The organism is Roseateles hydrophilus (assembly GCF_026712245.1).
In the GTDB taxonomy this organism is placed as follows: Bacteria; Pseudomonadota; Gammaproteobacteria; order Burkholderiales; family Burkholderiaceae_C; genus Pelomonas; species Pelomonas hydrophilus.
Window position 1 is genome coordinate 559,555 of the sequence record NZ_JAPPUY010000002.1, and the last position, 224,504, is coordinate 784,058.

Below are 224,504 nucleotides of genomic sequence, written 5' to 3' on the forward strand. Positions count from 1 at the left end.
AGGGCCTGCATCGGGCGCTCGGCCGCCAGCTCGTCGCGGCACAGCGCGCAGTGCGCCAGGTGCCGCTGCACCTTGGCCGTGTCGGCCTCGTCCAGCTGGCCGCGCGCAAACCAGGGCAGCAGGGCCTGCGCGGCCGCGTGCTCGTCGTGTTCCATCGGGATGACCACGCTCATGACAGCTCTCCTCCATGCCCGGCCAGGTCGTCGAGCAAGGTGCGCAGCCGGCGCCGCGCATAAAACATCCGTGTCTTCACGGTCTCGGCCGGGCAGCCCACCACGTCGGCGATCTCGCCGTAGGCCATGTCGTGGAAGTAGCACAGCTCCACGACGGCCCGGTGCTCGGGCGACAGCTCGCCCATGGCCTCGCGCAGCCGCTCGCGCAGCTGCGCCTGGCCCAGCTGCTGCTCGGGCCCGGGCGCGGTGTCGGCGGCCTCGGGCACGTCCTCATCATCCACCGGCAGGTCTTGCCGGCTCAGCGCCTTCAGGCCCTTGCGGTAGGCGATGCCGAAGATCCAGGTCGACAGCTTGCTGCGCCCGTCGAAGCTGTCGGCGCGCTGCCACACCACCAGCAGGGTGTCGTTCAACGCCTCCTCGATGGCGTCAGGCTGGCGCAGCAGCTGCGTCAGGAAGCGCCACAGGCGGGGGTGGTAGAGGCGGTAGAGCGCGTCGAAATCAGCTCGGCGGCCGCGTTTCACGCCGGCCAGCAGCGCCAGCTCAGCGGCATCGGCGGCCGCGCCCCGCGCGGCGGGCGGCGGCGCCTGGCGTGGAGTTCGGAGGCTGGACCAGATGGACATGCGGCGTGTGTACCCTGCCGGCGCTGGCAGGTTCAAGCCGCAGGGCCGCCATCATGCGCTCAGTCGCGGTGGCCCCGGTCGCCGCGGTCACCCCGGTGATGCGGGTGATCGTGGTGGCGGTGGTGATGGCCGTCGCCACGGCGGTCGTCGTGGCGCGGTGAATCCCAGTGGTGGCGGTGACCGCCGTGGTCGTGGTCGCGGTGCACGACCACATGGCGGCGATACCAGCCGTCGTCCACGAAGTACACCGGCGCGCCGCAGGCGCCATAGTGGCCGCAGTGGCGGCGCCAGTCGCGGCGGTGGCCGGGCGGCACCCACAGGTAGACCGGCTCGCGGTGAACGTGACGGCCCACGTACACCGGCTGCGGTGCCACCAGCACCGGTGGCGGGTAGCGGCCGATGTCCACGCGGCCGTACACCCCGGGCTGGCTGAAGCCGATCGACAGGCTGACATCGCCGGCCTGGGCGGGCAGGGAGCTCAGGCTGCCCAGGCCCAGCAGGGCGGGGGCGAGCCAGCGGGTGAGGGAGGTGCGGATGCTCATGACGGTCTCCTGGGCGGCCGGGCCGCGGTGCGTATTGAACGTCAGCAGGAGGGCCGTCGTTGGCCTCGGCGTGGTAACAAAGGGCAGCCGAGGCCTTGTCCTACACGAGCGGTGCGGGCGGTTCGGCCGCCTCGGCGGGCGCTTGGCGCCTGGGCAGCTGCGCTAGCACCAACGTGCCCCGGCCCGGCGCCGACAGCAGCTGCAGCGTGCCGCCCAGGCTCTCGATGCGGTAGCGCATGCCCAGCAGGCCGTGGTGGCCGGTGCCCACGGCCTCGGGGTTGAAGCCCTGGCCGTCGTCGCGGATCTGCAGCTGCAGCCAGCCGTCCGCGTCGCCCAGCGACACGCGCACCTGCGTGGCCTTGGCGTGGCGCAGGATGTTGGTCAGCGCCTCCTGCACCAGCCGGTACAGCGCCAAGCGGTCGGCGTCGTCGGTGGGCACGTCGGCCAGCTCCAGCTTGAGCTGCAGGCCCGAGCGCTGTGCGAACTCGGTGGCCAGGATCTCCAGCGCCGGGATCAGGCCCAGGTTGGACAGCGCCGAGGGCCGCAGGTCCTCGATGATGCGGCGCTTCAGCGCGATGCCCTGGTCCAGCAGCGCGCTCATGTGGCGCAGGCGCTCGTCGATGTCGGGCACGGCCTTGGCCTGGCGGCGGATGCGGGCCACGTCCAGCTTGGCCGCGGTCAGCAGTGCGCCCAGCTCGTCGTGCAGTTCGCGGGCCAGGTGGGCGCGCTCGTCCTCGCGCACGGTCTGCAGGTGGCGGGCCAGCTCGGTCAGCTCGGCGGTGCGGCGTGCCACCTCGCCGTCCAGCCGGTCGCGCTCCTGGGCCAGTTCCTCGGCATGCTCGCGGCGGGCGCGGTGCAGCGCCTCGTTGCGCCACAGGAAGACGGCCAGCCCGGCCAGGCTCAGCACCGTCAGCACATGCACACCCAGCCGGCCGTAGGTCAGCGAGCGGTTGACGGCCTCGCGCTCCTGCGCGATCTGGCGCAGCTCGTGCCGCTCCAGCTGGCCGACGGCGTCGCGCACCGCCTGCATCTTCTCGCGGCCGATGTCGGACTCCACCAGCGCCTGCCAGCCCGGCGTGTTGCCCTCGCGGTAGAGCTTGATGACCAGCTGCAGCTCCGACAGCTTTTCGTTGGCGCGGCGGCTGGCGTCGGCAGCCAGCGCCGCCCAGTCGGAGCTTTCGTACTGGCCGTGCAGCCGCTGCAGCAGGCCGGGGAGCTCGCGCTCCGCCAACTGCACGGGGGCGAGGTAGTCCTCCCGGCCGGTCAGCAGAAAGCCGCGCTGTGCGGTCTCGGCGGCGGTCAGCAGCGAGCGCAGGCGCAGCCCGTCATCGCGGGCCAGGTGGCGGGCGCGGGACTGCGCCAGCGCCTTCTCGGCGCCCCAGAAGGCGGCCTCGCTGACGCCCATCACGGCCGCCGCCGCCAGCGCCGCGCCGAGCACGGCAAGGCCACGGTGGCGCGATGCCCGCGTCAGCAGCGGGTCCAGGCGGCGCAGCACCATCGGCCGCTCAGCTCGCCGCGGCTGGCGGGTCGGCCAGTTCGACGCAGTAGGAGATCAGGTCGTCCAGCTCGCGGCTCTTGTCGAACACGCGCTCGGCGCCCAGGCTGGCGCAGCGCTTGCGCATCTCGTCCGTGGCGTAGTTGGTCAGCACGACGCGGCGGGCGCGCACGCCCAGCTTCTGCGCGGCCTGCAGTACGCCCAGGCCGGTGCCGGAGCGCAGGAACACGTCGACGATGACGAGGTCGGCCCCGGGCTCGGCACTGCGGCTCATCCAGCGCACCGCCTCGGCCTCGTCGGCCACGGCGCCCACCACCTCCACCTGCGCCAGCTCTTCCAGCGTGGCCACCAGGTTCTCCAGGATCACCGGGCTGTCCTCGACGATGAAGGCTTTGAGTGCTGGCATGGCCCGGCGCGGGGTTGTTCTTGGTGTGATGGGTGCAAGTATCGGCCGCGCGGGCGCCGGTCCGGGCGGCGTGCGTGGCGCGTTGCGTTGTAGGAATTGTCCTAGGCGCCCGCGCCACGCGCGCACGGGCGCCGCGCTCACGGCTTCATGGCTTCACGGCGATGTCGTTGCGCACGGCCACGACGCCCGAGGTCTCGCGCGCCAGCCGGCCGGCAACAGCCTTCTCCGCGTCGCTCTTGGCAAAGCCTGACAGCTGCACCGTGCCCTTCAGCGTCTCGACGCTGATGGCCAAGGCGCTGACGGTGGGGTCGGCCGCGAACTTGGCCTTGACGCGGGTGGTCAGCGTCGCGTCGTCGATGTAGCTGCCGGCGGTCTGCTGGTCGCGGGCCACGGCGCAGCCGGTGGTGGCGCCGACGGTGGCGAGCAGGGCGGCGGACAGGGCCAGGGTCAGGACGGGGCGGTTCAGCATGAGTTGCTCCTTGAAGGTTGTGCGGCCCGTGACGGGGCCGTCACTGCACTATCGGAGCGGCGCGGCGGCGGCGGGATAGTCCGGCGGCGGGCGGCCTTGTCGGAGATGTCCGGCGCGCGTGTAGGACACCGGCCGCTGCCCGCCGCGCGGTGCGGCTGCTACGCTGACCTGATCGCATCCACCCCACAGGCTTTCCATGATCCGCATCGGCATCGTTGACGACCACGCCATCGTGCGCACCGGCCTGCGCCAGTTCCTGTCCGACCATGTGGACCTGCGCGTCACCGGCGAGGGCGCCACGGGCCGGGAGGCGCTGGAGATGGCGCGCCGTGGCGACGTGGACGTGCTGCTGCTGGACATCTCCATGCCCGACCAGAGCGGCGTGGACGCGCTGGCCGCCATCAAGGCGCGCTTCCCCGCGCTGCCGGTGCTCATCCTCAGCGGCTTTCCCGAGGCGCATTACGCGACCACGCTGCTGCGCCAGGGCGCTGCCGGCTATCTGAACAAGGAGTGCGACCCCGAGGAGATTGCCGACGCGATCCGCCTCGTGTCGCGCGGCCGGCGCTACATCAGCCCGGCCGTTGCCGAGCAGCTGGCCGACAGCGTGGTGGGTGGCAGCGGCGCCGCAGGCGCGCCGGACAAGCCGCCGCACGAGGCGCTGTCCGAGCGCGAGTTCCAGGTCTTCCTGCGCCTGGCGCAGGGTGAGACCGTGGGCCACATCGCCGAGGCGCTGTTCCTCAGCGTCAAGACCGTCAGCACCTACCGCACCCGCGTGCTGGAGAAACTCAAGCTCTCGACCAACAGCGACCTGACCTACTACGCGCTGAAGAACGGCCTGATCCAGTGAGCGCGGCCCCCGCGCGGGGCGGTCGTGCAGGCGCCCTGCCGGGCTCAGCGTTGCCGCGGGTCGGCGGCCTCGGCTGGCGTGTCGTCCAGCATCCAGGGCAGGGCGGACTCGTAGCCCAGCTGCGTATCGGGCGCGGCGGCCTGCCTGCCGGTCCACCAGCGCGCCAGCGCGGCGAACGGCGGGCGGCCGGGTCTGTGGTCGGGCTGCTGCCGGTCGGTGGGGGTGGGGTGCTGTGCCATCGTCGCCTCCAGGGAGTGTCGGGTTCAGCATCGCCGTGGCCTCAGGCGCCCCGGGTCAGCCAGCCGCGGCTCGGCGTGTCGGAGAATGCTGACAGCGCGGCGGCGTGGCCGCCCTGGTAAGCCATGAGCCGCGCTGCCTCCGGGCTTGACCACAATCGCGGCGCTATCAGGGAGAACAAGATGCGCATCAAAACAGCGGCTGCCGTCGGCATGGCCGCGTGGCTGTGTTGCCTGGCGCCCGTGCAGGCCGCCGACAAGCCGGCCGCCGGGGCCAGGGCGGTGCTGAAGCCCGCGGCCAAGCCCGCCGCGCGGCCTGCCACCAAACCCGTTGCGAACGAGGTCGCCGCTGCGGCCGCGCCAGCTTCCGCCGTGCCGCCGCCGCCCACGCTGCCGGACTGGGCGCCGGCCGAGATGAACCGGGTGCTCAAGAACAACGTGGCGCCGCGCTTCACCGTGCTGGCCAGCGACGACCTTGACGCCCGCACACGCGCCGCCGCCGAGGCCATGCAGGCCGAACACCTGCCGCGCGTGCGCGCGCTGATGGAACGCTGGTTCCTGGAGGAGCTGGCCCAGCCCCTCCCTAAGCACGCCTTCGCCCGCATGCTGGCGCGGCTGGCCAACGAGTTCGCTCTGTGGGGGCGTGACAGCCTCGGCCCCGAGCAGGACGCCGTGCTCGAACAGATGTTGCAGCAGCCCGGTATGTGCCGGCCGGTGGGCCCGAATGCCAGCGAGCTGGTGATGCGCCTGGCCCGGCTGCGCGGCCTGCCGGCCGAGATGCGCGAGGCGGCCGTGCAGGCCGAGGCCTTGCTGCTCGCGCGCTGGGGCCAGCCGCGCCAGGTCAGCGATGCCGAACCGCTGGCCGCCGAAGAGGCCCTGCTGCAACTGCGCGCCACCGGCCAGGCCCCCGCGACGCCGCTGCCGCCGGTGCTGGCTTTCTTCTACCTGGGCGACCAAGACAACTTCCGCCGCGACCCCTTCATCGCCGACCCGCCTTCCCGCTGCGCCATGCACCAGTGGGCCGGCGCCAGCCCGGCGCAGTTCCGCGCGGCCATGGCCTTGCAGGCGGCCGACTTCGTCTGGCAGGAGCGCCGCAAGGCGGCCGCCAACGCGAGCGATGACAACGCCTATCCCAGCCTGTCGACCTTCTTCGGCGCGAGCGGTGTGATCACGGTGCTGGCCGATGTGAATGCCGAGGGGCGCGTGGTGCGCGCCAAGGTCATCAAGCGCGATGTGGAGGTGCCCGGCATCCGCGGTGTGCGGCCGTTCGCGCACGAGGGCACGCTGGAGCTGGCGACGCTGGCCAAGGCGCGCGCGGTGGACTGGTCGGCCGCCGCGGCCAAGCACGGGGGCCTGAAGGCCGTGGAACGCGAATTCCAGTGGAGCATGTCATGGCGTTGATTCGATGGACGCGGGCGGCGCTGGCCGGCCTGCTGGCCGCATCGGCCTGGGGCGCCCAGGCGCAGTCGGTGGCCGTGCCCGCCGCCGCCGCGCCGCGCGTGTTGGCCGACACCGTGTACGACGGCGCGTCCGAGGCGCTGTTCTGGGGCGACTGGGACGAGCTGGAGCGCCTGTACGCGGCCGCCCGGCAGGACCTGCAGCGCGCCGAGGAAGGCGGGCTGGCGAGCTGCCGCTTCGGCCACGGCATCTGGCGCAGCTACGCGGGGGAGTCGGTCGCCTACCACGAGGCGGTGGCGGCCAACACGCTGGCCTGGGCGCGCAGCCGGCCCCAGTCGCCGCTGGCCCACGCCGTGCACCTGCAGGCCCTGGTGGACCTGGCCTGGTACCACCGGGGTGGCGGCTTCGCCAACACGGTGTCTGACCAGCGCTTCGCCGACTTCAAGGCCAAGCTCAACGACGCGCTGGCCTATGTCAAGGCCCATGGCGACGTGATGGGGCGCGACAACTTCTACATCCGCCCGCTGCTGACGCTGTTGCGCGGCATGGGCGTTGGCCTGCGGCAGCAGCTGGAGATTGCGCGCAAGGGCCTGCGCCAGCACGCGACCGACGATTGCGTCTACCTGGCCGCCTTGCCCAGCCTGCTGCCCAAGTGGGGCGGCGACCCCGATGTGCTGGAGCGCTGGGTGCGCGAGTCCATGAAGGGCCTGCCCGAGAAGGACGCGCTGCGGCGCTATGTGCGCCTCTACAACGCGGCCACGGACGGCGACTACGAGCAGTCGCTGTTCGAGGCCACGGCGGCGCGCTGGCCGCTGATGCGCGATGGCCTGCGCGCCATCCTGGAAGAGTCACCCAGGAGCCGCTACTGGCAGAACCGGCTCGCCTACTTCGCCTGCATGGTGAAGGACCGCGAGACGGCGGTGCCGGCGCTGGAGGCCGTGGGCACTGCCGTGGACGCCGAGGCCTGGGGGCCGACCGGCCAGCGCAACCACCAGTCCTGCAAGCGCTGGGCGCTGCAGGGGTGAGCGGCGCTCAATCCGCCACGCCCGGCTCGGCCGTCAGCAGGCCGCCGCCGGCGCGGCGGGTTTCGTAGAGCGCCGTCTCGGCGCGGCGCAGCAGGTCGGGCAGGCCGCGGTCGCCGGGGCGCAGCCGGGCCCAGCCGGCGCTGTACGACAGCGCCAGGCCCAGCTCGGCCGGGGCGCGCTCGGCCAACGCGGCGCGCAGCCGCGCGTCCAGCGCCTGCGGGCCTTCGGGCAGGCAGCGCGCCATCAGCACGCCGCACTGCTCGCCGGCCAGTCGGCCGGCCAGGTCACCCAGCCGCATCTGCGTCTGCACGCAGCTGGCGAACAAGGCCAGTGCCCGGTCGCCAACCTCCGGCCCGTGCTCGGCCTGCAGCGCCGCGAAGTCGTCCAGCTCCAGCAGCACCAGCGCCAGCGGCTCGTCGAACCGCCGCGCCATCGCGATGAAGTCCACCGAGCGGGCCTGGAAGGCGTGGCGGTCAGCCAGGCCGGTGAGGCCGTCCGTCTGGGCCAGCCGCGCCAGCTCGGCCTCGGTCTGGCCGCGCCAGGCCAGCAGCAGCAGGGGCAGGGCCAGCAGCAGCGCCAGTTGGCCGGTCACGGCCAGCAGCAGATCGGGCCCGGGCCCGGCGTGGCCCAGCAGCGTGGCGCCGGCCCGCGCCAGCAGGGCCACCAGCAGCGGCAGCACGGCGCTCAGGCCCAGCAGCCGCCAGCGCCCGTGGTGCAGCCCGTGCAGCACCTGCTCGCGGCCGGGCCGTGTCAGTGCCACGCCCAGCGCGGTGAGTTGGGCGGCGAGCACGAGGTCGGCCAGCGTGCGGGCCAGCTCGGCCTGTGGCCACAGCACGGCATGGCCGGCGCCCAGCAGCAGCGGCGCGGCGCCCATCAGCCAGCGGCCGCGGTGCGGCATCAGCCACAGGCCGGCGGCCCACCACAGCGCGCTCACGCCCCCGCTCACCAGCGCCAGGCCCAGGCTGTGCAGCGCGCGCGGTGCCAGCGGCACATGTTGCGCCCACGCGGGGCCGGCCAGCGTCAGGCCCAGGCCCAGCGCCAGCAGGCCCAGCTGCGACCAGCGCCCGCCCGCGTTGGCATGGCGCCAGCCGATGAAGGCCATCAGCACCAGGGCCGCCGCCAGCGCCTGCAGCGGCAGCAGCGCGAAGAGGGCGTCGGTCCAGCTCATGGCCGCAGCGGGATGGGCGTCTCGCGCGCGACCGGCACGGCCGTGACGCTGTTCTTGGGCGAGCCGTCGATGAGGCGGTCCGAGTAGGTCAGGTAGACCAGCGTGTTGCGCTGCGCATCGACCATGCGCACGATGCGCAGCTTTTTGAACACCAGCGAGATGCGCTCGTTGAACACCTCTTCCTGCCGGGGCAGCGGCTGCCTGATGGCGATGGGGCCGACCTGGCGACAGGCGATGGAGGCCTCGGCCTTGTCCTCGGCCAGGCCGATGGCGCCGCTGATGCCGCCGGTCTTGGCCCGGGACACGTAGCAGGTGACGCCGGGCACCTTGGGGTCGTCGTAGGCGTCGACGACGATCTTGTGGTCGGGGCCGATGAGCTTGAAGGCGGTGTCCACCGAACCCAGGGGCTCGGCCTGGGCCGTGGTGGCGAGCAGCAGGAGGAGCAGGGCGGCGGGTTTCATCAGGCCAGTCTAGGCCCAGTTCGTGTCACCGTGGTCGCGCCTCAGGCCATGGCGCAGGCGCCGGCCGGGCTGGGCACGCCCGTTTGCCGGCCAGTGAAGCGCGGCGCCTCCGGGTGGCCCAGGCTGAAGTGGCTGAGCTGGTCGCTGCGCTGGTTGCACACGTACAGGTGCTGGCCGGCGATGCAGGCGCTGCGCGGGAAGCTGCCGCGCACCCAGTGGTGGTCCAGCAGGCGCGGGCTGCGCGGGCGGGCCAGTGACAGCACGGCGATGCTGTCGTGCAGCCGGTTCAGCGCGTAGAGGTGGCGGCCGCCGGGCGCGACGAGCAGGTCGGACGCGAAGCTGGTGCCGGCAAAGCCGTCGGGCAGCACGGAGACCTCGTCCAGCACCCGCGCCCCGTCGGCGCCGAGCGCAACGGTGGACAGCGTGGACGATTCCTCCTGCAGCACGTAGACGAGGCCGGCGTCCTGCGGGTGGAACACGAAGTGGCGCGGGCCCGAGCCGGGGCTGAGGGCCAGCTCCTGCACGGGCGCGCCCGGCGTGGCGTCGGTCAGCGGCCAGACGAGCAGGCGGTCGCGGCCCAGGTCGGTGCCCAGCAGCCAGCGGCCGTCGGGGCTGGCCTGGATCATGTGCGCATGCGGTGCGTCATGGCCGCTATGGGCCAGGCTGCCAGGCGGCGCCTTGGCGGCGCGCGTGGGGCCGGGGCGGCAGTCGCTGCTGCAGCTGGGCCAGCTGGCGACCGTGCCCAGGCGACCGTCGGCCTGCAGCGGCAGCGCGGCGAAGCGCGCGTCGCCGTAATGCGCCACCCACATGCGGCCGGCGGCGAGGGACAACTGGCAGGGCCCCTGGCCGCCGCTGGGCTCGCGCTGCAGCAGCGTCAGCCGGCCGGCGTTGTCCTGCGTGTAGACGGCCACATGGTGGGCGCCTTCCTCGGCGGCGTAGAGGCGCCGGCCGTCGGTGGCCAGCCAGCTGGGGCTGCCAGAGTTGGCGGTGACGCCCAGCGGCCGCAGCGCGCCGTCGGCCGCAATGGCGAAGCTGTACAGGCCTTGGCCGGCGGGCGCGTAGGTGCCCACGTGCAGGAAGCGGGCGGGCGGTGCGGCGAGGGCGGTCATGGGCAGCAAGGCGGGCAGGGTGAGCAGGTGGCGTCGCAGCATGGGGGAGTGCGTCAGAGTTTGAGCCGCAGGCCCGCGCGCAGCAGCAGGCGCAGCAGCACGAGCACGCCGGCCAGCAGGGCCACGCCGCGCGCGAGGCCGGCCGCGCCGCTGGACAGCATTGCCGGCCAGGTCCAGCCGGCCAGCGCCAGCAGCGCGCCGATGACGAAGGGCAGCAGGTAGGCCAGCAGCGGGTGGCGGGCGGCGTCGCCCAGCAGCGCCAGCGCGGCGCGGCCGGGGGCGGCCTCGGCCAGCGGGCGCATGACGAGATACAGCAGCAGCGTGGCGCCCGCGCACACCAGGCCCCAGCTGGGCGTGGCGTGGATCTTGGACAGCGCGAAGTGCGGCCGCAGGCTGAAGCCCACGGCCAGCAGCAGGAAGGCCAGCAGCAGCGCGGCGCGGGTGGCGCGGTCGGGCGCGAGCATGTGCTGCGGGTCGTGCAGCAGCACGGCGGTGGCCAGGCCGGCCAGCACCAGCGCCGTGTGCGTGGCGTGTGCGCCGCCGCCGAGCTGCGGCGCCGCCCAGGCGTACCAGGCCACGCAGCCGGCCAGGCCCGCCAGCGCCAGCGGCAGCCGCGCGTCGCGCCCGGCCAGCACGAACAGCAGCGCCGCCAGCCCGTAGGCCCAGCCGATCAGGCCCAGGATGCCCCACCAGTGCACGGCCATGCCGCCGGGGTAGTAGCCATTGCACGCGCCCAGCAGCGCGAGGCCCGCCAGCCGCCACGGCCCGGGCAGCGGCGGCCCGCCGCGCACGCTGCCCCACATCAGAAAGATGGCGGCGAAGGCGGCCAGCAGCCAGCCGGCGGCATTGAAGCCGGCTGGCGCCATCTCGGCATTCACCATGAACAGCCCGGCCACCAGCAGCGCCAGCGTGCGCTCGGCCACGTGCTGCAGCGTGGCGCGGCGGCCGGCGGCGTCCAGCCGCGCCTGCAGCGCCATGGGCAGCGACAGGCCGACGATGAACAGGAAGGCCGGGAACACCATGTCCACGACGCTCATCGCATCGGCGTCGGCCGGCATGTGCTTGAGCCACGCGGGCAGGCCGGCCACGCCGGCCCATTCGTTGACGAGGATCATCACGGCCACGGTGAGGCCGCGCAGCAGGTCGATGCCCGCGAGGCGGGGCGACGAAGGGGCGCTTGCAGTCATGGGGCGCGATTACAAGGCAAAAAAGGGCGGCCCTGGTGGGCCGCCCGAAGTGAGGCAGGAGACTGCCATCACGAGGAGAGGGGCCGGCCCATCCACGCGGGGGACCGGCTGGGCGAGCCGCGTTCAGCGGGCTCGACCGGGCGAGGGGTCAATAGCTGTACCGCAGCACGGCCTGGTAACGCTTGCCGGTGCGGTAGATGCCGCGGGTCAGCAGCTCGGTCTTGGCCACGCCGCCCACGTCCGCGTAGTTGCGGTACTCGCTGTCCAGCAGGTTCATCGCGTCCAGGCCCAGACTGAGCTGGTTGGTGAGCTTCACGTTGGCGCTGGCGGCGAGGTCCTTGCTGCCGTCGGTGACCAGGAAGTTGCCGCGGTCAGCCTGCGTGTAGTACTTGGAGCGGTAGGTGTAGGTCACGCGGGCGCTGAAGCGGTCGCTCTCATAGAACGGGCTCAGGCTGTACTGGTGCTTGGAGTTGAACGGCAGGTGCGAGTTGGCCTGGCTGGAGGTGGCGTCCGAGAAGGTGTAGGTCGTCAGCGCGCCGAAGCCCCAGCCGATGTTGGCCTGGAAGGCCAGGCTGGCGCCCTTGATGGTGGCGCTGCCGGCGTTGTTCGGGCGCGAGACGGCGTAGGTGGTGTTCTGGCGCTCGAACTGGTTGTAGTGCACCTCGGGCTTGGTCGTGACGAGCACGTAGTCGGTGACCTTCTTGTTGAAGATCGTGCCGGCCAGGATGGCGTTCTTGGCGAAGTACCACTCGGCCGAGAAGTCCAGGTTGGTGGACTTGTAGGGCTTGAGGTCGGGGTTGCCGCCGCCGCCGGTCTTGGTCTGGTCGCCGATCCACAGGTAGCTGGACATGTCGCCGTAGTTCGGGCGCGACATGACCTTGGCGGCCGAGGCGCGCAGCACGAGGGTGCTGCTCAGCTCGTAGGCGACGTTCAGGTTGGGCAGGAAGTTGCGGTAGTTCTTCTGCACGTTCGTCGGCACGTACTTGTCGGCCGGGCAGGCCTGGCCCGTGGACACCGAGCAGGCCCAGCCGCCGCTGTTGGACGTGGTGTCCACCACGCGCACGCCGACGTTGCCGCGCAGCGCGTCGAGGGCGTAGTCGGCCTGCACGTAGGCGGCGTCCACCACTTCCTTGACCGACCAGGTGTTGGCCACGAAGGACGGGTCGTTGAACGTGGCGGGCTGCGGCATGGTCTGCCACGGCGCCAGCCACTTGCCGCTGGTGATGTAGCCGGCCAGCGCCTCGCCGTCGATGGTGTAGCGGTTGCTCAGGTCGCCGACGTTGCCGAAGCCGCTGAGGTAGTTGCCCGGCAGCGGCTTGGGCGAGAACTTGCTGGCCGTGGCGTCGCCATAGCCCTTCACCGAGGCCAGCGACACGCCGCCCATGGACTGCGTGGTGTTGTGCTCGCGGTGCTTGATGCCGAAGCGCAGCTGGTAGATGGGGCCGTCGAACTTCAGGCCGCCGTCCAGCTGGATGAACTCTTCCTTGTCCACCGTCGGCTTGAAGACGATGTTGCCGCCCCAGCCGGGGTTCCAGGTTTCCTTCTTGGTGGGGTCGGAGCCCCAGCCGCCGTCGATCTGGAAGGCCGTGGTGTCCTTCAGCGGGTTGGCGCCGGTGATGCTCAGCTTCGGCGTGCCGCTGCTGATGTCGTAGTTGTAGTCCGTCCAGCTCAGGAACTCGCCGAAGACCTGCAGCTTGGTGCCGCCGGTGGCCTTGGAGCGGCCCGCGTGGAAGGACGCGAACCAGCGCTCGTCCTTGTAGTTGCCCTTGAGGTCGTAGGACGAGGTGTCCACCGTTGCCTTGCGGTCGATCAGGTCATACACCATCAGCGCGTTCTTGAACGTGCCCTTGGTGATGACGCCGCCGTCCACGGCCAGGTCGGTCATCTTCATGAGGCCGTTCCAGGCATTGCCCTGGAAGGCGAACATCGAGTGGCTGCGGTTGTCGTAGCCGGCCTTCACGTCCAGCGCGTTGAACTCGAAGTCCAGCTTGTCGTTGGCGCGGGCCTGCAGCGACAGCGACAGCGTGTCGCGCTTGCGGGTCTGCTCGAAGTAGTGCGCGCTGATGGAGTTGGGGCCCACGGCGGTCGGGTTGGCCAGCAGCGTGGTGGCGCAGCTGCCGACGCAGGAGGCCGGCTTCTTGGGCTGGCTGCCGTCCGGGTTGGGCGCGACGGACCAGTCGGTCGGCAGGTTGTTGATGGAGCCGCCGCCGCCGGTGCCGTTGATGTAGTCGCTGCCCTTGACGGTGCCGTACGACTCCACGCCGTCACGGCGGATGCCTTCTTCCGAGCGCTGGGCCGAGAAGATGAGGCCCAAGGTCTTGGCCTCGTTGCGCCAGCCGACCAGGCCGGCCACCGTGGGCTTGCCCTTGCCGATGCGGTCGTTGTAGAGATAGCCCACCGAGCCGGCCAGCGTCAGCGCCTTCTGCTCCAGCGGCTTGCGGGTGGAGATGTTCACCGTGCCGCCGATGGAGCCTTCGTCCAGCCAGGCCTCGGGCGACTTGTAGACCTCGACCTTGTTGATCAGCTGCGGGGCCAGCAGCGAGTAGTTGAAGGTGCGGCCGGGCTGGTCGGCGATGAACCAGTCGGCCGACGCGATGGTCTGGCCATTGATCAGCGTGCGGTTGAGCGCCGGGTCGGTGCCCAGGATGGACACCTTCTCGCCCTGGCCGAAGGCCTTGTCGATGGTGACGCCGGGGATGGTGGTCAGCGCCTCGGCGACGTTGGTGGCGGGCAGCTTGCCCACGTCCTCGGCGGTGATGACGTCGACGATGGCGTCGGCATTGCGCTTGGTCTGCAGGGACTTCTCCATGCTGGCGCGGATGCCGGTGACGACGACGGCCTCCAGGGATTCCGTCTTCTTCTTGGGGGCCTCCTGCGCCAGCGCGGGGAGTGCGGTCAGCAGCATGGCGGCGGCTGCGATGGCCGTCGGGCGGGGGCTTGAATGCTTCCTCATGATTCTCTTTCTCCGGGGTTACAGGGCGAGCAGGGGCAGGGTCAGCACCCGAGCGGGTGCAGCAGGGGCACGCCGAACAGGTCGCTGGCGTGCTTGTAGAAATCGGCGCGGCGCGCGTTCTTGCGCCGGGCATCGGGGCTGTCGGGCTTGTCGCACTCCAGCGGGCCGTTGATGGCGCGGGTCGTCGCGCCGAAGCCGGCGCCACTGCGGATGGCCGCGTGCGAGGCCTGGGTCGACTCGCCGGGCTGCGTCATCCAGTACCACAGCGCCGTGCGCCAGGCGACCGTGGAGTCGCGGGCCACGCGGTCGGGGTCGCGCCACAGGTCGATGCCCATGAAGTCGCCGGCCGCCTTGTACTGGTAGTTCCAGCTCAGCTGGATGGGGCCGCGGCCGTAGTACTGCTGGCCCGGCGCGCAGCCCAGGCGCGCATCGTCGCGGCAGTACTTGTCCCAGTTCTCGCGCTTGTACTCGCGCTGGGCGCGCAGCTGGTCACTTTCGTGCGCGATCTGGCCGAGGAAGGCGGCCATCTCCTGGCGGCGCTGCACCTCGCTGCCCCAGTCGGCAAAGCCGGGCGTCTGGCGCACCGCCTCGACGAAACCCTCGTAGCTGTAGAACGCGATGCGCTCCGGGAACAGCGCATCGAACTGCGCCCGGCTGGGCACGAAGGGCGACGCGGCCGTGGCCGTCAGTGGCGGCAGCAGCAGGAGCAGCAGGCGGGCGAGTACACGAGTCATGTGACAGTTCGTTGCAGGACTGGCAGCGACTGTCCGCCCGGCCGCCTAAGCGCTGCTTCAACGCCTTGTTAAGGCCGTCTTAACGCACCCGGCGCCAGAATCGCGGCCATGCGCATCTGCTTGCTTGAGGACGATCTGGAGCTGGGCCGCTCGCTGCAGGCCCTGCTGCAGAACGCCGACCACGACGTGATGTGGCTGCGCCGCATCGCCGACGCGCGGCTGTGGATTGCCGAGGGCGGCTTCGACGCCGTCGTCATGGACCTGGGCCTGCCCGACGGCGACGGCATGGAGCTGCTGCGCTTGCTGCGCCGCAGCCACCGCAAGCTGCCGCTCATCGTCATCACGGCGCGCGATGCCATCGAGGACCGGCTGGACGGCCTGGACGGCGGCGCCGATGACTACCTCGTCAAGCCCTTCGCCGGTTCCGAGCTGCTGGCGCGGCTGCGCGCCGTGGTGCGCCGCACCCAGGGCGATGGCGCCGAGGCCCAGCCCGCCGAATGGCAGCTGCGCGACCTGGTGCTGGACGAGCCGCGCATGGAGGTGCGCCGCGGCGCGGAGCGCGTGCCGCTGTCGCGCACCGAATTCACCATCCTGCTGACGCTGATCAAGCTGCCCGACCGCGTCGTCACCCGCCGCCAGCTCGAGAACCGCGCGCCCTGCCAGATGGACGGCCGCAGCCTGGACGTGCACATCTCCAACCTGCGCCGCAAGATCGGCGAGGGCTACATCCGCACCGTGCGCGGCGTGGGCTATCTGGTGGAAAGGGAAGGATGAGCGCGGCCGCCAGCGCGCCGCGCTCGCTGTTCCGCCGCAGCCTGGGTGCCGTGTTCGCGGTGCTGTTCCTGTGCTGGCTGTTCCTTGTCGCGCGTGAGCTCATCGACATCCGCGTGCTGCAGGTCAAGAACGGCCAGGCCGAGAACATGCTGTGGGCCGAGCTGGCGCTGGAGCGCGCGCGCGACACCCATGCCGACCCCACCGCGCTGGCCCAGGCGCTGCAGGCGCTGGAGGGCATGCGCGAGCGCGAGTGGCGGCTCAAGGGCCACCGCACGCCGTTCCGGCTGCTGCAGGTCATCCGGCGCGACGTGGTGCTGTCCGAACTCAAGCCCGACCTCACCGGCCGCGACCGCGTGCTGCCGCAGGAGAGCGTGCCGGGCCAGGACGAGCGCTGGCTCTACACCGAGGTCAGCGACGCCGCGCGCGAGCTGGTCGTGCGCCGCTGGCAGGAGCGCCCCGGCGACTGGCATTTCAGCCTCGCCGGCCTGAGCTACTACGCCCGCCCGCTGCTGTACGGCCTGCCGCTGCTGGCGCTGCCGCTGTGGCTGCTGTTCCGCCTGGGCTTTGCGCCGCTGCAGCGCATCGGCGCGCAGATCTCGGCGCGCTCGGCGCAAGACCTGACGCCGCTGCCCGCCACGCGCTACGTGGAGCTGGCGCCGCTGGTCAATGCCGTCAACTCGCTGATGGCGCGGCTGCAGCAGCGGCTGGACCGCGAACACGAGTTCCTGGCCGACGCGGCCCACGAGCTCAAGACGCCGCTGGCCGTCATCCAGCTTGGCGCCGAAGGGCTGGACCAGCCCGACCCGCGTGCCCGCGACGAGTCGCGCGAGCGCCTGCGCCTGGGCGTGCAGCGCGCTACGCACACCGTGCACCAGCTGCTGGCGCTGGCCCGCTCCGGCGCCGACACGCTGGACCTCAGCAAGACCCGGCACGACCTCGTGGACCTCGTGCGCGAGCGCGTGGCGCTGGCCGTCGGGCTGGCGCTGCAGCGGCAGATCGAGCTCGCGCTGGAGGCGCCCGAGCAGATCACGATGTGGCTGAACCGCGAGTCCCTGTGCAGCCTGATCGACAACCTCGTCGACAACGCCATCAAGTACTCCCCGGCCGGCGGCCACGTGACCGTGACGCTGGCGGACCTGGGCGAGCAGGTCGTGCTGACCTGCAGCGACCAGGGCCCCGGCATCCCGGCCGAACTGCGCGAGCGCGTCTTCGAGCGCTTCGTGCGCCTGGCCGGCGGCCAGCCCTGCCACGGCAGCGGCCTGGGGCTCACCATCGTCGAGCGGGCCGCCGCGCAGCACGGCGCCACGGTGGCCTTGCTGGACGGGCCGCAAGGGCGGGGGCTGACGGTGCAGGTCAGCTTCCCGCGGACCGACGGCTGAGGGGCCGAGCCTTCAGGGGCTGAGCGGCGGCAAGCGATGCACGCCCTCGGCCGGCAGCTTGACCATGCAGGCCACGAACAGCGGGTGCGCCAGCCAGCCGTTCAGCCAGCCCCGCACGGACGGCAGGTCCAGCGTTGCGAACCAGGCCGGGTCCACCGCGGCGAACTGGCGCACGAAGGGCATCACGGCCAGGTCGGTGGCGCAGGGCGTGTCGCCGCCCAGGTAGGGCGCGCGGTGCAGCCGGGCCTCCAGCGGGCGCAGCAGGGCGTCCACCGCGCGGTCGCGGTGGGCGTCGGGTGCCAGCACCTCGCCCGGGTAGCGCTGCGGGTATTTCCAGCGGTCCAGGTGGCGCTTGAAGTCGCCGTCATTGCGCTGCACCAGCGCCAGGTTCTCGGGCGACTGCGCCCGTGCCCACGCGCCCTGCGTGTCATGCGCATCGCGCGGCGCCAGGGCCCAGCGCATGATGTCCCAGCTCTCCTCGATCACGCGGCCATCGGGCAACAGCAGCACGGGCACCGTGCCCTTGGGCGACACCGCCACCAGGCTGGCCGGCTTGGCGCGCAGGCTCACCTCCACCGCCTCCACGTGCTGCCCCGCCTGCAGCAGCGCCATGCGGGCGCGCATCGCGTAGGGGCAGCGGCGAAAGGTGTAGAGCCGCGGCAGCGGCGGGCCGCCGGGCGAGCGTGGTGCGGGTCCGGGTGCGTTCATGGCGCCGGCCTGATTGTCAACGCGCCCACAGCACCTCGAACTGCTGCCGCGCCCCGCCCACCTGCAGCGACACCTCGTCGCCCTCGCACTTGCCCAGCATGGCCGCGCCCAACGGGGCTTCGCTGCTGATCACCTGAACGACCTGATCGCCACTGGCCACGCTCATGCTGCCGCCCGGCGGGCCGAGGAACAGCTGCTGCTGCCGGTCGTCGGCATCGACGAGGCAGGCCAGCGTGCCCAGCTGTATGCCCTTGCTGGCGTCATAGGCGCCGGGGCGGAACTGGCGCCAGTGGGCCATCACCGCGCGAATGGCCTGCGCGCGGCGCGCCTGGCCGGTGGCCAGGTAGGCCGCTTCCAGGCCGAGCGTGTCGTACTTGTTCTCGGCGATGTTTTCTTCGTGCGTCGCCGTCTCATGCGCGACCTGCGCGGCGCGTTCGGCTTGCAACAGGTCTTCGGCAAGCCGGTCCAGCACCTGCTGCTGCAACAAGCGTTTGTCCATGGGGAAAGGTGGGGAGGGATCGAACACGCGGGGCGGCGTGATTGTGATGGCGCTTCGGCGGCGGTCGCGCGGGCCAGCCATGGGATGCGGGGGGCTGTCGCGTCCGTGTCAGGCGTGATCCGTCGAGGGCCGCCTGTGCCTCAGGGCGCTGACGGCTTCAGTCTGATCTCGGTCACTCGCGGCGGGCTACTAGAGTGACTGCAACGGCCAACACCGGTCGTTGGCTAACGATGCCATTGGGCGGAAACTCGCAAGCGTCTACTGAACCCGGGGCGATTCAGTGGAACTGGCGACGCTGGAATGGGTAGCTTGGTTCAACCACCACCGATTGATGGAGCCGCTGGGCTATACCCCACCGGCCGAATTCGAGGCCAACTACCATCGACAACGCGCTGGTCAGGCCGCGACCGTCTGACCTAAACCCAATGGCCTCCGTGGAAGCCAGGGCGGTTCACAGGACCCAGATCAAGAAGACTTCAGGGAGCGTTCAGATGTTGACTCGCATTCACCGGCTGCGGAACTTCCGCATCTTTCGAGAGTTCTCGTGGCCTGCGGGCCTGCACGACTTCGGCCGGTACAACGTCATCTACGGCTGGAACGGATCAGGCAAGACCACGCTGTCTACTCTTCTGAAGAACCTGCAGCAGCGGCAAGCGCTCGCGGAAGGCACAGCTGAGTACTTCTTTGGCGACCACCGGGTGATGGGCGACGCCGCAAACGATCCTACTGTCCCCAAGGTTCGGGTCTTCAACCGGGAGTACGTGGGCCGCGCAGTTTTTGAAACCGGTGCAGGGCAGTTCCCACCGGTCTACTACTTCGGTGAAGACAGCGCCGAGAAGCAACGGCTGATCACGGAGTTGGCAACCCAGCGGGACCAGCATCGCGCGGAGCAAGCCCGGCAAGGTCAACTGCTGAAGGTCGCCACTGAGGCGCGTGAGACGTTTGCCACAGAGACGGCCAAGGACATTCGCACGCAGTTGATGGCTGCTGGCGGGGCTTACAACAACTTCAACGCTGGGCCGTTCAAGGCAGAGATGCAACGGTTGGTCGACTCGGAGCAAGCCGAAACCCGGCTGAGCGACGATGAGCGGACAGCGCTTGTTCGGATGAAGGACAGCCGGCCGCTGCCCTCGCTTGAGCAAGTGACCGTCCGCTTCCCTGATCTCATGGTGTTGCGGGCCAAGACTGAAGCGCTGTTGAAGAAGACTGTCGTGTCGGCTGTGGTTCAGTCTTTGGCAGACGATCAATCTGTCGCTTCTTGGGTGGGGCAGGGGCTTGGGTTGCACAGAGGAGATCACGCAACGGCCAACTGCAGGTTTTGTGATCAACCGCTCCCGTCACACCGCCTGGCGCAGTTGGAGGCGCACTTCAACGACGAGTTCGACCAGCAACAGCGTGCGATCGATGCGCTGCTACTGGAGATCGACGGTGCGTCAAAGTTCAACAGCGCCTTCACTTCGCCCCCGCATGAAGCGCTGTACGAAGCGCTCCAGCCCGCTTATCAGACCGCACTGAAAGCCCTTCGGACTCAGGCAAGTTCGCTCGTCGGGGCACTGAGTGCCCTTAAGTCGGCACTGGAGCGCAAGCGTGAGCAGCCCTTCAAGAGCATGGAGCTGGACAGCTTGTTGAAGCAAGTCGTGGACGGCGGGGGGAGCAGCCTGGGCAGGATCATTCTTGGTTTCCTCGCCGTGGCAGTGGAAGGCATGACTGTCACGGCCTCTTTTGAGGGCGCGAAGTCTCTTGCCGCGTTGAACGAGCAGATAGAGCAGCACAACCGCATGACTGCGTCGCATGACGCCGAGGTGAAGTCAGCCCGTGACCGCTTGGCCCTCGACGGCATGGTCGGTGCTTTGAATCAGTGGCGAGAAAAGTGCGCGGCGGTGAGCCAGGCGACAGAAGCCCAGGACGCCGCGCGCGTTGCTGCGAACCGCTTGGATGAGCAGATCATGGACATTGAACGGCAGGTTCGGCAGCACATTGTTCCGGCAGAGGAGCTAACCAGAGATGTGGCAGCGTACCTTGGCCGTGAGGAGCTTCAGTTCGTGCCTGAGCAGAACGGGTACACCGTCATGCGTGGCGGACATCCGGCGAAGAACCTAAGCGACGGCGAGCGTACCGCTGTCGCTTTCCTCTACTTCTTGAAGTCGCTTCAGGGGACCGACTTCGACTTGGCAGATGGCATCGTGGTGATCGACGATCCTGTGTCCAGTCTGGACGCGAACTCCCTCTTCAGCGCATTCGGGTTCCTGAAGGCCCGCACCGTGAATGCCAAGCAGCTCTTCATCTTGACGCACAACTTCAGCTTCTTCCGCCAGGTGCGCGACTGGTTTGATGCATTGAACGAGGCGGCAAAAAGGGTTCGGCCGAAGCCTGAGCCCCCCGCTCGGTTCTTCATGCTGCACGCCACGATTCACGAAGGACAGCGTGCCGCACGGTTGGGGCCGATGGACTCCTTCCTGACGAAGTTCGAGTCGGAGTACCACTACCTCTTCAAGAGGATCTTCGAGGCTTCACGGCTGGAGCAGGGTCAAGGGTTGGAGCAGCACTACGGCTTGCCCAACATCGCTCGCCGCATGCTGGAAAGCTACTTAGCGTACCGAGTCCCAGGCAGGTCAGGGGACTTGCGCGGAAAGCTCAGCGAGGTTGGCGGTGATGACGCCGCGAAGGCGCGCGTTCTTCGTTTCCTGCACACCTACTCACATGGCGACGTTGTGGCGCAGCCCGATCACGATCCCACCATCTTGCTGGAAACTCCGGCCGTTCTGCGCGACCTGCTCGAACTTCTGCGAGCTGATGACCAACGCCACTACGACCAGATGATGGAACTGGCTTTGAGGGACTGAAGGACTAAGCGGCCCGATCGAGGCTACGGCCGCTTCTCTTCGAAAAGGAAACAGCCGTGCGCCCAGGATCGTCCCGGCCAGTGACCGCGTTCTGCCGGTCAGCGTTAGTTCGGCATGCGACCGCGAAAGGCTGAAATCGCTGCGAAGCAGCCACCCCGCTGAGTCCACCCCGTCCAAAGCCAGCGCAGCGAACCTCACTACCCGCCCCGCCCAAGCACCCGCCCGGCGCGCGCTTGCGGCGTGCCGGCCTCCAGCGCCAGCGCTCCGTTGACCCACACTGCCGCGATGCCCGTTGCGGCCTCGCAGGGTTGGCCGTAGTCGGCCCGGTCGGCCAGTTGGTCGGCGTTGAACAACACCAGGTCGGCCGCGGCGCCCGCGCGCAGCAGGCCGCGGTCGCGCAAGCCGAAGCAGGCCGCCGTCAGCCCGGTCATCTTGTGTACGGCGGCCTCCAGCGTCAGCAGGCCGCGCTCGCGGCCGTAGTGGGCCCACACGCGCGGGAAGGCGCCCCACAGCCGGGGGTGCGGGAAGCGGTCGTGCGGCAGGCCGTCGGAGCCGATCATGGCCAGCGGGTGCGTGAGGATGCGGTCCACGTCGGCGTCGCACATCTGGAAGTAGCAGGCGCCGCCCGGCTGCAGGCGCGCCACCGCGTCGGGCTCGCTACACGCCCAGTCGCGCGCAATGTCGGCCAGCCAGCGGCCGGCCAGTTCGGGGTGGGCCTCGCTCCAGGTCAGGCGGATGGGCGTCGCGCCGTCGGCCAGGTCCTCGCGCAGCACGGTGGAGCCGGCGAGATACGGGTAGACGTCCAGCCCCAGCGCCTGGCGCTGACTGAGCCGTTCGATGAGCGCCAGTGTCTGCAGGCTGCGGCCCCACTGCGCGCGGCCGGCGCATTTGTGGTGCGAGATCACCAGCGGCAGGCCGGCCGCGTGCGCGCAGTCGGCGGCCTCGGTGATGGCGCCGAGCACGCCGGCCATCTCGTCGCGCAGGTGAACGGCGTAGACGCCGCCGTGCCGCGCGGCGACGCGGGCCAGCGCCAGCAGTTCTTCGTTGTCCGCTGCGGCGGCGGGTGCGTAGAAGGTGCCCGAGGACAGACCGGCCGCGCCTTCGCGCATCGCGTCGTCCAGCAGCGCGCACATCGCGCCGCGCTCGGCGGGCGTGGCGGGGCGCGACAGGTCGGCCATGCAGCGCAGCCGCAGCGCCGTGTGGCCCACCAGGCCCACGGCGTTGACGGCGGGCCGGGCGGCGTCCACGGCGGCGCGCCAGGCGGCGAAGGACGCGTGGCGGAAGTGCTCGCGCGCCAGCAGGTTCAGCGGCGGCGGCGGGTCGGGCGTCACCAGCGGCGCGAGCGAGAGGCCGCAGTTGCCGGTGACGACGGTCGTCACGCCCTGCGTGAGCTTGGGCGCCATCGCGGGCGTGGCCAGCAGCGCGGCGTCGTCGTGGCTGTGGGCGTCGATGAAGCCGGGCGCCAGCACCAGGCCGCGGCAGTCGCGGCGCGGCACGTTGGCGTTGACGTCCAGCTGCGGCGCCAGTGCCGCGATGCGGTCTCCGGCGATCAGCAGGTCGCCCGTCCAGCCCGGTGCGCCGCTGCCGTCGACGATGAGTGCGCCTTGCAGCAGCATCACGCGAAGTGCGTGGTGATCGCGTCGACGATACGGTCGGCCTCGTCCACGACGGCCAGCCAGGCCCATTTGTCGAAGGTGGTGCAGGGGTGCGACGGGCCCAGCGCCACGCGCTCGCCCACGGCCGGGCCGTCGCATTCGAGCGGGTCCCAGCGCAGGTAGGCGTGCTGATCGTTCAGCCCGGTGACCTGCCAGCCGGCGGGCGCCGCCGTGCGCTGGCCGTTCTCCATGCGCCACACGGGCAGCGGCCAGCCCTGGTCGAACGACACATCGCGCCGGCCGGCGTTCAGCAGCGCCAGGCCGGGCTCGGGGGTGGACAGTACGTGCGTCCACACCTCCAGCGCGGGCTGCAGGCTGGCGCTGCCCAGGCGGTGGTCGATGACGCTGACGTAGCGGCCGTAGTGCGCATGGTCGTGGCACACGTAGCAGCCCGAGCGCAGCAGGCCCAGTCTCGGTGTGGGGCCGGGCCGCCCCTGCAGCACCGGGGCGACGAGGTCGAACAGCGCCGAGCCGCCGCCGCTGAGCCACAGCGGCTGCACGGCGATGAGGCCCTCGGCCTCGACGTCGGCCAGCAGCGCCTCGACGCGCGCCTGCCACTGCTGCATCAGCGCGGTGTCGGGGCCGGTCTCGCCCAGCACCTGCAGGCCCTCGTAGAAGCCGATGCCGCGCAGCCGCAGCGCCGGGTGGTGCTGCAGTGCGCGGGCCAGCGCCAGCGCCGGCGCGTGATCACGAATGCCGCAGCGCGTGGTGCCGAGCTCGATGAGCACGTCAAGCTTCTCTTCGTCGCCGCCTGGCCAGTGCGCCGCGATCAGGTCCAGCTGGGCCTGGGAGTCGACGAAGAACGCCAGCTCCAGCCCGGCATGCGTGCGGCGCAGCGCCAGCAGTTCGGCCAAGTCGGCGCGGCTGACGAGCTGGTTGGCGATCAGCGCGCGGCGCGCGCCGGCGGCCAGGCCCAGGCGCAGCTGGTGCACGTTGGCAAACGTCAGGCCCCAGGCGCCGGCCTCCAGCTGGCGGCGGAACAGCTGCGGGCTCATCGTCGTCTTGCCGTGCGGCGCGAGCTGCACGCCGCGGGCGTCGGCAAAGTCCTGCATCCAGCGGATGTTGTGCGCCAGCGCGGCCTGGCGCACGACGGCCAGCGGCGTGGGCAGCTCGGCCAGTTGCCAGCCGCGCTGTGCCACGTCGGCCAGCGGCAGCGGCGGCTCGGTGGCGGGAAAGCCCTTGAGCCACGGGCCCAGTGTGTCGGGTGGGTTCATGGCGCCATCATCGCGGCGCTGTCTGAAGGTCGTCTAAAGGCGCCGCTTGCATGGGGCGCGAGTGCACACCAGACTGCCGCGCCATGACTGCACTGACCTTCCTCGGCGCCGAGCCCACCGCCAGCGACCGCCAGCCCCGCCCGCTTTCGCCTGCCGTGCGCGCGGGGGACTTTGTGTACGTGTCCGGCCAGGTGCCGGTGGATGCGCAGGGCCACATCGTCGATGGCGGCATCGAGGCGCAGACGCGCCAGGTGTTCGCCAACCTGGAGGCCGCGCTCGCGCTGGCCGGCGCCACGCTGGCGGACGTCTGCAAGGCCAATGTGTGGCTGGAAGACGCGCGTGACTTCGGCGCCTTCAACCGCGTCTACATGGGCTACTTCCCCGGCGGCAAGCCGGCGCGCTCCACCGTGGAGTCGCGGCTGATGATCCCGGCAAAGGTGGAGATCGACGTGGTGGCCTACAAGCCGGTTCAGGCCGGCTGAAGCTTGGTCACCGGCACGAAGGCCGGCTGCCCCTTGAGCTGCACCACCGTCTCACCCTGGCGGTGGATGATGTGCTGGGCCACGTGCACCTGGCCCTGGTAGCGCACCTTGTCGCCCGGCTTGATGACGGGCTCGGGCGGCAGCACGGGCAGCATCTGCCGCACGGGCGGCCGCGCGGGGCGCATGGCGTCGCGCAGCTGGCTGTGCAGGCCGGGCGAGGTCTTGGCCAGCGCTTCCAGCGCGCGGGTCACCTCGGTCTTGAGCTGATCGGCCGTGAAGGGTTTCTTCAGCACGAAGTGCGCGCCGTGGGCCTCGGCCTCGAACTCGTGCTCGGGCGTCACCTCGAAGCTCAGCAGTGACAGCTGCAGCGTGGGCTGCACGTCGCGCAGGCGTTGGAACAGCTGCAGGCCGGTCAGCGGCGCGCGGGCGTACCAGTCGGTGATCATGAACTGCGGCTTGAACGCCAGGCCCTGTGCCAGGGCCGTGTCGGTGTCGGCGCAGCACAGGATGTGCTCGGGCGCGAAGCCGTGGCTTTGCAGCAGTTGTCGGGCGAAGGTCTGGACGCCCGCCAGCGGGTCAACGACGAGGAATTTCACGGGATCGTTCTTGGCACGGTGCGCTGCGGTTCATGGCCGGCGCTTGGGGCGGCATTCTGCGGGCCGCCGCGCTTGCATCTGGTGACAAACCGCCGACCGCTGCGCATTTTTTTGCATGGCGGCCTCAGCCCGCTGCCGGCCGGCGCTGAAGCTCATCCGCGCAGGCGCGCAGCTGCCGCCAGAAGGCCGGGTCCAGCGAGGTGGCCATGTTCACGCGCATCAGCGAGCCCGGTCGGCGCGTGGCGCTGAACAGCGCGCCGGGCGCCGTCAGCCAGCCGGCGTCCAGCAGCGGCTGGGCCAGCCGCTCGGTGTCCACACCGGTGTCCAGCCAGCCGAACAGGCCGTCGGGCGGCGCCGCCCACTGAAACCCCTGCCGCGCCGCCAGCGCCGCCACGCGCTGCCGGGCGGCGTCCAGCCGCTCGCGCAGCCGCAGTGCGTGGCGGCGCAGCCGGCCCTGCGCCAGGCACAGCGCGACGGCGCGCTCCATCACGGGCGAGCTGGTCAGGCCGTCCAGCAGCTTGGTGTCGGTCAGCGCCGTCAGCCGCTCGGGCGCGGCGGCCAGGTAGCCCACGCGCCAGGCCGGCGTCAGCACCTTGGAGAAGCCGCCCACGTAGACCACGCGGCGCAGCCCGTCCAGCGCGGCTAGCCGGGGCAGGTGCTCGGGGGCCAGGAAGCCGTAGCTGTCGTCCTCGATGACGAGAAAGTCGTGTGCGTCGGCCAGGCGCAGCAGCTGGTGGGCGGTGGCGAGGTCCAGGCTGTGGCCGGTGGGGTTGTGCAGCACCGACACCGTCAGGTAGGCGCGGGGCGCGTGCTGGGCGGCCAGCGCGGCCAGCACGGCCAGGTCCGGCCCGGCCGGGCCGCGCGGCACGGGCAGCAGCCGGATGCCGGCCTGCGTCAGGCGCGCAAAGATGACGGACCAGCCGGGGTCGTCCACCAGCACCGCGTCGCCGGGCTGCAGCTGGGTGCGGATGAGCAGGTCCAGCGCATGCGTGGCGCCATTCGTGGCGAGGATCTGGGCCGGGCCGGCGTGGATGCCCAGATCAGCCAGCCGCTGCGACAGCGCTACGCGCAGCTGCTCGTCCCCGCTGGGGTCGCCGTAGCTCATCTGCACCGCCGTGTCGCTGCTGAGCCGGCGCAGCGCCGACTGCAGCAGTGTTGGGTCCAGCCAGTCGGCGGGCAGTGTGCCCAGGCCGGGCGAGCGGGCAGCGTCGGCCTCGAACATGCCGCGGATCAGCGCCGTCGCGTCCACCGGGGCCTGGCGGGGCAGGGCGGTGGCGGGCTGCGCGGCGCGGGCAGCGGTGGCTGGCGGCCGAGTCTCGCGCACGAAGAAGCCGCGTTGCCGCCGCGCCTCCAGCAGGCCCGCGGCCTGCAGCTGGTCGTAGGCCGCGACGACGGTGTGCGGGCTGACGCCGTGCTGGCGCGCGCAGTCGCGCACCGAGGGCAGGCGGGCGCCGGGCAGCAGCAGGCGCTCGCGGATGCGCTGGGCGTAGCGCTCGGCCAACTGGCCGGCCAGGGGCTGGCTGGCGTCGCGCTGCAGGGGCGGGGGTGTACCGGTCGGCATGGCAGTACAGATTCGGGCTGTGGCTGGCTGACTGTACTGGTTCTGTACTGGTTGCGGTGCCTAGACTGAGCGCATGCCCGGCTTGCCCCGCTCCACCACGACGTCGCCCGACACCGCGCGTGGCCTGCTGCTGGGTTTGGCGGGCGTGTTCATGTTCGCGCTCAGCATCCCGATGACGCGGCTGGCCGGTGGCAGCGCCGAGGCGCCGCAGCTGGACCCGGTGTTCGTCGCCTTCGGCCGCGCGGCGGTGGCGGGTGTGCTGTCGGTGCTCTACCTGGCTGCCACCGGCGCGCGGCGGCCGCGCGGGCGCGAGTGGGCGCTGCTGGCGTTCACGGCGGCTGGCGTCGTGTTCGGCTGGCCGGTGTTGTTGGGGCTGGCGGTGCGGCAGGTGGATGCCGTGCATGCGTCGGTCGTCTCCGGCGTGCTGCCGCTGGCCACGGCCGTCATCGCGGCGGTGGTGCTGCGCCAGCGGCCCAGTGCGGGCTTCTGGGCCTGCGCGCTGGCGGGGTTGGCGCTGGTGATCGGCTTTGCCGCCTGGCGCGGCGCAGGTGGCCTGGAAGTCGCCGACGCGTTGCTGCTGGGTGCCGTGGTCTGCGCGTCGGCGGGTTATGTGAGCGGCGCGCGCTTGTCGGCCGCCCTGTCGTCGGAGCAGGTGATCTGCTGGGTGCTGGTGCTGAGCCTGCCGCTCACGGTGCCGGTGGCGGCGCTCACGCGGCCCGTGGCGCCGGTGGCGGCATCGGCGTGGCTGGGCTTCGCCTATGTGTCGCTGGTGTCGATGTGGATCGGCTTCTTCGCCTGGTATCGCGCGCTGGCGCTGGGCGGCACGCTGCGCGTGAGTCAGGTGCAGGTGCTGCAACCGTTTCTGTCCATGCTGCTGGCCGTGCCCCTGCTCGGCGAGCGGCTGGACGCGATGACGCTGCTGTTCGCGGCCGCCGTGCTGGCGGTGGTGTGGGTGGGCAAGCGTCAGCCTGTGGAGGTTCGGGAGGGCCCATGACGGATCGATGTTTCACGACGCAACTCGGCGCCGGCCAGGCGCTGACGCTGGCCGCCACGCGCAGCGCGCGCCGGCTGGTGGTCACCCAGGGGCGGCTGTGGGTGACGCTGACCGGCGGCGCCGCGGATCACTGGCTGAGCGCCGGTGACGGGCTGACGCTGCCGGCCGGCACCCAGGCCGTGGCCGAGGCCTGGCCGGAGGCGGCCTTCCAGTTGCTGCAGCCGGCGGTGCCGCGGCCGGCCCGGCGCGCAGCCAGTGCTAGGCTGCCCGTTTTCAAATTTGGCGTCATCACCTCATGAGCACCATCTGGACCCAGGCGCGCCGTGCCGCGCGCATGAACCCGTCCATCATCCGGGAGATCCTCAAGGTCACCGAGAAGCCGGGCATCCTGTCCATGGCAGGCGGCCTGCCCAGCGCGGACACCTTTCCCGTCGACGCGATCAAGGCCGCCTGCGACCGCGTGCTGACGCATACGCCGCGCGAGTCGCTGCAGTACGCCGCCAGCGAGGGCTATGCGCCACTGCGCGAATGGGTGGCGGCGCGGGCAGCGTCGCTGGGCATGACGGTCTCGCCCGACCAAGTGTTGATCACCAGCGGCTCGCAGCAGGGCCTGGACCTGGTGGGCAAGATCCTCTGCGACGCCGGTGCGCCGGTGGCCGTGGAGACGCCCACCTACCTCGGCGCGCTGCAGGCGTTCACGCCGTTCGAGCCGCTGTTCGCCAGCCTGGCGAGCGACCACGAAGGCCCGCGCCCTGAAGCCATTGCCGCATTGCCGCATGACGCACCGGGCACCCGATTCGCCTACCTGCTGCCCAACTACCAGAACCCGACAGGCCGCGTGATGGGCGCACAGCGCCGCGTGGACGTGGTGGAAGCGCTGCGCCGCGCCAACGTGCCGCTGGTCGAGGACAACCCCTATGGCGACCTGTGGTTCGACGAGCCGCCGCCGGCCTCGCTGTCCAGCCTGTGGCCCGAGGGATCGCTGTACCTGGGCTCGTTCTCCAAGGTGCTGACGCCGGGCTTCCGGCTGGGCTACCTGATCGCGCCGCGCGAGCTCTACCCCAAGCTGCTGCAGGCCAAGCAGGCGGCTGACCTGCACACGCCGGGCTTCAACCAGCGCGTGGTGCATGAGGTGGTGAAGGATGGTTTCCTGGAGCAGCACGTGCCGTCCATCCGTGCGCTCTACAAGGCCAACCGCGACGCGATGGCCGAGGCGCTGCGCGCGCACCTGCCGGCAGGCTGCGAGTGGCAGTCGCCAGCCGGCGGCATGTTCTTCTGGATCCGCCTGCCCGCTGGCCTGGACGCCATGGCCCTGCTGCCGCGCGCCGTGGACGCGGGCGTGGCCTTCGTGCCCGGCGCGGCCTTCTATGCCCAGCAGCCCGACCCGCGCACGCTGCGCCTGTCCTTCGTGACGCTGACGCCCGACCTCATCCGCGAGGGCGTGGAGAAGCTCGGCCGACTGCTGCACGAGGCGCTGGAGCCCGTGGCCGAGCACGCGCCGTGACGGACGCGCGCGACGGCTACCGGCTGAGCTTCGCGCCCGAGGACATCGACGCGCAGGCGGCGCACGCCTTCCTGCGCGGCGCTTACTGGTGCGAAGGCATTCCGCTGGCGACCGTCGAGCGTGCCATCGCGCATTCACTGTGCATCGCGTTGCATGCGGGCGGCGCGGGTCAGGTGGGCTTTGCCCGTGTCGTGACGGACCGGGCGACGTTTGCCTACCTGTGCGACGTCTATGTGCTGCCGCCACACCGGCGCCGTGGCTTGGCCGCGTGGATGATCGACGCCTTGCTGGCGCACACCGACCTGCAGGGCCTGCGCCGTTTCATGCTGTTCACCCGCGACGCCCAGGCGCTGTATGCCGGCCACGGCTTTGCGCCGCTGGCCACGCCGCAGCGTGGCATGGAGATCGTGCGGCCCGGCCTCTACCTTCAACCCTCGCCATCGCCATGACTGAATTGCGCCGCTTTGCTCAAGTCGACGTCTTCACCGCCGAGCCGCTGAAGGGCAACCCGCTTGCGGTCGTCATCGACGCCGCGGGTCTGTCCGATGCGGACATGGCCGCGTTCGCGCGCTGGACCAACCTGTCCGAGACCACCTTCCTGCTGCCGCCCACCGACCCGGCGGCCGACTACCGCGTGCGCATCTTCACGCCCGGTGGCGAGCTGCCCTTCGCGGGCCACCCGACGCTGGGCAGCGCGCATGCCTTCCTGGCCAGTGGTGGCGATGTGAAGAAGCCCGGCGAAGTGGTGCAGCAATGCGCCATCGGCCTGGTGCGCGTGAAGCGCGACGGCGCGCGGCTGGCCTTCGCGGCGCCGCCGCTGCGCCACAGCGGGCCGGTTGATGCGGCGGGCCGGGCCCAGGTGCTGGCGGCGCTGCGCATCGCGCCGGCGCAGTTGCTCGATCTGGTCTGGTGCGACAACGGCCCGGGCTGGATGGCCGCGCGCCTGCCGGACGCCGCCTCGGTGCTGGCGCTGCAGCCGGATTTCGTTGCCATGCAGGGCCTGAAGCTGGGCGTCGTCGGCGCCCATCCCGAGGGGGCGGACTGCCAGTTCGAGGTGCGTGCCTTCGTGCCCGACCTCGGCGTGCCGGAAGACCCGGTGACCGGCAGCCTCAACGCCGGTCTGGCGCTGTGGCTGCAGGGTGCGGGTCTGGCGGGCGACCGCTACGTGGCCGCGCAGGGCGCCGCGCTGGGCCGCGCCGGCCGCGTGCACGTGGTGCGCGATGCCGAGGCCACCTGGATCGGTGGCGACGTCACGCCGCTCATCCACGGCCAGGTGCGGCTGTGACGGCGGCGCCCGTGCTCACCGAGGAGCTGTTCCGCGAGGACGCGACGCTGCTGGCCTGCGAGGCCCGCGTCATCGCGCACGGCGAGGGCGGCGTGCTGCTGGACCGCACGGTCTGCTATCCGCTGGGCGGCGGCCAGGCTGGTGACACCGGCTGGCTGAGCGCCGGTCCGCAGCGCTGGCGCATCACCGACACGCGCAAGAGCAAGGAGCAGCCCGGCGCCATCGTCCACTTGATGGACGGCGACGCGCTGCCGGCGGTGGGGACTGCCGTGCATGTCGACGTTGACGCGGCCCGCCGCCAGGCCCATCGGCGCTTCCACACGGCGACGCACCTGCTGTGCGCGCTGCTGCCGTATCCGGTCGACGGCTGTTCCATCACCGAGGCCTACGCGCGGCTGGACTTCCATACTGACCAGCCTTTTGACAAGGAGGCCATCCAGGCCGGGCTGGACCGCCTGGTGGCCGAGGCCCATCCGGTGCGCCACCGCTGGATCAGCGAGGCCGAGCTCGATGCCAACCCGGGCCTGGTGCGCTCCATGAGCGTGCAGCCGCCCCGCGGCCTGGGGCGCGTGCGGGTGCTGGAGGTTGAGGGCGTGGACCTGCAGCCCTGCGGCGGCACGCACGTCGCCAACACGGCGGAGATCGGTGCCGTGGTGGTCACCAAGATCGAGAAGAAATCTGCCAAGACCCGCAGGGTTGTGCTCGGCTTTGCGGGCTGAGGCCGCTGGCTACACTGCGCCGCTATGTCCGGCCCAGACATCCAGCTCATCATTCCCGAGTCGCCCGAGGACTGGCAGGAGACCCGTCACATCCTGCGCGATTACGCCAACAGCCTGCAGGTGGACCTGTGCTTCCAGGGCTTTGAGGAGGAGTTGGCGGCGCTGCCGGGGCCCTATGCCGCGCCCGGCGGGCTGATGCTGCTGGCGCTGGTGGACGGCGCGGTGGCGGGCAGCGGCGCCTTCCGGCCGCTGCCCGATGCCGACTACCCCAACGCCTGCGAAATGAAGCGCCTGTACGTGCGCCCGGCCTTCCGGCGTTTCGGCCTGGGCCGGCTGCTGGCGCAGAACCTGATGGACCGCGCCACCGAAGCGGGCTATTCGTCCATGCTGCTGGACACGCTGGATGACATGGAGGCCGCACGTGGCCTGTACGAAAGCCTGGGCTTCGTCGAGGTGCCGCCGTTCTACTTCAACCCGATTCCCGGTGCGCACTACCTGAAGGTGGATCTGGGCGGCTTCCGCCCGAGTTACTTCGGATAACAGCCTAGAGTGCCGGCCATGGCACTCGACTACGACATCCGGCCCCTGGGCGCCCACCGCTGCCTGCTGGGCGAATCGCCGCTCTGGCATCCCGACGAGCAGCAGTTCTACTGCGTGGACATCCCCGGCCGCCAGGTGCTGCGCTGGCGCGAAGGGGCAGAGGTGCCCGACGTCTTCCCGCAGGCCGCCGAGCCCGGCTGCATCGCTGCTCGCGAGGGCGGTGGCTTGGTCGTCGCGCGGCGCGATGGCCTGTGGGCGCTGGACACCACAACCGGCGCTCAGACGCTGCTCGCCGCGCCGCCCTACGACCCGGCGCGCCAGCGCTACAACGATGGCAAGCCCGACGCCGCCGGGCGCTTCTGGATCGGCGCGCTCAGCGACGCGCGCGAGCCCGAGGCCGCGCTCTGGCGCGTCGACGCTGCTGGTGCCCAAGCGCAGTTGGACGGCATCGTGACCTCCAACGGCCTGGCCTGGAGCCCGGATGGCCGCACCGTCTATCGCAGCGACACCAAGGCGCACACGATCTGGCGCCACCCGTTCGACGCCGAGGCCGGCACGCTGGGCGAGGCGCAGGTCTTCGCCCGCTTCGAGCCGCGCGCGGTTGACCAGCCGCTGGCAAGCTATGGCGGCCGCCCGGACGGGGCGGCCGTGGATGAGGCGGGCGCCTATTGGGTGGCCATGTTTGAAGGCGCGCGACTGCTGCGTTATGCCGCCGACGGCCAACTGCTGGCCGACATCGCGTTGCCGGTGCGCTGCCCCACGATGCCCTGCTTCGGTGGGCCGGATCGGCGCACGCTGTTCATCACGACGGCGTGCGACAAGCGGCCCGCCGATGAGCTGGCCCGGGAGCCCTGGGCCGGTGCCGTGCTGACGCTGCGCGTGGACGTGCCGGGCCTGCCCGCGCAGCGCTGCAAGCTCTGACGCAGCCGGCCCCGTTCGCCCCCCCGTTGACCGGGGGTTGCTGGCTCGCGCGTGGCGTTCCTTTTGGGAAAGTGCGGGTAACCACATATACTCCCGTGGTTTTGCCGGCCGGCATTTGTGTCGGCGCCCTTTGTCCCGTCAACGCCGACATGACTGCCAGCCCTGAGGTTCGCCCTGCCAGCAGCCCCGTCAGCCCGTGGGACGACGACGCGCCTGACTCCGTGCCCGTGCCGCCCTGGACCGCCCAGCAGGTGCAAGCCCTGCTGGCGCGCGAAAAGCCCCTCTCGCCTTGGCGCGTGGTGGCCCTCCAGGCGGGGGTCGGTGGCTTGTTGGTGCTGGCGTGGTGGCTTTTCGGTTCCGCGCCCGCGCAGCAGGTGCGCTCCACGGTCTGGGGCGCGGTTGCGGTGGTGTTGCCCCATGCCGTCATGGCTTGGGGTTTGCGTCGCCCGGCCGCTCAGGCTCAGGCAGCGTTCCTGTCGTTCCTCGTGTGGGAACTGATCAAAGTGGGCCTCGCGGTCGTCATCCTGGTGGCGGCGGCGTGGCTGGTGCGGGATCTGAGCTGGCCAGCTCTGCTGGTGGCGCTGATCGCGTGCCTGAAGGTACATCTGGGGGCCTGGTGGTGGTTGAGCCGGGCCGTTCAACGAACGAATTGAGTCATAGACGATGAGCAGCGAACAGCACGCGCCCAGCGCCGGTGAGTACATCACCCACCATCTGCAGCACCTGCAGAAGAACTTCGCGTTCGAGAGCGTGAAGCAGAAGGACATCGTTGACTTCAGCCTCTACAACCTGGACTCGCTGGTGTTTGCCACGGTGCTGGGTTTCCTGGGCGTGTTCCTGCTGTGGCTGGGCGTGCGCAAGGCGACGTCCGGCGTGCCGGGCCGCTTCCAGGCTGCGGTCGAGATCCTGTTCGAGATGGTCGACAACCAGGCCAAGAGCGTGATCGACAACGCCAAGAGCCGCGCCTTCGTCGGCCCGCTGGCGCTGACGGTGTTCGTCTGGATCTTCCTGATGAACTTCATGGACATGCTGCCGGTCGATGCGCTGCCGCAGCTGTGGCACACCGCCGGCCCAGCCCTGGGCTTCAAGGACTACCTGCGCGTCGTGCCGACGGCCGACCTGTCCACCACGCTGGGCATGTCCACCTTCGTGCTGCTGCTGTGCATCTACTACAGCGTCAAGATCAAGGGTCTGGGCGGCTGGGGTCACGAGCTGATCGCCGCGCCGTTCGGCGACCACTGGGCGTTGTGGCCGTTCAACTTCCTGATGCAGATGATCGAGTTCCTGGCCAAGACCGTGTCCCACGGCATGCGGCTGTTCGGCAACATGTTTGCCGGTGAACTCGTGTTCATGCTGATCGCGCTGATGGGTGGCGCGTTCGCGATGAGCGTGACGGGTTTCAGCATGGCTTTCGGCCATGTCGTGGCCGGCACGATCTGGACGCTGTTCCACATCCTCGTGATCGTGCTGCAAGCGTTCATCTTCATGATGCTCACGCTGATCTACATCGGTCAAGCGCACGACCATCACTGATTTTTCTTCCCTGTTCCCTTTCCTTTTTTCTTCACTGTCTCTAGGAGATTTCAAATGAACGACATCCTCGGTCTGGTTGCTCTGGCTTGCGGCATCATCGTGGGCCTCGGCGCCATCGGCGCTTCGATCGGCATCGCGCTGATGGGCGGCAAGTTCCTGGAGTCCTCGGCCCGTCAGCCTGAGCTGATGAACCAGCTGCAGACCAAGATGTTCATCCTGGCCGGCCTGATCGACGCGGCCTTCCTGATCGGCGTTGCTATCGCCCTGCTGTTCGCCTTCGCCAACCCGTTCGCCGCGACCCTGCTGGCCAACCTGCCGAAGTAATCACCGGCCCCTTTCAGGCTTGAAAGGAGATAAGCCGTGAACATCAACGCAACACTGTGGATCCAGTGGATCCCGTTTGCGATCCTGGCATGGGTGACGGCTCAGTTCATCTGGCCCGTCATCGCCAAGGCGCTCGACGAGCGCGCCGCGAAGATCGCCGACGGCCTGGCCGCCGCTGATCGCGCCAAGACCGAGCTGGCTTCGGCCAACAAGGCGGTTGAGGCTCAGCTGGCGCAGACGCGCACCGAATCGACCAAGCTGTTGGGCGACGCCGAAAAGCGCGCTGCAGCCATCGTCGAGGAGGCCAAGAAGCGTGCCGAGGACGAGGCAGCCAAGATCATTGCCCAGGCCAAGGCCGAAGCCGACCAGCAGGTCGTGCGTGCCCGCGAGGCCCTGCGCGAGCAGGTCGCCGTGCTGGCCGTGAAGGGCGCTGAGGCCATCCTGCACAAGGAAGTCAACGCCGGCGTCCACGCCGATCTGTTGGCGCGTCTGAAGCAGGAGCTCTGACCATGGCAGAACTCGCCACCATCGCCCGCCCCTACGCTGAGGCGCTGTTCCAGGTTGCCCGCAACGCCGACCTGGCCGCCTGGCGCGGTCAGCTCGACGCGTTGGCCGCCGTGGCGGGTGACGCCGCGCTGCGCCAGTTCGCCGACCATCCCAAGACGGCGGCTGAACAGGTCGTCGCCGTGGCTGCCGAAGCCGCAGAGAAGCAGTTGGGCCAGTCCCTGCTGCCCGGCGTGCGCAACTTCCTGCAGACGGTGGTCGAGAACCGCCGGCTGGATGCTGTGCCGGCCGCGGTCGCGCAGTTCCACACGCTGGCGGCCGGCGCCCTGGGCGTTGCCGAGGCGCAGGTTGACAGCGCCTATGCGTTGGACGCTGCCCAGCTCGCCGAGCTGACCGAAGTGCTGGAGAAGCGCTTCGGCCGCAAGCTGAAGCTGGATGTGCGTGTCGACGCGACGCTGATCGGCGGCGTGCGCGCCACCGTCGGCGACGAAGTGCTCGACACCTCCGTGCGTGCCCGTCTGGAGCGCATGAAGACCGCGTTGATTGCCTAAACACCCAACCACCTGGCGCCTGGGCGCCAGGTCGGGAGACCGACATGCAACTGAACCCTGCAGAAATTTCCGAATTGATCAAGAGCCGCATCGAGGGCCTGGCCCCGAGCGCGGACATCCGTAACCAGGGCACCGTCGTGTCGGTCTCGGACGGCATCGTCCGTGTGCACGGCCTGTCGGACGTGATGCAGGGCGAAATGCTCGAATTCCCGGCCGCCGCTGACGGCACGCAGACCTTCGGTCTGGCCCTGAACCTCGAGCGCGACTCCGTCGGCGCCGTGATTCTGGGTGCCTACGAACACGTCTCGGAAGGCGACACCGTGAAGTGCACGGGCCGCATCCTGGAAGTGCCCGTCGGCCCCGAGCTGATCGGCCGCGTCGTGAACGCGCTGGGTCAGCCCATCGACGGCAAGGGCCCGATCAACGCCAAGATGACCGACGTCATCGAGAAGGTTGCTCCGGGCGTGATCGCCCGTAAGTCGGTGGACCAGCCGGTCCAGACCGGCCTGAAGTCGATCGACTCCATGGTGCCCGTCGGCCGTGGTCAGCGCGAGCTGATCATTGGCGACCGCCAGACTGGTAAGACCGCTGTCGCCATCGACGCGATCATCAACCAGAAGGGTCAGAACATGACCTGCGTGTACGTCGCCATCGGCCAGAAGGCGTCGTCCATCAAGAACGTCGTGCGTGCTCTCGAGCAAGCCGGCGCGATGGAGTACACCATCGTCGTGGCCGCTTCGGCCTCTGACTCCGCTGCCATGCAGTACGTGTCGGCCTACTCCGGCTGCACGATGGGCGAGTACTTCCGCGACCGCGGTCAAGACGCCCTGATCGTCTACGACGACCTGTCCAAGCAAGCCGTGGCCTACCGCCAGGTCTCGCTGCTGCTGCGCCGCCCGCCGGGCCGCGAAGCCTTCCCTGGCGACGTGTTCTATCTCCACAGCCGCCTGCTGGAGCGTGCCGCCCGCGTGAACGCCGACTACGTCGAAGCGTTCACCAAGGGTGAAGTCAAGGGCAAGACGGGTTCGCTGACGGCCCTGCCGATCATCGAAACGCAAGCCGGTGACGTGTCTGCGTTCGTGCCGACCAACGTGATCTCGATCACCGACGGCCAGATCTTCCTGGAAACGAACCTGTTCAACGCCGGTATCCGCCCCGCCATCAACGCCGGTATCTCGGTGTCGCGCGTCGGTGGTGCTGCCCAGACCAAGCTGATCAAGTCGCTGTCGGGCGGTATCCGTACCGACCTGGCCCAGTACCGTGAGCTGGCCGCGTTCGCGCAGTTCGCTTCCGACCTGGACGAAGCCACCCGCAAGCAGCTGGACCGCGGTGCCCGCGTGACGGAACTGCTGAAGCAGGCCCAGTACTCGCCGCTGCCCATCTCGCTGATGGCCGCTTCGCTGTACGCCGCCAACAAGGGCTTCATGGACAGCATCGAAGTGAAGAAGGTTCTGGCCTTCGAACACGGTCTGCACCAGTTCCTGAAGACCAGCCACGCCGCACTGCTCCAGACGCTGGAGACCAAGCAGGCGATGGACAAGGACGCCGAGGCCGAACTGAACGCCGCCATCACGGCTTTCAAGAAGTCCTTCGCCTGAAGCCACGGAACAGCGGGGCTGAGCCTCCACACTCAACCCCGCACTGACTAGGAGTTCGAATGGCTTCAAGCAAAGAAATCCGCGGCAAGATCAAGTCGGTCGAGAACACCAAGAAGATCACCAAGGCGATGGAGATGGTCGCCGCATCCAAGATGCGCAAGGCGCAGGAACGGATGCGCTCGGCCCGCCCCTACGCTGAGAAGGTCGGCAACATCGCCGCCCAGCTCGCCCAGGCCAATCCGGAGTACCGCCACCCCTTCCTCGTGAAGAACGACGGTGCGAAGACGGCCGGCATGGTGGTCGTCACGACGGACAAGGGGCTGTGCGGTGGTCTGAACACCAACGTGCTGCGCGCCGCTGCCAACAAGCTCAAGGAGCTTGAAGGCGAAGGTCAGAAGACCGAGGTCGTTGCCATCGGTGGCAAGGGCTTTGGCTTCATGAACCGCATCGGCGCCAAGGTCGTGGCTCACGCCACGCAACTCGGCGATGCGCCTCATATCGAGACGTTGATTGGCCCCGTGAAGGTGCTGCTGGACGCGTACGCGGAAGGCAAGCTGTCGGCGGTCTATCTCAGCTACACGCGCTTCATCAACACGATGAAGCAGGAAGTGGTTGTGCAGCAACTGCTGCCGCTGAAGGCCGATGAGCTGGCGACGGACAAGGCGGCCCACTCGTGGGACTACGTCTACGAACCCGACGCCGCCACCGTCATCGACGAGCTGCTGCTGCGCTACTCGGAAGCGCTGGTCTTCCAGGCCGTGGCTGAGAACATGGCCAGCGAGCAGTCCGCCCGCATGGTGGCCATGAAGGCAGCGACCGACAACGCCGGCAACCTGATCAAGGAACTCAAGCTGGTCTACAACAAGTCGCGTCAAGCGGCGATCACGAAGGAACTCTCCGAGATCGTCAGCGGCGCCGCCGCTGTGGGCTGATCAGGTCAAGCAGGCAAGCAATACGGAATTGAAGGAACGAAAAAATGGCTAACACTCAAGCAGTCGGCAAGATCGTTCAGTGCATCGGCGCCGTTGTGGACGTGGAATTCCCGCGCGACAACATGCCCAAGGTGTACGACGCGCTGAAGATGGAAGGCTCGGCCCTGACGCTGGAAGTCCAGCAGCAGCTGGGCGACGGCGTGGTCCGCACCATTGCGCTGGGCTCGTCCGACGGCCTGCGCCGCGGCACCGAGGTCTACAACACCGGCGACACCATCAAGGTGCCGGTGGGCAAAGCAACCCTGGGTCGCATCATGGACGTGCTGGGCAACCCCATCGACGAGCGTGGCCCGGTGTCGTCCGAGCTGAGCGCCTCCATCCACCGCACGGCCCCGGCCTATGACGAGCTGAGCCCGTCGCAGGACCTGCTGGAAACCGGCATCAAGGTGATTGACCTGATCTGCCCGTTCGCCAAGGGCGGCAAGGTGGGTCTGTTCGGTGGCGCCGGCGTCGGCAAGACCGTGAACATGATGGAGCTCATCAACAACATCGCCAAGGCGCACAGCGGTCTGTCGGTGTTCGCTGGTGTGGGTGAGCGCACCCGTGAGGGCAACGACTTCTATCACGAGATGTCCGACTCCGGCGTCGTCGTGCAAGAGAAGCTCGAAGACTCCAAGGTCGCCATGGTCTACGGCCAGATGAACGAGCCCCCGGGCAACCGTCTGCGCGTGGCCCTGACCGGCCTGACCATCGCCGAGTCGTTCCGTGACGAAGGCCGTGACGTGCTGTTCTTCGTGGACAACATCTACCGCTACACGCTGGCCGGTACCGAAGTGTCCGCACTGCTGGGTCGTATGCCTTCCGCCGTGGGCTACCAGCCGACGCTGGCCGAGGAAATGGGCCGTCTGCAAGAGCGCATCACGTCGACCAAGGTTGGCTCGATCACGTCCATCCAGGCCGTGTACGTGCCGGCGGACGACCTGACCGACCCGTCGCCTGCCACGACCTTCGCCCACCTGGACGCCACTGTCGTGCTGTCGCGTGACATCGCCGCGCTGGGTATCTACCCCGCCGTCGACCCGCTCGACTCCACCTCGCGCCAGATCGACCCGAACGTGGTCGGCGAAGAGCACTACAGCACCACCCGCGCCGTTCAGGCCGTGCTGCAGCGCTACAAGGAACTGCGCGACATCATCGCGATTCTGGGCATGGACGAACTGTCGCCGGAAGACAAGCTGGCCGTGGCTCGCGCCCGCAAGATCCAGCGCTTCCTGTCGCAGCCCTTCCACGTCGCCGAAGTGTTCACGGGCACCCCGGGCAAGTACGTGCCGCTGAAGGAAACCATCCGCGGCTTCAAGATGATCGTCGCCGGTGAGTGCGATCACCTTCCCGAGCAGGCCTTCTACATGGTTGGCACCATCGACGAGGCGTTTGAGAAGGCCAAGAAGATCCAGTGAGGTTGACCGGGGTGCTCAGCACCCCGTCTCCCGGATCTCCTTCTTCAACATTCGCTAAGGAAGATTGAACATGGCAACCCTCCACGTCGACGTGGTCTCCGCCGAAGAGCAGATCTTCTCGGGCGAGGCCAAGTTCGTCGCCCTGCCGGGCGAGAGTGGCGAGCTGGGCATCCTGCCGCAGCACACGCCGCTGATCACCCGCATCAAGCCGGGCGCCGTGCGCATCCAGCGCGCCGACAACGACCAGGAAGAATTCGTGTTCGTTGCCGGTGGCATCCTGGAAGTGCAGCCCCACCGCGTGACCGTGCTGGCCGACACCGCCATCCGCGGCAAGGACCTCGACGAAGCCAAGGCCAATGAGGCCAAGAAGCTCGCCGAAGAAGCGCTGCGCAACGCCAAGGACAAGCTGGACCAGGCGGCGATCCAGAATGAACTGATGGGCCTGGCGGCGCAGATTGCTGCGCTGCGCAAGTTCAACAGCAAGAAGTAAGTCACCCGGTTCTGCCGGGTATGACAACAACGGCAGGCCTCGCGCCTGCCGTTTCCATTTGCAGCATCTGAAGGCCTTGATGCCATGACCGCGACCGATACCGTCCGACTCACTGCCCCCGATGGCGCTACCGCCACTATGTCACTGCACGGCGGCCACCTCCTGTCGTGGCAGCCGGTTGGCGGCGTGGAGCAGCTCTACCTGTCCCCGCGCAGCGAGTACGCGCCAGGCAAGGCCATCCGGGGCGGCGTGCCGGTATGTTTCCCGCAGTTCGCGGACCGTGGGTCGCTGCCCAGGCATGGCTTTGCTCGCACGGCGCAGTGGGAGCTGGTGAGCCAGGAGCAGGGGCAGGACGATGCGCTGGCCGTGTTGCGGCTGCGCGATAGCGAGGCGACGCGCGCGATCTGGCCGCATGCCTTCGAACTGGAGCTCAGCGTGCGGGTGTCTGGGCGCAGCCTCGACATCGAGCTGGCCTGCGATAACCTGGGCCAGCCCGGCGATGCGCCGCTGCAGTTCACCGCTGCGCTGCACACGTATCTGCGCGTGGGCGACCTGGATGCCGTCAGCGTTGAGGGCCTCGCCGGGCTGCGCTACTTTGATGCCGTCAAGCAGACCGAGGCGCTGCAGCGCATGGATCTGCTGCTGACCGGCGAGAAGGGCGTGCTGGACCTGGACCGCATCTACTTCGGCGTCAAGGAGCGGCCGCTGCTGGTGAGCGAGGACCGCCGCCAGCTGACGCTGCAGCAGCAGGGCTTTGACGACACGGTGGTCTGGAACCCTGGCCCCGAGCGCTGCGCCAAGCTGGCGGACATGCCGCCGCAGGACTGGTCGCAGATGCTGTGCGTGGAGGCGGCCTGCGTCGGCCGCCCGATCGAATTGCAGCCGGGCGAGAGCTGGGTGGGGCGGCAGAGCCTGGCCTTGCTCTGAATCAGGCGCTGGCTCGGGGGTGGCGCCGATAATCCGGTGATGTTCGCCCCCCTGCAAAACGACACCTTCCTGCGCGCCTGCCTGCGCCAGCCCACCGACCACACGCCCGTCTGGCTGATGCGCCAGGCCGGCCGTTACCTGCCTGAATACCGCGCGACGCGCGAGAAGGCCGGTAGCTTCATGGGGCTGGCCACCAACAAGGATTACGCCACCGAGGTGACGCTGCAGCCGCTGGAGCGCTTCCCGCTGGACGCCGCCATCCTGTTCAGCGACATCCTGACCGTGCCGGACGCGATGGGCCTGGGCCTGTCTTTCCAGCAGGGCGAGGGGCCGAAGTTCGCGAAGGTGGTGCGTGACGAGGCCGCTGTCGCGGCGCTGGCCGTGCCCGACATGGACAAGCTGCGCTACGTGTTCGATGCGGTCACGTCCATCCGCCGCGCGCTGAATGGCCGCGTGCCGCTGATCGGCTTCTCGGGCAGCCCCTGGACGCTGGCCTGCTACATGGTGGAGGGCGGCGGCTCCGACGATTACCGCCTGGTCAAGAGCCTGATGTACGCGCGCCCGGACCTGATGCACCGCATCCTGGACGTCAACGCGCGCGCCGTGGCGGCCTACCTGAATGCGCAGATCGAGGCCGGTGCCCAGGCCGTGATGCTGTTCGACTCCTGGGGCGGCGTGCTGGCCGACGGGGCCTTCCAGCAGTTCAGCCTGGCCTACTCGCGCCAGGTGCTGGCGGCCGTGAAGACGGAGCACGAGGGCGTGCGCATCCCGCGCGTCCTGTTCACCAAGGGCGGCGGTCTGTGGCTGGACGAGATCGCCGACGCCGGTGCCGACGTGGTCGGCCTGGACTGGACCGTGAACCTCGGCCAGGCCCGCGCCCGGGTGGGCGACCGCGTCGCACTGCAGGGCAACCTCGACCCCAACGTGCTGTTCGCGCCGCCCGAGGCCATCCGCGCCGAGGCGCGCCGCGTGCTGGACAGTTTCGGCACGCCGGCGGCTGGCAGCGGCCACATCTTCAACCTGGGTCATGGCATCAGCCAGTTCACGCCGCCGGACAGCGTCACGGCGCTGGTGGACGAGGTGCACAGCCACTCGCGGCGGCTGCGCCAGGCGCGTTGAGCACACGACTGCACACACTTGCTCGCGGACTTATCCCCAAAAAGTAGGGGGCGAGCGGGCCAGTTGCTTGTTTCGGCGTGGCCCATCCGAGTTTTCCCGAATCCGTGCTAAGTGATTGATTTTGTTGGCTGGCACCAGAACCATGCATGCAGGCGGTGTCGCGCTGAACAAGCGCGGCTCGGCATGGACGATGCGATCCCGCGGCAATTGCCCACAAAGTTATCCACAGAAATTGTGGGCAACCCGAGAAGCCTTGCAAATCATGAACTTGGCGCTGGTTTCTGAGCCATCGCTTCATCAAACAGCCGGAGCTGTGCATGTCTGAAGCCGTGGCATCGACGGTCGTGCGCGTGGCGGTGGATGCGCCGCAGCACAGCGGCCTGAACGCCCCGCTTGACTATGCGAGTGAGCAGGCGCTCGCCTCCGGCACGCTGGTTCGCGTGCCGCTGGGCAAACGCGAGTTGTTGGGCGTCGTCTGGCCCGGCGAGGCGCTGGGCGAGCCGGCGGTGGCGCTGCGGCCCGTGGCGGCGGTGTTTGCCGGCCTGCGGCCGCTGGGGGCGGATTGGTGCCGATTGCTGGATTTTGCGGCCGGCTACTACCAGCGCAGCGTGGGTGAGCTGGCCAGTGCCGTGCTGCCCCCGCAACTGCGCGAGCTGTCGCCCGACCAATTGGCGGCGCGGCTGCGCAAGCTGGAGAAGAAGAAGGCGGGGGCCGCTGCGTCGACACCGGTCAAGCCCGAGCTGGCGCCCGAACAGGCCGAGGCGGTCGCGCGCATCCAGGCGCAACTGGCGGCTGCCGCGCCCAAGCCGCAGCTGCTGTTCGGCGTGACCGGCAGCGGCAAGACCGAGGTCTACCTGCGCGCTGCTGAGGCCGCACTCGCGGCCGGCCGCCAGGTGCTGGTGCTGGTGCCCGAGATCAACCTGACGCCGCAGTTGGAGGCGCGCTTCACGGAACGCTTCGCGGCCCTGTTGCCGCAGCCGCTGGCCATCGTGTCGCTGCACAGCGCGTTGACGCCCGCCCAGCGGCTGCAGAACTGGCTGGCGGCCCACCTGGGCCAGGCGCGCCTCGTGCTGGGCACGCGGCTGGCGGTGTTTGCGTCGCTGCCGGACCTCGGGCTCATCGTCGTCGACGAGGAGCACGACCCGTCCTACAAGCAGCAGGACGGCGCCCGCTACTCGGCGCGCGACCTGGCCGTGTGGCGTGCACACGACCTGAAGGTGCCGGTCGTGCTGGGCTCGGCCACGCCGTCGCTGGAAAGCTGGCAGCACGCCGAGAGCGGGCGTTACGAACGCCTGACGCTGGCCGCCCGCATCGGCGGCGGCGCCTTGCCGCGCGTGAAGCTGTTCGACATGAAGGCGCTGCCCGCCACGGCCGGCGTGACGACGGCGCTGACCGCGCCGCTGCTGGCCGAATTGAAGGCGCGGCTGGAGCGCGGCGAGCAGAGCTTGGTGTTCCTGAACCGGCGTGGCTACGCGCCCGTGCTGCACTGCGGCGAATGCCAGTGGAAGAGCGACTGCCCGCACTGCAGCGCCTGGCGCGTGTTCCACAAGCGCGACCGCACGCTGCGCTGCCACCACTGCGGCTTCACCGAGCGCGTGCCCAGCGCCTGTCCCAACTGCGGCAACCACGACATCGCGCCGATCGGCCGGGGCACCGAGCGGCTGGAGGAGCAGCTTGCCGAGGCGCTGCCCGGCGCCCGGGTGCTGCGCATCGACGCCGACTCCACGCGCCGCAAGGGCGAGCTGGAGGCGCAGCTGCAGGCCGTGCACGACGGCGAGGTCGACATCCTCGTCGGCACGCAGATGATCACCAAGGGCCACGACTTCCGGCGCATCCGCTTTGTCGCGGCGGTGAACCCGGACGGCGCGCTGTTCAGCAGCGACTTCCGCGCGCCCGAGCGGCTGTTCGCGCTGCTGATGCAGGCCGGCGGCCGCGCCGGGCGCGATGCCGCGGGGGAATCGCCCAGCGAGATGTGGGTGCAGACCTGGCACCGCGATCACGCGCTGTACCAGGCCCTGGCGCGGCACGACTACGTGCGCTTCGCCAAGACCCAGCTCGACGAGCGTCGCTCGGCCAGCCTGCCGCCGTTCTCGCATCTGGCCCTGCTGCGCGCCGAGGCGCGCACGGCGGAGGCCGCGAAGGCGTTTCTGGATGCCGCGGCGGGCCTGCTGCAGGACGACGGCGTGCTGATCTACCCACCCGTGCCGCACGCCGTGGCGCGCGTGGCCGATGTGGAGCGCATGCAGATGCTGGTGGAGGCTGGCCAGCGCGGGCGGCTGCAGGCCTTCCTGCGCGCCTGGGTGCCGGCGTTGATCGCGCTGAAACGCGAACGGCCCGAATTCCGGGCCGTGCTGAGGTGGGCGGTCGACGTGGACCCGCTGGCGATCTAGCGTGGGTTCAGCGGCGCGGCAACGTGCTGGACAGGGCGCTGGCGCGACGCTGTTGTTCCTGGCGGCGCAGCCAGCGGCTGACCGGGCGGAACGCCGCAAAGCCTGCCACGCCCAGCACCAGCAGCCATTGGCCGGGCTCGACGGCCGCGCTCAGCGCGTCGAAGTCCGGGTTGACCGCGGTGTGGCCCCCATCCGTCCAGGCGCCCGCCTCGCGCGCGCCCGGCAGGTTGGTCGCGCTCATCCGGCCGGCGTCCGCCATCACGGCGACCGTGTGCTCAGCCCGGGTCTGGGGTTCGCGGGCGGCAGAGGCCTGCGCGGTGGCGGCCAGAGCGACAAGAGCGGCAGCAAGGAACAGTGATTTCATGATGCGGGCTCGCCGTGGGCGTAAGTTCTGCGACGGATTGTTCCCAGCCTAGCGTGGCGGAGTTGTGAAGACTTCACGCGCCTGAGGGGGCCCCCCCGCGAATGGGCGAGCCGGCCTTGACCATGATCTATGGCGCTGTCGCTCAGGGCGTGGGTTTGTCGTCCCGCGCTGCGGCTTTGGCCGCCAACTCGGCCCGCATGCGCTTGAGCTTCTCGCGCGGGTCCTCGCGGCCGCTTTCCTCGTGCAGCTTCATCTCGGCCAGAAAGCGGCTGGGGATGCCCACCACCGTGTCGCGGCCCTTCTTGCGCCGGCGCAGCGTGGAGACGGCCAGCGTCGTGCGCGCCCGCGTGATGCCCACGTACATCAGCCGTCGCTCCTCCTCCAGCGCCTCGGCGGTCAGCTCGACCTCCTCGCGCTTGAAGGGCAGCAGCCCCTCGTTCACGCCGACCAGCACCACATGCGGCCACTCCAGGCCCTTGGACGCGTGCAGCGTCGTCAGCGTCACCTGGTCCTGCTCATCCCCACGCTCGGCCAGCGACAGGATGACGGAGATCGTCTGGGCCACATCCAGCACGCTTTGCTTGGGCTCGGTGAAGCTGACGCCGCCTTCCTCGCTCTGCTGGCCGCCGCAGCGCTTGGACACCCAGTCGACGAAGTCGAGCACATTGCCCCAGCGCGCTTGGGCGACCTTCTCGTTTTCTTCGTTGTCGACGAGGTGCTGCTCGTAGCCGATGTCCTTGAGCCACTCCATCAGCATCGCGTGCGCGGCGGTGTGGCCTTCGGTGTGCCGGGCCTTGTGCTGCAGCTCGTTCACGGCACGGCCGAACTCGTGCAGGCTGTCCAGCCCGCGCTTGGTAACGGCGGTGGCCAGGCTTTCGGAGAACAACGCCTCGAACATGCTGCACTTCCACTGCGCAGAGAAGGTGCTCAGCGCCCCCAGCGTCGTGTGGCCGATGCCGCGTTTGGGCGTGGTCACGGCGCGCAGGAAAGCCGGGTCGTCGTCCTGGTTCACCAGCAGGCGCAGCCAGGCGCACAGGTCCTTGATTTCGGCCTTGTCGAAGAAGCTCTGTCCGCCGGACACCTTGTACGGGATCTGCGCGCGGCGCAGCGCCTGCTCGAACACGCGCGCCTGGTGGTTGGCGCGGTACAGGATGGCGAAGTCCTTGAAGGCCGGCCCCTTGCCGTCGGCGCGCAGCTGCTGGATGCGGGCCACGGCGCGCTCGGCCTCGTGCTCCTCGCCGTCGGCCTCCAGCAGCGTGATGGGCTCGCCGTCGCCGTACTCGCTCCATAGCTTCTTCTGGAACAGCTTGGGGTTCAGCGCGATGACGTTGTTGGCCGCGCGCAGGATGGCGCCGGTGGAGCGGTAGTTCTGCTCCAGCGGGATGACCTTCAGCGCCGGGTAGTCGGTGGGCAGCTTCTTGAGGTTCTCGATCGTTGCGCCGCGCCAGCCGTAGATGGACTGGTCGTCATCGCCCACGGCCGTGAACATGCCGCGCTCGCCCACCAGCGCCTTCAGCAACTCGTACTGCACGGCGTTGGTGTCCTGGTACTCGTCCACCAGCACGTAGCGCAGCTTGTTCTGCCACTTCTCGCGCGCCTCGGCGTCGGTGGTCAGCAGCTTCAGCGGCAGCGTGATGAGGTCGTCGAAGTCGACGGCCTGGTAGGCGGCCAGGCGCTCCTGGTAGCGCATCATGACGGCGGCGGCCGCGCGCTCGTCGTCGTCAGCTGCGATCTGTGCGGCCTGCAACGGGCCGATGCCGTTGTTCTTCCACAGCGAGATCGTCCACTGCCAGCGCTGGGCCTGCTTGGCGTCGGTCGTGCCGCCGGCATCCTTCAGCACGTTGAGCACGTCATCGCTGTCGAGGATGGAGAACTGCTCCTTCAGCCCCAGGCGCGTGCCTTCCTCGCGCAGCAGGCGCACACCCAGGCTGTGGAACGTGGAGATGGCCAGGTCCTTGGCTGCGCGGTTGCCGACCAGGTGCTTGGCCCGTTCGCGCATCTCCTGCGCAGCCTTGTTCGTGAAGGTGATGGCCGCGATCTGGCTGGGTCGGTAGCCCGAGTGCAGCAATTGCCAGATCTTGGTGGTGATGACGCGCGTCTTGCCCGAGCCGGCCCCGGCGATGACGAGACAGGGGCCGTCCAGGTGGTGGACGGCGGCGAGCTGGGCCGGGTTGAGGCCAGAGGACGGGGCGGGCGACGACATGCGGTGCGCATTGTCATCGGGCCGCGTGCGACCCGCGCGGTTTCAGGCCACGCGGGCCACGCCCTCGCCCGGCAGCGCCCGCAGGCCCAGCCCCAGCAGCAGCAGCGTGAAGAAGATGAAGCCGATGCGCGGCGCGTCCAGCAGGCTGTCGAAGGCGCCGACCGTGGCAAAGCCGATCAGCGCGGCCACGATGGCGGGTGCCAGCGGGTGGTCACGCCCGCGGCCGAACGACAGGCGCGCGAGCACCAACGCCACCGCCGATCCCAGCAGCGCCAGCCCCAGCAGCCCTTGCTCGAACAACACGTGCAGCGCGGCGTTCTTCATGTGCCACGGGAGGTGATGGCGGTCGCTGCTGAAGAACCAGTGCGCCATCTCGCGGTTGAAGTCGCCATTGGTCAGCAGGGCGCGGCCCTGGGCGTCGTGCAGCGCGATGCGGCTGATGTCCACGCGACCGCCGCGTGCGTCCAGCGACATCGAGAACGTCACGAAGCGTGACGCCCACCAGTCGCCGCCCATGGCTTGCACGGCGGGGATGTCAAAGGTCTGTGTCTGCCAGTCGCCCGCGCGCTGAGGGTCGGCTCCCTCGGCCCGTAGCGGCTTGAGCAAAGGCGCGGTGCTGTGGCAGTTGTCCGGGTAGATGAGGTTGCGTTCGCAGATCTCGAGCACGAGGACGGCATCGCTCGCCGTGCGGCTCACCAGCGTGACCTTGGCGACACCGGGGGCAGGCGCGGCGATGCGCTGGCTGACACGGAACAGCTCGCCGCGCCCCAGCATGTGCTTGCCCGACGTCAGTGCCAGGTAGGCCTCGCCCTCGTCGGTGCGCAGCCGGTAGTCGCCGATGCGGGCCTCGTCGGCGCCCTCGTAGAAGTTGGCCGCCACAAAGCGGCCGGTGCCGCGCCCCAGCAGCCACTGCTCCGGGCCGTGCAGCAGACGCAGCCCCTCGCGCCAGTGCGTCAGGCGGAACAGGCCGTCTTCCTTCCACGTCGCAACACGGTCGCGCAGATAGGCGCCGCCACCCAGTGCGGCCACCACGGCCATCACCAGCAGCAACCCCGCAGCCAGCAGGGCTTGCTTGCGCCAGGCCGCCGACGCTGTGGCCCCGCTGTGCTGCAGCGGCCACAGGCGCGGCTCCAGCAGCATGGCCGACCACACCCCGCCCAGCGCCAGGCCCGCGGCCATGGACGTCCAGCGGCCCGTGGTGCCGCCCCAGTAGTCCGCCACGATCACCATGGTGGACAGCAGCCAGAACCAGCTTGCCGTCACCAGCAGCACATAGACCGGGCGCGTCTGCCCCGGCACGTCCCGCCAGCGCAGCGCGGCGCAGCACAGCAGCGCGACGACGTTCAGCACATAGGCCGCCTTGGGCACCGCCACCGACAGCGCCCAGCTCGCCCCGCCCAGCAGCAGCGCCAGCACGGCGCCCATCAGCACGGCCGTCAGGCGCTGGCCCAGGCTGGGGCGCCACAAGCTGGCGGGCATGACCAGCAGCATGACCATGACGAAGAACAGTGCGATCAGGCCGCGGTAGCCGCCGCCCGTGAACACCAAGGTGGCGGCCAGCGCGAACGCGGCGGCCATGGCCAGCGCGCCCAGCTTGGCGAGCTGCGGCAGCGGCGCGTCCACCGTGCCCAGCGTGCTGTCCAGATGGCTGCTCTCCGGCCCCGAGCCGGCGGCGCGCCGGCGCTGCGCATCGGCCAGCAGCACCAGGGGCACGATCATCAGCGGCAGCGCGAGGTACACGCCGCGCGAGAACGTCGTCAGCACCGCATAGGCCGCCAGCAGCACGATGGCCAACCCGGCGGCAAACCACCAGGGTGAACGCGTGCGCAGCAGCGCCAGCAGTGCGAACGGCAGCGTCATGACGAGGAAGCCGTCCAGCGCCGCGCCGCCCACATGCATCTCCCAAAACAGCGCGGTGGTGCGGTAGTCGGTCGAGAAGTCCAGCAGCCCCGTGTAGGCCAGCCGCTCCCACAGCGCAGCGGCACTGCCGGCGGCCAACGCCACCACCAAGCCGAGCAGCAGCCCGCGCGAAAAGCCGCGCGGCCGCGCCGCGGCGGCGGCCGTCCACAGCGGCAGCAGCGCCAGCGCCAGGAACAGCGCCTTGCCGTTGCGCACCGAGTTCATGGGCTCGTGATAGCCGTGGAACCAGCCCAAGGCAATGCCGCCGGCATCCGCGAAGCCGCGCCACATGCCCAGCAGTGCCGATGCGGCCAGGGCCATGATCAGCAGCAGCACCGCAGGCGAATACAGCAGCCCGTGGCGCCAGGCCGGCGCGCGGTCGCGGGCATTGAGCTGCACTGCATAAGCCAGATAGCCGCCGCAGCCGCAGGCAGTCACCAGCAGGTCCAGTTCCTCGAAGCTGATCCAGCCGGTCCAGGGCGCCAGGCCGATCAGCGGCAGCGGTGCCAGCAGCAAGGCCGGCGACTTCACCCACAGCACGGCGCCCGCAGCGGCGGCCAGGCCCCAGGCCACGACGGCCAGTGGGCCCGACAGCGGGTGATGGCGGGCCAGCTCAACCCCGACAACGCCCAGCACCACGCCGGCCAGCAGGGCCAGGATTTGCTGCCAGCTTGCCGGGCGGCTCAGGCGCAGCGCGCCCAGGCCGAACAGCCCGGGCTGTGGGTGACCCGCGGCGGCCATCAGTGGGCGCGCGCCACCGGGCGGTGCGCAGATGTCAGCGGTGCGGAAAGCCGCGGGGAGCGGGCCATGGGAGCCTCCGGGTTTGGGGGCCGCATTGTTGCCCAGTGCTGCGTGGCGGGCATCCCGACAAGCCCGGCCCGTGCGCCGGCTTCAGTGGCTCAGGGCGACTGCGGACGCAGCCAGCGCTTCCACCAGGGCAGCTGATCCCGGGCCGCGCGCGTGCGGCCGGCCAGCGCACTGCGCTTGGGCGCCTGGCCCAGCCATTCGCGCAGTTCGTCGGCCAGGCTCTCGGCGCCCCGCGTGCGCAGCTCGGGCGCTTCCGCCATCGTTGCGCGCAGCAGCGCGTCCAGCTGCAGTTGCAGCCGCTCGCTGAGGCGGGGCCACTGGTCGGCCGAGCTGCCGCGCATCGGCGCCAGGCCCCGTGGCGTGTCTTCCCAGCCGCAGATCAGCACGCGGGCAAAGGCGCCCAGGCCGTAGACCTCGCTGGCCAGGCTGGGCGGCGCACCGTCGCGGCGCTCCGGCGCCGTGAAGGCCGGGGCGGCGCCCAGGCTGAGGCCGCGGTCGAAGGGGTCGGTGGGGTCGGGGATGCGGGCCAGCCCCAGGCCCATCAGCCGCACGTTGCCGTCGGCGTCCAGCCAGATCATGGCCGGGTCCAGCTCGGCCAGCAGCCAGCCCTGCTGGTGGGCCGAGCGCAGTGCCTCGCACAGCTGCACCAGCAGTTCGATGCGCTGGCGCAGGCTGAGCTGGTGCAGCTGCGGCAGCAGCGGCTCGCCGTGCGAGCCCTCAATGATGAGGTAGGGGTGGGCGTCGGGCGTGACGCCGCTGTCGCTGGGCACGGCGATGTGCGGGTGCTGCAGCGAGGCAAGGTCGCCGGCCTGGTCGGCATAACGCAGCATGACGCCGGCGCCCTGGTCGCTGCGGTCCAGCACCAGCACGGCCGCCTTCTGCTCGGCGGCGCGCCCGTGGTGCGCGCTGTACCACTGGCCGGCATGTGCCTGCTCGCCGTCGGGCAGGGGCTTCTCCAGCCGCCAGACGCCGAGTGCCTGGCCTTCGTCCAGCGGAGCGGCGGCGGCAGGGGGCGGCAAAGACAGGTTGGGCATGCGCATCACCGCATATTAGGGGTGACCCGGAGTCGCCGGCCATCCCCTGCGTGGACGAAGGCGGGGGCGGCGCGCATTCGCTCACGGGGAGGCGCGGGCTCCCGGATACTGCGGCCCGCACGCCGCTGCCCGTCTGCCCCGCTCGCCTGCGCATGCTTGCCGTCCTTGCCACCACCTTCCCCTTCTTCGCCCTTGTGCTGTGCGGCTGGCTGGCTGCCCAGCGCGGCTGGTTGCCCGACAGCGCCATCCCTGGCCTGAACGGCTTCGTGCTGTTCTTCGCGCTGCCCTGCCTGCTGTTCCGCTTCGGGCGCGACACGCCGGTGCTGCAGTTGCTGAACCCGGCGCTGCTGGGCGTGTACCTGGCTGCGGCGCTGGGCCTTGTGTTCCTGACGCTGCGGCTGACGCGTGCGCCGACCGTGACGATGAAGGACCTGGCGCTGGGCGCGCTGGTGGCCGCGTTTCCCAACACCGGCTTCATGGGCGTGCCGCTGATCGTCGCGCTGCTGGGGCCGCAGGCCGGTGGCGTGGTCATCAGCACCATCCTGGCCGACCTGTTCGTCACCAGCTCGCTGTGCCTGGCGCTGGCCCAGGCCGGGCCGGGGCTGCGCGCCGAGCGGGCCGCCTTCGTGCAGGCGCTCAAGGCCGCGGCGTCAAACCCGCTGCCCTGGGCCATCGCGGCGGGCGCACTGGTCGGCACGCTGGGCGTGAGCCTGCCGGGCCCGCTGAACAAGACCGTGGCCATGCTGGCCGAGGCGGCGTCGCCGGTGGCCTTGTTCACCATTGGCGCCGTGCTCAGCCGCTCCGGCCGCGCCAACCGGGCCGCCGGCCGCGTGACACCGGTATCGCACTACCTGCCGGTGGCCGCCATCAAGCTGGTGCTGCACCCGGCGCTGGTGTTCGCGCTGGGCAGCGCCGCCCAGGCGCTGGGCGCACTGCTGACGCCGGGCCAGCTCATCGCGCTGACACTGGCCGCCGCGTTGCCCAGCGCGAGCAATGTGTCGCTGCTGGCCGAGCGCTACGGCGCGGACACCGGCCGCATCGCACGCATCATCCTGGCCTCCACCGCGCTGGCCTTCCTGAGCTTCAGTGGCCTGGCGGCGTTGCTGATCCCGGCAGGCTGATCGCCACACACAGGCCGCCGCCGTCGCGGTTGGCCAGCGTCACGCGGCCGTCGTGCGCTTCCACGATTTCACGCACCAGCGCCAGGCCCAGGCCTGTGCCACCCGGCGTGCCCGGCTCGGCACGCTTGGTGGAATAGAACGGCAGCAGCGCCTGCGCCAGCACGGCTTCGCTCATGCCGGGGCCGCGGTCCCGCACCTCGATGCGCTGCTCGCCGCCGGCCATGCCCACGCGCAGCGCGATCTCGTCGGCGGCGCTGCCCGACTCGTGCGCGTTCTTGATGAGGTTCAGCAGCGCCTGCTCCACCTGTGCGGCGTCGAACCAGCCGGGCGCCGCCGGCAGCGCGCCGTCGATGTAGAACTCGGCCAGCGTGTCCAGCCGTTGCAGGAACGCCGCCCAATCCACCGCCTCGCGGCGCGGTGCCGGCAGCTTGGCGAAGCTGGCGTAGCCGCTCAGGAAGCCGTGCAGGTGCGATGCCCGTTCACCGATGCTGGCCAGCACCTGCGGCAGCCGTGCGGTGTCGCCGCGCCGCGCCAGCTCGGCGCCGCTGTGCGCCAGCGACGAGATGGGCGCCAGCGAGTTGTTGAGCTCGTGGCTCAGCACGCGGATGACGCGCTTCCACGTCGCCACCTCGGCGCGTGACAGTTCGCGCGTCATGCGCCGCAGCAGCCGCAGCCGGTGGGGCTGGCCCTGCAGCCGGAATGCGTGCGTGCTGTGGTGGAAGGTTTCCTCGGGCTGGTCGGGCAGCGCGACGGAGAACAGCTGGTCGGCCTCGCCCTGCAGCGCGTCGCGCAGCGGCGCCGGCAGCGGCGCGATGACGGCGGCGAAGTCCAGCCCCGTCAGGCTGCGCCCGCCGGCCAGCAGCTGGCGTGCTGCCAGGTTGGCAATCGCCACCTTGCCGCCGGGCCCGGTCAGCACCAGCGCCGTGGGCGTGTTTTGCACCACCGTGTCCAGCAGCAGCTCGCGCTGGGCCAGGTGCTGCCGTTGCTCGCGCAGCGCCTGGCCCAGCTCGGCATGGCCTTGCATCAGGCCGGCCAGCTCGCGCGGGCCGTCGGGCGCGAGGTTGAGGCTGAAGTCGCCGTCGCGGTAGCTCAGCACCGCGCCTTCGAGCGCGCGCGTCAGCCGCTGCAGCGGCGCCAGCCAGCACGCCGCCAGCCAGGCCAGCAGCGGCAGCATCACGGCCATGGCGGCCGCCAGCGCCCAGCCGTCGCCCAGGCCCAGCCGGCGCACGCCCAGGATGACCAGCGGTGGCACGGCGGCGGCCGTCGCCAGCGCCAGCAGCGCGCGGGCGCGCAGGGACAGCGGCCTCATGGGGTGATGCCGTAGCGCTCCAGCCGCCGGTACAGCGCCTGGCGCGACAGCCCCAGCTGCGCCGCTGCGCGGCTGACGTTGCCGGCCGCTGAACCGAGCGCGGCGACGACGGCGTCGCGGCTGGGCTCGTCGAGGTTGCGCCAGGCAGTGCCGCTGCCGGGCAGGTCGTCCAGCCCGAGCAGGGCAGGCGTGATCTCGCCGCCACCGCCCAGCAGCGCGGCGCGCTCCACGGCGTTCTTCAGCTCGCGCACATTGCCCGGCCAGCGGTGCGCCAGCAGCGCGTCGCGTGCCGCCTCGCCCAGCCGCGCGCGGCCGGCCAGGAAATGCTCGGCCAGCGGCAGCACGTCGTCGCGCCGTTCGGCCAGCGGGGGCAGCCTGAGCTCGATGAGGTTGAGACGGTAGAACAGGTCCTCGCGGAAGCTGCCGGCCTTCACCATCGCACGCAGGTCGGCGTTGGTGGCCGACAGCACGCGCACCCGGGTCTGGCGCGTCTTGCTGGATCCCAGCCGCTCGAACTGGCCGGTCTCCAGTACGCGCAGCAGCTTCACCTGGCCGGCCAGCGGCAGGTTGCCGATCTCGTCCAGGAACAGCGTGCCGCCGTCCGCCGCCTCAAAGCGGCCCACGCGCGCCTTGGCCGCGCCGGTGTAGGCGCCGCTGTCGCTGCCGAAGAGTTCCGCCTCGATGAGGTCCGCCGGCAGCGCGCCGCAGTTCAGCGCGACGAAGGGGCCGTCCTTGGCCGCCGAGTTCGCATGCACAAAGGCCGCGATGCGCTCCTTACCCGCGCCGTTGGGGCCGGTGATGAGCACCGGCACCGGCGCGGCGGCGATCTGGCCGGCCAGCTCCAGCAGGCTCAGCGTCGCGTCGGCCTCGAACACCAGGCCCGAGAGGTCGTGTCGGCGTGCCAGCGACGCCTTGCGCTGCCGTCGCGCCTCGCGCAGCTGCGCCACTTCGCGGCTGGCCTCGCCCAGCTCGAGCAGGTTCTCCACCGTGGCCGCCAGCTTGGCGTCGTCCCACGGCTTGGCCAGGTAGTCCGCCGCGCCTGCCTTCACCAGTGCCACGGCGGCGTCCAGCCGCGTCCAGGCGGTGAGCAGGATGATGGGCAGGTCGGGCCGCTTGGCGCGGATGGCGCGGAACAGCGCCTCGCCTTCCTCGCCGGACGTCGTGTCGGTCGTGAAGTTCATGTCCTGGATGACCAGCCCGAAGGGCCGCGTCTCCAGCAGCGCCAGACCCTCGGCCGGGCTGGCCGCCACGCTGGCCTCGATGTCGTGCAGGGACAGCAGCAGCTCCAGCGCCTGGCCCACGCCGGGGTGGTCGTCAATGATCAGGACTCGTCGCATCGTGCAGGGGTCAAGGGGCTGAGGGCGGGGTCTGGGCTTCCAGCCAGACGCGCTCCGAAGTCTCGCGGTGAATGCGGAACACGGCCGCGGCGCGCGGCACGCTGCGGGGCGGCGTGCCAGCCTCCAGCCGGCCGTTGGCCAGCGCGTGCAGCTCCAGGTGGGTCAGCTGGTCGTCCAGCGCGAACGCCAGGGCCACGCAGTCCGGCGGCACGGCCGTGTAGCGCACGATGCGCCCGCAGTGGTTGCGGCCGGCGCCGATGAAGGCGCAAATGTCTTCCCGCGAGGTGCCGGGCTTGAAGACGACGAAGCGGTCCCAGCCGAAGCTGGTGAGTCGGCCGAGGTCCACCGTGGTGGCCGCCGGGTTGCGCACCTGTTCACCGATGCGCTGGCTGATCATGCCCGGCCCGTTGGCCACCTCGCTGCAGGCAGAGAGGGTCAGGCACAGGGCCAGACTCAGGAGGGCGGAATGCAGGGTGCGCGGCATGCGGGGGAGGATAGCCGGGCGGCGCTGGGCGACAGATCCTGCGCGTGACGCGAGTTCATGGCCTGGGATTGCCTTCAGAGCCGCAACTGCCCTAGGCTGGCCGGGCGGGCGTGTTGCCGCGCAGGAGTGCCCGTGCCATGCCGTTGACCCCTGACACCACCTACGTTCATCTGGCCCATGACGGCAGCGCCACCCCGGTAGCGGGTGGCGAGGCCTTCTGGGGCTTGCCGCCCGAGCAGCTGGGCGAGTTCGACCAGGGCTGGCTGATCACCGAGTTCGAGTGCACGCAGGACTGGCCCAACTGGGAGCGGCATCCGCAGGGCGACGAGTTCATCTACCTGCTCAGCGGCGATGTGGCGCTGGTGCTGGCGCTGGCCGAGGGAGAAACAGTGGTGCGCCTGACCGGCCGGGCCGCACAACTGGTGCCGCGCGGGGTGTGGCACACGGCCCGGGTGTTCGCGCCCAGCCGGATGCTGTTTGTCACCCGCGGCGAGGGCACGGAACATCGGCCCGTGGGGTGAGCGGGCTCCACGCCTGGCCGCCGCGTGGCCTGAGTGAGCTGCGATTTCGAGCGCACCAAAAGAAAAGGGCCTGCATGGCAGGCCCTTGCATTCACGCGCGGTGAGATCAGGCGCGGCGGCGGCGGGCCAGGAAGCCGATGGCACCCAGGCCAGCCAGCAGCATGGCGTAGGTTTGCGGCTCCGGCACGGCGACGGCGGACGCGGTGTACGAGAGGCGGCCGCCCAGGGTGCCCGTCGCAGTGCCTTCCGCACGGAAGAAGTAGTTGCCAGCACCGAAGACGTTCGGCGTCTGGATGCTGATGTAGTCGCCCGTGATCGGGAAGGTGCCCAACGACACATCGGCTGCGTCAAAGCTGCCGATGCTGGTGCCCACGTCCTGCCACAGCGACAGCGTCAGGCCGTCGATGTTGTAGCGCTGCGTGCCCAGGAACACGGTCGGCAGGTCGCTCAAGGTAGCGGAGCCGATGTACGGCTGGGACGCCTTGAAAAAGAAGTCGAATGTGAAGTCGCCAACTGCGATGGCGTGGGTGCCGAAGGTATCGAACTCCGGGGTGATGTCACCGAAGTTGACCGAGCCATAGCTGGCGGCCTGCGCGCCGCCGGCGAAACCGAATGCGATGAGGCTGGACAGGGCGATTTTGCGGAACATGCCGATTCCTGAAGACAAACTTTAGTGGGTTGGAGAATACCGGCCATATCCGCCTACGGGCACCCCTAGATGGGGCGCAATTCACCCGGGGCACCCCCGTGTACGGGGGGGCGAGTGCTGCGCGACTAGCGTGGCGCGCTGAGGGCGGGGGAGGGCGCACCGCAGGCCGGCCCGGCCTGCGGTGCTAGGCTGCCTCACCATGAGCGAAGCCAAGAAGATCGAGCTGTACGACGGCCCCGCCGGGGGCTGGGGCGCGCTGAAGAGCGTGGCCAGGCACCTGAACGAGCAGGGCGTGCCGGTGAAGGGCGCCAAGACGCTGCTGCACGCCAACCAGGCCGACGGCTTCGACTGCCCCGGCTGCGCGTGGCCGGACCGCGACCACCGCTCCACCTTCGAGTTCTGCGAGAACGGCGCCAAGGCCGTGGCTGCCGAAGCGACGGCGCGGCGGGCCACGCCCGAGGTCATCGCCGCGAAGACCTTGAGCGAGTGGGCCGAGGTGTCGGACTACGAGCTGGAGGCCACTGGCCGGCTGACCGAGCCGCTGGCCTACAACCCGCAGACGGACCGCTACGAGCGCACCAGCTGGGACGCCGCCTTCGCGCTGATCGCCAGCGAGCTGCAGGCGCTGGCTGACCCGAACGAGGCCATCTTCTACACGTCGGGTCGCACCAGCAACGAGGCCGCCTTTCTGTACCAGCTGTTCGTGCGCGAGTTCGGCACCAACAACTTCCCCGACTGCTCCAACATGTGCCACGAGCCCAGCGGCTCGGGGCTCAGGCCCACCATCGGCGTCGGCAAGGGCACGGTGACGCTGGCGGACTTCGAACAGGCCGACTGCATCCTCGTGTTCGGCCAGAACCCCGGCACCAACCACCCGCGCATGCTGGGCGAGCTGCGCGCGGCCCGCAAGCGCGGCGCGCGCATCATCAGCTTCAACCCGCTGCGCGAGCGGGGCCTGGAGCGCTTTGCCGACCCGCAGAACCCGATGGAGATGGCCACGCTGGGCGACTCGCCGATCAGCAGCCACTACTTCCAGCTCAAGGTGGGTGGCGACTTCGCGTTGCTCAAGGGCATGTGCAAGCGCGTCGTCGAGCGCGGGCTGCTGGACGAGGCCTTCATCGCCGAGCACACGACCGGCTTCGAGTCTTTCGTCACCGAGCTGCGCGAGCAGCCATGGGCACCGCTCGTCGAGGCCTCGGGGCTGACCCGCGAGCAGATCGAGCAGGCGGCCGACCTTTACGCCAACAGCGAGCGCGTCATCGCCTGCTGGGGCATGGGCATCACGCAGCACCGGCATTCGGTGGCGACCATCCAGATGATCGTCAACCTGCTGCTGCTGCGCGGCAACCTGGGCCGGCCTGGCGCCGGCGCCTGCCCGGTGCGTGGCCACAGCAATGTGCAGGGCGACCGCACGATGGGCATTTACGAGAAGCCCGCGCCCGCCTTTCTCGACAAGCTGGGCGAGGTGTTCGGCTTCACGCCGCCGCGCGCGCACGGCGTCGACACGGTCGGCGCCATCCAGGCCATGCTGGACGGCCGGGGCAAGGTCTTCATCGCGATGGGCGGCAACTTCGCGGCGGCCACGCCCGACACGGCGGCCACGTGGCGCGCGCTTCGCCAGTGCGGGCTGACGGTGCACATCACCACCAAGTTCAACCGCAGCCACGTCGTGCACGGCCGTCAGGCGTTGGTGCTGCCGGTGCTGGGCCGCACCGAGATCGACCTGCAGGCCAGCGGCCCGCAGGGCGTCACGGTGGAAGACTCGATGAGCATGGTGCACCTGTCGCACGGTATGAACGCGCCGGCCAGCGAGCACCTGCTGTCCGAGCCGATGCTGGTCGCACGCATGGCCGCGGCCACGCTGCCGAACAGCCGCACGCCGTGGCTGCAGCTCGCCGGCGACTACGCCCGCATCCGCGACAAGATCGAGGCCGTGCTGCCGGACTTCGCCGGCTTCAACGAGAAGCTCAAGGCCCCCGGCGGCTTCCGGCTGCGCAACACGGCCAGCGAGCGCGTCTGGGCCACGGCCAGCGGCCGCGCGGCGTTCAGCACGCATGCGCTGCCGACCGACCTGGCCACAGAGCGCGTGGCCGATCGCCACCGGGACCAACGCGTCTTCACGCTGACCACGCTGCGCTCGCACGACCAGTACAACACCACCATCTACGGCCACGACGACCGCTATCGCGGCGTCTACGGTCACCGCCGCGTCGTCTTCATCCACGCCGACGACCTGAAGGACCTGGGCCTGAAAGCGGGTGACTGGGTGGACATCACCAGCCTCTACATTGGTGAGGCCGGTGGCGACGTGCAGCAGCGCCGTGCCGAGCGCTTCCTGCTGGTGGCCTACGACATCCCGCGCGGCTGCCTGGCCAGCTACTACCCCGAGACCAACCCGCTGGTGCCGCTGGAGAGTTTTTCCATCACCGCGCGCACGCCCACCAGCAAGTCCATCCCGGTCGTGCTGACGCGGCATGCAGGCTGAGCTGCTGCAGACGCTGCGCGAGCTGGCGCCGGCCGGTGAGCCCGTCGCGCTGACGCGGCTGGCCAAGCGGCTGGACGCGCGCGTCAGCGTGCTGCTGCGCGAGCTGACCGCGCTCAGCGATGCACGCATGGGCGGCGTGCCGGGGCCGGGCCTGGTGCAGCTGGCCTGCGACGACGCCGGCCGCTGGACGGTGCGGTTACTCGCCCAGCCGGTCCAGTAGCGCAGCGTCGATGATGGCGATGCTGCGGTAGCCCAGCTTCACGGCGCCGGCCTTGGCCAGCTCGCCCAGCTCCTTGCTCAGCGTCTGACGGGTCAGCCCCAGCATCATGGCCAATGCCTCCTGAGACACCGGCAGCTGCCGGCGCGGCTCGGTGGCCAGCGTCGCATCGCCGCGCGCCAGCAGCGCGAGGCGCCGGGCCAGCCGGGCGCGGGTGGGGCGCAGCGTGGCGTCCTCGACGATGCCGAACAGCGTGCGCAGCCGCCCGGCCATCAGCCGCGCCAGCGCGGCGGCGAACAGCGGGTCCTGCATGAAGCGCGCAAAGGCGTCGGCCGGCACGGCGAACACGGTGGTGGCGCCCACGGCGGTGGCGTCGTGCACGCGCGGGCCGCCGTCCAGCAGCGAGATCTCGCCGAACCAGTTGCCCGGCTCCAGCACGGCGAGGATGGACTCGGTGCCGTCCACCGCCGTGCTGCTGGCTTTGATCGCGCCGCTGCACACGGCATGCCAGTCGCCCGGCGCATCGCCCTGGCGGAACAGCACCTCGCCCGCGGCCAGGCGCTGCACGCGGCCGGCGGCCAGCACCGCGTCGGCCAGCGTGGCGGGCAGCGACGCGAACCACGGGTTGTTATGCAGGGCCTGGTATTCGGGCATGCCCTGAATTGTCCGGTTTCGGACAGATCGACAAGCCCCGCGCATGCCCCAATCGCCGCACAACCACTTGAAGGAGACAGCCATGACCTCGACCGTGCGCGACCAGGTGAGCCCGGAAGAATGGGCGCTGCGCGAAGACCTCGCCGCCTGCTACCGGCTCGTCGCGCTGATGGGCTGGGACGACCTCGTCTTCACCCACATCAGCGCCCGCGTGCCCGGCCCCGAGCATCACTTCCTCATCAACCCCTATGGGCTGATGTTCGACGAGATCACGGCCAGCAGCCTCGTGAAGGTGGACGGCCAGTGCAACAAGGTGATCGACTCGCCGTACCCGGTCAACCCGGCCGGCTTCGTCATCCACAGCGCCGTGCACGCGGCGCGGCCCGACGTGCAGTGCGTGCTGCACACCCACACGACGGCCGGGGTGGCGGTCAGCGCGCAGGCGGGCGGCGTGCTGCCCATTTCGCAGCAGAGCACCTTCGTGCTGGCGTCGCTGGCCACGCATGGCTACGAGGGCGTGGCCTTCCGCCCCGACGAGGGCCCGCGCCTGCAGGCCGACCTGGGCGCCGCCACCTTCCTGCTGCTGAAGAACCACGGCCTGCTGACAGTCGGCAAGTCGGTGGCCGACGCCTTCCTGGCCATGCACACCTTCGAGGCGACCTGCCGCATCCAGCTCGCCGCGCAGAGCGGCGGTGGCGCGCTCACACAGGTGGACCCCGCCATCCTGCGCGGCACCGCCGAGGCGATGCGCGTGCAGACCGGCGGCCTGGGCGGCGCCTTCGTGTGGCCGGCGTTGCTGCGCAAGCTGGACCGCCTGAACAGCAACTTCCGGGACTGAGGCCGTGACCGCTGCCGTGTTGACCAACGCGCTGCTCGGCGTGCTCGCCGTCGTCATGGCCGGCCTGGGCCTGTCGCTGACGCTGGACGACTTCCGCCGCTTGCGCGACCACCCGCTGGCCGCCGTGCTGGCGCTGGGCCTGCAGGTTCTCGTGCTGCCACTCGTGTGCGTGGCCGTCATCGCTGCGTTCCAGCTGCCGCCGCTGTACGCCGTGGGCCTGATGCTGCTGGCCGCGTCGCCGGGCGGCATCACGGCCAACCTGTTCAGCCACCTGTTCGGCGGGCATGTCGCGATGAACCTGTCGCTGACGGCGTTGAACACCGTGCTGTCGCTCGCAACGCTGCCGCTGATCGCCAACTGGGCCATCGCGCACTACGCCGGCGGCGGGCAGGTGGTGCCGCTGCCGTGGCAGAAGCTGGCGGAGGTCATCGGTGTCATCGCCGTGCCCGTGCTGCTGGGCATGGCGGTGCGGCGTTCGCGGCCCGACCTCGCCGCACGGCTGGACAAGCCGGTGAAGGCGCTGTCCGCCGTGCTGCTGGTGGTGCTGACCGTGGCGGCCATCGCCAAGGAGCGCGAGGCCTTGATGAGCGCAGCCGGCGAGCTGGGTGGCGCCGTGCTGGCCTTTAATGTGCTGAGCCTGGCCGCCGGCTACGGCCTGGGCCGCGTCGCGCGGCTGCCGCGGTCGCTGTGCATCGCCATCGGCTTCGAGGTGGGCGTGCACAACTCGACGCTGGCGCTGTACCTCGCGCTGGGCGTGCTGCAGCAGTTCCCGGTCGCGCTGCCGGCGGCTTTGTACTCGGTCAGCATGTACGTCACGGCGCTGCTGTTCGGCCTGTGGCTGAGGCGACACTCGGCGGCATGAAACTGCTCGGCCGCCTCACCTCCATCAACGTGCGCAAGGTCGCCTGGACGGCCACCCTGCTGGGCCTGGACCTGCCCCGCGAGGACTGGGGCGCGGGCTTCCGCTCGCCGCAGGACCCCGAGTACCTGGCGCTCAACCCCAACGGGCTGATCCCGGTGCTCGTCGATGGCGACTTCGTGCTGTGGGAGAGCAACAGCATCTGCCGCTACCTGGCCGCCAAGCACGGCGTCACGGCACTGCTGCCCGCCGAGCCGCAGGCCCGCGCGCGGGTGGAGCAGTGGATGGACTGGCAGGCCGGGGAGCTGAACAACTCGTGGCGCACGGCCTTCATGGCGCTGGTGCGCGGCCAGCCGGCGGCGCCGGAGGCGGTTCAAGCCAGCGTGGCGGGCTGGAACCGGCACATGGCGATGCTGGACGCGCAGCTGGCGCGTACCGGGGCGTTCGTGACGGGGGATGCATTCACGCTGGCCGACGTGGTGCTGGGGCTGTCGGCGCAGCGCTGGCTGAACGCGCCCATCGAGCGGGCGTCACTGCCGGCGGTGAGCGCCTGGCTGCAGCGACTCGGCGCCCAGCCGGGTTTTTCGACCTACGTCGACAACGGCATGCCCTGAGGCAAGGCGGCGCTCAGCCGGGCAGCTTGAGTGTGCCGCGGCCCACCTGGCGGCCGCCCTCGTAGACGCCGAATTCCAGCTGGTCCTCGCGCAGCCGCAGCGTGTCCAGGCAGGTGGCCGTCAGGTCGGCTGTCTCGCCGGGCTCCAGCTTGTCGGCTGGCGGCGGCAGCTTGAGCGCGCAGGTGACGCCGTCCTTCATGCCGGCGAAGCGCAGCTGCGGGCGGTAGCCGTTGTAGAACGGCGTGTCCCGGCCGATCGGGCCTTGTCGAGTCAGCAGCGTCACGCGGGCGGGCAGGGGGCTGTCCTTGACGAACTCCAGCGTCCTGGGTGCAGGCTCGCCGGCCGTGGCCGACGCGATGACACCGAGCAGCGCGGCCGCGGCGCAGGCAGCGCGCAGGTTAGGAAAACAAAGCGGCATGGGGCGGGGGCCGTGTGAAGCGAAAGAGGCGCGGATTGCAGCAGTACGGGCGCCGCATGGCCATCCCTATGGCCATGCGGCGGTGTATCGCAAGCGCGCGCCCTTGCGGCCTCGGGCCTCAGCCCATGCGCACCGGCACGAAGATCTGCTGCCCGTTGCGCGAGACCAGCAGGGCCACCGAGGCGGGCTTGTCCTTCATCGCTGCGCGCACCTCGTCCACGCTCTGCACAGGCTTGCCGTTCAGCGCCAGCAGCACGTCACCGGGCTGCACGCCGGCCAGTTGCGCCGGGCCGGTCACGCGCTCGATCAGCAGGCCGCCGTCCAGGCCCGAGCCGCGCAGCTCCTGCGGCTGCAGCGGGCGCAGCGCCAGGCCCAGCTGGCCGCCCTGCGGCGCCGCGCTGGCTTCCTGGGTCTCCTTGTCGGCGCGGCCCAGCGCGACGGTCTCGGTCAGGCCCTTCTTGTCGCGCCACAGGCTGAGCTTGAGCTTGTCCCCCGGCTGGGCCAGGCCCACGCGGCTGGACACATCGCCGGCGATGCGCACCGGCTCGCCATCGATGGCGGTGATGACATCGCCCGGCTTCAGGCCCGCCTTGGCGGCCGCACTGCCCGGCATGACGCTGGAGACCAGCGCGCCGTCCGGCGCCTCCAGGCCGAAGGAGGTGGCCAGCGGCGCGGACAGGTCCTGCAGCGTGACGCCCAGGCGCGCGTGCTCCACCTTGCCGGTGGCGACGATCTGGTCCTTGATCTTCAGCGCCACGTCGATGGGGATGGAGAAGGCCAGGCCCTGGAAGCCGCCGCTCTGCGAATAGATCTGTGCGTTGACACCCACGACGCGGCCCGAGGCGTCGAACAGCGGGCCGCCGGAGTTGCCGGGGTTCACGGCCGCGTCGGTCTGGATGAAGGGCACGACACTGTCGCCCGGCAGGCTGCGGCCCTTGGCACTGACGATGCCCTGCGTGGCCGTCTGCTCGAAGCCATACGGCGCGCCGATGGCCAGCACGTAGTCGCCCACCTGCACCTGCTTGGCATTGCCCAGCTGCACGGTGGGCAGGTTCTTGGCGTCCAGCTTCAGCACGGCGATGTCGGTGGCCGGGTCGCTGCCCACCACCTGGGCCGCGAACTCGCGGCGGTCGCTGAGCTTGACGGTGACCTGCTTGGCGTCGCGCACGACATGGGCATTCGTCAGCACCAGGCCGTCGGGGCTGATGATGAAGCCCGAGCCCTGGCCGCGAAAGGGCTGGGCGCCCTGCTGCGGCATGCGCAGGCCCGGCACGCCGCGGAAGAAGCGGAAGAAGGGATCGTTCTCCATGCCTTGCGGCAGCTCCGCACGCTCCTCGCTGCCGGCCTTGTGCAGGCCGGCCACGGTGATGCCGACGACGGCCGGGCCCTGGCTCTGCACGATGGCGCGGTAGTTGGGCACGAGCGCGGGCGGCAGTGCGGCGGCGGGGGCCGGCGTGGCGGCGGCGGCCAGCGCGACGGTGGCAGCCGGGGCGGCGCTGCCGGCGGTGTTGTCAGCCGCGGGCGCCGTCACGGGCGCCTGCGGTTTGGTCAGGCCGGGCAGCGCCCAGCCATTGGCCGCGGTGGTCAGCGTCACACCGGCGCCCAGCAGGGCGGCGGCGGCTGCGGTCAGGGTGAGCTTGGTGGTCTGGGTCATGGCGGGCTCCTTGAGCAACAGGCTGCGGCGCAGCCGACGCCATGGACTCTAGAAAGCCGAGGTGAGCGCTCGATGAGGCGAAAGTGAGGCGAACGTTAGGACGCCGTCCGCACTGCGGCGTGCATTCATGTTGAGCGATGTCTGCCTTTGCGGCATTCATTGGGCCGCATTGCTGCGTCTATGGGTTTTCATTGAGTCCGATTCATTCAGCGAATGAAACTTCCGTGATTGAATTCGACGCGCCAGACAACGATTTCAATGGAGCACCGAATGGCCAAGAGTTTGCAAACCCTGTTGAAGCAGATTGCTCAATTGCAGAAACAGGCCGACGCATTGCGCTCGCGCGAGAAGTCGGATGTGATTGACCGCATCAAGGAAGCCATTGCCCATTACGACATCACGGCCGACGAGCTGTTCGGCGGCAAGCCGGCCCGCGTGGCACGCAAGCGTGCCGCTGCCAGCCAGCCGCGCAAGGCGGCTGCGGCCAAGAAGGCGGGCGGCGTGGCCAAGTACACCGATGGCGCCGGCCGCACCTGGTCCGGCGTGGGCAAGCGGCCCAACTGGTTCAAGGACGCGCTGGCCGCCGGCAAGACGGCGGAAGATCTGCTGATCAGCCGCTGACCCGGCCCGCGCCGCGTGCGGCTCAGTCGCTGCGCATGGCGCCCATGATGGCGGCCAGCAGGGCGCCATCCAGTACGCGGCCGGTTGCCCGGTCGAACAGCGCGAAGCCCTCGCGCTTGTCGAACACGCCGTTGTCCCAGTACACCGGCACCAGCCCGCGCCGGTGGGCGGCGCGCGTCACGTACGCATTCCAGTCGGCGCGGTAGCGCGCCGCACCGGGCTGCGACGGGCGTGCCACGGCGCCGTATTCGCCCAGGATGACGGGCACGCCCCGGTCCACGAATCGGACCTTCATCTTGTCGAACTGCCGGTCCACATGGGCCTCATCACCCCAGCCGGCGGTGGCCTTGGCAGTCGTCGCGCCGCGCCCCCATTGCCAGACCTGGCCCTCGTTGTTCAGCGTGAACTCGTAGGGGTCGTAGTAGTGCACTTCCATCATCAGCCGGCCCGGTGTGGGGTCGGCGGGCAGCACGGCGAAGTCCACCGTGTGGTCGATGTTGGTGTTGAAACCCTGCACGATGAGGTGGCGGCGCGGGTTGTGGCCGCCGGTGGCGCGCACCGTGCTCACGAAGGTCTGGTTGAAGCTGTTCTGCACCTTCACGTACTCGGCACTGGGCTTGCCGTAGTCGCCTTCCACCATGACCTCGTTCGTGCCGGCGAACAGCAGGCCTTCGTCGTGGTCCTTGAAGTGCTCGGCGATCTGCGTCCAGTACAGCGCGAGGCGGCGGTTCACCTCGGCCTGGTGCCGGGCCGTGGGCTGCATCCAGCCGCCGTCCCAGTGGATGTTGATCATGACGATGAGGCCAGCCTCGCGCGCCCAGCCCACCACCTCGGTCACGCGGGCCATCCACTCGGGCTTGATGCGGCCTTGCGCATCGGTGTACTGCTGCCAGGCCAGCGGAATGCGGATGGACTTGAAACCGGCGGCCTTGACGGCCTGGATGAGCGGGCGCGTCGTGCGCGCATTGCCCCAGGCCGTCTCGCCGCCAATGGCCTCCATCGAGTTGCCGAGGTTCCAGCCCGGCGACATCTCGCGGGCGAGTTCGGTGCTGCTGACCTCGCGCCAGGCGCTGGCCTGCGCCGCCAACGAGGCGAGCGTGAACAGTAGGGTGACAATGAATTTCATGGGGCTCTTCTCTTGGGGGGCGAGGAAGGCCGGGCGTCTTGGCCCGGCCCCGCACGATCACTTGGCCGCGTTCACGACGGCGCTGACCAGGCCGGGGTGAACCTGTGCGCCGCTGCTGCGGTCGAACAGGCCCATGCTGTGGTTGGCGTTGGGCGAGCCGGCGTCCCACCAGACGGGCACGGCGCCGCGTGTCCAGGCCGCGCGGGCGACGTAGCGCGTCCAGTTCGTGCGGTAGGTTTCGGCGCCTGCGTACTGCGTGCGGCGGATGGCGCCGAACTCACCCAGGATCACCGGCACGCCGGCATCGACGAAGCGGGTCTTCATCTTCTGGAACTGGGCATCCACGAACGCCTCGTTGGCCCAGCTTTCGGTGTTGGCGGCGCTGGTGGCGGCGGCGCCCCATTGCCAGATCGTGCTGTTCTCGTTGAGGGTGAAGTTGTAGGGGTCGTAGAAGTGGACTTCCATCATCAGCCGCTTGGTGGCGGTGTCATTCGGCAGCGTGGCGAAATTGACCGTGTGATCGATGTTGGTGTTGAAGCCCTGCACGATCAGGTGGCGGGCCAGGTTGCCGCCGCCGGTGGCACGCACCGCGTTGACGAAGGCCTGGTTGAAGCCGTTCTGCACCGTGTAGTACTCGACGGTGGGCGTGCCGTAGTCGCCGTCCTTCATGACCTCGTTGGTGCCGGCGAACAGCAGCGTGTCGTCGTAGCCCTTGAAGTTGTTGGCGATCTGCGTCCAGAACTTCGTGATGCGCGCATTGGCCAGCGCCTGGTTGGCATAGGTGGGCTGCATCCAGCCGCCGTCCCAGTGGATGTTGATCATCGTGTAGAGGCCGGCGTTCTTCGCGTAGTTGACGACCTGGGTCACGCGGCTCATCCAGGTGGCGCTGATGTTGTCGTTGCCGTCGGCGTACTGCTTCCAGGACACCGGGATGCGCACGGTCTTGAAGCCGGCGGCCTTGACGGCGTTGAACAGTGCCTGCGTGGCCGGCGGATTGCCCCAGGCGGTCTCGCCACCGATGGCCTCCAGCGAGTTGCCCAGGTTCCAGCCCGCACCCATCAGCTTGGACAGCTGCAGGCTGGTCAGGTCGCGCATGCCGGGTACGGTGATCGTGAAGGCCTGGGTGGACTTGGCGCCGCAGCTGTTGGTGTAGGTGGCCGTCGCCGTGCAGCTGTGCTTGGCGGTGAGGGCCTGCTCGCGCGCCGTACCGCTGGCACCGCAGCCGCTCCAGGCCCAGCTGCCGCCGGCCGTGGGCTGCGGGCCCAGGCTGACCGTGCTGCCGGCCGCCGCGGTGGCCGTGGCGCTGTTGCTCCAGGCGGCCGTGCCGACCTTGAGGTAGGGCTTGATGGCGGTGGCCGTGCAGGTCTGTGCAACGGCCTGCGTTTGCGCGGCCAGCGCGAGTGCCAGCAGGCACAGGGAGGTTCTGAGGGGCGATGTCATGCTTGTCTCCATGGGGATGGTGGTGACGCGGCGCCTCGTGTCGGGCGCCTGCGCCGGGGGCTCGGGGCTGCCTGAGGCAGCACCTCGATGCTCGGGGGCGCGCTCAGCGCCGGCGGCGCCAGGCCAGCGCGGCCAGGCCCAGTGCCAGCAGGACGGCGGAGGCCGGTTCAGGCACCGGCGCGGCGGACAGCACCTGCGCCGATGTCAGCAGCGTGATGCGGGCCACGGCCGTGTCGGTCGATGGGTTGTCCCAGCTGACCGACAGCGTGCTCGGGCCCGTGTAGGCGAACGAGAAGCCCGGGGCGTCGATGGCCTGGGCCTCGGCGTTGACGAAGCCGGCACCATTGCTGTTCTGCCAGAGGCCCAGCGTTGCGAGGGCCATGGCTGTGCCGCCCTGGCCGGCTGCAGAGAGACTGTCCAGCGTCATCGTGACCACCACGCGGGTGCGCCCGCCGACCATGAAGGCGGCGTCCCACAGCCGTGCGGTGGCGGTGGCCACTTCACCGTTGCTGGCGCTGGCGAACGAGCTGGCGGCGCCGGCGCTGCTCAGGTCGCCGCCGGTGAAGCTGACGCTGGCGCTGGCCGAGGAGAGACCGTGGGCAAGGGCGGCCTGGCGGTTGGTGCCCAGCCAGCCTTGCTCACCGTCCAGCAAGTCGGCATCGGTGAGCTGCGCCGTGACGCCGGTGGACTCGCCGGTGGCTGGCCAGCCGGGGCCGGTGTTCTGCACCAGCCAGGGCCAGGCGCCGGTGATCCACGGCTCGGCATCCAGCGCCACGGTGGACACCACGACGTTGGAGATGCTCACCTGGGCGGTGGCGGCTTCGGCGGCATGTGCCGCTGGGCTGGTCATGCCCAGGACGAGGGTCAGGGCGGCGAAGAGGGCTTGTCTCATGGCTGTTTTCGTAGTGGATCAATCCTTGGGCCTCAGCGGGCGCCGTCCATCAGCGCCGTCAGCACGGGGGCGTCCAGCACCTGGTTGCGGCTGCGGTCCAGCAGGCCGCCGGTGTCCCAATAGAAGGGCACCAGGCCTGCTGCCCGCGCGCGTTGCGTGACGGCCTTGCAATAGGCAGCGCGGCTCTTCCGATGCAGGGCCAGCGCGTCGCCGGTGAGCGTGTTGCTGCGGTCCAGCGCGCCGTACTCGCCGACGATGACCGGGATGCCCCGGTCGATGAAGCGGGCCTTCATCAAGCCCATCATGGTGTCCAGCGTGGCTTCCTCGCCCCAGGTGGGGTTGTGGGCGGTGTCGGTGGCGGAGTGGTTGCCCTGGCCCCAGTAATAGAACTGGTTGCCCCAGCTCTCGTCCTTGGTCATGCCGGTGAAGTTCCACGGCGTGTAGTAGTGGATCTCGGCCATCAGCCGACCGGCCACGGTGTCGGTGGGCCAGCCGGTCATCAGCTGGCTCGTCAACTCCACATCGGTGGACGGGCCCTGCACGACCAGCGTGCGCCAGGCATTGCGCCCGCCGGTGGCGCGCACGGCGTCAATGAAGGTCTGGTGGTAGCTCATCAGCACCGCCATCTGCGCGGCGGTCTTGACGTTGGGCTCGTTGGCGCTGGCGAAGAGCAGCCGGCCGTCGAAGTCGCGCAGCGTCGTGGCGATCTGCTGCCAGAAGGCCCGCTGCCGGTGGTTGACCGCCACCTGCTGCTCGGGCGTGACGTTCTCCTCCAGCCAGCCGCCGTCCCAGTGGATGTTGAGCACCACATGCAGGTCGGCGTCCAGACAGTACTGCACCACCTCCCGCACGCGGGCCAGCCAGGCGGCCTCGATGCGGGCGCTGCCGGCGTCGGCGTACTGGTTCCACGAGACGGGCAGGCGCACGGCGTTGAAGCCCGAGGCTTTGGCGAACTGCACGAACTCGCGCGTGATGCGCGGGTTGCCCCAGTAGGTCTCGGTCTTGCCGCCAACGGCCTCCAGCGTGTTGCCGATGTTCAGCCCGATGCGCAGCTTCTGCGCGATCTGCTGGGCGTTGTCGGCCATGCCGGTGGCATCGGCGGCCTTGGGGCTGGTGTTGTAGTCGGGGTAGGGCGAGGCGGCGGTCGGTGGCGGTGCCGGCGCGACGGCGGCCGGGGTGCTGGCCGAGGCCCCGCCACCGCCGCCACCGCCGCCGCAGCCGGCCAGCCCCGCCAGCAGGCTCAGGGCGGCGTCGCGGCGCCTCATGCGCCCAGCCTCTGCAGGCCCAGCAGCACGACGTCGTGGCTGCGCAGCTTCAGCGTGACGGTGGCCGTGCCCCGGGTGCCCACGCGCAGTTCGCGCCGGGCCTCCGGCTGGTCCGTGGTCAGGCCCTGCAGCGTGGCGAGCTGGCGGGCATCCAGGTTCTTGGGCGAGCCCATCTTCAGGTAGGCCGTGTGCGCATCGTTGACCTCGTAGCCCACGCGGTGCTGCGTGAGCCGGTAGCGGCCGGGCGCCAGGCCCCGCAGGTCGACCGTGGCGGTGCCCACGGGGCGCGAGGGCTGGGGCTTGCCGAAGAAGCTGCGGTTGCTGACCGTCTGGCCGGGGTCGCGCCAGTCCCAGACGATGGCCTGCAGCTGCTGCCCGTCGGTGGCGGCCCAGGTGTGCGCGTCACGCGTGGGCACCTCGCGGCCGTTCAGCGCAGCCAGCTGGGCGAGGTATTTGTAGGTGAACCACACCGGCTTGCGGATGCCTTCGCGGGTCATCATGCCGAAGCCGCCGTGGAAGGGCGCGTCCGGCGGGCCGGGTTCCTCGAACAGGTCGCTGTAGACCCAGTAGCTCATGTGCTGGGCCAGGCCTTGCGTCTGCTTGAGCTTGGTCAGCACATAGGGCGCGCTCATGTAGCTGTCGTGCACCAGGTCGCGCGGGTTGTAGCTGGTGCTCCATTCGGTGAAGAACAGCGGCAGCCCCGGCAGGTGCGAGGCCTCGATCTGCTGGCGCACGCGCCGCACGTCGCCCACGATGGCATCGGGGTTCTTGGACAGCACACGGTCTTCCTTGCCGTACTCGTCCAGGAAGCCTTCATCCACGCCGTAGGTGTGCGTGGTGATGAAGTCCACCGGCGTGCCGGTCGCCTTGGCGTGCGCCAGGAACTCCGGCACCCAGGCCGCGCCAGCGGTGGACGGGCCGCCCACGCGCAGCTGGGCATCGATGGCCTTGATGGCCTTGGCGGTGCGGGTGTAGAGGTCGAAGTAGGCCTGTTGATCGGCCTTCTCCCAGAAGCCGTCGAGGTTGGGCTCGTTCCAGACCTCGAAGTACCAGCTGCGCACCTCCTGCTCGCCGTAGCGCTTGAGCAGGTGGCGCGTGAAGGCGTCGATCAGCGCGACCCAGCCCTTGGGCTCGGGGTGGGAGGTGTTGCCGGCCCAGTAGAAGATCTTCAGGTCCGAGGTCTTCAGCGCCAGCGGCGTGAAGCCCAGCTCGATGAAGGGCTTGATGCGCCGCGCGAGCATCGCGTCGTAGAGCTTGTCGATGTTCGTGAAGTCGAACACCAGCTGGCCCGCGGCGTCGCGCGTCACCGTCTTGAAGACGTCGTGGAAGATGGCGTGGAAGCGCAGGTAGCGAAAGCCCAGCTCGTCCACCGCCGTCTTCAGCTGCGCCAGCGAGTCCTCGCGGAACAGCGTGCCGGGGTAGTCGGCACCGACGCAGTGGTCGAAGAAGCGGTCCAGCGGCTGGCTGGCGGTCGCCAGGTCCAGCACGATGTGGCGCCGCGGGGGCGCAGCCTGGGCCGCCAGCGGCAGGGCGGCGGCGGCGGCGATCACTTGGCGGCGGGAAGGCGTCATGCGGCGAGTCCTCGGTAGCTGAAGTTGCGGGCGCGCACCTCGCCAGCCCCGGCGCTGAACAGCGCAGGCCGCAGGCTGACGAAGCCGCCGAACACGTTGTGATGCAGGCCGGAGACCTCCATCTGCCAGGGGTGCTGAGTCCAGGTGCCGCCGCCGTCGTGGCTGACGTGCCAGGTGACGATGTGCTCGCGGTTGACGAGGCGGATGCGCACGCGGCGCGTGCCCGTCGTGGCGGGGAGCGGCTCGCGCATCCATGCGTGTTCCTGGCCGTAGCCATAGGTCAGCATTTGCGTGGCGCTGAAGCCCAGGCCGACATGGCCGCGTTCCTCGTAGAACAGTGCCAGGCCGCCGTGGCCGTCGCCGGTGATCTCCAGGTCCACCGTGACCTCGTAGCTGCGGTCGCCGCAGGCGCAGGTCAGCGGCGAGCTGTCCGGCAGCGCGCGGCCCTTGCCGCGGATGACCAGGGACTTGTTCTCGAAGCGCAGGCGCCGGGCTTCGTCTGGCCCCGGTGCATGGAAGGCCCATTGCAGGCCGAGCCTGCCCGAGGAGAAGTCATCAGACAGTGCAAAACCTGCCGGGCTCGGCTGGCCGCCGCGCGGCTTGGGCAGTGGCCGGTCCAGCGTGCCGCCCTTGGCGCGCAGCCAGCCGTCGGCGGTCCATTCGACCGGCTCCAGCAGCGCCTGGCGGCCCAGCGTGCGAAAGCCGTTTTCGTAGCCGTGATAGACCATCCACCAGTCCCCCGCCGGTCCTTCGACGACGGTGGCGTGGCCGCGCGACCACCAGGGCTCGTCGATGCTCGTCGTGCGCACGATGGGGTTGTTGGGTGCGTCCTCCCACGGCCCATGCACGGAGCGTGAGCGCGCGACCGTGACCATGTGGCTGGTGGGCGGCCCGGCGGTGCCGCCGACGGCGCTGATCAGGTAGAACCACGCGCCGCGCCGGAACAGCTTGGGGCCCTCGGGCGCGAACATCTCGACCACCCAGTCCTTGGGGTACTGCCAGGGCGTCCAGGCGTTGTCCTGCAGCGGGCCGTCGGTGGCGAGGCCGTCGTCGCTCAGCCGCACGCGGCGGCCGCCGTTGACGAAGAGGTAGCGCCGGCCGTCCTCGCCCACCACGTGGCCGGGGTCGATGCAGCCGGGGATCTTCAGGTCGATGGGCGCGCTCCACGGGCCACGGATGTTGTCCGCATGGATGACGTAGATGCCGGTGCCGGCGTCCTGCAGCACCGGGATGTAGAGGTAGTAGCGGCCGGCGTGCTTGATGAGGTCCATCGCCCAGACCGTACCGATGGGCTGGTGCAAGGCGGCGGTGATGGGCGTCCAGTTCACCAGGTCCTGCGAGTGCCAGATGACGGCACCCGGGTAGGACTGGAAGGACGAGAAGGTCATGTAGTAGTCGGCCCCGTCCTTCAGGATGGTGGGGTCGGCATGGTCACCGGCGACGATGGGGTTGAGGTAGGTCCCGTTGCCGAGGTCGGCCGTGCGCTGGCCCTCGATGCCCGCCCCTGAGCGTGGCGCGGCGAGCGCCGGTGCGGCCGCGGGCAGCGCCGCGCCGGCCAGCGCCGCCTGCATGGCCCTGCGTCGGGAGAGTGTCATACCGTGCCCCGCTTGGCTTCGAGCTGCGTGCGGATGTCCTGCATGCGGGCCTCGGTCAACGGGAAGCGCAGGATGGCGGCCAATGCGATGAGCAGCCCGACCACCGGGATGGCCGACAGCAGGAAGCGGATCCAGAAGATGGCCTCGGGCGATTGCGCGCCTTCCTTGGTCGCGTCGAAGCCGGTGAACTGCAGGATCCAGCCCGACGCACCCACGCCGAGCGCGATGCCGACCTTGGAGATCCACGACTGGCAGGCCGAGAAAGAGCCTTCGCGGCGCTGGCCGGTCTGCAACTCGTCGTAGTCCACCACGTCGCCGATGGTGGCGCCGTACAGCGTCCAGAAGCCGGCGCCGGTGAAGGCGACGAAGCCGCAGGCGAAGAGCTGCAGGTAAGGGCGCTCCGGGTCGTACAGCCACCAGTCGCCGATGAAGGCGCCGATGGCCATCAGCAGCACCGTCACCAGCCCCGTGCGCTTGCCCCACTGGCGCGCGATCCATGTGAAGAACGGAATGCCCGCGAAGCCGAAGGCCATGCCGGCCAGACCCATGGCGGTGTTCCATTGCGTGGCCAGCTTCACATCGCCCTTGCAGACGTAGTAGACGGTGGCGTAGTAGCCGAGCGCGCCGACCATGGCCGTGCCCAGGCCATAGGCCAGCGACAGCGCCAGCACGTTGCGGAAGGGCTTGCAGCGCAGCGTGCGCCACAGCGTGTCCTTGAACGGGATGTGGGTCTGCGTGTGCGACACCAGCTTTTCGTAGTAGCGCTCGCGCACCAGCAGGAAGATGGCGATGGACGCCGCCACCATGATGGCGCCGAGGATGGCGCAGTAGGTCTGTGCGCCGCGCAGGATGTCGGGCTTGCCGGTCTCGGCGTCGTTGAAGAAGGCCAGCGTCGTGAACTGCGCGGCGAAGAACATCGCCAGCTCCGGCCCCTTCTGGATGGCGTTGCGGATGGCCATCACGGTGGTGCGCTCGTGATAGTCCGGCGTCATCTCCGAGCCCAGGCTCACCCAGGGCATGTTGAAGCAGGCCATCACCGGCACGTAGATCAGCATGCTGACCAGCATGAAGATGAAGTACTGCGTCTGGGTCCAGTCCTTGCCCACGGCGAACATCAGCGGCAGGCCGATGCCGGCGAGCACGCCGCCGACGAGGATGAAGGGTCGGCGGCGGCCGTAGCGCGTGCGGGTGTTGTCGGACAGCCAGCCGAAGATGGCGTCGCTGGCGGCGTCGATGAACACCTTGATCATCTGCACCGTGGAGATGAGGCCCGGCGCCACGCCGAGGAAGATGTTGAAGACGTGGAAGGCCAGCGCCGGGTAGAGCCAGTGCCCCCACATGTCGAGGATGGACCCGAGGCCGAAGCCGATCTTCTGCTTCATCGGCAGGCGGCCGGCGCTCGGCACGGCCTGGGACATGTGGAGGGTGCTGGCGTTCACAGGATTCTTCGCTCTTTGATGATGTCGGCGTAATAGCGGGCAGACAGCTTGGGCGTGCGCACCTGCGTCTTGAAGTCGCAGTGCACGATGCCGAAGCGGCGCTGGTAGCCGTCTTCCCACTCGTAGTTGTCGATGAAGGACCACAGGAAGTAGCCCTTCAGCGGCACACCGGCGGCAATGGCCCGGTGTGCCTCGCGCAGGTGGCTGCGCACGTAGTCGCGGCGGTGCAGGTCGGTCACCTCGCCGTTCACCACCGGTTCGTCGTCGTAGCCGCAGCCGTTCTCGGTGATGTAGAGGGCCTGGTGGCCGTACACCTCGTGGCAGAAGCGGGTGCTCCAGTAGATGGACTGGGGCACCAGGCGCAGCCAGGTGCTGTCGGCGCGCGGGTAGTTGACCGGGTGGGTGAGGGCCTCGGGGCCGGCCTTGCCGGCGCGCACGAAGGTGCCGCTGTAGATGTTCAGGCCCAGGAAGTCGGTGGGCAGGCTGATGAGGTCGAAGTCACCGGGCTTCACGTCCGGCGCGTCGGCGCCCACGCGCTTCAGGAAGCTCTCGGGGTACTTGCCCGCCTGCATGGCGCCGAGGATCTGCGCGTTGCGGTCGGTGAACCAGGCCTTGGCGGCGGCGATGTCGGCCGGCTTCTCCGTGACGGGCACGGCAACGCTGCAGTTGTCGGTCAGGCCCACGATGGCACCCGGGCCGCCGTGCTGGCGCACCGCGCGCACGCCATGCCCGTGGCACAGCAGTGCGTGGTGGTAGGTCTGGTTGACCGTCTTGGCGCTCTCGACGCGGCCCGGCGCCTTGGAGCCGGTGCCGTAGCCGAGCAGCGTGAAGCAGAGGATTTCGTTCAGCGTGATCCAGTGCTTCACGTCCTGGGCGAAGGCCTTGACCACGGTGTCGGCGTACTGCGCGAAGGCGTCCACCGTGACGCGCGAGGTCCAGCCGCCGCGATCCTCCAGCGCCTGCGGCAGGTCCCAGTGGAACAGCGTCACCCACGGCGTGATGCCGTGCTTCTTCATGCTGGCGAAGAGGCGGCGGTAGAAGTCCAGCCCCTTGGGGTTCAGCGCGCCGTCGCCGTTGGGGTAGATGCGCGGCCAGGCGATGGACAGGCGGTAGGTCTTGATGCCGAGGGACGCCATCAGCGCGAAGTCCTCGTCGAAGCGGTGGTAGTGGTCGCAGGCCACGTCCAGCGTGTCGCCGTTGTGCACCTTGCCGGGGATGCGCGCGAAGCGGTCCCAGACCGACTCGCCCTTGCCGTCCACGAAGGCCGCGCCCTCGATCTGCGCCGACGCCGCCGCAACGCCGAAAACGAAATCGGCGGGGAAGGGGCTGTCATATGTCAGCGTTGTCGTGCCGGGCGCGACAGGGCGCTGCGGGGGGGCGGCCAGCGTGGCCGCGGGGGCCAGGGCTGCGGCGGCAAACAACTGGCGACGGCGCGGGGAGCGGAGCGAAGTCATCGGGGTTTCCTCGTTAGGCCATAGAGCGGGCAACAGGCCCGCGGCGGCGCGAGGAATATAGGTGGCAGGGTTTCGCCCGGTTTCACGGCAGGTCAGACGATGCGGCGGGTCTCGATGACTTGCGCGTAGTAGCGGGCCGACAGCTTGGGCGTGCGCACCAGCGTCCCGTAGTCGCAGTGCACGATGCCGAAGCGGCGCTGGTAGCCGTCCTCCCACTCGTAGTTGTCGATGAAGCTCCACAGGAAGTAGCCCTTCAGCGGCACGCCGTCGGCGATGGCGCGGTGCGCCTCGCGCAGGTGGTTGCGCAGGAAGTCGCGGCGGTGCAGGTCCAGCACCTCGCCGTTCACGACCGGCTCGTCGTTGTAGCCGCAGCCGTTCTCGGTGATGTAGAGCGTCTGGTGGCCGTAGCACTCGGCCGCGAAGCGCGTGGCCCAGTAGATGCACTGCGGCGCAATGTGCAGCCAGGGGCTGTCGGCACGCGGGTAGTTCGCCGGCAGGGGTACGGCTTCCCAGGCGGCGCCGCTGTTGCTGGCGCGCACGTAGGTGCCGGTGTAGATGTTCAGGCCCAGGTGGTCGGTGGGCAGGCTGATGAGCTCGAAGTCGCCGGGCAGCACGGTGGGCGCGTCGGCACCGACGCGGGCCAGGTAGTCCGCCGGGTAGCGGCCGGCATGCATGGCGCCCAGCACGTGGGCGTTCTTCTCCAGGAACCAGGCCTTGGCGGCGGCGATGTCGGCCGGCGTCTCGGTGACGGGGATGCAGACGTCGCAGTTGTCGGTCAGGCCCACGACGGCGCCCGCGCCGCCGAACTCACGTACGGCCCTCACCCCATGGCCGTGGCACAGCAGCGCGTGGTGGAAGGTCTGGTTGACGACTTGGGCGCTCTCTTTGCGGCCCGGTGCCTTGGTGCCGTAGCCGTAGGCCAGCAGCGTGAAGCAGCGGATCTCGTTCATCGTGATCCAGTGCGTCACCTCGCCGGCAAAGGCCTTGACGATGGTGTCGGCGTAGCGGGCGAAGGCGTCCACCGTGACGCGCGAGGTCCAGCCGCCGCGCTCTTCCAGCGCTTGCGGCAGGTCCCAGTGGAACATCGTGACCCAGGGTGTGATGCCGTGCTTCTTCATGCTGGCGAACAGCCGGTGATAGAAGTCCAGGCCGGCGGGGTTCAGTTCGCCGTCGCCGTTCGGGTAGATGCGCGGCCACGCGATGGACAGGCGGTAGTTCTTGACGCCCAGCGAGGCCATCAGCGCGAAGTCCTCGTCGAAGCGGTGGTAGTGGTCGCAGGCGACATCCAGCGTGTCGCCGCCGAGCACCTTGCCGGGCTCACGGCTGAAACGGTCCCAGATGGATTCGCCTTTGCCGTCGGTGAAGGCGGCGCCCTCGATCTGGGCGGACGCGGCGGCGACGCCGAACACGAAGTCGGCGGGGAAGGGGCTGGAGTAGGTCAGTGCGGTCATGGGGTCAGGGAGGAGGCGCCGTCAGGGCGCCAGCAGAGGGGTCAGGGTGGCGTCCAGGCGGCGGGCCCAGATGTCGTAGCCGGCCGGGCTGAGGTGCAGGAAGTCCGGCAGCAGGTCGCGGGACAGCGTGCCGTCCGGCTGGGTCAGCGCGGGGCCGATGTCGAGCAGGCGCACGCGCTGGCCGTCGGCCAGCGATGGCAGCAGCGCATTGATGCGGGCGTTGTGGCGGCGGGTCAGGTCGTCGGGCGTCTCGCCGCGCGGCAGCAGCGCCATCAGCAGCACGGTGGCCTGGGGCTGGCGGCGGCGGATCTCGTCGAGGTTGGCGCGGATGCCGGCAACGGTCAGCGCCGGGTCTTCCAGCCGCTCGCCGGTGTTGTTGGTGCCGATCAGCATCACGACGACCTTGGGCGCCATGCCGTCCAGCGCGCCATGGCGCAGGCGCCACAGCAGGTTCTCCGTGCGGTCACCGCCGAAGCCCAGCGCCACGGCGTTGTGGGGGGCGAAGTAGCGGGCAAATGCCGCCTTGCCTTCCTTCTCCCAGCCTTGCGTGATGGAGTCGCCCAGGAACACCAGGTCCACGCGCCGGCCGGCGACCTGGTGTGCACGCACCTCGGCGAGCTTGGACTCGTGGCGCGGCAGCCACCAGTCCACCGCCCACGACTCTTGCAGTGGCTCGGGTGTGACGGACTGCGTGCGGTAGTCGGGGCAGGCCGTGGTGGGCTTGCCGGCCTTGTGCAGGCGCAGCCGGCTGACGCGCACCTCACCGCTGCCGGTGCCTTCCAGCGTGAACGGCACGTCCACGGCGCTGAAGTCGTCCCCTTCGCGCCAGAAGCATTTCAGTGCGAACGACAAGTGCTTCCGGCCCTGGCCCGCCAGCGCGCGGCCGGCGAACAGGAAGGGGATCTTGCGTTCGCAATCCTTGCCGCAGCCGAGCTTGAACTTGAGGCCGCCTTGGGCGAGGTCGATGACGTCGAGGTCGAACTCGACGGTGCCTTGCGGCAGGTAGGCGTTCAGGTCCAGCGGCGGGCCGCCCTGCCAGCGCAGCTGCGCGATCCAGCTGTGGCTGAACTGCAGCGTGACGGCGCCGTCGTCGCCGCGCCGGGCGGCCACGCGGCTGCTGGGCACGCGCGGCTGGGCGGGCTTGGGCACGGTGACGCGCTCGCCAGCCAGGCGGGCCTGGCCCTCGAAATCGGTGACGGCGATGTGCCAGCCTGGCGCGGGGCGGCCGGTGTCCAGGTCCAGCGACTGCGCTGTCAGCGGCAGCATGGCCAGGCAGAGGGTGTGAAGCACGCGTTTCATGGCAGAGGGAACTCCAGCGTGCGGGTCTGGCCGGGGCGCAGTTGCAGCTCGATGACGCGCTCGCCCACGCGCAGCCGGCCGCCGCCCGCGCCGGCCACGGCACGCACGGTGGTGCGCGTCACGCGGCCCTGGGCCCAGGCGATGTCGACGACGAAGCCGCCGCGCGCGCGCAGGCCGCGCACCGAGCCTTGCCCCCAGGCCGCAGGCAGGGCGGGCAGCAGGGCGATGACGCCCTCATGCGACTGCAGCAGCATCTCGGCGATGGCGGCCGTGGCGCCGAAGTTGCCGTCGATCTGGAAGGGCGGGTGGGTGTCCAGCAGGTTGGGGTAGGTGCCGCCCTGGTGCACCTCGGCGCCTTCGCGGGCCTTGCGCGCGCCGGGCTGGGCCAGCAGGCCGCGCAGCAGTTCGTGGGCGTGGTTGCCGTCGTGCAGCCGGGCCCAGAAGGCGATCTTCCAGGCCATGGACCAGCCGGTGCTCACATCGCCGCGTGCGGTGAGCGTGGTGCGGGCAGCCGCTGCCAGCGCAGGCGTGCGCGTGGGCGAGATCTGCCGGCCGGGGTAGAGCGCGTAGAGGTGGGACACATGGCGGTGCGTGTCGCGCGGCGTGTCCAGCACCGGGTCCTTCAGCTCCTCCATCCACTCCAGCAACTGGCCCCAGCTGCCGACGCGCGGGCCGGCCAGTCGGTCGCGGATGGCGACGGCGCGGTCGCGGGCGGCGTGCTCGCCCAGCAGCTCGGCGGCCTGGGCGAGGTTGTCGAAGTGGTCCCACAGGATCTGCTGGTCATAGGCCACGCCGTCCTGGATGGGGCCGTGCTCGGGTGACCAGCCGTTGGGCGCGACGAGGCGACCGTCGGGCAAGGTCTTGAGCCGGTCTTCCCAGAACTCGCCCACCTCGCGCAGCACGGGCCAGGCCACGGCACGCAGGAAGGTGCGGTCCTGCGTGAAGGCGTAGTGCTCCCAGAAGTGGCGGGCATACCAGGCGTTGCCGGTCATGTTCCACAGGTAGCCTTGGTGGCCGAAGGGGTTGGTCTCGGTGCGCAGCGCCCAGCCGCGCACGGGGGTGCCGGCTGCGGTCAGGAAGGTTTCCTGCGGCGGCTGCACGGAGTTGTCCCAGGGCGGTGTCTCGGGCGGCAGGGCTGCGGGGTCCTTCAGCGCCAGCGCGGCGCGCTCGGACACGGCCTGCCGCCACGCGGGGATCAGGCGCTGCACGAAGCGGTGGAAGGGCCGCGCGGTCTCGGCGAGGTGGGTCACCTCGGCCGGCCAGTAGTTCATCTGCAGGTTGATGTTGGAGTGGTAGTCGCTGTTCCACGGCGGCTGCAGGTGGTCGTTCCACAGCCCCTGCAGGTTGGCCGGCAGCGAGTCCCGCGAGCTGCTGACGAGCAGGTAGCGGCCGAACTGGAAGTACAGCGCCTCCAGCTCGGGGTCGTTGCCGTGCTGCGTGTAGGCGGCCAGGCGGGCGTCGGTGCTCAGGGCGCGGCGCTCGGGCGGGCTGGTGCCCAGGTCCAGTGTCACGCGGCCGAGCAGGGCGCCCACGTCGCGCTCGTGCGCGGCGCGCAGCGGCGCCCAGCGCGGCGCGGCGGCCACCTGGCGCTGCACGCGCGGCAGCGGCGGCTGGCCGTCGGCAAAGCTGGTGCCGGCGCCGAGGATGAGGGTCAGCGCGTTGACGCCGTTGAAGCGCAGCGTGTTGCCGTCGACGCTCACCGAGCCACCTTCATGCACGACGCGCAGCTGGCTCGCATAGGCCATGCCGTTGGGCAGCGCGCCGACAGCGGTCAGCGTGTTGTTGGCCGCGCTGAGTGCCGCGCCATGGCGGTCGGTCAGCGCGATGCGGCCGTGGTAGCGGCCGGGCCGGTCGGCCGTCAGCCGCCAGGCGATGACCTGGGCCGGGTGGCTGGCCAGCGCCTCGCGCGTGAAGCGCACGCCGTGCTGCGTATAGTTCAGCCGGTTCACGGCGCGGGCGATGTCCAGCTCACGGCGGTAGGCGCTGACGGGCGCGTCGGCGCCGTCCAGCGTCAGCACCACGTCGCCGAAGGGCTGGAAGGCGCCCATGGTGTGGCGGTCGCCGGTCCACAGCGTGATGTCGTTGAACTGCAGGCGGTCGCGCGCCACCTGGCCGAACAACATGGCACCCAGGCGCCCGTTGCCGATGGGCAGGGCCTGTTGCTCCCAGCCCTGCGGTGTGTCCGGCGCCGGGCTGGCGTAATGCAGGACCTGCTCGGCTGCGCTCGCGTTGAGCATGACCGCACCGCACAGCAGGACGGCGACGCGAAGCAGCCGCCGGATCGAGCAGCCGCCGTGGCACCGGCTTTGCCGGGCCACCAGCGGCGCCCCCTTGATGGTGCTGGCGCAGCCGGTAGGGGGGGAGCTCATTTCGGGCGTGCCATGGTGATCTTGAGCATCACGGGCTCGGCCGGCAGGTTCAGGCCCCAGTCCACCTGGTCGCCGTTCCACACGCGCTCCATGACCCAGCGGCCCTGGGCATCGAAGCGGCCCTGCTCGGCGCGCAGCATCATGCCGCTGCTGCCCTCGGCGGGCTCCATGCGCACGCGCACGCGCTGGCCGATCAGCAGGAACTCGTCGGGCCCCAGCTGCGCCATCGCGGCGCCGCCGTTGGGCTCCTCGGTGCCCGGTGCGGGCTTGGCGAACTCCGGGCCCCAGCTGGCCTCGCCGAAGCGGCCCAGGCGGTAGGTCAGCTTGGCGGTCCAGCCGGGGAAGTCCAGCTGCTGGGGCTTGCGGTCGTCGGCCTCGCCGATGCCGCGCACCTTGCCGTCGAAGGCCCATTGCGCCCACTGGCGCTGGATGGGCGCGAACATGCGGTAGACGCGCTCGAAGGGCTCGACGATGGTCTTGTCGGTCGCCGTGGCGCCCAGCGGGTGGTTGCTGTAGTCGAAGTAGTCCATGCCGAAGGGCGACACGCCGATGGCGCCCCGGCCCAGCATGGAGTACAGGTAGCGCCCGTAGGCCGACTTGGAGCCGATCTCGGGCACCCACAGCGCGTTGTCGGCACGCTGGAACAGCCGCAGGTTGGCCTCCACCTGGGCGGACTCGGCGTTGTAGAGGTCGGGGCCGACGATGTCCACGGCCGGCGCGGCGGCTTTGTAGATGTCGATGACGTCCCAGCTCGGGCCGCCGCTGGAGAAGTTGTTGGCCCAGGGCTTGGGCGGCTGCTCCAGCGGGTTGCGCAGCGCGTTGTTGACGAACATGGGCAGGTCGTACACCGCGCGGCCGGCGGCGGCGATCTCGCCGATGTAGCGGGCGATGGCCCAGGCGTGGAAGTACTCGTCGGCGTAGTCGCCATAGACCTCGCGCCAGTTGCCGGTGGCCGCGAGTTTGGGCTTCTGGCGCGCCAGCACGGCGGCGGGCACGGGCTGCTCGAACGCGGCCTGCGCGGCCGGCGCGAAGTCGCGCACCAGGCCGTAGGTGCCGACCTCGTTCTGCACCTGCACCATCAGCACGGTGCGCTGCTGGGCGTCGATCTTCTTGAGGTGGGTCATCAGCGCGACGAAGGCGCGCTTGTCGTGCTTCAGCGTCTCGGTGCCGAAGGGGCTGAGGCAGTAGCTCGCCTTGCCGTCCTTGTCGCGCATGGCCGGGAAGCGCTGCGGCGCGAGCTTGACCCAGGCCGGCGTGTACTGCGCGCTGGTGTTCTTCCAGGTGGCGAACCACAGCAGCACGAGGCGCTTGTTCTGCTGGCGCGCCTGCTGGACGAGTGTGTCCACGAAGCTGAAGTCGAAGCGGCCTTCCTCGGGCTCCACCTGCTCCCAGGCCACGGGCATCAGCACGGTGTTGGCCTTGAGGTCGTTGGCAGCGGCCCAGACGGGGCCCAGCCCGGCGGGGTAGTTGCTGGAGTTGTGCGCCTGCGCACCCAGGATGAGGAAGGGCTTGCCGTCCACGAGCAGTGCGTGACGGCCGTCCTTGGCGACGAGGCGCGGGGCTTCGGCGGCCCAGGCGGGTGCGATGGACAGCAGGCCGGCCAGCACCGCGGCGGCGAGGTGGTTTGATTTCATAGCGGATCCTGAAAGTCCGGCGGCGCGGCGGCCGCCGGACGGTCGTGGTCAGCGCATCAGAACGAGTAGCTCGCCTGCACCGAGTAGCGGCGGCCGGTGTAGTTCACTGCGCGCGTCATCATGCCGATGTTCTGCTGCATCAGCTGCCGTGCCAGCGCGTTGTTCAGGTTCGATCCTTCGAGGCTGAAGCTGAACTTGTCGTTGAAGCGGTAGGTGATGCCGGCGTCGATCTGGCCGTAGTCGTCGCTCCACGTGGGCAGCGCGTAGGCCACGCCGGTGCCGTCGGCCAGGCGGCCGTCGCCACCGCGCGTGCCGTTGGCGTTGACAGCCTGCAGGTACTTGGAACGCCAGCTGTAGGCCACGCGCGCCGAGATCGGGCCGTAGTCGTACAGCAGCGCCAGGTTGTAGGCGTTGCGGGACAGGTTGGTCAGCGGCAGGTTGCCGAAGGTGCGGCCGTCGGTGTCGCAACCGTTGATGTTCAGGTTGAGGTTGGCCGCGTCGGTGCTGGTGCCGGCGCAGAAGGCCGACAGCACCGGGTTGTAGGGCTTGGTCTTGCTGTCCACGTAGGTGTAGTTGGCCTGCACGCCCAGGCCCGACATCCAGCCAGGCAGCATGTCGAAGTAGCGCTGGAACGCCAGCTCGAAGCCGCGCGCATGGCCCTTGGCGCCGTTCACCGGCGAGGTGACCGTGAAGTTCAGCGGCGTGCCGTTGGTGGCCGGCAGTTGCACCGTGGCCGACTGGCTGACGATGATGTCCTTCAGGTCCTTGTTGAACAGCGCCAGCGTCACCGAGCCGTTCTTGGAGAAGTACCACTCACCCGACAGGTCCAGCTGCGTGGACTTGATGGGCTTGAGCAGCGGGTTGCCGCTGGCCGTGCCGCTCAGGTTGACGGACTCGACGACGATGGTGTTGCCGTCGGTGCGCTGCTTGGTGGTCAGCTCCATCGTCGTGTAGGCCTGCAGCTGCGAGAAGTCGGGCCGCGAGACGCCCTTGCCCAGCGCGGCGCGGAACTGCAGCTCGTTGCTGAGCTTGTAGCGCAGGTTCAGGCTGGGCAGCACGTCGGTGTAGTTCTGCTCGGCCTGGATGGGGCTGCTGAAGCTGCTGATGACCGGCACGGCCACGCCGCCCAGGCTCTGGCCGGGGTTCAGCGTGGGGGCGCTGTTCTTGAACGCGACGTAGCCATTGGCCTTCATGTCGGTGCGCACGACGCGCACGCCGACGTTGCCGTCCACCGGCGCGCCCACGTCGTTGAAGTCAAAGCGCAGCTGGCCGTAGACGGCCTGCGAGCGCTCATGCTGCTCGTTGGTGCCGGCCGGGTCGGTGCCGAAGCTGGCCGGGGCCCAGGGCGTGCAGCCGGAGCGCCAGGACTGCGGCATGCACAGCACCTCGTCGTGGTACTTGTGCAGCAGCTGGTAGGAGCTCGGGTAGTCCTTGGCCAGCGACACCGCCGGCACATAGATGGCCGGCACGCTCTGGCCGCCGAAGAAGTTGTCGAAGGTGTGCAGCCGCGTGGGCGCGTTGAAGCGCGGGTCGTTCAGGTAGGCCAGGCCGGTGATGTCCCAGCCGCGCTGCCAGGTCTGCGTGATGGCGGACCAGTTGTAGTCGGGCACCGTCTTGGTGGTGGTGGCATCGCGGTCGGTCAGGCGGATGCCGAAGGACAGGTCCTGCAGCACCGCATGGTCGAAGTTGAACTTGGCGTCCGCGCGCCAGGCCTTCTGCTCGGCCTTGCTGCGGTCCAGGTGCTCCATCGTGAAGGCCCAGTAGTAGTTGGCCTTGTTCTGCAGCGCGGCCAGGTCGCTGGCGTCGAACACCACGCGCGGCGTGCTGCCGCTCAGGTCCAGCGTCTCCTTGGGCATCAGCAGGCCGGTGGCGACGGTGGAGTCGAAGGCGTTGGTGTCGGACTTGACCAGCTGCAGGTCGGTGCTGAACGACCACTTGTCGCTGGCCTTCCAGGCGAGGTTCCAGCCCAGGTCCTTGGTCTTGGAGTTGCGCGTCATGTAGCGCGTGTCGGCGCCGAAGTTGACGCCGCCGTCGGCCGGCGAGGTCAGCGTGCCGCTGACGAAGACGTTGTTCTTGTCGTACTTGGCATCGCTGCCGACGACGATGTTCCAGGGCGTGGTCTGCGCGAACAGCGCGTTCTCGTCCCACTGCATGCGGTACTTGGACTGGAAGTAGGTCAGCGAGCTGCTGAGGTCGTCCTTCTTCCACTGCAGCGCGCCGTACAGGCCGTTGCGGTTGCGCTCGAAGTTGGAGTCGCGCCACTGCGCGCCCTTGGGTACCCAGTGCGTGCCGTCGATCTTGTAGTACGGCTCGACCTGCCACAGGTCGGTGCGCGTGGAGCTCTTGCTGTGCGCCAGGCTCATCAGCATGCCGACCTCGCCGATGTCGGTCTTCCAGCGGTTGGACAGCAGGCCCGAGGCCGCCGGGCTGAACTTGCCCTGCAGCTCGTTGTAGTTGCCGCTGGCCGTGACGTGGCCCTTGAAGCCGGCGTAGTCGAAGGGCATGGCGGTGCGCAGGTTCACCAGGCCGCCGATGGAGCCCTCGATCTGCGCGGACGCCGGGTTCTTGTAGACGTCCACCGCGGCCATCAGCTCGGGCGGCACGTCCTCGAAGTTCAGCGCGCGGCCGCCGTTGGCCGAGAAGGTGTCGCGACCGTTGACCTCCGAGCGCACGTAGGACAGGCCGCGGATGTTCACGCTGGAGCCTTCCACCGAGTAGTGCTCGGGGTCGTTCTTGGCCATCGTGCGGTCGATGGTCACGCCGACGATGCGCTGCAGCACCTCGGTGACGGACTTGTCCGGCAGCTTGCCGATGTCGTCAGCGACGATGGAGTCGACGATCTCGTCGGCGTTCTGCTTGATCTTCTGCGCCGACTCCAGCGCCGCGCGGCGGCCGCTGACGACGACGGTCTCGACCTTCTGCACCGGCGCCGACGCGGCGGCGGCCGGCGCGGGCGCGCTCTGCGCCACGGCCAGGCCGCTGCACAGCAGCGCTGCCTGGGCGGCGGCGATGGAAATCAAGGTTCTCTGGGGCTTGTTCACGGATGTCTCCTCTCGATGTGCTGGGTGGCACGGGGGATGGTGTTTGCCGAGGGGTACTGCTGCTGGTTCGGCGGGGTCAGGGCGTGGGCGCGGCGGCGGCAAGGCTGACGGTGATGTCAGCGTTGTCAGCCGACGCTTGAAAACCCGCCGCCGGACGCGCGTCAGGCGCGTCGCGCGGCGGGGCGGCGGACTCTCAGGCGCAGAGGCGGTTGACGAGGTTCTCCAGCACTTCCTGGCGGCCGGAGACGGGCGCGATGTCGACGTTCTTGGCCAGCACCTCGTCGGCCAGCTCGCCCAGCGTGCGGCGGCCGCCCAGGATGTCCTGGCCAGCGGGCGTGTCCCAGCCGGCATAACGCGCATCCTTGGCGGCTTGCAGCCGGCCGTCGTTGATCATCTTTTCGGCGATCAGCAGCGCCTGGGCGCAAACGTCCATGCCGCCGATGTGGCCGTGGAACAGGTCGGCCGCGTCGATGGACTGGCGGCGCACCTTGGCGTCGAAGTTCAGGCCGCCCGAGCCCAGGCCGCCGGCCTTCAGCACCTCGTACAGCGCGATGGCCGTCTCGGGCACGTTGTTGGGGAACTGGTCGGTGTCCCAGCCCAGCTGCGGGTCGCCGCGGTTCATGTCCAGGCTGCCGAGGATGCCCAGGGCGCCGGCGGTGGCGATCTCGTGCTCGAAGCTGTGGCCCGACAGCGTGGCGTGGTTGGCCTCGATGTTGACCTTCACTTCCTTTTCCAGGCCGTAGCGCACGAGGAAGCCGTAGACGGTGGCGGTGTCGAAGTCGTACTGGTGCTTGGACGGCTCGCGCGGCTTGGGCTCGATGAGGATGGCGCCCTTGAAGCCGATCTTGTGCTTGTACTCGACCACCATGTTCAGGAAGCGGCCCAGCTGGTCCAGCTCCTGGCCCAGTCGTGTGTTCAGCAGGGTTTCGTAGCCCTCGCGGCCGCCCCACAGCACGTAGTTCTCGCCGCCCAGCGCGAGCGTGGCGTCCATCGCATCGCGCACCTGCAGCGCGGCCATCTTGAAGATCTCGGGGTCGGGGTTGCTGGCCGCGCCCGACATGAAGCGGCGGTGGCTGAACAGGTTGGCCGTGCCCCACAGCAGCTTCACGCCGGTGGCCTGCTGCTTGGCCGCCAGCACGTCGACGATGCGCTTGAAGTTGTCCTGGCTCTCGCGCGGCGTGGCGCCTTCGGGGGCCACGTCGCGGTCGTGGAAGCAGTAGTAGGGCGCGCCCAGTTTGGCGAAGAACTCGAAGGCCGCGTCGGCCTTCAGCTTGGCCAGTTCCATCGGGCTGCCGCCCTGGAACCAGGGGCGCTCGAAGGTGGCGCCGCCGAACGGGTCCAGCCCGGTCCAGACGAAGTTGTGCCAGTAGCAGACGGCGAAGCGCAGGTGGTCTTCCATGCGCTTGCCCAGGACGATGCGGTCCTTGTCGTAGTGCTTGAAGGCCAGGTCGTTGGGGCTGTCGGCGCCCTCGAAGCGGATGGCGGGGATGTGGTCGAAGTAGCTCATGTCAGGGTCAGGTCATGCGCCGCGCAGGCGGGCGTACAGGTCACGGAAGCGCGCCAGGCGTGGGGCCAGGCGGGCATGGCGTTCGGGGTCGGGCGTGTGGCGGGCCGACAGCGCGGGGCGGGTGCAGACAGCCTCGACGCTGCCACCGGCCGCCAGCCAGCCCAGGCGGGCGGCGCCCAGCGCGCCACCCGCCTCGCTGCCGGCGTGCACGACGATGTCCACGTTCAGCGCATCGGCGATCAGCTGCGCCCAGTAGGGGCTGCGTGAGCCGCCGCCCACCAGCGAGAGCTGGCTCACCTCGGTGCCGGCCGCGCGCAGCGCGTCCAGCCCGTCGGCCAGGCCGAAGGCCACGCCTTCCAGCGCGGCATAGGTGCAGTCGGCGCGCGTGGTGGCGGCTTTCAGGCCGTGGAACACGCCGGGCGCGAAGGGGTCGTTGTGCGGCGTGCGCTCACCGGCCAGGTAGGGCAGGAAGAGGGGCGCGCGGTCGTTGACTGCGTTGTCATCGCGCGCCAGCTCGGCCAGCAGCGTGCTCTCGTGCTGGCCCACGAGCTGGCAGAACCAGCGCAGGCAGCTGGCGGCCGACAGCATGACGCTCATCTGGTGCCAGCGCTGGGGCAGCGCATGGCAGAAGGCATGCACGGCCGAGGCCGGGTTGGGCCGGTAGCGGTCGTTGACGACGAACAGCACGCCCGAGGTGCCCAGCGAGATGAAACCATCGCCCGGCGCCGTGGCGCCGATGCCGATGGCGCTGGCCGCGTTGTCACCGGCGCCGCCGGCCACGATGACGTCCGCGCCCAGGCCCCAGGCTTGTGCCAGCTCGGGGCACAGCACGCCGCTGGGTTCGCTGGCCTCCACGAGACGCGGCATGTGGGCGCGCGTGAGGCCGGTGGCGGCCAGCAGCTCGTCGGACCAGTCGCGCCGGGCGACGTCCAGCCACAGCGTGCCGGCCGCGTCGGACGGGTCGGACACCTTGTCGCCGGTCAGCTGCAGGCGCAGCCAGTCCTTGGGCAGCAGCACGCTGGCCACGCGCGCGAAGACGTCGGGCTCGTGCTTCTTCACCCACAGCAGCTTGGGCGCGGTGAAGCCGGGCATGGCGAGGTTGCCGGCGATGGCGTGCAGGGTCGGTGCGGCGGCTTCCAGCTCGGCGCATTCGGCATGGCAGCGGCCATCGTTCCACAGGATGGCCGGGCGCAGCACGGTGTCGGCCCCATCCAGCAGCACGGCGCCGTGCATCTGGCCCGACAGGCCGATGGCGCGCACCTGCGCGAACGCGTCCGGGTGCGCCGCGCGCAGCGTGGCCACGGCGGCCTGCGTGGCGGCCCACCAGTCGGCGGGCGCCTGCTCGGACCACAGCGGCTGCGGGTTGGCCAGCGTCAGCGTGCTGCCGGCGCTGCCGACAGTGCGGCCGCGGCCGTCCAGCAGCAGCAGCTTGACTTCCGAGGTGCCGAGATCAATGCCGAGATACATCAGAGGGCTTCCTCAGCCAGGGGCAGTCCCGTGTCTGCCAGCGGCAGGGCGGGGCGGGTGAGTCGGTAGCGGGCCAGCGCGGCCGCGCCCACCGCGACGGCGTTGGCGCCGAAGCGCGAGGTGCGCACGGTGGGCGGCGGCAGGCCGGCCGCGGCGGCGTAGTCGTTCAGCGCGTCCAGCGCGGGCCGCAGGAAGGGCTGGCCCAGCTCCACCACCGAGCCGCCCAGCACGATGCAGCCGGGGTCGTAGGCGGTGGCCAGGTTCTGCAGCAGTACGCCCAGGTAGCGGCCGGCGGAGGCCACGGCCTTCAGCGTCTCGGGGTCTTCGTCCACCAGGTGGGCGCGCACCTCGGCCAGCGAGCGCAGCACGGGCTCGCCGTCGCTGCCGCCGAGCATGGCGCGGGTGGCGATCAGCGCCTCGGCGCAGCCGCGCCGGCCGCAGGAGCAGCGCGGCCCGCCCAGCTGCAGCACCATGTGGCCCACCTCGCCGGCAAAGCCCCGGCTGCCGGTCAGCAGCCGGTCGCCGACGATGACGCCCGCGCCCAGGCCCTGATTGATGGAGACGTAGAGCAGCGGGTCGGAGCCGGGCGCGGGGTTGAACTCCATCTCGCCCAGGGCCGCGACGTCGGCCTCGTTCTGGATGAACAGCGGCACGCCGGCGAGCAGGCTGTCCTGCAGTTTGTCGGCCAGCAGCTCGCCGACGGCGACGTCGCGCCAACCCAGGTTGGGGGCGAAGTGCAGCACGCCGCGCGCCTCGTTCACACCGCCGGGCAGGCCTACGCCGATGCCGAGGATCTGCTGGCTGGCGTCCAGCTGCTTGCGCACCTTCAGCAGTGCGGTGGCCAGCGTGGCCATGCAGGCCTTGGCCGTGCGGCTGGCGCCGTAGTTGGCCGCCGCGCAGGCCAGCACCTCGCCGGTCAGCGAGGTGGCGACCACGCGCACGGACTCGATGCCCACCTCGGCGCCCAGCAGCAGCAGCCGGGCCGGGTCGACGAACAGCGGCGTGGGGCGGCGGCCCAGGTCGCCGGTGGCGACGACCTCGCGCTCCGCCAGCCAGCCCTCTGCCACCAGCTCGCGCACCAGCAGGCTGACGGTGGACTTGGTCAGACCCACGGCCCCGGCCAGGTCGGCCCGGGACAGGCCCGGGTTGGCACAGAGGTGCCGCACCAGCGCCATGCGATTGATGACCTTCAGCAGCTGCTGGCTGCCTGCGGTTTCGGGCTGCACGTGTTGTCTCCTGTGGTGCCTCGGGAGGCGAGGTGCTCCGAGGTTTTTGGCCATATTAGTTCGGCCGTCGCACGAAGTAAATTGGGTGAAAGCCCCTAGCGCGTCGGGCGGCGGTCGGCCGAAGATGCCGCCGGTGCCCGACGCGGTCGGGCCGGCCATCGCCCGTTGCGGGCGACGCGGCACACAACAGAGAGGCAGCGCCCCGCTGCCGATCGGAGACAACCAGGAACCCCTCATGAAGTTCACTGACGGACAGTGGATGCTTCAGCCGGGCGTCGCCGCGCACTACGCGGCCGAGGCCTATGCGGTGCAAGCCCACGCAGACCGACTTGTCGTGCTCGCCACGACCCGCCCCATCAAGCACCGTGGCGACACGCTGCAAGGCCCCACGCTGACCGTGACGCTGAGCTCGCCGCTGCCCGGCGTCATCCGCGTCAGCGTGGAGCACTACACCGCCTCCACGCCGCCGCGCCTGCACATTCCCATGGTCGGCGCGCAGGCCGCGCCGGTGCAGATCACCGAGACCGACACGCATGCGCGGCTGAGCTCGGGCGCGATCTCGGTGGAGGTCAAGAAGGGCGAGGGCTGGAACCTCGTCTTCCGCGAGGGCGATCGCATCCTCACCAAGAGCGACTGGCGCAGCCTGGGCTACATCCAGTGGGGCGACAAGGGCAACCACGTGCATGAGCAGCTCACGCTGGGCGTGGGCGAGAACGTCTACGGCCTGGGCGAGCGCTTCACGCCCTTCGTCAAGAACGGCCAGGTGGTGGAGAACACCAACAAGGACGGCGGCACCGCCTGCGAGCAGGTCTACAAGAGCGTGCCCTTCTACCTGACCAACCGTGGCTACGGCGTGTTGGTCAACGAGGCCGGCCCGGTGTCCTTCGAGGTCGGCTCGGAGAAGGTGGCCCGCGTGCAGTTCAGCCGCGAGGGCGAGAGCCTGGACTACTGCGTCATCGCCGGCCCCACGCCCAAGGATGTCGTGTCCCGGTTGACAGCGCTGACGGGCCGCGCCCCGCTGCCGCCGGCCTGGAGCTTCGGCCTGTGGCTGACGACCTCGTTCACGACGCAGTACGACGAGGCCACGGCCACGCACTTCATCGACGAGATGAAGCGCCGCGAGCTGCCGCTGTCGGTCTTCCACTTCGACTGCTTCTGGATGCGCGAGTTCCAGTGGTGCGACTTCGAGTGGGACCGCCGCGGCTTCCCCGAGCCCGAGGCCATGCTGCAGCGCCTGCATGCCAAGGGCCTGAAGATCAGCTTGTGGATCAACCCCTACGTGGCGCAGAAGTCACCGCTGTTCGCCGAAGGCGTGAAGCACGGCTACTTCATCAAGCGCACGAACGGTTTGACCTTCCAGACCGATCAGTGGCAGCCCGGCATGGCCATCGTGGACTTCACGAACCCCGCCGCCAAGGCCTGGTACCAGGGGCATCTGCGCCGCCTGCTGGCCACTGGCGCCGACTGCTTCAAGACCGACTTCGGCGAACGCATCCCGAGCGAGGGCGTGCAGTACTTTGACGGCTCCGACCCCGTCGAGATGCACAACCTCTACGCGCTCCAGTACAACGAGGCGGTGTTCGAGCTGCTGCAGGAAGTGCAGGGCAGCGATGCCATCGTGTTCGCGCGCTCCACCTACGCGTCGGGTCAGCGCTTCCCGGTGCACTGGGGCGGCGACTGCTGGAGCACGTTTGAATCGATGGCCGAGAGCCTGCGCGGCGGCCTGTCGCTCACCAGCTGCGGCTTCGCGTTCTGGAGCCACGACATCGGCGGCTTCGAGGGCAACCCGCCGCCGGCCGTCTACAAGCGCTGGATCCAGTTCGGCCTGATGTCCTCGCACAGCCGCCTGCACGGCAGCAGCTTCTACCGTGTGCCCTGGCTGGTGGACGAGGAGAGCTGCGACGTGCTGCGCGTGTTCACGCGCCTGAAGCACCAGCTCATGCCCTACCTCTACGCCAAGGCATTCGAGGCCACGCAGACCGGCGTGCCGCTGATGCGCGCCATGCTGTTGGAGCATCCGGACGACCCGGCCTGCGCGACGCTGGACCGCCAGTACCAGCTGGGCGAGAGCCTGCTGGTGGCGCCGGTGTTCACCGAGAGCGGCGAGGTGGAGGTCTACCTGCCCGCGGCCCAGGGCTCGGGCGTCTGGACCCACCTGCTCAGCGGTGAGAAGAAGGCCGGCGGCCGCTGGGTACGCGAGACGCATGGCTTCCTGAGCATGCCGCTGTACGCCGCGCCGGGCAGCGTCATCCCCTGGGGCGCCGAGACCGAGAAGCCCGACTACGACTACGCCCGTGGCACCGTGCTGCGCGTGTTCGAGTTGGCCGACGGCGCCAGTGCCGACTTCACGGTGGTGAGCCTGGATGGCCAGGTCGCGGCGCGTGGCCGCGTCAGCCGCGCCGGTGGCGAGTACCTCGCGCAGGTCAGCGAGGGTGCGCTGCACGACTGGGCGCTGGACGTCGACGGCCGCCGCAGCCCGGTGCTGGCCGAAGGCCGGGAGCTGCGCTGGGGCGCCTGACCCCGCGCATCGCGATGCCGGCCGGCCAGCGCAGACTGCGAGGGCCGGCCTTTTTTTCGTGCCGCTGGGCGCGGGGACGCCGAGCCTCGCCGCCAGGTCGCCCCGTCCTCCCGTGCTCAACCCGTCGCCATGGATGGATCACCCGTCAACACGCCGCGCACCTTTCTCGCGCCCTGGGCAATCACCCCAATGTCCAGCCGCTGACAACGTTGTCAAAATTTCGCTCGCCATGAAGAAATCCTCCCTCCGAGCTGCCCCGCTGCGGGCGTCCCTGATCGCCTGCGCGCTGGCCGCTGCCGCGGCCGGCACGGCCTCGCGGGCTGCCGCCGCCCAGCCGGGCGATGCCGCCGTCAACCAGCTGGGCTACCTGCCCGGCGCTGCCAAATGGGCCGTGCTGCCGGCGGCGGCCGGAGGCGAGTTCCGCGTCGTGCGGGCGGGCAGCGACAGCGTCGTGCTGCGCGGCGCCACCGGCCCGGCCCGGCGGTGGGCCATGTCCGGCACCGAGGTGCGCCTGGTTGACCTGTCCGCGCTGACCGCGCCGGGCGACTACGAGCTGCGCGCCGACGGCCAGGCCCCGGTGCGCCTGCGCGTGGCGCCCGACGCCTATGCCGCGCTGACGGCCGGGGTGCTCAAGGCCTTCTACTTCAACCGCGCCAGCATTTCGCTGGACGCTCGCCACGCCGGCCCCTGGGCCCGCCCGGCCGGCCACCCGGACACCGAGGTGCTGGTGCATGCGTCCGCCGCGAGCGCCCAGCGCCCCGAGGGCACGCGGCTGTCCGCGCCCAAGGGCTGGTACGACGCGGGCGACTACAACAAGTACATCGTCAACTCCAGCATCACCGTCTACACGCTGCTGGCGGCCTACGAGCAGTTCCCGGCGCTGTTCAAGGCGCAGCACCTCAACATCCCCGAGAGCGGCAATGCGCTGCCCGACGTGCTGGACGAGGTGCTGTGGAACCTGGACTGGATGCTGGCCATGCAGGACCCGGCGGACGGCGGTGTCTACAACAAGCTCACCAACCTGGGCTTCGACGGCAACGTGATGCCGCACCAGGCGGTGGGCCCGCGCTATGTGGTGGCCAAGGGCACGGCGGCGGCGCTGGACTTCGCCGCCGTGATGGCCCATGCGAGCCGGGTGTTCAAGCCGTTCGACGCACAACGGCCTGGGCTGTCGGCGCGCCTGCGTGATGCGGCCGTCGCCGCCTGGCAATGGGCGCGTGCGAATCCGCGCGTGGTGTTCAAGAACCCGCCCGATGTGCGCACCGGCGAGTACGGCGACGACAAGCTCGACGACGAGTTCGCCTGGGCCGCGGCCGAGCTCTTCCTCACCACCGGCGACGCTGCCTACCGCGACGCGCTGAAGCTGGAGGCGCAGCCCATCCGCGTGCCCAATTGGGGCGATGTGCTGGGCCTGGCCTGGATGAGCCTGGCCCAGCACCGTGACCAGCTCGCCAAGGCCGATGCCGAGCTCGTCACGCGCCGCGTCGGCGACTTCGGCCGCCAGCTCGCGGCCACCTGGCAGGGCTCGGCCTACCGGCTGACGATGGAGTCTGCCAACGACTTCGTCTGGGGCAGCAACTCGCAGGCGCTGAACCAGGCGCTGATGCTGATCCAGGCCTACCGCCTCGGCGGCGAGCGCGCGCAACTGGACGCAGCGCAGTCGGTACTGGACTACGTGCTGGGCCGCAACCCGCTGGGCATGAGCTATGTGACCGGCTTCGGCCAGCGTTCGCCGCTGCACCCGCACCACCGCCCGTCCGAGGCCGACGGCGTGGATGCGCCCGTGCCCGGCTTCCTGGTCGGCGGCCCCAACCCCGGCCAGCAGGATCAGCCGCACTGCCCCGTGCGTTATGCGTCCAAGCTGCCTGCGCTGTCCTACATCGACCACGGCTGCAGCTACGCCGCCAACGAGGTCGCGATCAACTGGAACGCACCGCTGGTGTACGTGTCGGCGGCGATCCAGGCGCTGACGCCGCCCTCACGCTGACCCGCCGGCGCAAAGAAAAAATACGGAGACCTTCATGACCACCCCCCAACGCCACCTGCTCACCTGGGTGCCCTCGCTCTACCTGGCCATGGGCTTGCCCAATGTGATGGTGGGCGTGGTCGCGGCCATCCTCTACAAGAACCTGGGCGTGTCCAACGAGGACATCGCGCTCTACACCTCGCAGCTCTACCTGCCGTGGGTGTTGAAGCCCTTGTGGGCGCCGCTGCTGGAGGTCTACCGCAGCAAGCGCTTCTGGGTCATCAGCATGGAGTTCACGATGGCCGCGGCACTGGGCCTCATCGCGCTGGTGCTGCCGGTGGCAGACTTCTTCAAGCTGTCGCTGGCCTTCTTCTGGATCGTCGGCTTCGCGTCCGCCACGCAGGACACGTGCGCCGATGGCGTGTTCATGACCACGGCCTCCAAGACCGACCAGGCCCGCTACGCCGGCCTGCAGGGCATGTGCTGGAACCTGGGCGCCGTGCTGGCCTCGGGCCTGCTGGTGTCGCTGACCGGCTACCTGCACAACCAGCTGGGCCTGTCCTGGGTGCAGTGCTGGATGGTGGTGGTGTCGCTGGCGGCGGCGCTGATGGCGGGCTTCGGCGTCTACCACTGGCGCGTGCTGCCGGCGGGCGCGCCCTCGCAGCTGCACGGCCAGGGACTGGCCGGCGGGCTGAAGGCCACGGCCGAGGCCTGGGTCACGTTCTTCCAGAAGCCGCAGATCTGGATGATGCTGGCCGTCATCTTCTTCTACCGCTTCGGCGAGGGCTTCATCGAGAAGTTCGGCCCGCTGTTCCTGCTGGACAGCACCGCGGCCGGCGGCCTGGCCCTGGACAACGAGGCGCTGGGCCACATCAACGGCACGGTGGGCACGCTGGCCTTCATCGCCGGGGCCTTCCTGGGCGGCTTCTTCGTCGCCCGCAAGACGCTGCCGCGCAGCTTCTTCACGCTGGCGCTCGTGCTCAACATCCCGCACGTCACCTACTTCTACCTGGCGCAGACGATGCCGACCGACACGGTCACCATCGCCGCCATCGTGGCCATCGAGAAGTTCGGCTTCGGCATGGGCTCGGTGGGCCACATGCTGTACATGATGCAGCAGATCGCGCCGGGCCCCTTCCGCATGGCCCACTACGCGATGGCCACAGGCGTCATGGCGCTCACCAAGTGGGGCACAGGCAGCGTCAGCGGCCTGCTGTGGAACTACGTGGGCCACAACTACCTGAGCTTCTTCGGCTGGGTGCTGGTGTTCTCCATCCCGCCGGTCATCCTGGCCTGGTTGGCACCGTTCCCGCATGACGGCGAGGCCACCGCGGCGGCCGACGGCCACGCGGCGCCAGCCGGAGCGCACTGATGAGCCTGCTGCTGGCCCTGGCGATGGCCGCCGCCGCACCCGCCTGTGCGCCCGACGCGCTGGGCACCGCCCGCACGCTGACGCTGCCTCGCACGGCCAGCGCCTGGGGCACGGCCCAGCATGCGGCGCTGCCCGGGCTGGCGCGCGGCGAGATCGTGCTGACCTTCGACGACGGCCCGCGCCCCGGCTCCACGCCGCGCGTGCTGCAGGCGCTGGCCGATCAGTGCGTGAAGGCCACCTTCTTCGTCAACGGCGAGCCGCTGCGCCAGCATGCCGAGCTTGCCCGCCAGGTGCGCGACGCCGGCCACACGCTGGGCATGCATGGCCACCGGCACGACAACTTTGCGCAGCTGCCCGCCGAGGCGCAGGGCAGCGACCTCAAGGCCATGCTGGCCGCTTACGTCGACGTGCTGGGCGAGCGCCCGGCGGCCTGGCGGTTCCCGTTCCTGGCCGAGTCGCCGCTGATGATGACGGCGCTCGCCCGGCTGGGCATCACGGTGATGTCGGTGGATGCCGGCGCCGAGGACTGGCTGCCCGCGCAGACGCCGCAGATGCTGGCCGCCAAGCTGCTGGGCCAGCTCGCCAAGACCGGCGGCGGCATCGTGCTGCTGCACGACGCGCAGGACCAGACCGCCGACGCGCTGCCCTTCCTGCTGCAGACGCTGAAGGCCGAGGGTTACCGGGTGGTGCATCTGCGCTGGGAGTGAGCCCGGTGGCGGCCACAATCGGTCGCCATGCGTCGATCCCCGGTGCTCCTGCTTGCCCTGCCTGCCGCGGTGCTGATCACCGCGGGCTGGCTGCTGTGGCAAGACCCGGCCCCGGCGCCAGCCGCCGCGCCAGCGGCAGCAGCTCCGCCGCCCAGCACGCCGCGTCTGCCGCTTGGCGCCGGGGCGCCTACGGGGGCGTCGGCGGCCGCGGCCTTGCCCGCGCCCGAGGGCTGCGCACCCAGCACGCTGCCGGCGCATGAGCAGGCCCTGGGCTGGCAGCGCGCGCTGGCCGTGCTGGCCAGCGGGTCGGGTGCGGACGTGGTGCTGGGCCTGCTGCTGCAGCCGCCGCCGGCTGAGGATGCACCGGCGCAGGCGCAGTGGTCGGCCCAGGTGCGCGACGCGGCGCTGCGCTCACAGGATGCGCTCGCCCTGCGCTGGGCCACTGCGGCCTGCCTGGGCGCGGCCTGCCGGCGCGAGCTGCTGCAGGCTCGGCTGCGGCTGGAGCCGGGCAACGCCGTGCACTGGGCCGCCTGGCTGGAGGAGGCCCCCGATGATGCCGACGCCGCCTGGCAGGGCCTGGCGGCGGCCGGCCACTGGCGCGAGCAGCCGCGGGCCTGGCTGACGCGGCTGGGCGCGGCACTGCCGGCGGCCTGGACGCCCGCGCAGCGCGAGGCCGTGCTGCGCAGCCTGCCGGCGCCAGCCTGGGCGGAGTCGCCCGCGCCGTCGGTGATGCTGGCCAATGCCTGCGGCCACTACGGCGCCGGCCATCCGGTGGGCGTGGCCTGCGCCCATGTTGTCACGCTGATGCTCACGCGCAGCGACGCGCCGCAGGCCTGGCAGCAGGGCGCCGCCCTGGCGCGCCAACTGGGCCGCGCCGACATCCCGCCGCCGCCCGCAGCGCCGGCCGCCGCAGCGATGCCGGCCTGCACGGCCTCGCAATCAAGTCGCTGAGTGATTGCGCCGACTCGGTAGCGCGCCCGAGGCGCCCCCGTGGACCGCTTCCTATGCTGCGCGCCGACCGCACCGGCTGCACAGGGGCGGCAACGCGCCGCGGCGATGACGCTGCCGGCGTGACCACAACGACTGGAGACACATCGATGAAGCACTTTTCGCGCGGGCGCCTGGCGGCGCTCGGCCTGGCGGCGGCCACCTGTACCTTCGCCTCCACCTCGGCGCTGGCCGCCTGGGGCATCACCGACGCCAGCGGCGTGCTGACCGTGGACACCGGCGCCGGCCTCGTGTTCAAGGTCAACAAGAGCAGCGGCGACATCACCTCCATCAAGCTCAACGGCGGCGCGGAGCTGCAAGGGCAGACCAAGTTCTCCCACATCAGCTCGGGCCTGGGCGCGCCGGCCACCTATGCGTTCTCGCCATCGGGTACCACGGCCGTCATCACCATCACGGCGTCCACGCTGAAGCACTACATCGTCGTGCGCCGCAACGAGAACACGCTGTACATGGCCACCCACATCACGGCCGAGCCGGCGGTGGGCGAGCTGCGCTGGATCACGCGGCTCAACGGCAGCGTGTTCACGGGCGTGCCGGTCGAGTCCAGCCTGCGCGGTACCACCGGCGCCATCGAGAGCAGCGACGTGTTCGGCAACAGCGACGGCACGACGCGCTCCAAGTACTACGGCAACCAGCGCGCCAAGGACATGACGATCCGCGGCGTGACCGGCTCGGGCGTGGGCGCCTTCATGGTCTACGGCAGCCGGGAGTCGGCCTCGGGCGGCCCGTTCTTCCGCGACATCCAGAACCAGAGCGGCACTGACACCGAGCTCTACAACTACATGAACTCGGGCCACAACCAGACCGAGGCGTTCCGCATGGGCCTGCACGGCCCCTATGCGCTGATGTTCACGACGGGGGCCACGCCGTCGGCGCCGGACATGAGCTGGATGTCCGGCCTGGGCCTGGACGGCTGGGTCGCTGGCCGCGGCAAGGTGGTGCTGAACGGCTTGAGCGGCATGGACACGGCCTATGCGTACACGGTGGGCTTTGCCAACGGCACGGCGCAGTACTGGGGCACCACGTCCGGCAGCGGCGCGGTGACGGTGGCCAACATGAAGCCCGGCACCTACACCATGACCGTCTACAAGGGCGAGCTGGGTGTCTACACCGAGCAGGTGTCGGTCAGCAGCGGCGGCACGACGACGCTGAACACGCGGGCCATCACGGCCGACCCGTCGGCGCAGGCCGTGCTCTGGCGCGTGGGCAACTGGGACGGCACGCCGCTGGAGTTCCTGAACGGCCAGACGCTCAACGTGCGCCATCCGTCCGACACCCGCAACCCGTCCTGGGGCCCGGTGACCTACGCGGTGGGCAGCGCCACCAACAAGTTCCCGGGTGCGATCTGGAAGGGCGTCAACAGCGGCACGCAGATCACCTTCAACCTGACCAGTGCCCAGCTGGCCGCGCGCACGGTGCGCATCGGCATCACGGCGGCCTATGCGAATGCGCGGCCGCAGATCAGCGTGAACGGCTGGACCTCGACGGTGCCCAGTGCGTCCACCCAGCCCGACTCGCGTTCGCTGACCATCGGCACCTACCGTGGCAACAACGCGACCTTCACGTTCAGCGTGCCGGCCAGCGCCTTCGTGGCCGGCAGCAACACGCTGACCATCAACGCCGCCTCGGGCAGCGGCAGCACCGCCTATCTCAGCGCCGGTTTCGCGGTGGACGCGGTGGACCTGCGCTGAAGGCCGGTCGGGCCTGTCAGTCGGGCAGCCAGCACAGCGCCTCGGCGGGCAGGGCCAGCGCCAGCGCGCTGCCCGCCGCCGGCCGGCTGGCGCCGGGCGGCAGGCACAGCGTCAACGGGGCCTGCCCATGTGCCTGCACCAGCACGCTGGTGTACAGCAGGCCGGGGTGCACGGCCAGCACCTGCGTGGCCAGCGTCCAGGCGGTGGCTGGCGTATCTGCCTGCGCGGGCTGCAGCGCTGCGAGCGGCGCAATCCAGCAGCCGCTGTCGCGCCGCCACGGCCCGGGCGCCGTGCGGGCGTCCAGCGTGTGGAAGGCGCCGAGGAACTCGGCCACGCGGCGGCTGCGCGGGCGCTGCCACAGCTGCTCCGGCGGGCTGCATTGCTCGATGCGGCCGTCCATCATCACGGCCACCTGGTCGGCCAGCTCGTAGGCCTCGTCGCGGTCATGCGTGACGAGCACGCAGCTCTGGCCCAGCGCCTGCTGCAGCTGGCGGAAGGAGCGCCGCAAGGGCACGCGGAAGTTCTCGTCCAGCGCCGAGAAGGGCTCGTCCAGCAGCAGCAGCGAGGGCCGCGGCGCGAGGGCCCGCGCCAGGGCCACGCGCTGGCGCTGGCCGCCGGAGAGCTGCGCCGGCCGCTTGGCCGCATGCTCGGCCAGGCCGACGAGCTGCAGCAGCTCGGCCACGCGCGCCTGCTGCTGTGCGGCCGGCTCGCGCCGGGCTTGCAGGCCGAAGCCGATGTTGTCGGCCACGCTGAGGTTGGGGAACAGTGCGTAGCTCTGGAACACGACGCCCACGCCGCGCTCGGGCGTGGGCGTGTGGCTGACATCGCGGCCGGACAGCAGCACCGTGCCGCCGTCCAGCGGCTGCAGCCCGGCGATGGCGCGCAGCAGCGTGGTCTTGCCGCAGCCCGAGCCGCCCAGCAGCGCCAGCACCTGGCCGGGGGGCAGGTCCAGCGTGATGCCTTGCAGGATGGGGCGGCCGCCCAGGGCCAGATGGGCCTGGTGGACTACGAGCGCGCTGGGGTTCGCCATGAGCTGAGCAGTTGGATGAGCAGGGCCAGCACGGTGAGCACCACCAGGCTGACGACGATGAGGGCGGCGGCCACATGGCCGTTGGCGCCGCGCAGGCCGTTGATCAGCGGCTGCAGCAGTTCCAGCGACCCGGCCAGCAGCAGGTTGGCGATGGCGAACTCCATCGCCGCCGTGGTCCAGGCCAGCAGGCCGGCAGCCGCGAAGGCCGGCGCCAGCAGCGGCAGCAGCACGCGCCGCAGCAACAGCGTGTCCGGTGCGCCCAGCGTGCGGCTGGCGTCGATCAGCGGCTGGGCGTCCAGCTGTTGCAGCGCGGCCGACAGCGTCTGGTGCACCAGCGGAAACAGCAGCCCGGCCAGCAGGCCCACGTAGACGAGGCGCAGGTCCAGCACCTCGCCCCAGCGGCCGACGAAGAGATCCAGCGCGCCGATGGCCACGACGACCGGCGGGATCGCGAACGGCAGCAGCGCCAGTGCATCCAGCAGCCGCCGCAGGCGCGGCGACGCGAGGTGGGCGGCCAGGCTGGCGGCGCCGCCCAGCAGCAGGGCCAGCGCGGCGGCGGCGCCGGAGATCCACACCGTGTTCCAGGCCGCGGTGCGCACGCGCGCATCGGCCAGCAGCGCGTTCAGCCATTGCAGCGTGGCGCCCTCGGGCAGCAGGCCGCGGTCCCAGCGCTCGCTGAAGGCATAGGCCAGCACGGCCAGCGGCGGCAGCAGCACCAGCAGCGCGGTGGCCCAGAAGGCCAGCGCGGGCAGGCGCCAGGTGGGGCGGGCGCTCATGCCGCGTGCCGCCAGCGGGCTGCCAGCAGGCGAGCGCCGACGATGACGAGCAGCAGCAGCGCCGCCATCACGAGCGACAGCGCGGTGGCCAGCTCGGGCTGGGCAAAGATGTCGCCGCTGACGGCCGACGCGATGCGCACGGCCAGCACCGGGCTGGCCGTTCCGGCCAGGGCAAAGGGTGTGGCGTAGGCCGCGGCCGCGTTGGCGAACAGCAGCGCAGCGGTCTCCACGAGGCTGGGGGCCAGCAGTGGCAGGCCCACGCGGCGCCAGAAGTGCGCGGGCCGCGCGCCCAGCGTGGCGGCGGCTTCGGCCAGTGCCGGGTCCAGCAGCCGCACCGGCGCCATCAGCAGCACCAGCGCCAGCGGCAGCTGGAACAGCGTGAACGCCAGCAGCAGGCCGGCATCGCTGTTCAGGTCCCAGCCTTGCAGCAGCCCGGCTTGGCGGCCCAGCAGCGTCAACACGCCCTGGCTGCCCAGCAGCAGCGTCAGTGCCAGCGCCAGCGGCACGCCGGCAAAGTTGGCGCCCAGGCCGGCCAGCACGGCCACCGGCCGCTCCCAGCGCGGGTGGGCGGCCAGGTGCAGTGCCGCGCCCAGGCCCAGCGCCAGGCCCAGCAAGGTGGACGCGGCCGACAGCGCCACGGTGCGCAGCAACGCGTCCAGGTAGAAGCGGTCGGCCCACAGCTCGCGCAGCACGCAGTCACTGCCGCTGACGCAGGCCTGCAGCAGCGCAACACTGCGCCAGCCCAGCGGCAGCAGCAGGGCCGCGAGCAGCAGGGCCAGCAGCGGCGTGGCCGTGGCCCAGGCGCGGGCGGGCGTCAGCTGCATCCGAGGCGTTGGGTGACGAAGCGGCGCAGGCCGGTCTGCGTGTCCGGCCAGCCCTCAGGGGCCGTGCCGCCGCCCTGGTGTGGCAGCCATACCAGCGGCACCTCGCGCTCCACGGCCAGCGGGCCGCCGTGCCAGTGGTCGGCGTGCATGCCGTGGTCGCTGGTCAGCAGCAGGTCGTAGCCGGCGGCGTGCCAGCGCGGCAGGGTCTGGGCCAGGATCATGTCCAGCTTGCGCGCGGCCATGCTGTAGCCGGTGGACTCGCCGCCGTGGCGGTGGCCGGCGAGGTCCAGCCCCATGGGGTGCACCAGCAGAAAGTCCGGCGCGTGCGCCTGGCGCAGGGCCTCGGCGTCGGCCAACAGGTGGGAGTCGGGGTAGTCGTCTTCCCAGTACCAGCGGGCGGCGACGATGTTCAGCGCCGGCAGCGCGGCCTCGCGATGGGCCAGCGGGTCGAACACGGTGCCTGCCAGCAGCTCGTAGAACCAGTGGTAGGCCACCACGGCGGAGCGGCGGCCGGCGGCGGCGAGCTCGTCGAACAGCGTGTCGCCACAGCGCTGGCCGGCCTGGCCGTTGCCGAGGATGCCGTGCTGCAGCGGCGTGCGGCCGTTGATGACGGTGGCGTACAGCGGGCGCGACAGGCTGGGCAGCTCGCAGCGCAGCGTGCTCCAGTGCGCGCGGCCGGCCTCGTTCAGCGCCTGCACGTAGCCCATGTAGTCTCGCGCGGTGTCGGCCCGCAGGCCGTCGACGAGCAGAAGAACGAGCTTGGTCATGCGCCCAGGACTTCCTTTTGCCAGGCGCGCGGCAGCTTCTTCACTTCCTCGGTCCACAGCTGCGGCTTCAGCGCGCGGGCGGCGGCGTACTGGGCCGCGGGCAGCAGCTTCTTCTTCACGTCGTCCGGCAGCGCGAGATGGTCCACGCGGATGGGGCGCGCGTTGCCGCGGGCGAGGTTGAGCTGGCCGGCGTCGCTGAAGATGTACTCGCGCGCCAGGTTGCCGGCGTTGGGCCGCTTGGAATGCACGTTCAGCAGCGTCGTGTAGCCGCTGGTGATGCTGCCGTCGCTGGGGATGAACACCTCGTAGTCGGCCGCGTTGGGCAGCTTGTCGCGGTAGCTCAGCGCGTTGAAGTCCCACAGCAGGAAGACCTCGGCCTCACCGCGCTCCATCAGCGCGGGCGAGGGGTCGGTGGCCAGCAGCTTGCGCGCCTTGGCGAGGGCGCCAAAGGCTTGCAGCGCGGGTTGCAGTTGGGTCTCGCTGCCGCCCAGTGCATGGGCGGCGGCCAGCACGGCGGCGTTGGCCTGTGCAGCGCGGCCCACGGCGCCGATCATCACGCGCGGCGCAGCGGCGAACAGCGCCTTCCAGCTGCGCGGTACCTCTTTGAGCAGTCGCTTGTTCACGGCGAAGGCGATGGTGCCGGTGTAGGCCAGCGCCCAGTGGCCGTCGGCGTCCTTGGCCCAATCGGGCACCTGCGCCCAGGTGCTGGGCTTGTAGGCGCGCGTGAGGCCGCGGGCCTTGGCGATGGGGCCGAACTCGAAGCCCACGTCGCCGAGGTCGATGCTGGCGTTGGCGCGCTCGGCGGCCATCTTGGCGATCTGCTCGGCGCTGCTCATGTCGGTGTCGGTGTGGGCCAGGCCGTGCAGGCGCTGCAGGTCGGCCCAGGTGGCGCGCCAGTTGGCCCAGTCGTCGGGCATGCCGACGCTGGTGATGCGGCCCTCGGCGCGGGCCGCGGCCGCCAGCGAGGCGGGCTGCGCGATGGCCCAAGGGGTGAGGGTGGCGCTGGCCAGGCCGGCCAGCAGGTGTCGGCGGTGCAGGGCGGTCATGCGTGGGGCGGCAGGCGCAGTTGGTCCAGGCTCAGGCGGCGCTGCAGGCGGGTGTCGCCTTGCAGGTCGCGCACGCTGAAGTGCAGCGTGGGCACGGGGGTGGAGAAGTCGATGTCCAGCAGGCCGAAGTTGAGGCCGGCGAACACCTCGCCCACGCGGCGGCTGTTGGGCGTGGGGATGTCCCACACCTCGGTCAGGCCGCTGGCGGTCAGATCCCACAGCGGGTAGCAGCCCGGAGCTTCCCAGCGCGACAGGTCGGCGTAGTGCATGTCACCGCTGACGACCACCAGCCCCTCCGCGCGCTTGGCGCGGATCAGCGCGGCCAGGCGCTGGCGCTCGTGCGGGAAGTTGGCCCAGCACTCCCAGCCCGTGCCTTCGGCTGCGAGCTGCACGCTGGAGACCAGCACGCGCACATCGGCCGGCTCGGCCAGGCGCTCGCCCAACCAGGCCCACTGCGTCTCGCCCAGCAGCGTGGCGGCGGGGTCGGGGTTGGGCACGTACCAGCCCTTCATCGCGCCCAGGCCCATTTTGGCCTTGGCATACATGGCGGTGTAGCCCTGCTTGAGCGTGGGGTCGATGACCGGCGCGGAGCGGTTGAAGCGCAGGTCCAGCACCAGCACCTGCACGCTGCGGCCCGCGCGTTCGATGCGGTAGGCCTCGTAGATGCCGGGGCGGCTGCGGCGCGGGGAGTCCGCGGGCTCGTTCCAGGCGTCGCAGAACAGTTGCTGCGAGAGCTGCTTGTGCGGGTACTCGGCGCCGACGTCGTCGTCGCCGTAGTCGTGGTCGTCCCAGGTGGCCAGGTGCGGCACGTCGCGGCGGAAGGCCTGCAGCGCCTCCACGCGTGCGAACTCGGCGTAGCGCTGGCGCAGCGTGGCGGCGTCGCGGGCGTCGGCGTAGAGGTTGTCGCCCAGGAACAGGAACAGGTCTGGCCGCGCAGCCCGCACCGTGGCCCAGATGGGTTGGGGCTTGGACTGCTTGGCGCAGGAGCCGAAGGCTATGCGCAGATGTTGCAGGGCTTGCTGGTCGGCGGGCGTGGCCAGCGCCAACGGGCGTGAACCTGGGTTCACGCCCGCCTGCGCGCCCACGCCCGCCGCCGCCAGCCCGGCGCCCAGCAGCAGCTGGCGCCGGTCGAGCAGGGCGGCGTCGGACATCAGAGCTTGCCGGTGAAGGTGATGTAGACCTGGCGCGGTGCGCCCGGCAGCAGGGTCTGGCTGTCGCCGCTGTTGACGAAGCCGTTGCTGCCGATGGTGGAGATGTACTGCTTGTCGGTCAGGTTGGTGACGCCCAGTTGCACGCTGGCTTCAGACAGCAGGCCGAGCGACTTGGCACGCACGCCGGCGCTCAGGTTGAGCAGGGTGCGACCGTCGACGGCAGCGTCGTTGAGGTAGCTGTAGTAGCGCTTGGACATGTAGTCCGCGCCCAGGCTGCCGAACCAAGTGCCGTTGTCGTAGCTGAGGATGCTCTTGACCATGCGGTCCGGGGCATCCACCACGTGCTTGCCGGCCGTGGCGACGGTGGTGGTCTGGTTGCTGGCGTTCTTGCTGACGACGTCGTCCTGGTAGGTGGACTTGCTCAGGCTCAGGCTGTTGTACCAGCTCAGGCCGGGCATCAGGCGCAGCGACAGGGCGCCCTCCAGGCCCTTGGTGCGCACGCCGCCGACGTTGCTCAGCACGGTGGGGTTGCCCTGGATGCCGGAGCCTTGCGTCACGCCCAGCAGGCGGTCCTTGAAGTCGACGACGTAGGCCGTGACGGCGGCCTCGTACAGCTTGGAGGTGGTGCGCCAGCCGCCTTCGAGGTTGGTGGACGTCTCGGGGCGCAGCGAGCCCTTGATGGCGTCGAAGCCGGCCTGCGTGGTGGCGAACGGCGTCGTGCCGGTGGCCGCACCCTGGTAGGCACGCATGTTCTTGGACACGCTGGCAAACAGCTCATCCGTGCGGCTGAGCTGGTAGTTCAAGCCCAGCTGCGGCAGGAAGGACTTCTTGGCGGTGATGCTGCCCGCCGGGCCGCTGCCGACCTGGCGCTCCGCATCGATGCTGGCGCGCAGCGACTTGAAGCCGGCGCCCAGCGTCAGGCCCTGGGCGATCTCGATGGTGTCAGACAGCGAGAACTGGTCAGTCTTGGTGTTGAAGGCGTACTGCCACTGCGTGAAGAACGGGTTGCTCGGGAACACGTAGGGGCTGGGCACGGCGTTCTGCGTCGTGGCGTAGAAGCGGCGGGCCTGGTCGAAGTCGTTGTTCTCGTGCCAGAACGAGGCGCGCAGCTGGTGGCCGGCGATGTCGTACTCCAGCGTGGCGCTCAGGCCGGCGCGCTGGATGGCGTACTCGGTGGTGCGCAGCGCCACGGGTGTGCCGTCGGGCGAGGTGGTGTAGGGCGTGAACCACAGGCCGCGGCCGTCGTTCTTGTGGTGGTAGACGGTGGTCTTGAGGGCCAGGTTGTCGGCCAGCTTGGCGTCCAGCGTGGCGCCGGCCAGCGTGTCCTTGCGCAGGCCCGAGCCGGCGTAGTAAGCGTCATCGCACTGGGCGACGTAGGTGCTGCCGTTGTTGCCGCACAGCGTGTTGGAGGCCTTCACGGCAGCCGCGAAGTTGGGGAAGAAGTTGTCCCACTGGTAGCCCAGGCGCTGGAGCATTTCCTTGGACATGTCCTGGTAGTCCACCTCGCGGCGGTTGGACGTGTTGATGAAGGCGGCCAGACGGTGGGCGCCGAAGTTCTTCACGTACTTCAGGTTGAACTGGTCCTGGCGCTGTTCGCCTTCGCCACGCCACTTGTCCGCTTCCTGGCGGGTCAGGCTGGCGTAGATGGCGCCGAACTCCGACTGCCCGCTGTCCAGGCGCACGAAGGTGCGGCTGTTCTTCTCGCTGCCCAGGGTCTGCGAGACCTGCAGGCCTTGCTTCTTGGCCGGGTCGGCCGAGAAGAACTGCAGCGTGCCGCCGAGGTTGCTGGAGGAGGGCGTGTCCAGCGAGCCGGTGCCCTGCGACAGGTCGGCGCGGGCCACGTTCTCGCTGCTGATGGCGCGGCTGATGTGCAGGCCGTTGAGGTTGCCGTAGCTCATGTCGCCCAGCGGCACGCCGTCCAGCGTGAAGCCGAGCTGGTTCTGCGAGAAGGCGCGCACCGTGAAGCGGGCGGACCACTCGTAGTTGCCCAGCGGGTCGGCCGACTGGAAGTTCACGCCGGGCAGGCGCGACACGGTGGCCAGCGGGCTCTGGCCAGCGGCAGCGGCGGCCTCGAAGTCGGCCTTGGTCAGGCCTTGCACCGAGCGAATCTGGCCGCGGCCCAGCGTCACGGTGACGCGTTCGAGCTCGGTGGTTTCCGTGGTCTGGGCCTGGGCGGGCAGCACGAAGGCCAGGCTGAGCAGGGCGGCCAGGGGAGTGAGAGCGTGGACAGCAGATCGCATGGAGGGGTGAGCGCGGGGCGCGTGTGGAGTCGGGAGAAATCGGCCGCGGCGCGTGCCGGGGCCGGTGTTGTGACGGGCCGCAATGTCACAAAAATCCACGACAGTTCTGCGACAAATCCACGTCTGCGGCTTGCCGTCCACAGAACTCCAAAAAGAACCTCGCATTCACACAGGCGCCACACAGGGGCGTTCCACTCAGGCGCATTCCCGCTATTTCCTAACGCCCTGCATGTGGGTTGCCGAACGCCACCGCCGCATCCTTGATCTGCTGCAGACGCACCAGGGCCTCACCACGGATCGGCTGGCGCAGGCGCTGGGCGTGTCCAAGGAAACCGTGCGGCGCGACCTGATCGAGCTGGCGCGCCTGGGGCAGTTGGCGCGCGTGCATGGCGGCGCCGTGCCGTCCGGGGTGCCCCCGGAGCCCGCCTATCGCGACCGCACCGGCCTGCAGCAGGTGCAAAAGCGCGAGATCGCCCGGCTGGCGGCGGCCTTGGTGGAACCGGGGCAGGCCTGCTTCCTGGATGCGGGCTCCACGACCTTGGCGCTGGCGGAGGCGCTCGCTGCGCGCGACGGCGTCATCGTGATCACCAACTCGCTGGACGCGGCGCGCGTGCTGTCGCGCAACGCGGGCCTGGAGGTGAGGCTGCTCGGCGGGCGGCTGGAGACCGACGTGCCCGCGACCTGCGGCGAGCAGACGGTGGCCGAGATCGGCCGCCTGGCGGTGGACTGGGCCATGGTATCGCCCGTCGGTGTCGATGCCGCCAGTGGCGCGATGGACTATCTGTGGAGCGAGGCCACGGTGGCGCGGGCCATGCTGAGCCGGGCGCGTCAGCGCGTGGTGCTCGCGGATTCCAGCAAGCTGGGCCAGGCCAGCCGCATCCAGATCTGTGCGGTGGCCGACGTGGATGTGCTGGTGACCGACGGCCAGGCAGATGCTGGCTTGCTGGCGGTGTTGAAGGCGGCAGGCGTCAAGCGGGTGCTGACGCCGTCATCGGCCGCCGGGGTGCTCGCGTGATCGCAAGGCTCGGCCGGCGCTGAAGGCCGGCCCGGTGCGCCCCGCCGCAGGCGGGGGCGGCTGGCGTCAGACGCCGATGGCGTTGGCGGCCGCGCGGCGGCTCATGAAATCGCCGAATTGGGCCACCAGGGCCACGGCGGAGAAGGCCAGCGTGATGAAGAGCAGTTCCATTTCTTTTCCCTTTGCATGTCGTTGATGTGCGATCAGTGTAAGGGTTTTCACCATGATTGCAAGGGTTAACCCCAGTGTTTGTGCTTGCAATACGGGTGTCACACGCCGTCCGACCGCTTGCCGACATGCCAACTGCATATAGGTCCAGCGAATAAAACGATATTTGCCAACTAGCTGCCCCTCCTAAGCTCACGGCCGTTCTGAAAACATGCCTTGAGCCCATGCGAATCACGAAGCTGACGACCTATCGCGTCCCGCCGCGGTGGATGTTCCTGAAGATCGAGACCGACGAAGGCGTCGTCGGCTGGGGCGAGCCGGTCCTGGAGGGGCGCGCGCGCACCGTCGAGGCCGCCGTGCACGAACTGTCGGAGTACCTGGTGGGCCAGGACCCGTCCCGCATCAACGACCTGTGGCAGGTCATGTACCGCGCCGGCTTCTACCGCGGCGGCCCCATCCTGATGAGCGCCATCGCCGGCATCGACCAGGCGCTGTGGGACATCAAGGGCAAGGTGCTGGGCGCGCCGGTCTATGAGCTGCTGGGCGGCCTCGTGCGCGACAAGATGAAGGTGTACTCCTGGGTTGGCGGAGACCGCCCGGCGGACATCATTCGTGACATCAAGCGCCTGCGCGAAGGTGGCTTCGACACGTTCAAGATGAACGGCACCGAGGAGCTCGGCATCGTCGACAGCGCCCGCAAGGTGGACGAGGCCGTGGCCCGCATTGCCGAGATCCGCGAGGCTTTCGGCCATGACATCGAGTTCGGCATCGACTTCCACGGCCGCGTGGCCGCGCCGATGGCCAAGCCACTGCTGAAGGCGCTGGAGCCCTACCGCCCGCTGTTCGTCGAGGAGCCCGTGCTGGCCGAGCAGGCCGAGTACTACCCGCGTCTGGCCGAGCAGACCGCCATTCCGCTGGCGGCCGGCGAACGCATGTTCTCGCGCTTCGATTTCAAGCGCGTGTTCCAGGCCGGCGGCATCGCCATCGTGCAGCCCGACCTGTCGCACGCCGGCGGCATTACCGAGTGCTTCAAGATCGCCGGCATGGCCGAGGCGCACGACGTGGCCTTCGCGCCGCATTGCCCGCTGGGCCCGGTGGCGCTGGCGTCCTGCCTGGCGGTGGACTTCGTGTCTCACAACGCCGTGCTGCAGGAGCAGAGCATGGGCATCCACTACAACCAGGGCGCCGAGCTGCTGGACTTCGTCAAGAACAAGGACGACTTCCGCATCGAGGACGGCTTCATCAACCCGCTGCGCAAGCCGGGTCTGGGCGTCGAGATCGACGAGGAGCGCGTCATCGAGGCGAGCAAGAACCCGCCCGACTGGCGCAACCCCGTGTGGCGCCACGCCGACGGCTCCGTGGCCGAGTGGTGATGAGCGCAGCTCGTCTGATCGCACTCGACTGGGGCAGCACGCGGCTGCGTGCCTTCCTGCTGGCCGATGGCGGCGAGGTGCTGGCGACGCGCCAGTCCAACGACGGTGCGGCCACGCTGAGCGGTGATGACGCCTACGCCGCGGCGCTGGCCGCGCTGGTGGGCGACTGGCGCGCCGATCATCCCGGCATCCCGCTGCTGGCCTGCGGCATGGTGGGCAGCCAGTACGGCTGGTGCGAGGCGCCCTATGTGCGTTGCCCGGCCGACGCGGCGGGGCTGGCGGCGCAACTGCTGAAGCTGGACAGCCAGCTCAGCATCGTGCCCGGCCTCGTCGACGACGCGGCCCAGCCCGACGTCATGCGCGGCGAGGAGACGCAGATCGTCGGCGCGCTGGCGCTGCATCCGGAGCTGGCGGAAGACGCCTGGCTGGTGCTGCCCGGCACGCATTCCAAGTGGGCGCGCGTGAAGGCCGGCTGCGTGACGGGCTTTGCCACGCACATGACCGGCGAGCTGTTCGCGCTGCTGCGCCAACACTCGGTGCTGAACCGCCTGATGCCTGCCGATGGCAGTTCGCCAGCCTCGCCTGAGGCCTTCCTGAAGGGCGTGGACGCCGCCCAGCAGCCGGGCGGTCTTGGCCACCAGCTGTTCGCCGTGCGCACGCTGGGCCTGTTCAAGCAGCTGTCTGCCGAACAGCTGCCCGACTACCTCTCCGGCCTGCTGATCGGCCACGAACTGGCCAGTGAGCTGAACGGCGCGCAGACGCGCGTGGCGCTCATCGGCGACCCCGCGCTGTGCGCCCGCTACGCGCAGGCGCTCACGCACCTGGGCCAGCCCGCGCCTCTGCTGCTGGACAACACCGCGCCGGCCGGCCTGTGGGCGCTGGCGCAAACGATGAATTTCTGAACCGACATGCTCGAAGCCGCCCTGCAACACCTGCCCCTCGTCGCCATCCTGCGCGGCGTCAAGCCCGAGGAGGTGGAGGCCATCGCTGACGCCGTCTATGCCGAGGGCTTTCGCGTCATCGAGGTGCCGCTGAACTCGCCCGACGCGCTGGACTCCATCGCGCGCCTGGCGCGCCGCATGCCGGCGGATGCCGTCGTCGGCGCCGGCACCGTGCTGAGCGTGCAGGCTGTGGCCGACGTGCAGGCCGCGGGCGGCCGCGTCATCGTCATGCCGCATGCGGACGTGGAGGTCATCCGCGCCGCCAAGGCGCGTAGCCTGTTCTGCGTGCCCGGCGCGGCGACGCCGACGGAGGCCTTCGCCGCCGTCAACGCCGGGGCCGATGCCGTCAAGCTGTTCCCGGCCGAGCTCATCACGCCCACCATCGTGAAGGCCATGCGCGCCGTGCTGCCCAAGGCCTTGAAGCTGCTGCCCGTGGGCGGCATCACGCCGGACAACATGAGCCCTTACGTCAAGGCTGGCGCGGCCGGCTTCGGGCTGGGCTCGGCGCTGTACAGCCCGGGCCTCACGGCGGCCGAAGTCGGCCAGCGCGCACGTGCCTTCGTGGCCGGCTGGCGCGCGCTCTAAGAACAGAACACCCCCCGGAGACATCATGAACTGCATCCGCCCGCTGACCGCGGCGCTGCTGGTGGGGGCGCTCGCCCCTGCGGCCGGCGCCGACACCCTGCTCAAGCTCGACGCCCGCGCCGCCGTGCCGGCACCGACCACCGGCTACCTGAAGCTGGGCACGGCCGTCTCGCCCACCGGCGGGACGCTGGCCGCCAACAGCCAGTACCTGTTGAAGGACGGCAAGCCCTGGCTGCCGGTCATGGGCGAGTACCACTTCACACGCGCGCCGGCCTCGCAGTGGGCCGACCAGCTGCGCCTGATGAAGGCCGCGGGCCTGGACATCGTCGCCACCTATGTGTTCTGGAATCACCACCAGGAGCAGCCGGGTGCTTTCAACTGGCGCGGCAATCACGACCTGCGCCGCTTCGTGCAGCTGGCGCAGGCCGCCGGTCTGAAGGTCGTTGTGCGCCTGGGGCCGTGGTGCCACGGCGAGGCGCGCTATGGCGGCATCCCCGACTGGGTGGTGGACGCCATGCCCACGCGCGGCAATGACCCCGAGTACCTTGGCCATGTCGACAAGCTCTATGCCGAGATCGGCGCGCAGATCAAGGGTCTGCTGTGGAAGGACGGTGGCCCGGTCGTCGGCGTGCAGCTGGAGAACGAATACAACCTGCGCGGCCCCGGCGAGGGCGAGGCCCACATCAGCGAGTTGAAGCGCCTGGCGCTGAAGGCCGGCATGGATGTGCCCTTCTACACCGTGACCGGCTGGGACGGCGCCGTCTACCCGTCCGGCGAGGTGACGCCGGTGTTTGGCGGCTACCCGGACGAACCGTGGTCGCGGCAGGTCAAGGAACTGCCCCCCAAGGAGACGCATGCCTTCCGCTTCAACACCCGCGTGAGTGGCGATCTGGGCGCGCAGACCAAGGCCCACGGCGTCGGCACCGCCGAGTCGGACAAGGACAAGGTGCCCTTCTTCGGCGCCGAGTACGGCCCCGGCCTGCCGGCCATGTACCGCCGCCGCACGCTGGTGTCGCCCGACGACATCGCGTCCATGCTGCCGGTGCAGATCGGTTCGGGTGTGAACCTGCTGGGCTATTACATGTTCCACGGCGGCCGCAACCGCGTCGGCGCGGGCGGCACCGGCCTGGAGGAAAGCACGCACAGCGGCGGCTACAACGACACGCCGCGCATCAACTACGACTTCCAGGCGCCGCTGGGCCCGGACGGCCAGCAGCGCGAGGTGCTGACGCGGCTGCGCCCCTATCACTACTTCCTGCGCGACCATGGCGCCCAGCTCGCGACGATGACGGTGCGCCAGCCCGAGCGCTCGCCGGCCGACCCGGCCGACCTGCAGACGCCGCGCTGGTCGGTGCGCAGCCACGGCGACAGCGGCTTCCTGTTCTTCAACAACCACGTGCGCCAGTACGCCATGCCCAAGCAGGTGGGCGTGCGCTTCGAGATCGCGCTGCCGGGTGGCACCGTGACGCTGCCGAGCAAGCCGGTGGACCTGCCGAATGGCGCCTACTTCGTGTGGCCCTTCAACCTCGACCTGGACGGCGTGACGCTGCGCCATGCCACGGCCCAGCCGGTGGCGCGCCTGGATGCCGGCGCGCAAGGGCTGGTGCACGTGTTCGCGGCCACGGCCGGCGTGGACGCCGAGTTCGCGTTGCCCGATGGGCTGAAGACCTTGCAGCCCGATGCCGGCCGGCTTCACCGCATCGGCACGCGCGCAGGCCGCCCGGTCAGCGTGCTGCTGCTGCCGCCCGCGCAGCTGGCCCAGCTGCAGATCCTGGACATCGCTGGCCAGCGCCGCCTCGTGCTCAGCGAGCAGCAGGCCTGGGTGGCCGACGGCAAGCTGCAACTGCGCGGCTTGGCCACGCAGCCGATGCGCGCGGCCGTGTTCCCGGCGTTGCCCAAGCCTGCTGCCGCCGGCCTGCAGGTGCGCCAGGACGGCCTGCTGCAGCGGCTGGAACTGGCCGCCACGCTGGCCGAGCCGGCGCTGCAGGTGCGCCAGACGCGCCAGGCCCGTTCGGCGCCGCCCATCCGCATCGGCGGCCATGCCAATGCGGCTGTCCAGCCCATCCCCGAGGCCTTCGCGGCGGCGGCCAGCTGGTCGCTGACGCTGCCCGACAAGCTGCCCGCCCAGACGGAAGACGTGCTGCTGGCGCTGGACTTCGTCGGTGACATCGGCCGCGTGTTCGCGGGCACCACGATGCTGGACGACTGGTACTACAACGGCCAGCGCTGGGAGATGGGCCTGCGGCAGTTCGCGCTCAAGCCGGGCGCGGCGCTCAAGCTCACCGTGCTGCCGCTGCGGGCCGACGCGCCCATCTACATCGACGCCGCCCACCGCCCGGCCTTCGCGGCCGGCCAGACCCAGGTGGCCGAGCTGCGCAGCGCGCGTCTGCTGCCCGTGCGCCGGGTCAGCATCGCGCCCTGAATCTATACGGATTCTTGATAGTTAAGGGCTGTAATTCGATTAGTGCGGAATGAGGCGGGCCCGTAACTTACGGCCCGCCGGCCGTTGAGGGACCGGCAGGGCCGCAGCGCCCACACAACGATAAAGACCCGGAGATCCCATGTTCCTTCGCCCGCCCGCCCCGTCCCGCCATCGCCTGGCGCTCGCGGCCAGCCTGCTGTTCACCGCGCCCGCCTGGGCGCAGCCAGCCCCCGCCACCGAGTCGCTGGAGACCGTCGTCGTCACCGGCATCAAGGCCAGTCTCTCCAAGGCGCAGGACCTCAAGCGCAACGCCGACCAGATCGTCGACTCCATCGTCGCCGACGACATCGGCAAGCTGCCGGACGCCAACGTCGCCGAGGCGCTGCAGCGCATCGCCGGCGTGCAGATCTCGCGCAACCGCGGCGAAGGTGACCGCGTGCAGGTGCGTGGCCTGTCGCAGACGCAGACGCTGCTGAACGGCCGCGCCATCTTCACCGCCGGCAAGGAGCGCGGCCTGTCCTTCCAGGATGTGCCCGCAGAGCTGCTGGCAGGCGCCGATGTCTACAAGACGCCCACGGCCGACCAGGTCGAGGGCGGCATCGCCGGCCTCATCGACTTGCGCACCCGCAAGCCCTTCGACTTCACCGGCGCCAAGCTGGCTGCCACCGTCAAGAGCACCCAGGCCGACCTGGCCGACAAGCGCAAGTTCGAAGGCTCCGTGCTGGCCAGCAACCGCTGGGACCTGGGCGGCGGCCAGCAGGTCGGCGCGCTGGTCAGCGTGGCCAAGCAGCAGCGCGCCTACCGCGCCGACACGCAGGAGCTGGGTGCACCGGCCCAGATCGCCGACGGCTCCGGCCCGTTCGCGCCCACCGGCGTGTGGAACGCCTATGAGCTGGGCACGCGCGACCGCACCGGCGTGACCGCCGCGCTGCAGGTCCGCCCCGACCGCGACACCGAGTACGCGCTGGACCTGCACCACACGCGTCTGAAGACGCAGACCGACACCTACGGCTTCTTCGGCTCGCCCTTCTGGGCCAACTGGACCGCCGCCACCAACCTCGGTGCGCTGTGGCCCAACGGCGCCGTCACCAAGGACGCCAGCGGCAACCTGGCCAGCGGCAAGTTCTGGGGCGCCAGCATGAGCACGTCGGCCTTCGTCGCCGACAACGACACCAAGACCACGCAGGCTGCCGTCAGTGGCAAGTGGAAGGTGCAGGACTGGACCGTCAAGTCCGAGCTGGGTCACACGAAGAGCGACTTCAGCCGCCTCTACCAGGAAGCCCGCCTGGGCGTGTGGACCAACAACCCCGCCTTCGGCTTCGACCTGACGACCGAACTGCCCTCGGCTTACCCGGTGCTGGCCGGCGCGGCTGACCTGACGACGCCGTCGCAGTACTGGGCCGACAAGGCGCTGTACTTCAAGCAGCAGAACACCGGCAAGGAAACCACGGCCCGCCTGGACGGCGAGCGCCGCTTCGACGGCGTGCTGTCGCGCGTGCGCACCGGCGTGCGCCTGTCGGAACGCCAGGCCACGAGTGCCGAGATCAACACCATCGACAACCTGTGGAGCGCTGCCGCCACGGGCCCGGTCGCCGGGGCCGCGCCGGCACTGGCCGCCAAGATCGGCGTCATCGGCGAGGGCGACCTGCTGAAGTACGCCGGCGCCGGCAACACGCCGCGCCAGTGGCTGTCCGTCACCGACCTGGCCTGGCTGCGCGAGCCCGCCACGGCCCGCGCCGCGATGGGCCTGACGGTGCCGGCCTTTGACGCCGCCCAGACCTTCGACTACCGCGAGAAGACCCAGGCGCTGTACGGCGTGGCCGACTTCGACAGCGAACTGGCCGGCCTGCCGCTGTCCGGCAACGTGGGCCTGCGCCATGTGCGCACCGAGGGCGAGCGCCGTTACACCACCGCGGCCGGCGCGCCCACGACGCTGAAGACCCGCGACAACGAGTGGCTGCCCAGCCTGAACGCGCGGCTGGACCTGACGGACAAGCTGGTGGCCCGCTTCGGCGCGTCCAAGGTCGTCACGCAGCCCCACTTCGACCAGCTGACGCCGTCGCTGAGCCTGAACGCCAACGACCGCACCGGCTACCTCGGCAACCCGACGCTGGGCGCACTGCATGCCCGCCAGCTGGACCTGTCGCTCGAGTACTACCTGAACAAGAGCGACCACGTCTACGGCGCCGCCTTCCACAAGCGCGTGGACGGCTTCCTGCAGACCCGCACGCAGAGCCTGGCCTACCAGGGCACGACCTACACCGTCTCCACGCCCAGCAATGGCGAGGACGGCAGCATCAAGGGCGTGGAAATCGGCTACCAGGCCTTCTTCACCAGCCTGCCGGGCGCGCTGCGTGGCCTGGGCCTGCAGGCCAATGCCACCTACGTGGACAGCTCCGCGCCGGGCGCGATCGCGGGCCAGAAGACGCAGCTGGAAGGTCTGTCGCGCAGCAGCTTCAATGTGGTGGGCATGTACGACTACGAGCAGGTCGCGCTGCGCCTGGCCTACAACTACCGCAGCAAGTACCTGGCTGGTGTCAGCAACTACTACCCGAGCAATGGCACCGTCATTGCGCAGACGCCCGTGTTCCTGAAGGGCTACGGCATGCTGGACGCTTACGCCAGCTGGGCCATCACGCCGCAGCTCAAGCTCGCTGTCGAAGCCAACAACCTGACGCGCACGGTGCGCCAGAGCACCTACGGCGTGGGCAACCTGGCCCGCGGCACCTATGCGGACGACCGCCGCTACGCCGTGTCGCTGCATCTGGATCTGTGATGCAGCTGAGTGGCGAACTCGAGCTGGCGCTGCCCTTCGGCGCCACCCTTGGCGAAGGCCTGCTGTGGCAGGGCGGGCGCTGGTGGTGGACCGACATCGAGGGCGCCACGCTGCATGCGTGGCGGCCCGGTGCGGCGGCAGCCGAGTCCTGCCGCCTGCCGGACCGGCTGGGCAGCTTTGCCCACACCGCGTCCGGCCGCGTGCTGCTGGGCCTGGCCAAGCGGCTGTGCATCGCCACGCTGGGCGACGATCTGTCGCTGACGCAGCTGCAGACGCTGGCGCCCGTGGACGCGGCCGAGTCGCGCACCCGCATCAACGACGGCCGCACCGACCGGCGCGGCTACTTCGTGTTCGGCACGCTGAACGAGGCCAAGGAAAAGCGGCCCATCGCCAGCTTCTACCAGTTCTCGCTGCAGCACGGCCTGCGCCGGCTGGCGCTGCCGGCGGTGGCCATCGCCAACAGCATCTGCTTCAGCCTGGACGGCCGCACGATGTACTTCTGCGACTCGCTGAGCCAGCGCATCCAGCAGTGCGACTACGACGCCGAGACCGCCCAGGTCGACCACGTGCGCCTGTTCACGCAGATGGACCGCCCCGATGCCTGGCCCGACGGCTCGGTCATCGACGCCGAGGGCTGCCTGTGGAACGCGCAGTGGGGCGCGGGCCGTGTGGCACGCTACGACCCCGCGGGCCGGCTGATGGGCGCCTTTGACGCCCCGGCCGCCCACACCAGCTGCCCCGCCCTTGGCGGCGAGGCGCTGGACCATTTGATGATCACCACTGCCCGCGCCGAGCTGGGCCGAGAGGCCCTGGCCGCGCAGCCGCTGTCCGGCAGCCTGTTCGGACGGCGCCTGCCCCGGGCGCTGGGCGTACCCGATACCTTGTTCCAAGACTGAGGAGACCTGACCATGAAGATGCAACGACGCGCATTCACCCTGGCCGCACTGGCCACGCCCTTCGCGCTGCAAGCCGCCGAGCCGGTCAAGGTCGGCTTCCTCGTCAAGCAGGCCGAGGAACCCTGGTTCCAGGACGAATGGAAGTTTGCTGAACAGGCTGCCAAGGACAAGGGCTTCACGCTCGTGAAGATCGGCATCCCCAACGGCGAGAAGACGCTGGCCGCCATCGACAACCTGGCCGCGCAGAAGGCCGTCGGCCTCGTCATCTGCGCGCCCGACGTGAAGCTGGGCGTGGCCATCAACCGCGCGGCCAAGCGCCACAAGCTCAAGGTCATGTCCGTGGACGACCAGCTCGTCGACGGCGCCGGCAAGCCGATCGCCGACATTCCGCACATGGGCATCTCGGGCTATGAGATCGGCAAGCAGGTCGGCGCCGGGCTGCTGGCCGAGATCAAGGCCCGCGGCTGGAAGCTTGAAGAAGTTGGCGTGCTGCGCGTTGCCTACGACCAGCTGCCCACCGGCCGCGAGCGCACCATGGGCGCCGCCGACGCGCTGAAGGCCGCCGGCATGCCCGCCGCCAACATCATCGACGCGCCGCAGGCCAAGACCGACACCGAGAGCGCCTTCAATGCGGCCAACATCGCGTTCACGAAGAACGCCAAGTTCAAGAAGTGGGTCGCCTTCGGCCTGAACGACGAAGCCGCGCTGGGCGCCGTGCGTGCCGGCGAGGGCCGCGGCATCAAGGCCGACGCGATGCTGGCCATCGGCATCGGCGGCAGCCAGACGGCGCTGAACGAGTTCACCAAGCCCACGCCCACCGGCTTCTTCGGCACCGTGCTGATCAGCCCCAAGCGCCACGGCTACGAGACCGCGACCATGGTGTTCGAGTGGGCCACGCAGGGCAAGCAGCCGCCGGCCGTCACGCTGACCAGCGGCGTGCTGATGACCCGTCAGAACCAAGCGGACATCCGCAAGCAAATGGGTTTGTGATGGCGGCTCTGCAGTTCGACAACATCAGCAAGGTCTTCCCCGGCGTCAAGGCGCTGAACGGGGTGAGCTTTGAGGCCCGGCCGGGCCAGGTCATGGGCCTGCTCGGCGAGAACGGCGCGGGCAAGAGCACGCTGCTGAAGATCCTGGGCGGCCAGTACAAGCCCGACGGCGGGCGCCTGGTCGTGGACGGCCAGGAGCGCCACTTCGGTTCAGCTGGCGACGCCATTGCCGCCGGCGTGGCCATCATTCACCAGGAGCTGCAGTACGTGGCCGAGCTGACCGTGGCCGAGAACGTGCTGCTGGGCCGCCTGCCTACGCGCTTCGGCCTCGTCGACCACAAGGCCGCGCGCCAGATGGTGGCCGCGCAGCTGGCCAATATCGGCGTGGACCTGGACCCGGCCGCGCGCCTGTCGGACCTGTCCATCGCGCAGCGCCAGATGGTGGAGATCTGCAAGGCCGTCATGCAGGACGCCAAGGTCATCGCCTTCGACGAGCCCACCAGCAGCCTGTCGCATCGCGAGACCGAGATCCTGTTCCGCCTCGTCAAGCGGCTGCGTTCTGAGGGCCGCACGCTGATCTACATCTCGCACCGCCTGGAAGAGCTGTACGAGCTGTGCGATGCCTGCACCATCTTCCGCGACGGCCGCAAGATCGTCACGCATGACGTGATGGCCGACGTGCCGCGCGACCGCCTCATCAGCGACATGGTGGGCCGCGAGGTGAAGGACATCTACGACTACCGCAGCCGCCAGCAGGGGCCGGTGCGCCTGGAGGCGCGCGGCCTGCGCAGCGACCGCCTGCCCGAGCCGCTGAGCTTCGCGATGCGCGGCGGCGAGGTGCTGGGCTTCTTCGGCCTGGTGGGCGCGGGACGCAGCGAGCTGATGCGCCTGCTGTACGGCGCCGACCCGCGCCGCGGCGGCGAGGTGCTGCTGGACGGCCAGCCCGTGCGCGCCAGCGCGCCGGCCGACGCGATTGCCGCCGGCATCGTCCTGTGCCCCGAGGACCGGAAGGAGCAGGGCATCCTGGCCCACTCGTCGGTGGCCGAGAACATCAACATCAGCTGCCGCCGCCACGGCCTGGCCGGCGGCGTGTTCCTGCGGCATGCGCAGGAGGCGCAGCGCGCCGACGACTTCATCAAGAAGCTGCGCATCAAGACGCCCAACCGCGAGCAGGAGATCCGCCTGCTGTCGGGCGGCAACCAGCAGAAGGTCATCCTGGCGCGCTGGCTGGCCGAGCCGGGCCTGAAGGTGCTCATCCTCGACGAGCCGACCCGCGGCATCGACGTGGGCGCCAAGAACGAGATCTACAAGATCATTCACGACGTGGCCGCTTCGGGCTGCTGCGTCATCGTCATCTCCAGCGAGCTGCCCGAGGTGCTGGGCATCTCCGACCGCCTCATCGTGATGCGCGACGGCCGCATCAGCGGCGAACTGGACCGCGCCTCGGCCAGCGAAACCGCTGCGCTGGCGCTCGCACTGCCTGACGGCGCCACCGCGGCGCACTGACCATGAACACGACCACCTCCACGACCGCCGCGTCGCCCAGCCCCGCCATGACCCACACCTCCCGCGCCCTGCTCAAGGAGCACAGCATGACGCTGGGCTACCTGGTGCTCTTCGTCGTGCTGTCCTTCAGCGTCGAGAACTTCTTCTCGTCGGCCAACATCGTCGGCCTGCTGCTGTCGGTGGCGCAGATCGGCATGGTGGCTTGCACCATGATGCTGTGCCTGGCCTCGCGGGATTTCGACCTCAGCGTCGGCTCCACGATTGCCTTCGCCGGCGTGCTGGGCGCCATGGTGCTGGAGAGCACCGGCAGCGTGCCCATCGCCATCGGCGCCGGTCTGCTGGCCGGTGCGCTGATCGGCGCGGGCAATGGCGTGCTGATCGCCTACCTGCGCGTCAATGCGCTGATCGCCACGCTGGCGACCATGCTGATGGTGCGCGGCCTCGCGTTCATCGCGTCCCAGGGCCAGGCCGTGGGCATTGCCGATGAGAGCTTCTTCGCCTTCGGCGACACCGTGGTGCTGGGTCTGCCGCTGCCGATCTGGATGACGGTGGTGTGCTTCATCATCTTCGGCGTGCTGCTCAACCACACGGTGTTCGGCCGCAACACGCTGGCCATCGGCGGCAACCCCGAGGCCGCGCGCCTGGCCGGCGTGCGCGTGGAGCGGCTGCGCGTGTGGATCTTCCTGCTGCAGGGCGTCGTCGCGGCGCTGGCAGGCCTGATCCTGTCGGCCCGCATCACCAGCGGCCAGCCCAATGCGGCCACCGGCTTCGAGCTGGACGTCATCTCCGCCTGCGTGCTGGGCGGCGTGTCGCTGGCCGGCGGCAAGGCGCGCATCTTCGGCGTCGTCATCGGCGTGCTCATCATGGGCACGGTCGAGAACGTCATGAACCTGCTGAACGTCGATGCGTTCTACCAGTACCTGGTGCGCGGCCTGATCCTGCTGGCTGCCGTGCTTCTGGACCAACTGAAGACTCGCGGTGAACGTCGTTCATAACGTGAAGCCCCTCGCCCAAGGCAAGCCTCGGTCGGTCCCCCGAGGGGACGGCGATGCTCGCGGGGCGTGCCCCGCTCGCACATCGCCAGACGGGCCGGCTTGGGAGCGGCCCGGCGCTCGGCCCGCGAGAAAGCACTGAGATGTCTATGCAACGTCGTACCCTGCTCGCCGCCGCGCTGGCCAACGCGCTGCCCGCACAAGCTGCCAAGGCGCCGCTGCTCGCGGGTGGCGACATCTCCGCGCTGACGTGGATGGAGCGCGCTGGCGCGGTCTACCGTGACCGCGACGGCCAGCCTGGCGACTGCCTGGCCCTGCTGAAGCGCTACGGCCACAACATTGTGCGCATCCGCCTGTACGACAAGACGGGCCCGGGCACGGGCAACGATGGCTGGTACTGGCCCGAGGGCTCGATGGACCTGCCTGACGTGCTGGCCCTGGCGCGCCGCGCCAAGGCGCAGGGCATGCAGATCCAGTTCACGTTTCACTACAGCGACTTCTGGACCAACTCCAAGACGCAGGACCCGCCCACCGCCTGGCGGCGTGAGCTGGCGGCCTTGCCCGACAACATGGCCCGCTTCAAGCGTTTGCTGGTGCTGGTGGAGCAGCGCACGCGCGAGGTGATGCAGGCCCTGGTGGACCAGGGCACGGCGCCTGAGTTCGTGTCGCTGGGCAACGAGATCGAGCACGGGATGATGTATCCCTACGGCAGCACCAAGGTCTGGCCGCTGCTGGGCGCGCTGTTGAAGGCGGGCTACGCCGCGGTGAAGGCCGTCAGCCCGACGTCGCGCGTCGTGCTGCATCTGGACGATGGCGGCAACGATGCGAAGTACATCGACTGGTTCGACAACGCGCGTGCGCAGGGTGTGCGCTGGGACGTCATCGGCCCGTCCTACTACCCGTTCTGGACCCAGAAGAGCGTCAGCCAGCTGGCCAGCTTCTGCGAGCGCATCAGCCGGCGCTACGACAGCGACATCCTCATCATGGAAGCCGGCTTCAACTTCGCGCCCAAGCGCCACGACGGCTGGCCCGGCCAGCTGGAGAACAACGGGCCTTACGCCGCCAGCATGAGCAGCCCGGAGGGCCAGCGCGACTTCATGGCCGAGCTGCTGGCCGCCTGCCAGGCCACGCCGCGCGTGCTCGGCGTGCTGTACTGGGACCCGATCATGATCGCCAACCCCAAGGTCGGCTGGGCGCTGAGGGAGGGCACCGGCCAGCCCGGGCCCAACGTGGTGTCCAACACCACGCTGTTCGACTTCCAGGGCCGGGCACTGCCGGTGCTGGACATCTGGAAGCAATACACGCAATGAGTGCCCGTTTGCAAGGCAAGGTGGCGCTGGTGACCGGCGCCACGCAGGGCATCGGCAAGGCGATCGCGCGGCTGTTTGTCGCCGAGGGCGCCCAGGTGATCCTGAACGGCTTGGCCGCCGACGAGCGCCTGGGGGCGGAACTCGTGCGCGAGCTCGGCGAGGACCGCGCGCTGTTCATCGCCGCCGACATTGCCGACGAGGCCGCCGTGCGCACCATGGCGGCACGCGGCGCCGAGCGCTTCGGGCCCATCAATGTGCTCATCAACAATGCCGGCATGAACGTGTTCGCCGAGCCGCTGGCGATGACGACGGCGCAATGGCAGCGCTGCTTCGCGGTGGACCTGGAAGGCGCACTGCACTGCAGCCGCGCCGTGCTGCCCGGCATGCTGGCCTCTGGTGGCGGCAGCATCGTCAACGTCGCGTCTGTGCACGGCCACCGCATCATCCCGGACGCCTTCCCGTACCCGGTCGCCAAGCATGCGCTGATCGGCATGACCAAGGCGTTGGGCATCCAGTACGCGGCGCAGAACGTGCGCGTGAACTCCATCTCCCCGGGGCTGATCCTGTCGGAGCGCGTCGTTGAGTGGCTGGACAGCGTCACGCCAGAGGAGCGCCAGCGTCAGATCGACTTGCTGCCGCCGAAGCGCATCGGCGAGCCCATCGAGGTGGCCTACACGGCGCTGTTCCTGGCCAGCGACGAGGCGCGTTTCATCAACGCCACCGACATCCTCATCGATGGCGGCCGCTCGCAGCTGTATCACGAGTAGGCGGGGCATCATTCAGGCATGCCCGATCCGCGCTCCGACCGCTTCGTCCGCTCTCACCTCAAGACCCGCCAGCTCGTGCTGCTGGTGGAGCTGGGGCGGCACGGCTCCATCCTGCACGCGGCGCAGGCCGCCAACCTGACGCAGCCGGCGGCCTCCAAGCTGCTGGCCGATCTGGAGCACGCGCTGGGCGTGAAGCTGTTCGAGCGCCTGCCGCGCGGCGTGGCGCCGACCTGGTACGGCGAGGTCATGATCCGCCGCGCCGGCGCGGCGCTGGCCGAGCTGGACGCCGGGCATCAGGAGGTCATGGAGCTGCTGTCGGGCCTGTCCGGCCGCGTGGCCGTGGGCTCGGTGCTGACGCCGTCCACCACGCTGTTGCCGGCGGCGGTGGTCGCGCTGAAGGCGCGCCAGCCCCGCGTGCATGTGGCCATCACGGTGGACACCAGCAAGCTCATGACCCAGCAGCTGCAGAACGGCGAGCTGGACATGGTGGTGGGCCGCGTGCTGGACAGCGAGTCCGCCGCGCAGCTGAGCTTCGAGCCGCTGATCGACGAGCCGCATTCACTGATCGTGCGCGCCGGCCACCCGCTGGCCGGCCGCGACGATCTCAGCCTGCAGCAGCTGGCCCGCCAGAGCTGGATCCTGCCGCCGTCGGGCAGCATCCTGCGCGATCGCCTCACGTCGCTGTTCCTGACCGCTGGCCTGGACCAGCCGCAGCAGGCCGTGGAGACGCTGTCGCTGCCCGTCATCACCAGCCTGCTGGCGCAGTCCGACATGGTGGTCGCGCTGCCCGAGGAACTGGTGAAGCCCTACCTCGACGTGGGCCTGCTGACCGTGCTGCGCATGGATCTGGGCCTGCGCATGGATGCCTACGGCATCATCACGCGCCGCGGCCATCAGCTGTCGCCGGGGGCGGAGCTGATGCTGACCTGCCTGCGCGACGAGGCGCAAAAGCGGCTGGCTTGAGTTTGCCGCGAAGCCAGCCTTCGTGGCCCGCGGCGCTGGCGGCCGGCGATGTCGGGTAATACCCCGACCGCTCGGTCGAATATCCGCCGATACCATGGCCGCTCACTCGCAGTTGAGCCGCCATGGATCTCACGATTGCCGCCATCTTGGGCCTGGACGGCCTGACCAACGGGGCCATCTACGCACTGGTCGCGCTGGCGCTGGTGCTGGTGTTCTCGGTCACCCGCATCGTCTTCATCCCGCAAGGGGAGTTCGTCGCCTTCGGCGCGCTGACGCTGGCCGCGCTGCAGACGGGCAAGGTGCCCGGCACCGTGTGGCTGCTGGTGATGCTGGCAGTGGCAGTGGCGGTGCTGGACGGTGTGCAGGCCTGGCGTGAGCGCTGGCCGGCCGGGCGGCTGGTGCGGCGGCTGCTGGGGGCGGTGCTCGTGCCGCTGCTGATCGCCGCCGGCACGCATGCAGTGGCCGCCGCGCAGGCGCCGCTGCTGGTGCAGGTGCTGGCGACGCTGGCGCTGGTCACGGCCATGGGGCCGCTGCTGTACCGCGTGGCCTATCGCGCGCTGTCGGCGGCCAGCGTGCTGACGCTGCTCATCGTCTCGGTCGGCGTGCACTTCGCACTCACCGGCCTGGGCCTGGTGTTCTTCGGTGCCGAGGGCTGGCGCACGCCGGCCTTCTGGGAGGCCCGCTTCGATGTCGGCCCGCTGAGCCTGACGGGCCAGACGCTGATCATCTTCGGCGCGTCCGTCGCGCTGATCGGCGCGCTGTTCCTGTTCTTCGAGCGCACGCTGACGGGCAAGGCCCTGCGTGCCACGTCCGTCAACCGCACCGGCGCGCAGCTGATGGGCATCTCGGGTGACGCGGCCGGGGCGCTGAGCTTCACGATGGCCGCCTTCATCGGCGCGCTGTCGGGGCTGCTGATCTCGCCGTCCACCACCATCTATTACGACACCGGTTTCCTGATCGGCCTGAAAGGCTTCGTGGCGGCGGTGTTCGGCGGCCTGGCCAGCTTCCCGATGGCGCTGGCCGGCGCCATCGGCGTGGGCCTGGTGGAGAGCTTCGGCTCCTTCTGGGCCAGCGCGTTCAAGGAGGTCATCGTGTTCACGGTGATCCTGCCCATCCTGCTGTGGCGGTCCTTCGTCGACCCGCATCACGAAGAACATTGATGACGACGATGACGCGCCTTCCCTTCCCGCTTCCGGCGGCTGCGGCCACCGTCCTGCTGCTGGGCCTGCCGCTGCTGCCGGTGCCGGACTTCTGGATCACGCAGCTCAACTACATCGGCCTGTTCTCGCTGGTCGTGCTGGGCCTGGTGCTGCTGACCGGCGTGGGCGGGCTCACGTCCTTCGGCCAGGCGGCCTTTGCCGGCGTGGGCGCCTACGCCACGGGCTACCTGACGACGGTGCTGGGCCTGTCGCCGTGGCTGGGCCTGGCGGCCGGGCTCGCCGTCACGGCGGCGCTGGCGCTGGCCATCGGCGCGCTGACGCTGCGCATGTCCGGCCACTACCTGCCGCTGGCCACCATCTGCTGGTGCCTGGCGCTGTACTACCTGATCGGCAACCTGGAGGTGCTGGGCAAGTACGACGGCCTGCTGGGCCTGCCGGCCGTGACGCTGGGCGACGTCAGCTTCCAGAGCGAGCGCCGCATCTACTGGCTGATCTGGGGCGCCGCGCTGCTGGCGGCGCTGGGTGTCACGCGGCTGCTGGACTCGCGGCCGGGCCGCATCATGCGCGCGCTGAACGCCAACCGGGGCGGCGGCAGCACCATGCCCGAGGCGATGGGCGCCAGCACCTTCCGCTACAAGCTGGTGATGTTCGTCATCGCGGCGCTGCTGGCCTGCGTGTCGGGCTGGCTGTATGCCCACATGCAGCGCAGCGTGAACCCGTCGCCCTTCGGCATCAAGTTCGGCATCGAGTACCTGTTCATGGCCGTCGTCGGCGGTATCGGCACCGTGGGCGGCGCCTTTGCCGGCGCGGCGCTCGTGAAGCTCGCCGAAGACCAGCTCAAGGTCTGGCTGCCGCTGGTTTTCGGCGGCTCGGGCAATTACGAGATCATCGTGTTCGGCATCGTGCTGGTGCTGGTGCTGCGCTTTGCGCCGGACGGCCTGTGGCCGCTGGTGTCGCGCCTGCTGGCCCGCGTGCTGCCGGCGCGCGTCGCGAAGGCGGTGGACGAGAGCGCGCCGCCGCTGGCCTCGCGCAGCCACCCGCCGCGCGGCGCGGCACTGCTGGACGTGCGGGCCATCCGCAAGCAGTTCGGCGGCCTGGTGGCCGTCAACGACATCAGCTTCCAGATCCGCGCGGGCGACATCGTGGGCCTCATCGGCCCCAACGGCGCCGGCAAGAGCACTACCTTCAACCTCGTCTCCGGCGTGCTGCCGCTGACCCGCGGCGAGGTCGAACTGTTGGGGCAGCGCGTGGACGGCCGCGGCAGCCGCGACATCGCCCGCGCCGGCCTGTCCCGCACCTTCCAGCACGTGAAGCTGGTGCCGGACATGACGGTGCTGGAGAACGTCGCGCTGGGCTGCTACCTGCGCACCAAGAGCGGCGCCGTTGCTGCCATGCTGGGCCTGGACCGCGCGGAGGAGCGCCAAGCCCGCGCCGAGGCGATGCGCCAGCTGCGCCGCATCGGCCTGGCCGATCAGGCCTTCGAGCTGGCCGGCAACCTGGCACTCGGCCCGCAGCGGCTGGTGGAGATCGCCCGCGCGCTGGCCAGCGACCCGTCGCTGCTGCTGCTGGACGAACCCGCCGCCGGCCTGCGTCACAAGGAAAAGCAAGCGCTCGCCGAAGTGCTGAAGCAACTGAAGGCCGAGGGCCTGTCGCTGCTGCTCGTGGAACACGACATGGACTTCGTCATGAAGCTCACCGACCGCATCGTCGTCATGGAGTTCGGCCGCTGGTTGATGGAAGGCACGCCTGCCGAGGTGCAGGCCAGCCCGGCCGTGCGCGCGGCCTACCTGGGCGCGGATGACTTGACGGACGAGGGGCGGACATGAGCGCGTTGCTTGAGGTGAATGACCTGCGCGCCGGCTATGGCCGCGCCGAGGTGCTGCAGGGCCTGAGCTTCTCGGCCGCCGAGAACAGCGTCGTCACCGTCATCGGCCCCAACGGCGCGGGCAAGTCCACGCTGCTGGGTGCGCTGATGGGCCTGATCCCGTCGCGCAGCGCGGCGCTGCGGTTTGCCGGCGAAGACATCGCACGGCTGACGCTCGAAGAACGTGTCATGGCCGGCCTGGCCCTGGTGCCCGAGAAGCGCGAGCTGTTCGGCACCATGACCGTCGAGGACAACCTGCTGCTCGGCGGCTGGCGGCCTCGCAAGCTCGGCGACAAGCGCTGGCGCGACGGGCTGGACAGCGTCTACGCGCGCTTCCCGCGGCTGAAGGAGCGCCGCGCGCAGGCGGCCGGCACGCTGTCCGGCGGCGAGCGCCAGATGCTGGCGCTGGGCCGCGCGCTGATGGGGCAACCCAAGCTGCTGATGCTGGACGAGCCCAGCCTGGGCCTGGCGCCGTTGATCGTGCGCGAGATCTTCGCCATCGTCGACGACCTGCGCGCCAGCGGCGTCAGCATCCTGCTCGTCGAGCAGAACGCCCGCGCCGCGCTGCGCGTGGCGGACCATGGCCATGTGCTGGAGACCGGCGAGTTCGGGCTCAGCGGCCCGGCGGCCGCGCTGGCGGCCGACCCGCGCGTCATCGAGACCTACCTGGGGGCCGCGGGCGGCCACTGAGCTGCGCCGCCTGCCGCATGGCGTCCGTCGACCTCGTGGAGGCGCAGCCAGCCTGGCCGGCGCAGTTCCAACAGCTGGCAGACGAGATCCGCGCTGCAATGGCCGGTGCGGTGCCGGCGCTGGAACACATCGGCAGCACGGCGGTGCCGGGCCTGTGCGCCAAGCCCGTGCTGGACGTGCTGCTGGGCGTGCGCGCGCTGGACGAGCTGGCGCCGCATGTCGACGCGCTGGCCCGCTGCGGCCTGGTGTACCGGCCGGCCTACGAGGCCCACATCCCGCAGCGGCGCTACTTCGTTCGCGAGGCGGGCGCGCTGCCCCGGGTGCACCTGCACGCGGTGGTTCAGGGCGGAGCACTCTGGCAGGCGCATCTGCACTTCCGCGATCGCCTGCGCGAGGATGCCGCACTGCGTGAGCGTTATGCCGCGCTGAAGCGCGAGCTGGCGCTGCGCCATGCGCAGGACAAGGCCGCCTACACCGAGGCCAAGGCGCCCTTCATCCGCGCGGTGCTGGCGGCGCCGCGCTGACCCGGCGCCAGACCAGCAGCAGGTTGTTGGCCGGCATCGCAATGCGCTCGTGCAGCGTCAGCCCGGCGGTGTCAGCCACGGCCGCCACGTCAGGCAGGCGCCGCAGCCCCCAGGCGGCATCGCGCGTTCGCAGATCGGCATCGAAGGCCAGGTTGCTGGCCGCGGTGGCCACGCCGTCTTCCAGGTAGGGGCCGTAGGTCAGCAGCACACCGGTCGGCGACAGGTGCCGTGCTGCGCCCTGCATCAGCGCCGCCGTGCAGGCCCAGGGGGCGATGTGGAGCATGTTGGCGCAGTAGATCGCCTCAACCTGCGCGGGCGCACCGGGCCAGGGGTTGTCGAGCACGTTCAGCGTGATGGGCGGGCGCACGCGGCCTAACCCCTCGCACCAGGCCGCAATGGAGGGCAGGGCGGCGGCGTCGACGTCGCTGGGCTGCCACTGCCAGCCGGGCAGGCCGGCGCTGAGGAAGGCCGCGTGCTGGCCGGTGCCGCTGGCAATCTCCAGCATCAGCCCGGCCGGCGGCAGCAATCGCTGCAGCTGGGCGAGCAGGGGCGGGGCGTTGCGTTCGGCGGCGGGGCTGTGGCGGCGGGCGGTGTCCATGCCGCCATCTTGCCCGCTGCCGTGGCGCCCGGGCTAGAAGCTGGTCCAGTCGTCATCCCCGCCGGCCGGGGCGGGCGGGCGAGGGGCGGCCGGCGCGGGCGGCGGCACGGGTGCCGCTGCGGGGGACTTGGCTACCGAGGCGGGGCATGGCTTGGCCGCCGTTGTGGCTCGCGCGGGTGCCGGCGCCGGGCGGGGTGTCTGCATGCCTGAGCGCATGGCGGGGCGAGGTGCCGGTGCCGGCGCTGCGCGGCCGGCATCGCCGGTGACGCGGAATACCGACACGATCTCGACCATCTGCCGCGCCTGCTGGCGCAGGCTCTCCGCCGCCGCTGCCGACTCTTCCACCAGGGCCGCGTTCTGCTGCGTGACCTGGTCCATCTGTGAGACCGCCTGCTCCACCTGGCCGACGCCGTCGGCCTGCTCGATGCTGGCGTTGCTGATCTCGCCCACGATGTCGCTGACGCGCTGGATGGCCTGCACCAGCGACTGCATGGATTGGCCCGCGGTGTCGACCTGCTGGCTGCCCCGCTCGACCTGCTCGACGCTGCCGGTGATCAGGGTCTTGATCTCCTTCGCGGCTTCGGCGCTGCGCTGGGCCAGCGTGCGCACCTCGCCGGCCACCACCGCAAAGCCGCGGCCCTGCTCGCCAGCTCGGGCGGCTTCGACGGCGGCGTTCAGCGCCAGGATGTTGGTCTGGAAGGCGATACCGTCGATGGTGCCGATGATGTCGGCGATGCGGCGGCTGGAGTCGCTGATGCCGCGCATGGTGTCCACCACGTCGCCCACCACGCTGCCGCCCTGGCGTGCGGCCTCGCTGGCGCTGCGCGCCAGTTGGTCGGCTTGGCGGGCGTTGTCGGCGTTGTTGCGCACGGTGCTGGACAGCTCGGACATGGTGGCCGCCGTCTGCTCCAGGGCCGAGGCCTGTTCCTCGGTGCGCTGGCTCAGGTCCGCATTGCCCTGGGCAATCTGGCTGCTTGCGGTGGACACGGATTCGGCATTTGCCCGGATGCTGCTGACCGTCTTGATCAGCCCTTCGCGCATGCGCTCCAGCGCCCGTAGCAGACGGGCGGCCTCGTCATCCCCATGGGCCACCACGGGCTCGCGCAGGTCGCCATCGGCAACGGCGTCGGCCACATCCACCGCGGTTTGCAGCGGCACCGTGATCGAGCGAATGATCAGCCGCGCCACGATCAGCGCAAACAGTGCCGACACGATCGCGGCAATGACAATGACCATGCGCCCGTTGGTGAAGGCGGCTTCGGAGGTCTTGCTCGCCGCGTCGGCGCCGGCCGTGTTGAGTTCAACCAGCTTGTCCACCAGCGCCGCGGCGCGGTCATAGGACTGCTGCGATTCGCCGTTGAGCAGCGCGAGCGCCTGCTCGTTCTCGTTCTTGCTGGACAGCGCATGCAGCTTGTCATGCGCGGCCATGTAGGTTTTCCATTCGCTGGAGAAGCTGTCGTAGAGCTTTTGCTCTTCGGGCGAGCTGATCAGCTTGGCGTAGGCGGCGCGCACCTTGTCCACGGCGGCGAGCGCGGTGGCCATCTGCTGGTTCTTGGCGGCCATGCCGGCGTCGTTGGTAGCCAGCACGTGGCCTGTTTCGGCGAGCCGGTATTCAGCGGTCGCCGTGTTGAGCTGGTTGGTCAGCGAGACGCTGGGCAACCAGTTGTCGGTGACTTCGTGCGTCTGGGTGCGCATGCTTTGCATTTGCACCAGCGCCACGGCAGCCAGCGCCAACAGCAAGGCCAGCATCACGCCCATGGCCGCAGCCAACCGGGGCCCAATCTTCCATTGCAAGGGGTTCATCGGCGCTCCTCCATCAATACGTCAGTAGGGCCCGGCCTTCGCACCGGTGTGGGCCCAGTCTCGCTTGCGGAGGAACTGCTTGTCTAGCGAGGCAACCGTGTCCGATTACCGCTTTGCTCAGGCCAGGCGTCCCGCCTGGAAGTCGCGCACCGCCTGCACCAGTTCTGCCTCGGTGTTCATGACGAAGGGGCCGTACTGGGCAATGGGTTCGCCCAGCGGCCGGCCGGCAATCAGCACGGCGCGCGTGGTCTGCTGGCCGGCGGTCAGGCGCACGCCGTCACTGCCCGCCGTGTTGGCCAGGATGGCCATGCGCCCGGCCGGCTGCAGGCAGCCGCTGTCGTAGGTCAGCGCGCCCTCGTAGACGTACACGAACGCATTGAACTCGGATGGCAGCGGCTGCTCGAAGCGGGCGCCCGGCGCGAGGTGCAGGTCCAGGTAGAGCGGCTCGGTGGCGTCGCGCTGCACCGCACCGGCGATGCCGTGGCTGGCACCGGCGATGACGCGGACTTTCACGCCGTCGCGGTCGAACTCGGGCACTTCGGCGCTGCTGATGTCGCGATACCAGGGCTCGCGCATCTTGTCCCGCGCCGGCAGGTTGAGCCACAGCTGGAAGCCCGCCATGCGGCCCTCGTTCTGCTCGGGCGTTTCGCTGTGGATGACACCGCGCCCAGCCGTCATCCACTGCACGCCGCCGTCGCTGATCAGGCCTTCGTGGCCGGCCGAGTCGCGGTGGCGCATGCGGCCGTTGAGCATGTAGGTGATGGTCTCGAAGCCGCGGTGCGGGTGGTCGGGGAAGCCGGCGATGTAGTCGTCGGGGTTGTCCGTGCCGAAGTGGTCCAGCATCAGGAAGGGGTCCAGCCGGCGCTGCAACTGGTGGGTCAGCACGCGGCTGAGCTTGACGCCGGCACCGTCGCTGGTCGGCTGCCCGGCAACGAGGCGCTCGACCTCGCGCGGTCGGGTCAACAAGGAAGTGGCAACGGTGCTCATGGTCATGCTTTCAAGTATTCCCGGGCCTAGCGCCGGGCCGCTCCCCAGCCAAGGCATGCCTTTGGACGAGGGGCGCCAGTTCAGGCGGCGAGCAGTCCGGTGATCTGGGCGCGCGCGTCAGCCAGGCCCTGCTCGGCGGCGAAGGCCATGCCCTCAGCGTAGACGAACTCGACATCCGTCATGCCCAGGAAGGCCAGCACCGTGCGCAGGTAGGGCGTCATCTGGTCGCTGGGCTGGCCGCGGTGGATGCCGCCGCGGCTGGTGACGACGTAGACCTTCTTGCCGGTCACGAGGCCGACCGGCCCCTTCTCGGTGTACTTGAACGTGACACCGGCGCGGGCCACCGCATCGATCCAGTTCTTGAACTGGGCCGTCACGTTGAAGTTGTACATGGGCACGCCGATCACGACGGTGTCGGCGGCCTGCAGCTCGGCGATCAGCGCGTCGTCCAGCGCCACGCGGGCCGCCTGCTCGGGCGTGCGCTGGTCGGCGGGTGTGAACAGGGCGCCCAGGGCGGCTTCGTCCAGCACGGGCTGGGGCGTCACGGCCAGGTCACGCACCGTCACGGTGGCGGCGGGCGAGGCGGCGAGCAGGCCGGCGGTGAGTTCGTTGGCCAGGCGGGTCGAAACGGAGCCCTCGGCGTCGGTGGCACGGCGGGCGCTGGCGTTGATCTGCAGGATGTTCATCTGAAGCTCCGGGGAGGGGCGGTTGCGATGGGATGAACTCTAGAAATGCCTGGCCAGCACCGGAAGCCGCTGATCTGCATAAGATTGTTCCGTCAATGGATTAATGGGATGGGCATGGAACCCGATGCCGATGATTTGCTGCTGTTTGCCCGCGTCATGGAGGCGGGCAGCTTCAGCCGTGCCGCCGAGCGCGTGCACTGGCCCAAGAGCACGGTGTCGCGGCGCATCGCGGCGCTGGAGGCGCGGCTGGGCGAGAAGTTGCTGCAGCGCTCCACGCGCAAGCTGTCGCTGACGGACTTCGGCGCCGGTGTGTTGGAGCACGCCCGCGTGGTGGCCGCCGAGGTGGACGGCGCGCTGGCGCTGGCGCTGCACCGCCAGCGCAAGCCCAGCGGGCGGCTGCGCGTCAGCATGCCGGCGGACTTTGCCGAGCAGGTGGCCTCGCGCATGCTGGCCGACTTCGCCATCCAGTACCCCGAGGTGCAACTGGAGCTGGACCTGACGCCCCGGCGGGTGGACATCGTCGGCGAGGGCTTTGATCTCGCCATCCGCATGGGCGCGCTGGACGAGGACAGCCAGTTGGCGGCCCGGCGGCTGGCCACCACGCACTGGGGGTTGTATGCGTCGCCTGAATACCTGGCCCGCGTTGGCGAGCCGTTGCTGCCGCAGGCGCTGGAAAGCATGCACGGTCTGATGTTGCTGAGCCGCACCGGCGAGGCGGTGCCCTGGCGGCTCAGCCGGGTGGACGATGCAGGCGCGGCGCCCACCGTCGTGCTGCCCGCGCAGCGCAGCGTGGCGAACTCGCCCAGCCTGCTGGCGCGCATGGCGCTGCGGGGCGTGGGCATTGCCGGCGTGGACCGCCTGCTGGTGCGCCACGCGGCAGAGTTCAGCGGGCTGCAGCAACTGCTGCCGGACTGGCAGCTGCCGGGTTCCACCGCCTGGGCGGTGTTCCCCGAGCGCCGGCTCATGCCGCTGCGCACGCGGGTGTTTCTGGAGGCGATGTCCGCGCTGCTGGACAGCTGCCCGCTGCCCGCACCGTAGCGGCGCGAGGCCCGCTACTCCTCGGCGCTGTTGAACGCGAACTCGATCGCGGCCTCACGCGCCGCGGGAATGGGCGCGAAACGCCACTGCTTGATCGCCTCCACGGCCGCAGGGCCCAGCCGGCTGTGGCTGGCTTCCAGCACCTCGGCCTTGCTGACCACACCGGCCGGCGTCACCGTGAAGCGCACGCGGGCGAAGCCGGTGCGGAAGGACTGCTGCAGCAACTGCCGCGGAATGGCCGGTGTGACGCGGGACAGCGGCGTGAGCTGCACCTCGGGTTCCGGCTCAGGCGGCGGTGGCGGCGGCGCGGGCACGGCCGCCAGCGCCACGGTGCTGGGCGGCGCTGCCGCGGGCTCGGGCGCTGGCGCGGCAGCGGCGGTCTGCACCGGTGCCGGCTCCGGCGCCACGGCGGCGGGCTGTGCTGCTGCGGCCTGCGCCGGGGCGGAGGCCGGCGCGGCAGCCGGCTTGGGGGCCGCCGCGACGGCCGGGGCTTTGCGCGGCACTGGTGCAGGCGCAGGCGGTGCCGGCGGCGCGGGCGCGGGCTGCTGGCGGTTGGCGCCCTTCTCGCCGTTCAGCTTGATCCAGTGGAAGACGGCATCAGCTTGCTTCTGTGCGCGCTCCAGGCGCTGCTTGTCAGAGGCGGGCGGTGTGGTCTGTGCAAGAGCGGCCTGGCTCAGCAGCAGGAGGCCAGTGGCGATGGCTGTCAGCTTGGGCGTTAGGTCGGAGCGCGATCCAGCGGGCATGGTGAGTGTTGAAGGGCGGGGGCGTGCCAGGAAGCGGCGGCCGCAACTCTAGTCAAGCGAGAAAACACCGCCAGCGGGTTTGCCCCGTTATCCGCGCAAGCTGGTGAGCAATTGCGGCAAGGCGTCACGTGCTGCCCAGCAGGGCGCGGCAGCGTTTTTCGTGCTGGCGGATCTCGGCCAGCGTGACCTCGATGTCGTCGCGCTGCTGCTCCAGTTGCTGGCGGTGGCGGGCCAGCGTGGCCAGGAAGGCGCGCAGCTGCGGCGCGGCGCTGGACTGGCTGTCGTACATGTCCACCAGCTCCTTGATCTCCTGCAAGGGCAGGCCCAGGCGCTTGCCGCGCAGCGTCAGCTTCAGCCGGGTGCGGTCGCGCGGGGTGTAGACGCGGTTGCGCCCCTTGCGGCCCGGCTCCAGCAGGCCGGCTTCCTCGTAGAAGCGGATGGCGCGCGGCGTGATGTCGAACTCGGCGGCGAGCTCGGTGATCGTGAACGTGGCCTCGGTCGCGGCGGGGACAGGCTTGGCGGAGGGCATGGCTACACTGGATTGACGTTAACGTCAGTCTAAGTCCCGCCGAACTGCACCATGGCCAACGCACGCGAATCCGAACTGCATTACCCCCTGGGCGAAACCCTGCCCCAGCCCGGCGAGGCGCTGGACCTGGCGCCCGGCGTGCGCTGGGTGCGCATGGGCCTGCCCTTTGCGCTGGACCACATCAACCTGTGGCTGCTGCGCGACCGCATCGATGGGCGCGAGGGGTGGACCATCGTCGACTGCGGCATTGCCAGCGATGACACCCGCGCCAACTGGGAGCGGGTGTTTGCCGAGCGGCTGGACGGCCTGCCCGTGCTGCGCGTGATGGCGACGCACTTCCACCCCGACCACCTCGGCCTGGCCCACTGGCTCACCGAGCGGTGGAACTGCCGGCTGTGGATGAGCGCGACGGACTTCAACCTGGCCCGCCTGGCCAGCGGTTCCACCGTGGGCATGGGCGGTGCCAGCGCGGCTGCCTTCTTCGGCAGCCATGGGCTGACCGACCCCGACGCGCTCGACAAGATCCGCGCCCGCGCGGACTACTACCCCAAGATGGTGCCTGTCGTGCCGGCCAGCTATCGCCGGCTGATGGACGGCATGGTGCTGGACATCGGTGGCCGCCGCTGGCGCTGCATTGCCGGCTACGGCCACGCGCCCGAGCACATCAGCCTGTTCTGCGACGAGACGAAGCTGCTGATCTCCGGCGACATGGTGCTGCCGCGCATCTCGACCAACGTGTCCGTCGTCGACGTGGAGCCCGAGGCCGATCCGCTGACGCTTTACCTGCAGTCGCTGAGCCGCTACCTGGACCTGCCGGCCGACACGCTGGTGCTGCCCTCGCACGGCAAGCCGTTCACCGGCCTGCATGCGCGCATCGATCAGCTGCGCGAGCACCATGACGAGCGCCTGGCCGACGTGATGGCCGTTTGCCGTGCGGCGCCCACGCATGCGGCGGGGCTGCTGGACGTGCTGTTCAAGCGCAAGCTGGACCTGCACCAGACCACCTTCGCCATGGGCGAGGCCATCGCCCATCTGCACGCGCTGTGGCTGCGCGGCGAACTGCGGCGTGAACTGGCGGCCGACGGCGTCTATCGCTTTGCAGCCGCCTGAGAGGCGCTGCGCAACCAAGAAAAACGCCGCCGCGGATGATCCGGCGGCGGCGTCGTAGGCACGGTACTTTTTCTCCCTGATTCTTCGCGCCAGCAGTGCCGGCGGTCAGTACCTGTGATGACAGCGTCGGCGCGCAGTGTTGCCGAGTCGGGCGGCGCCGGTGTTACATCTGGGCGGGAATATTCACACACCCCCGCGGCCGCGGGCGGGCTGCAACCGCCGTCACTGCACCACGATGGACTCTTCGCGCAGCGCGTCGCGCGCGCGCTCGAAGTCGGGCAGCACGGAGCGCACCGTGTCCCAGAAGGCCGGGCTGTGGTTCATCTCGCGCAGGTGAGCCAGTTCGTGGGCGACGACGTAGTCGATGATGGCTGGCGCGAAGTGGATGAGCCGCCAGTTCAGCCGAATGGCGCCGTTGGCGCTGGCGCTGCCCCAGCGCGTCTGTGCCGATGACAGCCGCAGCGAGGTCATCGCCACGCCCAGCTGGTTGGCAAAGCGGTGGCAGCGCGGCAGGAAGTCTTCACGCGCGCGGGCCTGCAGCCAGGCCTGGGCCAGGTCGCGGATCTGTTCGGGGCCAGCGCCGTGGGGCAGCGGCAGGTGCAGCTCGCGGGTATCGGCATGCCAGGTGACTTCGCGCGCAGCCGGCGCGACGACCATCGTCAGCGGCTGGCCCAGGTAGGGCAGGCGGCCGCCATCGGCCCAGTCGATGCGGGCGGCCTGCACGCGTTGTTGGCGCTCGCGCTGCTCGACGAGCTTGCGCAGGATCCAGTCGCCCTTGTGGTGCAGCGCGCGCTCGATCTCGCCGATGGGCACCCAGCGCGGCGCACTGACGCGCAGCCCCTGCGGGCCGACAACGAAGCCGATGCTGCGCCGCCGTGCGCGCCGCAGTTCATAGCCAACGCAGTGCTGGCCCAGCCACAGCTCGCGCCGTGACCGCGCTGCGCCGGGGTCGGCCGGTGCAACGTCCGCCTGCGCCTCGAACAGCGACAGCTGACTGTCCTGCAGGAGCGGGGCCGGGCGCTTCGGGGGCATGGCGCTCAGTGCTGGTTGACGGTGCCGGCCACGCCGGCGGGCGGAGGGTTGCGGTAGGCCTCCGGGTCGAGGCGGCGCATCTCGGACTCGATCCAGTCCTTGACCTCGTTCATCAGCTCGCCGGGCTGCCGGCCCTCCGGGCGGATCTGGCGGCCGATCGAGATGTCGACCACGCCGGGCCGCAGCAGGAAGCTCTTGCGCGGCCAGCAGCGGGCGGCCGTGGCCGCGATGGGCACGACGGGCAGGCCGGCCTCGATGGCCAGGCGGGTGCCGCCGGTCTTGTACTCGCCCACCTCACCGCGGGCGATGCGCGTGCCCTCCGGGAACATGATGACCCAGTTGCCCTGTGCGCCCAGGCGCTTGCCTTGCGTGAGCACCTTGTTCCAGGCCTCGGCGCGGCGGCCGCGGTCGATGTGGATCATGTCCATGCGCGCCATGGCCCAGCCGAAGAAGGGCACGTAGAGCAGCTCGCGCTTGAACACATAGGCCAGCGGGTGGCTGAGCAGCGCCGGGTAGGCAAACGTCTCCCAGGTGCTCTGGTGCTTGGACAGCAGTACGACGCCGGCAGTGCGGTCCGACGCTGTCGGCAGGTTTTCCATGCCGTGGATGCGCCAGCGGATGCCGCAGATCCAGCGGGCGCTCCAGATGGCGATCTTCAGCCAGTTGGCGCAGGCCCAGTAGATCGGGTCGCCGCGCCGGAACAGCGACAGCAGCAGCACGCCCAGCGCCCAGGGGATGACGGTGACGATGAGGACGAGGACGAAGATGAACGAACGAACGGCGCTGAGAAGCGTGGCCATCAAATCACCTGTCCAATTCGCGGGGCGCTCGCGGCGCTGTAGTGCATTGCTAAGCAGATGCAGCGGAACCGGCTTTGCCGGGCCGCTCGCATCGCCCCCTCGAGGGGGCCGGCGAAGCCGGTACGGGGTGGGGTCAATTCAGGTCTCCGGCCTGGGTATCGGGAGTCAGGGCCTGGCCGCGCGCTTCGGCAATGCGGCGGCGTTCTTCCTGGATCAGGGTCTCGGCAAAGCTGCCGAGGTCGTCGTGCACACGGGCTGTGGGCACCTGCACCAGCAGCTTGGCGAGCTCCTCGGCAGCCAGGCTGCCAAACGGGCCGGTGAGCACCAGATGCGGGATGCAGCCGGCGTTCTGCGCCGTCATCAGGTCGGTCAGCGAGGCACCCACCATGTGGACCTTGGGCAGCGCCACGTCGAAGCGCTCGCCGATCTGCTGGATCAGCCCGGGCAGCGGCTTGCGGCAGTCGCAGCCTTCCTCGGGCGTGTGCGGGCAGAAGAAGGCGGCGTCCAGGCGCCCGCCCTTCTCGGCCAGCAGTTGGTTGAGCCGCAGGTGCACCGCGTTCAGCGACGCCATGTCCAGCAGGCCACGGCCGATGCCGGCCTGGTTGGTGGCCAGCACCGTGTGCCAGCCGGCATGGTTGAGCCGCGCCACAGCCTCCATGGCCCCCGGGAGTGGCTCCAGTTCCTCGGGCGCCTTGACGTGGTCGTCGCGGTAGCGGTTGAGCGTGCCGTCGCGCCCGAGGATGACGAGCTTCATGCCATGGGCGTGGTCGGCGCGCATTACGGGCATGGCGTCAGGCCGCCAGACGCGACAGGTCGGCCACGCGGTTCATCGCCGCATGCAGGCGTCCCAACAGCGCGAGGCGGTTGGCGCGCAGCGCCGGGTCTTCGGCGTTGACCATCACGTCGTCGAAGAAGGCGTCGACAGGCGCCTTCAGCGCGGCCAGGGCTTTCAGCGAGCCGGTGTAGTCATGCTGCTCGAAGAGCCGGTCGGCCTGGGGCTGCACCTCGGCGATGGCGGTCGCGAGCGCCTGCTCGGCGGCTTCCTGCAGCAGCTCGGGCTTGATCTCGGTGGGCAGCTCGCCCTCGACCTTCTTCAGGATGTTGCCGACGCGCTTGTTGGCGGCCGCCAGCGAGGCGGCCTCGGCCAGCGCCGCGAAGGCGCGCACGGCGACCAGGCGCTTGGGCACGTCGCCCAGGCGAGTGGGCTGAAGCGCCAGCACGGCGTCGACTTCCTGGGCGCTGTAGCCCTGGTCGCGCAGGCTCACGGCCAGGCGGTCGGCGAAGAAGCCCAGCAGCGCGTCGCTCGGGTTGGTGATCAGCTCGCCGAAGGCCGGCACGGCGGCGGCGATCAGCGCCGGCAGCTCCAGCGGCAGGTTCTTCTCGACCAGGATGCGGATGACGCCCAGCGCGTGGCGGCGCAGCGCGAACGGGTCCTTGTCGCCGGTGGGCAGCTGGCCGATGCCGAACAGGCCCACCAGGGTCTCCAGCTTGTCGGCCAGGGCCACGACGGTGCCGGTGTGGTTGCGCGGCAGCGCATCGCCAGCAAAGCGGGGCTTGTAGTGGTCTTCAATCGCGATGGCGACGCCGTCGCGCAGGCCCTCGTGGCGGGCGTAGTAGCCGCCCATGATGCCCTGCAGCTCGGGGAACTCGCCCACCATGTCGGTCAGCAGGTCGCACTTGGCCAGCGTGGCGGCCTGCTTGACCTTGCTGTCCAGCACCTTGAACTCGTCGTCCGCTTCCACCGTGTACGGCAGTGTGGCCATGCTCAGCTGCTGCACGATGGCATGCGCAATCGCTGTGACACGCTCGGCGCGCTCGCCCTGCGAGCCCAGCTTGCCGTGATAGACGACCTTGGCCAGGCCCGGCAGGCGGTCGGCCAGCTTCTTCTTGCGGTCCTGGTCGAAGAAGAACTTGGCATCGGCCAGGCGGGGGCGCACGACGCGTTCGTTGCCGCCGGTCACGGCAGACGCATCGGCCGGGGCGATGTTGCTGACGACCAGGAAGTGGCGCGTCAGCTTGCCGTGGCTGTCCAGCAGCGGGAAGTACTTCTGGTTGGCCTTCATCGTCAGGATGAGGCACTCCTGCGGCACGGCCAGGAACTCTTGCTCGAACGCGCAGGTCAGCACGTTGGGGCGCTCGACAAGCGCGGTCACTTCGTCCAGCAGCGCGTCGTCGTCGATGGGCGTCAGGCTCAGCGCATCAGCTGCAGCCTTGAGCTGGCGGGAAATCTCGGCGCGGCGCTCGGCGAAGCTGGCGATGACCGCACCCTGCTCGCGCAGCTGCGTGGCGTAGCTGTCGGCGGTGTCGACGCTGACGGTGGCCTGGGCCGCCTCGAAGCGGTGGCCTTGCGTGCTGCGGCCGGACGTCAGGCCCAAGGCCTGAACGGGCACGAGGTCGGCGCCATGCAGCGCGATGAGGCCGTGCGCCGGACGCACGAACTTCACGTCGGTCCAGCCGTCGGCCAGCTGGTAGGTCATGACCTTGGGGATGGGCAGCTTGGCCAGCGTCTCGTCCAGCGCCTTCTGCAGGCCCTGGGCAAGCGTCGCGCCGGGTTGCACGCTGTCCCAGAACAGGGCTTCGGCCTTGCCATCGGGCTGGCGCTTGAGTTGCGGCACAACCTCGGGGCCGGCGCCGATGGACGCGAGCTTCTTCAGCAGTGCGGGCGTGGGCTGGCCGTCCGCGGTAAGGGCGACGGCAACCGGCATCAGTTTCTGCTGCACGGCCTTGTCGGCGGCCTTGGGCGCGACACCCGCCACGTGCACGCCCAGCCGGCGCGGCGACGCGAACGACGTGACGGCGGCATCTGCGGCGGCGAGGCCTTGCGCCTTCAGGCTGTCGGCCAGCACGGTGGCGAAGGAGTCGCCCAGCTTCTTCAGTGCCTTCGGCGGCAGCTCTTCGACAAACAGTTCAACGAGCAGGTTGGTCATCAGGCGGCCGCCTTCTTGCTGTTCTTCAGTTCGATCTGGGCAACGACCTCATCGGCCCAGGCCTTGGGCGCCATCGGGAAGCCGAGGCGCGCGCGGCTGTCGACGTAGCTCTGCGCCACGGCGCGGGCCAGGTTGCGGATGCGACCGATGTAGGCGGCGCGTTCGGTCACCGAGATGGCGCCGCGGGCGTCCAGCAGGTTGAAGCTGTGGCCGGCCTTCAGCAATTGCTCGTAGGCGGGCAGCGCCAGCTTCTCGACCATCAGCTCCTGGCTCTTGCGCTCATGCGCGGCGAAGGCGGACAGCAGGAAGTCCACGTCGCTGTGCTCGAAGTTGTAGGTCGACTGCTCGACCTCGTTCTGGTGGAACACGTCGCCGTAGGTCAGGCCGTCGGTGTAGACGAGGTCGTAGACCGATTCCTTGCCCTGCAGATACATGGCCAGGCGCTCCAGGCCGTAGGTGATCTCGCCGGTGATGGGCTTGCAGTCGATGCCGCCGACCTGCTGGAAGTAGGTGAACTGCGTGACTTCCATGCCGTTGAGCCAGACCTCCCAACCGAGGCCCCAGCAGCCGAGCGTGGGGTTCTCCCAGTCGTCCTCGACGAAGCGCACGTCGTTCTTCTTCAGGTCGAAGCCCAGCGCTTCGAGCGAGCCCAGGTAGAGCTCCAGGATGTTGGCCGGCGCCGGCTTGAGCACGACCTGGTACTGGTAGTAGTGCTGCAGGCGGTTGGGGTTCTCGCCGTAGCGGCCATCCTTGGGGCGGCGGCTGGGCTGGACGTAGGCGGCCTTCCAGGGCTCGGGGCCGAGCGCGCGCAGGAAGGTGGCAGTGTGGCTGGTGCCGGCGCCGACTTCCATGTCGTAGGGCTGGAGGAGTGCGCAGCCCTGCTTGGACCAGTAGTCCTGCAGGGTCAGGATGATTTGCTGGAAGGTCAGCATGAGACTCGATCGAGAGGGGATGGTCGATTCTATTGGCCGGCTTTGCGCAGGCCGGCCAGCGCCAGCAGCGCCGCCGCCCACAGCGGCCACAGGCCCAGCGCGTCCAGCCAGCGGGCGTAGGGCGTGCTGCCCTGGCGGCCGTCCACCGTCACCTCCAGCACGCCGCGCGCCAGCGCCGGCAGCCGGGCCGTGACCTGGCCGCGGTGATCCACCAGCGCCGTGGCGCCGGTGTTGGTGGAGCGGGCCACCGGCCGCTGGAACTCCAGCGCCCGCATCTGCGAGAACTGCAGGTGCTGGTCCTGGACCATCACGGTACCGAACCAGGCCAGGTTGCTGACGTTGACGAACACGGTCGCCGCGTCCGCGCCGACGGCGCTGTGCACGATGTCCTCGCCGAACAAGTCCTCGTAGCAGATCAGCGGGCGCAGGCGCTGCCCGGCCACGGCCCAGGGGCGCTGGTGGTCGCCGCGGCCCTGGTCGTCCATGGGGATGTTCATCGCGCGCACGAACCAGCCGAAGCCTGGCGGGATGAACTCGCCGAACGGCAGCAGGTGGCGCTTGCCGTAGTGGTAGCCCGTGCCCAGGCCAACGACGGAGTTGACGAAGCCTTCCTCGTGATTGCCCAGGAAGGCGCCCAGCAGTGCCGGGCGCTCGGGGCGGGACAGGCGCGCCAGCGTCGCAGCATCCAGGTCCAGCAGCGGCAGCGGCACGACGGACTCCGGGGTGATGACCACCTGGCCGCGCGACGACTCCACCAGTCGGGCCAGCGTGTCGAGGTTGGCGCTGAAACGCTCGGGGTCGAACTTCTGATCCTGCGGGATGCTGGGCTGCACCAGCGACAGTGCCACCTGGCCGGCCGGCTGCGTGAAGTCCTGCGGCAGCAGCGGGCCGGCCAGCGGCAGCAGCAGCGCGGGCGCGGCCAGCGCCCAGGCGCGCTGCTTCAGCAGCACCAGGCCGGCGGCCGCCAGCGCTGCCAGTGTGGTGATGCCGTACACGCCCACCCAGGGCGCCCATCCTGCCAGCGGGCCGGCGGTGTGCGCGTAGCCAGAGGCGATCCACGGGAAGCCGCTGAACCAGGTGGCCCGGGCCAGCTCGGCCAGCAGCCAGGCCGGCACAAGGGCCAGCAATCGCCAGCGGCCTGGGGCGATGAAGCGCGCCGTCAGCCCCAGCGCCAGCGCGTAATAGCTGCACAGGAAGGCCGCCAGCAGCGCCACCGCCAGCGCCGCCAGCACCCACGGAATGCCGCCGAACTGGTGCATGGAGATGTGCAGCCACCACAGGCCCGAGGCCAGCCAGCTCCAGCCGAACAGCGCGCCGCACAGGGCGGCCGCCTTGGTCGTGGCGCGGGCGACCACGCCGAACAGCAGCGCCAGTGCGGCGATCTGGGCCCACCAGGCCTCGGTGGGCGAGAACGACGCGGTCTGCAGCAGGCCAGCGGCCAGCGCCGCGCCTGCAGCGAGCGCGGGCCTCACGCGGCGGTCTCGCCGTCAGCGGCGCGTGTGACCTTGAACCAGCGCACCGCGCCGCCACGCGTCAGCATGACGGCGAAGTTCAGGCCGCCCACCTGCACCGTCTCGCCCCGGCGCGGCACGCGGCCATGCTCGTGGGCGACCAGGCCGCCGATGGTGTCGAAGTCGTCATCCGGCAGTGCGATGCCGAAGCTGCCGTTGACGGCCGCGATGGACGCGTCGCCGGCCACGCGCTGGCTGCCGTCGGCCAGTGTGTACAGGCCGGACTCGCCGTCCTTCTCGTCGAACTCGTCCTCGATCTCGCCGACGATTTCTTCCAGCACGTCTTCGATGGTGATGAGGCCGGCGGTGTTGCCGAACTCGTCGATGACGATGGCCAGGTGGTTGCGGTTGGAGCGGAAGTCGCGCAGCAGCTCGTTCAGGCCCTTGCTCTCGGGCACGAAGACCGTGGGCCGCAGCAGTGCGCGCAGGTTGAGCTCGGGCGCGCGCTGCATCTTCAGCAGATCCTTGGCGAGCAGGATGCCGATGATGTTGTCCTTGCTGCCCTCGAACACCGGGAAGCGCGAGTGGCCGCTGTCGATCACCAGGCCCAGCAGTTCGTCGTAGGGAGCGTCGATGTCCAGCAGGTCCATGCGCGGCGCTGCCACCATCACATCGCCGGCCGACAACTCGGCCATGCGCAGCACGCCTTCCAGCATCTGGCGGGATTCGGGCTCGATCAGCTCGCGCTGTTCGGCGTCAGCCAGGGTCTCGATCAGTTCGGTTTTGGAGTCCGGGCCGGGGTGCAGGAACTCCAGCATGCGCTCCAGCAGGCCGCGGGCCTCGGGCGGGTGTTTGGCGGCCCCGCGAACTGGGGGCCGGCCTGAATGTGGTTCGCTCAAGGGGAGCCGTCAAGGTATTGCGACAGGGGACAGAATAGCCGATTGGTTTGACAGACCTTGCAGTCCGGCGCCCAGACCTCATCTGCGCCGCCTTCCCTTGAAACCGGTTTCCGCCATGTCCAGCAACAACGGCCTCATTCCAGCAACCATCCTCACGGGCTTCCTCGGCGCCGGCAAGACGACGCTGCTCAAGCGCGTGCTGACCGAGGCCCACGGCCAGAAGATCGCCGTCATCGAGAACGAGTTCGGTGAAGAGAACATCGACACCGACATCCTGGTGTCGGACACCAACGAGCAGATCATCCAGATGAGCAACGGCTGCGTCTGCTGCACCATCCGCGAAGACCTGCGCACCACGCTGAGCGACCTGGCCGCCAAGCGCCGCAAGGGCGAGCTGGACTTTGAGCGCGTCGTCATCGAGACCACCGGCCTGGCCGACCCGGGCCCGGTGGCGCAGACCTTCTTCATGGACGACGAGATCGCCGAGGCCTACCTGCTGGACTCGGTGCTGACGCTGGTCGATGCCAAGCACGCCGACGAGCAGCTCAACACCCGCCAGGAAGCGCGCATGCAGGTGGGTTTTGCCGACCAGATCTTCATCAGCAAGAGCGACCTGGTGGAGCCGGCGGCCGTGGAGGCGCTGATTCACCGCATCAAGCACATGAACCCGCGCGCGCCCATCCAGACCGCGCATTTCGGCGAGGTGTCGCTGAGCAAGGTGTTCGACCTGCGCGGTTTCAACCTGAACGCCAAGCTGGAGATCGACCCCGACTTCCTCAAGGCGGACGACCACGGCCACCACCATCACCACCACGACCATGACCACGAACATGGTGAGCACTGCGATCACCCGCACCACCACCACCACGATGACGACGTCAAGAGCTTCGTGTTCCGTTCGGACAAGCCCTTCAACCCGGCCAAGCTGGAGGACTTCCTCGGCGCCATCGTGCAGGTCTACGGCCCCAAGATGCTGCGCTACAAGGGCGTGCTCTTCATGAAGGGCACCGAAAAGAAGGTCATCTTCCAGGGTGTGCACCAGATGATGGGCTCCGATCTCGGCCCCAAATGGATGCCGGGCGAGAAAAAACAGAGCAAGATGGTGTTCATCGGCATCGACCTGCCCAAGGACGTGTTGATGCAAGGTCTGGAGGGCTGCCTGGCTTGATGTTTTTTCGCCCCGCGGACCCTGTTTTCCGGGGGGCGATGGGACCGCGGATCGCATGGCTACAATCCGCCGCGCTCAAAATTGGGCTGCCGGCTGATAAGCAGTGGGATCCAGGTCTTTCACCGCGCCGAAGCACGCCCTGAGCGAGGAGAAGACTGTGAGCAAGACCCCGGCCACCAAAACCGCCGCTGCACCCAAGGGTGCGAAGAAGACAGAAGCCGGCGCCGACGTCGCGACGTTGGAAGTTCCAGCGCCGGCGAATCGCTTCGCGGATCGCTTCGCGCCCCCGAAGCCGCCCGCACGCGGTGCCCAGCAGGCAGATGATTCGCCGCGCGCGGCCGCCAAGGGCGATCCCAAGCTGGCCAACGCCTGGAAGACCAAACCGGGTGCCGAGTTGAGCGACGCCGAAGTCCTAGCCATGCCGGACTCGGAGTACATGAACGCCAAGCAGATCGAGTTCTTCCGCGCCAAGTTGGAGGGCCTCAAGAACGAGGTGCTGTCCAACGCGGGCGAGACCACCGAGCATCTGCGTGAAGACACGACCATCGTGCCCGATCCGGCGGACCGCGCGACCATCGAGGAAGAGCATGCGCTGGAGCTGCGCACGCGTGACCGCGAGCGCAAGCTGCTGAAGAAGATCGTGCAGTCCATCGGTCGCCTCGACAGTGGCGACTACGGCTACTGCGACGAGACCGGCGAGCCCATCGGCCTCGGCCGTTTGATCGCGCGCCCGACTGCGACGCTGTCGCTGGAGGCACAGCAGCGCCGCGAGCTCAAGCAAAAGATGTTCGGCGACTGACAAACCATGCATGAAGCGACTGCGCGGACACAGGATGGGCCTGCGCGGCTCGCCGTACGGGTGTACGGCTGCGCCGCTCGACCCACCCTGCGTCCGCTCGCGACGCTTCCTGCACGGCTTTTCCCGGCTGGCTGATCAGGACATCCCCCACCCATGACCGAATCCAAGCCCGCAGATCCGAAGGAAGGCGACAGTTTCTTCCGCAAGGTGGCGCGCTTCGTCGCGAATCCGACGACGGATTGGTCCGAGATCAACTCCCGCCAAGACGACCCGCAGGGCGACCTCGCCAAGGCCGAACTGCGCGCCATGGTGGAACGCAAGCGCCGCAATGACTTCGTGCGCAAGCGCGAGCTGGACATGCTGCGCCGCATCCGCCGCGAGGGGCTGACGCCCGAGCAGCTGGCGGCGCTGGCGGCCTCGCCGTCCCGCATGGGTGACGATGAGCGCATCAGCGAGCCCAGCTCCAAGATCGACCTGGGCGTGAAGGCCAAGATCGACGAGATCGAGCAACAGATGGTGGGCGAGAGCTTCGCCACCACGCAGGCGGTGCCCAACAAGCAGCAGCAGCCGGACTTTTTCGAGACCAGCACACGACCCGTGGCGTTCGCGCCGACGGTGACGGAGCCGCCGGCCGTGCTGGATGCCAGCGGTGGCCGCGTCAGCGAGTTCTCCACCCCGCAGGAAGCTCGCCGTCTTTCGGTGCCGCCACCGCCCGCGGCCGTGACCATGGGCGCGGCCATCCCGCCGCTGTCCGACGCCGCGCCCAGCCGGTTGCCCGACCTGCCGCCGCTGGACATGCCGCTGTCGTTCACGCTGGCCGAGCCTGTCGGCGCGCCGGTGGAGGTGCAGGAGGTCGTGCACGATCCCGAGCTGGACGAAGCCGTCATCGCCTTCGCGAACGCCGACTACGACTCCAGCGAGCACGCGCTGACCGAGCTGGTGCGCCCGGGGGGCAGCCGCAACCTGCATGGCGAAACCTGGCTGGTGCTGTTCGACCACTACCGCGCCACGGGCGCTCAAGGCAAGTTCGAGGCGCTGGCGGTGGAGTACGCCCAGCAGTTCGGCTTGTCCGCGCCGCAATGGTTCTCGATGCCCCGGCTGGTGGCGGAGTCCACCCGCCAGGCCGGACGCAGCCCCATGGGCAAGGCCGGCCAGGTGAGCTGGAGCGCGCCGGCCAACCTGACGGTCGACGATGTGCTCACGCTGGCCAAGCGCGCCGAGACGCTGCCCATGCCCTGGGTGTTCGACTGGGGCTCGCTGGACGGCATCGAGATCGCCGCGGCCATCGAGCTGCGCGGCCTGTTCCATCAATGGGCGCAGCAGCAGGTGGACCAGCGGTGGCTGGGCGGCGACCATTTCCTTGCCCAGCTCAAGGAGCTCGCGCCCGTGGGCGAGCGCGACACCGACCCGGTGCTGTGGATGCTGCGCCTGGAGGCGCTGCGCCTGACCAACCGGCCCGATCAGTTCGACGAGGCCGCCATCGACTACTGCGTGACCTATGAGGTCTCGCCGCCGTCGTGGGAGCGCGCCAAGTGCCGTGTGCGCATCGGCAGCGAAGGCGCATCCACCAACAGCCCGGCCACCAGCACGCTGCACGCCGAGGCGGTCTCCAGCTTCCTGGATACCAGCGTGATGGACCCTGCCCATGCGGCGGCCCAGGTGGAGCTGCAAGGCCAGCTCAGCGGCGACATCTCCGACACGCTGCGCGCCATGGCGGCCGAGGTGGGCGAATCCAGCCTGATCAACATCTCCTGCACCAAGCTCATCCGTCTGGACTTCATGGCCGCCGGTGACCTGCTGAACTGGGTGTTGGCACGCCGCAGCGAGAACCGAACGGTCGTCTTCAACGACGCCCATCGCCTGGTTGCGCTGTTCTTCGGCGCGATGGGCATCAACGAGCACGCGAAGGTCAAAGTCCGGGTGAATTAGCCCACCCCCTACGCGCTGACGCGCGCCCCCTCAAGGGGGCACTGCCGACGGCCCGGCGAAGCCGGTTCCGTGGCAGTTGCTGGATTTGTCGCGGCGGGGCCGCTCCGGGATTGGGTGGGGGAACCTTGCGAAACTGCGGGTCGACCTTATGTGGGGCGACTTATGTCTTCTGATTCCTCTTCGGCCGTGTATCACGGCACCACCATCGTTTCGGTGCGGCGGCAGACGCCTACCGGCTGGCAGGTCGCCATCGGCGGCGACGGTCAGGTCACGCTGGGCCACACCATCGTCAAGGCCAGCGCGCGCAAGGTGCGCAAGCTCTACCGCGACCAGGTGCTGGCCGGCTTTGCCGGCGCCACCGCCGACGCCTTCACGCTGTTTGAGCGCTTCGAGGCCAAGCTGGAGAAACACCAGGGTCACCTGGTGCGCGCCGCCGTCGAGCTGACGCGCGACTGGCGCACCGACCGCGTGCTGCGCCGCCTGGAGGCCATGCTGGCCGTGGCCGACAAGAGCGCCTCACTCATCATCACTGGCAACGGCGACGTGCTGGAGCCCGAGCAGGGCATCGTGGCCATCGGCTCGGGCGGCGCTTACGCGCAGGCGGCCGCCAAGGCGCTGCTCAACCACAGCGAGCTGAGTGCGGCCGACATCGTCAAGAAATCGCTGGAGATTGCCGGCGAGATCTGCATCTACACCAACCAGAACCACACGCTGGAGGTGCTGGAATGAGCTCGATGACGCCTCAGGAGATCGTCTCCGAACTCGACCGCCACATCGTCGGCCAGAACGCTGCCAAGCGCGCCGTCGCCATCGCGATGCGCAACCGCTGGCGCCGCCAGCAGGTGGACGACAAGCTGCGTGGCGAGATCACGCCCAAGAACATCCTGATGATCGGCCCCACCGGGGTCGGCAAGACCGAGATCGCGCGCCGCCTGGCGCGACTGGCCGGTGCGCCCTTCATCAAGGTCGAGGCCACCAAGTTCACCGAGGTGGGCTACGTCGGCAAGGACGTCGACTCCATCATCCGTGACCTCATCGAGGTGGCCGTCAAACAGGAGCGCGAGGTGGCCATGCGCCGCTGCCAGACGCGCGCCGAGGATGCCGCCGAGGAGCGCATCCTGGACGTGCTGCTGCCCGGCTCGGACGCCGACAACGCCACGCGCCAGGCCTTCCGCAAGAAGCTGCGCGAGGGGCAGCTGGATGACAAGGACATCGAGCTGGACCTGGCTGCGCCGCGGCCCAGCCTGGAGGTGATGACGCCCTTCGGCAACCAGCCCGGCATGGAGGACATGGCCGAGCAGTTGAAGGGCATGTTCAGCCAGCTGGGCGCCGGCCAGAAGAAGACGCGCAAGCTCAAGATCGCCGAGGCGATGAAGCTGCTCGTGGACGAGGAGGCCGCCAAGCTCGTCAACGAGGAAGAGATCCGCGCCACGGCCCTGGCGAACGCGCAGGAGATGGGCATCGTCTTCATCGACGAGATCGACAAGGTGGCCTCCCGCCAGGAGCACGGCGGCGCCGAAGTGTCCCGCCAGGGCGTGCAGCGCGACCTGCTGCCGCTGGTCGAAGGCACGACGGTGTCCACCAAGTACGGCCTTGTGAAGACCGACCACATCCTCTTCATCGCCAGCGGCGCCTTCCACCTCAGCAAGCCCAGCGACCTGATTCCCGAGCTGCAGGGTCGCCTGCCGATCCGCGTGGAGCTGGACTCGTTGTCGGTGGCTGACTTCGAGGCCATCCTGACCAGCACGCACGCCAGCCTCGTCAAGCAGTACCAGGCGCTGCTGGCGACGGAAGGCGTCACGCTGGACCTGCAGCCCGACGCCATCCGGCGCCTGGCGCAGATCGCCTACGAGGTCAATGAGCGTACCGAGAACATCGGCGCGCGCCGCTTGGCCACGGTGATGGAGCGGCTGCTGGACGAGATCAGCTTCGACGCGCCCAACCGCGCGGGCCAGACGCTGTCGCTGGACGCCGCGGCGGTGGAGGCCAAGCTCGGCGCGCTGGCGGCGAACGAGGACTTGAGCCGCTTCATCCTGTAGCGCGCCGGCACCGCGGCCCCGTGCGGCCGCCGGAGTGGGGGGTTAGCCCCGCGCAGCGTGGATCGCCAGCAGCCCGTCGAAGATCAGGCCCTCGACCAGCTCATGCGGCACGTCCAGTGCCGGCGCCACCTTCCAGCCGGCGCCGCCGGTCATCAGCAGCAGCGGGTCGCGGCCTTCGCGTTGGCGCAGCAGGCGGTACATGCGCTCGATCGCACCGGTGATCGCAAAGGTGCCGCCGGTCGTCAGCGCGTCGCTGGTGTTGGTGGGGAAGTCGCGCACCTCGCCGGTGGGCACGCGCAGGCCGGCGGTGCCGCCTTCCAGTGCGCGCAGCATGATGCCGTGGCCCGGCAGGATGAGGCCGCCGAGGAACTGCCCGTCACTGGACATCGCGTCCACCGTCACGGCCGTGCCCACCATCACGGTCAGCACCGGGCCGTCGAAACCGCGTCGCCGGGCGTGGGCGTGGGCGCCGATGACGGCCACCCAGCGGTCGGCGCCCAAGCGTGACGGATGGTCGTAGCCGTTCCTCACGCCCGCGGTCTCGGCCGACGGCACCACCCAGCGCGTACTGAGATCCCAGTGCTCCATCTGCTCCTCGACGCGGCGGCGTACCGCGTCGCCCGCCACGTTGCTGCCCAGGGCGCGCGTCGGCGGGGCCAGGCCTTGCCAGTCCTCGTCGGCCAGGCGGTCGATGTTTTCCAGGAACACCGCGCCATGCTGCAGCGGCTGGCTGCCGGGCGTGGCGTCGGTGGGGTAGACGGCCCATTTGAGCCGGGTATTGCCGATGTCGATGGCCAGAAAGCTCATGGCGGGCCGGGGCGTGAACGATGCCGCGAGCCTACCAGCGCCTCCGTGGCTGTCCCTGCGGGTTTCTGCTTCAATCCGGCGCTAGTTCCGCACAAACCATCCCCTGAGGAGATCCCATGCTGCGACGACTGCGCATCCAAGCCCGCCTTTGGCTGGCGTTCGGCATCATCCTCGTGCTGACAGCGGTGCTGGCACTGGTGGGCGGGTTTGGCCTGAATGTGTCCGAGAAAGCGCTGGAAGGCATCACGCAGCGGCTCATCCCGGCGTCCAACATCACGATGAGCGCGCGCAGCCACCTGCTGCAGAGCAAGGCCGCCACCTCGACGCTGGTGGCGTCCATCTTCAACAAGGACGGCATGGCGCGGGCGCGCAAGGACTGGGATGCCGCCCAGGCCGGCCTGGACAAGGCGATGAACGACTTCGCGGCCATCTCCACCGAGCAGCAGGGCAAGGACAACCTGGCCAAGTTCCGTGCGCTGATGGCGGACTACCGCAAGGCGGTCACACCCGTGGCCGACAAGCTGTCGGGCGATGCCTACCCCGATGCACAGGGCGCTTTCGAGGACATGAAGGCGGCCGATGCGGCCTATGACCCGGCGCTGACCATGCTGCAGGGCATCGAGGGTGACCTGAAGAAGCGCGGTGATCAGGTCTTCGCGCAGGTCGACCGGCTCGTGAAGAGCGTGTTCTGGGGCTTCATCATCGCGTTCGCGGTGTGCGTGGTCATTGGTGCGCTGCTGGCGGTGCAGATCTCGCGCTCCATCATCGGCCCGCTCACCGCCGCCAAACGCTTTGCCGAGCGCATGGCCGGCGGCGACCTGTCGCGGGCGCCGGATGCGAGCGGCAGCGACGAGTCGGCCGAGATGATGCAGGCGCTGGCGACGATGCAGCAGTCGCTGTCCAAGATCGTCGGCCAGGTGCGCGAGTCGGCCGAGAGCATCCAGGTTGCGTCCAGCGAAGTGGCCAGCGGCAACATGGACCTGTCGCAGCGCACCGAGCAGACCGCCTCCAACCTGCAGCAGGCCTCCAGCTCCATGAGTGAGCTGACCGGCACGGTCAGCCAGAGCGCCGACTCGGCCCAGACGGCCAAGCAGTTGGCCGGCGCCGCGGCCGAGACGGCCGGCCGGGGCGGCGAGGTGGTGTCGCGCGTGGTCAGCACCATGGACGAGATCAACAACGCCAGCCGCAAGATCGCCGACATCATCGGCACCATCGACGGCATTGCCTTCCAGACCAACATCCTGGCGCTGAACGCGGCGGTCGAGGCCGCCCGGGCGGGCGAGCAGGGCCGCGGCTTTGCGGTCGTGGCCGGTGAGGTGCGCTTGCTGGCGCAGCGCTCGGCCGAGGCCGCGCGCGAGATCAAGGCGCTTATCAACGCCAGCGTCGAGCGCGTGGAGGCCGGCACCCACCTCGTCAGCGACGCGGGCGCGACCATGACCGACATCGTCGGCTCCGTGCAGCGCGTGACCGACATCATTGGCGAGATCAGCGCCGCCGCCGCCGAGCAGAGTCAGGGCATCGCCCAGGTCAACGGCACGGTGACCGAGCTGGACCAGATGACCCAGCAGAACGCCGCGCTGGTGGAGGAGTCGGCCGCCGCCGCGCAGTCGCTGAAGGAGCAGGCCGTGCGGCTGGCCGGGCTGGTCAGCTCGTTCAAGCTGAGCTGATGGCGCGGGCGCGGCGGCTTGCGGCACACTGCGCCGATGCCCGTCGCCGCCCATGACTCACCGGTCCTGTTCCCTGACGCCCAGACGTTCGAGGCCTGGCTGCGCGAGCATCACGCCTGCAGCAACGGCCTGTGGCTGAAGCTCGCCAAACGCGGCGCGCGCGAGGCCAGCGTCAGCTACGCCGAGGCCGTGGAGGTGGCGCTGTGCTGGGGCTGGATCGACGGTCAGAAGCAGGCGCTGGATGCGCAGCACTTCCTGCAGCGCTTCACGCCGCGGCGCGCGCGCAGCGTCTGGTCCCGCATCAATGTCGACAAGGTGGCCGCGCTGACCGACGCGGGCCGCATGCAGCCGCCGGGCCTGGCCCAGGTGGCGGCTGCGCAGGCCGACGGCCGCTGGGCCCGGGCCTACGACGGCGCCCGCACGGCGACGGTGCCCGAGGACCTGCAGGCGGCGCTGGACGCCGAGCCGCAGGCCAAGGCCTTCTTCGCCACGATCAATGCCGCCAACCGCTACGCGATGCTGTGGCGCGTGCAGACGGCCATGAAGCCCGAGACGCGGGCCCGGCGCATCGCCCAGCTGGTGGCCATGCTGGCACGTGGCGAAACCCTGCACCCTGCCAAGCCTGCTGCGTGACGACGAGGCGACCGCGCGCGCGGCGCGATCTCCACGCGGCACACGGGCAGGGACTCGCTCGCCGCCCGTGAGTTCCTGGCCTGCATGCCCGTCGGCTCGCTCAGCAAGCGTGGCGCCAGCCGGCCTGCTCGGCCGCGGCCCGGGCGCCGTGCGCTGCCACCTCCCCGATGACCAGCAGCGCCGGGCTCTGCAGCCTCTCGCGCTGGATGCAGTCGGGCAGCCCAGCCAGGGTCGTGGCGGCGTGCTGCTGGCGTGCCGTGTGGGCCGCGCTGACGACGGCCGCAGGCAGGTCGGGGCGCAGGCCTGCGGCCAGCAGTTGCGCGGTGATGTGGGCCGCCCGCGCCACGCCCATGTAGATGACCAGCGTCAGCCCGGTGCGGGCCAGCGCGGCCCAGTCGGGCTCGGCATTGCCGTCGCCGGGGTGGCCGGTCACGAGGATGACGCCGGGCGAGGCGCGGCGGTCCGTCACCGGGATGCCCACGGCCGCCGGGCCGGCGATGCCGCTGGTCAGGCCCGACACCACCTCCACGTCCAGGCCGGCCTCGCGCAGCGCATCCGCCTCCTCGCCGCCGCGGCCGAAGACGAAGGGGTCTCCGCCCTTGAGCCGCACGACGCGGTGGCCGGCCGTCGCCTCGCGGATCATCAGCGCGTGGATGAAGTGCTGGTCGGTGCTGACGCAGCCGTCGCCGGGCCGCCCCCAAGGCGGCTGCGCGTCCCCTTGGGGGACGGCCGGCAGCGGCTGGCCAGGGGCCCTGGGCCAGCCGCCGCGCTTGCCGACGCGCAGCAGGCGGCCCTTCACCAAGGCCAGCACGCGCGGGTCGATCAGGTCGTCGGCCAGCACCACGTCTGCCGCCTCGATGCGGCGCAGGGCGCGCACCGTGAGCAACTCCGGATCGCCGGGGCCGGCGCCCACCAGGGACACGACGGGCGGCTTCATGCCGGCACCTCTTGCGGCGTGCTGGCCACCAGCCGGCGCAGCGCCGGCAGGCAGGAGCCGCACTGCGTGCCGCACTTCTTCTCGCCCTGCAGCTGCGCCAGGCGCTCGCCCGGGCTGCCGCTGCAGCGCGCCAGCGTGAAGCGGATGACGTCCTCGCGCACGTCGAAGCAGTTGCACACCTGCGGGCTCGCAGCCGTGCCGGCGTCGCTGGGCGGCGCGTCGGGCGACAGCAGCCAGCGGCCCGTCGCGGCGGCGGCGCGGCGCTCGCGCCACAGGTCCACCAGCCACGCGCCCTCGTCGCCCCGGCCCACGCGCAGCAGGGCCTGCAGCGGTGCGGCATCGGCTGCGCCTGGGGCCAGGCGCAGCCGCCGCAGCCGGCCGCGGCCGGCGTCGGCATATCTCAGCACGTCGGGGCCCGCCAGGCCCAGCAGCGCGGTCAGCTCGGCGACGAGTTCGGCGGCGGGCGCCTCGGCGCTGGCCGCCTCGAAGGCCCAGCCCAGCTCGCCCGAACGGCTGGGTTCGGGCAGGCAGTGCGCATAGCCGAAGCGTGGCATCAGCGCGCGCAGCGCCTCGCGCAGCGCGGCGGCCTCGTCGGGCGCCACCCAGGCGCAGGCGCTCAGGCGCCAGGGCAGTTCGGCCGGCGTGATGGCGACGGCGGCGAACTTCAGCTCGGGCTGGCGCGAGTCGGGGCAGGCCGCGCCGTGCGTGACGGCGTTGACGCCCTGCTGCGCACCGACGAACTCGTCACCCCAGTGCATCGCGATGTCGGCCGTGGCCGGCGCGAGGTTGGGGTCACGCTTCAGCGGCAGCACCAGCGCGCCGCGCGCCGAGCGCACGCGCACCAGCGTGCCGTCGGCCAGCGTGCCGGCGTCGGCCGGGTGCAGCCGCACCAGCGGCCGGCCCTCGTGCGCAAACAGGCCCGGCACGGCGCCGCTGCGGCTCATGCCGTGCCATTGGTCGCGCAGGCGGCCGGTGGTCAGTGCGAATGGGCGGTTCGCATCGGTGGCCTCGGCCGTCGGCAGGTAGGGGCGGGCGATGAAGCGGGCACGGCCGTTGTTGGTGGCGAAGCGGCCGTCGGTGTACAGACGCGGCGTGCCTTGCGTGGCGCCCTGCGCATAGGGCCACTGCTGCGGGCCGTCGGCCTCCAGCACGGCCCAGGTGAGGCCGGTGATGTCCAGGTCGCGGCCGCGGGTGGCCTCGCGGTGCTCCAGCCACAGGGCCTCGGCGCTGTCGGCCGCCAGGCGCGGCGCGCGGCCCAGGCCGCCGTCGATCAGGGCGGCGATGTCGCGCGCGATGCGCCAGTCGGCGCGCGCCTCGCCCGGCGCGGGCACGGCGGGGCGCACGCGGCTGATACGGCGTTCGCTGTTGGTGACAGTGCCTTCCTTCTCGCCCCAGGTGGCGGCGGGCAGCAGGTAGTCGGCGTAGCGGGCCGTGGCCGTGTGCGCAAAGGACTCCTGCAGGACGACCAGCTCGCAGCGCTCGAGCGCCGCGCGCACCATGGCCTGGTCGGGCATGGACTGGGCGGGGTTGGTGCAGACTATCCACAGCGCCTTGATCTCGCCGTGCGCAGCCGCCTCGAACATCTCGACGGCGGTGTGGCCGCGCTGGCCGGGCAGGTCGGGCGCGCCCCACAGCGTGCTGATCTCCGCCCAGTCCTCGGCCTTGGCCGGATCGCGGTGGCCGGGCAGCAGCGTGGCCATGCCGCCGCTCTCGCGGCCGCCCATGGCGTTGGGTTGGCCGGTCAGCGAGAACGGGCCGGCGCCGGGCCGGCCGATCTGGCCGGTGGCCAGGTGCAGGTTGATCAAGGCCGTGTTCTTGGCCGTGCCGGCGCTGCTCTGGTTCAGGCCCATGCAGTACAGGCTCAGCGAGCGTGGCGAGGTGGCAAACCACTCGGCGGCCTGCCAGATGTCGGCCTCGGCCACGCCGCAGACCTCGGCCGCGCGGGCGGGTGACCAGTCGCGCACCAGCGCCTGCACGGCCTCGAAGCCCTCGGTGTGTGCGGCGATGAAGTCGCCCGCCGCCCAGCCCCGCTGAATGACGGCGTTCAGCAGGCCGTGGCACAGCGCGACGTCGGTGCCCGCGCGAATCTGCAGGTGCAGGTCGGCCAGCTCGGCGGTCTCGGTGCGGCGCGGGTCGATGACGATGAGCTTGTGGCCGGGCTTGGCCGCGCGCGCGGCCTCCAGGCGGCGGAACAGGATGGGGTGCGCCCAGGCCGGGTTGGCGCCGCTGACGAGCAGGCAGTCGGCCAGCTCGATGTCCTCGTAGCTGCAGGGCGGCGCGTCGGCGCCCAGCGACTGCTTGTAGCCGACGACGGCCGAGCTCATGCACAGCCGCGAGTTTGAGTCGATGTGCGGCGTGCCGATGACGGCGCGCGCCAGCTTGTTGAACGCGGTGTAGTCCTCGGTCAGCAGCTGGCCGGAGATGTAGACGCCGATGGCCTCGGGCCCGTGCTGCGCGCGGATGGCCAGCAGCCGGTCGGCGATCTCGCGGTTGGCCTGGTCCCAGCTGATCGCTGCAGGCGCTTCGCCGCGGGCCGCACGCTTGAGCGGCACGTGCAGGCGCTGGTGCTGCAGCACGACGGGCGTGGCCGTCAGGTGCAGGTTGGTGCCCTTGGTGCACAGGCGGCCGAAGTTGGCGGGGTGGTCGGGGTCGCCGCGCACGCCGGTGATGTGCCGGCCGTCATGCTGGATGACGACGCCGCAGCCGACGCCGCAGTAGGGACAGGTGGACTTTGTCTCTTGCATCTTGTTCTCGGTGATCGCTCAGCCCTGGCCCAGCTCGCGGGCGAACTGGCCCGTGACCGTCTCCATGACGGCGAGCAGGTTCTCGCTGGCCGAGAACACGTCGCTGGCGGCCTGGGCCGTGGGGCTCTGGCTGCCCAGTGCGCTTTTCAGGAACACCCACTGGCCTTGCGCCAGCGCGAGGTTGTCGCGGATGGCGGGCGTGGCCTCAGGCGCGCTGGCCAGCGTGCGCATGGCCTGCTCGAATTCGTTGCTGGACTTGAGGGTCTCGCGCTGCACGAGGTCAGCGCGTGCCCCCTGCTGGCGCGCCAGGAAGTACAGCGCCAGCCGCTGCGACAGCATGCGCTGACGGCCCGACAGGTTGACCAGCCGCGCCGTCGCGGCGCTGGAGCGCTCCTGCAGCTGCGTGGTGGCCACGTGGGCGATGCTCAACACTTCGCCGGAGCGCTTGAGCAGCTCGTTGACCTGCTCGCGGTCGGGCCGGCTCAGCAGCAGCGCGCGGTAGTCGCCGAAGCGGCTCAGCAGGGCCTTGTAGCTGCCGGCGATCTCGGGCGTGGGCGCAAAGGCCAGCAGCTCGCGCAGCTGCTGCTCGAAGCGGGCGGCGCTGTCGTCCAGCACCTGGCGTGCGCGCGGCGCCAGCTCGGGCTGCAGCTGGCCCAGCCAGGCCTTGCCCATGCGCTGGCTCAGCATGCGCTGGGCGCCAGCCTTGTCGATGGCGTCTCCCAGCTGGGCGATGCGGGCGTGGGCGGGGAGGGCGAGGCCGGCGCTCAGGCCGGCCAGCAGCAGGGTGCGTCGTTGCATGGGCAGGGGTCTCTCAGGCAGCGGCGAGGGCGGCGTTGGCGCAGTCCTCGCCGAACATCAGGCGGTCGCGGATGGCGCTGATGTCGCGGCGCTCGCGCAGCAGCCGGAAGTACCAGCCACCGTCCACGGTGTCGCCGTACAGGCAGGCGCCGACGAGCTGGTCGTTCTGGATGACCAGCTTCTTGTAGACGCCGCGGGTCGGGTCGTTCAGCACGATCTCCTCGGTGCCGCCGCCGCCGCTGAAGTTGCCGGCCGAGAACAGGTCGATGCCGGTGACCTTGAGCTTGGTGGACACGTCGGAGCCGAGGTAGCGGCCGATGCCGCTCTGCGCCAGCTGCGTGGCCAGCACCTGGGCCTGCTCGAACAGCGGCGCCACCAGCCCGTAGGCCACGCCGCGGTGGGCCGCGCATTCGCCGACGGCGTAGATGCGCGGGTCGGTGACGGTCTGGAGCGTGTCGGTCACGACGATGCCGCGCTTGCACAGCAGGCCGGCGCTCTCGGCCAGCGCGGTGTTGGGCCGCACACCGGCGGCCATGACGACGAGCTCGGCCGGCAGCTCGGCGAGCTGGCCGTCGGCCTGCTGCAGCCGCACCGCACGCACGCGGCCGCCGTCGTCGCCCAGCAGCGCCTGCGTCTGCGCGCCGAGGCGGAAGTCCAGGCCGCGTGCCACCAGCGTCTGGCGCAGCAGGTCGGCGGCCTGGGTGTCCAGCTGGCGGTCCAGCAGCGTGCCGCCCAGGTGCACCACGGTCACCTGCATGCCGCGCTGCATCAGGCCGTTGGCGGCCTCCAGCCCCAGCAGGCCGCCACCGATGACGACGGCGTGGCGGTAGCGCGTGGCGGCGTCGATCATGGCCTGCGTGTCGGCGATGTCGCGGTAGGCGATGACGCCGGCCAGGTCCTTGCCCGGCACCGGCGGGATGAAGGGGGTGGAGCCGGTCGCGATCAGCAGGCGGTCGTAGTCGGCCGTGGTGCCGTCCTCGGCCACCACGCAGCGCCGCTGGCGGTCGATGCGCGCCACCGCCTTGCCCAGGTGCAGCGTGATGCCGTGCGCCGCGTACCAGGACAGCGGGTTCAGCACGATCTCGTCCAGCGTCTGCTCGCCAGCCAGCACGGGCGACAGCAGGATGCGGTTGTAGTTGGGGTGCGGCTCGGCGCCGAACACGGTGATGTCGTACAGCTCGGGCGCGAGCTTCAGCAGCTCTTCCAGCGTGCGCACGCCGGCCATGCCGTTGCCCACCATCACGAGCTTCAACTTCTTCATCCCCGACTCCAAACAGCAGCTGGTCTGAGCCTTGCTTTGCAAGCGATGTGCCAGCGATGAGGCTGGCCTTTTCACCCTGCCGCGCCCAGCGGCGCCCCACGCCGAAGCGGTTTCAGGCCCGGTGCGGGTGCACTCGTCCCGAGAATGGTGCCCCTCGCTCAGCACGCACCTGCTGAACGCAGGCGTGCTGATCGGTCCCCCGAGGGGCGGCGATGCTCGCGGCGTTGAGCCGCGGGCACATCGCCTTGGCGGGCCGGCCTGGGGCGGCCCGGCGCTCGGCCCGCACAACGCAGAGACCATCCACATCCATGCGCTTCGAACTCGATACCGGGCTGTCCAGCCTGCAGGGCAAGCGTGCCCGCAACGAAGACTTTGCCGGCGTGCAGGCACCGCAGCCGCACGAGGCCGAGCGCGGCTGGGTGGCGGCACTGGCCGATGGCGTCAGCGGCGCGGAGGGCGTGGCCCACGACGGGCTGATGGCGGCCCAGACCTCGGTCATGAGCCTGCTGCGCGACTTCCACGCCGTGCCGCCCGACTGGGACACCAGCGTCGCGCTGGACCGCTTGCTGGGTCACCAGAATGCCTGGCTGGCCTCGCACAACCGCCGCCCCGGCCCCGACGGCCAGCCGCGCGAGGCGCTGACCACGCTGACTGCCGTGGCGCTGCGCGGGCGCCGCTATGCGCTGGCCCACATCGGCGACAGCCGGGCCTGGCTGCTGCGCGACGGCGACTGCCTGCTGCTGACGCAGGACCACCGCCTGGAGCGCCGCGACTTCGCCGGCCTCACGCGCGCGCTGGGCCTGGACGACGCACTGCGCCTGGACCACAGCGCCGGCGAGCTGAAGGTGGGCGACCGCCTGCTGCTGACCAGCGACGGCGTGCACGGCGTGCTGCGCGCCCGCCAGATCGCCGATCTGCTGCGGGCCACGCCCGGCGCGCAGGCGGCCGCCGATGCGCTGACCGCCGCCGCGCTGGCGGCCGGCAGCCTGGACAACGCCACCGCGCTGGTGCTGGACGTCAAGGACCTGGCCGACCCCGGCCTGAACGACCTCGCCGCGCTGGGCCGCACGCTGCCCAGCCCCGGCCCGCTGGGGGTGGGCAGCGTGCTGGACGGCTACCAGATCACCGCGGTGGTGGCCGACAACGGCGCGCACCGGCTGCTGCAGGCGCGCGAGCTGGCCACGGGGCGGCTGGTGGCGCTGAAGATGCTGCGCCCTGGCCGCGCCGACGATCCCGAGGAGCGCGCCATGCTGGCGCACGAGATCTGGCTGGGCCTGCGCCTGGCCGAGGCGCCGCGCCATCGCCGCCGTGGCGGCGAGAGCGGCTTCGTGCGCGTGCACCCGCCGGCCGACGGCGCCACGCACTTCTACGCCGTGTTTGACTGGCACACGGGCCAGACGCTGGAGCAGCTGCTGGCCACCGGCCCGCTGGATGTCGGCCAGGCGCAGGCGCTGGCCGTGGCGGTGGCGCGCTCGCTGAGCCTGCTGCATGCGGCGGGCGTCATCCACCGTGACATCAAGCCCGCCAACCTGCACCTGGGTGACGACGGCCAGTGGCGCGTGCTGGACCTGGGCGTGGCGCTGAGCCCGCGCGCCACGGCCGCCGCGCGCGAGCTGCATGCCGGCACGCCCAGCTACATCAACCCCGAGCAGTGGGAGGACCCGCCGGCCCCGGCCGACGCGGGCGCCGACCTGTTCGCGCTGGGCGTCACGCTGTACCAGGCGCTGACCGGGCGCCTGCCGTATGGCGAGGTGGAGCCCTACCAGCTGGGCCGCTACAAGCGTGAGCCCGCGAGCGTGAGTCGGCTGCAGCCCAGCGTGCCCATGCCGCTGGACCGTGTCGTCATGCGCGCCATCGCGCGCGAGGCCCGGGCGCGCTTCGAGACGGCCGACGAGCTGCTGCTGGCGCTGGAGCGGCTGGCTGCGCGTGACCAGGTCGGGCCGGTGCGGCCGGCCCGATCGACCGGCGATGCGGTGCTGCCTTGGCAGATGGCCTGTGGGGTGTCGCTGCTGTTCAACGCGCTGCTGATTGCCTGGCTGCTGTTCCTGCCGCGCTAGTTAGGTCAGCTGCTGAAGCGATCCCGGTTGATGCCCTGGATCACGACATCGAAGCTGCAGCTGCCGCTGGCCCTGCCCGTCGTGAACTCCACGGTGCCGACCGCGCGGCCGCCGGACTGTCCGGGTTCGAACCGCGTGAACCTGAACCGGCCGCTGGTGACGTACTGGTCATCATCACGATCACGGATTCTCGAAGTCCAGCCTGGCTCGCTGGACAGCCGGTAGTCGCCTGGCTTGCTGACGTCCACCGTCTTCAGCTCAATGCTGCTGGTGGGGCCGTCCGAGTCGTCCAGCGTCAGCAGGCGAAACAGGGAGACATGGCCTGAGGCGCCCTTCTTGCCGCTGGCGGAATAGTTGTGGTGCGCCATGGCTTCGGCAACGCGAATCTCGTTGCCGTTGATCTTGCAACTGACGCTGGCCTGGGCTGCTGTGGCGCTCCAGGCGAGAAGCACGAGGGACATGATGGTTTTCATGGCGGCAGTGTGCCGACATTGGCGGCCCACCTTGTCCCTCGACCGAGCTTCAGTGCCGCTCAGACGCGCTGGTAGTTCACCGGCTCGGCATCAGCCGCCGCCGGACGGGCCGGGCGGGCGCGGCCGCCCTTCTCGGCCCAGGTGCGGGTCCAGCGGATCTGCACCACGCGCAGCATGGCCAGCATCACCAGCGCCAGTACCGCGAACGCGACGAAGCCCCAGAAGTAGCTGCCCGTGAGCTGCTTGCTCTGGCCCATGGCATTGGGCAGGAAGCCGCCACCCAGGGCGCCGATCTCGCCGATCATGGAGCCGGCCACGGCCGTGGTCAGCGGCCAGCGCAGCGGCACCAGCTGGAACAGCGCGCCGTTGCCCGCGCCGAAGGCGGCGAAGCACAGCATGAACAGCAGCGTGGTGGCCACCAGCGAGCTGCCGGCCATGCCGCAGGCCAGCAGCGACGCGGCCACGGCCACCAGCACACCGGTCAAGGTGTTGACGCCGCCGATGCGGTCCGCCACGGCGCCGCCGGCCACGCGCACGGCCGAGCCCATCAGCGTGGCCAGCATGGTGAGCTGGCCGGCCTCGATCTTGGTGACCTTGAACTGGTCGTAGAAGTAGGTGGGCAGGAAGCTGGCCAGGCCGATGAAGCCGCCGAAGCTGACGATGTAGATCAGGCTGAAGGCCCAGCCGTCCTTCTCGAACAGGCAGCTGATGTGCTCGCGAAAGCTCTGGTGCTCGCGGTCCGGCGGCTCCTTGGCGGCGAACCACATCACGGCCATGGGCAGCAGCATGGTGAGCGCGGCCAGGCCGTAGACGGCCTGCCAGCCGAACTTCGTCGCCAGCGGCGGTGCGAACAGCACGGCCAGCACGGTGCCCGAGTTGCCGGCGCCTGCGATGCCCATGGCCAGGCCCTTGTACTTGGGCGGGTACCAGCCCGAACCCAGGCTCAGCGCCACGCCGAAGCTGGCGCCGGCAATGCCCAGCAGCACGCCCATGGCCAGCACCGAGTCGTAGCTGTTCACGAAGAAGAAGCCGAAGCCCAGCGCCGCGATGATCAGCCCCATCTCCACCATGGCCGCGTTCTTGCGGCCGATGTACTGGGCCAGCACGCCCAGCGGAAAGCGCATCAGCGCGCCGGCCAGGATGGGCACCGAGATCATGAAGCCCTTCTGCGCCGGGGTCAGCGCGAAGGTCTCGCTGATGAAGGGCGCCATCGCGCCGTTCAGCACCCAGATCGCGAAGCAGAAGTCGAAGTACAGGAAGGCGGCCAGCAGCGTGGGCCAGTGGCCGGCCTTTTTGAAGGTGTGGAATGCGGACATCGAGGGGAGGCTCCAGGCGCGACGGCACGAGCCACCCGCGACGTGTGCCAGGGGCGGCATCGAGACGTCGCTGCGGGAATGCGGCCCGCACCATTGCAGGCAGCGCGTCCGGGTCATTGCAAGCGCCGTGCCCGTTCTGGTGCCGCTGGCTGGCGCGGTTCTTGCGCCGTTTTGGGGCGCAAGCCTTGTGAACATGTCTGACACCACTGAATCTCCCGCTTCTTCATGGCTGATCTGCAGCCCGGCGCAGCCGCCCCAGGCTGCCGAACTTGTGGCCCAGGGCTGGGGGCTGCGCACCGTGGCTGCGCTGGAGGCGCCCGCCGATGGGGCGGCCGTCGGCCTGCTGTGGTGCCCCGACTGCACCACGCTGGATCAGCTGGCGCACCCGGAGCGGGCCTTTGGCTTGCCGGTGGTGCTGCTGTCCCCGGCGCCCGGCGCCGAGCAGCGGCGACGCTTGCTGGCGCGCGGCGTGCTGCAGTGGTTGCCGCTGGAGGCCGACGCGGCGCTGCTGGCGCAGACGCTGCTGTGGGCGCAGGGCCTGGCGGCTCAGCTGCAGGCTCGCGACACGGCGGCCCAGGCCAAGCTGGACGAGCGCAAATGGACCGAGCGCGCCAAGGGGCTGCTGATGCAGGCCCGCGGCATCGACGAGGCGGCGGCCTTCGCGCTGCTGCGCAGCACCGCCATGCAGACCCAGGCCAAGCTGCCCGAGGTGGCGCGCGGCGTGGTGCACACCAGCGAGCTGGCCGAGGCGCTGGAGCGGGCCGGCGCGCAGCGCATGCTGAGCCAGCGCATGGTGAAGCTGCAGGCGCTGCGGCAGTGGGCCAAGCTCGCGCCGCCCGAGAAGCGCGAGGCGCAGGCGCTGCTGGACGGCTCGCGCGAGCGCGTGGCGGCCAACCTGGCCCGGCTGGCAGAGCTGCTGCGCCAGGAGCTGGCGGACGAGCTGGCCGCCGTGTCCTCGGCCTGGGCGCAGCTGGACGCCGCGCTGGCCAGCCGCCAGCCCGACCTGGCGCGCAGCGACCGTGCCGCCCAGCGCCTGCTGGAGAGCAGCGAGGCGCTCGTGGCGCGGCTGTCCGAGCGCGCCGGCCAGCGCCCGGTGGGCCTGCTGGCCCAGGTCACGCGGCTGCGGCTGCTGAGCCAGCGCCTGGCCAAGGAAGGCCTGCTGGCCCAGGTGCAGCCCGGCCACGATGTCAGCGGCCTGGCCGCCGGGCTGGACGAGTTCATCAAGGCCTACGACGAGGTGCGCGCCACGCCGTTGGCCGGCCCGGCGCTGCAGCCCGCCTTTGCCGCCGTGGACGAGGCCTGGCTGGTGCTGCTGCGCGGCCTGCGCGTGGAGCAGGGCGACGCGGTGCAGCGCATGCACCAGGGCAGCGAGCGCCTGCTGCAGGCGCTGGAAGAGCTGATCCGCGCGCTGCAGGGCTCGTTGCAGCTCATCCTGGGCTGAGAGGGTGAGCGCGTGCAGCCAGCAGGCGCATGATGGGGGCATGACCCCTGTCGACCCACTGCGCGGCGCCAGCCGCCTCGCCATCGATGCCGTCACCGGCGTCACCGACCTCGTCGAGGCCATGCATGCCGAGATGGCCCGCCTGCCGCTGACGGCCGGCGGCCCGCGCACCAGCGGCATCACCGGCCTGGTCTACCGCAGCGTGCGCGGCGTGACGCGGCTGGTGGGCGGTGGGCTGGATCTGGCGCTGGAGGCGCTCGCGCCGCTGCTGGGCCAGGCCGAGCCGGCCCAGGCCAGCGCGGTGCTGGCCGCGCTCAACGGCGTGCTGGGCGACCACCTGGAAGCCACCGGCAACCCGCTGGCCACGCCGCTGGGCCTGCACCCGCTGGTGCCGGGCGCGCAGGGCCCCGCGCTGGTGTTCCTGCATGGCCTGTGCATGAACGAGGCGCAGTGGCGGCGCGATGGGGCCGACTTTCCTGCCGCGCTGGCCAAGCTGGGCTACCGGCCGCTGGGTCTGCGCTACAACTCGGGCCGCGCGATCTGGCGCAACGGCGCCGAGCTGGCGGCCCTGCTGGACGACGTGCCCGGGCCGCTCACGCTTCTGGGCCACAGCATGGGCGGGCTGCTGGCCCGCAGCGCGCTGGCGCAGGCCGGCGGCCGCCACTGGCCGGCGCGCGTGCAGGCGTTGGTGACACTGGGCACGCCGCACCTGGGCGCGCCGCTGGAGCGTGGTGGCCAGCAACTGCAGCAGTTGCTGGCCCTGAGCCGCTACTCGCGCCCGCTGGCCGCGCTGGCGGCCCGGCGCAGCGCCGGCATCCGCGACCTGCGCCACGCCAGCCTGCTGGAAGCCGACACCGGCCGCGCCAGCCGCCTGCCGCTGCCGGCGGGTCTGCGTTGCTATGCCGTGGCGGCCACCACCGCGCAGCAGCCCGGCGGTGTGCCGGCCCGCTGGCTGGGCGACGGCCTCGTGCCCGTGGCCAGCGCGCTGGGCCAACACCGCGAGGCCGGCCGCCGGCTGGCCTTCACCGACATCGCCGCTTTTCCTGGCCTGGGGCACCTGGCGCTGCAGACCGATGCGGCCGTGCTGCGCCAGCTGCAGCAGTGGCTGGCGCTCACGCCGCCGGCTGCGGTGGCGGCTTGAGCTCAGGCTGCGGGCGCGGCAGGAAGAGCTGCAGCGTCAGCCGCGGCGGCGCGTTCGGGGTGGTCATGGTGACGGCGTGCCACTCGGTGTCCGTCATCAGCGCATAGGCGTTGAACTGCGGGCGGATCATCTGGCTGCGCACCGGCGGCGCGGACCAGTCGTGCCGCTCGATGCCCATGCCCCAGTCCTGCCAGCAGAAGGCGCCGCCGTGGTCGGCGTTCCAGTCGCGGTTCAAGTAGATGGTCATCGAGTACTTGTCGATGAAGTCGCTGTGCCAAGGGATGTAGCTGCCCGCCGGCCAGGCATAGAACATCACCGTGATGCCCTCATGCCGATAGGGCAGCTTGCCGCGCGCGTGCAGCTCGGCCAGCAGGTCGTTGGAGAACGCGGGCTCGATGGCGTGCACCAGCACCGGCGCGCTCTGGTGCACGATGCCGGCATCCCAGAGGTTGAGGTTGGTGTTCCAGACGCCCTCCTTGCGGCGGGCCTCGATGTACTGGAACAGGCGTTCCAGCGTCGCGTCGGAGAGGGCATCGCGCCCGTGGATGACGGCCATGGCAAGTTCGGCAGCGGGGTCAGGCCCGGCACTCTAGGCAGGCTTCATGTGGCGGGCGTGACAGCGCGGTGGCCGTCTCCTGCGTGACGGGGCGCGCCGGGGTGTCGCCGCTAAGCTGCCCGGCCACACACAAGACCCGGAGACCCGCCATGCCCGACCGCCACTACCGCATCTGCCCCCTGTGCGAGGCCTGCTGCGGGCTGGAGGTGAAGACCGAGGGCACCAAGGTCATCGCCATCCGCGGCGCCGAGCAGGATGTGTTCAGCCACGGCTATCTGTGCCCCAAGGGCGTGAGCCTGAAGGACCTGCACGAGGACCCCGACCGCCTGCGCACGCCGTTGATCAAGCGCGACGGCGTGTTCGTCGAGGCGACGTGGGACGAGGCCTTCGCTGAGATCGAGCGCCGGCTGCTGCCGTTGCGCGCCCAGCACGGCGCCGATGCGGTGGCGCTGACCATCGGCAACCCGGCCGCGCACAAGGTCAGCCTGCTGGCCTACACGCCGCGCCTCGTGAAGTCGCTGGCCTCGCGCAATGTGATGAGCGCGTCCACGCTGGACCAGATGCCCAAGCAGCTCAGCAGCGCGCTGATGTTCGGCCACTGGCTGTCCATCCCGCTGCCCGACATCGAGCGCTGCGACTATCTGCTCATCCTGGGCGGCAACCCCATGGTCAGCAATGGCAGCCTGTGGACCGTGCCCGACTACCGCGGCAAGGCCAAGGCCATGCGCGCGCGCGGCGGGCGCATCGTCGTCGTGGACCCGCGCCGCAGCGAGACGGCCGCGGCCGCCGACGAGCACCTGCCCATCCGCCCCGGCGGCGACGCGCTGCTGCTGGCGGGCATCGCGCACACGCTGTTCGACGAGGGCCTGGTGAACCTGGGCCGGCTGGCCGAGCATGTCAACGGGCTGGACGAGGCGCGCGCCGCCGTCGCGCCCTTTGCGCCTCAGGTGACGGCCGCCGGCTGCGGCATCCCGGCCGAGACGCAGCGCCGCCTGGCCCGCGAGCTGGCCGCCGCACCGCGCGCCGCTGTCTACGCGCGCATCGGCACCTGCACCACGCGCTTCGGCACCGTGAACTCCTGGCTGGTGGACCTCATCAACGTGCTCACCGGCCACCTAGACCGCGAGGGCGGCGCGATGTTCGCGAAGGCCGCTGCGTTCGCGCCCAACACCCAGGGCCGGCCCGGCATCGGCAAGGGCGTGACGACGGGCCGGCGCCGCAGCCGCGTGTCGGGCGCGCCCGAGGTCTATGGCGAGCTGCCCATCACCGTGCTCGCGGAAGAGATCGAGACGCCGGGCGACGGGCAGGTCAAGGCGCTGATCACCATCGCCAGCAACCCGGTGCTGTCCGCCCCCGGCGGCCCGCGCCTGGCGAAGGCGCTGGAAGGCCTGGACTTCATGCTCAGCCTGGACATCTACGTCAACGAGACGACGCGCCATGCCGACGTGATCCTGCCGGGGCTGTCGCCGCTGGAGGATCTGCACTTCGACGTCGCCTTTCCGCAGCTCAGCCACCGCAACCATGCGCGCTTCAGCGGCCCGGTGTTCGATGCCGCGCCCGGCACGCCGCAGGAGTGGCAGACCATCCTGCGCCTGTGCGCGCTGCTGGAAGGCCGCGGCCTGGGCGTGGACGTGGCGCAGCTGGACGACGAGGCCATCGCGTCCGACGTGCGCCGCTTCGCTGGCGACCAGACGCCCGCCATCCTGGCCGCGCTGGACCCCTGGCGCGGCCCCGAGCGCCTCATCGACCTGCAGCTGCGCGTGGGGCCGTATGGCGACCAGTTTGGCCGCAAGCCCGACGGGCTGAATCTCGCCAAGGTCAAGGCCGCCAGCACGGTGGACGGCGGCGGCGTCGACCTCGGTGCGCTCACGCCGCGCATCCCCGAGGTGCTGCGCACGCCCAGCGGCAAGATCGAACTGGCACCGCCGGCCATCCTGGCCGACCTGGCTCACGTCAAGGCCGAGCCCGCGCCCGAGTTCAGCCTCATCGGCCGGCGCGACACGCGCTCCAGCAACAGCTGGATGCACAACCTGCCGGTGCTGGCCAAGGGGCCGGAGCGTTGCACGCTGCTCATCCACCCGGCCGATGCCGACCGGCTGGGCCTGGCCGAGTTCGCGCGCGTGAGGAGCGCCGTGGGCGAGCTGGTGGCGCGCGTGGAGCGCAGCGCCGACATGAGCCCCGGCGTCGTCAGCCTGCCGCACGGCTGGGGGCACGACCTGCCCGGCGTGCAGCTGGCCGTGGCCCGCGAGCGGCCTGGCGTCAACCTCAACGCACTGCTGGACATGGCCGACCGCGATCCGCTCAGCGGCAACGCCGTGCTGGGCGGCGTGGCGGTGGTAATCACTGCGCCTTGAACAGGCCCTGGAAGGGGCGCGACACCGTCAGCACATCCGGCGAGCCGCGCAGCCTGAGCTGCATGCCGCCCTCGTCGTCGCGCACCGCGCTGGCGATCTGCGCGCTGGCCACGACGGTGGAGCGGTGCACCTGCTGGAAGCGCGCCGGGTCCAGCTGGGCCAGCAGGTCCTTCAGCGGCGTGCGCAGCAGCGCGTCGCGTTGCTGGGTGCCGTCCAGGTAGACCACGCGCGTGTAGCGGCTGTCGGACTCCAGGTAAACGACATCGGCCACACGGATCAGCCGCACCTCCTTGCCCACGCCGGCCTGCAGCGTGTCGGCCCAGGCCGGGCGGCGCTGCTGGCCGGCCAGCTGCTCCAGCAGCTCCTGCAGGGCCTGCGGTGCCTGGCTCAGGACGGGGGCCGGGCGCTGCAGGCGCTCGCGCAGCCGGGCCACCGTCTGCGCCAGCCGGGCCGGGTCCAGCGGCTTGACGAGGTAGTCCACCGCGCCGGCCTCGAAGGCCTGCAGCGCGTGGTCGCCATAGGCCGTCACGAACACCACCGCGCTGCGGCCCGCGATGCGCCGCGCCACGTCGATGCCCGACAGCCCCGGCATGCGGATGTCCAGGAAGCAGACCTCGGGTTCGTGGGCCAGCCACTGGTCCCAGGCGTCGGCGCCGTGGCGCGCCTGGGCCACGATGTCGGCCTCGGGCCAGGCCGCCGCCAGCGCTTCGGCCAGTTGCTCCAGCGGAGCGGATTCGTCGTCGGCAATCAGCAGTCGGGTCATGGGGCGTCGGTCAGGGTGATCTGGGCGCGCGTGCCGCCTTCGGCGCGGCGTTGCAGCGTGAAACGGGCGCGGTCGCCGAAGTGGTGGTGCAGGCGCCGGCGCAGGTTGGCCAGGCCGACGTGATCCTGCGCATCATCGGCCAGGCCCAGGCCGTCGTCGTCCACGCGCAGCCACCAGCCGCCGCCGGGCGTGAGCGCGGCCGTCAGCCACAGGCGGCCTTGGCCGATCTTGGGCTCCAGGCCGTGCTCCACGGCGTTTTCCACCAGCGTGAGCACCAGGCCGGGCGGCAGCAGCTGCTGGGCCAGCGCGGGGGCGATGTCCACCTCGCCCTGCACGCGGCCGTCCAGCCGTGCGGCCAGGATGGCCAGGTAGTGGCGCACGGCCTGGGCCTCCTCGGCCAGCGGCACGGCGGGCCGGCCCAGCATCTCGGTGCTGCGGCGCAGGAAGCCGGTCAGCTCGCGCAGCAGCGGGCCGGCACGCTCGTCGCGGCGGTCCACCCAGTGCTGCAGCGTGGCCAGCGTGTTGAAGACGAAGTGCGGGTGGATCTGCGCCTGCAGCAGCCGCAGGTCGGCCTCGGCGGCGTTGCGGGCGGCGGCGTCGCGCTCGGCCACCAGCTGCAGCCGGGCGAGCTGACGGTCGCGCGCCGCGCGGCCGGCGTTGCCCACCAGGGCCAGCAGCAGCAGCGCACCGATGAGCAGTGGCGTGGCGACGCTCAGCGCTCGCATGAGCCGGCTCGGGTCCAGGCGCTCGGGCGCGCCGTGAATGCCCATCAGCAGCAGCGACATGGCGCCCCCGCCCACCAGCGCGCCGAGCAGGAACTTGCGCAGATAGTCGGACGGCTTCATCGTCACCGGCGCCAGCCAGACGCCCAGCAGTGCCGCGCTCAGCGCGCTCCAGGTGAAGAAGCTGACGCCCAGCGACTTGGGCCAGCTGTGCCCCAGCGCGTGCAGGGACAGCGCGAAGCCGCCCAGCACCAGCCACCACACGGCCCAGGCGCCCAGGCCGCTGCGGGTGTAGAGGTGGATGTCGGTCAGCTCGACGCGCTCGCGCAGCACGGGGTCGGTGCGGCCGATCTTTTCGTAGTGGGGCAGGGCCCAGCGGTAGTACGCGCGCTGCAGCCGGTTGCCGTGGGCGAGGGGGTTGGGTGTGTCCATGGGCCGCACTCTAGGGGCGCGGCTGGCGTGCGCACGGCGCGCCTGCACGAGCCGCGGCAGCAGGCGCACGGAACGCCGGTGGTGGCGCACGAGTCGCAGCGCCGGGCCGCACGGGCAGCAGCATCTGAGTCGCCAAGGCGGGCAATGACACGACCCTGGCCGGCGCGTTGTTGAGCCGCCTCTGCGGCGCACCCGCCGGCATGGCGTTTGCGGCCACCAGCGCAGGCATCGCGGTCAGCTGGGCCAAGCCGGTGGTGGGCACGAGCAACCTGGTCATCACGCTGCGCAACAACCTCGGCCAGACGAGCACCGGCACCGTGAAGGTGACCGTCACGGCCAGCTGACCTGCGGGCGCGCCGGGCGTCAGCCGGCGCGCCACTGCACCCGCGCCACCAGCCCGCCGCCGTCGCGCGGTAGCAGCTGCAGCGTGGCGCCCTCGGCGCGCGCGATGCGCTCGACGATGGCCAGCCCCAGGCCCGAGCCCGGCGTGCTGCCGCGCGCATCGTCGCCGCGCCGGAAGGGTTGCTTGAGCGCCTCCACGCGGGCTGGCGCGATGCCGGGGCCGCGGTCGCGCACCTCGATCCAGGCGCCGTCGGCGCTCTCGCCGCAGGCCAGCTCCAAGGGCGGCGCGCCATGGCGCTGTGCGTTCACCACCAGATTCAGCACCAGCCGGCGCAACGCTTGCGGCCGCGCCAGCCGCTGCACGGCCGGGCCGTCGGCCAGCGTGGGCTGCGGCTGACCGGGCGCCAGCGCCAGCGTCTCGGCCAGGAACTGGCGCAGCTCCACGGCCACGGCGGGCAGGGCCTGCTCGGCCGGGTGCGCGGCACGGGCGTAGTCCAGGAACTGCGTCAGCAGGTCGTCCAGCGCATGCAGGCTGCGGTCCAGCGTGTCCAGCAACGCAGGGTCGGCGGGGCCGGGCTCGCGCAGCATCTCGCTGGCCAGGCGCATCTTGGCCAGCGGCGTGCGCAGGTCGTGCGACAGCCCCGCCAGCATCAGCAGCCGTTCCTGCTCGTCGCGGGCCAGCGCGGCGGCCATGTCGTTGAAGCTGCGCGCGAGCGCGGCGGTCTCAGCCGGGCCGTCGGTGGGCAGCGCGACGTGGCGCTGGCCCGCGCCCAGCGCCTGCGTGGCCTGCACCAGCCGCGCCAGGGGGCGGTTGATGCGGCGCTGGATCAGCCAGGCGCCCAGCAGCGCCAGCGCGCCGGCCACGGCGCTGGTGGTCAGCCAGGTGCGGGCGAAGCGGTGCGCCGGCTGCATGGGCGGCACGCTGAGCCAGTGCGGCACCTCGGGCAGGCGCACGGCGATCAGGCCGTTGGCCTCGCGCCGCCAGGCCAGCTCGGCAGGCTGCAGCGACAGCTGGGCGGCCAGCTCGGCCAGGAAGCGGCGCTCGATCAGCGTGGTGCGTGCCGGCAGTGCCTCAGACTGGCCGGCGCCGGCCCGGGCGTTGAAGCGCGCCACGAAGGCCTCGCGCTGGGCCTCGGGCAGCAGGCGCAGGCCCTCGGCCACGGCCTGGAGGCTGCGCGCCGTGGCCTCGGCCGACTGGCGCAGCCGGGGCTTGGCGATGAACTGCCCGTAGGCCAGCGCGTTGAGCAACTGGCCGCCGACGATCAGCGCCACGATGAGCCACAGGTTGCGGCCGAACAGCGTGGACAGGCCCCAGCGCATCACGCGTCGGGCTCGGGCAGGAACACATAGCCCAGGCCCCACACGGTCTGGATGTGGCGCGGGGCGCTGGGGTCGGGCTCGATGAGGCGGCGCAGCCGCATGATCTGCACGTCCAGGCTGCGGTCGCTGACGCCGTGGTCGTCGCCATGGGCCAGGTGCAGCAGCTTGTCGCGGCCCAGCGGCCGGTTGGGCTGGCTGGCCAGCGCGCGCAGCAGGTTGAGCTCCACGGTGCTGATGTCCACCGGCTCGCCGTCGCGCACCAGGCGGCGCTGCGTGGGGTAGAGCGTGAAGGCACCGAAGCGCACCGCCGTGTCGCCCGGCGGGCCCAGGTGGGCGCCGAGCTGCTGCTGGCGGCGCACCAGGGCCTGGATGCGTGCGAGCAGCTCGCGCGGGGCGAAGGGTTTGGCGAGGTAGTCGTCGGCGCCCATCTCCAGGCCGAGCACACGGTCCACCAGCTCGCTGCGCGCGGTCAGCATCAGGATGGGGATGGTCTCGCCCTGGCCGCGCAGCCGGCGGCACAGCGACAGGCCGTCCTCGCCGGGCATCATCAGGTCCAGCACCAGCACGTCAAAGCGCTCGCGCGCCAGCAGCTGCGCGGCGGCGCTGGCGTCGGGCACGCTGCGCACGCTCAGGCCCTGCTCGGTCAGGTAGCGCTGGAGCAGGCCGCGCAGTTCGGCTTCGTCGTCGGCGATCAGGATGCGGGTCATGCGCCGATGTTAGGGACGGCCGCCGGGGTGGGGCGGCGGCCAAACGGTGACAAAACCTTGCAGCGGCGCGGCGCTGTCAGGATCTGCAAGGGCTGCAACGCGGTGAACCCCGGCCAGCTCACCCGGCGCGGGCAGCATGCGGTGGCGCTTCACCAGGAGGTTCCGTGCGCCCTTGTCTGTCGCCCTTGCCGTGCTTGCTGACCCTGCCTCTGCTGCTGGCCGCCTGCGGTGGCGGCGGCGATACGGCGCCCGCGCCGCCTCCCGTGGCCGCCCATCAGCTGGTGAGCCTCACGGTGGCGGGCCATCCGCATGCCGTCAACGTCTACCGCACCGCGGGTGCGCAGCGCGCCATCGTGCTGCTGCACGGCGGCGCGGGCAATCTGAATGCGGTGGCCTACCAGGTGGGGCTGAACAGCAGCGCGTCCACGACGACGATGGCCACCATCCACTGGGACTGGCTGGCCGCGAACCAGGTGATGCTGGTGGTGCCGCAGGGCCAGCACATCGCCAGCAATCCCGGCGCGACGACCTGGAGCAACCACGCGATGACCTCCGGTCAGGACGACAAGGCCTTCCTGCAGGCGCTGGCGGCGCGCATCCGCAGCGAGTACGGTCTGGCCGACCTCACGCTGATGGGCCACTCCATGGGCGGCGCGATGGCCAACCGGATGTGGTGCGAGTCGCCCGCCACGTTCAGCCGTTATGTGTCGCTGGCCGGCCCGGCGTCGGCGACCTTCGCGCAGCCCGGCACGCCCTGCGCGCCGGGTGCGAGCGCAGCGCCCTATCTGGGCGTGTTCGGTGACGCCGACCCCATCGTGCAGTCGGGTGGCGCGTGGGAGGCCGAGGTCTGGAATGCCAACCCGGCGACGGTGGCCGTCTCGCGGGAGGCTTGGCTGAACCCCTTGCTGCTCGGTGAGTTCCGCCAGCAGCAGCGGCGCACCGCGCAGCTGTGCGGCGCCCTGCTGGACGCCGCGGCCTACACGACCGCCGGCAACGTGGACACCTGGGCCAGTTGCGGCGGGCGGCTGGTGTTGAAGCGGGTGCGCGGCGCGGACCACGGCGTGGCCTCGCTGGATGCGCAGATGGGCGCGGCGTCGACGCTGGACGTGATGGACGCCGTGATGGCGTTCACCGCCGTGCGCTGACGCCGCGCGGCCGGCGCGATGGCGCCGGGCCGGGTCAACGCACGACGCGGTCGGTCTCGAACGCGATGCTGGAGACGCTGCCGTCGGCGTTGCGCATGAAGCGCACACGGCGCAGGCCGTCGGGGCTGACGAGCAGTTCGTGGCCGGCGGCCTTCCAGTCTTCCAGCGGGCTCTCGTCCAGTGCCACGCCGACGCGGCGCATGCCGACATGGACCTTCAGCGTGCGGCCGTCTTCGAGCAGGTATTCGCCCTGCGCCTGGCGCAGCATCAGGCGCTCGCTGACGGCCGGGACGGTGGGCTCCTGGGCACTCGCGGGCGCGGTGGTCAGCGTCAGGGTGGCGAGCAGCGCGGCCGACAGGGTGAGCGGGCGCAGGGTGGACCAGGTCTTCATGGTGGGGTACTCCTTGGGTTTCCCGAGGCCAGTCGCCTCGGCATCTTTCCTAGTGCAAACCCCATGCCAGGCTTTCTACGGGTGTTTACCCGGGTTTTTGCCCCAGGACCGGGCCGGCCTGCGCCGGGTTGGTGACCGCCTGCCCCGCAATGAGGGTGGCGACCTCGGCGGCCGACCGCACGCCTAACTTCGCAAACACGCGCGCCCGGTGGACCTCCACGGTGCGGATGGACACGTTGAGCTCGTCAGCAATGATCTTGTTGAGCTTGCCGGCGGCCACGCGGGTCATGACCTCGCGCTCGCGCTCGGTCAGGCTGGCCAGCCGCGCGCTGCGCTCGGCCACCTGCGCGCCCTCGGCCTGCATGGCGGCGTCCACCGCCAGCGCCTGGGCGATGCGGTCGGCCAGCGCGTTGTCGCTGTAGGGCTTCTCCAGGAAGTCGAAGGCGCCCTTCTTCAGCGCATCCACCACCATGGGGATGTCGCCGTGGCCGGTCAGGAACAGCACGGGGTTGCGCAACTGGCGGGCCAACAGCTCATCGTGCAGCCGCGTGCCGCTCATGGGCTCCATGCGCACGTCCAGTAGAAAGATGCCTTTGGGCGGGCCGTGGCGCGGCATCTCCAGGTCCAGCGCGTCCAGCAGCGCCGGGCCGCTGGCGAAGGCGCGCACGTCCAGGCCGCGCGAGCGCATCAGGAAGGCCAGCGCGTCGCGCACGCCGGAGTCGTCGTCGACGAGGTGGACGGTGCCGTGGTTCATGTCAGTGTTCCCTGGGGTTCGTGCTCCGACGTCACGGGCAGGCTGAAGGAGAAGAGCGCGCCGCCGCCGGGCACGTCCTCGGCGTCCAGCACGCCGTGGTGGGCCTCGACGATGGAGCGGCAGATGGCCAGCCCCATGCCCATGCCCTCCGACTTGGTGGTGTAGAAGGGCGCGCACAACTGCTCGATGCGGCGGCCCTGCAGGCCGGGGCCGTTGTCGCGCACGTCGATGCGCACGAACTCGCCGGCCGCACGGCTGCTGACGGTGATGAGCCGCCCGCCGGGCTCGCGCGGGCGGGCCTGCAGCGCGTCGGCGGCGTTGCGCACGAGGTTGATGACGACCTGCTCGATCAGCACCGCATCGGCCTGCACGGCCGGGGCGCTGGCGGCCAGCGCCAGGTCCAGCGTGATGCCGCGGCGCTGGCAGTCGCGGCGCAGCAGGTCCAGCGCAGCGGTGATGACCTCGTGCAGCTCGCAGCGCTCGTGGCGCGGCTCGCGCCGCGTCAGGAACTCGCGGATGCGCGCCACGATGCGCCCGGCGTGCTCGGCCTGCTGGCCCAGGCGTTGCAGTGCGCCCAGCACCAGCTCGTCCTGCACGCCCAGCTTGGCCAGCGAGTTGCTGATGCCGGCGTTGTAGCTGGCGATGGCCGTCAGCGGCTGGTTCAGCTCGTGGGCCAGTGTGGAGGCCACCTCGCCCAGCATGGTCAGGCGCGCGTTGTGGGCGAGTGTTTCGACCTCGCGGCGCTCACGCTCCTCCAGCCGCTTGCGCTCGGTGATGTCGAGGATGGAGCCCATCCAGCCGATCTGGCGCCCGGCGGCGTCCACCAGCGGCGACTCGAACACCATCACCTCCACCGGCCGGCCCGAGGCGTGCTGCCAGCGGGCTTCGAAGCCCTCGCGCGGCGCGCCGCCGGCCAGGTTGCGGCGGTTGCGCTCGGTCAGCTCGTCCAGCGCGTCGGGCGGCCAGTAGGGCATGGGCGGCAGCTTGCCCACCATCTGCTCGGCGGGCACGCCCACCATCTCGCAAAAGGTGCGGTTCACGTAGAGCAGCCGGCCGTCGAAGTCGCGCGCGCGCAGGCCCACGAGGGCCGAGTCCTCCATCGCGCGGCGCCAGGCGGCCTCGGTGCGGCCGGCGAGCTCGGCCCGCTGCACGCGCCGCATCTGCCGCCGCAGCAGCCAGCTGGCCACGGCGATCAGCGGCAGGAAACCGGCCACCAGCACCAGCGCCAGCGGCCGCACGCCGTCCGGCAGCGGCTCGCGCAGCGTCAGCTCCAGCGCGGCGTCGGCCAGCGTGGCCTCGGCCAGCGGGCTGGCGCGCAGCGGGCCGGTCAGCGCCACGCGGTAGCTCGGGCGCTCGCCCTGGGCGGCGCGCAGCGGCGACTCGGTGCTGGACGCGATGACCTGGTCGGCGCTGTCCACCAGTTGCAGGTCGTACTTGCGGGCCAGCCACCAGGGCACGCCCAGTTTGAGCAGCAGCGCGGGCGCGTAGCGCACCACGAGCACGCCGTCGGGCCCGACCGGCGCGGTCAGGTGCAGCGACAGGCCGTCCTCGTAGCGGCTGGCCGTGGCCTGGGCCGGCACCTCGGCCAGCACGCGGTTGCGCGCGTCCAGCCAGGTGACCGACTGCCACAGCCGGCGCAGGCCGGCGTTGACCTCGGGCTGCGCCGACAGCAGCGCGGCGCTGGGAGGGCGGCCGGCCAGTGCCGCGGCCAGCTGGCGCAGGTGGGCCAGCTCCTCGTCGATGCGGCCGCGCAGCTGGACCTCGGTGCTGAGGGCGTCGGAGATCAGCGTCTGGCGCTGCGTCTCGCGCTCCTCGATGCCGTTGGCCCGCACCCAGGCCAGCACGCCCAGCACGAAGACCAGCGACAGCGCCAGCGGCGCCAGCCACAGGTGGCGGGTGAGGGCGTTCATGGCAGCGCCCCCGGGCCGGCCGGGCGGGGGCAGGCGGGCCGGTGGCGGTGGGGCGCGGCGGTCATGCCGGCAGTCTAAGAAGTCCGGGCGCGGGCGGCGATGTGGAACTCCACAGCGGCCCCCCGCAGCAGCGCGCCCAAAATCACGCCACAAGACAAGGAGACCGGCATGCAGCGCCGTCATCTGCTGGCCGCCGCACTGGCCCTGCCCGGGGCCGGCCGCGCGCAGGCGCCCATCGTCATCAAGTTCAGCCACGTGGTGGCGCCCGACACGCCCAAGGGCAAGGCGGCGCTGCGCTTCAAGGCGCTGGCCGAGGCGCGCACGGGCGGCCGCGTGCGCGTGGAGGTCTACCCCGACAGCCAGCTCTACAAGGACAAGGAGGAGATGGAGGCCTTGCAGCTGGGCAGCGTCCAGATGCTGGCGCCGTCGCTGGCCAAGTTCGGGCCGCTGGGGGTCAAGGAGTTCGAGGTCTTCGACCTGCCGTTCCTGTTCAAGGACACCGAGGCCTTCCGCGCCGTCACCGACGGCCCGCTGGGCGCGGAGCTGCTGCGCCGGCTGGAGGCCAAGGGCATCAAGGGCCTGGCCTACTGGGACAACGGCTTCCAGATCATGAGCGCCAACCGGCCGCTGCGCCAGGTGAGCGATTTCAAGGGGCTGAAGATGCGCATCCAGTCCAGCAAGGTGCTGGACGCGCAGATGCGAGCTTTGGGCGCCATCCCGCAGGTGATGGCCTTCAGCGAGCTGCGCCAGGCGCTGCAGACCGGGCTGGTGGACGGCACCGAGGGCGTGCCCAGCAACTTCCTGACGCAGAAGATCCACGAGCTGCAGAAGCACATGACGCTGTCCAACCACGGGCACCTGGCCTATGCGGTCATCGTCAACAAGAAGTTCTGGGACGGCCTGCCGGCCGACGTACGCACCGCGTTGGACGGCGCACTGAAAGAGGCCACGACCTACGCCAACGCCATTGCCAGCACCGAGAACGAGGCGGCGCTCGCGTCCATCCGCGCCAGCGGCCGCACGCGCATGCACACGCTGACGCCGGCCGAGCTGGAGGCCTGGCGCGAGGCGCTGATGCCGGTGCACCAGGAGATGACCTCGCGCCTGGGGCAGGCCACCATCACGGCGGCCTACCGGGCGGCGGGGTTTGTCGCACCGTCGCGGTGAGCAGGCACCAAGGCACGCTTATTGCACTACGTCCGTGCATGGACACGCCCTCATTCCCCCTGCCGGGCCTGCGCGTGCTGCTGGCGGATGCCGGCCAGCGCCGCAGCCCGGTCATCCGCCTGGAGCTCATCCGGCTGCGCTGCCAGCTCGTTGATGTGCTGGATCTTGTCGCCGAGCCCGACGCGCTGGCGCTCACGCTGGCCCGCCAGGCGCCCGAGCTGCTGTTGATCGACTGCGAGCAGCCCACACCGGCGCTGCTGGCGCAGCTGTCCGAGGCGCAGGCCCGCCAGCCACGGCCGGTGCTGCTGGTGGCCGAGCAGATGTCGCCCGCGCAGATGCGCGCGGCGCTGCAGGCCGGCGTCAGCGCGCTGCAGCTGGCCGGGCTGCCGCCGCAGCGCCTGGGCGCGCTGCTGCAGCTGGCGCTGGCCCGCTTCGAGCATGACCAGGCGCTGCACGCCGAGCTGCGCCACACCCAGACCCAGCTGGCCGAGCGCAAGCTGGTGGAGCGCGCGCGCGGCATCCTGATGCGTGAGCAGGGGCTGGACGAGGAGGCCGCCTTCCAGCGCCTGCGCCAGCTGGCCATGACGGGCGGCCAGACGCTGGCCAGCGTGGCCTCGCGCCTCATCGACGCCGACCAGCTGCTGCGCCCGCGCCAGTAGCCCGGCGCGCACCGCGATCGCGCGCCTTCTCCGCCTTGGGGCGCCACGCACCAACATTCACGACCCCTGCACGAACGGGAACGCACCGGCATTGCGCAAACCGCACGCCGGGGCGGCCGCATGGCGCCAAGCGTGTGCGAAAGCAGCGCGTCAGCAGCACGCAAAAGCTGGCACGCAACCTGCTGAAAGAAGGGCGAGGCCTGCAATGGCGCAGGCCTCTCGGGCCAGCCGGCATTGACTCGGCTGGCACTTCGGGACAACGGCGTCCGACCTCCCCCATTGCATCCTCGCTGCTGGCCAGCGTGGGCGAGCGCGTGGCCGCGACGGCGTTGAGCCCCAGATTGACTCAGGAGCCCGTGATGACCGCCTTCGATAACTCGACGACCACGCCCCACCCGCAGCGCCGCAGCCTGCTCGCCGCCGCGGCCGCCTTGCCCTTCGCCGGCCTTGCCGGTGGCGGCTGGGCGCAGGGCTCCGACAAGCCCGAAAAGGAAGAAGTCAAGATCGGCTTCATCCCGCTGACCGACTGCGCCAGCGTCGTGATGGCCTCGGTGCTGGGCTTCGACAAGAAGTACGGCATCAAGATCATCCCCACCAAGGAAGCCTCCTGGGCCGGCGTGCGGGACAAGCTGGTCAACGGCGAGCTGGACATGTCGCACGTGCTGTATGGCCTGATCTACGGCGTGCACCTCGGCCTGGGCGGTCCCAAGAAGGACATGGCCATGCTGATGAACCTGAACAACAACGGTCAGGCCATCACGCTGTCCAAGGCCCTGGCCGACAAGGGCGCGGTGGACGGCCCGTCGCTGGCCAAGGTGATGGCCGCCAACCCGCGTGAGTACACCTTCGCCGGCACCTTCCCGACCGGCACGCACGCGATGTGGATGCACTACTGGCTGGCCGCCGCGGGCATCAACCCGTTGAGCGGCGCCAAGCTCATCACCGTGCCGCCGCCGCAGATGGTGGCCAACATGCGCGTGGGCAACATGGACGGCTTCTGCGTCGGTGAGCCCTGGAACCACCGCGCCATCATGGACGGCATCGGCATCACCGCCAACACGACGCAGGACGTCTGGAAGGACCATCCCGAGAAGGTGCTGGGCACGACGGCCGAGTTCGTCAAGAAGTACCCCAACACCTGCCGCGCCGTGATCATGGCCGTGCTGGAGGCCAGCCGCTGGATCGACGCCAGCCTGTCCAACAAGCTCAAGATGGCCGAGACGGTGGCGCAGAAGGCCTACATCAACACCGGCGTCGATGCGATCAACCAGCGCATCCTGGGCCGCTACCAGAACGGCCTGGGCAAGACCTGGGACGACCCCAACCACATGAAGTTCTTCAACGACGGCGCGGTGAACTACCCGTATCTGTCGGACGGCATGTGGTTCCTGACCCAGCACAAGCGCTGGGGCCTGCTGAAGAGCCACCCCGACTACCTGGGCGTGGCCAAGCAGATCAACCAGACGGCGCTCTACAAGCAGGCGGCCGGCGCCCTCGGCATCAGCATCCCCAAGAGTGACTTCCGCAGCGCCAAGCTGATGGACGGCGTGGTGTGGGACGGCAAGGACCCGGCGAAGTACGCCGACAGCTTCAAGATCAAGGCGGCCTGATCATGGTTTCAGCAGTTTTCCATTCGCCGCGGGACACCGCCTCGCCCGCTGCCAGCGCAGCGGCCACGCCGGTGGCTGCGGTCAGCCGCCCCGCCAGCCCCGCTGCCGAGCAGGCCAAGCCCAAGCCGCCCCGGCGGCCGTTTGACGGTCGCGGCCTGGCGCTGCGCGTGCTGCCGCCGGTGCTCAGCATCGCGCTGCTCATCGGGCTGTGGGCGCTGGCCACGATGAAAGGCGGCTCGTTTCCAACCCCGGCGGCCACCTTCGATGCCGCCGTGCAGCTGTTCTCAGATCCGTTCTACCGCAACGGTCCGAACGACCAAGGCATAGGCTGGAACATCCTGAATTCGCTGGGCCGCGTGGGCATGGGCTTCGGCCTGGCCGCGCTCGTTGGCATCCCGCTGGGCTTCATCATCGGCCGCTTCGAGTTCGCCAGCCGCATGGTGTCGCCGCTGATCGCGCTGCTCAAGCCGGTGTCGCCGCTGGCCTGGCTGCCCATCGGCCTGCTGGCGTTCAAGAGCGCCAACCCGGCAGCCATCTGGACCATCTTCATCTGCTCCATCTGGCCCATGGTGGTGAACACGGCGGTGGGCGTGCAGCGCGTGCCGCAGGACTACCTGAACGTCGCCCGCGTGCTCAAGCTCAGCGAGTGGAAGGTCATCACGCGCATCCTGCTGCCCGCGGTGCTGCCCTATGTGCTGACCGGCGTGCGCCTGTCGGTGGGCACGGCCTGGCTGGTCATCGTCGCGGCCGAGATGCTGACCGGCGGCGTGGGCATCGGCTTCTGGGTCTGGGACGAGTGGAACAACCTGAACGTCGCGCACATCATCATCGCCATCGTCGTCATCGGCACCGTCGGGCTGTTGCTCGAGTGGCTGCTGCTGACGCTGGCCAAGCAGTTCACGTTCGACGATCACTAGTCCACCCCCTACCGGCTTCGCCGGCCCCCTCCAGGGGGCGACGCTGGCGGCCCGGCAGAGCCGGTGCCGCGGCGTCCGCTGGAGAAGGCACGACACGCCTTCTCCCTGACCTCGAATCCACAGGAGTTGCCATGACCGCACGCCCCTTCATTCAAGTCCAGAACGCCGAGATGGTGTTCACCACCCGCAAGGGCCGTTTCCATGCGCTGCAGAACGTCAGCCTGGACGTGCAGCGCGGCGAGTTCATCACGCTGATCGGCCACTCGGGCTGCGGCAAGTCCACGCTGCTCAACCTCATCGCCGGCCTGCTGACGCCCACCGAGGGCGCGCTGATCTGTGACGGCCGCGAGATTGCCGCGCCCGGCCCCGAGCGCGCCGTCGTGTTCCAGAACCACTCGCTGCTGCCCTGGCTGTCCTGCATGGACAACGTGCTGCTGGCGGTGGAGTCGGTGTTCGGTGGCAAGGAGAGCGCTGCCCAGCTCAAGGTGCGCGCCCGCGCCGCGCTGGAGCTGGTGGGCATGAGCCATGCGCTGCACAAACGCCCGCACGAGATCTCGGGTGGCATGAAGCAGCGCGTGGGCATCGCCCGGGCGCTGGCCATGGAGCCCAAGGTGCTGCTGATGGACGAGCCCTTCGGCGCGCTGGACGCGCTGACCCGCGCCAAGCTGCAGGACGAGCTGCTGAAGATCGTTGCCCGCACGCAGAGCACGGTCATCATGGTCACGCACGACGTCGACGAGGCCGTGCTGCTGAGCGACCGCATCGTCATGATGACCAACGGCCCGGCCGCCACCATCGGCGAGATCCTGGCGGTGGACATTCCCCGCCCGCGCGTGCGGGTGGAGCTGGCGGAAGACGCACGCTACATCGCCGCCCGCAAGGAGGTCATCGACTTCCTCTACACGCGGCACGCCCACGTCGAGCAGGCTGCCTGAGTCCCCGCGCGCCCGGGCCCGCCAGCGGGCCCGATTTGCGGTCGGATTTGGCGACGCCGGCCATCCTGTGCGTCGGCCGGGCCACGGGGGTACACGGCGGGCGGCGGCGCCTCTAGCATCGAAGCCCTGACGCGAAGGAGCCCCGCATGGCGCACGACGACCCCCGCCCAGACCACCCCACGCTCGGCCGCTGGCATGCGCTGCAAACGCTGGCCGACCGGCTGGAAGCGCTGTTGCGCACCCCCGAGGCCGTGGACGACTTTCCCGCAGCGCTGCACGCCGCCACGCGCGAGCTGGACCGCCTCATGGCGGAGGACGTCGACCTGGGGGTGTTCGAGGTCGTGCGCATCAGCCCCGACAAGCTGTCCCGCTACGGCTCGCTGCACTCGCTGCACACCGCCTGTGTGGTGTGGCTGGTGGCCCACCGCAAGGAATGGGCGCAGACCAAGCGGCTCAGCGCGCTGAGCGCGGCGCTGACCATGAACATCGCCGTCACCGACCTGCAGACCACGCTGGCGCTGCAGGCCGGCCCGCTGGCCGATGCCCAGCGCGAGCGCATGAACCAGCACCCGCTGGACAGCGAGCGGCTGCTGCGCAGCCTGGGCGTGCAGGACGAGGACTGGCTGGCTGCCGTGGCCCAGCACCACGAGCAGCCCGATGGCCAGGGCTATCCGCAGGGCCTGGTGCGCATGACCGACCTGGCCGACGTGCTGCGCACCTGCGATGTCTTCTGCGCCAAGATGAGCCCGCGCACCGGCCGCCCGGCCATGCTCAGCCCCACGGCGGCGCTGTCCATCTTCCACCAGCGCAGCGCCAACAAGTTCGGCGCCTCGGTGGTCAGCACCATCGGCGTGTTCCCACCGGGGGCGCTGGTGGCGCTGAACACGGGCGAGCAGGCCATCGTGACGGCGCGCACCACCGACCCGCTGCGCCCCATGGTGGCGCTGCTGACCGACGAGCACGGCCAGCCGCTGGACGCGCCGGTCAGCGCCGCCACGGGCAAGGATGCCGGCCGGCCGGTGGCCGGTGCGGCCAAGGACGCCAGCCTGGCGGGCCTGTTCCCGCCGACCGATGTGCTGCGCACCCGCTGAGCGCGGACGGGGCTAGAACACCACCTCTGCCCGCAGCCCGCCCTCGGGCCGGTTGGCCAGCACCAGCACGGCGCCCTGGCGGCGCACCAACTGCTGGGCGATGTACAGCCCCAGGCCGGTGCCGCCGGTCTCGCGGTTGCGCGAGCCTTCCACGCGGCGGAAGGGCTGGCGCACCCGCTCCAGCTCGGCCTCGGGGATGCCGGGGCCGTCGTCCTCCACCACCAGCCGCGTGACGCCGGCCGACAGCGCCACGCTGACGCGCGCATTGCCGGCGTAGCGCAGCGCGTTGCCGACGAGGTTGTCCACCACGCGGCGCAGCGCCACCGGGTCGGCCGTGATGACCGCCGCCGGGCCGTCGAAGCTGACGGCCGCGCCGGTCTCGGCGAGGTCATCCACCACCGACTGGGCCAGCGCCGCCAGGTCCACGCGCTGCGGCCGGGCGACCTCGCTGGGCCGGAACACCTCGATGACGCTCTCCACCAGCCGGTTCATCTCGCGCAGGTCGTCGATGCAGCGCTCGCGCACCTTGGCCTCCACCTCACCGGTTTCCAGCCGCAGCCGCATGCGCGTCAGCGGCGTGCGCAGGTCGTGCGAGATCGCGGCGATCATGAGCCCGCGCTCCTCGAACTGGCCGCTCAGCTCGGCCGCCATGCGGTTGAACACGGCCGCGGCTTCGCGCACCTCGCGGGTGCCGTCGTCCTCGGCCAGCACGGGCGCCGCGCGGCCCTGCGCCAGCGCCGGGGTGAGCTGGCGCGCGGCGTCCACCAGCCGGCGCACCGGCCGCGCCAGCCAGCGCGAGCCCCACCACGCGGCCAGCGCGATGACGAGCAGCCGCACGCCATAGTCCAGCAGGCTGGCCGACAGCGGCAGGCTGGGCGGCAGCGAAGGGAAGGTGGGCATGCGCCCGCGCAGCTGCGGGCCGGCGGCGCCGTCCGGGCGCGGCGGCGGGGCGGGCAGGTCGAAGTCGTCGTGCGGCGGCGGCGGGCCGCGGTCGGCCATGCGTGGCGGCGGGCCGGCGCCGTCGATGCGGGAGAAATCCATCAGCGTCTGCGTCACCAGGCCCCAGGCGGCCAGGTGGCTGAGCGCCAGCGCCGCCCACATCAGCAGGAACAGCCGCAGGCCGAGGTGGTCCCAGTGGCGCCAGGACTTCAACATGCGGTGACCTCGGCGTCGAACAGGTAGCCCTCGCCGCGCACGGTGCGGATCAGCGCGGGCTCGCGCGCGGTGTCGCCGAGCTTGGCGCGCAGCCGCGAGACGGCCAGGTCGATGCTGCGGTCGTTGACCTCCACGCCGGGCGCGCGGGTCAGCTCGATGAGCTGGTCGCGGCTGAGCACGCGGCCCGGCCGCTGCACGAAGGCGGCCAGCAGCCGGAACTCGGCGCTGGACAGCGCGATGCCCACGTCCTCGGCGCTGATGAGTTGGCGCGTCATGCGGTCGAAGCGCCAGCGGCCGAAGCGCAGCAGCCGCGTGTCGTCGGCCACGCCGCCGGCTTGGCCCTTGGTGGCGCGGCGCACCAGCGCCTGCAGCCGGGCGACGAGCTCGCGCGGCTCGAAGGGCTTGGCAAGGTAGTCATCGGCGCCCAGCTCCAGGCCGACGACGCGGCTCATCGTGTCGCCGCGCGCCGTCAGCATCAGCACCGGTGGCGCGTCGGGTTGACGGCCCAGCCAGCGCAGCAGCGCCAGGCCGTCCTCGCCGGGCAGCATCAGGTCCAGCACGATGACATCAGGCCGCGCCAGCGCCAGCAGCTGGCGCATGGCCTGGCCGTCCGCCGCCGCGCTGACCCGCCAGCCAAAGCCTTCCAGGTAGGCCGTCAGCGTGGTGCGGATCTCGGCGTCGTCGTCGACGACCAGGCAATGTCCGATCATGGATGAACCTTTGTGCGGCGCTCAGGCCGAGATGCCCACCCGCAAGGTGGCCACGTAGCCGGCGCTGACCGAGCCGGTGACGGTGCAGAGCTGCGTGCTGTAGCCGTCGCTGAAGATGCCGTCGCTGGACAGGCTGATGGCGTTGTTGTTGGCCGCGCTGTTGCCATAGCCGCTGGTGGCGTAGACGGCGGTGTTGACGTCCGACGGGAAGCACAGCTGCGAGGTGCGCAGCTTGTTGTTCCAGTTGGTGGCCGTGTTGGCGCTGCGGTAGATCTCGAAGTGCATGTGCGGCACGCGGCCGGCGTAGCAGCCGGGGTAGATGGTCTGGAACACCGCCGTGCCGTCGGTGCCGGTGGACTGCACGCCGCGCAGGTAGTTCTCGCCGGTCACGCCGCTGGAGTACATGGAGTAGCGGCCCAGCGCGTCGCAATGCCAGAGGTAGATGGCATAGCCGGACAGGTCGGCGCAGGACGCGTTGGTGTTCACAAGCTCGATGATGACCTGAAGCGGCACGCCCGTGGCCGTGCCGGTGGCACCGGCGATGCTGCTGCGGATGTCGCTGCGCACGATGCCGGTCAGCGCCAGCGCGTTGGCGATGCTGCCGTTGGACGTGTTGGAACCGTCGCCGGGGTAGGGGCCGGCGGTCTCCTCGGGCACGACCGAGCAGCCGCTGGTGGTCGTGGTGCCGCCGGAGGACGAGCTGCCGCCGCTGGAGCTGCTGGATCCCGACGATGACGACGTGCTGCTGCCCGCCTCGCTGCCCCCGCCGCCGCAGCCGCTCAGGCACAGCGCGCTGCCGCCGGCCAGGCCGGCCGCGCCGGCACCCAGCAGCCAGCGCAGCGCGCCGCGGCGCTGCAGGGCCTGCTGCTGCAGGCGGCTCAGGTCGTGGGCCAGGCCCAGATCGTGGTCGTGGTCGTGGTGCATGTGGGTCTCCTTCACCGTGTCGATGAAGGCATTGCACCGCCCGGGTATGTCGGGCAGATCGGCAGATTGTGTCGGCCCGGAAACACGCGCCGCGCGCGACCTCACATCTGCCGGAACAGGTGGGCGCAGCTCTCGGCCACCAGCAGCGTCTCGCTGCCGTGCTTGAGCTTGATCTGCATGCGGCCGCGGAAGTCGCGGCTGACGCTGCCGATCGCATGCACGTTGACCAGCGTGGAGCGGTGGATCTGCCAGAACTGCTGCGGGTCCAGCTCGTCGATGAGCTCCTTGAGCGGCTTGCGGATCAGCGCCTCGCCGTCCTTCAGCGCCAGCCGCGTGTACTTGTTGTCGCTCTGGAAGAACATCACCTCGTCCACCGTGATGAGGCGCAGCGTCTGCCCCACCGACGCGTTGATCCAGCGCAGCGGCGCCCGCGCGGCCGAGGGCGCGGGCCGGGCGCTGAGCTGCTCCAGCACGCCGCCCAGGGCGGCCGGCGGCTGGCCCTGACCCAGCCGCGCCTTCAGCCGCGAGATGGCGGTGAACAGCCGCGCGCCGGCCAGCGGCTTGAGCAGGTAGTCCACCGCGCCCTGGTCGAACGCGGCGACCGCGTACTGGTCGTAGGCCGTCACGAACACCACATGGGCGCGGCCGCCTACCTGGCGGGCCACCTCCAGGCCGGTGGCGCCGGGCATCTCGATGTCGAGGAACAGGATGTCGGGGCGGTGCTGGTCCAGCAGGCGCAGCGCCTCCAGCCCGTCGGTGGCCTCGCCGACGATGGCCAGCTCGGGCCACAGGCGGCTCAGCTGTTCGACCAGTTCGCCGCGCAGGGCGGCCTCGTCCTCGGCAACAACGGCGGTGGGGGCAAGCAGGTTCATGGGGCGTGGCCGGTCATGGCAGGTCCAGGCGGAATTCGGTGTGGCCGTCGTGGCTGTGGCAGCTCAGGCGGCCGCCCAGCACGGTGATGCGCTCGCGCAGCGCGGCGAGCTCGGCGTCTTCCGCGCACAGGCCGGGCCGGTCGAAGCGCAGCCGCAGCGGCGGGCCGGCCTCCAGCCAGCAGCGCGTCGGCGCGTCCAGGCGCATCGCGCGCTGCACCAGCGGCAGCAGCAGCATGGGCGGCAGGCATTGGCCCGCGCGCTCGCCGAGATGGGCCTCGAACGCGGGCGGGTGGCCGTGCAGGTCGCGCAGCAGCGCCAGGTGGCTGTCGATCAGCTCGGCCTCGCTGTGCAGCGTGGCGCCGGCCTCGCGCAGGCGTGGCAGCGCCACGCGCAGGTGGCGGATCAGCCGCTCCAGCCGTTCGCTGGCATCGCCCGCCTGGCGGGCATAGGCCTGCTCGACGGACACCAGCGCGTCAAACAGCAGGCCCGGCTCCACCTGCGCCTGCAGCGTGGCCAGCCGCGAGGCCAGCGCCTGGCGCCGCAGCTCGGCATGCTCGCGCAGCAGCGTCTGCACCGCTTCGCCCTGGCGCTGGCGGCGCGAGCGGGTGTCCATCATGAAGAACACCAGCAGGGAGGGCAGCGTCACCCACAGCGCATCGCCCAGCAGCGTGGGCACGCTGATGGTGCTGCACGGCGGCTTGCCGGCCTGGGCGGCGACGACATCGCACATCGACGGCCAGTCCAGCCACTGCATCAGCAGCGTGGAGGCGGCCACGCCCAGCAGCGCGCCCAGCAGCACGGCACCGATGAGGCTGCGCAGGCGCGCCGCCCCCTGCAGCGCCGAGCGCGACACCGGCAGCCAGCACAGCATCAGCATCAGCGCGGTGAGCTGTGGCACAAGGAACTGGCGCGCCAGCACCTGGGGCAGCAGTTCGCCGTCGACGCGCTTCTCCAGCATGGCGCTCAGGTCGATGGCGCCGAACAGCAGCGCCACGCAGACGAACAGGGTCAGCTCGCGGCGGCGCACCGAGCGCCAGGCGCGCCAGATCGCGTGCAGCCGGCCGCTCATGCCGATGCTCCCGCCAGCGCGGCCGGCGGCAGCCGCACCCGTGCGACGACGCCATGGGGCTGCGCGGCCGCCAGCTCCAGCGTCGCGGCGTCGCCGAACAGCGCGGCCAGGCGGGCACGCGTGTTGGCCAGGCCGACGCCCGCGCCGCCGCTGGCGCCGCCGAAGCCGGCGCCGTTGTCCTGCACCTCGACCACCAGCCCGCCGGCGCCGTCGGCACGGGCCTGGATGTCGATGCGCCCGCCCTCGGGCAGCGGCGACAGGCCGTGCTTGATCGCGTTCTCCACCAGCGTCGGCAGCACCAGCGTGGGCAGGCGGGCGCGCAGCAGCGTGGCATCGGCGTCGATGTCGAAGCGCAGCCGCTCGCCCATGCGCATCTGCAGGATGGCCAGGTAATGGCGCACCAGCGCCAGCTCGTCGGCCAGCGTGCTCTCCTGGCGGCGCATGCCGGGCAGCGCGGCGCGCAGGTAGGCGATCAGCGCCTGCAGCATGTGGCGGCCGCGCTCGGGGTGGGTCTCGTACAGGCGCTTGACATTGGCCAGCGTGTTGAACAGGAAGTGCGGTTCGATCTGCGCGTTCAGCGCCGACAGCTGGGCCTCGGTCTGTTGCGTCTGCAGGGCGTCACGCTCGCGGGCCAGCTGGTGCAGCGCCAGGCGCTGGGCGCGCTCGGCCCGGTACTGCAACAGCAGCGCGTAGGTCACGCCGCCGAAGGCGCACCAGATCGTCAGCGTGTAGGCCACCCAAGACGGGCGCAGGTGCGGCGAGCCGTTCTCCAGCGTGACCACCGCAAAGCGCAGCAGGACGCCCAGCCCGGCGCCGGCCAGCACGGCGGCCGCGCGCAGCGCCAGCGCCGTGCGGCCTTGCCAGCGCGTGGCAGCCAGCAGCGCCTCGGCGGCGCCGGCCAGCAGCAGCAGGCTCAGGCCGCTCAGCAGCGCCTGGCGGGTGAAGCGGTTGATGCTGTAGAGCGTGTCGCCCAGCGGCTCGCCGTCGCCCAGCCAGGTCAGGCCGCGCGAGGTCGCGTAGAGCAGGCAGAAGTAGTAGACCGCCGCCAGCACGCGCAGATTGCACACGCGGCGGAAGGCCTGCAGTGGGGTGTCCTCCATGGCCGGCATTGTGGGTGCCGGGCCGCGCCCGCGTGGCGCGATGCGACGGAACCGGCTCAGGCCGCGCCAGCCCCGGCGATCAGCGCCTTGAGTTCGCGTTCCGAGGCCGCCGGGTCGCCCAGGTTGACCTCGATGAGCCGGCGCAGGTGCGTGATGGATTCCAGGTCGATGCTGCGGCACAGCACGCCGGCATGCGCCCCTTCCACATGCGCCAGCTCGCCAGCCATCGCGATGGCGACCTCCGCCTCGGCGCTGCCCAGCGGCAGCTTGACGAGGCAGGGCATGCCCGCTTGAGCCGTGGCGCCGTCGGGCAGCTGCAGCAGCACGCCCTTGAGCGAGATGTCGAGCACCTGGCAGCGCCATTGCGCCTGCGTGGTGATCAGCTCGGCGCCGGCAGCGAAGGCGATGCGGGCGAATTGGCGGCGGTTGTTGCTCATGAGGGCTCCCGAGGGGCGGCGTGCGCCGATGCTAGACGAAGGGCTCCAGCGTGTCGGCGCCGCCGAACACCGTGCTGTGCTCGACGGCCTGCTGCAGGCGCGCGGGCGCCAGCGAGGCCAGGCCCATCGCCTCCAGCATGAACCAGGATGCGCGCAGGTAGGCGACGATGTCCTCGCGGGTGGCGTCGGTGTGCATGGGCTCGTCGTCCCAGTCGCGGGCGGGCGTCTCGCGCGTGGCGACGACGGACGGCCGGTGCGCGCGCGCGATGCGGGCCAGCAGCTCGCGGGTGTCCACGGTGGCGCTGGGCACATCGATGAGGCGCATCAGGTCGCCCAGCTGTTGCTCGGCCGCCGCCGCGAGCAGCCGCGCCGCCTGGTCGGCCCCGCCGGCCAGGTAGAGCCCGGCGGCGAGGTCGACATATTCGAGGGCGGCGGACAGCCTTTGCAGGTCGGGATTGCTCGACATGGGCGCGGAGTCTAGGGGGTGGCAAGAGGCCGTGACCGGCCAAAGTTCACAGCGCGATGTTTATGCTGGCGTCTCTCCGGGTATGCCTGAGGACCGCCATGACTGACCGCCGCCAACACCTGCAACACCTTGCCGCCCTGGCCCTGACGCCCGCACTGCCCGCGCTGGCCGCCGGCGACGACAAGGCTGCCAGCACCTACGACGAGGACTCCATCCTGAAGGCCGCCACCGAGTTCTTCGGCCAGACCACCGAAGGCCTGGCCAAGGTCATCGAGAAAGCCTTCAAGGAGCAGGGGCGACCCAATGCCTACATCAAGGGCCAGGAGGCCGGTGCCGCGCTGACCGTGGGCGTTCGCTATGGCGAGGGTGATCTGCTGATGAAGGGCGGTGGCGGCGGCAGGGTGTTCTGGGCCGGGCCGTCCATCGGCTTCGACGTCGGCGCCAACGCGGCCAAGGTGTTCACGCTGGTGTACCGGCTGCCCAAGGCGTCGGCCATCTACCAGCGCTTCCCCGGCGTGGACGGCAGCCTCTACTACGTTGGCGGCGCGGGCATCAACTACCAGCGCCTGAACGGCATCACGCTGGCGCCCATCCGCCTGGGCGTGGGCCTGCGCGCGGGCGCCAGCGTGGGTTACCTGCACTACCGCCGCGAGAAGAGCATCAACCCGTTCTGAGTCATGACGTCCACCCCGTTGCAGACCGTGCAGGCCTACCTGGCCGCCTACGCCGCGCGTGACCTGGCCGCTGTCGAGCCCCTGCTGGCCGAGTCCGTCACGCTGCGCGACTGGAAGATCCGCGTCGTCGGCAAGGCCGCGGCGCTGGCCGAGACGCGCAAGAACTTCGACGCCGTGCAGCACCTGCGCATCGACGTGCTGGCGGCCTACGAGCGCGCGGGCGGCGTGGCGGCAGAGCTGGCCATCGTCATCGACGGGCAGGACACGCTGCATGTGGTCGATGTGTTCGAGTTCGGCGCCGATGGCCGCATTGCGGCGATCCGGGCCTTCATCGGCCGTGGTGACTGACATGAGCGCACAGACCGGCGGGCTGGGGGAGCGCGTGCTGGCGCTGGTGGTGCAGCCGCCCGAGCCGACGCTGCACACGGTGTCGCGGCCAGCGGATGCGGCCGCGCGCGCCATCGACGCGGCGGCGGCCAAGGCTGCGCTGGCCGCCGGCACGCTGGCGCTGCCGCCCGGGCCGCTGGGCTGGGCCACCATTGCGCCGGAGATGCTGGCCGTCTGGCACATCCAGCGCCAACTGGTGGCTGACATCGCGGCGCTGTACGGCCGCAGCGCCGAGCTGGGGCCATCGCAGATGCTGTGGTGCCTGTTCCGCCACACGGCCGCCCAGGCGCTGCGCGACCTGGGCGTGCGGGTGGGGGAGCGCGTCATCGTGCGGCCGGCGGCGCAGGCTTTGCTGCAGCGTGCGGCGGCGGCCGTGGGCGTGCAGCTGGGCAAACAGGCCGCGGGCCGGGCGCTGTCGCGCTGGGTGCCGCTGGCCGGTGCGGCGGGCGTGGGTGCCTATGCGTGGTGGGACACGCGCCAGGTCGGGCGGGCGGCGCAGCAGCTGTTTGAACGGGAGAGCGTCATTGACAACCCTGTGTGACATGCCCGCGCGGCCTGACACACTCCGGCCGATGCAAGTGCTGCCCACCATCCTCGACATCGAAGCCTCGGGCTTCGGCCGCGGCAGCTACCCCATCGAGATCGGCTACAGCACCGGCGATGGCGCGCTGTTCTGCTGCCTGGTGCGCCCGGAGGACGACTGGGTGCACTGGGATGCCGCTGCCGAGGCGCTGCACGGCATCGGCCGCGAGCTGCTGCTCCAGCGCGGCCGCCCGGCGCGCTGGGTGGGCGAACAGCTCAACACGCGGCTGCGCGGTCAGACGGTCTACTGCGACGGCTGGGGCCACGACTTCACGTGGCTGAACCGGCTCTACGACGCGGCCGGCCTGCGGCCCAGCTTCAAGCTCGACGACCTGCGCAAGCTGCTCAGCGAGAGCGAGGCCGAGCGCTGGAAGAGCGTCACCGAGGCCGTGCGCGCGCGCCAGCAGCTCACCCGGCACCGGGCCAGCAGCGATGCGCGGGTGTTGCAGCTGGCGCTGGGTGAGGTGAAGGCGCTGGGTGTTGCCCGATGAGAAGCCTGCCTCGCTAGAAGGCGTGAATGCTGCCGGCTTTCAAAGCCAGCTCAGCGACAACACGGGCCAGACTGCGACGGCTGCGACCGTGAACAGGGTGAGAACGAGCGCGGCATACCAGCGGATGCCGGATTGCAGGCTTGGTGGCAGCCTGCCCACGATCTTGCTGCGCGGCTGCAAGTTCCCGCGCTCCGGGTGGAACCAGATGCAGGCACAGAGCAGTGCCCAGGGACCGGCGATGACAGGCCCCGCGAGCGCGGCGGCGACGAAGGCAAGGTTCGGCGGCGCCAGACGGAACGTCGCGAAGGCCAGTGCCATGCTCACCACCGACACACCCAGCAGCTGCCAGCGGTGGACGAACCAGCGACTGGCGATGGAAGACAAGAAGGCGGGCGACATGCGTGGTAAATCTATCTAGGCGAACAACCCCGCGTACTGCTCCCGCAGCAGCTTCTTCTGCACCTTGCCCATCGCGTTGCGCGGCAGCTCGGGCAGCACGACGATGCGCTTGGGCACCTTGAAGCTGGCGATGCGGCCTTTCAGCGCGCGGATCAGCGCGTCGGGGTCGGGCTGGCCGGCGGGTGTGATGACGGCCACCACGGCCTCGCCGAAGTCCGGGTGTGGCACGCCGATGACGGCGGACTCGCCCACGCCGGGCAGCTCGTTCAGGAAGCCTTCCACTTCGGCAGGGTAGACGTTGAAGCCGCCGCTGATGACGAGGTCCTTGCTGCGGCCGATCAGCGTCAGATAGCCGCGCGCATCCAGCCGGCCGACGTCGCCGGTCTTGAACCAGCCATCCGCGGTGAACTCCTCGGCCGTCTTCTCGGGCATCTGCCAGTAGCCGCTGAACACATTGGGCCCGCGCACCTGCACGTGGCCGATCTCATCCACCGCGCAGGGCTGGCCGTCGTCGCGCAGCACGCGCAGGCCCACCCCAGGCAGCGCCGGGCCCACGGTGCCGCCCACGCGCTCGCCGTCTTCGGGGCGGCAGGGGTTGGAGGTCAGCATCAGCGTCTCGCTCATGCCGTAGCGCTCCAGGATGAGGTGGCCGGTGCGGGCCTGCCACTCGCGCCAGGTGTCGATCAGCAGCGGCGCCGAGCCGCTGACGAACAGCCGCATGCGGCGCACGTCCAGCACCGGCTCCTGCAGCAGGCGCACGTACATGGTGGGCACGCCCATGAACAGCGTGGCCTCGGGCAGGCGCGGGGCGACGGCCTTGGCCTCGAACTTGTTTAGCCACAGCATCTTGCTGCCGTTCAGCAACGCGCCGTTGATGGCGACGAACAGGCCGTGGATGTGGAAGATGGGCAGCGCGTGCAGCAGCACGTCGTCGGCCCGCCAGTCCCAGTGGCGCTGCAGCGTGCGGGCGCCCGACAGCAGATTGCCGTGGCTGAGCATGGCGCCCTTGCTGCGGCCGGTGGTGCCACTGGTGTAGAGGATGGCGGCCAGGTCGCCCGGTGCGTTGGTGGCCGGCGTGTGCACATCGCTCATCTGGGCGGCGCGGTCCAGCAGCGTGCCGCTGCGGTCGTCGTTGAGCGTGAACACCCAGCGCACGCCGCGCTGGAAGGCCAGCTTGCTGACCCAGCCGAAATGCTTGCCCGCGCAGACGACGAAGCCCGGCGCCGCGTCGGTGATGAAGTGCTCCAGCTCGCTGGCCTGGTAGGCCGGGTTCAGCGGCAGGTACACCAGGCCGGCGCGCAGCACGGCGAGGTACAGGATCAGGCCCTCGACGCTTTTGTCGGCATGCACCGCGACGCGGCTGCCGGCGGGCAGGTCCAGCCGGCCCAGCCAGTTGGCCAGCATGGCGCTGCCGCGCTCCAGGTCGCGCCAGCTGTAGAGGGCGCCGTCGTGGTCGACGGCGGTCGAGTCCAGGTCGGCCGGGAAGCCGGCGCGCAGGGCCGCGTACAGGTTCATCGGGGATCAGTCCAGCTTGGCGTTGGAGCGCTTGACGACCTCGGCCCAGCGCTTGGTCTCGGCGCTGACGAACTGGCCAAAGGCGTCGCCATAGAGGTTGGGCGTTTCGGCGCCCAGGCCGTTCCAGAGCGTGCGGATCTCGTCAGTGGCGAACACCTTGCGCAGCTCGGCCTGCATCGCGGCGATGGCCTCACGCGGCGTGCCCTTGGGCGCCCACAGGCCATACCAGGTGGCCACCTCGTAGCCGGGCACGCCGGCCTCGGCCGCGGTGGGCACGTCGGGGAAGCCCACGGCGCGCTTGCTACCGGCCACAGCCAGCGCCTTGACGCGGCCGGCCTTGATGTGGGCGGCTGAGGAGCCCAGGCCGTCGAACATCAGGTCCACCTGGCCCGCGATCAGGTCCTGCAGCGCCGGGCCGGCGCCGCGGTAGGGGATGTGGGTGATGAAGGTCTTGGTGTGCAGCTTGAACAGCTCGCCCGCGAGGTGGTGCGAGGTGCCGTTGCCGGCCGAGCCGTAGTTCAGCCGCCCGGGCTTGGCCCGCACGTCGGCAAGAAAGCCCTTGAGGTCGGTCACGGGCACCTTGCCGGGGTGAACGACGATGACCTGCGGCACGCTGGCCAGCAGGGCCACGGGGATGAAGTCTTCTTCCAGCCGGTACTCCAGCCGCGGGTACATGGCCGGTGCGATGGTGTGGTGCACCGCGCCCATGAAGAAGTTCGTGCCGTCTGGCGCCAGCTTTGCAGCCAGCCCGGCGCCCACCGTGCCGCCGGCACCGCCCTTGTTGTCGATCAGCACCTGCCGTCCCATCTGGCGCGTCAGGGCCGCCGTCAGCGGGCGGGCGAAGGCGTCCGTGCCACCCCCGGCCGGGAAGGGCACGATCCAGGTGTGGGGCTTGGCACCCTGGGCCTGGGCCAGCCAGGGGCTCAACATCAGGGGCAGCAGCACGCGGCGCTTCATCGGGTTGTCTCCGGTGGTTTTGTGCGCGCGATTATGGGGAGCTGCCCGGGCTTGGGCGTCAGGGTTTGCCGGCCGGTGCTGCGCGCGTTCGAGGGCGCGTGACCGGGGCGGGCTCAGTTCGCTTCAGGCAGCTTCAGCCAGCGCTGCAGGCGGGTGCGCAGCGCGACAAAGTCCAGCGGCTTGGTGAGGTGCTCGTCCATGCCGGCTTCCATGCTGGCGGCGACGTCGGCATCCAGCGCGTGGGCGGTCAGCGCGAGGATGGGAAAGGCGGGCAGCGTGCCCGCGCGCTGCTGCGCACGCAGGCGGCGGGCACATTCCAGGCCGTCCATGCCGGGCATCTGGATGTCCATCAGCACGAGGTCGGGGGCGGCTTGCTCGCAGGCGGCCAGGGCCTCGATGCCGTTCTTGGCCAGCCGTGACTGCACACCCATCAGCGCAAGGAACTCCAGCGCAACGACCTGGTTGATGTGGTTGTCTTCGACCAGCAGCACCTGAGCCAAGCGCGGCGCAGGCGCGTAGTCATCGCCGTCCGGCTGTGGCGCGCCGGTGTCAGCATCACCGGCTGCAGCGGCCAGCCAGCACGGTAGCGGGGGCACTTGGTTGAGTTGCCTAGCGTTGTCCATCCCATGTCCTTGATTTGCACTTTGTTCTTATGTCCCCCGGTAGGGGGTGGGCGATTGTTGCCGCAGGCGCTGCTGCGGTGCAACCACAGGTCTTGTCAATTTCACCCAGCCTTGGCCCCACACGTAGGCTGGCGGGCGCATGCGTGCTGACAGTTCTTGTCAGGGGCATCCCTACACTGCTGGCCTCCTACGTTTTGGCCCCCTCCCATGTCTGACGGTCTGATCCGCATCCGAGGCGCTCGGCAGCACAACCTCAAGAACCTCGACCTCGATCTGCGCACGGCCGAATTGACTGTCGTCACGGGGCCCAGCGGCTCGGGCAAGTCCAGCCTGGTGTTCGACACGCTGTATGCCGAAGGCCAGCGGCGCTATGTCGAAACCTTCTCGGCCTACGCCCGCCAGTTCCTGGATCGCATGGACCGCCCGGCGGTGGACAAGGTGGACGGCGTGCCGCCGGCCATCGCCATCGACCAGACCAACCCGGTGCGCACCAGCCGTTCCACGGTGGGCACCATGACGGAGCTCAACGACCACCTGAAGCTGCTGTACGCCCGCGCGGCAGAGCTTTTCGACCGCAAGACGGCGCTGCCCGTCCGGCATGACACGGCGCAAAGCATCTACGCGGAACTGATGGCGCGTGCCGAAGCGGCGCAAGACCCGCGGCTGGTGCTGACCTTCCCGGTGGAACTGCCGGCCAACACGACTGCGGCGCAGGTCGAGCAATGGCTGTCGGCCAGCGGGTTTACACGGGTGCAGGCCGAGCGCGATGCCGACGGCAACAAGGTGCTGGACGTGGTGGCCGATCGCTTCCGCATCCTGGGCGCCGACAAGCAGCGCGCGATGGAGGCCATCGAGCTGTCGCTCAAAAGAGGCTCAGGCCGCCTCAGCGTCTACGTGGGAGACGAAGGGACCACGCTGTGGCGCTTCTCCACCGGTCTGCACTGCCCGGAGAGCGACCTGCGCTACGCCGACCCGCAGCCGGCGCTGTTCTCGTTCAACTCCGCGTTCGGCGCCTGCGAGGCCTGCCGCGGTTTCGGCCGCGTCATCGGCGTGGACCTGGGCCTGGTGATTCCGGACGAGCGCAAGACCCTGCGCAACGGCGCCATCAAGCCCATGCAGACGCCGGCGTGGAAAGACTGCCAGGACGACCTGCTGAAGTACGCGGGCGAGGCCGGCATTCCGCGTGACACCGCCTGGAAGGACCTGAGCGCAGAGCACCGCCGCTGGGTGATCGACGGCACGCCGAACTGGAACGGCAACTGGAACAAGCAGTGGTACGGGGTCAAGCGCTTCTTCGACTACCTGGAGAGCAAGGCCTACAAGATGCACATCCGCGTGCTCTTGTCCAAGTACCGCAGCTACACCGAATGCCCGAGCTGCCGCGGCGCACGCCTCAAGACCGAGGCGCTGCAATGGCGCGTGGGCAGCAAGGCGCTGGCCGACGCGGCGCTGCCGGCCGCACAACGCTTCCTGCCCGTCGGCGTGGACTGGACGCGTGACCAGCTGGAGGCGCTGCCGGGCCTGAGCCTGCACGACCTGATGCAGTTGCCCATCCAGCGCCTGCGCGACTTCGTCGACGGCCTGCAGCTGCCCAGCACCATGCTGGACGAGGCGTTGAAGCTGCTGCTGGACGAGATCCGCCATCGCAGCCGCTACCTGTGCGACGTGGGCCTGGGCTACCTGACCCTGGACCGCCAGAGCCGCACGCTGTCGGGCGGCGAGGTGCAGCGCATCAACCTCACCACCGCTTTAGGTACCAGCCTGGTCAACACGCTGTTCGTGCTGGACGAGCCCAGCATCGGCCTGCACCCGCGTGACATGAACCGCATCGTGCAGGCCATGCAGCGGCTGCGCGACGCCGGCAACACGCTGGTGGTGGTGGAGCACGACCCGGCGGTGATGCTGGCGGCCGACCGGCTCATCGACATGGGCCCCGGCCCCGGCGAGCGCGGCGGGCAGATCGTGTTCGACGGCACGCCCGAATCCATCCGCGCGGCGGACACGCTGACCGGCGCCTATCTGGGCGCGCGCAAGCATGTGGGCATGGGCCTGAAGCGCCTGGTCGAAGACAACACGCCCAAGCTCATCCTGCAGCGCGTGCGCGAGCACAACCTGAAGGACGTGTCGGTCGAGTTCCCGCTGCAGCGCATGGTGGTGGTGACCGGCGTGTCGGGCTCCGGCAAGAGCACGCTGATGCAGGACGTGCTCTACCCCGCGCTGGCCCGCCAGTTCGGCAAGGCCACCGAGACGCCCGGCCAGCACGAGGCCTTGCTGGGCGCGGACTTCCTGGCCGACGCGGTGTTTGTGGACCAGTCGCCCATCGGCAAGACGGCGCGCTCCAACCCGGCCAGCTACGTCGGCGCGTTCGACGAGATCCGCAAGCTGTTCGCCGTGGCCCCGTTGGCCGTGGAGCGCAGCTACAGCGCCGGCATGTTCAGCTTCAACGCCGGCGATGGCCGCTGCCCCACCTGTGGCGGCTCGGGTTTCGAGCATGTGGAGATGCAGTTCCTCAGCGACGTCTACCTGCGCTGCCCGGACTGCGACGGCAAGCGCTTCCGCGCCGAGATGCTGGACGTGAAGCTGTCGCTGAAGGATCGCGACCTGAGCGTGTCCGACGTGCTGGAGCTGACGGTGGCCGAGGCCGTGCACCTGTTCAGCGAGCACCGCGCCGTGCTGCAGAAGCTGCAGCCCATCGTGGACGTGGGCCTGGAGTACGTGCGCCTGGGCCAGCCGGTGCCCACGCTGTCCGGCGGCGAGGCGCAGCGCCTGAAGCTCGCCGGCTTCCTGGCCGAGGCGGCGAGCAACCCGCGCTTCGGCGTCGCCAAGAAGGGCACGCTGTTCCTGTTTGACGAGCCCACCACCGGCCTGCACTTCGACGACATCGCCAAGCTGATGCGCGCGATGCGCAAGCTGCTCGCGTCCGGCCATTCGCTCATCCTCATCGAGCACAACCTGGATGTGATCCGCGCGGCCGACTGGCTGATCGACCTGGGGCCCGAGGGCGGCGATGCGGGCGGTGAGGTGGTCTGCGTTGGCACGCCCGAGGCCGTGGCCCAACACCCCACCTCCCACACCGCGGCCGCGCTGCGGGATTACGCGCTGCACATGGACCGCCCGGCGGTGGTGGTGGAAGAAGGCCGCCCGCTGCAGCAGCTGATCCAGGCACGCCGCCAGGCGGACGAAGCCATCAAGATCGTCAACGCCCGCGAGCACAACCTCAAGGGCGTGACCGTGGAGGTGCCGCGCGGCAAGTTCAACGTGGTGACGGGCGTGTCCGGCTCGGGCAAGAGCACGCTGGCTTTCGACATCCTGTTCAACGAAGGCCAGCGCCGCTACCTCGAATCGCTGAACGCCTACGCCCGCAGCATCGTGCAGCCGGCGGGCCGGCCCGAGGTGGACGCGGTGTGGGGCATTCCGCCCACGGTGGCCATCGAGCAGCGCCTGTCGCGCGGCGGCCGCAAGAGCACGGTCGCCACCACCACCGAGGTCTGGCACTTCTTGCGCCTGCTGTACGTGAAGCTGGGCGTGCAGCACTGCGTGCACGACGGCGCGCCGGTGCGCCCGCAGAGCGTGGAAAGCATTGCCGCGCAGCTGATGCGCGACTACCGCGGCCAGCATGTGGGCCTGCTGGCACCGTTGGTGGTCAACCGCAAGGGCGTGTACACCGACCTCGCCAAGTGGGCCAAGGGCCGCGGCCACACGCACCTGCGCGTCGACGGCGAATTCCTGCCGACCTCGCCTTGGCCGCGCCTGGACCGCTTCAAGGAGCACACGCTGGAACTGCCGGTGGGCGACCTGGTGATCAGCCCCGACAAGGAGCCCGAGCTGCGCGAGCTGCTCGCCAAGGCGCTGGACGCTGGCAAGGGCGTGCTGCACCTGCTGGCGCCGTTGGACGGCCTCAACCTGGAAGACGGCGGCACGGGGGCCGGCGTTGGCAGCGTCAAGGTGTTCTCCACCAAGCGCGCCTGCCCGGCCTGCGGCACCAGCTATCCCGAGCTGGACCCGCGCCTGTTCTCGTACAACTCCAAGCACGGCTGGTGCACCAGCTGCGTGGGCACGGGCCTGAGCCTGACGCGCGAGCAGCGCAAGGCGCTGGACGACAGCGTGCAGGCCGACGACAACCGTGGCCGCGAGCAGAGTTTCCCGGCCGAAGAGGCCGAGGTGGAGGGGCTGACCGATGCGCCGTGCCCGGACTGCCACGGCACGCGCCTGAACCCGACGGCGCGCTCGGTGGAGTTCGAGGACAAGGCCATCGGCGAGGTGGCCTCGTGGAGCGTGGGCCAGGCGCGCGCTTGGGTGCAGGGCCTGCACCTGGAAGGCCGCGACGCCGACATCGCGCGCGACGTGGTCAGCGAGATCCTGGGCCGGCTGGAGTTCCTGGAGGAAGTGGGCCTGGGCTACCTGACGCTGGACCGTGCCGCGCCCACGCTGTCGGGCGGCGAGGCGCAGCGCATTCGCCTGGCAGCGCAACTGGGCAGCAACCTGCAGGGCGTCTGCTACGTGCTGGACGAGCCGACCATCGGCCTGCACCCGCGCGACAACCAGATCCTGCTGAAAGCCTTGTCCACGCTGGGCGACAAGGGCAACACGCTGGTGGTGGTGGAGCACGACGAGGACACCATCCGCCGCGCCGACCACATCATCGACATCGGCCCGGGTGCTGGCAAACGCGGCGGCCGCGTCGTGGCGCAAGGCACGGCGGCCGAGCTGGCGCTGGTGGAGGACTCCACCACCGGCCGCATGCTGGCCCGCCCGCTCATCCACCCGCTGCAGGAGCGCCGCGCGATCGACCCGGCCGCGCCCAAGCTGACGGTGCTGAACGCCGCGCTGCACAACCTGCAGGGCGTGACGGTGGACGTGCCGCTGCACCGCTTGGTGGCGGTAACCGGGGTGTCGGGCTCCGGCAAGTCCACGCTGGCGCGCGACGTGCTGCTGGCCAACATGGCGGTGGCCGTGCCGCTGCGCAAGGCGCCCGCCAAGTGGCAGGGCTGCGACGGCATCGAAGGCCACGCCCAGGTCGACCGCGTGCTGGAGGTCGACCAGACCCCCATCGGCAAGACCCCGCGTTCCTGCCCGGCCACCTACATCGGCTTCTGGGACGCCATCCGCAAGCTGTTTGCGGAGACGTTGGAGAGCAAGGCGCGCGGCTACGCGCCGGGGCGCTTCAGCTTCAACACCGGCGAGGGCCGCTGCCCCGGCTGCGAGGGCCAGGGCATGAAGACCATCGAGATGAGCTTCCTGCCCGACGTGAAGGTGCCGTGCGACCAGTGCCACGGCCAGCGCTTCAACCCGGAGACGCTGGGTGTCAGCTGGCGCGGCAAGAGCATCGGCGACGTGCTGCAGATGGAGGTGGACGAGGCCGTCGAGTTCTTCGCCTCCATGCCGTCCATTGCCCACCCGCTGCAGCTGCTGAAGGACGTGGGCCTGGGCTACCTGACGCTGGGCCAGCCGTCGCCGACGTTGTCGGGCGGTGAGGCGCAGCGCATCAAGCTGGTGAGTGAACTGGTCAAGGTGCGAGACGACGTCACGCGCCGCGGCCAGAAGGCGCCGCACACGCTGTACGTGCTGGACGAGCCCACGGTGGGCCTGCACATGGCCGATGTCGAAAAGCTCATCCGCGTGCTGCACCGGCTGGTGGCGGGCGGGCATTCGGTCGTGGTCATTGAACACGACCTGGACGTCATCGCCGAGGCCGACTGGGTGCTGGACCTGGGGCCGGAAGGCGGCACGGCGGGCGGCCGCATCGTGGTGGAAGGCACGCCGGAGCAGGTGGTGGCCAGCGGCAGCCACACGGGCGTGGCGCTGGCGCCGGTGCTGGCGCGCGTGGCGGGCTGAGGACGCTTCGGCTTTTCCGAAGCGGCGCTGCGAGCCCTGCTGCTGTCCCGGCCTGCCCGGCCCGCGCACACTGCGGCCTCTGTCATACGAAAGGGTTGGCCATGATCTTGCTGGGATGGGCGCTGGTGTTGCTGTTGCTGGCGCTGTGGAGCGGGCTGGTGTGGGCGGGCACGGCCCTGCTGGCCGTGGTGCTGGACAAGGCCGGCGCGATGGGCGCGGGCGACTGGAGCCTGCCGGAGCCGGTGGCCGCCTGGCTGCCGCCCTGGGCCGCCGAATGGCTGGCCGGCACGCTGGAGAACCTGACGCCGCAGCTGCAGTGGCTGGCGGGCCTGCTGCCGTCGCTGTCGGGCGGTGCGGTCTGGGTGGGCTGGCTGGTGTGGGGCCTGGGGGCGCTCGCGCTGCTGGCCGCCGGGCTGGCCGTGCATGTGGGCGTGGCGCTGTGGCGCAAGTCGGTCGCGTCGACGCGGCCGAGCCTGGTGACGCCGTGACCAACGGCGGGGCGGCGGTGCTTTCCTAGAATTCGCCGCCCCTCACCCCAGGGGGCACATTGAGGAGACCCCCTTGAAGCTCGTGACCTTCGCTGCCATCGGCAGCCTGGCCCTGGTGCTGGCCGTGTCGGCCGCCGGCCCGCTGCAGGCGCAGACCGCGCCCGCCGCCACCCCCACGCTGGAGCAGATCTTCCGCGCCCAGCCCTACCGAAACGATCCCGCCAAGGACGCCGCCTTCAGCCGCAGCGGCCGCTACCTGGCCTGGCTGTGGAGCCCCTTCGGCGAGCCCGGCAGCGACCTCTGGGTGCACGACACCCGCACGGGCAAGACCACGCGCATCACGTCACCCGCTGTCATGGCGGCTTTCGATGCGCCGGAAGACCTGGCCCGCTTCGACAAGAAGCTGCAGCAGCGCAACACCGAATACGCCGAGCGCCAGGCGCGCGAAGTGGCGCAGCAGGCCTACCTGCGCGGCGAGCCGGTGGACCTGTCGCAGTGGGAAACCGCGGCGCTGGCCGTCGTGAAGCAGGAGCTGGCCGACAAAAAGGCCAAGGAGGACGCGCAGAAGGCTGCCGAGAAGGCCGAGGCTGACGCCGAGAAGCATGCCGCCGCCGTGCTGGCCGCGCAGCGTGCGGGCAAGCCCATCCCGGCGGCGCCCGCCGCGTCTGCCGCCGACAAGAAGGCTGAGGACAAGCCCCGCGAGCTGTGGGAGCTGCGTGATGAGCTGAAGAAGAAGCAGGCCCGCGACAAACTCAAGCCCACCGACCTCTACCCCGGTGCGGCGCAGTTCGCGTGGGCGCGCAAGGCCGACGAGCTGGTGTTCCAGTACCGCGGCGGGCTGTACCGCTGGAAGGCCGGCGATGCCGCGCCGGTGCAGGTGGTGGCCACGCAGCGCGACCTGCGCCTGGTGGGCTACACGGCCGATGACACGGCGGTGCTGTTTGCCGACGAGACCCGCGTGCTGCGGGCCGGGCTGCGGCAGCCGGGCGTGCAGGTGGTCAACCGCGAGCTCATCCATCCGGATGACGAGCAGAAGAAATACAAGATCGCCGAGACCGTGGTCAGCGAGGACGGCCGCTGGATGTCGCTGGTGGCGCGTGCGCCGGCCCGCGGTGCCGATGACAAGGCCCCGACGCCCGCCGGCCGGCAGGTGGAGATCATGAGCTACGGCGAGCGCTGGGCCACGGCCAAGAAGGTGCCGCGCGAGGTGTCGGACGACAAGCGCAGCGTGCCGCCCATGGCGCTGTACATCCGCCAGGTGCCCGCCGTCGGCGAGGCGCCGCGCCAGCAGCCGGCGCCGGTGTTCACGAACAACGGCGGCGATGTGTGGTTCGAGATGAGCGACGTGGCCTGGGCCCGCGACGGCAGCCGCTACGCGTTCACGACCTGGGAGCGCGAGAAGGAACTGCTGCGCGTCTACATCGGCAGCGCCAGCGAGAGCGCCAAGCCGACGCTGGTGCTCGAGCGGCGCGGTGATGTGGGCCACGAGGTGGTCAACGTCATCAAGCCGCGCTTCACGCCGGACGGCAAGACGCTGGTGCTCGTGCTGGACGAGGCCGGCTGGCGCCAGCCCTACGCCATCGACGTGGCCACACAGGCGCTGCGGCCGCTGGTGAAGGGCGCGTTCGAGGCGCACCAAATCGCCGGCTTCACGGCCGACAGCAAGGCGCTGTTCGTGCTGGCCAATCAGGGCGACACGGCGGCCATGAACCTGCTGCGCGTGGACATGGCCAGCGGTGCCACGCTGGCGCTGGGCGCGGCCGGCGAGTTCCACCGCGCGGCGGCGGCGTCCGAGGACGGCCGCTGGGTGGCTGCCAACGCCGGCAACTGGGCGCAGCGCCCCGAGCTCAAGCTGCTGGCCACCGACGGCAAGGCCGCTGCGCGCACGCTGACCGACAGCACCGACAAGGCCTGGAACGACCTGAAGCTGCTGCAGCCCGAGCGCTTGGCCTACACCAACCGTCACGGTGACCGCATCGAGGCCTATATGTTCAAGCCCGCCGGCTGGCAGGCCACGGACAAGCGGCCTGCCGTCGTCTACGTCTACGGCGGCCCGCTGAACGACCGCCACATCGTCGAGGTGGACAGCTTCCAGAACACGGCCTACCTGTTCGGCCAGTACATGGCGGCGAAGCATGGGTTCGTGACCATCGCGGTGGACCCGCGCGGCCACAGCAACTACGGGCGCAAGTTCTCCGGCGCCAACTGGGAGCGCCCCGGCGAGCCGCAGAGCGAGGACCTGGAAGACCTCGTCAAGCAGCTACCCGGCTACGGCGTGGACGCAGCCCGCGTGGGCCTGAACGGCTGGAGCTTCGGCGGCTTCCAGACCCAGTACACGATGTTCACCCGCCCCGACCTGTTCGCCGCCGGCATTGCCGGTGCCGGCCCGACGGAATGGGAGAACTACAACAGCTGGTACAGCGGCCGCACCATCGGCAAGGTCGACCGGACCAAGCCCGTGCTGCGCAAGCATTCGCTGCTGCCGCTGGCCAAGGGCCTGCGCAAGCCGCTGCTGCTGGTGCACGGCATGCAGGACCCCAACGTGCTGTACCAGGACACGGTCAACGTCTACCGCGAGCTGCTGGACGCCGGCAAGGACGCGCTCGTGGAGCTCTACCTCGACCCCGACGGCGCGCACGCCATGGGCGGCGTCGTCAAGCCGGCCGGCTGGCACCGCAAGTACGAGGCCTTCTGGTTGAGAACGCTGGGGCGCACCGCGCCGTGAGCATGAAAAAGGGCGCCCGAAGGCGCCCTTTTTTGGTGTCAGGCTGCTCACGCGTTGCGGCGGCGCGCCACGGCGCCGATGAGGCCCAGGCCGCCCAGCAGCAGCGCATAGGTGCTGGGCTCGGGCACCGGCGCCAGTGCGAACAGCGCGGTGCCGGCATTCAAGCCGTCAGCGCCTTCGGCCGACACGGCCAGGTAGTGCATGCCGTCCATCGTGAAGGCGGTCAGGCCTTCGGGGGCGATGGCACCGTTCATGGTCAGCAGGCGCACGAAGCTGGTCTTGCTGGGGTCGTTGACGTCAATGTCGAACACCGCGACGGTGCCGGTCGTCGTGCGCTCCAGGCCGATGAAGGCGAAGGTCTTGCCGCCGATCTCCAGCAGCGACACGCCCTCGGGCTCCACGCCCTTGTCGCGGCTGCGGCCATCGTTGTAGAGGCCGGCCAGGTTGGCCTGCACGTCCAGGATGTTGCCGCTGTCGTAGACGAGGTTGCCGTCGGCATCGCGGATGGAGAAGGAGCGGGCGCCGGCGGCGTAGAGGTCGCCAGCCGACGAGTCCGTGGCGGAGACGCGCAGCGGATCGAGCACGCCCGTGGCGCCCAGCGATTTGCCGGTGACGCGGTCCTTGTCGTCCTCGCGGAAGTCGCCCTCGTTGGCCATCACGACATAGGTCTTGCTGCCGGACTGGAAGCTCGCCATGCCGTCGGGCATGTACAGGCCCTTGGCGGCGACGGTCTGGAAGCTGACCGTGCCGTTGTTGCTGGTGTCGATGGCATTGGCGGCCTGCGAGAAGTCCTTGGCGCCCAGGCCCACGACCTTGGTGAACTGGCCGCTTTGCAGGTCCAGCACGCCCATGGCGTTGGCTTCCTGCAGGCTGACGTAGGCCTGCGTGCCAGCCTTGTTGACGGTGATGTACTCGGGCTCGAAGTCCATGCCCGTGCCGGTGCGGATGTGGCTGCCGGTTTGGGCCACGCCGGCCAGCGTCGCGGTGGCCGTGACCGTGCGGCTGGCGACGTCGATGATGCTGACGCTGCCGACCGGATCATTGGCGCTGCTGCCGAACACCTGCGGCACGCTGGTGCCGATGCGGGCGCCATAGGTGCTGGGCGTGCCTTCGTTGGCCACCAGCAGGCGGCTGCCATCCGGCGTGAAGGTCAGCATGTCGGGCAGGGCGCCGACGGTGATGTTGTTGGTGCCGGCGAGCAGGCTGCGGCTGGTGGTGTCGTACAGCTGCACGAGGCCCGGCTGGGTGCGGTCGCTGGCCTCGATGGCGAAGGCGGCCACGCCGTTCTTGATGGCCACGCTGTTGATGGAACCCCAGGCGCGGGTGTCGATGAAGCTCAGCGACGCGCCGGTGCGGGCGTCCAGCACGTTGACACCGCTGACGCCGGAGACCCACAGCGTTTTGGTCGTGGCGTCAAAGGCGACGATCTCGGACAGGAAACCTGCGGGCGTGCCGGCATGGGTGACGCCCCACAGTTGCTGGGCGTTGTCGAGCAGGCTGGCCGCCCCGGCGGTGCTGGCGCCCAGCGAGAAGGCGAGGGCGGCACTCAGGGCGTGGAACAGGCGGGTGGGCTTCATGGCGAGGGTGCGGACAGAGGTGGGCGAAACCGCGCATGCTCTGGCGGCGGTGTGACGATCTCGTGACGCGCGATGCGCACCCCCCGGAATCAGCGGGCGCGCACGGCTGTGGAATAGCACCGCATGTGCGAGGGTTTTGCCGCACAAATCACGGCGGCGTCGCGCGGATGCACCGCTCAGAATGTGCGGGCGCAAGCATTTCTGATGAAATTTCCAACCGTTTGCAGCGGTCGGCTTGAGGCCTGTGGATCTCGCTGCAGTTGGCCGCCCTTTCTTTCACCTGAGGCAGGTTCCATGAACTTCTTGTCCAACATGCGCATCGGGCAGCGGCTGATGGCGGGCTTTGCCGTCGTCATTGCCTGCCTGGTCGCCATGGCTGTGCTGGGCTATGTCGGCATTCAGTCGCTCAATGGCGAGATCACGCAGCTCGTCGGCAAGGATTACAAGACGGTGGCCCTGGCCAACCGCGCCAAGGCCGAGGTGGGGGATGCGTCGCGCAGCATGATGACGACGCTCATCATGACGGGCGAGGAGCAGATCAAGAAGGAGTTGGACAACGTCGCTACGTTGATGGCTTCGCACGAGAAGACCATGGCCGAGCTGGAGCCGCTGCTGACCGACGAAGCCGGCATCGAGGCGATGAAGGCCGTCAGGGAGGCGCGGGCAAAGTTCCTGCCGGCCCAGGTGGCGTTCGTGAAGACGGTGGCTTCGGGCGATACCGAGGGCGCGCCGCTGAAGTACCAGTTCTCGGTGCGCGCGGCCCAGGCCCGCTACATCGCGTCGCTGGACAAGCTGGTGGAGCTGCGCAATGCCGCGATGGATGAGGCCGGGCTGCAGTCCAACCGCGTGGCCGACAAGACCAAGCTGTTGCTGGCGGCGCTGGCGGTGGCCGCCGTGGCGGCGAGCGTGCTGACCGGCGTGCTGATCACGCGCGGCATCGTGGTGCCGCTGCGCGGTGCCGTGAGCCTGGCCCGCAAGGTGGCCTCAGGCAACCTGACCAGCCAGATCGAGGTGCGCGGCCGCGATGAGACGGGCGAGTTGCTGGCGGCGTTGTCGGAGATGAACGAGAGCCTCAAGGGCATCGTCGGCCGCGTGCGTGAGGGGACGGAGTCCATCGCCTCGGCGTCCAGCGAGATTGCCAGCGGCAACCTGGACCTGTCGGTGCGCACCGAGGCGCAGGCCGCATCGCTGGAGCAGACGCTGTCGGCCATGAAGACGCTGACCGACGCAGTGCAGCAAAACGCGCAGAACGCGCAGCAGGCCAACCAGCTGGCACAGGCAGCGTCCACCGTGGCGGCCGAGGGCGGCTCGGTGGTTGATCAGGTGGTCACCACCATGGGCAGCATCGATGCGTCCAGCAAGAAGATCGTGGACATCATCAGCGTCATCGATGGCATTGCGTTCCAGACCAACATCCTGGCGCTGAATGCTGCGGTGGAAGCCGCCCGCGCCGGTGAGCAGGGGCGCGGTTTTGCGGTGGTGGCCGGCGAAGTGCGCTCGCTGGCCGGCCGCAGCGCCGAGGCCGCCAAGGAGATCAAGCGCCTCATCGGCGACTCGGTCGAGAAGGTGGCGCTGGGCAGCGAGCTCGTGGCCAAGGCCGGCACCACCATGCAGGGCGTGGTGGCCAGCGTGCAACGCATGACCGACATCATGGGCGAGATCACGCACGCCAGCGCTGAGCAGAGCACTGGCATCGAGCGGGTCACGCATACCATCCACGACATGGACAAGAGCACCCAGCAGAACGCCGCTCTGGTGGAGCAGGCCGCTGCTGCCGCCGATTCGTTGCGTGCTCAGGCCCAAGGCCTCGAAGAAGTGGTCAGCCTGTTCCAGCTTGAGGCCTCGCGCTGAGCGAGCCCCTACCCCATTACTCGACCAAGGAGACAGCGATGAAGATGCATGCCAAGCGGTGGATTGCCGGCCTGGGACTGGTGATCGGCGCAGCCGGTGCGGCGCAGGCGCTTGAGGTGGGCGGCCTGAAGTTCGACGACACCGTCAAGGTGGGAGGCAAGGAGCTCAAGGTCAATGGCGCCGGCGTGCGCACGCGCATCGTCGTCAAGGTGTATGCGCTGGTGCTGTACCTGCCGGAGAAGAAGGACACGCCGGCCGAGGTGCTGGCCAGCGAGGGGCCGCGCCGTTTCACGCTGGGCCTGTTGCGCGAAGTGACCGGTGATGAGTTGGGGCAGGCCTTCTTGGCTGGCATCACCGCCAACACCGACAAGGCCGAGCGCTCCAAGTTCGTCAACCAGCTCGCTCAGTTCGGCGATGCCTTCGTCAGCATTTCGACGGGCAAGAAGGGCGACCTGATCTCCGTGGATTGGGTGCCGGGCACCGGCACCGTCATGTCCTACAACGGCAAGCCCATCGGTGAGCCCATGAAGGACATCGCTTTCTACAACGCGGTGCTGAAGATCTGGCTGGGCGACAAGCCGGTGGACAGCTCGCTCAAGCCCCAGTTGCTGGGCAAGGGCTGATCCGCCCATGCGACCGGCTGCTGCGCCGCGCGTCGGCGCGGCATGTTCCTCCCAACCCGCTTGTGCGTCTGCCTGACTCATCTTGACCCGCAAGCCCTATTCCTCGCTGTTTGCCGTGCTGGCGCTGGGCGCCAGCATCGGCCTGCTGCTGCCTGCGCTCATCGTGGGCGGCTTGTTCATCGGGCTGCGGGAGTCGCAGGTCTCCGAGCAGGCGCTGCAGCGCGAAGTCGACGCCAAACTGGACGTGCTGGCGTCAAGCCTGCCCGAGCTGCTGTGGAACCTGGACGCCGTGGCTGCGCGCGAGGTGGTGTCGGCCATCGTCAAGTCGCCCGAGGTGGTGCGCGTCAGCATCAGCGATGCCTCGCAGGGGGTGCCGTTCATTGAGAGCGAGCTGCCCGAGCGGCGCCGCGGCCAGACGCTGACCGGCGAGCGCGACGTGATGCGCGGCGCCACACGCATCGGCAGCATCCAGATCGAGATCGACGACCACCTCAGCCGCGCCGCGCTGCAGCGCCAGCGCCTGCTGTACGGCGCGACCGTGGGCGGGCAGTTGCTGGTGTCGTTGGCGCTGGTGCTGTGGTTGCTGAACTCGCGGCTGTTCCGGCCGCTGCGTGAGCTGGGCGGCTTTGCCAACGACCTGGCGCAGGGGCGCTTCAATGCCAAGTTGCAGCTGGCGCGGCATGACGAGATCGGCCAGCTGGGCGGCCATCTGGAGCACATGCGGGCGGCGCTGCAGCGCCAGTTCGAGGAGCAGCTGGCGCTGATCGAGCGCCTGCGCGGCATGGCCGAGACGGTGCCCGGTGTGGTTTTCCAGCTGCGGTTGGCGGCCGGTGGCGAGTTCTCCTTCGCCTACGTCAGCGAGGCCGTGCGCGAGTACTTCCCGGTGGGCAGCGCCGAGCTCGGCCGCAGCGCCTCGCCGTGGTTCGACTGCATCCATGCCGACGACCGTGCCCAGGTGCGCGAAGGGCTGCTGGCGTCGGGGCGGTCGCTGAGCCCCTGGCAGCAGGAGTTCCGCACGCCCCAGCCTGACGGTGGCGAGCGCTGGATCTACGGCAACGCCATTCCGCGCCGCGAGGCCGATGGTGGGGTGCTGTGGCATGGCTTTCTGACCGACATCTCGCGCGAGCGCCGCGACGCGCTGGAGCTGGAGCGTTACCGCCATCACCTGGAAGAGCTGGTGGAGGCCCGCACGGCCGAACTGGCCGAGGTGACGGAGGCCGCCCAGTCTGCCAGCCGTGCCAAGAGCGCCTTCCTGGCCAACATGAGCCATGAGATCCGCACACCCATGAACGCCATCATCGGCCTGACCTACCTCGCGCAGAGCGATGCGGTCGAGCCCGCGCAGCAGACGCGGCTGCAGAAGGTGGCCAACGCCGCCGAGCACCTGCTGAGCGTCATCAACAACGTGCTCGACTTCTCCAAGATCGAGGCCGGCAAGTTGCTGCTGGAGCGCCGCCCGTTCACGGTCGACCAGGTGCTGGACAACATCGTCAACATGACGGCCCAGTCCGCCGCAGCCAAGCGCTTGCGCGTGGAGACCGACATCGCGCCCGAGCTCAGCGGCCGCACGCTGCTGGGCGACCCGCAGCGCATCGCCGAGGTGCTGCTCAACTTTGCCGGCAATGCCGTCAAGTTCACCGAGAGCGGCTTCGTGCGCCTGGCTGTGCGCCTGGAAGGGCCGACCGATGGGCTGTCGCTGCCGCTGCGCTTTGAGGTGCAGGACAGCGGCATCGGCATCTCGGCCGAGGCCCAGACGCGCCTGTTCCGCGACTTCGAGCAGGCCGACAGCTCCACCACGCGCCGCTATGGCGGCACCGGCCTGGGCCTGGCCATCTGCCGCCGGCTGGCGGAGTTGATGGATGGCCGCGTGGGTGTGGACAGCGAGCTGGGGCAGGGCAGCCGGTTCTGGTTTGCGTTGACCCTGCCGGCCCTGGGGCCCGCGTTGCCGGCGCCGGTCGCCGCGCCGCGGCCGCACTCGGCGCGCGAGCGTCTGGCGGAGCTGGCGCGCAGCCGGCCGCTGCGCATCCTGCTGGCCGAGGACAACGCGGTGAACCAGGAGGTGGCCGTGGCGCTGATCGGCAGCGCCGGCCTGCCGGTGGATGTGGCCGCCGATGGCCGCCAGGCCGTCGACATGGTGAGCAGTGGCAACTACGCGCTGGTGCTGATGGATGTGCAGATGCCGGTCATGGACGGCCTGGACGCGACGCGCGCCATCCGCCGGCTGCCGCAGGGCGCCGAGCTGCCCATCCTGGCGATGACGGCCAACGCCTTCGACGAGGAACGCCAGCGCTGCCTGGAGGCGGGCATGGACGACCACGTGGCCAAGCCCGTCGTCGCTGAACAGCTGTTCGCGACGCTGCACGACTGGCTGTCCGGCGCGCGCCGCACGGGCCGCGGGTCGGCCTAGTTCACGACGCCGCGCCGGCGCCTCACTGCGATTGCTTGATCAGCCGGCCTGAACCGGCTTGCAGCGGCCGCGCGTTCATCGGGTACAGCCGCGCAAACACGCCGATCTGCTGCTGCGTCACGGACACCGGCTGGCGCATCACCATCCACAGCACGCCTTCGCTGCAGGGTGGCGTGGTCAGCGAGCCCATGTAGGTGTAGTAGCTGCGCTGTTCGGGCAGCAACTGGTTCAGGTCGATCTGCACCTGCGCCTGCAGCGCCTCGTGTTTCTCCAGCGGCAGGTTGGCCCATACCGACTGCAGCACGGGCTGCGGCTTGTCGTCGGCGCCGCGCTCCAGCAGCACCGCCACCACGGCCAGCCGTCCTTGGGCATCGCGGTGGACCAGGTGGGCCACCATGTCGAACTGCTTGCCGCTGATGCGCTCTTCGGCCGGGCGGTGGAAGTGGAACTGCACCAGCTCATAGCGCCGCCCCATCACCGTGAGGCCGTTGCCGGCGGCCACGTTGACCTGCACCGTGTGGCCGTTGTCCAGCACCGAGAAGCCGCTGGGCCGGTAGTCGAAGGCGATGGGCTCCAGGTCCACGGCGATGCCGTCGCGGATGTCGATGGGGCTTTGCCGCGTGCCGACGGCGCAGAGCTTGTTGTCCGGCGACAGCTCGGCCCAGCGGTCGGGGCCGACCTCGCCGGTGTAGCCCCAGTGCGCATGGGCGGCCGCCGCATGCGGCGCCACCTTGGCGGGCGTGCGCGCTGCCGGGCGAGCGGGCTTGGCGGTGGTTGTGCCCTCCGGCTTGGTGGCCAGGCGTTCGGCCAGCCGCTGGCGCAGCACGTCCACGGGTTCCTTGGCGTCTTGCTGTGCCTGGGCGGCCAGGGCGAGCAGGCACGCCGCGACGGTCAGCGGCTTCTTCATGTTCATCCTCCAGATTTCGGCCACGAGGGCGGCAGCTTGAGTGAGTTGGGTTGTGTAGCGCTATCAATCAAGGGCAATGTCTGTGGAGAACATCCGCGTAAACCATGCTTCACGCCGACGCAGTCTCTTCAATACATTGAAATGGTTGCGCTAACAATGCGCAAACAACAAGCTGCCGGTTCGGCAGACGTACAACCAAGGACGGAGACATGCGGAGCTGGAACACATCATGGCGGGCGCTGGGCGCGCTGCTGTTGGGCTTGTGCGGGGCGTCGGCCGGCGCCCAGGTTGTGCAGGCCACCTGGGAAGATGGCACGACACAGGGCTGGACGCCGTTTGGCAATGTCACGCTGACCAACAGCGCCGCCGCCGCCCGCTCGGGCAGCCGCAGCCTGCTGACCACCGGTCGCACGGCCACCTTCAACGGCCCGGCCCTGAACCTCACGGGCAAGCTGGTGCCCGACGCCACCTACCAGATCAGTGCCTGGGTGCGTCTGCCCGCCGGCACGCCGGCCACACAGGTGCGCTTGTCCATGCAGCGCACCGCAGGCGGCTCGACAAGCTACGACAGCGTGGCCACCAGTGCCGCCGCCGGGGTGACCGATGGCGGCTGGACGCAGATCACCGGCCTGTACGCCTTCGCCGAGCCCGCGCCCAGCAGCCTGGTGCTGTATGTGGAGTCCGCCAGCGCGACGGCGCCGTATCACCTGGACGATGTGACGGTGTCGCTGGTGTCCGGCCCGCCGGGCCTGCCGCCCAACACCAGTGGCTTGTCGAGCAACTTCGAGGCCGGCACGCAGGGCTGGTTCGGCCGTGGCGCGACCGTGGCCACCACGACCGAGAGCGCCCATGGCGGCAGCCAGGCCCTGCTGGCCACCGGCCGCGCCGGCAGCTGGGCCGGCCCGGCCTATGACGTCACGTCGGTGATGTTCAACGGCTCGACCTACCGCATCAGCGCCTGGGTCAAGCTGCCGGCCAGCGCCGGCAGCGCGACGGCTCAGGCCCGCATCAGCCTGCAGCGGGACGCCGGCAGCCTCACGACCTATCACACCGTCGTCAACAGCACGACGGTGGGCTCGGGCGCGTGGGTGCGCTTGCAGGGCACCTACCCGGTGGCGCTGGCCAACACCCGGCTGACGCTCTACGCGGAGACCGGCGACACGCAGCCGCTGCTGCTGGACGATGTGCAGATCAGCTATGTGGCGCCGCCCAGCATCGAGCCCGGCCTGCCGTCGCTGGCGCAGAGCCAGGCCGCCTGGTTCCCGGTGGGCACCATCGGCTACACCGGCGGGCTGTCGGGCGTGCAGGGAGACCTCGTCACCAAGCACTTCAACAGCCTGGTGGCCGAGAACGAGATGAAGTGGAGCGCGCTGCAGGCCCAGCCCGGCGTGTTCACGTGGGCCAATGCGGACGCGCAGGTCGCCTTCGCCAAGGCGCGTGGCATGAAGCTGCGCGGCCACACGCTGGTGTGGCATGAGCAGGTGCCGGCCTGGGTGTTCCAGGACGCCAGCGGCCAGCCGCTGACGCCGTCCCCGGCCGCCAAGGCGCTGGTGCTGCAGCGCGAGGTGGAGCACATCACGGCCGTGCTCAACCACTTTGCGCCGCACGTCGGCAGCTTCTACGCCTGGGACGTGGCCAATGAGGTCATCGACCCCGCCCAGCCCGACTGCATGCGGCGCAGCAACTGGTATCTGCTGACCGGCACGGACTTCATCGACACCGCCTTCCGCACCGCCCGCGCGCTGCTGCCGGCCCATGTCAAGCTCTACTACAACGACTACAGCACCACCGATGTGCCCAAGCTCGCCTGCCTGCACAAGCTGGTGGCGGGCATGAAGGCGCGCGGCGTGCCCATCGACGGGATCGGCCACCAGATGCACATCTCGCTGGGCTATCCCACGCCGGTGGTGGTGGGCCACATGGTGCGCTCGCTGGCGTCGGCCTTCCCCGGCATCTCGCAGCAGGTGACCGAGATGGACATCAAGATCAGCGACAACGGGCCGTTCTACGCCACCTACGAGGACATCCCGCCCGCCGTGCATGCCCAGCTGGGCTACGCCTGGCGCAACTACTTCAACACCTTCCGCCAGTTGGGCGGGCTGATCGACTCGGTCACCATCTGGGGCCAGGCCGACAACCACACCTGGCTGAGCAGTGGTTCGCGCGCCGAGGCGCCGCTGCTGTTTGACACGGCCCTCAAGGCCAAGCCGGCCTACTGGGGCATCGTCGACCCGTCGCGCCTGCCCGGCGCCGCCCTGAGCGGCAGCATCACGGCCAAGGCGGGTACGCAGAACGCGCGGGTGTGGACGCTGGCCTTCAGCAACGCGGGGCCTGGCACGGCCCACGGCGTGCGGCTGGCCGGCCTGTCGCTGCGCCAGACCGGCGGCGCAGCCTGTGCGCCGGTCGTGCGCACCGCCTTCCCCGTGCCGCTGGGCGACATCGCGGCCGGCGCCTCGGTCAGCACCGGCGTCAGCATCGACTTCACCGGCTGCCCCGCGCTGGCCACCTTCGCGGTCGACGCCCCCTTCCACGCGGCCAACGGCTGGCATGGCGACCCCGCCAAGGGCTCGCCCGCGCTGACCATCAGCCGCACCAACCAATTCCGCTGATCCCCTTCAGGCTGATTCTCATGACGAACATCTTCAAACTGCTCGCCGCCGCTGGCGCTTCACTGCTGGCAACCACTGCGCATGCGGCCGTGTTGACGCTCACGCCCGGCGTGCTCGCGGCGCAGCCCGGCCAGACCGCCGGTTGGGGCTTCACGCTGCACAACGATGACGCGGACAACTACCTCGTCATCACCGGCACCGAGTTCTCGTTGCCGCCGCTGTCATCGTTCGGCAGCTATGTCGACCTGCTGGGGCCGCGCGGCCTGCTCGTGCTGGCGCCGCAGGCCAGCCTGTCAGAGGGCTATGACGCGCTGCTGGGCACCGGGCTCGGCGAGTTCCGGCTGGACGCCGCCGCCCGCGGCCGCCTCGACGGCGAGGTGCGGCTGCACTACCTGCTGAGCACGGTAGACCCGACCAGCGCCGCCTTCGACCCCGACGCCCACATCGTCAGCTTCGACGCCAGCGTGTCGGCGCAGGCCGCGGTGCAGGCCGTGCCCGAGCCGGCCAGCTGGGCACTGTTCGGCATCGGGGCGGTGCTGGCCTTGATGGTCAGCCGGCGACGGAGCGCCTGACGCCGTACCAGGCCGCCAGGCCCACGGCCATCATCGTCGCCGACGCGACGGCCAGGGCCACGGTGGAGTGCATGACCAGCGGCACCAGCAGGCCGGCGACCAGACCGTTCGCTGCCGAGCCGATGCTGGCCTGCAGCGACGAGGCCATGCCGCGACGCTCGGGCACCTGGTCCAGCACGAGCAGCGTGACCACCGGCACCATCATGGCCCAGCCGAACGAGAACAAGCCGATCAGCGGCAGCGCCCACCAGGCGCTGAGCGGGGCGAACAGGTTCAACGTGATGTTGACCGCCGACACCGCCACCATGATGCGGAAGCCCCGCATGATCTGGCGCTTCGGGCTCATCTTGCCGGCCAACCGGCCGCTGACCGCTGCACCGGCCATGATGCCGCCGATGGTGCACAGGAAGAACCAGAAGAACTGCATCGCCTCGAAGTGCAGGTGCTCGCCCAGGAACACCGGCGTGGCCAGCACGTACAGGAACATGCCGTTGAACGGGATGCCGCTGGCCAGCACGAGCATCATGAACTTGGGGCTGCTGCACAGCCGCCAGTAGTCGCGCATCAGCGCGCCGACCTGGAAGGGCTGGCGCATGTTGGTGTGCAGCGTCTCGGGCAGCAGCCGCCAGTTGGAGACGAACAGCGCCGCACCGACGGCCGTGAGGAACCAGAAGATCGAGTGCCAGTCAGCGTGCACGAACAGAAAGCCGCCCACCATCGGCGCGATGGCGGGCGCCACGCCGAAGAACAGCGTCACCTGCGACATCACCCGCTGCGCATCGGCGGGCGGGAACATGTCGCGGATGATGGCCCGCGACACCACGATGCCGGCGCCCGCCGACATGCCCTGCACCGTGCGCCAGAACACCAGCTGGCCGATGCTGCCGGCCAGCGCGCAGCCCAGGCTGGCGCCGGTGAACACGGCCAGCCCGATGAGCACGACGGGCCGGCGGCCGAAGCAGTCCGACAACGCGCCGTGGAACAGGTTCATCAGCGCGAAGCCGAACAGGTAGCTCGACAGTGTCTGCTGCATCTGCACCGGCGTCGCGTCCAGCGCCTTGGCGATGCCGGAGAACGCCGGCAGGTAGGTGTCGATGGAGAAGGGCCCGACCATGGCCAAACAGGCCAGCAGCACGGCCAAGGCCCAGCGGGGCGCGCGCCAGAGGCGGCTGGCATCAGGATTCATCGGGGGAGCGGTCGGTAGACGGGCGGGGCGGCGCGGGTTGCGCCCAGCGGCCAGTGTAAGGACCCGGTCCCAGTCCTCGTCCGCACGAAAGAGTGAAGCAAGCCGATAGGCCGGATTCTGTGCACCGGGGTCGCCCCCGGCGTGACCGCCATTCCTCTGGGCCGGACATCACTGCCCGGCTCGGTGCCACCTACCCGCCAGCTCTGCGAGCCGCATCAACGCTGGCCTACTTGGTGTTGCTGCGCGTAGAGATTGCCCGTTTCACCCGATGGCGGGCTTTGCCCGCCATCGGGTGGCTATCCGGCTCGGGCTTGCGCCCGGCGCCGCCCGGCTTGCGCCGTGCGTCACAACCGCTTGCGCGGTTGCCGTATAGAACACCCGACGACGGACCCGTCATCGACTCGTCTCTGTTGCTCTGATCCTCGGCTTTCGCCGGGCAGCCGTTAGCTGCTACGCCGCTCTATGCAGTCCGGACCTTCCTCCAGGGCCTCGTTTCCGAGATTGCCCCAGCGGCGGTCTGGCTTGCTTCACACTTGCGATTATCCCCGCACAACCGACAGGAGACCCGCATGAAGGCCCACAGCGTCCTCGACACCATCGGCAACACGCCCCACATCCGCCTGCAGCGCCTGTTCGGCGATGCCCAGGTGTGGGTGAAGTCCGAGCGCAGCAACCCGGGAGGCTCCATCAAGGACCGCATCGCGCTGGCCATGGTGGAAGACGCCGAGGCGCAGGGCCTGCTCAAGCCCGGCGGCACCATCATCGAACCGACCTCGGGCAACACCGGCGTGGGCCTGGCCATGGTGGCCGCCGTCAAGGGCTACAAGCTCATCCTCGTGATGCCCGACAGCATGAGCATCGAGCGCCGCCGGCTGATGCTGGCCTACGGTGCCAGCTTCGACCTGACCCCGCGAGAGAAGGGCATGAAGGGCGCCATCGCGCGCGCCAAGGAACTGCTGGAGCAGCACCCCGGCTCGTGGATGCCGCAGCAGTTCGAGAACGGGGCCAACCCGGCCGTGCATGTGAAAACGACGGCACAGGAGATCCTGCGCGACTTCCCCGACGGTCTGGACGCCCTCATCACCGGCGTGGGCACCGGCGGCCACATCACCGGCTGCGCGCAGGTCCTCAAACGCGCCTGGCCACAGCTGAAGGTCTATGCGGTGGAGCCCACGGCGTCGCCCGTGCTCAGCGGCGGCCAGCCCAGCCCGCACCCTATCCAGGGCATCGGCGCGGGCTTCGTGCCCGGCGTGCTGGACACCGGCCTGCTGGATGGTGTCATCCAGGTCGAGGCCGAGGCCGCGCGTGAATACGCCCGCCGCAGCGCCCGCGAGGAAGGCCTGCTGGTGGGCATCTCCAGCGGCGCCACGCTGGCCGCCATCGCGCAGAAGCTCCCCGAGCTGCCCCCCGGAGCAAGGGTGCTGGGCTTCAACTACGACACGGGCGAGCGTTATCTTTCCGTGGATGGCTTCTTGCCAACCTGACCACCCGATCGACGCCTGTTCAAGCTCGCTGTTCCATGCGCCTGACCCTCATTGAAGCCTCCCGAGCGATCGCCGCACTGGCCGTGGTCCTCATGCACGCGACCCACTTGATGCGTGTCGACCACTTCAGCGGCCACGTCGGCTTGCAAGGTGTCTTCGACTGGGGCTACGTCGGTGTCGATTTTTTCTTCGTGCTCAGCGGGTTCATCATCACCTTCGTTCACCACAAGGAGCTTGGCAGCGGCACCGCCCATCTGCGCAGCTATCTGTGGAAGCGCTTTGTGCGGGTGTTCCCGATCTACTGGTTTGTCCTGCTGCTGTCCATCGCGTTGTCGGCGGCCACGCGGTTGCTCGCAGGGCGGCAGCCCTTGGTGGAGTTGGCGGCAGACCAGCTCCCGGGCACCCTGCTGCTGTTGATCGGGCACGGCGAGCCTGCCTATGTCGGAGTCGCCTGGTCGCTGCAGTACGAGGTGATGTTCTATGCGACGTTCTGCCTGCTGCTGTTGCACCGCGTGGTCGGGTTCACAGCCTATGTGATGTGGGGTGTCGCGGTGCTCGTTGCGGCCGCGCAATGGCTGCCCGCGTCGTTCACGCCCTGGGTGCACAGCACGCTGAGCGCGCATTGCGCTCAGTTTCTGTTCGGCATCGTCACCGCGTTTGCGGCGCTGAGGTGGCAGTTGCGGCCGCGTCGCTGGCTGCTGGGCGCTGCAGTGTTGGCGTTCGCCGCTGCGGCGGCGCTCGAGCACCTGGGCTTCGTCGTGGCGCATGGTGCGGCTGGGCGCGTGCTGCTCGGGCTGGCATCAGCGGCGCTGCTTTTCGTCATGGTCAACTTGGAACGCAGCGGCGGCATGAAGGCGCCGCCCTTGCTGGCCAGGTTGGGGGCTGTGTCCTACTCGTTGTACCTGGCCCATTGCCTGCTGATCAACATCGCGCTGATTTTGCTGGCCAAGGCCGGCATCTACCGCAGCTTGCCTGAAGCCGTGGTCTTTGCGTTCGCGGTGACGGTGGCTGTGGTGGGTTCATGGTGGATCGGGCACAAGGTTGAGCTGCCCATGGTGGGCTGGCTGCGCCAGCGCGCAAGCGGCCGTGCGCAGCGCAGGGCCGTGGTGACGTCATGAACCGTCGGGCATGGGCCCGCTCGATGTGCTTGGGCGCGTTGGGCGCCGGGCCAGCTTGGCTGGGGAGCGCGAGGGCTGGTGGTCTCGGCGATGGCGCGACGACCATCACGCTGATCGGCGATTCGACGGTGGCCCGCTGGCCCAGCGAACACTGCGCCATGATGGGCTGGGGCCGCAAGCTTGCCGAGATGGCGCCGCCTGGGATCACGGTGCGCAATCGAGCATGGCCGGGGCGCAGCAGCAGCGAGTTCCTCGCGCGTGAGTGGCCGTCCGTGCGCGCCAGCCTGCCACGGGGCGGCATCGTGCTGATGCAGTTCGGTCATGTCGATGCCATCCGCGGCGCCTCGCCAGAAGCCAGCTACCGGCCCAGTCTTCAGCGTCTGGCGGAAGAGGCCCTGGCGCGGGGCGCGCGCCCGTGGCTCTGCACGCCGGTGGCGTCTTGGCGTTTTGCAGGCGCGTCCTGGGTCTACGAGTTCGAGCGTTTCGCCGATCAGATGCAGGCGCTGGCCCGTGTGATGCAACTGCCGCTGTTGCCCCTCGGCCAGTTGATGGGCGCCGAGATCGAACGACTCGGGCCGCAGCGTGCTCAGGCGCTGTTCATGCTTGCCCACGATGGCCAGGATCGCATCCACTTGACGGCCGCGGGGGCGACGCTGGCAGCCGGCTTGGTGTGGCGCGCGCTGCAAACCGCCCGGCGCTGACGGCACCCGCTGCGAACCACTCAGCGACGACAACGCGGCACCTGCGCTCAGGCGCCGACCTAGTCTTCGTCGTCCCCGTCAGCGCCCTCGTTGTCCTTGCGCGCCTGGCGCTGCAACTCGGCCTGCAGCGGCCGCAGTGAATCGATCAGCGCGCCGGCCGGTTGGGGCGTGGCCACGCGCAGTGCCGGTGGCGGCAGCGTGGCCAAGTAGGGCGGGCCGAAGAAATGCTGGTGCTCCAGCCGCCCGCCGACCTGCAGGCCCAGGCCCAGCAGCAACAGCGCCGCGACGCCCAGGTTCAGCGTGCGGCGCGCGCCCGGCCACACCAGCTGCGCATGCCAGGCGACGAGCGCCGAGCCCGCCACCGGCAGCGCCAGTGCGTCCAGCGCCATCAGGCGCGGCAGCGAGAGTGCGTAGGCAAGGGCGGGCAGCAGCCATTCCAGCGCCTGCAGCGCGACGATGACCAGCAGCGCGCGGCGCAGATGGGTCTTGAACGGGAAGCGGTGCTGGAAGATCTGGCTGGCCAGCGACCACAGGCCCGCCCAGCCCAGCACGAAAGCCAGCGGGCCCAGCAGTGGCCAGGCGTATTGGATCCAGCGCGCGTCGGCGTCCAGCGCGCTCCAGCGGTCCACCCACTGGAAGAACAGCATCGCGGCCAGCAACAGCGGCAGCAGCGCCCAGTGGCGCACGGGTTGCACGACCAGCAACTGTTCGGGCGGGAGCGCATCGGCGCTGGTGCGCAGCCGCAACGTGCTGCCGGCCAGCTGGAAGACGCCACCAGGCGGCAGGGCGGCCTCGTCGCCCGCGGCCAGGCGGCGGCCGCCAAGGCTGCCACCGTTGCGGGTCGGCAGCAGCCGCAGGCGGGGGCGACCCTCGGTGTCGGCGTTCAGTTCGGCGTGGTGGGCCGCGAGGTGCGGGTCGTCCAGCACCACGTCGCAGTCGGGCGAGCGCCCGATGCGCACGGGCCATTGCGTCACGCGCTGCACCAGCGCCACGCGGCCGTCGCGCCCCAGCAGCTCGACGACGGCAGCGGGCATCACTTGGCCTTGGCGGTCGTCCACGCGAAGCCCTCCAGGTAGTGCGCTGCGAGCTTGAGCGCGTTGTCGAAGCTGACGCCGCGGGCGTCGAAGCGGCCCAGCGCGCCCTGCGTGGGCGCGTCCACCGTGGTCACGAGGACGGTGAGGTCGTGCAGCCCCTCCAGCTTGCGGTAGGCGCGCAGGCACACGACGGCGCGCAGCGGTAGACCCTCGCGGTCCACGAAGCGCTCCTTGCAGAAGGCGCCGGTACGCATCTTGTCGGGGCTGCCGAGGCGCTCGTTGCGAAAGCTGGCCGAGTACTGCCGCGCGAAGCGCAACGCGCCCAGTTTGTCGCCGTCGTAGGCCTCGTGCGACATGTCCAGCCAGCCGGTCTGCAGGTTGCCGCTGACGAAGATGGCGTGGTCCATGCGGCACTGCGAGCGCTCGAAGTCCAGTCCCTTGGAGTCGGCCGGCGTGCTGCGGCCCCAGCAGCGCATGAACTGCTGCTGCGGCACCGGCAGGCGGTAGCGGTCATGGTTGGCGCTCTGCCAGGGCAGGGCGAGGAAGCGTGAGACCAACTCGTCCTGGTAACGCGTCAACTGATCGCGCAGGCGGCTCCAGGCCGCTGTGCGGATGGGCTTGGCGCCCAGGCTGCGCTTGACCAGGCTTTCGGCGAACTCGCCGGGCACCAGGAAGCTGACCTGCTGCGAAAACATCATGCCGGACACGTTGACGCCGACGACCAGGCCATCCTCGTCCAGCACCGGGCCGCCGCTCATGCCCGGGTTGATGCCGCCAGCGTAGTAGATCAGCGGGTCGAAGCTGCGGTCCACCAGGCCGTTGTAGTTGCCCTCGACGACGGCAAAGGCCACGTCATGCGGGTTGCCCATGGAGTAGATGCGCTCGCCCTTGGCCAGCGGCTGCTGCACGGGGCGAAAAGCCAGCGCTCCGCGGCCCTTGAGGCCAGGGGCCTTGCCGTCGTCCACCGCGCGCAGCAGCGCCAGGTCGCGGCGGGCGTCGAAGTCCAGCAGTTCCAGCGCGCCGCTCTGGCCGTCGGTGGTGGCGTAGCGCAGCCGGTAGCTGTCGGGCTCGAGCGCGAACTGGCTGATGACGTGGTAGTTCGTGACGATGTGGCCATCGTCGCTGACCAGGAAGCCCGAGCCCACCGATGCCTGGCTGTCCTGCGTCTTGAGCAGGGTGCGGATCTGCAGCAGCTGGCTCTTGCTGCGCTCATAGAGGCGGCGCGCGCTGGCCGACACGGCCGGCGCTTGCTGGGCCGAGGGCGCGGACGCTGGCGACGCGGCAGCCGGCGGCGGGGCCGTGCGGGTCTGTGCGCCCGCCAGGCCAAGCAGGCTCGCCATGGCCAGGGCCAGCAAGGGCTTCAAACAGGACTTCATCAGCAAGCACAGCCTCCCGCAGTGGGCGCCGATGCTAGCCTGGGTTGGCGGAAGACGTGGTCATCCGCGTAGAACTCGTGTGATGCATTGGGCGCCCACCAGCCGGGGATGCCCAGCACTGGCAGTGGCGGCAGCGCGGCGGGGGTCAGGTCTTGCGGCAGGTCAGGGGCTTGCACGTCGTTGACGAACAGCACGCGCGCGCACAGCGGCTTGCGCGGGTGCAGCAGCTTCTCCAGCAGCGCATGGCCCACCACCAGCAGCTGGGCGTGCTGCCACAGCGCGCGCTGGGTGATGAACAGCGTGGCCCAGTCGCGCGCCAGCAAGGCCTCGCGCAGCGGCGCCGGGGCAGTCAGCAGCAGGCCGCTTTCGTCCAGCAGCGTGAGTGCATCGCGCAGCGGGCCGCGCCGGCCGGGCGGGGCCGGCGGCGCGAGCTGGTGCGCCCGGTTGAGTGCCGCCTTGAAGGCCGGGCAGCGCAGCCACACCAGGCCGTTGAACAGGTCGTGCGCGTTGTGCCGCGTGGGCACGCGGCCGGTGGCGGCCACGTGCTGCTCGTAGCCGGTGGCGCGCGGCCCCTCGGGCTCGAAGCGCGGGTGGCCCAGGGCGGCGTGCACCGGCAGGCCTTCGCTGAGCCGCTGCAACACCGGCGCGGCCGCCTCGCGGTAGGGCGCGAACCAGGGCGCGGCCCAGTCCGGCGCGAGCTTCAAGTGGCGAAGCGCACGCGGTTGGGCTGCTTCTCGGGCTGCAGCTCGAAGGCGTGCGCGTGTTTGCGGAACAGCTTGGTGGCTGGCGCCGACTTGGCCAGCAGGCCAGCATCCTTCAGCACCTTGGCGGCGGCGCCCAGGTCGTGCCACTGGCCGTCGATGAGCTTGGGCAGCAGCGCCAGCACGGCGTTGATTTCTTTGGCAGCGGCGACCTGCGGGTCATCCGGCGTGGCCGCCGCCTTGGCGGCCGGGCGTGCCGCAGGCTTGGCGGCCGGCGTGGACTCAGCCGGGGCGGCGGCCTTGGGCTTGGCGGCGGGTGCGTCTGCTGGCGCAGTGGCGGCAGCTGGAGCCTCGGCCGGCTGGGCCTTGGCACTGCGGCCCGCGCGTTTACCGGCGGGTTTGTCGGCGGGCTTGGCGGGCGTCTTGCCGGCTGGCTTGGCAACGGGCGGTTCGGCGACAGGGGCCAGCGCATCGGCAGGCGAGGCGACCACCGGCGCCAACTCGACCGGCGGCGCCGATTCATGGGCCAGCGGCGCGGCGCTCACGGCAACGGGCGCCAGCGCCAGCTCGGCCGTGACGGACGCGAGGGTCGGGGCGGGCAGGGGGGCGCTGACCTCCGTGCGCGGCGGGCGCGGTGCGGCGTTGCCGCGCGGCGCATCCGCCACCGGGCGCGCGCCACCGGCACGGCCGCCGTTGCGGCCACGGCCCCGGCCACCGCCGGCCGGCTTGGCCGGGGCGGCGTCGCGGTTGCTGCGGCCGCTGCCGTGAGCCAGTTCGTTGAACTGGTCATAGATCTGGATGACGCCGTCGCCCGTCTTGCCGTACTGGCCGAAGCCGCGCAGCCAGGCGCCTTTTTCGCGCAGGCGCAGCACCAGCGGCGCGAAGTCGCTGTCCGAGGACACGAGCACGATGACGTCGGGCCGCTCGGTGATGGCGATGTCCATCGCGTCGGCAGCCAGCGCGATGTCCGTCGAGTTCTTGCCGATGGCCAGATTGACGATGGCGCGCAGGCCCAGGCGCTTCATGAAGGCCTGCTGGTGGTGGGCTTGCTCGGCATTGCAGTAGGCACGGCGGATGTGGGCCGTGCCGTAGTCCTTGAACACCATGTTCAGCGCCTGTTCGATGACGTCGGTGGCGACGTTGTCGAAGTCGACGAGGAAGGCAACTTTCTTGTCGGACATATCAGCGCCGCCCGGCCGCCCGAAGGCGCTGATGCGCCCCTGTGGGGGGCAGTGAGCAAAGCGAGCGTGGGGGTTTCATATTCATGCGACCAGCTTCCAGTTCAGGGTGTCACCGCCGCGCAGCGGCTTGAGTTGGGCTTCGCCGAAGGGCACGCTCTCGGGCAGCGTCCAGGTCTCGCGCTTGAGCGTGACGGTGCCGGTGTTGCGCGGCAGGCCGTAGAAATCGGGGCCGTGGTGGCCGGCGAAGGCGTCCAGCTTGTCCAGCGCGCCGATGGCCTCGAAGGCCTCGGCGTACAGCTCCAGCGCCGACACGGCGGTGAAGCAGCCGGCGCCGCAGACCGAGTTCTCCTTCAGCTGCGCGGCGTGGGGCGCGCTGTCGGTGCCGAGGAAGAACTTCGGCAACCCGGAGGCCGCCGCCTTCAGCAGGGCTTGGCGGTGCTCCTCGCGCTTGAGCACAGGCAGGCAGTAGTAGTGCGGTCGCAGGCCGCCGGTGAAGATGGCGTTGCGGTTGTAGAGCAGGTGCTGCGGCGTGATGGTGGCTGCCGTGAATCGGTCGCTGTCGGTAACGTACTGCGCGGCCTCTTTGGTGGTGATGTGCTCGAACACCACCTTCAGCTCGGGCATGGCCGCGCGCAGCGGCGTCATCACGCGGTCGACGAACACGGCCTCGCGGTCGAACACGTCGATGTCGGCATCCGTTACCTCGCCGTGCACGAGGAAGAGCAGGCCTTCGCGCTGCATGGCCTCCAGCGTTGCGTAGGTCTTGCGGATGTCGGTGACGCCAGCATCGCTGTTGGTCGTCGCGCCCGCGGGGTAGAGCTTGAGTGCCACGACGCCGGCGTCCTTGGCGCGCTTGATCTCGTCCGGCGGCGTGTTGTCCGTCAGGTACATGGTCATCAGCGGCTGGAAGTCGGACCCTTCCGGCAGTGCGGCCAGGATGCGCTCGCGGTAGGCCACGGCCTGTGCGGCGGTGGTGACGGGCGGGCGCAGGTTGGGCATGACGATGGCGCGGGCGAACTGGCGCGCGGTGTAGGGCAGCACGCTGGCCAGCGCCGCCTCGTCGCGCAGATGCAGATGCCAGTCGTCGGGGCGGGTGAGGGTGAGGGTGTCGGTCATGATGGGACGGGATTGTCGTCGGCCAGATGGGTCAGCAGCAGCGCCGTCAGCCAGTCCATGAAGAGGCGCACGCGGCGCGGGGTGTGGCGGCGCTGGCTCATGACCAGGCGTACCGGCAGCGGCGCGGGCTCGAAGCCGGGCAGCACGCGCACCAGCCGGCCCTGGGCCAGCGCGGCGCGCATGCCCACGCAGGGGGCCTGGATGAGGCCCATGCCCGCCAGTGCGGCGGTTTCGTAGGCGTCCGTGTGGTTGACGCTGATGCGCGCCGGCAGGGCCAGGCTGTGGGCGCGGCCCTCGGCGTCCACCCAGTCGAAGCGCGGGCGGCGGTCGGCCCAGGTCTGGCTGTAGTGGACCAGCATGTGGCCCTGGGTCAGCAGGTCGTCGGGGTGGCGCGGCGTGCCGTGCGCGGCCAGGTAGGCGGGGCTGGCGAGGTTGAGCATGCGCAGCGCGCCCACGGGCCGCGCCACCAGCATGGGGTCATGTACGGCGCCCACGCGCAGCACGCAGTCGAAGCCTTCCTCGACGAGGTCCACCCGCCGGTCGGTGCAGCTGAGTTCCACCTGCAGCGCCGGGTGCGTCGCCAGGAAGCCGGGCAGCGCGGGCAGCACCACGTCCAGCGCCAGCCGCACGGGCAGGTCCACGCGCAGGCGGCCGGCGAGCTGCTGGTCCTGCTGGAACAGCGCCTCGATCTCGCCTGCGTCCGCCAGCAGCGCCCGCGCGCGCTCGGCCAGCAGCTCGCCGTCGGACGTGAGGCTGACGCGCCGCGTCGTGCGCTGGAACAGCCGTGTGCCCAGGCGGGCCTCCAGCTCGCGCACGATCTGGCTGACGCGGCCCTTGGGCAGGCCCAGCTCGTCCGCGGCGCGGCTGAAGTGCGCCAGTTCGGCCACCTGCAGGAAGACGCGCAGCGCG

General features: G+C 70.4%; 194 protein-coding genes, 1 other RNA gene and 4 pseudogenes (2 of these 199 only partly in view). 95 read left to right on the plus strand and 104 right to left on the minus strand.

The window, feature by feature from the left end; all coding sequences use genetic code 11:
- The 6 genes from NYO99_RS09700 to NYO99_RS09725 all read right to left on the minus strand — a co-directional run.
- On the minus strand, positions 1–173 hold the 5' end (the start) of the coding sequence (locus NYO99_RS09700; protein WP_268166979.1) for a zf-HC2 domain-containing protein. The gene continues 436 nt to the left of window position 1, outside the view; the window shows 173 of its 609 coding nt (coding positions 1–173); the start codon lies at positions 171–173; its stop codon lies off the left edge, out of view.
- Positions 170–793 (minus strand): RNA polymerase sigma factor, encoded by a 624-nt coding sequence (locus NYO99_RS09705; protein WP_268166980.1) that lies wholly within the window; start codon positions 791–793, stop codon positions 170–172. Before NYO99_RS09705 ends, NYO99_RS09700 begins: the two co-directional genes overlap by 4 nt.
- A gap of 59 nt (positions 794–852) precedes the next feature.
- Positions 853–1,335 carry a hypothetical protein gene (locus tag NYO99_RS09710; RefSeq protein WP_268166981.1) on the minus strand — a complete coding sequence of 161 codons (483 nt, stop codon included), beginning with the start codon at positions 1,333–1,335 and terminating at the stop codon, positions 853–855.
- A 100-nt stretch (positions 1,336–1,435) separates the two neighbouring features.
- Positions 1,436–2,833: a CHASE3 domain-containing protein gene (locus NYO99_RS09715; RefSeq protein ID WP_268166982.1), complete on the minus strand. Its 1,398-nt coding sequence runs from the start codon at positions 2,831–2,833 to the stop codon at positions 1,436–1,438.
- A gap of 7 nt (positions 2,834–2,840) precedes the next feature.
- Positions 2,841–3,236 carry a response regulator transcription factor gene (locus tag NYO99_RS09720; protein WP_268166983.1) on the minus strand — a complete coding sequence of 132 codons (396 nt, stop codon included), beginning with the start codon at positions 3,234–3,236 and terminating at the stop codon, positions 2,841–2,843.
- Between the two features lie 145 nt (positions 3,237–3,381).
- Complete coding sequence (locus NYO99_RS09725) at positions 3,382–3,705, minus strand: BON domain-containing protein (RefSeq protein WP_268166984.1); 324 nt, start codon at positions 3,703–3,705, stop codon at positions 3,382–3,384.
- A gap of 196 nt (positions 3,706–3,901) precedes the next feature.
- Between NYO99_RS09725 and NYO99_RS09730 the strand changes: the two genes are divergently transcribed.
- Positions 3,902–4,552: a response regulator gene (locus NYO99_RS09730; RefSeq protein ID WP_268166985.1), complete on the plus strand. Its 651-nt coding sequence runs from the start codon at positions 3,902–3,904 to the stop codon at positions 4,550–4,552.
- A gap of 44 nt (positions 4,553–4,596) precedes the next feature.
- Here NYO99_RS09730 and NYO99_RS09735 read toward each other — a convergent pair whose 3' ends face one another.
- Positions 4,597–4,791: a hypothetical protein gene (locus NYO99_RS09735; protein ID WP_268166986.1), complete on the minus strand. Its 195-nt coding sequence runs from the start codon at positions 4,789–4,791 to the stop codon at positions 4,597–4,599.
- A 180-nt stretch (positions 4,792–4,971) separates the two neighbouring features.
- Between NYO99_RS09735 and NYO99_RS09740 the strand changes: the two genes are divergently transcribed.
- Entirely contained in the window at positions 4,972–6,189 is a 1,218-nt protein-coding gene (locus NYO99_RS09740) for a hypothetical protein (protein ID WP_268166987.1), read from the plus strand.
- Positions 6,180–7,211, plus strand: a complete 1,032-nt coding sequence (locus NYO99_RS09745) for a hypothetical protein (RefSeq protein ID WP_268166988.1) — start codon at positions 6,180–6,182, stop codon at positions 7,209–7,211. The genes NYO99_RS09740 and NYO99_RS09745 overlap by 10 nt, the downstream gene beginning before the upstream one ends.
- Positions 7,212–7,218: 7 nt before the next feature.
- On the opposite strand, the gene NYO99_RS09750 is transcribed toward NYO99_RS09745, so the two are convergent.
- The 6 genes from NYO99_RS09750 to NYO99_RS09775 all read right to left on the minus strand — a co-directional run bounded on the left by NYO99_RS09750 (position 7,219) and on the right by NYO99_RS09775 (position 14,823).
- Positions 7,219–8,379: a GGDEF domain-containing protein gene (locus tag NYO99_RS09750; RefSeq protein ID WP_268166989.1), complete on the minus strand. Its 1,161-nt coding sequence runs from the start codon at positions 8,377–8,379 to the stop codon at positions 7,219–7,221.
- Positions 8,376–8,840, minus strand: a complete 465-nt coding sequence (locus tag NYO99_RS09755) for a CreA family protein (protein ID WP_268166990.1) — start codon at positions 8,838–8,840, stop codon at positions 8,376–8,378. The genes NYO99_RS09750 and NYO99_RS09755 overlap by 4 nt, the downstream gene beginning before the upstream one ends.
- A gap of 41 nt (positions 8,841–8,881) precedes the next feature.
- Positions 8,882–9,991 carry a lactonase family protein gene (locus NYO99_RS09760; RefSeq protein WP_268166991.1) on the minus strand — a complete coding sequence of 370 codons (1,110 nt, stop codon included), beginning with the start codon at positions 9,989–9,991 and terminating at the stop codon, positions 8,882–8,884.
- Between the two features lie 11 nt (positions 9,992–10,002).
- The gene (locus NYO99_RS09765) at positions 10,003–11,136 is read right to left on the minus strand and encodes a DUF5009 domain-containing protein (protein ID WP_268166992.1); all 1,134 of its coding nucleotides are present in this window, start codon (positions 11,134–11,136) and stop codon (positions 10,003–10,005) included.
- Positions 11,137–11,284: 148 nt separating this feature from the next.
- A complete protein-coding gene (locus tag NYO99_RS09770) occupies positions 11,285–14,089 on the minus strand; it encodes a TonB-dependent receptor (RefSeq protein ID WP_268166993.1) in 2,805 nt (934 codons plus the stop codon).
- A gap of 41 nt (positions 14,090–14,130) precedes the next feature.
- Entirely contained in the window at positions 14,131–14,823 is a 693-nt protein-coding gene (locus NYO99_RS09775) for a chitinase (protein WP_268166994.1), read from the minus strand.
- Positions 14,824–14,931: 108 nt separating this feature from the next.
- Between NYO99_RS09775 and NYO99_RS09780 the strand changes: the two genes are divergently transcribed.
- Positions 14,932–15,597: a response regulator transcription factor gene (locus NYO99_RS09780; protein ID WP_268166995.1), complete on the plus strand. Its 666-nt coding sequence runs from the start codon at positions 14,932–14,934 to the stop codon at positions 15,595–15,597.
- Positions 15,594–16,976, plus strand: a complete 1,383-nt coding sequence (locus tag NYO99_RS09785; protein ID WP_268166996.1) for a sensor histidine kinase — start codon at positions 15,594–15,596, stop codon at positions 16,974–16,976. Before NYO99_RS09780 ends, NYO99_RS09785 begins: the two co-directional genes overlap by 4 nt.
- 12 nt (positions 16,977–16,988) lie before the next feature.
- Here the strand turns inward: NYO99_RS09785 and NYO99_RS09790 are convergent, their stop codons facing one another.
- Both NYO99_RS09790 and NYO99_RS09795 read right to left on the minus strand, forming a co-directional pair.
- The gene (locus tag NYO99_RS09790; RefSeq protein WP_268166997.1) at positions 16,989–17,684 is read right to left on the minus strand and encodes a glutathione S-transferase; all 696 of its coding nucleotides are present in this window, start codon (positions 17,682–17,684) and stop codon (positions 16,989–16,991) included.
- 16 nt (positions 17,685–17,700) lie between these two features.
- Positions 17,701–18,183, minus strand: a complete 483-nt coding sequence (locus NYO99_RS09795; protein WP_268166998.1) for a GreA/GreB family elongation factor — start codon at positions 18,181–18,183, stop codon at positions 17,701–17,703.
- A gap of 274 nt (positions 18,184–18,457) precedes the next feature.
- On the opposite strand from NYO99_RS09795, the pseudogene NYO99_RS09800 reads away from it, so the two are divergent.
- Together NYO99_RS09800 and NYO99_RS09805 are read left to right on the plus strand one after the other, a co-directional pair.
- Positions 18,458–18,598 (plus strand): annotated as a pseudogene (locus NYO99_RS09800) (IS3 family transposase); the annotation flags it as partial.
- Positions 18,599–18,674: 76 nt separating this feature from the next.
- The gene (locus NYO99_RS09805; protein ID WP_268166999.1) at positions 18,675–21,026 is read left to right on the plus strand and encodes an ATP-binding protein; all 2,352 of its coding nucleotides are present in this window, start codon (positions 18,675–18,677) and stop codon (positions 21,024–21,026) included.
- A gap of 197 nt (positions 21,027–21,223) precedes the next feature.
- On the opposite strand, the gene NYO99_RS09810 is transcribed toward NYO99_RS09805, so the two are convergent.
- Positions 21,224–22,642 (minus strand): N-acyl-D-amino-acid deacylase family protein, encoded by a 1,419-nt coding sequence (locus NYO99_RS09810; protein ID WP_268167000.1) that lies wholly within the window; start codon positions 22,640–22,642, stop codon positions 21,224–21,226.
- Positions 22,642–23,895, minus strand: a complete 1,254-nt coding sequence (locus NYO99_RS09815; protein ID WP_268167001.1) for an alanine racemase — start codon at positions 23,893–23,895, stop codon at positions 22,642–22,644. The genes NYO99_RS09810 and NYO99_RS09815 overlap by 1 nt, the downstream gene beginning before the upstream one ends.
- Before the next feature lie 83 nt (positions 23,896–23,978).
- Between NYO99_RS09815 and NYO99_RS09820 the strand changes: the two genes are divergently transcribed.
- Entirely contained in the window at positions 23,979–24,377 is a 399-nt protein-coding gene (locus tag NYO99_RS09820; protein ID WP_268167002.1) for a RidA family protein, read from the plus strand.
- Here the strand turns inward: NYO99_RS09820 and NYO99_RS09825 are convergent.
- Positions 24,365–24,973, minus strand: a complete 609-nt coding sequence (locus NYO99_RS09825) for a response regulator (protein ID WP_268167003.1) — start codon at positions 24,971–24,973, stop codon at positions 24,365–24,367. The two genes, NYO99_RS09820 and NYO99_RS09825, sit on opposite strands and share 13 nt — an antisense overlap.
- A gap of 124 nt (positions 24,974–25,097) precedes the next feature.
- The gene (locus NYO99_RS09830; RefSeq protein ID WP_268167004.1) at positions 25,098–26,534 is read right to left on the minus strand and encodes an aminotransferase-like domain-containing protein; all 1,437 of its coding nucleotides are present in this window, start codon (positions 26,532–26,534) and stop codon (positions 25,098–25,100) included.
- Positions 26,535–26,607: 73 nt separating this feature from the next.
- On the opposite strand from NYO99_RS09830, the gene NYO99_RS09835 reads away from it, so the two are divergent.
- The 20 genes from NYO99_RS09835 (at position 26,608) to NYO99_RS09930 (ending at position 44,322) form a co-directional block, all read left to right on the plus strand.
- Complete coding sequence (locus NYO99_RS09835; RefSeq protein ID WP_268167005.1) at positions 26,608–27,528, plus strand: DMT family transporter; 921 nt, start codon at positions 26,608–26,610, stop codon at positions 27,526–27,528.
- Positions 27,525–27,827, plus strand: coding sequence for a DUF2917 domain-containing protein (locus NYO99_RS09840; protein WP_268167006.1), 303 nt, complete (start codon positions 27,525–27,527; stop codon positions 27,825–27,827). The genes NYO99_RS09835 and NYO99_RS09840 overlap by 4 nt, the downstream gene beginning before the upstream one ends.
- Positions 27,824–29,032, plus strand: a complete 1,209-nt coding sequence (locus NYO99_RS09845) for an aminotransferase-like domain-containing protein (protein ID WP_268167007.1) — start codon at positions 27,824–27,826, stop codon at positions 29,030–29,032. The genes NYO99_RS09840 and NYO99_RS09845 overlap by 4 nt, the downstream gene beginning before the upstream one ends.
- Entirely contained in the window at positions 29,029–29,481 is a 453-nt protein-coding gene (locus NYO99_RS09850; protein WP_268167008.1) for a GNAT family N-acetyltransferase, read from the plus strand. Before NYO99_RS09845 ends, NYO99_RS09850 begins: the two co-directional genes overlap by 4 nt.
- Entirely contained in the window at positions 29,478–30,317 is an 840-nt protein-coding gene (locus NYO99_RS09855) for a PhzF family phenazine biosynthesis protein (RefSeq protein ID WP_268167009.1), read from the plus strand. Before NYO99_RS09850 ends, NYO99_RS09855 begins: the two co-directional genes overlap by 4 nt.
- On the plus strand, positions 30,314–31,036 hold the full coding sequence (locus tag NYO99_RS09860) for an alanyl-tRNA editing protein (RefSeq protein WP_268167010.1): 723 nt from the start codon (positions 30,314–30,316) through the stop codon (positions 31,034–31,036). Before NYO99_RS09855 ends, NYO99_RS09860 begins: the two co-directional genes overlap by 4 nt.
- Before the next feature lie 24 nt (positions 31,037–31,060).
- Entirely contained in the window at positions 31,061–31,576 is a 516-nt protein-coding gene (locus NYO99_RS09865; RefSeq protein ID WP_268167011.1) for a GNAT family N-acetyltransferase, read from the plus strand.
- An 18-nt stretch (positions 31,577–31,594) separates the two neighbouring features.
- The gene (locus NYO99_RS09870) at positions 31,595–32,497 is read left to right on the plus strand and encodes an SMP-30/gluconolactonase/LRE family protein (protein ID WP_268167012.1); all 903 of its coding nucleotides are present in this window, start codon (positions 31,595–31,597) and stop codon (positions 32,495–32,497) included.
- A 251-nt stretch (positions 32,498–32,748) separates the two neighbouring features.
- Complete coding sequence (locus NYO99_RS09875) at positions 32,749–33,150, plus strand: ATP synthase subunit I (protein WP_268167013.1); 402 nt, start codon at positions 32,749–32,751, stop codon at positions 33,148–33,150.
- Between the two features lie 10 nt (positions 33,151–33,160).
- A complete protein-coding gene (gene atpB / locus NYO99_RS09880) occupies positions 33,161–34,030 on the plus strand; it encodes a F0F1 ATP synthase subunit A (RefSeq protein ID WP_268167014.1) in 870 nt (289 codons plus the stop codon).
- A 54-nt stretch (positions 34,031–34,084) separates the two neighbouring features.
- Complete coding sequence (gene atpE, locus NYO99_RS09885) at positions 34,085–34,354, plus strand: F0F1 ATP synthase subunit C (protein ID WP_268167015.1); 270 nt, start codon at positions 34,085–34,087, stop codon at positions 34,352–34,354.
- Between the two features lie 36 nt (positions 34,355–34,390).
- Positions 34,391–34,861, plus strand: a complete 471-nt coding sequence (locus tag NYO99_RS09890) for a F0F1 ATP synthase subunit B (protein ID WP_268167016.1) — start codon at positions 34,391–34,393, stop codon at positions 34,859–34,861.
- A 2-nt stretch (positions 34,862–34,863) separates the two neighbouring features.
- Positions 34,864–35,409, plus strand: coding sequence for a F0F1 ATP synthase subunit delta (locus NYO99_RS09895; protein ID WP_268167017.1), 546 nt, complete (start codon positions 34,864–34,866; stop codon positions 35,407–35,409).
- A 44-nt stretch (positions 35,410–35,453) separates the two neighbouring features.
- Entirely contained in the window at positions 35,454–37,007 is a 1,554-nt protein-coding gene (atpA, locus tag NYO99_RS09900) for a F0F1 ATP synthase subunit alpha (protein WP_268167018.1), read from the plus strand.
- 59 nt (positions 37,008–37,066) lie between these two features.
- Positions 37,067–37,939: a F0F1 ATP synthase subunit gamma gene (atpG, locus tag NYO99_RS09905; RefSeq protein ID WP_268167019.1), complete on the plus strand. Its 873-nt coding sequence runs from the start codon at positions 37,067–37,069 to the stop codon at positions 37,937–37,939.
- A 44-nt stretch (positions 37,940–37,983) separates the two neighbouring features.
- A complete protein-coding gene (atpD, locus tag NYO99_RS09910) occupies positions 37,984–39,396 on the plus strand; it encodes a F0F1 ATP synthase subunit beta (RefSeq protein WP_268167020.1) in 1,413 nt (470 codons plus the stop codon).
- Positions 39,397–39,466: 70 nt separating this feature from the next.
- A complete protein-coding gene (locus NYO99_RS09915; protein ID WP_268167021.1) occupies positions 39,467–39,886 on the plus strand; it encodes a F0F1 ATP synthase subunit epsilon in 420 nt (139 codons plus the stop codon).
- Between the two features lie 84 nt (positions 39,887–39,970).
- Entirely contained in the window at positions 39,971–40,813 is an 843-nt protein-coding gene (locus tag NYO99_RS09920; RefSeq protein ID WP_268167022.1) for a D-hexose-6-phosphate mutarotase, read from the plus strand.
- A gap of 39 nt (positions 40,814–40,852) precedes the next feature.
- Positions 40,853–41,932, plus strand: coding sequence for a uroporphyrinogen decarboxylase (gene hemE, locus NYO99_RS09925; RefSeq protein ID WP_268167023.1), 1,080 nt, complete (start codon positions 40,853–40,855; stop codon positions 41,930–41,932).
- Between the two features lie 317 nt (positions 41,933–42,249).
- Entirely contained in the window at positions 42,250–44,322 is a 2,073-nt protein-coding gene (locus NYO99_RS09930; RefSeq protein ID WP_268167024.1) for a primosomal protein N', read from the plus strand.
- 7 nt (positions 44,323–44,329) lie between these two features.
- Here NYO99_RS09930 and NYO99_RS09935 read toward each other — a convergent pair whose 3' ends face one another.
- From NYO99_RS09935 to NYO99_RS09950, 4 genes are all read right to left on the minus strand, one after another.
- On the minus strand, positions 44,330–44,686 hold the full coding sequence (locus NYO99_RS09935; RefSeq protein ID WP_268167025.1) for a hypothetical protein: 357 nt from the start codon (positions 44,684–44,686) through the stop codon (positions 44,330–44,332).
- A 142-nt stretch (positions 44,687–44,828) separates the two neighbouring features.
- Entirely contained in the window at positions 44,829–46,889 is a 2,061-nt protein-coding gene (locus NYO99_RS09940) for an ATP-dependent helicase (RefSeq protein WP_268167026.1), read from the minus strand.
- 42 nt (positions 46,890–46,931) lie between these two features.
- The gene (locus NYO99_RS09945) at positions 46,932–49,529 is read right to left on the minus strand and encodes a hypothetical protein (protein WP_268167027.1); all 2,598 of its coding nucleotides are present in this window, start codon (positions 49,527–49,529) and stop codon (positions 46,932–46,934) included.
- Positions 49,530–49,687: 158 nt separating this feature from the next.
- Positions 49,688–50,635 (minus strand): serine/threonine-protein kinase, encoded by a 948-nt coding sequence (locus NYO99_RS09950; RefSeq protein ID WP_268167028.1) that lies wholly within the window; start codon positions 50,633–50,635, stop codon positions 49,688–49,690.
- 146 nt (positions 50,636–50,781) lie between these two features.
- On the opposite strand from NYO99_RS09950, the gene NYO99_RS09955 reads away from it, so the two are divergent.
- Complete coding sequence (locus NYO99_RS09955; RefSeq protein WP_268167029.1) at positions 50,782–51,750, plus strand: AEC family transporter; 969 nt, start codon at positions 50,782–50,784, stop codon at positions 51,748–51,750.
- On the opposite strand, the gene NYO99_RS09960 is transcribed toward NYO99_RS09955, so the two are convergent.
- Genes NYO99_RS09960 through NYO99_RS09970 form a run of 3 tightly spaced genes read right to left on the minus strand, consistent with a single transcriptional unit; the run spans position 51,713 to position 54,880 of the window.
- On the minus strand, positions 51,713–53,059 hold the full coding sequence (locus NYO99_RS09960) for a sensor histidine kinase (RefSeq protein WP_268167030.1): 1,347 nt from the start codon (positions 53,057–53,059) through the stop codon (positions 51,713–51,715). The two genes, NYO99_RS09955 and NYO99_RS09960, sit on opposite strands and share 38 nt — an antisense overlap.
- A complete protein-coding gene (locus NYO99_RS09965) occupies positions 53,056–54,396 on the minus strand; it encodes a sigma-54-dependent transcriptional regulator (RefSeq protein ID WP_268167031.1) in 1,341 nt (446 codons plus the stop codon). Before NYO99_RS09965 ends, NYO99_RS09960 begins: the two co-directional genes overlap by 4 nt.
- A gap of 10 nt (positions 54,397–54,406) precedes the next feature.
- Positions 54,407–54,880: a hypothetical protein gene (locus NYO99_RS09970; RefSeq protein WP_268167032.1), complete on the minus strand. Its 474-nt coding sequence runs from the start codon at positions 54,878–54,880 to the stop codon at positions 54,407–54,409.
- A gap of 137 nt (positions 54,881–55,017) precedes the next feature.
- On the opposite strand from NYO99_RS09970, the gene NYO99_RS09975 reads away from it, so the two are divergent.
- Positions 55,018–55,401 carry a cupin domain-containing protein gene (locus NYO99_RS09975; protein WP_268167033.1) on the plus strand — a complete coding sequence of 128 codons (384 nt, stop codon included), beginning with the start codon at positions 55,018–55,020 and terminating at the stop codon, positions 55,399–55,401.
- Between the two features lie 106 nt (positions 55,402–55,507).
- On the opposite strand, the gene NYO99_RS09980 is transcribed toward NYO99_RS09975, so the two are convergent.
- Positions 55,508–56,050: an FxDxF family PEP-CTERM protein gene (locus NYO99_RS09980; RefSeq protein ID WP_268167034.1), complete on the minus strand. Its 543-nt coding sequence runs from the start codon at positions 56,048–56,050 to the stop codon at positions 55,508–55,510.
- Positions 56,051–56,249: 199 nt separating this feature from the next.
- Between NYO99_RS09980 and NYO99_RS09985 the strand changes: the two genes are divergently transcribed.
- Both NYO99_RS09985 and NYO99_RS09990 read left to right on the plus strand, forming a co-directional pair.
- On the plus strand, positions 56,250–58,535 hold the full coding sequence (locus tag NYO99_RS09985; RefSeq protein WP_268167035.1) for an FdhF/YdeP family oxidoreductase: 2,286 nt from the start codon (positions 56,250–56,252) through the stop codon (positions 58,533–58,535).
- Positions 58,525–58,755 carry a hypothetical protein gene (locus NYO99_RS09990; protein WP_268167036.1) on the plus strand — a complete coding sequence of 77 codons (231 nt, stop codon included), beginning with the start codon at positions 58,525–58,527 and terminating at the stop codon, positions 58,753–58,755. Before NYO99_RS09985 ends, NYO99_RS09990 begins: the two co-directional genes overlap by 11 nt.
- Here the strand turns inward: NYO99_RS09990 and NYO99_RS09995 are convergent.
- Complete coding sequence (locus tag NYO99_RS09995) at positions 58,732–59,406, minus strand: Crp/Fnr family transcriptional regulator (RefSeq protein WP_268167037.1); 675 nt, start codon at positions 59,404–59,406, stop codon at positions 58,732–58,734. The genes NYO99_RS09990 and NYO99_RS09995 overlap by 24 nt on opposite strands.
- Positions 59,407–59,488: 82 nt before the next feature.
- On the opposite strand from NYO99_RS09995, the gene NYO99_RS10000 reads away from it, so the two are divergent.
- Genes NYO99_RS10000 through NYO99_RS10010 form a run of 3 tightly spaced genes read left to right on the plus strand, consistent with a single transcriptional unit; the run spans position 59,489 to position 61,717 of the window.
- Positions 59,489–60,244, plus strand: a complete 756-nt coding sequence (locus NYO99_RS10000; RefSeq protein WP_268167038.1) for a class II aldolase/adducin family protein — start codon at positions 59,489–59,491, stop codon at positions 60,242–60,244.
- Positions 60,245–60,248: 4 nt separating this feature from the next.
- Positions 60,249–61,106, plus strand: coding sequence for a bile acid:sodium symporter family protein (locus tag NYO99_RS10005; RefSeq protein ID WP_268167039.1), 858 nt, complete (start codon positions 60,249–60,251; stop codon positions 61,104–61,106).
- The gene (locus tag NYO99_RS10010; protein WP_268167040.1) at positions 61,103–61,717 is read left to right on the plus strand and encodes a glutathione S-transferase family protein; all 615 of its coding nucleotides are present in this window, start codon (positions 61,103–61,105) and stop codon (positions 61,715–61,717) included. Before NYO99_RS10005 ends, NYO99_RS10010 begins: the two co-directional genes overlap by 4 nt.
- 13 nt (positions 61,718–61,730) lie before the next feature.
- Here NYO99_RS10010 and NYO99_RS10015 read toward each other — a convergent pair whose 3' ends face one another.
- Entirely contained in the window at positions 61,731–62,135 is a 405-nt protein-coding gene (locus NYO99_RS10015; RefSeq protein WP_268167041.1) for a hypothetical protein, read from the minus strand.
- 118 nt (positions 62,136–62,253) lie between these two features.
- A complete protein-coding gene (locus NYO99_RS10020) occupies positions 62,254–63,789 on the minus strand; it encodes a Do family serine endopeptidase (protein ID WP_268167042.1) in 1,536 nt (511 codons plus the stop codon).
- A gap of 228 nt (positions 63,790–64,017) precedes the next feature.
- Here NYO99_RS10020 and NYO99_RS10025 point away from each other — a divergent pair, with 228 nt between their 5' ends.
- On the plus strand, positions 64,018–64,410 hold the full coding sequence (locus tag NYO99_RS10025) for an H-NS histone family protein (protein WP_268167043.1): 393 nt from the start codon (positions 64,018–64,020) through the stop codon (positions 64,408–64,410).
- Positions 64,411–64,432: 22 nt separating this feature from the next.
- Here NYO99_RS10025 and NYO99_RS10030 read toward each other — a convergent pair whose 3' ends face one another.
- From NYO99_RS10030 to NYO99_RS10105, 16 genes are all read right to left on the minus strand, one after another.
- Positions 64,433–65,536, minus strand: coding sequence for a glycoside hydrolase family 5 protein (locus NYO99_RS10030; RefSeq protein WP_268167044.1), 1,104 nt, complete (start codon positions 65,534–65,536; stop codon positions 64,433–64,435).
- Positions 65,537–65,593: 57 nt separating this feature from the next.
- Complete coding sequence (locus NYO99_RS10035; RefSeq protein ID WP_268167045.1) at positions 65,594–66,976, minus strand: glycoside hydrolase family 5 protein; 1,383 nt, start codon at positions 66,974–66,976, stop codon at positions 65,594–65,596.
- Between the two features lie 103 nt (positions 66,977–67,079).
- On the minus strand, positions 67,080–67,868 hold the full coding sequence (locus NYO99_RS10040; RefSeq protein ID WP_268167046.1) for a PEP-CTERM sorting domain-containing protein: 789 nt from the start codon (positions 67,866–67,868) through the stop codon (positions 67,080–67,082).
- A 32-nt stretch (positions 67,869–67,900) separates the two neighbouring features.
- Positions 67,901–69,133 (minus strand): glycoside hydrolase family 5 protein, encoded by a 1,233-nt coding sequence (locus tag NYO99_RS10045; protein WP_268167047.1) that lies wholly within the window; start codon positions 69,131–69,133, stop codon positions 67,901–67,903.
- Entirely contained in the window at positions 69,130–70,704 is a 1,575-nt protein-coding gene (locus NYO99_RS10050; protein ID WP_268167048.1) for a GH39 family glycosyl hydrolase, read from the minus strand. The genes NYO99_RS10045 and NYO99_RS10050 overlap by 4 nt, the downstream gene beginning before the upstream one ends.
- The gene (locus NYO99_RS10055) at positions 70,701–72,299 is read right to left on the minus strand and encodes a family 43 glycosylhydrolase (protein ID WP_268167049.1); all 1,599 of its coding nucleotides are present in this window, start codon (positions 72,297–72,299) and stop codon (positions 70,701–70,703) included. The genes NYO99_RS10050 and NYO99_RS10055 overlap by 4 nt, the downstream gene beginning before the upstream one ends.
- On the minus strand, positions 72,296–73,738 hold the full coding sequence (locus NYO99_RS10060) for an MFS transporter (RefSeq protein ID WP_268167050.1): 1,443 nt from the start codon (positions 73,736–73,738) through the stop codon (positions 72,296–72,298). The genes NYO99_RS10055 and NYO99_RS10060 overlap by 4 nt, the downstream gene beginning before the upstream one ends.
- Positions 73,735–75,192: a GH1 family beta-glucosidase gene (locus NYO99_RS10065; protein ID WP_268167051.1), complete on the minus strand. Its 1,458-nt coding sequence runs from the start codon at positions 75,190–75,192 to the stop codon at positions 73,735–73,737. Before NYO99_RS10065 ends, NYO99_RS10060 begins: the two co-directional genes overlap by 4 nt.
- Before the next feature lie 92 nt (positions 75,193–75,284).
- Complete coding sequence (locus tag NYO99_RS10070; RefSeq protein ID WP_268167052.1) at positions 75,285–76,643, minus strand: GH1 family beta-glucosidase; 1,359 nt, start codon at positions 76,641–76,643, stop codon at positions 75,285–75,287.
- Between the two features lie 21 nt (positions 76,644–76,664).
- Positions 76,665–77,942 (minus strand): GDSL-type esterase/lipase family protein, encoded by a 1,278-nt coding sequence (locus NYO99_RS10075; protein WP_268167053.1) that lies wholly within the window; start codon positions 77,940–77,942, stop codon positions 76,665–76,667.
- Positions 77,939–80,311 (minus strand): glycoside hydrolase family 95 protein, encoded by a 2,373-nt coding sequence (locus NYO99_RS10080; protein WP_268167054.1) that lies wholly within the window; start codon positions 80,309–80,311, stop codon positions 77,939–77,941. Before NYO99_RS10080 ends, NYO99_RS10075 begins: the two co-directional genes overlap by 4 nt.
- Complete coding sequence (locus NYO99_RS10085) at positions 80,308–81,945, minus strand: DUF5597 domain-containing protein (RefSeq protein ID WP_268167055.1); 1,638 nt, start codon at positions 81,943–81,945, stop codon at positions 80,308–80,310. The genes NYO99_RS10080 and NYO99_RS10085 overlap by 4 nt, the downstream gene beginning before the upstream one ends.
- 56 nt (positions 81,946–82,001) lie before the next feature.
- Positions 82,002–84,986 carry a TonB-dependent receptor gene (locus NYO99_RS10090; RefSeq protein ID WP_268167056.1) on the minus strand — a complete coding sequence of 995 codons (2,985 nt, stop codon included), beginning with the start codon at positions 84,984–84,986 and terminating at the stop codon, positions 82,002–82,004.
- Between the two features lie 193 nt (positions 84,987–85,179).
- Complete coding sequence (gene xylA / locus NYO99_RS10095) at positions 85,180–86,493, minus strand: xylose isomerase (RefSeq protein ID WP_268167057.1); 1,314 nt, start codon at positions 86,491–86,493, stop codon at positions 85,180–85,182.
- Positions 86,494–86,505: 12 nt separating this feature from the next.
- Positions 86,506–87,960 carry a xylulokinase gene (gene xylB, locus NYO99_RS10100; RefSeq protein ID WP_268167058.1) on the minus strand — a complete coding sequence of 485 codons (1,455 nt, stop codon included), beginning with the start codon at positions 87,958–87,960 and terminating at the stop codon, positions 86,506–86,508.
- Positions 87,960–89,186 carry an ROK family transcriptional regulator gene (locus NYO99_RS10105; protein ID WP_268167059.1) on the minus strand — a complete coding sequence of 409 codons (1,227 nt, stop codon included), beginning with the start codon at positions 89,184–89,186 and terminating at the stop codon, positions 87,960–87,962. Before NYO99_RS10105 ends, xylB begins: the two co-directional genes overlap by 1 nt.
- A gap of 235 nt (positions 89,187–89,421) precedes the next feature.
- Here NYO99_RS10105 and yicI point away from each other — a divergent pair, with 235 nt between their 5' ends.
- From yicI to NYO99_RS10135, 6 genes are all read left to right on the plus strand, one after another.
- Positions 89,422–91,704, plus strand: coding sequence for an alpha-xylosidase (gene yicI, locus NYO99_RS10110; RefSeq protein ID WP_268167060.1), 2,283 nt, complete (start codon positions 89,422–89,424; stop codon positions 91,702–91,704).
- Positions 91,705–91,933: 229 nt separating this feature from the next.
- Positions 91,934–93,691, plus strand: coding sequence for a glycoside hydrolase family 9 protein (locus NYO99_RS10115; protein ID WP_268167061.1), 1,758 nt, complete (start codon positions 91,934–91,936; stop codon positions 93,689–93,691).
- 34 nt (positions 93,692–93,725) lie between these two features.
- Entirely contained in the window at positions 93,726–95,042 is a 1,317-nt protein-coding gene (locus NYO99_RS10120) for an MFS transporter (protein ID WP_268167062.1), read from the plus strand.
- The gene (locus NYO99_RS10125; protein ID WP_268167063.1) at positions 95,042–95,749 is read left to right on the plus strand and encodes a polysaccharide deacetylase family protein; all 708 of its coding nucleotides are present in this window, start codon (positions 95,042–95,044) and stop codon (positions 95,747–95,749) included. The genes NYO99_RS10120 and NYO99_RS10125 overlap by 1 nt, the downstream gene beginning before the upstream one ends.
- Positions 95,750–95,776: 27 nt before the next feature.
- A complete protein-coding gene (locus NYO99_RS10130; RefSeq protein ID WP_268167064.1) occupies positions 95,777–96,700 on the plus strand; it encodes a hypothetical protein in 924 nt (307 codons plus the stop codon).
- Between the two features lie 146 nt (positions 96,701–96,846).
- On the plus strand, positions 96,847–98,448 hold the full coding sequence (locus NYO99_RS10135; protein WP_268167065.1) for a rhamnogalacturonan lyase B N-terminal domain-containing protein: 1,602 nt from the start codon (positions 96,847–96,849) through the stop codon (positions 98,446–98,448).
- A gap of 16 nt (positions 98,449–98,464) precedes the next feature.
- Here the strand turns inward: NYO99_RS10135 and NYO99_RS10140 are convergent, their stop codons facing one another.
- The 7 genes from NYO99_RS10140 to NYO99_RS10170 are packed head-to-tail and all read right to left on the minus strand — an operon-like array spanning position 98,465 to position 106,282.
- The gene (locus NYO99_RS10140) at positions 98,465–99,478 is read right to left on the minus strand and encodes an ABC transporter ATP-binding protein (RefSeq protein WP_268167066.1); all 1,014 of its coding nucleotides are present in this window, start codon (positions 99,476–99,478) and stop codon (positions 98,465–98,467) included.
- Positions 99,454–100,254: an ABC transporter permease subunit gene (locus NYO99_RS10145; protein ID WP_268167067.1), complete on the minus strand. Its 801-nt coding sequence runs from the start codon at positions 100,252–100,254 to the stop codon at positions 99,454–99,456. Before NYO99_RS10145 ends, NYO99_RS10140 begins: the two co-directional genes overlap by 25 nt.
- Entirely contained in the window at positions 100,251–101,078 is an 828-nt protein-coding gene (locus tag NYO99_RS10150) for a hypothetical protein (protein ID WP_268167068.1), read from the minus strand. The genes NYO99_RS10145 and NYO99_RS10150 overlap by 4 nt, the downstream gene beginning before the upstream one ends.
- Positions 101,069–101,845: an alkaline phosphatase family protein gene (locus NYO99_RS10155; protein ID WP_268167069.1), complete on the minus strand. Its 777-nt coding sequence runs from the start codon at positions 101,843–101,845 to the stop codon at positions 101,069–101,071. Before NYO99_RS10155 ends, NYO99_RS10150 begins: the two co-directional genes overlap by 10 nt.
- Positions 101,842–102,891 (minus strand): ABC transporter substrate-binding protein, encoded by a 1,050-nt coding sequence (locus tag NYO99_RS10160; RefSeq protein ID WP_268167070.1) that lies wholly within the window; start codon positions 102,889–102,891, stop codon positions 101,842–101,844. The genes NYO99_RS10155 and NYO99_RS10160 overlap by 4 nt, the downstream gene beginning before the upstream one ends.
- Positions 102,888–104,042, minus strand: a complete 1,155-nt coding sequence (locus tag NYO99_RS10165) for an alkaline phosphatase D family protein (protein ID WP_268167071.1) — start codon at positions 104,040–104,042, stop codon at positions 102,888–102,890. The genes NYO99_RS10160 and NYO99_RS10165 overlap by 4 nt, the downstream gene beginning before the upstream one ends.
- Entirely contained in the window at positions 104,042–106,282 is a 2,241-nt protein-coding gene (locus NYO99_RS10170) for a TonB-dependent receptor domain-containing protein (RefSeq protein ID WP_268167072.1), read from the minus strand. Before NYO99_RS10170 ends, NYO99_RS10165 begins: the two co-directional genes overlap by 1 nt.
- A 229-nt stretch (positions 106,283–106,511) precedes the next feature.
- On the opposite strand from NYO99_RS10170, the gene NYO99_RS10175 reads away from it, so the two are divergent.
- From NYO99_RS10175 to NYO99_RS10255, 17 genes are all read left to right on the plus strand, one after another.
- Positions 106,512–107,297: a DeoR/GlpR family DNA-binding transcription regulator gene (locus NYO99_RS10175; RefSeq protein ID WP_268167073.1), complete on the plus strand. Its 786-nt coding sequence runs from the start codon at positions 106,512–106,514 to the stop codon at positions 107,295–107,297.
- 392 nt (positions 107,298–107,689) lie between these two features.
- Positions 107,690–108,838 carry a galactonate dehydratase gene (dgoD, locus tag NYO99_RS10180; protein WP_268167074.1) on the plus strand — a complete coding sequence of 383 codons (1,149 nt, stop codon included), beginning with the start codon at positions 107,690–107,692 and terminating at the stop codon, positions 108,836–108,838.
- Positions 108,838–109,740, plus strand: coding sequence for a 2-dehydro-3-deoxygalactonokinase (locus NYO99_RS10185; protein WP_268167075.1), 903 nt, complete (start codon positions 108,838–108,840; stop codon positions 109,738–109,740). Before dgoD ends, NYO99_RS10185 begins: the two co-directional genes overlap by 1 nt.
- Positions 109,741–109,746: 6 nt before the next feature.
- Positions 109,747–110,364, plus strand: a complete 618-nt coding sequence (locus NYO99_RS10190; RefSeq protein ID WP_268167076.1) for a 2-dehydro-3-deoxy-6-phosphogalactonate aldolase — start codon at positions 109,747–109,749, stop codon at positions 110,362–110,364.
- A 25-nt stretch (positions 110,365–110,389) separates the two neighbouring features.
- Positions 110,390–112,786 carry a beta-galactosidase gene (locus NYO99_RS10195; protein ID WP_268167077.1) on the plus strand — a complete coding sequence of 799 codons (2,397 nt, stop codon included), beginning with the start codon at positions 110,390–110,392 and terminating at the stop codon, positions 112,784–112,786.
- Between the two features lie 139 nt (positions 112,787–112,925).
- Positions 112,926–115,562 carry a TonB-dependent receptor gene (locus tag NYO99_RS10200; protein WP_268167078.1) on the plus strand — a complete coding sequence of 879 codons (2,637 nt, stop codon included), beginning with the start codon at positions 112,926–112,928 and terminating at the stop codon, positions 115,560–115,562.
- Entirely contained in the window at positions 115,562–116,458 is an 897-nt protein-coding gene (locus NYO99_RS10205) for an SMP-30/gluconolactonase/LRE family protein (protein WP_268167079.1), read from the plus strand. Before NYO99_RS10200 ends, NYO99_RS10205 begins: the two co-directional genes overlap by 1 nt.
- Positions 116,459–116,476: 18 nt before the next feature.
- A complete protein-coding gene (locus tag NYO99_RS10210) occupies positions 116,477–117,448 on the plus strand; it encodes an arabinose ABC transporter substrate-binding protein (protein WP_268167370.1) in 972 nt (323 codons plus the stop codon).
- Positions 117,445–118,953, plus strand: coding sequence for an L-arabinose ABC transporter ATP-binding protein AraG (gene araG / locus NYO99_RS10215; RefSeq protein ID WP_268167080.1), 1,509 nt, complete (start codon positions 117,445–117,447; stop codon positions 118,951–118,953). The genes NYO99_RS10210 and araG overlap by 4 nt, the downstream gene beginning before the upstream one ends.
- Positions 118,954–118,955: 2 nt before the next feature.
- Positions 118,956–119,948 carry an L-arabinose ABC transporter permease AraH gene (gene araH, locus NYO99_RS10220; protein WP_268167081.1) on the plus strand — a complete coding sequence of 331 codons (993 nt, stop codon included), beginning with the start codon at positions 118,956–118,958 and terminating at the stop codon, positions 119,946–119,948.
- A gap of 146 nt (positions 119,949–120,094) precedes the next feature.
- Positions 120,095–121,255, plus strand: coding sequence for a glycoside hydrolase family 53 protein (locus tag NYO99_RS10225; RefSeq protein WP_268167082.1), 1,161 nt, complete (start codon positions 120,095–120,097; stop codon positions 121,253–121,255).
- Positions 121,252–122,022: an SDR family oxidoreductase gene (locus NYO99_RS10230; RefSeq protein WP_268167083.1), complete on the plus strand. Its 771-nt coding sequence runs from the start codon at positions 121,252–121,254 to the stop codon at positions 122,020–122,022. Before NYO99_RS10225 ends, NYO99_RS10230 begins: the two co-directional genes overlap by 4 nt.
- 18 nt (positions 122,023–122,040) lie before the next feature.
- On the plus strand, positions 122,041–122,985 hold the full coding sequence (locus NYO99_RS10235) for a LysR substrate-binding domain-containing protein (protein ID WP_268167084.1): 945 nt from the start codon (positions 122,041–122,043) through the stop codon (positions 122,983–122,985).
- A gap of 122 nt (positions 122,986–123,107) precedes the next feature.
- Positions 123,108–124,145, plus strand: coding sequence for a branched-chain amino acid ABC transporter permease (locus tag NYO99_RS10240; RefSeq protein ID WP_268167085.1), 1,038 nt, complete (start codon positions 123,108–123,110; stop codon positions 124,143–124,145).
- An 8-nt stretch (positions 124,146–124,153) separates the two neighbouring features.
- Positions 124,154–125,971, plus strand: a complete 1,818-nt coding sequence (locus tag NYO99_RS10245) for a branched-chain amino acid ABC transporter ATP-binding protein/permease (RefSeq protein WP_268167086.1) — start codon at positions 124,154–124,156, stop codon at positions 125,969–125,971.
- Complete coding sequence (locus NYO99_RS10250) at positions 125,968–126,699, plus strand: ABC transporter ATP-binding protein (protein WP_268167087.1); 732 nt, start codon at positions 125,968–125,970, stop codon at positions 126,697–126,699. The genes NYO99_RS10245 and NYO99_RS10250 overlap by 4 nt, the downstream gene beginning before the upstream one ends.
- Positions 126,700–126,716: 17 nt before the next feature.
- Positions 126,717–127,223, plus strand: coding sequence for a GrpB family protein (locus tag NYO99_RS10255; RefSeq protein ID WP_268167088.1), 507 nt, complete (start codon positions 126,717–126,719; stop codon positions 127,221–127,223).
- Here NYO99_RS10255 and NYO99_RS10260 read toward each other — a convergent pair.
- The 4 genes from NYO99_RS10260 to NYO99_RS10280 form a co-directional block, all read right to left on the minus strand.
- A complete protein-coding gene (locus NYO99_RS10260; RefSeq protein WP_268167089.1) occupies positions 127,192–127,821 on the minus strand; it encodes a DUF938 domain-containing protein in 630 nt (209 codons plus the stop codon). The two genes, NYO99_RS10255 and NYO99_RS10260, sit on opposite strands and share 32 nt — an antisense overlap.
- A 33-nt stretch (positions 127,822–127,854) precedes the next feature.
- A complete protein-coding gene (locus tag NYO99_RS10265) occupies positions 127,855–129,624 on the minus strand; it encodes a methyl-accepting chemotaxis protein (protein ID WP_326494829.1) in 1,770 nt (589 codons plus the stop codon).
- 117 nt (positions 129,625–129,741) lie between these two features.
- Positions 129,742–130,611, minus strand: a complete 870-nt coding sequence (locus NYO99_RS10275) for a pirin family protein (RefSeq protein WP_268167090.1) — start codon at positions 130,609–130,611, stop codon at positions 129,742–129,744.
- Positions 130,612–130,691: 80 nt separating this feature from the next.
- Positions 130,692–131,297 carry an FMN-dependent NADH-azoreductase gene (locus tag NYO99_RS10280; RefSeq protein WP_268167091.1) on the minus strand — a complete coding sequence of 202 codons (606 nt, stop codon included), beginning with the start codon at positions 131,295–131,297 and terminating at the stop codon, positions 130,692–130,694.
- Between the two features lie 108 nt (positions 131,298–131,405).
- Between NYO99_RS10280 and NYO99_RS10285 the strand changes: the two genes are divergently transcribed.
- Positions 131,406–132,335, plus strand: coding sequence for a LysR family transcriptional regulator (locus NYO99_RS10285; protein WP_326494830.1), 930 nt, complete (start codon positions 131,406–131,408; stop codon positions 132,333–132,335).
- 14 nt (positions 132,336–132,349) lie between these two features.
- Here NYO99_RS10285 and NYO99_RS10290 read toward each other — a convergent pair whose 3' ends face one another.
- Both NYO99_RS10290 and NYO99_RS10295 read right to left on the minus strand, forming a co-directional pair.
- Positions 132,350–133,078 (minus strand): energy transducer TonB family protein, encoded by a 729-nt coding sequence (locus tag NYO99_RS10290; protein WP_268167092.1) that lies wholly within the window; start codon positions 133,076–133,078, stop codon positions 132,350–132,352.
- A 124-nt stretch (positions 133,079–133,202) separates the two neighbouring features.
- Entirely contained in the window at positions 133,203–133,607 is a 405-nt protein-coding gene (locus NYO99_RS10295) for a MerR family transcriptional regulator (RefSeq protein ID WP_268167093.1), read from the minus strand.
- A gap of 51 nt (positions 133,608–133,658) precedes the next feature.
- Between NYO99_RS10295 and NYO99_RS10300 the strand changes: the two genes are divergently transcribed.
- The gene (locus tag NYO99_RS10300) at positions 133,659–134,717 is read left to right on the plus strand and encodes an MBL fold metallo-hydrolase (protein WP_268167094.1); all 1,059 of its coding nucleotides are present in this window, start codon (positions 133,659–133,661) and stop codon (positions 134,715–134,717) included.
- A gap of 222 nt (positions 134,718–134,939) precedes the next feature.
- Here NYO99_RS10300 and NYO99_RS10305 read toward each other — a convergent pair whose 3' ends face one another.
- From NYO99_RS10305 to NYO99_RS10335, 7 genes are all read right to left on the minus strand, one after another.
- Positions 134,940–135,749 carry a M48 family metallopeptidase gene (locus NYO99_RS10305; RefSeq protein ID WP_268167095.1) on the minus strand — a complete coding sequence of 270 codons (810 nt, stop codon included), beginning with the start codon at positions 135,747–135,749 and terminating at the stop codon, positions 134,940–134,942.
- 5 nt (positions 135,750–135,754) lie between these two features.
- Positions 135,755–136,549: a lysophospholipid acyltransferase family protein gene (locus NYO99_RS10310; RefSeq protein ID WP_268167096.1), complete on the minus strand. Its 795-nt coding sequence runs from the start codon at positions 136,547–136,549 to the stop codon at positions 135,755–135,757.
- A 133-nt stretch (positions 136,550–136,682) separates the two neighbouring features.
- A complete protein-coding gene (gene gmhB, locus NYO99_RS10315) occupies positions 136,683–137,336 on the minus strand; it encodes a D-glycero-beta-D-manno-heptose 1,7-bisphosphate 7-phosphatase (RefSeq protein WP_268167097.1) in 654 nt (217 codons plus the stop codon).
- A gap of 4 nt (positions 137,337–137,340) precedes the next feature.
- Positions 137,341–139,476 (minus strand): glycine--tRNA ligase subunit beta, encoded by a 2,136-nt coding sequence (gene glyS / locus NYO99_RS10320; protein WP_268167098.1) that lies wholly within the window; start codon positions 139,474–139,476, stop codon positions 137,341–137,343.
- The gene (gene glyQ, locus NYO99_RS10325; RefSeq protein WP_268167099.1) at positions 139,476–140,408 is read right to left on the minus strand and encodes a glycine--tRNA ligase subunit alpha; all 933 of its coding nucleotides are present in this window, start codon (positions 140,406–140,408) and stop codon (positions 139,476–139,478) included. The genes glyS and glyQ overlap by 1 nt, the downstream gene beginning before the upstream one ends.
- Before the next feature lie 29 nt (positions 140,409–140,437).
- A complete protein-coding gene (gene lnt / locus NYO99_RS10330; RefSeq protein ID WP_268167100.1) occupies positions 140,438–141,880 on the minus strand; it encodes an apolipoprotein N-acyltransferase in 1,443 nt (480 codons plus the stop codon).
- The gene (locus tag NYO99_RS10335; protein WP_268167101.1) at positions 141,877–142,758 is read right to left on the minus strand and encodes an HlyC/CorC family transporter; all 882 of its coding nucleotides are present in this window, start codon (positions 142,756–142,758) and stop codon (positions 141,877–141,879) included. The genes lnt and NYO99_RS10335 overlap by 4 nt, the downstream gene beginning before the upstream one ends.
- Before the next feature lie 115 nt (positions 142,759–142,873).
- On the opposite strand from NYO99_RS10335, the gene NYO99_RS10340 reads away from it, so the two are divergent.
- The 5 genes from NYO99_RS10340 to hslU all read left to right on the plus strand — a co-directional run bounded on the left by NYO99_RS10340 (position 142,874) and on the right by hslU (position 148,693).
- Positions 142,874–143,926, plus strand: a complete 1,053-nt coding sequence (locus tag NYO99_RS10340; RefSeq protein WP_268167102.1) for a CobW family GTP-binding protein — start codon at positions 142,874–142,876, stop codon at positions 143,924–143,926.
- 103 nt (positions 143,927–144,029) lie between these two features.
- On the plus strand, positions 144,030–144,725 hold the full coding sequence (gene dksA, locus NYO99_RS10345) for an RNA polymerase-binding protein DksA (RefSeq protein ID WP_422395487.1): 696 nt from the start codon (positions 144,030–144,032) through the stop codon (positions 144,723–144,725).
- A gap of 153 nt (positions 144,726–144,878) precedes the next feature.
- Positions 144,879–146,654, plus strand: a complete 1,776-nt coding sequence (locus NYO99_RS10350; RefSeq protein WP_268167103.1) for a hypothetical protein — start codon at positions 144,879–144,881, stop codon at positions 146,652–146,654.
- 162 nt (positions 146,655–146,816) lie between these two features.
- On the plus strand, positions 146,817–147,383 hold the full coding sequence (hslV, locus tag NYO99_RS10355) for an ATP-dependent protease subunit HslV (protein WP_268167104.1): 567 nt from the start codon (positions 146,817–146,819) through the stop codon (positions 147,381–147,383).
- Complete coding sequence (gene hslU / locus NYO99_RS10360) at positions 147,380–148,693, plus strand: ATP-dependent protease ATPase subunit HslU (RefSeq protein WP_268167105.1); 1,314 nt, start codon at positions 147,380–147,382, stop codon at positions 148,691–148,693. The genes hslV and hslU overlap by 4 nt, the downstream gene beginning before the upstream one ends.
- A gap of 42 nt (positions 148,694–148,735) precedes the next feature.
- On the opposite strand, the gene NYO99_RS10365 is transcribed toward hslU, so the two are convergent.
- Positions 148,736–149,500 carry a type III pantothenate kinase gene (locus NYO99_RS10365; RefSeq protein ID WP_268167106.1) on the minus strand — a complete coding sequence of 255 codons (765 nt, stop codon included), beginning with the start codon at positions 149,498–149,500 and terminating at the stop codon, positions 148,736–148,738.
- 116 nt (positions 149,501–149,616) lie between these two features.
- Between NYO99_RS10365 and NYO99_RS10370 the strand changes: the two genes are divergently transcribed.
- Positions 149,617–151,167 (plus strand): methyl-accepting chemotaxis protein, encoded by a 1,551-nt coding sequence (locus NYO99_RS10370; protein ID WP_326494831.1) that lies wholly within the window; start codon positions 149,617–149,619, stop codon positions 151,165–151,167.
- Positions 151,168–151,203: 36 nt separating this feature from the next.
- Positions 151,204–151,800 (plus strand): YdeI/OmpD-associated family protein, encoded by a 597-nt coding sequence (locus NYO99_RS10375; RefSeq protein ID WP_268167107.1) that lies wholly within the window; start codon positions 151,204–151,206, stop codon positions 151,798–151,800.
- A gap of 100 nt (positions 151,801–151,900) precedes the next feature.
- Here the strand turns inward: NYO99_RS10375 and cobA are convergent, their stop codons facing one another.
- The 4 genes and pseudogenes from cobA to NYO99_RS10395 form a co-directional block, all read right to left on the minus strand.
- On the minus strand, positions 151,901–152,737 hold the full coding sequence (gene cobA, locus NYO99_RS10380; RefSeq protein WP_268167108.1) for a uroporphyrinogen-III C-methyltransferase: 837 nt from the start codon (positions 152,735–152,737) through the stop codon (positions 151,901–151,903).
- Positions 152,734–155,481 carry a nitrate reductase gene (locus NYO99_RS10385; RefSeq protein WP_268167109.1) on the minus strand — a complete coding sequence of 916 codons (2,748 nt, stop codon included), beginning with the start codon at positions 155,479–155,481 and terminating at the stop codon, positions 152,734–152,736. The genes cobA and NYO99_RS10385 overlap by 4 nt, the downstream gene beginning before the upstream one ends.
- An 18-nt stretch (positions 155,482–155,499) precedes the next feature.
- Positions 155,500–156,279: a type IV pili methyl-accepting chemotaxis transducer N-terminal domain-containing protein gene (locus NYO99_RS10390; protein ID WP_268167110.1), complete on the minus strand. Its 780-nt coding sequence runs from the start codon at positions 156,277–156,279 to the stop codon at positions 155,500–155,502.
- A gap of 46 nt (positions 156,280–156,325) precedes the next feature.
- Positions 156,326–157,540, minus strand: a pseudogene (locus tag NYO99_RS10395) (NAD(P)/FAD-dependent oxidoreductase); the annotation flags it as partial.
- 308 nt (positions 157,541–157,848) lie between these two features.
- Between NYO99_RS10395 and NYO99_RS10400 the strand changes: the two are divergent.
- Positions 157,849–159,597 (plus strand): bifunctional protein-serine/threonine kinase/phosphatase, encoded by a 1,749-nt coding sequence (locus tag NYO99_RS10400; protein WP_268167111.1) that lies wholly within the window; start codon positions 157,849–157,851, stop codon positions 159,595–159,597.
- Between the two features lie 5 nt (positions 159,598–159,602).
- Here the strand turns inward: NYO99_RS10400 and NYO99_RS10405 are convergent, their stop codons facing one another.
- Complete coding sequence (locus tag NYO99_RS10405) at positions 159,603–160,058, minus strand: hypothetical protein (protein ID WP_268167112.1); 456 nt, start codon at positions 160,056–160,058, stop codon at positions 159,603–159,605.
- Positions 160,059–160,129: 71 nt separating this feature from the next.
- A complete protein-coding gene (locus NYO99_RS10410; RefSeq protein WP_268167113.1) occupies positions 160,130–161,386 on the minus strand; it encodes an MFS transporter in 1,257 nt (418 codons plus the stop codon).
- Positions 161,387–161,579: 193 nt separating this feature from the next.
- Here NYO99_RS10410 and NYO99_RS10415 point away from each other — a divergent pair, with 193 nt between their 5' ends.
- Together NYO99_RS10415 and NYO99_RS10420 are read left to right on the plus strand one after the other, a co-directional pair.
- Positions 161,580–162,827, plus strand: coding sequence for an ANTAR domain-containing protein (locus tag NYO99_RS10415; RefSeq protein ID WP_268167114.1), 1,248 nt, complete (start codon positions 161,580–161,582; stop codon positions 162,825–162,827).
- Between the two features lie 40 nt (positions 162,828–162,867).
- Positions 162,868–163,968: an esterase/lipase family protein gene (locus tag NYO99_RS10420; protein ID WP_268167115.1), complete on the plus strand. Its 1,101-nt coding sequence runs from the start codon at positions 162,868–162,870 to the stop codon at positions 163,966–163,968.
- Here the strand turns inward: NYO99_RS10420 and NYO99_RS10425 are convergent.
- The gene (locus tag NYO99_RS10425; protein WP_268167116.1) at positions 163,940–164,524 is read right to left on the minus strand and encodes a 2OG-Fe(II) oxygenase; all 585 of its coding nucleotides are present in this window, start codon (positions 164,522–164,524) and stop codon (positions 163,940–163,942) included. The two genes, NYO99_RS10420 and NYO99_RS10425, sit on opposite strands and share 29 nt — an antisense overlap.
- Positions 164,525–164,673: 149 nt before the next feature.
- Here NYO99_RS10425 and NYO99_RS10430 point away from each other — a divergent pair, with 149 nt between their 5' ends.
- Positions 164,674–166,878, plus strand: a complete 2,205-nt coding sequence (locus NYO99_RS10430; protein WP_268167117.1) for a molybdopterin-dependent oxidoreductase — start codon at positions 164,674–164,676, stop codon at positions 166,876–166,878.
- Here NYO99_RS10430 and NYO99_RS10435 read toward each other — a convergent pair.
- The gene (locus tag NYO99_RS10435) at positions 166,865–167,641 is read right to left on the minus strand and encodes a LytR/AlgR family response regulator transcription factor (RefSeq protein ID WP_268167118.1); all 777 of its coding nucleotides are present in this window, start codon (positions 167,639–167,641) and stop codon (positions 166,865–166,867) included. The genes NYO99_RS10430 and NYO99_RS10435 overlap by 14 nt on opposite strands.
- The gene (locus NYO99_RS10440) at positions 167,638–168,795 is read right to left on the minus strand and encodes a sensor histidine kinase (RefSeq protein WP_268167119.1); all 1,158 of its coding nucleotides are present in this window, start codon (positions 168,793–168,795) and stop codon (positions 167,638–167,640) included. The genes NYO99_RS10435 and NYO99_RS10440 overlap by 4 nt, the downstream gene beginning before the upstream one ends.
- 170 nt (positions 168,796–168,965) lie before the next feature.
- On the opposite strand from NYO99_RS10440, the gene NYO99_RS10445 reads away from it, so the two are divergent.
- Complete coding sequence (locus tag NYO99_RS10445; RefSeq protein WP_268167120.1) at positions 168,966–169,139, plus strand: hypothetical protein; 174 nt, start codon at positions 168,966–168,968, stop codon at positions 169,137–169,139.
- A gap of 19 nt (positions 169,140–169,158) precedes the next feature.
- Here NYO99_RS10445 and NYO99_RS10450 read toward each other — a convergent pair whose 3' ends face one another.
- Together NYO99_RS10450 and NYO99_RS10455 are read right to left on the minus strand one after the other, a co-directional pair.
- Positions 169,159–170,457, minus strand: a complete 1,299-nt coding sequence (locus NYO99_RS10450) for an ATP-binding protein (RefSeq protein WP_268167373.1) — start codon at positions 170,455–170,457, stop codon at positions 169,159–169,161.
- The gene (locus NYO99_RS10455; protein ID WP_268167121.1) at positions 170,457–171,164 is read right to left on the minus strand and encodes a response regulator; all 708 of its coding nucleotides are present in this window, start codon (positions 171,162–171,164) and stop codon (positions 170,457–170,459) included. The genes NYO99_RS10450 and NYO99_RS10455 overlap by 1 nt, the downstream gene beginning before the upstream one ends.
- A gap of 194 nt (positions 171,165–171,358) precedes the next feature.
- On the opposite strand from NYO99_RS10455, the gene NYO99_RS10460 reads away from it, so the two are divergent.
- Positions 171,359–172,309: an alpha/beta fold hydrolase gene (locus NYO99_RS10460; protein WP_268167122.1), complete on the plus strand. Its 951-nt coding sequence runs from the start codon at positions 171,359–171,361 to the stop codon at positions 172,307–172,309.
- Positions 172,310–172,343: 34 nt separating this feature from the next.
- On the opposite strand, the gene NYO99_RS10465 is transcribed toward NYO99_RS10460, so the two are convergent.
- The 3 genes from NYO99_RS10465 to NYO99_RS10475 form a co-directional block, all read right to left on the minus strand.
- The gene (locus tag NYO99_RS10465; RefSeq protein WP_268167123.1) at positions 172,344–172,700 is read right to left on the minus strand and encodes a hypothetical protein; all 357 of its coding nucleotides are present in this window, start codon (positions 172,698–172,700) and stop codon (positions 172,344–172,346) included.
- Between the two features lie 85 nt (positions 172,701–172,785).
- Positions 172,786–173,454, minus strand: a complete 669-nt coding sequence (locus NYO99_RS10470; RefSeq protein ID WP_268167124.1) for a response regulator transcription factor — start codon at positions 173,452–173,454, stop codon at positions 172,786–172,788.
- A complete protein-coding gene (locus NYO99_RS10475) occupies positions 173,451–175,364 on the minus strand; it encodes a sensor histidine kinase (RefSeq protein WP_268167125.1) in 1,914 nt (637 codons plus the stop codon). Before NYO99_RS10475 ends, NYO99_RS10470 begins: the two co-directional genes overlap by 4 nt.
- 168 nt (positions 175,365–175,532) lie before the next feature.
- On the opposite strand from NYO99_RS10475, the gene NYO99_RS10480 reads away from it, so the two are divergent.
- The 6 genes from NYO99_RS10480 to NYO99_RS10505 all read left to right on the plus strand — a co-directional run bounded on the left by NYO99_RS10480 (position 175,533) and on the right by NYO99_RS10505 (position 181,743).
- The gene (locus tag NYO99_RS10480; protein WP_268167126.1) at positions 175,533–176,531 is read left to right on the plus strand and encodes a TRAP transporter substrate-binding protein; all 999 of its coding nucleotides are present in this window, start codon (positions 175,533–175,535) and stop codon (positions 176,529–176,531) included.
- 38 nt (positions 176,532–176,569) lie between these two features.
- Positions 176,570–177,190 carry an ANTAR domain-containing response regulator gene (locus NYO99_RS10485; protein ID WP_268167127.1) on the plus strand — a complete coding sequence of 207 codons (621 nt, stop codon included), beginning with the start codon at positions 176,570–176,572 and terminating at the stop codon, positions 177,188–177,190.
- Positions 177,191–177,549: 359 nt separating this feature from the next.
- Entirely contained in the window at positions 177,550–178,800 is a 1,251-nt protein-coding gene (locus NYO99_RS10490; protein ID WP_268167128.1) for a CmpA/NrtA family ABC transporter substrate-binding protein, read from the plus strand.
- 2 nt (positions 178,801–178,802) lie between these two features.
- Entirely contained in the window at positions 178,803–179,717 is a 915-nt protein-coding gene (gene ntrB / locus NYO99_RS10495; protein ID WP_268167129.1) for a nitrate ABC transporter permease, read from the plus strand.
- Between the two features lie 131 nt (positions 179,718–179,848).
- The gene (locus tag NYO99_RS10500; protein WP_268167130.1) at positions 179,849–180,652 is read left to right on the plus strand and encodes an ABC transporter ATP-binding protein; all 804 of its coding nucleotides are present in this window, start codon (positions 179,849–179,851) and stop codon (positions 180,650–180,652) included.
- Between the two features lie 146 nt (positions 180,653–180,798).
- The gene (locus tag NYO99_RS10505; protein WP_268167131.1) at positions 180,799–181,743 is read left to right on the plus strand and encodes an HD-GYP domain-containing protein; all 945 of its coding nucleotides are present in this window, start codon (positions 180,799–180,801) and stop codon (positions 181,741–181,743) included.
- Positions 181,744–181,755: 12 nt separating this feature from the next.
- Here the strand turns inward: NYO99_RS10505 and NYO99_RS10510 are convergent, their stop codons facing one another.
- From NYO99_RS10510 to NYO99_RS10545, 8 genes are all read right to left on the minus strand, one after another.
- Positions 181,756–182,898, minus strand: a complete 1,143-nt coding sequence (locus NYO99_RS10510; RefSeq protein ID WP_268167132.1) for an ATP-binding protein — start codon at positions 182,896–182,898, stop codon at positions 181,756–181,758.
- On the minus strand, positions 182,892–183,608 hold the full coding sequence (locus NYO99_RS10515) for a response regulator (RefSeq protein WP_268167133.1): 717 nt from the start codon (positions 183,606–183,608) through the stop codon (positions 182,892–182,894). The genes NYO99_RS10510 and NYO99_RS10515 overlap by 7 nt, the downstream gene beginning before the upstream one ends.
- Positions 183,609–183,629: 21 nt before the next feature.
- The gene (locus NYO99_RS10520) at positions 183,630–184,532 is read right to left on the minus strand and encodes a dioxygenase family protein (protein WP_268167134.1); all 903 of its coding nucleotides are present in this window, start codon (positions 184,530–184,532) and stop codon (positions 183,630–183,632) included.
- 101 nt (positions 184,533–184,633) lie between these two features.
- Entirely contained in the window at positions 184,634–185,404 is a 771-nt protein-coding gene (locus NYO99_RS10525; RefSeq protein ID WP_268167135.1) for a LytR/AlgR family response regulator transcription factor, read from the minus strand.
- 13 nt (positions 185,405–185,417) lie between these two features.
- Positions 185,418–186,473 carry a sensor histidine kinase gene (locus NYO99_RS10530; protein ID WP_268167136.1) on the minus strand — a complete coding sequence of 352 codons (1,056 nt, stop codon included), beginning with the start codon at positions 186,471–186,473 and terminating at the stop codon, positions 185,418–185,420.
- Positions 186,470–187,573 carry a sensor histidine kinase gene (locus tag NYO99_RS10535; protein ID WP_268167137.1) on the minus strand — a complete coding sequence of 368 codons (1,104 nt, stop codon included), beginning with the start codon at positions 187,571–187,573 and terminating at the stop codon, positions 186,470–186,472. The genes NYO99_RS10530 and NYO99_RS10535 overlap by 4 nt, the downstream gene beginning before the upstream one ends.
- A gap of 56 nt (positions 187,574–187,629) precedes the next feature.
- Positions 187,630–188,010 (minus strand): PilZ domain-containing protein, encoded by a 381-nt coding sequence (locus tag NYO99_RS10540; protein ID WP_268167138.1) that lies wholly within the window; start codon positions 188,008–188,010, stop codon positions 187,630–187,632.
- A gap of 31 nt (positions 188,011–188,041) precedes the next feature.
- Positions 188,042–188,476, minus strand: a complete 435-nt coding sequence (locus NYO99_RS10545; protein ID WP_268167139.1) for a hypothetical protein — start codon at positions 188,474–188,476, stop codon at positions 188,042–188,044.
- 98 nt (positions 188,477–188,574) lie between these two features.
- Here NYO99_RS10545 and NYO99_RS10550 point away from each other — a divergent pair, with 98 nt between their 5' ends.
- The 4 genes from NYO99_RS10550 to NYO99_RS10565 are packed head-to-tail and all read left to right on the plus strand — an operon-like array spanning position 188,575 to position 190,610.
- Positions 188,575–189,150 carry a DUF1134 domain-containing protein gene (locus NYO99_RS10550; protein WP_268167140.1) on the plus strand — a complete coding sequence of 192 codons (576 nt, stop codon included), beginning with the start codon at positions 188,575–188,577 and terminating at the stop codon, positions 189,148–189,150.
- 3 nt (positions 189,151–189,153) lie between these two features.
- A complete protein-coding gene (locus tag NYO99_RS10555) occupies positions 189,154–189,498 on the plus strand; it encodes a nuclear transport factor 2 family protein (protein WP_268167141.1) in 345 nt (114 codons plus the stop codon).
- A gap of 1 nt (position 189,499) precedes the next feature.
- Positions 189,500–190,078, plus strand: a complete 579-nt coding sequence (locus NYO99_RS10560) for a hypothetical protein (protein ID WP_268167142.1) — start codon at positions 189,500–189,502, stop codon at positions 190,076–190,078.
- 31 nt (positions 190,079–190,109) lie between these two features.
- The gene (locus NYO99_RS10565; protein ID WP_268167143.1) at positions 190,110–190,610 is read left to right on the plus strand and encodes a 3'-5' exonuclease; all 501 of its coding nucleotides are present in this window, start codon (positions 190,110–190,112) and stop codon (positions 190,608–190,610) included.
- 39 nt (positions 190,611–190,649) lie between these two features.
- Here NYO99_RS10565 and NYO99_RS10570 read toward each other — a convergent pair whose 3' ends face one another.
- From NYO99_RS10570 to NYO99_RS10585, 4 genes are all read right to left on the minus strand, one after another.
- Positions 190,650–191,009 carry a hypothetical protein gene (locus tag NYO99_RS10570; RefSeq protein WP_268167144.1) on the minus strand — a complete coding sequence of 120 codons (360 nt, stop codon included), beginning with the start codon at positions 191,007–191,009 and terminating at the stop codon, positions 190,650–190,652.
- Positions 191,010–191,024: 15 nt separating this feature from the next.
- Entirely contained in the window at positions 191,025–192,524 is a 1,500-nt protein-coding gene (locus NYO99_RS10575; protein ID WP_268167145.1) for a malonate--CoA ligase, read from the minus strand.
- 6 nt (positions 192,525–192,530) lie between these two features.
- Entirely contained in the window at positions 192,531–193,481 is a 951-nt protein-coding gene (locus tag NYO99_RS10580; protein WP_268167146.1) for a Bug family tripartite tricarboxylate transporter substrate binding protein, read from the minus strand.
- Between the two features lie 113 nt (positions 193,482–193,594).
- Complete coding sequence (locus tag NYO99_RS10585; protein WP_268167147.1) at positions 193,595–194,104, minus strand: response regulator; 510 nt, start codon at positions 194,102–194,104, stop codon at positions 193,595–193,597.
- 207 nt (positions 194,105–194,311) lie between these two features.
- Between NYO99_RS10585 and uvrA the strand changes: the two genes are divergently transcribed.
- From uvrA to NYO99_RS10600, 3 genes are all read left to right on the plus strand, one after another.
- Complete coding sequence (gene uvrA / locus NYO99_RS10590; RefSeq protein WP_268167148.1) at positions 194,312–199,939, plus strand: excinuclease ABC subunit UvrA; 5,628 nt, start codon at positions 194,312–194,314, stop codon at positions 199,937–199,939.
- A gap of 101 nt (positions 199,940–200,040) precedes the next feature.
- Complete coding sequence (locus NYO99_RS10595) at positions 200,041–200,427, plus strand: hypothetical protein (protein WP_268167149.1); 387 nt, start codon at positions 200,041–200,043, stop codon at positions 200,425–200,427.
- Between the two features lie 82 nt (positions 200,428–200,509).
- Positions 200,510–203,152: a S9 family peptidase gene (locus tag NYO99_RS10600; RefSeq protein ID WP_268167374.1), complete on the plus strand. Its 2,643-nt coding sequence runs from the start codon at positions 200,510–200,512 to the stop codon at positions 203,150–203,152.
- A 47-nt stretch (positions 203,153–203,199) separates the two neighbouring features.
- Here NYO99_RS10600 and NYO99_RS21370 read toward each other — a convergent pair.
- Both NYO99_RS21370 and NYO99_RS10605 read right to left on the minus strand, forming a co-directional pair.
- Positions 203,200–203,310: pseudogene (locus tag NYO99_RS21370) on the minus strand (PEPxxWA-CTERM sorting domain-containing protein); the annotation flags it as partial.
- A gap of 30 nt (positions 203,311–203,340) precedes the next feature.
- Positions 203,341–204,729: pseudogene (locus tag NYO99_RS10605) on the minus strand (choice-of-anchor I family protein); the annotation flags it as partial.
- A gap of 294 nt (positions 204,730–205,023) precedes the next feature.
- On the opposite strand from NYO99_RS10605, the gene NYO99_RS10610 reads away from it, so the two are divergent.
- The 3 genes from NYO99_RS10610 (at position 205,024) to NYO99_RS10620 (ending at position 209,610) form a co-directional block, all read left to right on the plus strand.
- A complete protein-coding gene (locus NYO99_RS10610) occupies positions 205,024–206,580 on the plus strand; it encodes a methyl-accepting chemotaxis protein (protein WP_268167151.1) in 1,557 nt (518 codons plus the stop codon).
- Between the two features lie 38 nt (positions 206,581–206,618).
- Complete coding sequence (locus NYO99_RS10615) at positions 206,619–207,203, plus strand: chalcone isomerase family protein (protein WP_268167152.1); 585 nt, start codon at positions 206,619–206,621, stop codon at positions 207,201–207,203.
- An 82-nt stretch (positions 207,204–207,285) separates the two neighbouring features.
- Complete coding sequence (locus NYO99_RS10620) at positions 207,286–209,610, plus strand: ATP-binding protein (RefSeq protein ID WP_268167153.1); 2,325 nt, start codon at positions 207,286–207,288, stop codon at positions 209,608–209,610.
- A gap of 22 nt (positions 209,611–209,632) precedes the next feature.
- On the opposite strand, the gene NYO99_RS10625 is transcribed toward NYO99_RS10620, so the two are convergent.
- Positions 209,633–210,517, minus strand: coding sequence for a carbonic anhydrase (locus NYO99_RS10625; protein ID WP_268167154.1), 885 nt, complete (start codon positions 210,515–210,517; stop codon positions 209,633–209,635).
- A gap of 209 nt (positions 210,518–210,726) precedes the next feature.
- On the opposite strand from NYO99_RS10625, the gene NYO99_RS10630 reads away from it, so the two are divergent.
- Both NYO99_RS10630 and NYO99_RS10635 read left to right on the plus strand, forming a co-directional pair.
- Entirely contained in the window at positions 210,727–213,126 is a 2,400-nt protein-coding gene (locus tag NYO99_RS10630; protein WP_268167155.1) for an endo-1,4-beta-xylanase, read from the plus strand.
- A gap of 20 nt (positions 213,127–213,146) precedes the next feature.
- Positions 213,147–213,698, plus strand: a complete 552-nt coding sequence (locus NYO99_RS10635; protein WP_268167156.1) for a PEP-CTERM sorting domain-containing protein — start codon at positions 213,147–213,149, stop codon at positions 213,696–213,698.
- On the opposite strand, the gene NYO99_RS10640 is transcribed toward NYO99_RS10635, so the two are convergent.
- On the minus strand, positions 213,676–214,884 hold the full coding sequence (locus tag NYO99_RS10640; RefSeq protein WP_268167157.1) for a multidrug effflux MFS transporter: 1,209 nt from the start codon (positions 214,882–214,884) through the stop codon (positions 213,676–213,678). The genes NYO99_RS10635 and NYO99_RS10640 overlap by 23 nt on opposite strands.
- 90 nt (positions 214,885–214,974) lie before the next feature.
- Positions 214,975–215,413: RNase P RNA component class A (gene rnpB / locus NYO99_RS10645), an RNA gene on the minus strand.
- A 40-nt stretch (positions 215,414–215,453) separates the two neighbouring features.
- Between rnpB and cysK the strand changes: the two genes are divergently transcribed.
- From cysK to NYO99_RS10660, 3 genes are read left to right on the plus strand one after another with little or no spacing between them, the layout of a single operon-like run.
- The gene (gene cysK / locus NYO99_RS10650; protein ID WP_268167158.1) at positions 215,454–216,368 is read left to right on the plus strand and encodes a cysteine synthase A; all 915 of its coding nucleotides are present in this window, start codon (positions 215,454–215,456) and stop codon (positions 216,366–216,368) included.
- 35 nt (positions 216,369–216,403) lie between these two features.
- Positions 216,404–217,486, plus strand: coding sequence for an acyltransferase family protein (locus NYO99_RS10655; RefSeq protein WP_268167159.1), 1,083 nt, complete (start codon positions 216,404–216,406; stop codon positions 217,484–217,486).
- Between the two features lie 23 nt (positions 217,487–217,509).
- Positions 217,510–218,187, plus strand: coding sequence for a GDSL-type esterase/lipase family protein (locus NYO99_RS10660; protein WP_268167375.1), 678 nt, complete (start codon positions 217,510–217,512; stop codon positions 218,185–218,187).
- Between the two features lie 59 nt (positions 218,188–218,246).
- Here the strand turns inward: NYO99_RS10660 and NYO99_RS10665 are convergent, their stop codons facing one another.
- The 6 genes from NYO99_RS10665 to NYO99_RS10690 all read right to left on the minus strand — a co-directional run.
- Positions 218,247–219,245: an FHA domain-containing protein gene (locus NYO99_RS10665; RefSeq protein WP_268167160.1), complete on the minus strand. Its 999-nt coding sequence runs from the start codon at positions 219,243–219,245 to the stop codon at positions 218,247–218,249.
- Positions 219,221–220,597: a S1 family peptidase gene (locus NYO99_RS10670; RefSeq protein WP_268167161.1), complete on the minus strand. Its 1,377-nt coding sequence runs from the start codon at positions 220,595–220,597 to the stop codon at positions 219,221–219,223. Before NYO99_RS10670 ends, NYO99_RS10665 begins: the two co-directional genes overlap by 25 nt.
- The gene (locus NYO99_RS10675) at positions 220,597–221,301 is read right to left on the minus strand and encodes a DUF3025 domain-containing protein (protein WP_268167162.1); all 705 of its coding nucleotides are present in this window, start codon (positions 221,299–221,301) and stop codon (positions 220,597–220,599) included. Before NYO99_RS10675 ends, NYO99_RS10670 begins: the two co-directional genes overlap by 1 nt.
- Positions 221,298–222,479 (minus strand): NYN domain-containing protein, encoded by a 1,182-nt coding sequence (locus tag NYO99_RS10680; RefSeq protein WP_268167163.1) that lies wholly within the window; start codon positions 222,477–222,479, stop codon positions 221,298–221,300. The genes NYO99_RS10675 and NYO99_RS10680 overlap by 4 nt, the downstream gene beginning before the upstream one ends.
- 81 nt (positions 222,480–222,560) lie before the next feature.
- On the minus strand, positions 222,561–223,595 hold the full coding sequence (gene pyrC / locus NYO99_RS10685) for a dihydroorotase (protein ID WP_268167164.1): 1,035 nt from the start codon (positions 223,593–223,595) through the stop codon (positions 222,561–222,563).
- Positions 223,592–224,504: the 3' portion of a LysR family transcriptional regulator gene (locus NYO99_RS10690; RefSeq protein ID WP_268167165.1), read on the minus strand. The gene runs 23 nt beyond the window's last position; 913 of the gene's 936 nt are visible here — the last part of the coding sequence; the start codon falls outside the window, past its right edge — the gene reads right to left on this strand; its stop codon occupies positions 223,592–223,594. Before NYO99_RS10690 ends, pyrC begins: the two co-directional genes overlap by 4 nt.

What these genes read in the sequence shown, in the direction of transcription:
- NYO99_RS09780 (WP_268166995.1), top strand. Translation starts at nt 14,932, where the DNA reads ATGCGCATCTGCTTGCTTGAGGACGATCTGGAGCTGGGCCGCTCGCTG.
- NYO99_RS09845 (WP_268167007.1), top strand. Translation starts at nt 27,824, where the DNA reads ATGAGCACCATCTGGACCCAGGCGCGCCGTGCCGCGCGCATGAACCCG.
- NYO99_RS09855 (WP_268167009.1), top strand. Translation starts at nt 29,478, where the DNA reads ATGACTGAATTGCGCCGCTTTGCTCAAGTCGACGTCTTCACCGCCGAG.
- NYO99_RS10295 (WP_268167093.1), bottom strand. Translation starts at nt 133,607, where the DNA reads ATGCCCTCCGCCAAGCCTGTCCCCGCCGCGACCGAGGCCACGTTCACG.
- NYO99_RS09930 (WP_268167024.1), top strand. Translation starts at nt 42,250, where the DNA reads ATGTCTGAAGCCGTGGCATCGACGGTCGTGCGCGTGGCGGTGGATGCG.
- NYO99_RS10455 (WP_268167121.1), bottom strand. Translation starts at nt 171,164, where the DNA reads ATGACCCGCATCCTGATCGCCGACGACGAAGCCGAACTGCGCGGCCTG.
- glyS (WP_268167098.1), bottom strand. Translation starts at nt 139,476, where the DNA reads ATGACCAACCTGCTCGTTGAACTGTTTGTCGAAGAGCTGCCGCCGAAG.
- xylA (WP_268167057.1), bottom strand. Translation starts at nt 86,493, where the DNA reads ATGAGCTACTTCGACCACATCCCCGCCATCCGCTTCGAGGGCGCCGAC.
- NYO99_RS10470 (WP_268167124.1), bottom strand. Translation starts at nt 173,454, where the DNA reads ATGAACCACGGCACCGTCCACCTCGTCGACGACGACTCCGGCGTGCGC.
- NYO99_RS10240 (WP_268167085.1), top strand. Translation starts at nt 123,108, where the DNA reads ATGGATCTCACGATTGCCGCCATCTTGGGCCTGGACGGCCTGACCAAC.
- NYO99_RS10570 (WP_268167144.1), bottom strand. Translation starts at nt 191,009, where the DNA reads ATGTCGCCCGCCTTCTTGTCTTCCATCGCCAGTCGCTGGTTCGTCCAC.
- NYO99_RS10375 (WP_268167107.1), top strand. Translation starts at nt 151,204, where the DNA reads ATGCCCGTCGCCGCCCATGACTCACCGGTCCTGTTCCCTGACGCCCAG.
- atpB (WP_268167014.1), top strand. Translation starts at nt 33,161, where the DNA reads ATGAGCAGCGAACAGCACGCGCCCAGCGCCGGTGAGTACATCACCCAC.
- atpD (WP_268167020.1), top strand. Translation starts at nt 37,984, where the DNA reads ATGGCTAACACTCAAGCAGTCGGCAAGATCGTTCAGTGCATCGGCGCC.
- NYO99_RS09840 (WP_268167006.1), top strand. Translation starts at nt 27,525, where the DNA reads ATGACGGATCGATGTTTCACGACGCAACTCGGCGCCGGCCAGGCGCTG.
- NYO99_RS10235 (WP_268167084.1), top strand. Translation starts at nt 122,041, where the DNA reads ATGCCCGATCCGCGCTCCGACCGCTTCGTCCGCTCTCACCTCAAGACC.
- NYO99_RS09960 (WP_268167030.1), bottom strand. Translation starts at nt 53,059, where the DNA reads ATGAGGCCGCTGTCCCTGCGCGCCCGCGCGCTGCTGGCGCTGGCGACG.
- NYO99_RS10615 (WP_268167152.1), top strand. Translation starts at nt 206,619, where the DNA reads ATGAAGATGCATGCCAAGCGGTGGATTGCCGGCCTGGGACTGGTGATC.
- NYO99_RS10275 (WP_268167090.1), bottom strand. Translation starts at nt 130,611, where the DNA reads ATGAGCACCGTTGCCACTTCCTTGTTGACCCGACCGCGCGAGGTCGAG.
- NYO99_RS09830 (WP_268167004.1), bottom strand. Translation starts at nt 26,534, where the DNA reads ATGCCGACCGGTACACCCCCGCCCCTGCAGCGCGACGCCAGCCAGCCC.
- NYO99_RS10680 (WP_268167163.1), bottom strand. Translation starts at nt 222,479, where the DNA reads ATGTCCGACAAGAAAGTTGCCTTCCTCGTCGACTTCGACAACGTCGCC.
- NYO99_RS09945 (WP_268167027.1), bottom strand. Translation starts at nt 49,529, where the DNA reads ATGGCCGCCGCGGGTCACCCACAGCCCGGGCTGTTCGGCCTGGGCGCG.
- NYO99_RS10280 (WP_268167091.1), bottom strand. Translation starts at nt 131,297, where the DNA reads ATGAACATCCTGCAGATCAACGCCAGCGCCCGCCGTGCCACCGACGCC.
- NYO99_RS10480 (WP_268167126.1), top strand. Translation starts at nt 175,533, where the DNA reads ATGCAGCGCCGTCATCTGCTGGCCGCCGCACTGGCCCTGCCCGGGGCC.
- NYO99_RS09790 (WP_268166997.1), bottom strand. Translation starts at nt 17,684, where the DNA reads ATGAACGCACCCGGACCCGCACCACGCTCGCCCGGCGGCCCGCCGCTG.
- NYO99_RS10155 (WP_268167069.1), bottom strand. Translation starts at nt 101,845, where the DNA reads ATGACCAAGCTCGTTCTTCTGCTCGTCGACGGCCTGCGGGCCGACACC.
- NYO99_RS10370 (WP_326494831.1), top strand. Translation starts at nt 149,617, where the DNA reads ATGCTGCGACGACTGCGCATCCAAGCCCGCCTTTGGCTGGCGTTCGGC.
- NYO99_RS10490 (WP_268167128.1), top strand. Translation starts at nt 177,550, where the DNA reads ATGACCGCCTTCGATAACTCGACGACCACGCCCCACCCGCAGCGCCGC.
- NYO99_RS10625 (WP_268167154.1), bottom strand. Translation starts at nt 210,517, where the DNA reads ATGAAGAAGCCGCTGACCGTCGCGGCGTGCCTGCTCGCCCTGGCCGCC.
- NYO99_RS10045 (WP_268167047.1), bottom strand. Translation starts at nt 69,133, where the DNA reads ATGAGGCGCCGCGACGCCGCCCTGAGCCTGCTGGCGGGGCTGGCCGGC.
- NYO99_RS10195 (WP_268167077.1), top strand. Translation starts at nt 110,390, where the DNA reads ATGAACTGCATCCGCCCGCTGACCGCGGCGCTGCTGGTGGGGGCGCTC.
- NYO99_RS10115 (WP_268167061.1), top strand. Translation starts at nt 91,934, where the DNA reads ATGAAGAAATCCTCCCTCCGAGCTGCCCCGCTGCGGGCGTCCCTGATC.
- NYO99_RS10250 (WP_268167087.1), top strand. Translation starts at nt 125,968, where the DNA reads ATGAGCGCGTTGCTTGAGGTGAATGACCTGCGCGCCGGCTATGGCCGC.
- NYO99_RS09965 (WP_268167031.1), bottom strand. Translation starts at nt 54,396, where the DNA reads ATGCGACGAGTCCTGATCATTGACGACCACCCCGGCGTGGGCCAGGCG.
- NYO99_RS10210 (WP_268167370.1), top strand. Translation starts at nt 116,477, where the DNA reads ATGCAACGACGCGCATTCACCCTGGCCGCACTGGCCACGCCCTTCGCG.
- NYO99_RS09710 (WP_268166981.1), bottom strand. Translation starts at nt 1,335, where the DNA reads ATGAGCATCCGCACCTCCCTCACCCGCTGGCTCGCCCCCGCCCTGCTG.
- NYO99_RS10160 (WP_268167070.1), bottom strand. Translation starts at nt 102,891, where the DNA reads ATGACCGCCCTGCACCGCCGACACCTGCTGGCCGGCCTGGCCAGCGCC.
- NYO99_RS09785 (WP_268166996.1), top strand. Translation starts at nt 15,594, where the DNA reads ATGAGCGCGGCCGCCAGCGCGCCGCGCTCGCTGTTCCGCCGCAGCCTG.
- NYO99_RS10410 (WP_268167113.1), bottom strand. Translation starts at nt 161,386, where the DNA reads ATGTCCGCATTCCACACCTTCAAAAAGGCCGGCCACTGGCCCACGCTG.
- NYO99_RS09935 (WP_268167025.1), bottom strand. Translation starts at nt 44,686, where the DNA reads ATGAAATCACTGTTCCTTGCTGCCGCTCTTGTCGCTCTGGCCGCCACC.
- NYO99_RS10390 (WP_268167110.1), bottom strand. Translation starts at nt 156,279, where the DNA reads ATGCAACGACGCACCCTGCTGCTGGCCGGCCTGAGCGCCGGCCTCGCC.
- NYO99_RS09915 (WP_268167021.1), top strand. Translation starts at nt 39,467, where the DNA reads ATGGCAACCCTCCACGTCGACGTGGTCTCCGCCGAAGAGCAGATCTTC.
- cysK (WP_268167158.1), top strand. Translation starts at nt 215,454, where the DNA reads ATGAAGGCCCACAGCGTCCTCGACACCATCGGCAACACGCCCCACATC.
- NYO99_RS10670 (WP_268167161.1), bottom strand. Translation starts at nt 220,597, where the DNA reads ATGAAGTCCTGTTTGAAGCCCTTGCTGGCCCTGGCCATGGCGAGCCTG.
- NYO99_RS10065 (WP_268167051.1), bottom strand. Translation starts at nt 75,192, where the DNA reads ATGACTTCGCTCCGCTCCCCGCGCCGTCGCCAGTTGTTTGCCGCCGCA.
- atpA (WP_268167018.1), top strand. Translation starts at nt 35,454, where the DNA reads ATGCAACTGAACCCTGCAGAAATTTCCGAATTGATCAAGAGCCGCATC.
- NYO99_RS10140 (WP_268167066.1), bottom strand. Translation starts at nt 99,478, where the DNA reads ATGGCGAACCCCAGCGCGCTCGTAGTCCACCAGGCCCATCTGGCCCTG.
- NYO99_RS10385 (WP_268167109.1), bottom strand. Translation starts at nt 155,481, where the DNA reads ATGCAAGAGACAAAGTCCACCTGTCCCTACTGCGGCGTCGGCTGCGGC.
- NYO99_RS09795 (WP_268166998.1), bottom strand. Translation starts at nt 18,183, where the DNA reads ATGGACAAACGCTTGTTGCAGCAGCAGGTGCTGGACCGGCTTGCCGAA.
- NYO99_RS10015 (WP_268167041.1), bottom strand. Translation starts at nt 62,135, where the DNA reads ATGCCGCTTTGTTTTCCTAACCTGCGCGCTGCCTGCGCCGCGGCCGCG.
- NYO99_RS10415 (WP_268167114.1), top strand. Translation starts at nt 161,580, where the DNA reads ATGTCTGACACCACTGAATCTCCCGCTTCTTCATGGCTGATCTGCAGC.
- NYO99_RS09725 (WP_268166984.1), bottom strand. Translation starts at nt 3,705, where the DNA reads ATGCTGAACCGCCCCGTCCTGACCCTGGCCCTGTCCGCCGCCCTGCTC.
- NYO99_RS10465 (WP_268167123.1), bottom strand. Translation starts at nt 172,700, where the DNA reads ATGAAGACCTGGTCCACCCTGCGCCCGCTCACCCTGTCGGCCGCGCTG.
- NYO99_RS10520 (WP_268167134.1), bottom strand. Translation starts at nt 184,532, where the DNA reads ATGCACCACGACCACGACCACGATCTGGGCCTGGCCCACGACCTGAGC.
- NYO99_RS09950 (WP_268167028.1), bottom strand. Translation starts at nt 50,635, where the DNA reads ATGCGCATGCCCAACCTGTCTTTGCCGCCCCCTGCCGCCGCCGCTCCG.
- NYO99_RS10575 (WP_268167145.1), bottom strand. Translation starts at nt 192,524, where the DNA reads ATGAACCTGTACGCGGCCCTGCGCGCCGGCTTCCCGGCCGACCTGGAC.
- NYO99_RS10350 (WP_268167103.1), top strand. Translation starts at nt 144,879, where the DNA reads ATGACCGAATCCAAGCCCGCAGATCCGAAGGAAGGCGACAGTTTCTTC.
- NYO99_RS09730 (WP_268166985.1), top strand. Translation starts at nt 3,902, where the DNA reads ATGATCCGCATCGGCATCGTTGACGACCACGCCATCGTGCGCACCGGC.
- NYO99_RS09755 (WP_268166990.1), bottom strand. Translation starts at nt 8,840, where the DNA reads ATGAAACCCGCCGCCCTGCTCCTCCTGCTGCTCGCCACCACGGCCCAG.
- NYO99_RS09765 (WP_268166992.1), bottom strand. Translation starts at nt 11,136, where the DNA reads ATGACTGCAAGCGCCCCTTCGTCGCCCCGCCTCGCGGGCATCGACCTG.
- NYO99_RS10640 (WP_268167157.1), bottom strand. Translation starts at nt 214,884, where the DNA reads ATGAATCCTGATGCCAGCCGCCTCTGGCGCGCGCCCCGCTGGGCCTTG.
- NYO99_RS10080 (WP_268167054.1), bottom strand. Translation starts at nt 80,311, where the DNA reads ATGAGCTCCCCCCCTACCGGCTGCGCCAGCACCATCAAGGGGGCGCCG.
- atpE (WP_268167015.1), top strand. Translation starts at nt 34,085, where the DNA reads ATGAACGACATCCTCGGTCTGGTTGCTCTGGCTTGCGGCATCATCGTG.
- NYO99_RS09975 (WP_268167033.1), top strand. Translation starts at nt 55,018, where the DNA reads ATGCCGTTGACCCCTGACACCACCTACGTTCATCTGGCCCATGACGGC.
- NYO99_RS10485 (WP_268167127.1), top strand. Translation starts at nt 176,570, where the DNA reads ATGGACACGCCCTCATTCCCCCTGCCGGGCCTGCGCGTGCTGCTGGCG.
- hslU (WP_268167105.1), top strand. Translation starts at nt 147,380, where the DNA reads ATGAGCTCGATGACGCCTCAGGAGATCGTCTCCGAACTCGACCGCCAC.
- NYO99_RS10190 (WP_268167076.1), top strand. Translation starts at nt 109,747, where the DNA reads ATGCTCGAAGCCGCCCTGCAACACCTGCCCCTCGTCGCCATCCTGCGC.
- NYO99_RS10535 (WP_268167137.1), bottom strand. Translation starts at nt 187,573, where the DNA reads ATGGAGGACACCCCACTGCAGGCCTTCCGCCGCGTGTGCAATCTGCGC.
- NYO99_RS10200 (WP_268167078.1), top strand. Translation starts at nt 112,926, where the DNA reads ATGTTCCTTCGCCCGCCCGCCCCGTCCCGCCATCGCCTGGCGCTCGCG.
- NYO99_RS09985 (WP_268167035.1), top strand. Translation starts at nt 56,250, where the DNA reads ATGAGCGAAGCCAAGAAGATCGAGCTGTACGACGGCCCCGCCGGGGGC.
- NYO99_RS09815 (WP_268167001.1), bottom strand. Translation starts at nt 23,895, where the DNA reads ATGAACCCACCCGACACACTGGGCCCGTGGCTCAAGGGCTTTCCCGCC.
- uvrA (WP_268167148.1), top strand. Translation starts at nt 194,312, where the DNA reads ATGTCTGACGGTCTGATCCGCATCCGAGGCGCTCGGCAGCACAACCTC.
- NYO99_RS10085 (WP_268167055.1), bottom strand. Translation starts at nt 81,945, where the DNA reads ATGAAATCAAACCACCTCGCCGCCGCGGTGCTGGCCGGCCTGCTGTCC.
- NYO99_RS10040 (WP_268167046.1), bottom strand. Translation starts at nt 67,868, where the DNA reads ATGAGACAAGCCCTCTTCGCCGCCCTGACCCTCGTCCTGGGCATGACC.
- NYO99_RS10135 (WP_268167065.1), top strand. Translation starts at nt 96,847, where the DNA reads ATGAAGCACTTTTCGCGCGGGCGCCTGGCGGCGCTCGGCCTGGCGGCG.
- NYO99_RS10500 (WP_268167130.1), top strand. Translation starts at nt 179,849, where the DNA reads ATGACCGCACGCCCCTTCATTCAAGTCCAGAACGCCGAGATGGTGTTC.
- NYO99_RS09870 (WP_268167012.1), top strand. Translation starts at nt 31,595, where the DNA reads ATGGCACTCGACTACGACATCCGGCCCCTGGGCGCCCACCGCTGCCTG.
- NYO99_RS09745 (WP_268166988.1), top strand. Translation starts at nt 6,180, where the DNA reads ATGGCGTTGATTCGATGGACGCGGGCGGCGCTGGCCGGCCTGCTGGCC.
- NYO99_RS10175 (WP_268167073.1), top strand. Translation starts at nt 106,512, where the DNA reads ATGTGGGTTGCCGAACGCCACCGCCGCATCCTTGATCTGCTGCAGACG.
- NYO99_RS10035 (WP_268167045.1), bottom strand. Translation starts at nt 66,976, where the DNA reads ATGACATCGCCCCTCAGAACCTCCCTGTGCCTGCTGGCACTCGCGCTG.
- NYO99_RS10265 (WP_326494829.1), bottom strand. Translation starts at nt 129,624, where the DNA reads ATGAACCCCTTGCAATGGAAGATTGGGCCCCGGTTGGCTGCGGCCATG.
- NYO99_RS09705 (WP_268166980.1), bottom strand. Translation starts at nt 793, where the DNA reads ATGTCCATCTGGTCCAGCCTCCGAACTCCACGCCAGGCGCCGCCGCCC.
- NYO99_RS10510 (WP_268167132.1), bottom strand. Translation starts at nt 182,898, where the DNA reads ATGTTGAAGTCCTGGCGCCACTGGGACCACCTCGGCCTGCGGCTGTTC.
- NYO99_RS10050 (WP_268167048.1), bottom strand. Translation starts at nt 70,704, where the DNA reads ATGACGCCTTCCCGCCGCCAAGTGATCGCCGCCGCCGCCGCCCTGCCG.
- NYO99_RS10525 (WP_268167135.1), bottom strand. Translation starts at nt 185,404, where the DNA reads ATGAACCTGCTTGCCCCCACCGCCGTTGTTGCCGAGGACGAGGCCGCC.
- NYO99_RS10120 (WP_268167062.1), top strand. Translation starts at nt 93,726, where the DNA reads ATGACCACCCCCCAACGCCACCTGCTCACCTGGGTGCCCTCGCTCTAC.
- NYO99_RS10660 (WP_268167375.1), top strand. Translation starts at nt 217,510, where the DNA reads ATGTGCTTGGGCGCGTTGGGCGCCGGGCCAGCTTGGCTGGGGAGCGCG.
- NYO99_RS10565 (WP_268167143.1), top strand. Translation starts at nt 190,110, where the DNA reads ATGCAAGTGCTGCCCACCATCCTCGACATCGAAGCCTCGGGCTTCGGC.
- NYO99_RS10245 (WP_268167086.1), top strand. Translation starts at nt 124,154, where the DNA reads ATGACGCGCCTTCCCTTCCCGCTTCCGGCGGCTGCGGCCACCGTCCTG.
- NYO99_RS10655 (WP_268167159.1), top strand. Translation starts at nt 216,404, where the DNA reads ATGCGCCTGACCCTCATTGAAGCCTCCCGAGCGATCGCCGCACTGGCC.
- NYO99_RS10020 (WP_268167042.1), bottom strand. Translation starts at nt 63,789, where the DNA reads ATGACCCAGACCACCAAGCTCACCCTGACCGCAGCCGCCGCCGCCCTG.
- NYO99_RS10400 (WP_268167111.1), top strand. Translation starts at nt 157,849, where the DNA reads ATGCGCTTCGAACTCGATACCGGGCTGTCCAGCCTGCAGGGCAAGCGT.
- NYO99_RS09835 (WP_268167005.1), top strand. Translation starts at nt 26,608, where the DNA reads ATGCCCGGCTTGCCCCGCTCCACCACGACGTCGCCCGACACCGCGCGT.
- NYO99_RS10225 (WP_268167082.1), top strand. Translation starts at nt 120,095, where the DNA reads ATGCAACGTCGTACCCTGCTCGCCGCCGCGCTGGCCAACGCGCTGCCC.
- NYO99_RS10585 (WP_268167147.1), bottom strand. Translation starts at nt 194,104, where the DNA reads ATGGACAACGCTAGGCAACTCAACCAAGTGCCCCCGCTACCGTGCTGG.
- NYO99_RS10300 (WP_268167094.1), top strand. Translation starts at nt 133,659, where the DNA reads ATGGCCAACGCACGCGAATCCGAACTGCATTACCCCCTGGGCGAAACC.
- NYO99_RS10030 (WP_268167044.1), bottom strand. Translation starts at nt 65,536, where the DNA reads ATGAAATTCATTGTCACCCTACTGTTCACGCTCGCCTCGTTGGCGGCG.
- NYO99_RS10340 (WP_268167102.1), top strand. Translation starts at nt 142,874, where the DNA reads ATGTCCAGCAACAACGGCCTCATTCCAGCAACCATCCTCACGGGCTTC.
- dgoD (WP_268167074.1), top strand. Translation starts at nt 107,690, where the DNA reads ATGCGAATCACGAAGCTGACGACCTATCGCGTCCCGCCGCGGTGGATG.
- NYO99_RS10405 (WP_268167112.1), bottom strand. Translation starts at nt 160,058, where the DNA reads ATGTCCCTCGTGCTTCTCGCCTGGAGCGCCACAGCAGCCCAGGCCAGC.
- NYO99_RS09980 (WP_268167034.1), bottom strand. Translation starts at nt 56,050, where the DNA reads ATGTTCCGCAAAATCGCCCTGTCCAGCCTCATCGCATTCGGTTTCGCC.
- NYO99_RS10420 (WP_268167115.1), top strand. Translation starts at nt 162,868, where the DNA reads ATGACCCCTGTCGACCCACTGCGCGGCGCCAGCCGCCTCGCCATCGAT.
- NYO99_RS09940 (WP_268167026.1), bottom strand. Translation starts at nt 46,889, where the DNA reads ATGTCGTCGCCCGCCCCGTCCTCTGGCCTCAACCCGGCCCAGCTCGCC.
- NYO99_RS09865 (WP_268167011.1), top strand. Translation starts at nt 31,061, where the DNA reads ATGTCCGGCCCAGACATCCAGCTCATCATTCCCGAGTCGCCCGAGGAC.
- NYO99_RS10165 (WP_268167071.1), bottom strand. Translation starts at nt 104,042, where the DNA reads ATGTCCGACGCCGCCCTGCTCGACCGGCGCCAGCTGCTGCTGGGCGCC.
- NYO99_RS10285 (WP_326494830.1), top strand. Translation starts at nt 131,406, where the DNA reads ATGGGCATGGAACCCGATGCCGATGATTTGCTGCTGTTTGCCCGCGTC.
- NYO99_RS09970 (WP_268167032.1), bottom strand. Translation starts at nt 54,880, where the DNA reads ATGCCGCGCACCCTGCATTCCGCCCTCCTGAGTCTGGCCCTGTGCCTG.
- NYO99_RS09820 (WP_268167002.1), top strand. Translation starts at nt 23,979, where the DNA reads ATGACTGCACTGACCTTCCTCGGCGCCGAGCCCACCGCCAGCGACCGC.
- gmhB (WP_268167097.1), bottom strand. Translation starts at nt 137,336, where the DNA reads ATGCCCGTAATGCGCGCCGACCACGCCCATGGCATGAAGCTCGTCATC.
- NYO99_RS10610 (WP_268167151.1), top strand. Translation starts at nt 205,024, where the DNA reads ATGAACTTCTTGTCCAACATGCGCATCGGGCAGCGGCTGATGGCGGGC.
- xylB (WP_268167058.1), bottom strand. Translation starts at nt 87,960, where the DNA reads ATGTATCTCGGCATTGATCTCGGCACCTCGGAAGTCAAGCTGCTGCTG.
- araH (WP_268167081.1), top strand. Translation starts at nt 118,956, where the DNA reads ATGAACACGACCACCTCCACGACCGCCGCGTCGCCCAGCCCCGCCATG.
- NYO99_RS09810 (WP_268167000.1), bottom strand. Translation starts at nt 22,642, where the DNA reads ATGCTGCTGCAAGGCGCACTCATCGTCGACGGCAGCGGCGCACCGGGC.
- NYO99_RS10530 (WP_268167136.1), bottom strand. Translation starts at nt 186,473, where the DNA reads ATGAGCGGCCGGCTGCACGCGATCTGGCGCGCCTGGCGCTCGGTGCGC.
- hslV (WP_268167104.1), top strand. Translation starts at nt 146,817, where the DNA reads ATGTCTTCTGATTCCTCTTCGGCCGTGTATCACGGCACCACCATCGTT.
- pyrC (WP_268167164.1), bottom strand. Translation starts at nt 223,595, where the DNA reads ATGACCGACACCCTCACCCTCACCCGCCCCGACGACTGGCATCTGCAT.
- NYO99_RS10070 (WP_268167052.1), bottom strand. Translation starts at nt 76,643, where the DNA reads ATGACCGCACTGACCTACTCCAGCCCCTTCCCCGCCGACTTCGTGTTC.
- NYO99_RS10010 (WP_268167040.1), top strand. Translation starts at nt 61,103, where the DNA reads ATGAAACTGCTCGGCCGCCTCACCTCCATCAACGTGCGCAAGGTCGCC.
- NYO99_RS10550 (WP_268167140.1), top strand. Translation starts at nt 188,575, where the DNA reads ATGACTGACCGCCGCCAACACCTGCAACACCTTGCCGCCCTGGCCCTG.
- NYO99_RS09995 (WP_268167037.1), bottom strand. Translation starts at nt 59,406, where the DNA reads ATGCCCGAATACCAGGCCCTGCATAACAACCCGTGGTTCGCGTCGCTG.
- atpG (WP_268167019.1), top strand. Translation starts at nt 37,067, where the DNA reads ATGGCTTCAAGCAAAGAAATCCGCGGCAAGATCAAGTCGGTCGAGAAC.
- NYO99_RS10560 (WP_268167142.1), top strand. Translation starts at nt 189,500, where the DNA reads ATGAGCGCACAGACCGGCGGGCTGGGGGAGCGCGTGCTGGCGCTGGTG.
- NYO99_RS10440 (WP_268167119.1), bottom strand. Translation starts at nt 168,795, where the DNA reads ATGGACACACCCAACCCCCTCGCCCACGGCAACCGGCTGCAGCGCGCG.
- NYO99_RS09955 (WP_268167029.1), top strand. Translation starts at nt 50,782, where the DNA reads ATGCTTGCCGTCCTTGCCACCACCTTCCCCTTCTTCGCCCTTGTGCTG.
- NYO99_RS09775 (WP_268166994.1), bottom strand. Translation starts at nt 14,823, where the DNA reads ATGACTCGTGTACTCGCCCGCCTGCTGCTCCTGCTGCTGCCGCCACTG.
- NYO99_RS10365 (WP_268167106.1), bottom strand. Translation starts at nt 149,500, where the DNA reads ATGAGCTTTCTGGCCATCGACATCGGCAATACCCGGCTCAAATGGGCC.
- NYO99_RS09895 (WP_268167017.1), top strand. Translation starts at nt 34,864, where the DNA reads ATGGCAGAACTCGCCACCATCGCCCGCCCCTACGCTGAGGCGCTGTTC.
- NYO99_RS10170 (WP_268167072.1), bottom strand. Translation starts at nt 106,282, where the DNA reads ATGCGATCTGCTGTCCACGCTCTCACTCCCCTGGCCGCCCTGCTCAGC.
- NYO99_RS10230 (WP_268167083.1), top strand. Translation starts at nt 121,252, where the DNA reads ATGAGTGCCCGTTTGCAAGGCAAGGTGGCGCTGGTGACCGGCGCCACG.
- NYO99_RS10260 (WP_268167089.1), bottom strand. Translation starts at nt 127,821, where the DNA reads ATGGACACCGCCCGCCGCCACAGCCCCGCCGCCGAACGCAACGCCCCG.
- NYO99_RS10540 (WP_268167138.1), bottom strand. Translation starts at nt 188,010, where the DNA reads ATGAGCAACAACCGCCGCCAATTCGCCCGCATCGCCTTCGCTGCCGGC.
- NYO99_RS10310 (WP_268167096.1), bottom strand. Translation starts at nt 136,549, where the DNA reads ATGGCCACGCTTCTCAGCGCCGTTCGTTCGTTCATCTTCGTCCTCGTC.
- NYO99_RS10290 (WP_268167092.1), bottom strand. Translation starts at nt 133,078, where the DNA reads ATGCCCGCTGGATCGCGCTCCGACCTAACGCCCAAGCTGACAGCCATC.
- NYO99_RS10555 (WP_268167141.1), top strand. Translation starts at nt 189,154, where the DNA reads ATGACGTCCACCCCGTTGCAGACCGTGCAGGCCTACCTGGCCGCCTAC.
- NYO99_RS10125 (WP_268167063.1), top strand. Translation starts at nt 95,042, where the DNA reads ATGAGCCTGCTGCTGGCCCTGGCGATGGCCGCCGCCGCACCCGCCTGT.
- NYO99_RS10075 (WP_268167053.1), bottom strand. Translation starts at nt 77,942, where the DNA reads ATGAAACGCGTGCTTCACACCCTCTGCCTGGCCATGCTGCCGCTGACA.
- NYO99_RS10145 (WP_268167067.1), bottom strand. Translation starts at nt 100,254, where the DNA reads ATGAGCGCCCGCCCCACCTGGCGCCTGCCCGCGCTGGCCTTCTGGGCC.
- NYO99_RS10305 (WP_268167095.1), bottom strand. Translation starts at nt 135,749, where the DNA reads ATGCCCCCGAAGCGCCCGGCCCCGCTCCTGCAGGACAGTCAGCTGTCG.
- NYO99_RS10150 (WP_268167068.1), bottom strand. Translation starts at nt 101,078, where the DNA reads ATGCAGCTGACGCCCGCCCGCGCCTGGGCCACGGCCACGCCGCTGCTG.
- NYO99_RS09770 (WP_268166993.1), bottom strand. Translation starts at nt 14,089, where the DNA reads ATGAGGAAGCATTCAAGCCCCCGCCCGACGGCCATCGCAGCCGCCGCC.
- cobA (WP_268167108.1), bottom strand. Translation starts at nt 152,737, where the DNA reads ATGAAGCCGCCCGTCGTGTCCCTGGTGGGCGCCGGCCCCGGCGATCCG.
- NYO99_RS10435 (WP_268167118.1), bottom strand. Translation starts at nt 167,641, where the DNA reads ATGACCCGACTGCTGATTGCCGACGACGAATCCGCTCCGCTGGAGCAA.
- NYO99_RS10630 (WP_268167155.1), top strand. Translation starts at nt 210,727, where the DNA reads ATGCGGAGCTGGAACACATCATGGCGGGCGCTGGGCGCGCTGCTGTTG.
- yicI (WP_268167060.1), top strand. Translation starts at nt 89,422, where the DNA reads ATGAAGTTCACTGACGGACAGTGGATGCTTCAGCCGGGCGTCGCCGCG.
- NYO99_RS09805 (WP_268166999.1), top strand. Translation starts at nt 18,675, where the DNA reads ATGTTGACTCGCATTCACCGGCTGCGGAACTTCCGCATCTTTCGAGAG.
- NYO99_RS09715 (WP_268166982.1), bottom strand. Translation starts at nt 2,833, where the DNA reads ATGGTGCTGCGCCGCCTGGACCCGCTGCTGACGCGGGCATCGCGCCAC.
- NYO99_RS10475 (WP_268167125.1), bottom strand. Translation starts at nt 175,364, where the DNA reads ATGAACGCCCTCACCCGCCACCTGTGGCTGGCGCCGCTGGCGCTGTCG.
- ntrB (WP_268167129.1), top strand. Translation starts at nt 178,803, where the DNA reads ATGGTTTCAGCAGTTTTCCATTCGCCGCGGGACACCGCCTCGCCCGCT.
- NYO99_RS09720 (WP_268166983.1), bottom strand. Translation starts at nt 3,236, where the DNA reads ATGCCAGCACTCAAAGCCTTCATCGTCGAGGACAGCCCGGTGATCCTG.
- NYO99_RS10000 (WP_268167038.1), top strand. Translation starts at nt 59,489, where the DNA reads ATGACCTCGACCGTGCGCGACCAGGTGAGCCCGGAAGAATGGGCGCTG.
- NYO99_RS10515 (WP_268167133.1), bottom strand. Translation starts at nt 183,608, where the DNA reads ATGATCGGACATTGCCTGGTCGTCGACGACGACGCCGAGATCCGCACC.
- NYO99_RS09735 (WP_268166986.1), bottom strand. Translation starts at nt 4,791, where the DNA reads ATGGCACAGCACCCCACCCCCACCGACCGGCAGCAGCCCGACCACAGA.
- NYO99_RS09760 (WP_268166991.1), bottom strand. Translation starts at nt 9,991, where the DNA reads ATGCTGCGACGCCACCTGCTCACCCTGCCCGCCTTGCTGCCCATGACC.
- NYO99_RS10205 (WP_268167079.1), top strand. Translation starts at nt 115,562, where the DNA reads ATGCAGCTGAGTGGCGAACTCGAGCTGGCGCTGCCCTTCGGCGCCACC.
- NYO99_RS10430 (WP_268167117.1), top strand. Translation starts at nt 164,674, where the DNA reads ATGCCCGACCGCCACTACCGCATCTGCCCCCTGTGCGAGGCCTGCTGC.
- NYO99_RS10185 (WP_268167075.1), top strand. Translation starts at nt 108,838, where the DNA reads ATGAGCGCAGCTCGTCTGATCGCACTCGACTGGGGCAGCACGCGGCTG.
- NYO99_RS10505 (WP_268167131.1), top strand. Translation starts at nt 180,799, where the DNA reads ATGGCGCACGACGACCCCCGCCCAGACCACCCCACGCTCGGCCGCTGG.
- NYO99_RS09740 (WP_268166987.1), top strand. Translation starts at nt 4,972, where the DNA reads ATGCGCATCAAAACAGCGGCTGCCGTCGGCATGGCCGCGTGGCTGTGT.
- hemE (WP_268167023.1), top strand. Translation starts at nt 40,853, where the DNA reads ATGTTCGCCCCCCTGCAAAACGACACCTTCCTGCGCGCCTGCCTGCGC.
- NYO99_RS10450 (WP_268167373.1), bottom strand. Translation starts at nt 170,457, where the DNA reads ATGCGCTGGGGCCTGTCCACGCTGTTCGGCCGCAACCTGTGGCTCATC.
- NYO99_RS10425 (WP_268167116.1), bottom strand. Translation starts at nt 164,524, where the DNA reads ATGGCCGTCATCCACGGGCGCGATGCCCTCTCCGACGCGACGCTGGAA.
- NYO99_RS10580 (WP_268167146.1), bottom strand. Translation starts at nt 193,481, where the DNA reads ATGAAGCGCCGCGTGCTGCTGCCCCTGATGTTGAGCCCCTGGCTGGCC.
- NYO99_RS10545 (WP_268167139.1), bottom strand. Translation starts at nt 188,476, where the DNA reads ATGTCGAGCAATCCCGACCTGCAAAGGCTGTCCGCCGCCCTCGAATAT.
- NYO99_RS10130 (WP_268167064.1), top strand. Translation starts at nt 95,777, where the DNA reads ATGCGTCGATCCCCGGTGCTCCTGCTTGCCCTGCCTGCCGCGGTGCTG.
- NYO99_RS10595 (WP_268167149.1), top strand. Translation starts at nt 200,041, where the DNA reads ATGATCTTGCTGGGATGGGCGCTGGTGTTGCTGTTGCTGGCGCTGTGG.
- NYO99_RS10255 (WP_268167088.1), top strand. Translation starts at nt 126,717, where the DNA reads ATGGCGTCCGTCGACCTCGTGGAGGCGCAGCCAGCCTGGCCGGCGCAG.
- NYO99_RS09750 (WP_268166989.1), bottom strand. Translation starts at nt 8,379, where the DNA reads ATGAGCTGGACCGACGCCCTCTTCGCGCTGCTGCCGCTGCAGGCGCTG.
- NYO99_RS09920 (WP_268167022.1), top strand. Translation starts at nt 39,971, where the DNA reads ATGACCGCGACCGATACCGTCCGACTCACTGCCCCCGATGGCGCTACC.
- glyQ (WP_268167099.1), bottom strand. Translation starts at nt 140,408, where the DNA reads ATGCTGACCTTCCAGCAAATCATCCTGACCCTGCAGGACTACTGGTCC.
- NYO99_RS09990 (WP_268167036.1), top strand. Translation starts at nt 58,525, where the DNA reads ATGCAGGCTGAGCTGCTGCAGACGCTGCGCGAGCTGGCGCCGGCCGGT.
- NYO99_RS10055 (WP_268167049.1), bottom strand. Translation starts at nt 72,299, where the DNA reads ATGACACTCTCCCGACGCAGGGCCATGCAGGCGGCGCTGGCCGGCGCG.
- NYO99_RS10635 (WP_268167156.1), top strand. Translation starts at nt 213,147, where the DNA reads ATGACGAACATCTTCAAACTGCTCGCCGCCGCTGGCGCTTCACTGCTG.